The organism is Cognatiyoonia sp. IB215182, from assembly GCF_033963905.1.
Classification (GTDB): Bacteria; Pseudomonadota; Alphaproteobacteria; order Rhodobacterales; family Rhodobacteraceae; genus Yoonia.
Genome location: NZ_JAXBMB010000001.1, coordinates 170313 through 392503 on the forward strand (window position 1 = coordinate 170313; position 222191 = coordinate 392503).

Here is a 222191-nt window from a genome sequence, read left to right on the forward strand (position 1 = left end):
TGATCCGGAATAAACTCAAAAAGCGTTGGCGGCGGTTCGCCGGGTGCACGCCCTGTCAGATAGCGGGAGTAGTTCTCGATACCATTGCAAACACCGGTCGCCTCAAGCATCTCAAGATCAAAATTTGTGCGCTGCTCAAGCCGTTGTGCCTCAAGTAGTTTGCCATCGTTGACGAGCTGATCAAGTCTGATGCGGAGTTCTTTCTTAATGCCCTGAATAGCTTGCTGCATTGTTGGCCGCGGCGTGACGTAGTGAGAGTTTGCGTAGACGCGGATCTTCTCGAATGTATCAGTCTTCTCGCCTGTAAGCGGATCGAATTCCGTGATGCTTTCAAGCTCTTCGCCAAAGAACGAAAGTTTCCAAGCGCGGTCATCAAGGTGGGCTGGCCAGATTTCCAGCGAGTCGCCACGCACCCTAAAGCTACCGCGCTGAAATGCCTGGTCGTTGCGACGGTACTGCTGTGCAATCAGGTCGGCCATGATCTTGCGTTGATCATAATCGCGGCCTGCATGCAGATCCTGCGTCATCGCACCGTAAGTTTCAACAGAACCGATACCGTATATGCACGATACCGATGCCACGATGATGACATCATCGCGTTCAAGGAGCGCGCGCGTGGCTGAGTGACGCATACGGTCAATCTGTTCGTTAATCTGGCTCTCTTTTTCGATGTATGTGTCGGACCGTGCGACATACGCCTCTGGCTGGTAGTAATCATAATAAGAAACAAAGTATTCGACCGCGTTTTCAGGGAAGAAGCCTTTGAACTCACCGTAAAGCTGGGCTGCCAGGGTTTTGTTGGGCGCAAGTATGATGGCCGGCCGCTGAGTTTCTTCAATGACCTTCGCCATTGTAAAGGTCTTGCCGGTACCCGTTGCGCCGAGCAAAACCTGCGATTGTTCGCCTTCAATCACACCCTGGGACAGCTCGCGAATTGCCGTTGGTTGGTCGCCCGCAGGGTCGAAATCCGTATTCAAAACAAAGCGCCGCCCGCCCTCAAGCTTCTCGCGTGTTTTGACGTCCGGAGCAGGGTTCGACAAGTAATAATGCGGGTCGGAAGTACTATGTGTTGCTGGCTCGGCCACGAAAAACCCCTCTGGTGATAGGTTACCAGATCATATTTCGCGGACGATTTTCAACCCCTGAGCTGAGTGAATGTTTCCGTTTTGTACCTAAGCTGCGCGGTGCGCATGCATCATTGATCCAGGCTCTTCGATTTCGAATGAAGTCACGATTTCGTTGAGCGCCGCAGCCTGTTGGCGCAGCGTTTGACTGGCCACATCAGCACTTTCCACCATGCTGGCATTTTGCTGGGTGACTTTATCAAGTTGACCAACGCCAAGGTTGATCTCAGCCAAGCCGCGGGATTGTTCGGTCGCGCCGCTGGCCATGTTGGACATCAGTGTCGAGATATCTGCGACCCTTTCCGTGATTGCCATGAGGGCGGCACCAGTTTCGTCGACAAGCTTTACACCGCGTGCAACTTGTTCTGAACTGCCGCTGATCAGGTCTTTGATCTGCTGGGCAGCCTCCGAAGACCTTTGCGCGAGTTCGCGCACTTCGGAAGCGACGACGGCAAAGCCACGTCCCGCCTCGCCCGCGCGGGCCGCCTCGACGCCCGCATTCAAGGCAAGCAGATTGGTCTGAAAGGCAATGTCGTCGATGACAGAGATGATGGTCGAGATTTGCCGAGAGGAATCCTCAATCTCTGACATCGCCGTCACCGTTTGTTTGACGATTTCACCGCTAGCGTCGGCTTCCGTCTGGGTGGTGCGGACGATGTTTTCGACTTCCTGCGCGCCGTCGGCGGCTGTTTTGACATTCCCGGTGAGTTCATCAAGCGCTGCGGCAGTCTCTTCAAGTGTGGCGGCCTGCGTTTCGGTCCGCTGTGACAATTCACCTGATTGGCGACCGATGTCTTCCGCTTCGGTCTGGATCAGGCGGGCGTTGCTGACCACCGCTTGCAAGGTATCATGCAGTGTCGAAGCCGTATTGTTGAAATCGTTTCTTAGCTGCTGATACTTGTCGGTAAAATCGTGTTCGATGCGCACGGTCATATCGCCAGCAGCGAGGCTCTGCAGCCCTTGGGTAAGCGTCGTGATCACCTCTTCCTGCTCGCGTTGGTCGGCTCTGACAGCTTCGGCTGCGTGGGCAGCCTCCTCCAATCCTTGGCGCATTTGATCCAGGTTCCTGGCAAGCTCTCCGACTTCGTCTTGACGCGAGACGTCAGAAATCGATTCCGAATAGTTGCCAGATGCTACCGCTTGCATCGCGCTCTCCAATCGGTGCAACGGCTGTCCCAAAATGCGCCGCAGCAAGAATGTTGAACAGGTCAGCAGTGCAGCGAGCAGCGCCAGCGCAGAAGCAAGCTTTTGCTGTGTTTGTGTACGTAACCTTGCCATGATCGGCTCGGCAGTCCAACTTACAGCCAAGACACCGACGGTGGCGTTTTCCTGACCAATTCCAACTCGAAAGGCGAAGTCGAGGTTTTCGACATCCCGTGAATCTGCTTCATTGCGCAGGGCGGATTGCGCGAGTGCCCGCAGCGAAGACAGGTCCGACGAACCGGCCTCGGCAAGTATCTGACCTTCTTGGGAAAAAATGATCGCGGAATCTGCCCGACCATTTGATGCCGCGATCAGGTCGTTAATCTGCGCGTTCAGTTCGTCGATATTGCCGAAGCGAATTGATGCTCCGAGGCGACCGGCCGTATTGTTTGTGGCTGTCACGGCCAGGTCTCTGACGCCGTCATGAGCGATAGTCGCCGAGGCCCGCGCATTCTGATAACTGAGTCCGGCGACAATGATCAGTGTGACCAATGTCGTGATCCAAAGACATTTCGCATATATCGACTTGGTCGAGGCACCCAGTGCCCCGGTCAGATCTTTCAACGCCATGGGATGATCAGCCTGGTTTTTCGTATTAGAAGAGTTGCTCAGCATTGACGCCGACGGTCACTGCACCGAGCAGTTCGCCAGTATCGGGGTCGCTAATCGCCATCGACACTTGACCAAGATATGTCTGGGCGGATTCGTCGAATTCGACATCGCCGATATGCGTAGCACCTGGACCCGCACTGTAGGTTTCGGTGAACTTTGCCTCGTCACCTTGCCACATATCAGAGGTGACTGACGATGCCGCGACATTCAGACCAACCGAGTCCATAATGAAGATCTCGGAAATCGTGCCGCCGGATGCATTAACCTGACCGCGCAGGAAATCGGCAGCAGCATTGTTGAGGATTGGTTCAATCGTGGGCGCGTTGCTTTGCCCAACTTCGGCGCGCCACGCTTGATCGAGCGCGAGGATCTGATCGGATTGAAAATCAGCGGTCCGCGAGTTTGCGCTGCGCAGTGCATCAAGGATCACCGGATCGGTCGCCCAAGCGGTAACGTTGCTATGCAGGTAAGCTTCAAGAGCCGGGGCAAACTCGTCAGCCGATGCGGCCTGCGCAGCAACCAAGAAGGTCAGTGTCATTACGTTTCGTTTCAGCATCAAACAACTCCAAGTCAACTGTCAGCCGCTTGGAATGCCCTCCAAGCGTTTTCGCACCCTAGAGTCCCGCTCTTGCTTTTTGATTAACGGCAAAAATCGCTTATGAATTATGCTTTTTGTGTTGCTCGGCAATCAAATGCATAACGGATGGTGCATCTTCGGCAAACCGTCTTAGGCGTTGTCTTGGATGCTTGATTCAAGTGAACACGCTTCCAAGGACGGACAATCTCGATGCGATAAAGCTACGAGGCTGTGCGATTATATGGCTTTATTAGCTGCCGATATTTGTTGTCGATCTCTTGATCGCCCCAATGCAAATCAAAAAAAGCAGGTAGGAAACGCGTCCACTCCCCATGACGAACGCGTTCTATAAGACGCCAAAGTCGCCACATGAAAAATAGAGGTTCAGGTTTGCGCGATAACGCTTCGGATAAGCTCAACCTCCCGCAAGCGCCTTTCGCGGAGCGCTTGGCGATCATCGCCTATCTTTAATGTCCGCCATATCCGCGCAAATAGCGCGAGTTGCATGACAGTGTCGCGGTCAAAGCCCAGGTTTTCTGTGAAGATTTGCACTTGATCGGAAAACACCTTTGCAAAAGCAGACAGGTCTATTTCGGCGCCTGAATCGATAAAAAGGGATTGGCAATTCACGACTGGATGAGCCCTGACACCGCGCGGATCAATTGCGCGTGCGCCAATCGGTGTCTGGATCATGTTTTCGTAGTGTAGATCACCATGAATGACCCGCTCGTCCCTTCTGCGCGACAAAAGGCGCTCAAAAATCCCCAAGCCCTCGGCTAGCAATGCCTCATTTTGTGGGCTTTGGCCATTCTTGAATTTCTGTCGTAAAGTACGGTACTGAGTTGCAGTTTTACGACGGTAGGCAAAAGGAAAACGTATTCTGCTGGTTTCCGTTAGGCTACGGATCACCTCACAGGCGAGGCGCGTCGCCTTTTCGTAGTCTCCTTTTTGCAGCACCTCTTGGACGGTCGGACCTTCGACCCATTCGCTCAGGACCGCGGCGCGATAGAAATCATTTTGGTAAATCTTTGCAATCGCGTTGCTGCTGACACTTTTTGAGAATGAGATTGCTGCCCGTTCACCCCGGTATCCAATTTGTGTGTAGAGTTTCAGTTTAGCGGGTCCCTTTGGGCTCTCCACGCGGTAAACGGTTGATCGATAAGTCTGTAGAATTTGTTCGGCGTTTTGCAAACCCCACCGTTTTGTGACCACCTCAAACGCGTTGGAAGGTGGGGAGATATCCAGTCGCAAAGATGAATTTCCTTCTAGATCCGTAATGATCGTCTGTGAGCGGGTATCATACCGTAGGGCTTGCGCAAGTGTCGATCAACCTGTTCCCATCGTGTCATTGGAGGCCGCTCTTGGCAGCATATCTGACGCCGATGTGCCCGGTGGCGGCATGTATGTTTACACTACAACAGGGCCGTCTTCTTGGCCGCGCCAGACTGCCCTTGTGGACCGGGCATGGTGTTCGATGACGAGTCCGGAGGTAAGCCCTGATTTTGCTGAAGTCGTCTGCCGGTAGAAGACGTCCGGGGGGCGGTCCTCTGAACGGGCGGAGCCGTGGTCTTACCGCCAGACGATCCGAACAGCGGGTGTTCTGACCTTGGTTGACGCCAGAAATGGAACATCTATAGCGTTTCGGCTTTAACTGCAGACATCATGCATCATAAATCACCTTCGACCGTTGCGGAGAGGCAGAGAATTGTGATGCGAGTATGAATCGAAGTGCTTTGACTTTCGCAGATCGGCAACAGGAGGCCCGCCATGACATCCCGTATCGACCCTGAAAAACTCGACCGCTTGGCAGAGGTGGCAGTGCGCACCGGTGTCAATCTGCAGCCGGGGCAGGACCTTGTGATTACGGCGCCAATTGCCGCCCTGGATTTGGTAAGACGCATTTCCGTGCACGCATACAAAGCGGGTGCAGGTCTGGTGACCCCCTTCTTTAGCGACGATGAGATCACACTGGCGCGATATGAAAACGCCCCCGATGAGAGCTTTGACCGCGCACCAAACTGGCTCTTTGAAGGGATGGCAGCGGCCTTTAAAGGCGGTGCAGCGCGTATGGCGATCACTGGCGACGATCCGATGCTGCTAGCAGAACAAGACCCGACTAGGGTCGCACGGGTCAGCAAGGCAAACGCCATCGCGTCCAAGCCCGCAATGGATCCCATCGTTGGATTTGAGGTGAACTGGAATATCGTCGCTTTTCCAGGCGCTGCCTGGGCGGCACGCGTCTATCCGGATGTCTCGGTTGAGGAGGCGCAGGGCAAATTGATGGATGCTATCTATGTCGCCTCACGGCTGGATGGCGATGATCCGGTTGCGAATTGGGCCGCGCATAGTGCGCGGCTGCAGGAACGGGTGGATTGGCTGAATGCACAGGATTTCAGCGCGTTGCACTACATTGGTCCCGGAACAGACCTGCATTTGGGGCTGGCGGATGGTCACATCTGGAAAGGTGGCGCGTCTCCGGCACTTAACGGCGTTGTGTGCCAGCCAAATATCCCGACGGAAGAAGTTTTCACATGCCCACATGCCTACAAGGTTGAGGGCACAGTCGCCGCGACGAAGCCCTTGGCGCATCAGGGCAATGTGATCGAGGATATCGCTGTGAGGTTCGAGGCGGGACGGATTATTGAGGCTACGGCGAGCAAGGGCGAGGACGTACTGCAGGCACTTCTGCAGACCGATGATGGTGCCAGCCGGATCGGCGAGGTGGCACTGGTTCCGCATTCGAGCCCGATTAGCCAATCCGGGCTCCTCTTCTACAACACGCTTTTTGATGAGAACGCGTCCTGCCATATCGCGCTTGGTCAGTGCTATGCGGACACGATTGAAGGCGGCTCAACGCTATCGCCAGATGAGCTCAAGCAAAAAGGTGGGAATCAAAGCATTATCCACGTGGACTGGATGATGGGGTCGGATGCCGTTGATATTGACGGGATCACCAAAACCGGAGAGCGCGTTCCGGTCATGCGCGGCGGAGAGTGGGCTTAGTGGCATTTGCGCACCCGAACCGCCTGGGCATGTAATGTGATTTTGACGCGCTGCGTGCAGCGGCGCTTGCGTGCCAAGGTTGGTTGGCACATATATCCTGCATCTAACGGAGCTTTGCGATGCGTGCACGAATCTTCAGGCCAGCGAAAACCGCGATGTCGTCGGGGACGGCAAAAACGAAACATTGGGTTTTGGAATATGTGGCTGCGACCGCGCGAGAGGTTGATCCGCTGATGGGCTGGACGTCGTCTTCTGATACGCAATCACAAGTTCGGTTGGAATTTGATAGCAAGGAAGCCGCGTTGGATTACGCCAAAGAACACGGGATAGAAGCCAGCGTACAGCAGCCCAAGCCGCGCAAGCCCAACATTCGCCCTGGCGGCTATGGCGAAAACTTCGCGACAAACCGTCGGGGTGCCTGGACACACTAAGCCATGGCTACGATCGGCCGCGAGATATTGGTGCTGCGTAAGTCTTGATTTAGGCATGCATCCCATCGGACATGTCTTTTTTCGAGAAACATATGCTTCTCTGATACGGCGCGGGGTGTTTAACTTTGGTTAGCGATGTTCGGTCTTGCAAAAGACGTCAAACCCAAGTCATACCTCGCAAAGCGGTCCGGTAGCTCAACTGGATAGAGCAGCTGACTTCTAATCAGCAGGCTGAGGGTTCGAGTCCTTCCCGGATCGCCACTGTTCTCAAAATTGCTGCCAAGAATTGCTTTCGCTCATTGGTTGTGAATCCTAATGAGCGTTAAGAATTTTCATTTCAAATCAATCATTTTCAGGGCGAATTTCATACTCTGATTTACGTGTCTTTAATACGGTTGTTTCAAGTTTGTTAACCATGCGGCGGTGCTGGCGTCGCGGTTTTCCTTGCTGGGACGGTGGTATGCGCGATGTTTGATTTTCGAAATGACGGATGGGACGACGTGCTTGCAGGAGGGGCAAGCCTCGCCCCGTCAGCCGCGAATGTGGCGCCACGGCGGATAAGAAAACGCGCGTTCGATTGGACGGCAGCGCTGATGTTGATGGTTCCTCTGGCGCTCTGCGCATTCGGTCTTCTGATCCTCAATCCCTTTCTGAACAGAGGTCCACTCATTTTTCGTCAAGAGCGGATGGGTATGGGGTGTCGTCCCTTCACGGCCTACAAGTTTCGGTCCATGTCGACGCATGTCGCCAAATCGCGGGGCGCTTTTGATGCGCTTGAGACGGACCGCATCACCAAACTGGGGCGCTGGATGCGGCGCTTTCGCATTGATGAGTTGCCGCAGATCATTAATGTTTTGCGCGGCGAGATGAGCATGATCGGTCCGCGCCCTGACAGTTATGACCATGCTTGCGTCTATGTGCAGGAAATCCCCGGATATCGTGATCGCCATCAGGTGCTGCCCGGTATCACAGGTTTGGCGCAAACTCAGATCGGTTATGTTGATGGGCTTGAAGGGATTCAGCGTAAGGTTGCTGCTGACGCGCATTACATCCGGCATGCAAGTCTTGCTTTTGATCTTTGGATTACGTGGCGCACGCTTGGCGTGATCCTCGCGCGTAGGGGAAGCTGACATGTTGCGCGGGCGAACGCGCGCCCGACCAACTCGGTAGAAAGGCCGCAACTTTAGGGCTTGTGTCTCAACCAATGTGGAGAGACCGATGTCCGATCCTTTTGAAACCGATTACGTCAATTTGACCGCGCCCGCGGTGGCGCATTACGCCGTTGTTCCATCCGATACGGCCGATTTGCCGGTGCGTCCCCGTGCATTTTACGTCAACGTCGCTGGCAGCGTGGCCATTCAAGACGCTGCGGGCGAAGCTGTCACCTACGAGGTTGGTGCAGGTGCCGTGCTGAGTATCCGTGCTGAGCGGGTGTTGGCCACGGGAACCACGGCACAGCTGATCGCGTGGTACTAAGCCATGATCGGTTTGGCGCTTTCCCCCGGGTCGGGGCAACGGGGCGTTCCTGACCCACAGCCGCTGGCGGCATTTTTTCGACAAGGAACCGGTCAGCACGTGGCCCTGGCGCCGGGTGCGAATGGCGGCTTGTCGATCTGGACGGAATTGTCCGAGACCCATGCCGCTTGGATGCGGCTCGACAATAACGATCCGACAACGCGTCTGTCTTGGCGTGAAACGCTCGTGATGGAGTTGCGCAATATCTATCCGATTGGGGACTTCACGCTCAGCAGTGGCTGGTCACAGCTGCAGTCTTCGGGTTCGGGTTTGTCGGGCAGCTACACCGGCAACCGCGCGGTGAGCACATCGTCGCTCACTGCGACTGCCACAGTCAGTGTTGATCGTGCGGCACCCTACGATGTTTGGGTTCATTATACCGCGCGGACCAGTGGTGGATTTGTTCGGGTTGACATCGACGGTGATCAAACACTGGTCAATGAGATTGTCGACCCTGACGCGTTGGGGTTCAAGGCGTTTCGTACTTATGCGGAAACCGATCTGCAGCGTCGTCAATCGGTCAAGGTGGCGAGCGGCCTGACCGGGCAGCACGATATCACGATCAGCAACGGAGGGGCCGCGAGCCCTGGCGGAAACGCGATCATGATCGAGGCTGTCGCAATAACTGGCACATTGGCGGAGCCACGCATTCTACCCCCGCTTTGGCAGCCCGGTGTCACATACGCGATGGGTGATGAGGTACAATATGGCGGCCTGTTCTATTCGGCACGCGCCAATGGTGTCAGCGGCACGAATGGTCCGACGCATACAGGGGGCATCGCATCAGATGGCACGCTCGACTGGCGTGCGGACGATCGGCCAACATACCCTAAATTCGTGGCTATCGACTATGCGTCAGAGCGTGAATACGCGATGCGCTTTACCTCCGGCGGCTCAGCGACAGAGCTTGGCGGGCAGACCCATGGCAACGAAGTGCTGCAGGTGCGTGACATACGGCTTGATGGCGCGGCCTGGACACCTTCCACAAGTGGCAACGGGCTGTCCGTCGGGGGAGAGATCAGTATCGTCGAAGATCTGAACTGGCAACTGCAGGCGGGTACTGGGATTGGCACTTGTCAGCTTTCGAGGACCATAACGCCGGGCAGAGTTGCGCATGCGGTGGAAGCCATCGGGAACGGCCCAGAAGTTACGTTCGAATGGTTTTATGCCGGTATGCTGCCGATGGTTCGCTGGGACGGCGAAAGTCGCAGTGACGTGTTTGATGAGGTTGCGGTGGCCGGTGCGGCACCAGTGTTGTTGTCGGATTATGACGGTACCAATCCACCGAATATCGACTTTGACGGTGCGCAGCGCATCGGTCTGACAGCTGCACTCGCTCAGGGTCAGCTGACCTATGGCCATGAGGCTGGGGCTTTAGCGGGGCCTGGCAACGTTGTGTCAGAGTTCGATGCGTTCCTGCGTCCTAACCTGAATGCCTCAACTGCGAGCGGTGGGCTAGACTGGCAGGCCAAGGCCTATATTACACGCGACGCGCCCGGCGGTTTGCGATTTGGCAATGGTGACACTTTGCGCTTTTTCAGCCGCCATGTGATGCGGGTGGATTAAGAAGTGCATTGTGGCGCCGGATGGCGATTCAAGTCAGGCGCCGTTAATCCTGTGCAAATCGTGGAGAAGCCATGGACCAGCGGCGCCGTGAGCGCCGCTGGTAGCGCATTTCCGTTTGCGTCATCACAAGACCGGTAATCGGCGCTTGCACATCGCTCAGGGCTTGCTGTCCGGCCCGTATTAGATCGAGCGATGTGCGATCCGAACGTACGGCGTAAACAACCTGATCTGCATGTTGCGCGAGGATCCGGGCATTGACGCTGTCCAAGACAGGTGGAGCGTTGATGATAATGTGGTCGTATCGCTCACTCAGCTTGTGCAGCAGACCGGCAAACTCCGCCGTGCAAAAAATGTCCGCGCTTTGCGCCTGCGCATTCAGCATTTCGACATCCCATCGCGGATCGCGCTGCACGGCGTGGGCGAGTGGGATTTGACCGTCGATGACAGCTCGCAACGTGTGAGTTCGGCTGTGGGTCAGGTAGCGTGCGGCCCCACCATTTCTGGCATCCGCATCAAGAAGCAATACCGCTTTGCCCAGACCGGTCAGGGAATGGGCAAGCGCCAGTGCCAACTGGGTTTTCTCCTCGCCTTCGGTGCTGGATGTGCAGAGGATGGTCTTGGCCGCCTCATCGGTGCTGCCCGACAGGATTGTCGTGCGCAAGGCAGCCGCCGCATCCAGCGTGGCTCGTCCCGCGGGAGCCACGAGTTGATCAAGAAAATGGACGGGCCGGCGCAAGCGTAGGCTTGGCATCTGGGCCATTACCAGCAGGCCGCTGGCGTTGCGCAGCGCTGCAGGCTCTCGAAAGCCCGTCGAGAGAGCCTCCCGCGCGAAAACCCAGGATATGCCTAGTACTGCACCCAACAAAGCGGCCAGACCCACCAGAAGCGTCTTGCGCGTCGCCACAAATTCGGCCGTTCCAGCGGCGCGCAGGATACGGCTTTGCGGTGGCTGCGGACCGCTTTGCAGACTGGCATCCTGCAATCGCGCTAGGAAAGTCTCATAAAGGACACGTGATGCGTCAGCCTCGCGGCGGAGTTGCTGCAGCTGTGCGAGCCCATCTGATTGCGTTGCAAGTTGGGTGGACAGAGTTTGGCGCACCGCCTCAAGTGCTGCGATTTGCCCCTCCACCCTGCGTGCATTCGCAAATGACGGGGCGGAGGCGTCGGTTGAGCTGCGCAACGTGGCGAGTGTCGCGCGGGCCTCTTGCAAACGGGTATCGGTGTCGAGCGCCTGTCTTTTCAACGCGTCGAACGCCGTCTGATCGGTGACTTGCGCGCGGCTGATTAGGTCGTTGATTGCCGCCTCTTTGTCCGCCAGATCGATCTGCTGAGAATAGACCCTGTCGGTCAGCCACGCGATCCTGTTCTCGGCATCGGCGCGCGTGCTCTCGGCCTGATCCAGAATGTACACTTCTGCCACTATGTTGGCCATCGCGACGGCATCCTGCTCGCGGCCGGCCGTGGCGGTGATCGACAACACCCTGCTCTCTTCGTCGGCTCGTGCGCGGATCGTGTTCCGCAGATTATCTCGCGTCTTGGCGCGGATCGTACCTTCATCCGGCGTGGTCTGAATCTGTCCGGTCAAAGCGCTGCGTAGCGATGCCCTGAGCCCCGACAACGACCAGAAAGAGACCGGCGTCAGGTAGCGGTTGAATGCCGGATCATTCAGCAGATCACGCCTCTCGATGACGCGGTCGAGCACGGCCTGTGACTGCAGCAGCGCAATTTCCGCACTCAGCGGGCGATCATAAGACGCGCTCGAGGTTTCAGCAGATTTGGCCACCTGCAACGTGGCCGTTGCTGCGTAGCGAGGAGACTTAATGCCAAATGCATAATATCCAGCCAACAATACCGCGACGATCACGCAAGTCATTACCAGCCACTTGCCGCGCCAAAGGCATGCTAGCAGGCCCAACACATCAAGCGGTGCGATGCGTGCCTGCTCCATCGCCGCCGCGTGCGCCAGCCCAAATGGCTCTGGTGGCGTGTGATATGACATGAGGATGTGTGATCCCTGACCCTGGTAACCTGCGATTTACCAAAGCACGAAGGGGTTAACCTTAAATTAATCACAATGACTGACGACTGAATGGTGCGAGCGCTTGGTTAATGGCGTGCTCAATCAGAATTGGTCGCATGGTGGTCGAAATCCTTTCTAGAATTGCCGCGGCGGGTGCCTGGCGCATCTTGGCTTTGCGGGCAGCGATCGTCGCCGTCAACTTTGGCGTGATGATCGGGCTGGCCGCGATTATGGGCCTGGCCGGGTTCGGGGAGCTTGCGGTCGTTTGGGGGCTCGCGATGATCGCCAGCACCGCCCTGTCCTGTGGGGCACCGCTTTTGCTTTTGCGTCATCTGACCGATGGGCGCGGCATGAGCAGGGGCAGCCTTCTGCGCCACGTTGTTTTGCAACCCGCGGCACTCGCTGTCGTCGCGTTTCCCTTTCTCTATCTCGCCTTTCCGGCAATAAACTGGACTACAGTGCTTTTGTGCGGGCTATCCATTCACTTCGTAACATGTCTGGCCAGTATCATGCGGGCACTTGGCAATGTGCAGGCGTCGATGGCGTTGAGGGATGCCGTACCCCCGCTCGCCTTGGGACTTGCAGGGCTGTTGGCACTTGGAGCGTCGGCCGGGCTGATGCTGCTTTTGGCGACCGCAATTGTATTTCTCATATCTGGTTGCGCGGTTTTGTGGTGCTTGCGCCAAAGCGGTTGGCCTAAGCTTCTACGCGCCTCTGACCCGGAGCATCAGATCTATTGGTCGCTCTGGGGAACGGCGCTTTTGGGAATGGGGTTAGCGCAGGTTGATATCGTCGTCGCAGGCGCAATGCTACCGCCAGAGCAGGTGGGGCTATATGCGGTGCTGCGACGCGTGGCCAATCTGGTGGCGCTGCCGGTCTCAGTGGCGACATGGGTCAGCGCGAAACCCATCTCTGCCGCGTTCGGAGCTGCTGACCGTCTTGCGCTGGGCCGAGCGAGCGCACGTGGTAGCAGCATTGCTTTTGTTCCTGGGGTCGCGCTGTTTTGCGTCGTCTTAGCCGCCATGCCGCTGCTTGATCTGATCATCGCCGGCGCACCAGATGCGCAGGCGGGTTGGATCTTGGTTATCTTGGCATCGGGCGCCCTTTTACAGGCTATTTTTGCGTCTGGCACGACTGTTGCCACCTTATGCGGGCAAGCGGATCAGGCGGCCCTGTCGCGCGCGATCAGCATTTTCTGCTACCTGGCGATTATCGGTGTTTGGGGGCTGGGGCAGGGCGCCGCGTTTCACGCGATGGTCTATGCAGGGTCTTTGACCCTTGGATCGGTTGTTTTGTGGCTTCAGCTGCGCCGCATCTTGGGGATCGACACATCCGCAGCCATTCTCTGGCCGGGTATGAGGGCGTCATGGCGCATGTCTTGATGATCCTTCTTGCCGCGACGGCGACGCTGGTCCCGCTTTGGATCGGTGGGCGGCATGGCCTGGTGCGCCTTGTCTCACCGATGCATCTTTTGGCTTATTTCTGCTTTTTCGGGTTCCTCGCAAAAGTTATCGCTTACGCGTACCAGCCCGATCTTGCCTTCTACCGACGCTTCATCGAGACACCGGATGCTGCCCTTGTGGGAACGCTCTATCTTGCGCTCTTTATCTATCTGATATGTGTCGGATATCGGCTGGCCTGCAGACCAACTTCGCTTTCCGCCAATATGCGCGCGGCGCGGCTGATTTCGGCAGGGCTGGAGCGGCGTGCAGCACTCAGCCTCTGTGCCTTTGCGGTGACAACCGCCACGATCATGTTGATCCTGCGTGCACGAGGGTTGGATGGGTTGAGCCTTGCGGCGCTGGCCGGGCTGAACAGCGCCAAACAGATTAATGTGAATGCCGATGGTGTCGGGGCCACGCTCGCCGGCATTAAATCCTTCTTTATCATACCTAAATTTGCGTTCGTATTGCTCCTGGCACATGGGGTCGTCACCGGGGCGCGATCCAGTCAGGTGCAGGCCGTCGTCCTGGGCTTGTTGCTCGTACTAATCGCGCTTGTCTCGGGGGATCGGTTTGAGTTGGCCGAGCTGTCGGTCTTTGCTGTCGCGACCTTTATGATTGTCGGCGGGCGGCTCCGTGGTCGCAGTGTTCTGATGGGCTTTCTCGGCCTGTTCGTTCTCGGCTGGCTCTCGGCCTATATGACGTCCCTGCGCCATGGGGGTGACGGTAGCCGCCTCATCGAACAGATTGTTGGGTCTACCTATTTTCTGGACATTAATGCCGCCATCATGGTGACGGACCGCGTCGGACCTGGCACTTACTTGATGGGCGACAGCTACACGTGGTGGAGCTTTGGGTGGATCCCCCGCGCCATCTGGGTTGATAAGCCTGCGATTGATCTGGGCGTTTTCTTCAAGCGCGATGTCATGGGTCTTCAGACCGGTGGTGCTTTCAATGTCACGGGGCCGGGTGAGGCCTTCATCAACTTTGGCTGGGCGGGGCTGGGTGTTGCAGTTGCGATGGGCTGGGTCTTTCGCAAAGGCGAGGCATTTCTCCTGTCCTCTGCGGTCACCTTGCGGTTTGGGGCGGCGCTTCTTTATCCGATGCTGTTCTACCCCTTCATTCAGGCCAATCTGCAATCCTCGTTCAGTGCATTCATCGTCGGCGCGGTGGCGCAACTCATCCTGATCGCAGCAATGATTGCAGTTTTCCTGCCACGCTACCGACTGTGTCAGGTCCCCGCTTTGCCGCAAAGGAGTGCTGCTTGTGCTGCCTAACAAAATCTTGCGTCCCCTCTACTGGGCGGGCCGCGCTGCTGGCGCTTTACATCGCCGTATCGGTGTCGGCATTGCGACCTCATTCCACCGCGCGGTTTTGGCAGAATTGGGGCCCGGTAGCCGAGTGCAAGCAGGTGTCCGCTTTGCGAATCCGGGCATCGTAAGGATCGGATCGCGTTGCCTTTTGTGGCGTGGCGTCGATGCCTCGGCGGAGCTCGGGGATGCACCGCTCGTCATCGCAGATGGCGTGCAGATCAACCGGAATGTGCATCTTGATACGACCGGCGGGTTGTCGATTGGTGCGCGTAGCCTGATCTCGGAGGAGGTGGTGATCTACACGCATGATCATGGACTTGATCCGCGATCCGTGCCGCAACAGATGCCGAAGACCATTGGCCGCGACGTTTGGATCGGTATGCGCGCGATCATTTTGCCCGGATGCCAGCATATTGGTGTGGGGGCGATCATCGGCGCAGGTGCGGTTGTGACAAAAGACGTGGCCGAGGGCGCAATCGTCGCGGGAAACCCTGCGCGGGTCATCGCGCATCGCCCCCCAATTGCAAAGGTAGCGGCATGAAGATTCTACATGTGACACCCTCCTACTACCCGGCAACCTATTGGGGCGGTCCGATCTGGTCGACCAAGGCGATCTGTGATGGCATAGCGGCGCGGCCTGGTTTTGATCTGCGGGTTTTGACAACGGATGCTGCTGCCCCTTCGGTCGCAGCACGTGTTGAACCCGCGAGTTTGCCCTATCCAACCTTCTACGCGCGCCGTGTCGCAGGTCACAGCGTGGCACCGGGCCTGTTGACCCAACTGCCACAGGCGATCGCTTGGGCAGACGTTGTCCACCTCACGGCGGTCTACAGCTTCCCAACACTGCCCACCTTGATGCTTGCTGCGATGTGGGGTCGACCCGTTATCTGGTCACCGCGTGGCGCATTGCAGGCGACGGCGGAATGGGACGCCGCACCAAATCGCAAGCCCAAACACCTTTTTGAGCGTGCGGCCCATGTTTTGCGCCCCGCTGACACGATCTTGCACGTGACCTCTGAAGTGGAGGCAGCGCAGAGCCGATCGCGTCTGGGTGATATCGAAACCGCGTTGATTCCAAATTGTGTAGATATCCCCCATCGCATTCACAGACGCAGCCCCGATGGGCAATTACGTCTGATCTATTTGGGGCGCCTGCACCCCAAAAAGGGGATCAATCACCTGATTGGCGCGATGGAGAAACTGCCCTCAAACGTGCACTTGGACATCTATGGTACAGGTGATGAGGCATATGAACGCGCGCTTATTCAAAAGACAATTACGATGCCACATGTGCAATTGCACGGCCACGTGGATGGTGCCCGCAAGGCGCAAGCCTTTGCCAACGCTGACCTTTTTGTGCTGCCCAGCCATTCAGAGAATTTTGGAATCGCAGTGGCTGAGGCTTTGGCCCATGGTGTTCCGGCCATCACGACAACAGATACGCCGTGGACCGGGATTGATCAGAAGGGCTGCGGGCGTTGCATCACGCTCAGCCAACATGATCTGGCTGATGTCATCATGGACGTCGCCGCCGGGGATTTGCACGCAATGGGCATGCGCGGGCGCGCCTGGATGCAGCGCGCTTACTCGCCCGCTGCCATGGTCGACCAATTCGCTGCACTTTATCGCAGTCTTGCCAAGGGGCACCCCGCAGAGGTTCTCGCATGAGCCTCCAGATCGACACCCCCGCCAATCGCCGCTTGCGGAAGTGGAGCGGTCAGGTGCAGATCGCCCGGATCCTCTGGGCGCTGTGTCTGCCGCTTTTCCGGTTCAGCCCGCGTCCGCTGTGGGGTTGGCGTGCCTGGCTCTTGCGGCGTTTTGGAGCGTATATTGGGGACAACGTGCACATTTATCCCAGCGCGCGGATCACGATGCCTTGGCAATTGCGCATTGATGATTATGCGGCCGTGGGTGATCACGCGATCCTCTACGCGCTTGGCCCGATCAATATCGGCGCGCGCGCCACCGTTTCGCAATACGCGCATCTTTGCGCCGGTACTCACGACTGGCGCGACCCTGCGCGCCCGCTCCTGCGCCCGGCTATCCATATCGGTGCGGATGCTTGGATATGTGCGGATGCGTTCGTCGGCCCCGGCGTTGTAATTGGCGAAGGGGCGATCCTGGGCGCACGCGCGGTTGCCATGAAGAACCTCGCCCCCGGTCATATCGGCACAGGCAACCCGATGCAGGCGAGGCCGGCGCAATGACCGATATCACCGTCATCATCCTGACCCGGAACGAGGCGCTGCATATCGAACGCGCCATCGCCTCGGTCGCGGAATTTGCCGCGCGTGTTTTGGTCATTGATAGCGGTGCCACCGACAATACCGTGGCACTTGCCAAGGCGGCTGGTGCGCAGGTGCTGCATCACGCCTGGACCAACTACGCCACGCAGTTCAATTGGGCGCTCGACCAGATTGCGGGCCAGGATACATGGGTGTTTCGGCTGGATGCTGGCGAGTTCGTAACATCCGAGCTCGCCGCACAGATCAAGCTGGGTTTGCCGGATGTCGCCGGTATCTCAATCGGGCGGAGGATGTGTTTCATGGGGCAGCCGATCCGGCATGGCGGTCTCTTTCCGATCCGCGTGTTACGTCTGTTCCAAAACGGCAAAGGCCGGGTGGAGGATCGGTGGATGGATGAGCACACGATTGTCGATGGGCCTGTCGCCGCGTTCTCCGGTTGCATCATTGATGACAACCGCAACAACCTTGATTGGTGGATCGCCAAGCATAACAGCTATGCCAGCCGCGAGGTGATTGACGTGCTGAACCAGAAATATGGCTTCCTTCCGCAAGAGAGCATTGGTGGCCTGCGCCCCCGCGATCAGGCGGCGATTAAGCGCTGGATCAAGGAACATGCCTATGCACGCCTGCCCGGCGGTCTGCGGGCAGGGCTCTATTTTCTTTATCGTTACATTGTCCGGCTGGGGTTTCTTGATGGCCGCAAGGCGCGTGCTTTCCACGTGCTGCAAGGGTTCTGGTACCGCTACCTTGTTGATGCAAAGCTGATGGAGGTGCGCGACTACATCGCGCAGCACGACGCCACCCCGGTTGCGGCGATTGAGGCCGTTCTGGGCGTGACGCTGACACCCCGGCCCGCACAGGTGGCGGCATGAAGATTTCGGTTGTTACCGCGGTCATGAACGGGCGGGCGACTTTGCCGCGGATGTTGGACAGTTTGCTGGGGCAGAGCCATCCCGACGTGGAACATGTGGTGCAGGATGGCGGGTCCACAGATGGCACGCTCGCCTTTCTGCGGGAGGCGGGGCACCCGAACATGGCGCTGGTCTCAGCGCCAGACGGCGGCATCTACGATGCGATTAACGCCGGCATTGAGCGCGCGACGGGCGATGTGATCGGGCTGCTGCATGCGGACGATCATCTCGCCAGCGCCGATATCCTGGCGAAGGTCGCTGAGACACTGCATGACCCCGCCATCGACGGCGTCTATGGAGACCTGCAATATGTGGCGCGCGACGACGAAACGCGGGTGATCCGCCATTGGCGCGCGGGTCCATATGCGCGCACCAAGTTAAAGGCGGGATGGATGCCGCCGCACCCGACGCTTTATCTGCGGCGGGAGGTTTTTGACCGCGCGGGGCTCTACGACACCAGTTACCGCATCGCGGGCGATTATGAGGCGATGTTGCGGTTTTTGACGGCAGGCGGCGTGCGGCTGGCATACATTCCGCGCGTGATGGTGCGGATGAAGATCGGCGGGATCAGCAATCGCTCATTCGCGCATATGATCCGCAAAAGCCGCGAAGACTATCGCGCGATCCGACGGCACAATGTGGGCGGGATCGGCACGTTGATGGCCAAGAACCTGTCCAAGCTCCCCCAATTCGGGATGCGACCGCGTTAGGTGTAGAAGAACTTGGTCAGGTGGTAGAAGATCGGCGCAGCGAAAATCACGCTATCAAGCTGATCGACAAAACCGCCCTGTCCGGGGATCAGGTGTGACCAGTCTTTGACCCCCCGGTCGCGCTTGATGGCTGCGACGACCAGACTGCCGAACATGCCGACTAGCGATGCCACGCCCGCCATCGCCATCGCGCCAAAGACGCCAAAGGGGGTGATCCAGTTGAGGAGCGCCCCGATCAGCATCGCCGAGACAACGCCGCAGAGCACACCCTCCCAGGTCTTGGGAGAGAGGCCCGGTGCGATCCGCGTTTTCCCGATTTTCCGTCCGAAGAAGTATTCCAGCAGATCACCAAGCTGCACGACCATCACCAGAAACGCCACCAAAAGAAGCGCGCGGTCACCGTAACCGGCGATCTCCAGGTTCATGAGCGCAGGCACGTGGCTGACGCAGAAGACGGCGATCATCAGCGCCCATTGCGTTTCCGCCACGCGCATCAAGAACCGATCAGGATTGCCGCGCAGTGCCGAGACGATGGGGAGCAAAAGGAACGCGTAGACCGGGATGAAGATCGCATAGAGTCCGTCCCAACCCAGCCCCACAAAAACGTACTGCAGTGGGAGGACGACAAAGAACCCCAGTGCCAGCGACAAATGATCTGCCTGCGCCTTCGCAGTGAGCGTCAGGAACTCGCGCAAGGCGGCAAAGGATGCGAAGGCGAACAGCGTCATGATCCCCGGTCGACCCAGCAAGAGCGCTGCACCGACAAAGGCGACCATGCCCCACCAGCTTTGGACGCGGGTCATGTAGGTATCGAGGATGGGGTTGTTGAACCCCGGTTCCTCACGGGCGCGCAGCACCTCACCCACAAAGGTCATTGCGATCAGAATGCCAAAACTGGCAAAGGCGAGAAGCAGGATGTCTTCGGTCGTGCTACTCATGCTCGTTCCTCCGGCGCCAGTGCCACCAGCGCGTCAGAGGCGCGTTTGAGGAAGTCGTCCTTGCTCTCACCCTCTTGCACATGGATTGGTTCGCCAAATGTGACCGTGCAGATCAGGGGCAGGGGAATCACTTCGCCCTTTGGCATGATCGCCGTCAGGTTGGCGACCCAGGTGGGCACCAGATCGACGTCCGGGCGGGCAAGGCCCATGTTGTAAAGGCCGGCCTTGAACGGTAGCAGCGGATCATCGGTCATGTTCCGGTTGCCTTCAGGGAAAATGATCAGCGACGATCCTTCGTCGAGGGCGGCAATGATCTTGTCCATCGGCTTGTCGTCCACCTCTGGCCGGCGGTCGATCAGCACGCAGTTAAACACTTCGGGGCCGACAAATGCGCGCAGCTTATTCTTCAGCCAGTAGTCGGCGGCGGCGACGGGGCGCACAGTGCGGCGCAACGCAGGCGGCAAGACCGACCAGATCATCGGCATATCGGCGTTGCTGGTGTGATTGGCGAAATAGACACGCTGTTTCGGGACCGGTTCGATCCCCTGCCAGTCGGCGCGCACGGCGGTGATCGCGCGGGCAAAGATGCGGATGGATTGGCCGACAATACGGGCGGCAAACTGGCGCAGAAACTTCATGAGAGTCACATTGGCGAAGGGCAGGGCGTTTGGGAAGGGGCAAGCCCCGCCCATCTTGCGACAGGCGGGGCGAGGTCGGGCTTAGAGAGGCTCGCCCACATAGTCCTCAAGCAGCTTCTCGTTCTTGGCGTCCTCGATCCGCTTGATGCGGTCCTCGGACATCTTTTCGTCAAAGCGGTATTTGACAAAATTCACGAGCGCGAGGGTCAGCATCAAAACGGCCATGCCCCAAAACCCTTTGGTCGCAAGTGGCACCTCGGTCGAGAGCCACAGCGAGATACCGAGCATCCCATAGGCGACGGCCACGCCGAGGCCATTGACGAACATAATCAGTGAGTTGTCGTTTTTGCTAAACATTTGGTTTTCCTTTGATCTAGGGGTCAGTGTCTACTTTTTGCCAGCCTTGAGGCGGGCCAGAACGTCATCGGCGGTCGAACGTGTGGCACCGCCGAAGCCTGCATCCGCCATACGGTCAGCGATGTTGTCGCCGTTCAGGTCGCGGTTGATATCGGCCAGGATTTCGGACCGCTCAAACGGGTCATCCTTGCCCAGCACGCGGTTGATCAGTTCTTCGGCTTCTTCCACGGCACCCTCCTGCAAACCGTTCGCCACCATATGCACCTGCATGTTCTGCTCACGGCGAACCGCACGAGCCTGGATCGCACCCTGTTTGAGGTCGATGATCCGACGATGGCCGCTTTCGATGGAGGATCGCAGGCGCATGACCTTCTGTTCCAGCCGGTCAAGCGTCTCTTCACGCAAGGTCAGTTCGTTCTCCATGGTCGCAATCGCGCGGGCGGCTTCTTCGGCCATATCCTCGCGGTCATTCTCAAGCGCCTCTTTCGCGCGTTTGGTGAGGTCGGTGATGCGGTTTTTGAGGGCCGCGCGTTGCTTTTCCTCAGACCGCTGACGCTGGATCAGGCTGGCGAGCGTCGCTTTCGCGGCGCGCAGGCTGCCCTCGCTTTCGCGGATCTTCTGGTCGATCAGTTCAATTGCAAAGGCGTCACGCACGCGGTCTTCGGCCCGTGCATTTTGCCCAACAATCAGTGTGGCAAGTGTCTTGAACATCGTTTTCTCCGTTTCATTTCAGCGTATGAACGCTGTTCATGAATTAGAGATAGCGATTACCATTCCTTGGTGCAAGAAAAAAATTGAACAATGTTCAAAAACTTACGCTTTGGCCGTCATCTGTCGTAAAACAAGGGCGATCATGCGGTCGATATCGTCGGGTGGTACGCCTGCGCTTGCCTCATCAAGGCCCAAAAGCACGATCCCATGGACCGATGAAAAGAGCGCACGGGTTAAAAGGGCCAGATCGTGCGACGCATAGTCGGGGAAAATCACGGCCAAAGGATCCGAGATATAGGTGAAAAGCTGGCCCATCTCTTGCAGATACCAATCCGGGGCGGTCTCGCCGGGCGCACGTTCCACATCAAACATCGCCCGCCAGCTAAGATGATTTGCGGCTGCAAAGCGATGATAGGCCTGCGCCATGATCACCAATTGCTCTACCGGTTCCTCCGGTGCGTCGGCCAAGGCCTCGGCCACGTCCGCCCCTAAGCGATGGAAAGTGCGCGCATTGACGGCGAGCACCAGATCGGTCAGGTCGCCAAAAACATTGTAGATCGCTCCAACCGCGCATCCGGCCTCCGATGCCAGATCGCGCGCGCGCAGGGCGGTGAGCCCTTTCTGTGCAATCGTCCGTTCGGCGATGGCAATCAGGTTGTCACGCAATTCCTGACGGCGGAGTTCGGTTTTGGTGGCCATTTGCTGCCCTTAGTGTGGTGAACGTGGTTCAGTAATACGGCAAGTGACCTGCATTGGAAAGGCGATTGAAAGCGTCGTTCTTGGGGCACCGCAAGAGTCAATCAATAGTCTTATCGGTTACTGCGGAGATACTCGTGCTCAAAACGCGCAACGAGTTCAGACGGAGCATCCGGAAATAGCGCTTGGAAGTCCTTTTGAACGTTTTTTGCGTCCTGGATGACTGTGGAGCCAGAGGAATGCCTCGGTTTGATCGCAAAGAAAGCAGCGTGCATTTTTTCGAATGTTTCCAGCATCGCACCGGACTTTGACTCACCGTAAACCTCGATGACATCTAACCAAGCTTCCGTTTGCCAGGGCCATTGTCCCCAAGCTTTCTGGGATGACTGTAAGCAGATACGCAAAGCTTCTGACAGGTCCCTTTCGGTGACTTGTGAGCCAGTCCCTTGATCTGGGATTGCTCGCGCCTTCTTGTCACGTTTTCGTGCCATTATTCTCCTCAGCCTTGTCGCCTCTTTGCAATTCAATGGCGGGCTTCTGCGCGCTAGTGATCTTCCAAAAACGCCTGATGGTTTATTGTGAGTTTAGTAGTTCGGAAACTCTGCGATGCTATTCTGACTTCACCGGTGCACCGCCAGCGAAGGTGTTCACCTCGCTGTAGCTGATCGGCTCCTCCTGCATCTGCAGATGCAGCCCGTCCCCTTCATAGGGATGCGCGCGGGCGAGGTCTTCGTCAAAGTCGATCCCTAAACCAGGTGCGGTCGGGGCGGGGATGTACCCGTCCTCGACCGTGATCGTGCCTTTGATCAGATCTTTGTGGAACGGGGTCTCAATCGTTTCGGCCATCAGGATATTCGGGATCGCGGCGGCGAGTTGCACATTGGCTGCCCATTCCACCGGACCGGCATAAAGATGCGGAGCCATCTGCGCGTTATAGACTTCGGCCATGGCCGCGATCTTCTTTGTCTCCCAGATACCGCCCGCGCGCCCCAAAGCCGGTTGCAGGATCGTCGCCGCACCGGCACGCAGTAATGGCGCAAATTCGGCCTTGGTGGTCAGCCGCTCGCCCGTCGCGACAGGAATGCCGACGGCCCCCGCAACCTTGGCCATCTCGGCCACGTTGTCGGGGGGGATCGGCTCTTCGTACCAAAGTGGTGAGTAGGGCTCGAGCGCCTTCCCAAGTCGGATTGCTCCGCCGGTGCCGAGTTGCCCGTGAGTGCCAAAAAGAAGGTCCGCACGATCTTCAACCGCTTCTCTGATCGCTTTACAGAACGCGACCGAAAGCGAGATGTCATACATTGACGGCATATGCCCGCCACGGATCGTGTAGGGACCGGCGGGGTCGAACTTCACCGCTGTGTAACCGCGCTCGACCATATCCAGCGCAACCTCGGCAGCCATCTCAGGGCTGGCCCAGAATGCAGGCAAAGGATGGCTGGGACGCGGATAAAGATAGGTGTAGGCGCGGATGCGGTCATTCATGCGCCCGCCGATTAGGGCATGCACGGGTCTGTCGCGGTCCTTGCCGAGGATGTCCCAGCAGGCGATCTCCAATCCCGACCATGCGCCGATCACGGTCAGATCAGGGCGCTGCGTGAAGCCTGCCGAATAGACCCGGCGGAACATCAATTCGATATTCTCCGGGTTCTCGCCCGCCATGTGGCGTTCGAACACGTCCTTGATCACGGCGGTCATCGCCTCTGGCCCCACAGAGGACGCATAGCATTCGCCATAGCCCACGATTCCGGTGTCCGTCGTCACCTTCGGAATGATCCAATACCGCCCGCCCCATCCGGGCGCTGGCGGGGCCGTGACAATGACCTCAAGATCGGCAAGTTTCATATTGGGGAGACTTTCGAAAAGGCGCGTTTATGGCCGACACAATCACGCTTCGCCAGTTAGGTCCAGACGATGTGGACCTGTTGATGGCCGTTGAGCCCGGCCTGTTTGACTACGCCGTGCGGCCCGAACAGGCGCGCGCCTTCTTGGACGAACCACTGCATGAGATCATCCTCGCCTTTGATGGCGATCAGGCGGTCGGCATGGCCAGCGGTCAGGTCCTTTTGCATCCTGACAAGGCGCCTGCCTTCTTTGTCAATGAGGTTGGCGTCCGTGACACCTATCAGCGGCGCGGCATCGCGAAACGCCTTTGCGCGGCCCTGATGCAGGTCGCCCGCGCACGTGGCTGCGAAGGCATCTGGCTTGCCACGGAAGGCGACAATGCGGCGGCCCGCGCACTCTATCGCTCGCTTGATGCGCGCGAGACGGGTGAAATCGTGGTCTATGACTGGGACGGGGCGATGGACGCCTAGCGCTAGACGGCGCGGGCGCGCGCTGGTCTGGGCGTCTGCATAAAGACAAGGATACAGCCGATGGTCAGCGCCGCTGACAACAGAAACGGGGCGCCCGGCAAATAGAAGGATGCGTTTTGTGAGGTGAAGTACCAGAAAGTCTGCGTAACGGTAAGGGGTGCTACAATCGTCGCCACCGCATTTATCGAGGTGACGGTCCCCTGCAACTCACCCTGCTGATCATCAGGTGCCGTACGCGACATGATCCCCTGTAAGGCCGGTCCGGCGATGGACCCCAGTGCGGTCAGCGGTGTGAAGGCCAAAGCAACCCAGCCATTGGTGATGAAACCCAAGGCCACAAATGCCAGCACATCAATCGAGAGGCCCAGGATAACGGCGCGGCGCTCTCCGATCCGGTTGATGATCGGCTTGATCAAAAGCCCCTGCACCAACGCGATGCCCACCCCGAACACACCCAGCGACAGGCCGATCATGCCGGGGCCCCAGCCAAATCGCTCGGCCCCGAAATAGGCCCAGACGCCGGGATAGACGAAAAAGGCGATCGTGTAGACGAAGGTAATGAGCAAGAGCCGTTTCAGGCCGGGGAGGGCACCGATATTCTTGAACGCCCCTAGCGGATTGGCGCGCCGCCACGAGAAGGGGCGGCGGATCTTGTCGGTCACGGTTTCGGGCAGCACGAAATAGCCGAAAATCGCGTTGGCGGCGGCGAGGAACGCGGCGGCCCAGAACGGCGCGCGTGTCCCGAACTCTGCCAAAAGCCCGCCCAGCAAAGGACCTAGCACAAACCCAACCCCAAAGGCGGCGCCGATCAGCCCGAAATTCGCGGCCTTTTCGTGCGGCTCCGAGATGTCGGCCATATAGGCGGCAGAAGTCGATTGCGTGGCCGCTGTGATCCCACCGATGACCCGCGCGATGATCAAAAGCCAGATCGTTTGCGCAAGCGCCATCAGCACATAGTCAAAGGCCATGATCACAAGCGAGATGATCAGGACGGGGCGTCGCCCATAACGGTCCGAGAGGTTGCCAACCGCAGGGCCAAAGAGAAACTGCATCGCCGCAAAGATCGTGGCCAGAAACCCTCCCCACAGCGCCGCAGCACCCAGACCTTGCCCCTCAACCTCTTGGATCAGGTCGGGCATGACCGGCATGATCAACCCGATCCCCATACTGTCGAGCATGACGGAGATCAGGATAAAGGTCGTGGCAAGGCGCTTGTTCATCGGCGCAGGATTAAACTGCACAGTTCACTTTGCAAGCCCGGTAGGGCGGGTGAAACCCACGCGGCGCAGGTTCGGGCTGCAACAAAGCGTTTTGACATGCCGCTCTGGTCCATGGACAAGTTGTTGCAACCAAAGCGCGCCATGATAGCGGTGCTTCGAGCGCCCATAACACGAGCCCGAACCCAATGAGGACTATGGCCTATCCGAAGAATGAGACCGCCACGCCCCCGACCGGATCTATCCGGCGTGATGGGCGAAAGCCCCGGGGTCAGAAAACGACCGTGCAAGTCATCGCGAATTTTAAACAGGTGGTGAAGGACTGGGATCTGCGGATGCGTTCCATCGTGACACATTTCGTGGATGCTGAGACGTTGGAAAAGACGGGGGCACAGAAATCTGAGCCTTCTTATGAGAAGAATTGAGTACGGTTTTGACGTTGTAAAGCAAGACTTAAACGGTGCTCAAAAAAAGAAGGGTGATCCGAATGGCATGGGGTATGCATGAGCCGAGCAGGTTCGGCGAATTTTTTCCGGATGGTGACTACGTCGGGCGAGAAGAAGCGCTCCGGGAATACTATAATCAAATGTCTGAGGAGGAAAAGAAACTCAGAGGCATGGTTAAACGATTCTCGCTGACGGGGTTTTCAAAGAAGTATACGCGAGATTTCGGACCAATGACGGATGCCGAATGCCCCAATGAATTTTTGACTGTGAAGTCTTACAGGTCCTTAGGTTCCTTGTTGAACACAAGCAATCGCCTTTTGGCCGTTGATCAGGGCTTCAAAGATATCCTTGAAGAGTTGGAACCCGGCGTCCACCAATTCTGGCCGATCGAAATCAGAATGCCGCGGAACAAAACCTATCCGAGCACGTACTATGGCCTCCGCATCGGTCAGTTTCTTGACGCATTCAACCCAGACCACAGCAAGGACGAGTGCTACAACATCAGTGGTTACGAAAACTATCGTGGTGTTGCACCGATCAAGAAAGCAATCACAGGGTTGGCGGTGTCCAAGGATGCTGTCGTGAACGCGCATTTGTGGCGCGAAAAAAAGCTGACACAGCCAGACATTTTTCTGTCCAATGAATTGCAGCAACGAGCAAGAGAGGCGGGCTTGCGCCTGCCAAAGCATTTTCAGATGAAAGAGGTTTAAATTGGCTCAGTGCATTCAAGGTAACGACACTATCCTCCGTGAAGTCATTCGCGAGTACGGCGATTTGTTTAGCAAGCGTAGGGTGGGTGAAACCCACACGCCCGTTTCCGATATCAAATATGTCCGACCGCTTTCATAAAGGAAGTCAGTTGCGCGGCATATTCCTCCGGCGCCTCCACGCATGGCAAATGCCCGACACGGCGCATCAGCACGAATTGCGCGCCGGGGATCAGGTCAATCGTTTCGCGCACAAGATCAGTCGGTGTTCCGCGATCCTCTGACCCGGCGATGCCCAATGTCGGAATGCGCAAACCGGAAGTTGGCGTATAGAAATCGGTTCCCGCAATCGCAGCGCATACACCGGCATAACCCTCCGCCGGGGTCGCCTCCAACATGGCCTGCCAGGGCGCCATGTCTGGCGTCCCATAGAAATCCCGCCCGAACCAGCGCTGCATCACGTTATCTGCAATTCCGGCCATACCATGCGCGCGTACCGCATCAATCCGGTCCTGCCAGAGCTTCGGATTACCGATTTTCGCAGCCGTGTTTGACAGGACCAGCGCGCGGATCAGTTCGGGGCGTTTCACGGCAAGGCCCTGCGCGATCATGCCGCCGACTGAAAGACCGACGAACAGTGCGTCTTTCACATCAGCCGCCTTGCAGACCGCCTCAGCATCGCTGACCAATTGTCCCATGGTGTACGGGCCGTCCGGCACGTCAGAGCGGCCATGGCCCCGCTTGTCATAGCGGATGATGCGCAAGCCGCCCGGCAGATGCGGCAGGATCGGGTCCCACAGATGCAAGGTCGTGCCGAGCGAATTGGCAAAGACAACGGGTGGGCCGTCCTCCGGCCCGGTCACCTTTGCATGCAGTTTCACACCGCTGCGCGTGACCTCAATCGTCGCCATCACCAATCACCATATGGGCCATGATCTGCCCGTGATCTGAGGCGAGCTTGTTGTAGGGGGCCTCCGGATGAGAGCCATCGGTGAGATGGTCGTTCAGCACGCTGAAATACTCCATTTCCCCAATTCGGTCAGCAAATTCGGGCAGGAAATGCCGCGACATCAGGATCTGGTCGATGCTTTCGAAGACACCGCCAAAGGCCGAGGTATAGACCATGTCGCGTAGAGACTTCTTCACGAAAAGCTTCTCGGCGGAATAAAGGCGGACCTTGCCGACGGCTTCCTGGATGATGGTGTCTTCCTCGTCCGAGTAGCGATCCCGCCGGTCCTTTGCGTCATGCCTGCGCATCCAGGCGTAGTTTTTGAACGGCGCCTCTCCGGTGATGATCTCGGATGAGACCGCATGTTCGCTGTCGTTGAAATCACCCAGCACCATGACAGGGTTGCCCGCCTCCAACTCATCAAGGATCGCACGGCGCAGGACCCAGGCCTCAGCCATCCGCCGCAACGCCGCGCGCAGCGATCCCATCGCGCGGCCTGCCGCATCGTAATTCACCAGATCGGCCTCAGGCGGGAAGGCCGCGCCTTCGCGCCGCGGAAACTCGCCCAGCTTCGATTTGAGGTGGCAGTTGAAGACGGTAACAACCTGATCCTCAACCGGCACCCGCACTTTCAGGATCGGTCGGCTCAGCCGTGACAGACGGTAGGACCCGCCATCATCCCCGCCCAAATCGCTGAACGGGATGTCGAGCGGTTCGGACAGGTCCTGAACAACCTCTGGCAGCCCGTCAAATCCAAAGCGCGAGAGGATGGCCACACCGGGTCGGCGTTGGCCCGGCCCGCCATCAAAGCTGTTGGGCGCAAAGGCTAATGCGGCCTCGGTATAGGGTTCATACGCCAGTTTACGGAAGATCGCCTTGCGCGCATAGCGCTTTGACCGATCGGGGATCACGGCCTCATTGGCGGCCAGCCCCAGTTCGTCCGTTTCGATGATCACATCGCGCAGAGCGTCTTCGCTGAAAATCTCCTGAAAGCAGACGATATCGGCGTTCATCGTGAGAAGTTGATCGGCAAGCCAGGCGCGTTTCCAGGCATATTCCTCGGGCGTGTATTCCTCGAACCTGTAATACTCTTCCTCTGCCTCGATCAGGTTTTTGACGTTGAAACTGGCAATGGTGAAACGGGTCATGAGAGGGTCTCCAACGCCTTGGCAAAGATCGCGGCGTCCACGTTGCCGCCGGTGGCGACCGCAATGACGGCGTCGCCTTCAAATGCGTCGGGGTGGAACAGGGCGGCGGCCAACGCTGCGGCACCGCCCGGTTCGATCACGATCTTGAGGCGTTCAAACCCGTGCGCCATCGCGCGCAGGCATTCGTCTTCGCTCACGACAATCCCCGGCCCGCAATGCGCCTGCATGATCGGAAACGTAATCTCGCCTGGCTGCGGCGTGATGATCGCGTCGCAGAGCGAACCTGAGAGGCGTTCGTTGCGCTCAATCCGCCCGGATTTGAGCGACCGTGTCACGTCGTCGAATCCTTCCGGCTCCACCGGTCGGACCCGCATCTCCGGCGCATCGGCAGCCAGTGCCAGCGCAATGCCGGAGGTGAGCCCGCCGCCGCCGCAGCAGACTGCGACATCGGCCTGCGTCACGCCAAGCGCGTTCATGTCTTCGGCAATCTCCAAACCGCAGGTGCCTTGCCCAGCGATCACTTGTGGCTCATCGAATGGCTTGACCAGCGTCAGTCCACGCTGCTCTGCCAGCGCCGCGCCGATCTCTTCGCGCGATTCAGTGGCGCGATCGTAAAGCACGACCTCGGCCCCCAATGCCTTTGTGTTCTCGATTTTGAGTGCGGGGGCATCCGACGGCATCACGATGATTGCGGGCACGCCATGTTCCCGGGCGGCGAGTGCGATGCCCTGTGCATGATTGCCGCTGGAAAAGGCGATCACGCCCGCCTTCAACGCATTGTCCGTCAAAGCCGAAATCGCCGACCAACCGCCGCGAAACTTGAACGATCCGGTATGTTGCAGACATTCCGCCTTCACAAAGACCCGACGCCCGGCAATGTCATCAAGGAACGGGGATGTCAGGATCGGCGTCCACCGCGCATGGCCCGCCAGCCTATCGGCGGCGGCGCGGATCATGTCGATATTCATGTCAGTTGTCCTATCCAGTCCTGCAAGACTGCCAACGCCTCCGGCTCATCCAGAAACGGCACGTGGCCGCGCCGGGGTACGTCTGTGCGCAGCATGTCGGGGCGACGGCGGGCCATTTCACCGGCCGTTGCGGCGGTCAGAAGGTCGGAATTCGCGCCGCGGATCAGGGCCAATGGCAAGCCTGCCAATGCGTCAAACAGCGGCCAAAGATCGGGCACCGGCTGAGCACCTGCTTCCAGGACCGCATCGCGCAGTTTGGGATCATAGCGGATGACTAAGCCCTCGGGCGTCTCCTGATATTGGCCCCGTACTTCGGCCAGCCAGCGCTCCATCGGGACGTCCTCAAAATGGGTCCAGTTCGTGGCGCGAAAGGCCGCCGCCTCGGCATAGGTCTTCTGCGCCGGATTGCGCCCGATATAGTCCTTGATCACGTCAAGGCCCTTATCGGCGATCTCTGGCCCGATATCGTTCAGGGCTACGCCGATCAGCCGATCCTTTGCCGTTGCCGCGAGCATCATCGCAATCAGCCCGCCTCGCGACGTGCCGAGGATTGCCGTTTTCTCAAGCCCCAAGTGATCCATTAGCGCAAGCACATCCTGTGCCTCTTGCGGGATCGTATAGGTTCTGTGATCGGCCCAATCCGACTGCCCCCGCCCGCGATAGTCGGGTCGGATCAACCTGACAGGCATATGCGGCTGGACATGGTCAAAATCTGCCGCGTTTCGCGTGAGGCCCGCAAGGGCGATCACCGCCACACCCTCACCTTCGTCCAGATAATGCAGGCGCAGGCCGTCTTGGCTGTGGAAATAGGGCATCAGACAAGCTCCGGGATGGTCGTCAGATCGGACAGGATGTGATGTGGTTTGGCGTAGAGGCGGTCCATTGGTTCACCCGCCCTGTTCACCCAGACGGTCTGAAAGCCATAGCCTGCGGCTCCGGCGGCGTCCCATCCGTTTGAGGACACGAAGAGAACCTGATCGGGTGCGCACCCAAAGCGCTGCCCGACCAGATCGTAGACGCGCGCATGTGGTTTGAAGACGCCGACCTCTTCGACGCTCAGCACGGCATCCAAGCTGTCCTCAATCCCGGCGGACGACACGGCCCCGTTCAGCATATCCGGGCTGCCATTTGACAGGATGCCGGTGGCCATTCCTGCAGATTTGAGCGCGCCCAACATCGCAGGAACCTCCGGGTAAGCCGCGAGCTCCCAATAAAGCTCCAAGAGCCGGGCGCGGGTCGTGTCGCTTGAGAGCCCGTTGGCCTCCATGGCCCAGTCCAGCCCGTCTTGTGTGACCTGCCAGAAATCACAGTGCTGATCCGCCACTGCTCGCAGCCAGGTGTATTGCAGTTGCTTGAGCCGCCAATCGCGCGCCAGTGCGGGCCAAACCTCTGACAGATCCCCATGTTCGGACTCGGCTGCAGCTTGGGCTGCCGCCGCATTCACATCAAACAGCGTGCCATAGGCATCGAAGATACAGGTGGTGATTGGCATCAGAGTCTCCCCAGATCTGGCGGAAGCGTATCATGGGGGTGCCGCCTCACCACGCGTCTGTCACACCAGATGATCCGGCTGCGGCATCCCCAAAACGTGGAAGCCGCCATCAACCCGAATGATCTCTCCGGTTGTGCAGGCGCCCGCGTCAGATGCGAGGTAGACGGCGGTGCCCCCGACAGCCTCTAGCGTCGCATTGGCCCGTAAGGGTGCATTCTGATCGGTATGTTTGTATGTCCGCCGCGCGCCGCCGATGGCTGCTCCAGCCAGGGTCTTCATTGGACCTGGGCTGATCGCATTGACGCGGATACCCTGCGGCCCCAGATCATTGGCCAGATAGCGCGTCGTGCTTTCCAATGCGGCCTTGGCCACGCCCATGACGTTGTAAAATGGCGTGACGCGATTGGAGCCCTGATAGGTCAGCGTCAACAGCGTGCCGCCATTAGGCATCAGTTGGGATGCGCGGTTTGCGACGTCAATGAATGAATAGCATGAGATTGCTAGCGAGTTTTTGAAGTTGTCGCGGGTCGTGTTGATGAACCGGCCCGTCAGTTCGTTCTTGTCGGAATAGGCTATGGCGTGCACGACGAAATCGAGGCTGCCCCACTTTTCCTTGATCACCGCAAAGGCCGCATCCATGCTGGCGTCATCGGTCACATCGACATCCAGCATGATGTCTGATCCAACCGACTCCGCGAGCGGTTCCAGCCGTTTGCCGAATGCCTCGCCCTGATAGGTAAAGGCCAACTCTGCCCCGGCCTCGGCCATGGCCTTGGCGATCCCCCATGCAATCGAGCGTTCGTTGGCGACGCCCATGATCAGGCCGCGTTTGCCGTGCATTGACTGTGTCATGGAATTACCCGTGGAATTTGGACATAAGCATAGAGCCGTTGGTGCCGCCAAAGCCGAAGGAATTGGTCATCACCGTATCAAGCCCCGCATTCTCGACCAGCGATGTCGCGATCTCGGACGGATCAAGGGCAGGGTCGAGGTTTTCAACATTGATCGAAGGTGCGATGAAATCGTCCTGCAGCATCAACAGGCAATAGATCGCCTCTTGCGCGCCAGTGGCCCCTTGCGAATGGCCGGTCATGGATTTGGTGGAGCTGATCGGCGGTGTTGATCCCTGGCCAAAGACACGGCGGACCGCCTCAACCTCACCCACATCGCCGACCGGTGTCGATGTGCCATGGGCGTTGATGTAGCTGACCTTGCGACCCTCAGGTAGTGTCTTCAAAGCGCCGCGCATCGCCCGTTCACCGCCCTCGCCAGAAGGGGCGACCATATCGGCACCATCGGATGTGGCGGCGAAACCTGTGACCTCGGCATAAATCTTGGCCCCGCGGGCTTGCGCGCTTTCAAGGCTTTCGAGCACCACCATCGCACCGCCTCCGGCGATCACAAAGCCATCGCGGTCGGCATCAAATGCGCGCGACGCCCGTTCCGGCGTGTCATTGTATTTCGACGACATCGCGCCCATCGCGTCAAAGAGGCAGGACAGGGTCCAATCAAGCTCCTCACCACCGCCCGCGAACATGATGTCCTGATTGCCGAGCGCGACCTGACCGGCGGCCATACCGATGCAGTGCAAAGAGGTCGAACAGGCCGAGGTGATGGAGAAGTTAATCCCCTTGATTTTGAAGGCCGTCGAAAGATTCGCGCTCACGGTCGAGGACATCGCCTTTGGCACGGCAAAGGGACCAATCCGCTTGGTGGCACCGGTTTCCTTGACGACATTATGCGCCGCGAGCAATGCCGAGGTCGACGGCCCGCCCGAGCCTGCGATCAGACCGGTCATCGGGTTGACAATCTGGTCTTCCGTCAGCCCCGCATCATCAATAGCCTGTTGCATCGCGATATAGGCATAGGCCGCGCCTGGTCCCATAAAGCGCAACGTGCGCTTGTCGATATGCTCTGCAATATCGATCTTGAGCGTGCCGGCAATCTGGCTGCGAAACCCGTGCTCAATCATCTCGGGGCTCGCTTCGATGCCGGACTTGCCGGCCTTCAGCGCGGCGGTCACCTCGGCCGCATTGTTTCCAATCGGCGATACGATGCCCAATCCTGTGACGACAACACGACGCATGGCAATTCCTCAATGGTTTAGCCGTTGTGTAGGGGAGAGGGAACGCAGGGGCAAGTAGCGGTGTTTTGAAGGCGGTGCGTCCGTCAGGGCTGGCTGCGTTGATCCCGTTCCTGCCGATATTGCGGCAATGGCCGCACGCCTGCATCTGAACGGGGTGGTGGACCCGGATCATGCGCTTTGCGAGTACCGTCTTCGGCTTGCGCATCATTCGGGTCGAACGATACCGCAGCCCAGCTTTAGTCAATCGCCATGCAACACTCAAAAAGGCATGGCTATGGAACTGAAAGACAAAACGATCATCATTACAGGCGCAAGTAGTGGCATCGGCGCAGCAGCGGCAAGCCTTTTCGCTGCAAATGGCGCCAATGTCGTGTTGGGTGCACGGCGTGAAGCCGAATTGGATGAAACCGTTGCGCAAATCGCCCACAGCGGCGGCAAGGCCATACGGCTTGCGGGTGATGTCCGGGACGAGGCCTATGCGATGGGGCTCGTCGAACTTGCTCAAAAAGAATTCGGCGGTCTCGACGGGGCATTCAACAATGCCGGCGTCATCGGAGACTTGGTGCCCGCCCCTGACATGGATGCAAGAAACTGGAACGAAGTGCTTTCAGTCAACTTGAGCAGCGGGTTCCATGCAGCCAAACACCAGATTCCTGCATTGAAGAAAGCGGGTGGCGGTTCAATTGTATTCACCTCTTCCTTTGTGGGGCATACGATCGGACTGCCGGGCATGGCTGCCTATGCAGCCGCGAAGGCTGGATTGATCGGTTTGACCCAGGTTTTGGCGGTTGAACATGGGCCGGACAACGTCCGCGTGAACGCCCTTCTTCCGGGTGGGACGATGACGCCAATGGCTGGCGATGATCCGATGTTTCACGAAAAGGTTCGGGGTTTTCACGCGCTCAAACGTATGGCCGAACCCGCAGAAATTGCCGAAGCGGCTCTGTTCCTGCTCTCTGATCATGCTTCCTTTGTGACGGGAAGTGCGATGATCGCCGATGGTGGAAACTCAATAAGCAAAATCTAGGGCCGTTTTGCGGGCACCGGCTTTGTTGAGGCTGGTGTCCGCTTTCTCAGCTGAGCTAGTGCAGGCAACAATTGCTTTTGTGTTTCGACTTCGCGTGGCAACCCGGTCAGATCGGACTTTTGAGCCTGCGGCGCGACAGATGGAAATCCGGTTCAAACCGTCCTGATGGATCACGTCCCTTGACGTAGTCGCGCTGCCAGCCTTGTTTGACGGTTTCGGGATCGCCTTCGGCGAGACGTGCGTGAAAATCGTTCCGCCCTTTCCGCCAGTGATCGAAGCTTTGTTTCAGCTCTTCGGCCTCATCAAACGTCCGAAGCCGCGGTTGGATGTGGTCAAGGGCGGCATGGGGAACAAGCGACAGAAAACAGAACGCCTCTCCCTTCTCGAAATAGACCGTTCCCGGACGTGTGAAGCGCCAGTTCATCGTGAAGGTGAATGGGAGCCAATCTGTCTCAACCAGTCCCTCAAGTGCGGTAATCCCGTCTTTGACAGTATTTGGTGCGCCGCGCGCGGCAATGGCCCAGCCGGGTGATGTGCGGAAGAGGTAACCGGGGTGAAATGTCAGGATACCATGCCCAAAAGCCGGGACCGCCAGATGTTTGACCAGCTCGCCAGGCTCATCACTTGTGATGACGACATCGGTTGGCAAATTGCCACCGTTCCAGTGCGCGGCAATTGAAAACGGCATGATGATTTCCCAGCCGCTCGAATTGGCAATCGGCAAAGGAGTACAACGATAGGCGAAACGACTGTTTGTCTCATCCATCCAGTCACGGGTGGCCCTGCCAGGTATGATCTCTGGCGTGTTGTCGTGTTCTCGGAAACACTCAAGATCCGGGTAGACGGGCAGCATTTCGCGATCGCTGTCAGGCATATATTTTGGTTCCGATCATGTTGGCGGCCTGAGATACGTAAGCATCTGCGGCCAGAGCGATCAAGTTGCATCTGCGCTGGTGGTGATTGTCGGCAGAACGGCGGCAGTTACCCTGGTGCAGAAGCAGTTTCAGGATCCTGGTTTGTTGGTTCCCATTAATGTCCGCCGTGGCTGCGACGCAGGGTTGGCGCTGTTAGAACCACTGCCCCGGCTCCATCCATCCGTGATCCATCAATTGCTGTGCGCGCCAGTTGAACTTTTCCGATTGCTGCCAGTGAAACCCTGCAATGGCATGTCGGCTACCAGAATTGCGGCGGAGTGCTTTGGCTGTGCGGAACGAGGCGATGGCCGCCGTCAGATTGTGATGCCAGGGACAGGACATCGTATTGTACTCATCGATATTAAAACTGCGATCCGGGAGCATCTTCAGCCCCGGCTGCGCGCGGAAAAGCGGTGTCCGGTCAATCCGCCGTCTTTCCTCTGCGATGTGTTCCTCGAACCGCCAGCGCAGACCGCCAAAGACGTGCATCTGCCGATCAAGCGCAATGCCTTCTTCGTCCGTCCGCGCCAGAGCGTAGTGGCCTGATCGGTCAAAATAGGCATCCTCGCGCGCTACCCCCGTCGGATGGGCCGTCAGGTCACCCGCGTAAAGGTCGACCACGTATGACGCGACCACGTCGCGCCGTTCCTCGACCATGAAGCCCAGCATCTCGCCTATGCTGCGCTGTTCTGAGAACGGGTAAAACAGGTATTCGGCGTTGTAGCTATAGTAGATCCATTGACCGGGGGCCGCCTCGATCATGGCATTGACGATCTGCATCAGTGCGCCATCGGCGGTCACGTCATGGTCGACCTGATGGATATCATCGGGCAAGTGGTGGCGCGCGGCGAAGTCCTGCGCGCAAAAGGCGATGATTTGTGCAAATCCCAGTGACTGATGATGCTGGATCGTACTCTCGACTTCCACCGCATCCTCCACAAGAATCAGTGCAATCGGTCCGCATGTCAGCACGTTTCTGCGGTCACGGATTAGGGCGGTCAGGTCAGGATAATGCGTCATCTGGGCATCCGGTCGGGCTGGGCGCAACGTCTGCCATCTTGCGCCGCATTGCAAGCGCCCGCCCGACCCGCTAGAAGGCCGCCCATTCACGCCAAGCTGCGAGCCCCTGCCGATGTCCGCGCCCAAGAAGCTTTTTATCAAAACCTACGGCTGTCAGATGAATGTCTATGACAGTGAACGCATGGCCGAGGCGCTGGGCGGCAAAGGTTATGTCGAGACGCAAGTTCCCGATGACGCGGATATGATCCTGCTGAACACCTGCCATATCCGCGAAAAGGCGGCGGAAAAAGTCTATTCCGAATTGGGCCGCTACAAGGATCTGAAAGCCGAAAAGCCCGATCTGAAGATTGGTGTGGCGGGTTGTGTTGCACAGGCCGAAGGGGAAGAGATCATGCGTCGCCAGCCGATGGTCGATTTGGTCGTCGGTCCGCAAAGCTATCACCGCTTGCCTGCGATGGAAGATGTGGTGCGAGTCGGTGAGAAGGCGCTGGATACGGATTTTCCAGAAGACGACAAATTCGACACGCTCAAAACCCGTTCCAAGGCCAAGCGCGGCCCAACCGCGTTTCTGACGGTTCAGGAGGGATGCGACAAGTTCTGCGCGTTTTGTGTCGTGCCTTATACACGCGGTGCCGAAGTTTCGCGCCCCGCTATGCGCGTCATCCGCGAGGCGCAGGAGCTCGTTGAGGCGGGTGTGAAGGAAATCACACTGCTAGGGCAGAATGTGAACGCCTATCACGGTCATCCGGAGGGCCTCGCCGGGCTGATCTGGGAATTGGACAAGATCGACGGCCTGGCCCGCATCCGTTTCACGACCTCTCATCCTAACGACATGGACGATGCGCTGATCGACGCACATGGCACCTGCGAAAAGCTGATGCCTTACCTGCATCTGCCAGTCCAATCCGGGTCGGACCGGATCCTCAAGGCGATGAACCGCAAACATACCGCCGAAAGCTATATCCGCCTGATCGAACGCATTCGCGCGGCACGACCTGACCTGCTGCTCTCCGGCGACTTTATCGTGGGCTTTCCCGGCGAGACCGAGGAAGATTTTGAGGACACCATGAACCTCGTCCGCGAGGTGCATTACGGGCAGGCGTATTCGTTCAAATACTCGACCCGCCCGGGAACTCCGGCTGCGGAAAAGCCGCAATTGCCCGATGAGATCGCCCATGATCGGTTACAGCGCCTGCAGGCGCTGTTGCGCGAACAACAGCAAGCCACGCAGGCCGCGATGGTCGGGCGTGAGGTCAAAGTGCTCTTTGAAAAAGCCGGGCGTGAACCAGGCCAGATGATCGGGAAATCAGAATATCTGCACGCGGTCTATGCCGACGCGCCAGCGGATGTGCTGGGCCAGGTCCGCGCGGTGCGCGTGGTTGAAGACAGTCCGAATTCATTGAAAGGCCAGCTCCTTTAGCGGGGCGCAAATTCCTTGATAAGGAATTTGTTCAGACTTTTCGAAAAGTCTGATGCGCAGCAGGAGAGGTGGTTTCCTGCCTCAATTGATGTCAATTCGGTGACAATTGCAGTTGCACGCTTGCGCCTTGCGGTCGGACTTGCCACGATATCAACATATAGACTCAAAGGAGAGCTGTTTGGCCACCAGTGCCCTGACCCCACCCGCTGATCCCGTCAACGAATCCCTTTTGGAATTCCCTGACAACTTCCTGCTGATCGATCTCTGTGGTGAGTATGATCGCAACCTGACCACCATCGAAGACAAGCTGGGTGTGCAGATCCTGCGCCGGGGAAATCAGCTGGCGGTGATCGGCGAAGACGGTCCACGCCACGATGCTACCCAAGTGCTGCAATCGCTCTATAGCCGCCTTGAGGCGGGCCGCACGCTCGAACCTGGTGATCTCGATCGGGAATTGCGCATGGGTCCCGACGCGATGTTTGATCCAAGCGCGGACGGCGATCAGATCGAGATGTTCAAGGGCGAGACCGCCCGGGTAGAGATCAAGACCCGCAAAAAACTGATTGAACCGCGGACGGATGCACAGAAAGCCTATGTGCAATCGCTTTTCACGCATGAGCTTGCTTTTGGCATTGGTCCCGCAGGTACTGGCAAGACCTATCTGGCTGTGGCGGTTGGCGTGAACATGCTGATCGGTGGCCATGTGGACAAGATCATCCTGTCGCGGCCCGCTGTGGAGGCCGGCGAGAAACTGGGTTATCTGCCCGGTGACATGAAGGACAAGGTCGATCCTTACATGCAGCCGCTTTACGACGCGTTGAATGACTTTCTGCCGGGCAAGCAGGCGGCGAAGATGATGGAAGAAAAGATCATCGAAATCGCCCCGCTCGCCTTCATGCGCGGGCGAACCTTGTCGAATGCTTTCGTCGTGCTCGATGAGGCGCAGAATGCCACGACCATGCAGATGAAGATGTTCCTGACCCGCTTGGGCGAGGGTTCGCGCATGGTGATCACTGGTGACCGCACACAAATCGATCTGCCGCGCGGCGTGAATTCAGGGCTTTGGGATGCAGAGCGTTTGCTGAAAGACATCCCCAAGATCAGCTTTAACTATTTCAGCGCCAAGGATGTTGTTCGTCACCCCCTAGTCGCGGCAATTATTCAGGCTTACGACAAAGACGATGCAAGCTAGAGGATGAATCTGGTGAGCCTCTCAGGCTGGACCCATGAGCGTTGATATCGTCATCGAAGACCCGCGCTGGGCCGATATTGAGCCGCTGGCGCAAAAGGCGACCGATGCAGCACTGGAGCGGCTCGGCCTTGAACCATCCGCGTTTGAAATCAGCCTGCTTGCCTGTGATGATGCCCGGATCGCCGCGCTAAACGCAGATTTTCGCGGCAAGCCGCAGGCCACCAACGTCCTCAGCTGGCCATCGGAAGAGCGTGCAGCAATTGTCGATGGTGAGATGCCTTTGCCCCCATCGCCGGGTGGTGATGCCGAACTGGGCGATGTCGCAATCGCCTATGACACATGTGCGCGCGAAGCGACGGAGGCGGGCAAACCCTTTGCCGATCATACGCTGCATCTTTTGGTGCATGGTACGCTGCATCTGCTGGGTTTTGACCATGTGCGCGACCGCGATGCGACGCTGATGGAAGGGCTTGAGACAGAAATTCTTGGCAAGCTGGGGCTTTCTGACCCATATAGGATGTAGAGCGGCCAAAGCGGCCACACAGGTAAGGAACACATGGGCGATACCGGCGAGGGTCCATCTATCGCAGCGCCAGGCGCGCAAACGGACCAGAACGAGACACAACTGGGCCTTTTCGCCCGTCTTCGCGATGCAATTCGCCCTCCCGCCCCTGCAGAGGTTCACGACGCCGTGCCGCGCGAGGCCGCGCGGGTGTCGGGGTCGGTTCTGGGAATGCTCAACTTGCGTCGGATGCGGGTGGAGGATGTAGCGATCCCCAAGCCCGATATCGTGGCCGTCCCCTTGGGCATCACTAAGGATGAGTTGGTTGGCACCTTTCGCGATTGCGGCCTTACTCGCCTGCCGCTTTATGACGGCACCTTAGATACGCCGATCGGCTTTCTCAGCCTTAAGGACTTTGCCCTGCGTCATGGGTTTAACGGCAATGGCCCGGATCTCGACTTGCGCGATATCGCCCGGCCTTTGATATATGTGCCACCATCGATGCCTCTGGGTGTGCTTTTGCAAAAAATGCAGGCGGAGAGGACCCATATGGCGCTTGTCATCGATGAATATGGCGGTACGGACGGCCTTGTGACCATCGAGGATGTCATCGAACAGGTCGTGGGTGAGATCGAAGATGAACACGACATCGAAGAGGCGAAAAGCTGGGTGATGGAAAAGCCCGGATGCTACCTCGCGCAGGCCCGCACCGATCTGGATGATTTTGAGGCGGAAATCGGGATGAAGCTGACCGAACACGCCGATATCGATGAGGAAGAGATCGACACGTTGGGCGGTCTCGTCACCTTGCTGGCCGGGCATCTGCCTGCGCGTGGTGAGGTGATCGTGCACCCTGACGGCCCGGAATTTGAGGTCGTGGATGCCGATCCACGCCGGATCAAGCGCTTGCGCGTCAGGCTGCACAGCGCAACGCATGGCTGAGACCATTTTGCAGCGTTTTGCAGATGCAAAGGCGTGGCATCGTTTTTTGTTGCTGGTAGGCTTGGGCGTTTTAGCCGCGCTGGGGCAGGCGCCTTTGGATATCTGGCCCGCCACGCTGATCGGGTTCGCGACCCTGTTCTGGCTCCACGATCGGCAAGCGACGCCCAAGCGGGCGATGTGGCAGGTTTGGGCATTCGGCGTTGGCTACTTTGCGTTTTCCCTGCGTTGGATTGTCGAGCCGTTTTTTGTCGATCTGGCCCGGCACGGATGGATGGCGCCCTTTGCCATCGTCCTGATGGCCGCCGGCGCCGCCTTGTTCTGGGGGCTGGCGGCTTGGCTTGCGCAACGTTTTCTGCTCCGCACTGCACTGTCATTGGGTCTGATGATTGTAGGTGCAGAGATCACCCGCTCTCTCATACTCTCAGGCTTTCCATGGGCGCTGGTCGGGCATGTCTGGATCACCACGCCGATGGCGCAGCTTGCTGCCTTCGGGGGGCCGCATCTGTTGAGCCTTTTAACAATTGTGGCTGCCCTTGCGCTGACAGCGTTGACCAGACAGCGAAGGATCGCCGGTGCAGCGGTGCTGTCTGTCCTTGCAGTTACAGCGTTCCTGCTGCGACCCGGCGCGGCCGTGCCGTCAGAGCCGGACGCGCCGATTGTGCGCCTTGTTCAGCCGAATGCGCCGCAGCGCCAGAAATGGGATCCCGTCCATCGCGATACCTTTGTTAGGCGAATGATCGCGGCAACGGGCGAAGGGCCGCGTCCCGATCTTGTCGTCTGGCCGGAAACGGCGATCCCCTATCTTCTGAACCATATCGAAGATGACATGCGGGTTATCGTGGATGCCGCGCGTGACGCGCCGCTCGTCTTTGGGATTCAGCGGTTTGACGCGGATCGCAACTTTTACAACAGTCTTGTTGTCATGGGGCCTGGCGGATCGCTTGATGCCATTTATGACAAGCGCCACCTTGTACCTTTCGGGGAGTACATGCCGGGTGCCGCCCTTCTGGGGCGCGCGGGTATGGCAGGGTTGGCGCGCAATCTTGGCACGGGCTTTGCCCCCGGCGCAACGCCTGGGCCAGTGGCAATTCCGGGGATCGGAAATGCCATTCCGCTGATTTGCTATGAAGGCATCTTTGCCGAGGAAATCAGTGACGGCGGTGACCGCGCTCGCCTGCTGCTGCTGATCACCAACGACGCGTGGTTTGGACAGGCGGCGGGGCCTTATCAGCATCTGGCGCAAGCCCGTTTGCGCGCGATTGAACAGGGCCTGCCCATGGTGCGAGTCGCCAATACCGGGATCAGCGCGATGATCGACGCGAAGGGGCGCATTATCGCGCAGTTGCCCTTAGGCGTTGACGGCGCTCTGGACGTGGCTTTGCCCCCAGCCTTGCCCTCGACATTCTACGTTCGGATGGGCGATTGGCCTGTGGCTATTGTGCTCATTTTGTTAACCATTGGTCATGTAACAGGGCGCATGCGCGAAACCAATTGACCTTCGCGCAATGACCCCATAGACGCGACAAAGGTTCTGTCACAACGGCTTCCTGACGTGGCAGATTTTTTCTTATCGGAGCACATCCCCATGGCAAGACAAGACTACATTTTCACTTCGGAATCCGTGTCCGAAGGTCACCCTGACAAGGTCTGCGACCGCATTTCTGATGCAGTGCTGGACGCATTCCTGAGCGAAGAGCCTGAGGCGCGCGTCGCCTGTGAGACATTTGCCACGACCAACCAGATTGTCATCGGGGGTGAGGTGGGCCTGTCGGACCAATCCAAGCTGAAGGATTACATGGGCCGGGTCGAAGATATCGCCCGGGCTTGTGTCAAGGATATCGGCTATGAGCAGGACAAGTTCCATCACGCGACCTGCAACATCACCAACCTTCTCCATGAGCAGTCCGCACATATCGCGCAAGGTGTGGATGCCGCTGAGGACAAGGATGAGGGCGCAGGCGATCAGGGTATCATGTTCGGCTATGCCACGACCGAAACAGAGGCGTTGATGCCAGCCCCGATCCAATATGCCCATGCGGTGTTGCGGCGCTTGGCCGAGGTGCGCAAATCGGGCGAGCAGCCAACGCTGCGCCCTGACGCGAAAAGCCAGATCTCACTTCGTTATGCGGGTGGCAAGCCTGTCGAAGTGACCTCGATCGTGCTGTCCACCCAGCATGAACACGAACATCAGACCAGCGACGATATCCGCGCCATCGTGGAACCCTATATCCGCGATGTTCTGCCCGACGGGCTGATCACCAACAAGACGGAGTGGTGGGTCAACCCGACTGGCATCTTCGTTATCGGCGGACCGGACGGTGACGCGGGCCTCACAGGCCGCAAGATTATCGTCGACACCTATGGTGGTGCGGCCCCCCATGGTGGTGGTGCGTTCTCTGGAAAAGACCCGACCAAGGTCGACCGCTCTGCGGCTTATGCGGCGCGCTATCTCGCGAAAAACGTGGTCGCGGCAGGCATGGCCGAACGTTGCACGATCCAACTGAGCTATGCGATTGGTGTGGCCAAACCCTTGTCGATCTATGCAAACACTCATGACACGGGTGAGGTTGCGCCAGAGGCGATTGAACAGGCCATCGCACAGGTGATGGACCTGACCCCGCGCGGCATTCGCGAGCATCTGTCGCTCAACAAGCCGATTTATGAACGCACCGCGGCCTATGGCCATTTTGGTCGTGAACCTGATGCCGACGGTGGCTTTAGCTGGGAACGGACCGATCTGGTCGATGCGTTGAAACGCGCTGTCTGACCTTGGGATGCGTTTCCAAGGGGCCAGCGCGCCTTGGAAAAGCCATATCACCGGGTAAACTGCCCTCAGGGTAAGGAGTGCCTGATGATACGGACCATGCTGATGGCCCTGGGGATCGCGTGCAGTTGCACGCCGATCTGGGCACAGAAATATGCGGGCGAAGCCGGCACGACGGCGAGTAAGTTCACCGTCGATGGTGCCATGCTGATCTATGACAGCGGCAATGTCACGGGCGATGCTTACCCCGAAATCGATGGGCCGGATGTGGACCAGTTGCGGACCTTGCTGCGGCGCAACCCGGATATCACCACATTGCAACTGACCAGTACCGGCGGTCTTGTCTGGGCAGGCAATGAAATGGCGCATATCGTGCTGGATTTCGGGCTCGACACTGTGGCCGAAGGGGAATGCAGCAGTTCCTGCGTCACGATTTTTCTGGCGGGAGAAAAGCGCAGTCTGACCCGCGGCTCGCGCCTGGGCTTTCACCAGAACAGCTGGTCTGAAGCGGGGATGCAATCCTATTTCAAGGAATGGCGCGAAGATGAAAACTGGGACACGGCCTTCGATTTCGCCTCATGGGTCTATCAGGATACCCAGCACGAAACCGCCGCCCAGATCGAGTTCATGATCGACCGCGGTGTCGATCCGCTTTTTGCGATCGAGACCAAGATGTACCGACCCATTATGTGGTTCCCATCAAGGCGAGAGCTTGAGGCGGCAGGTATCCTGCGTGATTGATCACAGGCGCGGGCCTTGCTAGATGCTGCGCCATGAGCAAGGACAGACATCCCTCTGGCGCGCCTTGGCGTAATTTCTATGGCCGGTTTCGTGGCAAGACGATCCGTGCCGCACAGCACGACTATCTCGAGAATGACCTTGCAGCCTTGTCGCCGGGTGCGGTGAGCTGGGAAGACAATCCCGAGAGGACTCCGCTTGATCTGCAGGCACTTTTTGAAGGGCGCGATGTCTGGCTTGAGATCGGTTTTGGCGGTGGTGAGCACCTTGTACACATGGCCGAAACCTATCCTGAGGTTGGCCTGATCGGCTGCGAACCCTTCGTGAATGGCGTGGCGATGCTGCTCGGCAAAATCCGGAAGGCTGAGGTGGAGAATCTGCGCGTCCATCCCGGTGATGCGCGGGATCTTTTTGATGTTTTGCCTGATATGTCGGTCAGCAAGGTCTTCCTGAACTATCCCGACCCATGGCCCAAAAAGCGACATCACCGCAGGCGGTTCGTGACGCCAGAGCATCTTGTGCCGCTGCATCGGGTGATGAAGCCAGGGGCGGAACTGCGCGTCGCCACGGACATCCCTGATTATGTGCGCCACACCCTCGAACAGGTGCCGCAGCACGGTTTTGACTGGCTCGCCGAACGCCCCAGCGATTGGCAAGAACCGTGGGATGACTGGCTGTCGACACGCTACGAACAAAAAGCACTGCGTGAGGGGCGTACGCCTCACTACCTGACGTTTCGTCGGCTGTAAGCCCGGCCCTTTTTGCGCGAGATGGTCAGGGGTTGTGGACCCCCGCCAAACGCTGCGCTATGACCCGCGCGAAGAAGAAGGAAGCGCCCATGTCCGGCCACGGCACCCCCATTCCGATGACATCTCGCCCTTGCGGCCCGCTGCGCGGAACGGCGCATGTGCCGGGCGACAAATCGATCTCGCACCGTTCGCTGATCTTTGGCGCGATGTGCGTGGGCGAGACGCATATTGCGGGCCTGCTGGAAGGCGAGGATGTGCTGGATACCGCCAAGGCGATGCGTGCGCTTGGCGCGACAGTCACGGATCATGGCGGCGGGGAATGGAGCGTTGCGGGTGTGGGCGTCGGCGGCCTTGCTGAGCCCGATCAGGTGATCGATTGCGGCAATTCCGGCACCGGCGTGCGGCTGATCATGGGCGCCGTGGCGACTTCACCGATTACGGTGACGTTTACGGGTGACGCCTCGCTCAACAGCCGCCCAATGGGGCGAGTGACAGACCCTTTAGCGCTGTTTGGCACGCAGGCAGTGGGGCGCAGCGGCGGGCGCTTGCCGCTGACGCTTGTGGGTGCGGTGGACCCGGTGCCGGTGCGCTACACCGTGCCAATGCCATCCGCACAGGTGAAATCGGCGGTGCTGCTCGCTGGGTTGAACGCGCCCGGACAGACCGTCGTGATCGAGAAAGAGGCCACCCGCGATCATACCGAACGTATGCTTCAGGGCTTCGGCGCGGAACTGACCGTGGAAGAGACCGAAGAGGGCCGGGTCATCACGCTAACCGGGCAGCCGGAACTCACACCGCAAGACATCGTGGTGCCGCGTGACCCCTCATCTGCCGCTTTCCCCGTTTGTGCCGCGATCATTACACCGGGATCGGATGTGCTTGTCCCCAATATCGGGCTCAACCCGACCCGCGCGGGCCTTTTCACCACGCTGCAGGAAATGGGAGCTGATCTGATCTACGAGAACATGCGCGAAGAGGGCGGCGAGCCCGTCGCCGATCTACGCGCCAGGTTCTCGTCTGATCTGAAAGGCATCGCCGTGCCGCCCGAACGCGCGGCGAGCATGATTGACGAATATCCTGTTCTATCGGTCGTTGCGGCCTTCGCCGAGGGCGTGACGGACATGCAGGGCGTCAAGGAACTACGAGTCAAGGAAAGCGATCGGATCGACGCGATGGCCAAGGGGTTGCGCGCCGCGGGCGTCACAGTGGACGAAGGGCCTGATTGGTGGAAAGTAGCCGGGCTGGGCCACGGCAATGTGCCCGGCGGCGCGACCGTGGCCAGCGAACTTGATCACCGCATCGCAATGGCGTTCATGGTGTTGGGGATGGCGTCTCAGAAACCGATAACGGTGGATGACGGCTCCCCGATTGCGACATCATTCCCGATATTTGAGGGGCTGATGGCCGATTTGGGCGCGCAGATCGTGCGGTCGAACGCCTAGAGAGAATGGTCCTGCCCCATGACCTGAAAGCGTCCAAACCTACCGAGGTTTCTCTAGGGTTCTTCTTTTAGCCCGTTAGTTGGTTCGGCTGGTCAGCAAGTAGTAAGCGGCGGCGCCAAAGAACGCCGCAAATGTCGCTTCCAACCACCGCCGAGCTCGCAAATAGGTGTCTGTGAGTGGGCGGCTTGAAAAAAGCACGGCGTAGAAAGTCACCAGAATGAAATTGATCGCGACACATGTGCCAACGATCCATAAGATAGCTTCTGCACCCGCGCCAGGCCTCAACCCGATTGCAAAGATAGAGCCCCAGAAGATGACAGCCTTCGGATTGGTCAGGTGGATCAAAGCCCCCTTCGTCCAGGCAATGATATATGATGCCGTTCCAATATCCTTTGGTTTCAGGTGTTTGGCCTGCATTGCAGAGCGTGCCGCCCGATAGCCAAGCCATGCCAGATAGGCTGCCCCAGCGTACCGGATGATCTCGACAAGCCATTGGTTCGCCGCAAGAAGGGCGCCGAACCCCAAGGCTGCGAATACTGCCCAGACCATTGAGCCGCCGGTCACGCCCCATGCGAGCGCGAGCCCCATTGCACGGCCTCGCGCCATCGAAGTTCCAGCGATCGCGAGAGTTGCCGGTCCGGGTGTCAGTCCCCCCAACAGGGACGCACCAATTATGATCCAGAAATTCACATATTCCATGACGCTGTCCTTTTGGATCGTTGGACACGTATTACAGTAGTTAAATGGCGGGCGGGAGCCAAGTCGGCACAATCGACCGCGCGAGAACGTTGGGTGTTGGTGCCGATGGTGGTAGCGATTTGTCGTCCGGATGCGTGTGGGCAGGGTCAGCGGTTCACTGAACCGGGCTGATCCAGTGCCTTCTCTGGCAAAGTCTCCGCGCCCAGAAATGCGGCAACTGTGATACCTGGACGACGCTTGCGCTTGAGCCAATGCCAGGCCTCGCGCAGGACGACACGCCGCCCCATGCGGGTGTACCATTGCATTGCGTGGCGCATGTCGGGGTCGGGATGAAAGTAGGTCCGGTAGAGCGCTTTGGGCCGGGCCTGCAGGCAAATCTCGATGCATTTCACCCAGAGAAAGACGCGCCAGGTCGGGACGCGCGGCACTTCCATCACCTGATGTTTGTAATCCCAGTTGCGCTGGTCGGTTTCGATGATGCGCCGGCTCTTTACCGTTTGGAAAAAGGGCGTCCAACGGTGCGGCGTGGCGTAGACCGACATCACCTGATCGGGATCATAGGACAGCAGATGCCACAGAATCCGCCAGTAATCGCGGTCGGTTTCCTCCTCAAAGCCCACTGCAAAGGTGCAGAGCCCGATGATCCCGTGGGCACGCAGCAAGTCGATGGCAAGCCTGTCCTTCGCTCGCGTGCCGCCCTTTTTGACCTTGGTCAGTGTCGCTTCGTCGGTTCCCTCTAATCCCATCAGAAAGCGTAGGCATCCGGCGGCCTTATAAAGATGCAGGATATCGGCGTCGCGCACGATATCATCCGCGCGCGTGCTGCCGATGATCTGAACGGGCACGTCTTCGGCAATCATCGCCTCCAGAAACGCGCGCCAGGCCTTGGGCGAAGTTGTCGGGTTCTCATCGGCAAGGTTGATCATCTCAACCCCGTGTTCGCGATGGAGCCGCGCAATCTCGGCCGCGAAGCGCACCGGATCGCGATGCCGCCAGCGGGTCCAGAAGCCGCGCTGGCCGCAATATGTGCACAGATGCGGGCAGCCGCGCGAAAACTGCATGATCACGGCCCGCTTGCCGCCCCAATAACTGTGCTGTTCGAAATCGATCAGCTCCCAGCCGATCCGATATGCATCCAGATCCGTGATCATTGGGGCAGGGGCGGTGGCATGAGGCGCGCCATCGCGGCGATAGGCGATGCCGTTGATGCGCGACAGATCGCCGTAAAGCGCTGCGATCAGTTTAGGCGTTGTCGCCTCACCTTCACCCCGCACGATGACATCAATGGCAGGGCATTGGGCCAACACTTCTTCCCAGTGATAGGTGGGGTAGACCCCGCCATAGATGATCGTCACATCGGGCAGAGTGTGTTTGATTTGCTTGGCCAGCGTCATGACGGTCGGGTGCGCGGAGGTTGAACCGGAATGCCCGATCATCACCACATCCGGGCGGCTCTCGCGCACCTCTCGCACGATCCTTGCAGGCTTCATCGGGTCAAGATCAGCATTGATCAGTTGCACGGCATGACCCGCATCAATAAGTGGTCCGCCGACACAGAGCAGACCGTAGGGCGGCAGATTTTCGCGTGGAACGCGGCTGCCGATGGATGTATGCGGGGGATGAAGCAGGGTGATGCGCATGGGAAGATCCTGTCGTTGATGACCCCACGGCTAACTGCGAGATCAGCAGTTTTTGAGGAGCAAACGTTGACATTCACAGTGGCGATTGATGGGCCGGCAGCGGCGGGAAAGGGCACGATTTCCAAGGCTGTAGCGGCACATTTCGGCTTCGCCCATCTCGATACCGGGCTTTTGTACCGTGCCGTTGGTGCCAAGATGCTTGGTGGGGCTGATCCGGTCTCCGCCGCCCGCACACTTGACCCCGCTGATCTGGACGCTGACGGTCTGCGCACGCCCGAGGTTGCGCAGGCCGCCAGCCAGGTAGCGACCAATCAGGCGGTCCGCGATGCCCTCGTTGCCTTTCAGCGCAGTTTCGCCACGCGTCCGGGTGGTGCAGTTCTGGATGGCCGGGACATCGGCACGGTGATCTGCCCCACGGCGCATGTAAAACTCTTCGTCACCGCCAGCCCCGGTTGCCGCGCAAAGCGGCGGTTCGATGAACTGAGCGACAAGGGCATGGATGTGACCTATGAGACGGTGCTGGCGGATGTCAAAGCCCGTGATGAGCGTGACCGGACCCGCGCTGCGGCACCCCTCGTGCCCGCTGAGGATGCGGTGCTGATCGACACGTCTGACCTGAGTATCGACGCGGCTGTCGCTGCTGCCGTCGCCGTCATCGAAGACGCCCGTTAACGCGTATTACAGAATTTCACCAATGGTTGCTTAGGGAATCGCCATTCCTTGTGCTTAGCTGGCGGGCAAAGGAGTTTGCCCATGATCCGTATTCTTGCCCTTGTCGCCTTTCTGATGCCCCTGAGCGCCACTGCCCAAGAGGCGGAGCCGCATATGACCGTGCCGCGTATGGCCGAGATTGTGCTGGCGCTTGATCCGGAGGCGCGGACCTCCGGCAATGGATTTGAGTTTCAGATCGACGATATCCCGGTGCTGATCATCTTTGACGTAGGCGCCAACCGGATGCGGGCGATGGTGCCGATCCGCTCGGCCGAGGGGATGACACAGGAAGAGCTGCAGCGCGTGATGCAGGCCAATTTCGACAGCGCGCTTGATGCCCGCTATGCCGTGGCTAATGGGCGGCTCTGGGGGATTTATCTGCATCCTTTCAGAGAGTTGGAGCGTGATCAGCTGATCTCTGGCCTCGCGCAGACGGTGAATGTCGCCAAGACCTATGGCACGCTTTACAGCAGCGGTGCGGGGCAGTTTGGTGCCGGGGATAGCGGTAATCTGCAGCGGCAACTGATCGAAAAGCTGCTGGAGCGTGGACAGGATATCTGACACCAAGGTGGCATGACTGAACACATCGTTGATCTTGCCACCTGGCCCCGTGCCGCGCAGTTTCACTTCTTCCGCAGCTATCAGCGGCCGCATTATGCGGTGACATCGCGGCTGGATGTTAGCCACCTTCTCGCACGCAAGGCGGACGGGGTCTCGCCCTATCGCGGTTGCCTCTATGCGATTGGGACGGGGTTGCATGCGGTGCCGGAGCTTTGCATGCGGTTTCGCGGTGATCAGGTGGTGCGGCATGACATGGTGACGCTGTCGATGACGGTCCCGACCAAGGCCGGGTCGTTTGGTTATGCCTACGTGCCTTATCTGTCTGATTTTACTGCGTTTGATGCGCAGGCCAAGGCGCTGATCGACCAGGTGGCAACGCAAGGCAGCCTGCAGGCCAACGCAGGCGAGCGGGACGATCTGGCGTATTTGTCCTGCATGCCGTGGCTCGATTACACTTCGATCAACAATGCCCTGCCCGGACCGGAGGATTGCATCCCGCGCATCTCGTGGGGCAAGTTCGTGGATCAGGGCGGGCGCTGGGATATGGCGATGACGCTGGAGGTGCACCACGCGCTTGTGGATGGGGAGCAGGTCGGCGCCTATTTCGCGGCGGTGCAGGGGGCGCTGGAGAAACTCTAACGCGGCGTACGGTCAAAAGTGGCGGATGTGAAGTTGGGATGTGTTAACGGGCGTTTGCCCTCAGGAAACAAGCGTTTTTGACGGATACAGAACCTGTATGTTTTCCGTACAGAAGCTGTACGTACAGATTTACGCTTAAGCCGGTCAAATCGGTGCGTTAACGGGGCGTGCGTTAAGATTTGTTAAGGAAATGTGAATAGTAGCGTTGCGTAAGGAAGCGGACTCGTTACGAAGGTCCGCTTCCATTTGTAAGGTCAGCGCGCCATCATGAAGTATCGTCTTGTCAAAGCGACAGCGGCGATTGCCAAGCCCGAGCCATAGCCAATCCACACGCCGTTCGGCCCAAGATCGACGACGAAACCCAAGACATAGCCGAGTGGCAAAGCAATGACCCAATAGCAGACAAGGGTAATGGCAACAGGGACCCGGTTATCCATCATTCCGCGCGCCGCACCGAGCATCGTACCTTGCACACCATCCGCAATCTGCATTGCGGCCACGATCAGAAACATGCTTGCCGCGAGCATGACCACATCAGGGTCATCAGATAACAGGTTGGCTATTCCGCGACCGCCCAAGAATATCCCGATCATCACCAACGTCATCCATGTGACGATCACGAGCAGTGCTGCTTTGCCGATTGAGACGAGGCGCGTCCGTTCCTCCGCTCCGATGGCTTGGCCAATCCGGATAGATACGGCAATGGAGATGCCGAGAGGAACCATGTAAAGCACACCGCCAATGGACGCGACGATCTGGTTGGCGGCAAGCGCTACGGCTCCGAACCACCCCATCATCAGCCCAGCCACAGCGTACGCCCCGCCTTCGCCAACATAGCCAATGGCGATGGCAGAGCCTTCCTTGATCTGAACCAACAGTTCTATTCGGCTGCGCTGCTTAGGTTGTCTTGCTTTAGATGTAGATTTGGCGCGCTTCCAGATTACCCATGCAAAGATCAACGGCACCGTTTGAGACAGAAGACTGGCGACACCCGCGCCGAGCAAACCCAGGCCGGGCCATCCCCCGATACCATAGATGAGAACAAGATTCGCAGGGACATTCACGACAACGGCCACAAACGCTAATCCCACGCCCAACCATGGTCGCCCTATCGCATCGAAGAGCGCTTTGAGGGCATAGAAAACCGTGTAGGGGATCAGAAGTAGGCTCATGGCGGTCCAGTAGCCGCCAATGACGTCTGTAACCTCTTCCGGTTGACCGATCAGGCCCAGGGCTGGCTTGGCTGCGAGCATCAGCCCGGCACCTATCATGCCGGTCACTGTCGCCACGATTACACCCGTCCACGTCGCGTCGGACAAGGCTTCAGCACTGCCGCGTCCCTGCGCTTCCGCCATCCGAACACCGATAATGGAAACAAACCCGTAAAGCGCAGAGTAGAAGATGAGAATGACCGAGGCCGTGATCGACGCCGCCGCGAGCGGTACAGTCCCAAGTGGCGCGATCATAATGGTGTCGACCACACCTATAAGCGTCGCAGCAGCTAAGGAAATGACGATAGGAAACCCAAGCGCGGTCAGAGCTTTCGCCTCAGACCAAAGGTTCGATCCAGCCGGTGGTTCATTGATGTTGGTGATTTCTGAAGTCACAAAGACACCTCGTCAAGGGTCCCTGGCCCTGACCCTCAATAAGAGATGTTTCGCACCAGCCATGCGGTGATCGTTCGAGTGAGTAACTAGGACTACGCCAAGGCCGATCAACCCCGCAAATCCTGAAACTGGACTTTCGCTGCAATCTGACTAAGGATTAAGTTGGGCTCTGAGCCGACCGTTGATTAATAGTTGGCCAGTGCACCGCATGATGCGCAGTCCACCTGATGGATATTGAGCGCTTTATGCTCCGCCCGCCTGCACCGCAAACGCTCCGTTGGGCCCTTTCCAAGACGCCGTGAACCCCCTTGCATTACAGGGGAATCCCCCCTATACGCCGCCCTGTTGAAGCGTCGAGACAGGCGCGAGCGTGAGACTTGAGCAGGGTCGGTCAATGCCGACCCTGATGTTTTTCGTTCGTGAACGATGCCAGACCAAACCGCAACCCAAAGACCGGCGGAGACAACCGCGCGGCCCGTATAAAACCAAACGTTAGGAAAACGACGCCACATGGCAAACACAATGGAAGAGTTTGAAGCGCTCTTGAACGAAAGCTTCGAAATGGACACGCCCTCGGAAGGGTCAGTTGTCAAAGGCAAGGTGATCGCAATCGAAGCGGGCCAGGCCATTATCGACGTGGGCTACAAGATGGAAGGCCGTGTCGAACTCAAAGAATTCGCAAATCCCGGGGAAGACCCTGAACTGGCTGTTGGTGACACTGTCGAAGTGTTCCTGCGTCAGGTCGAAAACGCCAAGGGCGAGGCTGTGATCAGCCGTGAGATGGCCCGCCGCGAGGAAGCCTGGGATCGTCTGGAAAAAGCCTATGCGGATGAAGAGCGTGTCGATGGCGCGATCTTTGGCCGTGTGAAGGGTGGTTTCACTGTGGACCTTGGCGGCGCTGTGGCCTTCTTGCCCGGCTCTCAAGTCGACGTGCGCCCTGTGCGTGACGCTGGCCCGCTGATGGGTCTCAAGCAGCCTTTCCAGATCCTGAAGATGGACCGTCGCCGCGGCAACATCGTTGTGTCCCGCCGCGCGATCCTGGAAGAGTCTCGTGCCGAGCAGCGCGCCGAAGTGATCGGCAACCTGACCGAAGGCCAGGAAGTGGACGGCGTGGTCAAGAACATCACCGAATACGGTGCGTTCGTTGATCTGGGCGGTGTTGACGGCCTGTTGCACGTCACCGACATGGCATGGCGCCGGGTCAACCACCCGTCCGAGATCCTGACCATTGGTGAAACGATCAAGGTGCAGGTCATCAAGATCAACAAGGAAACCCACCGGATTTCCCTCGGCATGAAGCAGCTGCAGGAAGATCCATGGGATGCGGTTGAGGCCAAGTTCAGCCTTGGTTCAGTGCATCAGGGCCGCGTGACCAACATCACCGATTATGGCGCATTTGTTGAGCTGGAAGCGGGTGTTGAAGGTCTGGTCCACGTCTCTGAGATGTCCTGGACCAAGAAGAACGTGCATCCCGGCAAGATCGTTTCGACCTCTCAGGAAGTCGAAGTGATGGTGCTGGAAATCGATAGCGCCAAGCGTCGTGTTTCCCTGGGCCTCAAGCAGACACAGCGCAACCCATGGGAAGTCTTCGCCGAGCAGTTCCCAGAAGGGACCGAGGTTGAAGGTGAGGTCAAGAACATCACCGAGTTTGGTCTGTTCATCGGCCTTGAAGGCGACATTGACGGCATGGTTCACCTCAGCGACCTGACATGGGAAGGCCGTGGTGAGGACGTGATCGGCGACTTCCGCAAAGGTGACGTGGTCAAGGCCAAAGTTGCTGAAGTGGATGTTGAGAAAGAGCGGATTTCGCTTTCGATCAAAGCACTGAACGGCGATCCCTTTGCCGAAGCCGTTGGTGGCGTGAAGCGTGGGTCGATCATCACTGTTGAGGTCACCAAGATCGAAGATGGCGGGATCGAAGTGGACTACGAAGGTGCGAAATCCTTCATCCGTCGCTCCGATCTGTCCCGTGACCGTGCCGAGCAGCGTCCAGAGCGTTTCGGCGTTGGCGACAAAGTCGACGTGCGTGTGACCAATATCGACAGCAAGACCCGCAAGCTGGGTCTGTCGATCAAGGCGCGCGAGATCGCGGAAGAGAAGGAAGCGGTTGAGCAGTATGGCTCAAGCGATTCCGGTGCATCGCTGGGTGATATCCTCGGTGCAGCGCTGAAAGGCGACGAATAAGTCGCATTAAGCCGTCTCAGGATTGGCCCCGTCGCAAGTAATTGCGGCGGGGCTTTTTCATTTGCGAGTGGTGCGGCATGTGCAGGTGCTATTGTGCGATGCTGCGCTGCTCAAAGTCGTCCATGATACGCTCGGCCTTTGGCCGGTCGCGATTTGCAATCAGGCTGTTGTCGACATCGCAGACGACTTCCTTGATCAGGTAATATTCGTCTTCTGTCTCTGCGTAGCCCCGCTTCAAAATCGCCTTGACCGCTTTCTTCGGATCGCCCGCATCCGTCCAGTAATCCCGTCCCGTCTTTTCTTGATACCCTTTGAGCATCGCGGCGACGGCGTCCGGGTCCCGTTCAATGTATTCCAAAAGGAAAAGGCAATTGCCATTCACGCCCTCTTTGATCCCGCTGAGCGCTTCGCTTGCCGTGAACTCTCTGTTCTCAATACCATCAAGATATGCTGACAAGGGGATCAAAAGGCTCTTATCGATGAAGTTATCGACGGGACCATGCGTGTTGATCTGATCAATCATATCGTCAAAGCATTCATAAAGCCGTTTGATTTCGGCTATCACTTCTTCCTTGCTGCGGCGCGCCATCCTGTTCCCTCTTGTCTGTCACTTTTGGCTACTTGCCAGATAAATATGACAGCGAAGTGCGGCACGCATAGAGGGAGCATTCTCTCTCATGAGCCGTATCCGGTGAAAATGTCTGCACCTCTCAGTCAGGCAGCGGCATCCCTGCCAGAAGCCGCACAAGGCGGACGATTGCAAGAAGGCCCATTGTGCCTTCCGGCTCTCCGTTGAACATCAGCACGAACCCGGTTGGGTGGCCGGGCGTGCGGTACATGAAGGTGATCACGCCCGGATCACCGCCTGAATGCCCTTCCAAGGTCAGCGCGATTGGCCCGACCGTGAGCGTCTCACGCTCCCAGAACAAGCCGATGAAATCGCCCGGCGTGTCCTTACCGGGAATGTCCGCCACGCGCGGGGTCTTCTGCATCTGAACGGCGACCGCGGACAGAACCTGCTGCCCATCCAACAATCCATCCCCCATCATCACGGCCAGCAGGCGCGCCAGATCGGTTGCTGAGGCATTGAACTGCCCGTCGGGCCATGTCGCCAGCCCATATGGCGGCAAAGCTTCAAAGGCACCGGTTTCACCCCGATCATAAAGAACCGCGTGCGCAGGATCGGTGTCTGGCGCTGGCCCGATATGCCCCCAAAATCCGGACAGTCCCAATGGTGCGACGATCCGCTCGGTCGTGAAATCTGCGTAAGGTTGACCAACTGCATCCGCAATAACCTGCCCGGCCAATCCAGCACCGATATTGGAATAGATATAGCGCGTTCCGGGCACCCAATCGCCAAACAGCGCGGGCTCATAAAGATCGCCATCCGCACCCAAGGTTCGCGACAGAAAATCGGCGAGCGGCACGGGATGGGTCGCGGATCCATAATGATACCCGTGCTCCTCATAAACCGCATCGATATCGATAATGCCCGATGTATGGGTCGCTAGATGCGCAAAACTGCGCGCCGCGCCGTCTTTCGGGTCAAGGGGTACCTGCAGCACGTCAGTGATTGGCGCATCCAAATCAAGAAGCCCCTCCGTGGCTGCAATTGAGGCTGCCAATCCGGCCAGCACTTTGGTGATCGAGCCAATGGGCATGATTGTTTCGGGGGTCATTGCAATGCCCGCTTCTATATCGGCGAAACCAGCGGCCCCGGTCGTGATCACCTCACCACTCTGCACGATGGCCCACATCACGCCCGGCCAATGGCCTGCGGCGACGCCACGCTCTGCTGCGCGCTGCACTGCGGACAGCCTGTTTTCATAGCTGGCGGGCGTATAGAGATAGAGGGTGATTGCAGCGCCAATCACGATGGCGACGATTGCGATGATGACGCCGATCCATTTCAGAAGCCGTTTCATACTAATCCCTCAACTCCCTGACACATTGGCCTTTTGCGCCAGCAACAAGTGACTGGCAAGTTCACGTCGCAGGGTGGATGGGCAAAAGAACGCGCGCCTTTGCCCGCATCGGTAACATTTGGTCAGTCGGCTGCCTTAAGGTCAGCCAGAGGGCGCCGATTTTGCAACCTGTGCTTTCATCCCGGCGCGGGCTTTGATTTGTTATCCCACACAACCCAGAAGGAGGAAGGCGATCATGATCACCTTGAATTTCGCAGAAGGGATGTCCGCTGCACGCCGTGGGGTCTTTGACCGGGCCGCGCGGCGGTGGGATACCGTCATCGATACGTCGTTCGCACCGACCGAGGTCGATGGCGACGTCCTGACCGGTGTGCGCATCGATGCCACCATCGAAGACATCGATGGTGAAAGCGGTATTCTCGGCCAAGCCGGCCCCACGGCCTTGCGTGGTGACACGGGGTTGCCGGTGACCGGTGTGATGCAATTCGACAGCGCGGATGTCGCAAAGCTAGAGAGTGAAGGGCGGTTTGAGGATGTGATCCTGCACGAGATGGCGCATGTGCTGGGCTTTGGTACGCTCTGGGCGCGCAAGCGATTGATCCGGGGCCGGGGGTCGATGGACCCGCGTTTTACCGGCCCCGCATCGATCCGCGAATATGCGGCACTTGATCCTGAGGGCGGTGATGCGGTGCCTTTGTCCAACACAGGCGGGGAGGGAACTCGCGAAGGGCATTGGCGCGAGTTGATCTTTGGCGATGAGTTATTGACCGGTTTTCTGTCGGGCACCGAACGCCCGCTCAGCCGCCTGTCCGTCGCCGCGTTTGAGGATATCGGCTATACCGTGGACTATAGCCGCGCCGATTCTTACGTGCTGCCGAGCTTTCGCGAGCTTGTCCTGATGGGCGTGACGGAGGCGGTGCGAATTTGTGACCTCTGCCGGGTGGGCCGGCCGGAGCCAATTGTGCTAGAGGACGCCTAACCATCCTCGGAAAACAAGGACGTGTCATGGACCACACCGACGTGATTGCCACCATCACCAGGGCGGTGCGGGACGCCACCGGCATTCAGGCGCTTTTTCTCTCCGGCAGTTACGGCAATGGCATGGCCGACGCCTATAGCGACATTGATTTCGTGATGGTCGCGGATGATGGCGCAAGCGACGCCGTCGCAGCGATCTGGCGCGAGGCGGTCGCGCAGACGGGCGAGATTGTGCTCTGGTGGGACCGTACGACCGTGCCGGTGCTGATCAACGCGATCACGGATGACTGGACCCGAACGGATGTCATCATCCTGAAACCAGAGCAGATGCGCGGGCATACCCAAAGCACGCTCAAGGTGCTTTTCGATCATGACAGGATCTATGAAACGCTGCCCGGGACCAAGGTAAGCCCGATCCCGGATTCCAAACGGTTCATCTATCAGGTTGAGGAATTCATCCGCATTCTGGGGCTTTTGCATCTGGCTGCCGGGCGCGAAGAATACATCAACGGCGTGCTGGGCGTCTTCCATCTGCGCAATAAGCTGGTGGATTTGCTGATTGCAGAGACGGATGCGCCCCATCGGGGTGGGATTTTGCATCTCAACAGGCTGATCACCGAGGGACAAAAAGCGCTGCTGGTTTCATTGCCGCCGCCCGTGCCCGAACGGCAGGCGATGATTGATGCGCATCTGGCCTATGCGACCGCCTTTCTGCCCCGCGCACGCAAACGCGCAGAGGCGATTGGCGCGGAATGGCCCGAACGCTTCGAGGCCGTGACCTGGGCGCGGCTGGCCGAGACGCTGGGGATCGAACGGCCTTACTGATCAGCAACAAAGAATCCACCCGAAGTCACCTTCGGATGGGTTCGTCTTAATCGCGCAGTTTGGCGACGTCGGCCAAGAGGCCCGCAGTGCCGTTGTGTACGGTCAGCCGCTCGACCTTGCCGGCGATGACCTCCAATGCTTCGAGCTCTTTGAGCCGCAGCATCACAGGGTTCTCGGCCATCACCTTGGCAGTGTTCAGAAGCGACCGCGTGGCGTTCGTTTCTTCCCGCCGCCGGATGACGTTGGCCTCGGCCTCCTTCTCGGCGGCAACCACCGCCGTCAGGATGTCCCGCATCTCGCCGGGCAGGATCACGTCTTTGAGCGCAATCGCCCCCACCTCGACACCCAAGGCCGCCATTTCAGCCCGCACCGCGTTTGCGGCACCTTCGTCCACGGCGACCTTGTCGGCCAGAAGCGCATCCAGCGTCAGCGCCCCCAGCGTCCGCCGGAAAGCGAGCCCTAGCGCCCGATGCAACGCCTCTTCGAAATCCCGGACCTTGGTGACGGCTGTCACAGGGTCCACAACCCGGAAGTCGGCGACGAGGTTGACCCGCAGCGTCACCCGATCCCGCGTGAGGATTTCGTGGCCCGTCACATCGTGCGACCGCAGCCGCGTATCCACGACCTTGACCGCGATTTTGGGCCCGACGTTCCAGAACGTGTGCAAGCCGGGGTCGAGCAATGCAGGCGCCGTACCATCGAGGGTCATCACCCCAACATGGCCTTCCGCCACTTCGACCGAGGTCAAAAGCGCGGTTAGCCGTGCCCGCACCAGCCGCTTGGCCTGATCAGCGGGAACCTTCACGTCCGTGGCCACATCGTGCCGCGTGACGTGGAAAGGCCCCGCATCTGCCCAAAGGTGCAGCCGCGTGTCAGGCGCCACGGCCGAGATCAGCCGCCCGTCCCGGGCCACCAAGGCAACCTCGGCAGCGCCGGTCCGCACTTCGACCAGATGTGTTGCCACAAGATCAGGTGCGTCCCGCAGAAGCATGTCTACGTTCGCGCCTGTGACGAAGGGCGATGTCAGCGTATGCGCGTCGACCATGTCGTCGCGCTTGATCCGGTGTTCGCCTGCGCCCAGCAAGGCGACGATCCGCCCTTTGCGCGTCAGAATGGCCCGGTCGTTTTCGGTCAGGACCAGCCGCCGGTGGCCCGTGAGTGTATCAAATAGCCGCAACATCATTTTTCTCCTTCATTCTCTTGCGGTTAACATCGGTGTCGCAATGCGATCTCCTTTTGGGTTTGGTTTGGGTTGCACCCGGAACGGGTGACAGGTGTGAAAGATATCCGAGGCTGCCCCGCGCCATGCCCGATCAGGGGCAGACAGGTGAGCGGACGGGCAGGACCAATGGCGCGGGCCGGAGTGGTCGAGACCACCCATGCCGAACCAAAGGCCGTGCCTGCCATCGCCGACCGCCGCCAAAAGGGCAGAGCAGCGATGATCGTTCGTTTCGCGACCACCAAGGCAGCCGCAAGCGGGCAGGTCACCCCCGCTGAGGCGACCCCGGATACCCGTATGGAAGACGTTTTGCAGACGTCTGTTATGAGGAATCGAACCTCAAACGCTCACGCGCTTTTTCCGTTGGTTTCAATGACGGGATTCGAACCCGCCACACGTAGATTAATGGTCTACTGCTCTACCAGGATGAGCTACATCGAACATTGGCACCTGAAGCCAAGCCCTATCCAACTTTTCGGCCCTGGCATACGGGGCTGGCAGCGCCGCCCGCACCGGCAGAGTGATCACCTCTGACCGCTAGGGTCCGATCCGTCTGATCGGGACTTGCTGAATAGGTGTTGGTGGCGGATTCGCTCAACCGGACAAAAACAGGGGGTTTGGGGGCTGTGATCCGAGCGCAACAAAATTACCAACTTGCGCAACAAATGAAAATCACTGGCTGATCAGCCGGTGCCACCGACCTCTCAAACGGGCCGGATCTTGGCAAATCTTGCGCGAATTTGGGTGACCACAGGTCAGCTTGATGCGGCATCCGCCATGAGATCGTCGATAAACAGGCTCAAGAGCTGCGTGCGCCCTGAAACGTTTGCCTTGCGGTAAATTGCGTTGGTCTGTGCCTTGATCGTACCCTCGCTGACCTCGCGCAGCGCGGCAATCTCCTGCGTTGACATGCCTTTGATTGCAAAGAGGGCCACATCACGCTCGGCAGGTGTCAACTCCCACAGCGTGAATTTCTCTTCCATCACGTCCATGAAGGCGCCGGATGCCACGCGCAATTGGTCCTCGACCACGATGTTGCGGGCCATCGTGCGGCGCAGAACAATCCAACCAAGGCCCACACCCAACAGCAACCCCAATGCCGCGCCGAGCTCAATCAGCTCATGAACCTGCCAGCTAAACGGTGCAAGGCCAAAAACCGACCCGAGGATCTGTGAAAGAAAGAAGAACGCGCAAAGCATCTGAATGCAGACGATCACAAGCATGTGCCAATGGCGCTTCACGGGGGACAGTCGCTTTCTTCGTATTCAGACGACTTTATTCGTCGTCGTCATCATCCTCGTCGTCATCATCATCATCGTCATCGTCATCGTCGTCATCACGATCATCATCTTCATCGTCGTCGCGATCATCTTCGTCATCATCCTCATCATCGCGATCATCTTCGTCGTCGTCATCATCCTCGTCGTCGTTGCCGCCACCATTACCCGAACCGCCGCCATTGCCCGAGCCGCCGCCGGACGTGCTGGAACCGCCATCCTCGTCATCATCGCCTGCCGATGCGCCGGGAATGATTACAGTTGGCGTTGTACTTCCACTCAACCAGCGGTCCCGCATAATTTCGCCTGTTTGCGGGTTGATCACAAGTTCACGTGTCTGACTGTTGCGTTGGGCAACAAAGCGAAGACGTCGCAGAAGGGTCGTTTCAACGGTGATGTTCGAAAAGCCCTGTGACTGCAACTGGGTAATTACTTGCTCCTGCACCGATTGGGCCGCCGCTGCGAACGGCGCCCCAACCAGAGCAACACATAAGATGACGCGTTTAATCATCACCACGCCATAGCACGTTGATTACTCGTCGTCATCTTCATCCTCATCGTCGTCATCCTCGTCTTCGTCATCATCTTCATCGTCGTCATCATCCTCGTCTTCATCGTCATCCTCGTCTTCGTCATCATCTTCATCGTCGTCATCATCCTCGTCTTCATCGTCATCCTCGTCGTCTTCATCCTCGTCTTCGTCATCATCTTCATCTTCGTCTTCGTCTTCGTCTTCGTCATCGAGGAAATCTTCATCGTCATCGGAGACTTCGATGCCGGGGCTGGTCTCGTCATCGTCATCGACGGTTGACACTTCTTCTTCGAGGATGGCGCCCGTCTCTGCATCGTAAACGACTTCAAGTTTGCGACCGCGCCGGACAGCCTCGACCTTGACCTGGCTCGGACCGTTGACGACTTCAATGCGTTCGTAGCCTTGGTCTTGCAGTTGTGAGATAACCTGGTCAGCGATGGATTGTGCAAAGCCTGGGCCGGCTGCAAGTGCAAACACTGCGGTGGTTGAAAGAAGGGTCTTTTTCATCGTGCGATCCTTTGGGTTGCCGGCCCACACCACGCGGACCGTTCCCCAGCGTCGTCGCAAGAATGCACCCACGCCACCATGGGTCATGGGTTTAATCAGGTCGCGGTAAACCCTTGAAAGACGGGTCTAAACCAAAGTTTAGGCCCGTGTTCATCTAGGGTTAAGACTTCATGTCAAAGCCCAGATGCTTTGCCACGGTGAAAATGTCCTTATCACCGCGCCCACACATATTCATGACCAGAAGGTGGTCGCGCGGCAGATCAGGGGCAATCTTCATGACATGCGCAAGCGCATGAGACGGCTCCAGTGCGGGGATGATTCCCTCCAGCGCGCAGCAAAGCTGGAACGCTTCCAGCGCCTCATTGTCGGTGATTGCGACATATTCCGCCCGACCGATGTCGTGCAGCCAGGCATGTTCGGGGCCGATACCGGGATAATCGAGCCCGGCGGAGATCGAGAAGCCTTCGAGGATCTGACCCACATCATCCTGCAAAAGATAGGTGCGGTTGCCGTGCAGAACACCTGGCCGCCCGCCGGTGAGCGAAGCGCAGTGTTCCATCTTGGCGTTCACGCCCTTGCCGCCCGCCTCAACCCCGATGATCCGGACTTCATTGTCGTCAAGGAAGGGATAGAACAGGCCCATGGCGTTGGACCCGCCACCAATGGCGGCGATGATCGTATCGGGTAGGCGGCCTTCGGCGGCCTGCATCTGTTCCTTGGTTTCCTTGCCGATGATGGCCTGAAAATCACGGACCATGGCCGGATAGGGGTGCGGGCCTGCGACCGTGCCGATGCAGTAAAACGTGTCGCGCACATTGGTCACCCAATCGCGCAGCGCATCGTTCATCGCGTCTTTCAGCGTGCCGCGCCCGGAGGTGACCGGGACAACCTCGGCCCCCAGCAGTTTCATGCGGAAAACGTTGGGCGCTTGCCGCTCCACATCGTGTGCGCCCATATAGACGACGCATTTTAGGCCGAACTTGGCACAAACGGTGGCCGTTGCCACGCCGTGCTGACCGGCGCCGGTTTCTGCGATAATCCGGGATTTGCCCATCCGCCGGGCGAGGATGATCTGGCCCAGCACATTGTTGATCTTATGGGCACCGGTATGATTGAGTTCATCCCGCTTGAGATAAATCTTGGCGCCGCCCAGATGTTCGGTCAGCCGCTCAGCATGATAGAGCGGGCTGGGCCGCCCGACATAATGCGTCCAGAGATCATGCATCTCGGCCCAGAAACTGTCATCGGTCTTGGCATGTTCGTATTGCTCTTCCAGTTCCAGGATCAGCGGCATCAGGGTTTCCGACACGAACCGGCCCCCGAAATCACCGAACCTGCCTTTTTCGTCGGGGCCGGTCATGAAGCTGTTAAAAAGATCGTTGGCCATGGGAACACCTGCAAGTTTCGCGCTTGGCAGAACTATCGCCAAGCGAAAAGGAGGTAAAGCCGCCATCCGGTCGCAGACTTTCGCAGAAAGTCTGGAAACAAATCCTCATCGAGGATTTGACACCAATTCCTGTGCCAGGAATTGGCTAACTGGCCAATACGCGCACGGGCTGTGCGTTGCAGAAAATGATGACCTGATCGGCGTTTTCGACCGCCGAGTAGCCGCGCCGTTCCAATTCTGCGACAAATACATCGCGGCCCACAATGCGCTCCATGTCGCGTGTTTTGCGACGGACAACACCACCATCCAACGCTGCCTGCGCCGAAAACAAGTGCCGAAACCATATCTCTGGGGTCATGCGTTGGAACGTCTGGCTCATGTATCTAACGCTAAGTTGCGCTGGTAAACGACCGGTTAAGCCTTCTGCGCCGCGTCCATGAACGTCCGAATTTTTGCAGGATCTTTTATACCCGGTGCGCTTTCCACAGCCGACGACAAATCGAGCTGTCGCGCGCCGCTGACGGCCAAGGCATCTGCGACATTGTCCACGGTCAAACCACCCGCCAGCATCCAGGGTACTGGCCAGCGACGATGACCAATCAGGTTCCAGTCGAATGGCGCGCCATTGCCGCCCGGGCGGTCCGCATTCTTGGGTGGCTTTGCATCAACCAAAAGCTGGTCGGCCACCTGACCATAAACATCAAGCTGCGCGAGGTCGCTTTCATCCGCCACGCCCACGGCCTTCATCACCGGCAGGCCGTAGCGTGCACGCACCTCGCTCACCCGCTCTGGCGTTTCGGAGCCGTGCAGTTGCAACATATCAAGTGGTACCTGCCCACAGATCGCATCCAGTTCGGCATCCGTCGCATTCACGACCAATGCGACCTTGGCCACACCGACGGGCACTTCGGCTGCAAGCATCGCAGCCTGCTCAAGCGAGACATGGCGCGGCGATTTCGGGAAGAAGACGAAGCCCACATAGGCGGCACCAGCATCTGTAGCCGCAGCGATGGCGCCTGCATCACGCAGGCCGCAAATCTTTACCCGAATGTTGGTTGGCATCAGCCCGTCTTTTCAAGAAGCGCCAAAACGTCGTCGTCGCTTTTGGCCCCTGCGGCAGCGCCCCGCAATTGCTGCACCTCACGCTTGAGGTTCTCTACCTCGCGCCGCTGCCCTCTGGCGTCGGCGCGCATCCGATGTTCACGCACCCATTCCCAGAGGAACCCGATCATGAGGCCCGCACCAACGCCCAGAAAGATCACCACGAAGAGCGGCAATTGCACATCAGGCGAGATGGCCAGCAACTCTGCCAGTGCTTCCGGCATGGCCCGGACGGTCACAATGTCACGATTTGCGAGCCCGATCAGGATCAAACACAAGCCCACCAGGGCCCAAAAAGCATAACGAATAGTTTTCATACGATTCGATGTAGCGCATTTCGCGCGTGAATTGAACCGGCTCTAATTGCCGTTCAAGCGATCCCGCAGGAGCTTACCTGTCTTGAAGAATGGCACATGCTTTTCTTCCACATGGACGGATTCACCTGTGCGCGGGTTGCGCCCAATGCGCTCATCACGCTTTTTGACGGAAAATGCGCCAAAGCCCCGCAACTCAACCCGGTCGCCCCGGGACATCGCATCTGTGATCTCTTCAAAAATCGTGTTCACAATCTTTTCAACATCTCGTTGGTAAAGGTGAGGGTTCTCGTCGGCAATTTTCTGGATGAGCTCGGAACGGATCATAAATTTGGCCTCCCAACCAGTAACTTAACATCGAATGCGCGTTTGTGCCCGCTTTTCAAGAGACTATAGGCAGTTTGACGCCGTGGTGAAATAGCGGGATTCCCCTCTTTTCGCTCCAAATGCGGCACAGATGTGAACTAATTGTCGACATCCGGCTGGATTATCGCCGGGGGCGGGATGGGATGCGCGGCTGCCGCAATTACCTCTACGACCGATTCGCGAAACCTGGTGCGGTCGACCATGCGAAGTGCCCTCGACCAGCGACCGAGAGTTGCTGAAACGTGTCGTCGTCCTAGCTTTTCGCAAGAAGACAAGACCAAAGAGGGAGGAGAACATGGACCGCATCATTGCGATTGCGTCAGTATCGCTGCTTTTGGCAGCGCCAGTTTTTGCAGATGGGCATCGCAGCCCCGCGCCAGACGGTGCACGCGCCTACATCGTTTCACCCAGCGACGGCGACACTGTGACTAATCCGGTTACGATCGTCTTCGGGCTCGAGGGGATGGGCGTTGCGCCTGCAAATGTCGAGATGGAGAATACCGGCCATCATCACCTACTGATAAATACTGATCCTGCGACACTCGATATGGAATCGGGTCTGCCTGCCACTGACGAGATCGTGCATTTCGGCGGCGGGCAAACTCAGGTCACCAAAGAGCTACCGGCGGGAACACATACGCTGCAGCTTCTTTTAGGGGATTGGACGCATGTACCACATGATCCACCCGTGCTGAGCGAACAGATCACGATCACAGTGAACTAGCGGTTAGCCGCTTTAACTATGGCAGGTCACCTGCCATAGCGTGGCTGCGCAACACGTCGATCGGGACGATATCAAGGGCGCGCACATGCGTGGCGTGCAGGTTCACCTGCGGCGCGCAGCCCTCTTCGTGAGCCTGCAGGAAACGGCTCGCGCACAAACACCAGTGATCGCCGGGTTTAAGCCCGGCAAACCCGTATTCTGGTCTCGGCGTGCTCAGGTCGTTACCGACATATTTTGAGAAAGCCAGAAACTCGTCCGTCATCACGGCACACACCGTATGGCTGCCTTGATCTGCCGCGCAGGTATCGCAGGCGCCGTTCCGAAAGAACCCCGTCATCGGGTCGGTCGAACACGGGGCGAGCGTGCTGCCAAGAACGTTGAATGACGGGTCTTTTTCCATATCAAAGGCTTTCTGCAATCAGGCGAAACATGGCTTCGTTCTGGGCTTGGACACCCGCTTCGCGAAAGGCGCGGTCGGCCCCATGTGTGGCGATCACGACGTCATTTACCCGATCAACATAGAGGTATTGGCCGTAAATGCCACGTGCCAAGTACTGGCCGGGCGCCGATCCGTCGGGGATCCACCATTGATAGCCGTAGCCGATAGCGCCGGGTGCGGTATTTGCAGTGGCGGTTGTTGATTGATCAACCCATGTCGCGGGCACGATCTGTTGCCCGTTCCAGCGCCCGCCATTGGCGAACATCTGGCCAAAGCGGGCATTGTCGCGCGTGGTCATGTTGAGCCCGCCAAGGACAAACGCCGTCCCAAAACCATCAACCAGATAGTAGGGCGCCCCTTCGAGGGCCATTGGCCGGAGTATCTTTTCGTTCATCAGGTCATGTACGTCGCGTCCCGTGGCACCCCTGATGACCATTCCAAGCACATGGGTATCGATAGAGACATATTGCCAGTCCGTACCGGGTGCGGTGAAACTCTCGTCCTGTGCGACTGCAAAAGCATCCATTGATCGGCCGAGTGCCAAGACCCGCCCCATACGGTTGATGTCGGAAAAGAAGTCCAGGTAATCCTCGTCAAAGGTCACGCCCGACTCCATCTGCAAGACATCCCGGATACTAGCAGTGGCATAGGCCGAGGCAGCAAGCTCTGGCGCATAGGTCACCACCAGATCGTCAACACTGCCGATCGCACCTTCGGCAAGCACGATCCCCATTAGGGCCGAAAGATAGCTTTTCGAAACCGACCAGTTGATACGGACATCTTCGCGGGCAGTGCCCTGATAATACTCCTCGAAAACCACGGCGCCGTCTTTGAGCACGACAAGGGATGTGACGCTCCGCTCAGCCACCCAATCCGATACCGCTGCCGGTAAGGTCGCCTGTTGTCCTGACGGCAAAGGGCTCGGCGCGATCCGGGTCATTGCAAAGGGCCGATTGAGGAAGATGGCGTTCATGTTCGAGAAGTTCGTGACGATCTTCTCTTCGGAGAAGAGATCGAGCACGCCCATCAGTCGAACGACCTCCTCCCGCTTCCAGATGGCCAGCGCCCCCAGTGTGAGCGTGAAAATCAGGATGAAACCACCCGCCCATTTTGCTGCTTTGCGCATGCCGCCTCCTGTTGCCGTGATCTGCACCATGCAGTCAACAGGACGGTCAGGGCAATGGTGATCGTCGCGGCGGATTTCGACACCGCATAGGGCCCCAGATTGCCCATTTTTCCCGCCCTAGCTGTGCTGATCGCGCTTCTCTGGCGCCCAATTTACCCATCGCCCGTGGAAATCCGCGCGCCCTAGGTCAAAGAACAGATCACCCGGCCAAAGCCGCAAGGTGAGCGCAGCACCTCGTCCGCTGCCATCGTTTTCCATCCCGAACCAGGCCAATGGCGTGCTCTCGGTCGCGTTTGAACCGGCTTCCGCGATTAGCGCGGTTCCTTCTCTTTGCTTCTCCGCAGGAAAGTATTGCCATGCCACGGTGCTGTAGATCAGATGTAATTGGCCAGCGACGTGGGGCAGGCGGCCCTTGAGCCAATCAACGGCATCACCTTTCGCGACCTTCGTATCCGCCGCCGCGATAGCCGCTTGCGTCAGCTCCAGCCGGTGCGGCTGATCTGGCCACAGATAGGATTGCAGACGCAACGCATCCTTATGCGGATCAAGCGGGTTCAGATCAACGCCGCCCTGCGCCACGACCTTTGGCACAGATGCCGGGGGCAGGGGGCCGCTCCAGTCTGGGCGCAGGGTCAGTACGGGGTCTGAGGACCCAAAATGGCCATCACCGGCGACCATGCCATAGCGATGCCAATTCAGGTTCAGCCCTGCGCTCGCCCCCAATTCGGATGTGCGCATTGGCAGCCCGAACCTGTCGACCAGCCAATGGCCAACCGCAATCAGCGTCACTGATCGCCGCACCTCATTGGTTTGTGGTGCGCTGTTCAGCCAGTGATCGATGTGGTCTGCGTCGGTGACAAGCGTCGTGCAGATTGCCTGCCACAGGTCTTCTTCGCTCGGCTCGTGCGGCGGGTAGACGGCGGCGAGCGTGTCATGTCCCTGCAAATGCAGTGCATGCAATGCCCCCGCCAGTCGCAAGGGCACAGATTGTCCGGCAGGGGTGATGTCGCCCGGCCAGCCAAAGATGCGGTCGCGAATTGCGCCTTCGGGCCAAGGCATTGTCGCACAGGCCTGCATCAACCGCTCCATAAAGGGCGAATCCAGATTGCTGCAGGCCTTGGCCTGAAACGCAAACGCGGAGGCTATGTGTTCAGGCGCTAGCGAAACCGATCCACCAGCTTCTGCAGAGCGGAGCGGTCATCTGCCGCCTCGGGCACAGGCTCGCGCACAGGTTTCGGTTTCGGTGTAGACGTCGATGACCGTGGCGGGTTCACACGCAACGCAATCGCATTGAGGAACTTGGGCCCGTCACCCGTAACAAGGTCAGCGATACCATCGCTGATCCCGCGCATCAGGTCATCCAGCCACTCCGCATCCGCTTTCGGAAAATCCCGCAAAACGTAGCCGGGTACCGCATCCTTGTGCCCTGGATGCCCCACGCCGAGACGGACCCTGTCGTAATCCGGCCCGATATGCCCGTGGATCGACCGCAGACCGTTGTGGCCCGCATGTCCGCCTCCGGTCTTCAACCGCACCTTGCCGGGCGCCAGATCAATCTCATCATGAAAGACGATAACATCCTCGGGGGCGAGCTTGAGGTAACGCATCGCCTCACCCACCGACTGGCCGGAGAGGTTCATGAACGTCTCGGGCTTCAGCAGCGCGACCTTCTCGGGCCCGAACCGTCCATCAGAGATCTGGCCCTGAAACTTTGATCGCCATGGGCCAAATCCATGATCGGACGCGATGCGGTCCACGGCCATAAACCCGATATTGTGCCGGTTTTGCGCGTACTTTACGCCCGGATTACCAAGGCCAATGATCAACTTCATAGCGGCAATCTAGCTCATGCCGCGCTGCAGCGCCAGCCCGGCCAGAATGTAGTGCGGCTCAGGCTTCGTGCAACTGGTCCCATGCCGTGTGACAGAGCGCGTCAATGTCTTCGGTCACAACCTGTTGGCCCGTCATATCAATCGCATCTCTTCGGCCGGACCGAGCGATGAGAAGAAATAGTGGCTGCTTTGCCGCAATCACCGAAGCTGAAAATTGATGGTACTTGGCCCGCACTGTAACTTGGGACAGGACAGCAATCTTACAATCACCAACGCGATATGTGGGGCTGATCGAAAAGGTCATCTGCGTGGTCCGAATGCACGCCAGATCAGGGCCGCAAGCGGCCACAGGAACCTGATCGGGATGACAGACAGCTGTGCCTCTGCCCGCCCGCGCAAGCAGGCGACGGCGAAGTTCGGGCGCAGGCGGATATCAAGGCTGTTGGCGTAGATGAACGGTGTCAATTGGCCGAAGATCTGACCAGTTTCCGCCGGGTCGCCAGTGCCAAATTCACCATCGATCAGAAGATTGTCGACATGGATCTGACGGAGCATTTGCCCGATTGTCGCAGGGATCAGTCGCAGGGCTTCTGCATTGATCGAACGGCGGGACTTCCGCTTGGTTCGTGACTTTGCCGGCGTCTTTTCTTTCTGCGGCTTTTGTTCATGCGGGCGCGTGCTGTCATAAATCGTAATGGGCACGCACATCCCGGCAAAAGGCCGCGCCACCACCCGCGACCGCCAAGTTGGATCGCTTTTTGCAGAGAGGCGCAGCCGCAATGGCGTGGCGACCGCGAGGGCAGCGACAAGCAGCAACAGCCCAAGCAGCCACAACAGGATCATCAGGATGACGGGCATAGGCCGTCAGCTATCCGCATCTTCGTCTTTGTCGCGTTGCGTTTGTGCATCTATGGCTTTTGCCGCGACACGCCCAATGACATCCGTGACACCCGACATCGCGCCTTTGACCGCTTCAACACGGGCACCGTCCTGATCAATGATGATGGCGCCAATAGGCTTGATGCCGCCGCCGCCACCCGTTCCGCCGCTATCGCCGGTCTTGCCACCTGTCCCACCACCAGCGCCAAACCCAAAGCCGTAGCTGACCAAAGGGATAACTGTGCTGCCACCCTGTTCAATCGGGTCACCAAGTACATTTTTGGCGTTCAGCAGTCGCTCGAGTTCTTCCACCGTGTTTTTCATCAGCTGTTCCACATTGGCCATCGGAGCCTCCACAATCTGTGTTGAAATACGCCTTAGACCTATTTGGTTCGCCCGCCGATCGATTGATTTTTCTCAAAGCGCGGGGGGTTTTGGACAGCGTGCCAGTGATGCGAGCAACAAAAAGGGGCGCCCGAATGGACGCCCTATTCTTTGGTTGGTGGATGATTTTACGCGTCTTCGGCTTCGTCCGCTGCGGTGGGCACCTCATCAGCGGCCACGTCATCGCCATCTGCATCTTCATCGGCCAGCACGGCCCGCGGAGCGGAGATGTTGGCAATCACGAAATCACGGTCGGTGATGACAGGCTTTGCACCTTCAGGCAGTGTAACAGAGCTGATGGAGATCGTGTCGCCCATCTGTGCTTCGCTCAGATCAACTTGGATGCTTTCAGGGATTTCACCGGCAAGCACTTCTAGCTCAACCTCGTTCCGGACAACGGTCAGAACGCCGCCCTTTTTCACGCCAGGGCAGGTATCTGCGTGCAGGAACTCAACGGGGATAAAGATTTTCACCCGGCTTGTGCGCTTCAGGCGCATTAGGTCGATATGCGTGGGCAGGTCCTTGACCACGTCGCGCTGCACGCCACGGCAGATGACCCGCACGTCTTCCTGACCTTCGATCTTGAGGTTGAAAAGCGTGGACATGAAGCGACCCTTGCGCAGCATGGTCAGCAGGTAGTTGAATGGGATGCTGATGGATTGCGGGTCTGCGCCGCCACCATAAACAATGCCAGGTACGTCGCCGTCACGGCGAGCTTGGCGGGCGGCCCCCTTGCCTGTCCCCGCGCGTACCTTGGCGTTCAGATCTGGGATCTTTCCAGCCATAGTAGATTTCCTTCGATGTAGGGGCCCGCCTCCAAGGGTGTCCGAGCCCGATGAAGGCTGCCGTATAGGAGGGATTCGCGTGTTTGGAAAGGGTTTTGTGGCAGTTTGGAACGGGAAGGCGCGAACAATAACGTCAGGTCTTGTTCTTACAACCTGTTGGCTGCATCCACAGGCGCCTTGGCTGCACCACCGGCCTGATGCAGGCGGGCATGCCGTAACACTATTGGTGTCGTACCGTGATGCTTCTTGAATGCCCTTGTAAAGCCTTCAGAGGACGTGAAACCATAGCGCCTTGCGACCACGTCGACCCTGTCGCCTTTCGTAATGTCCTGCAGCGCCAGCGTCAGCCTCCACCGACGCAGATAGGCGGCCGGAGGTTCGCCGACGGCGGCAAGAAACCTCTCGGCGAAGCGGCTGCGCGACATACCTGCGATTTGCGCGAGGTCTTCGTTGCGCCACGCCTTTCCCGGACGGTTATGCATCGCAACAATCGCCTTGCTCAGCCGCGGATCAGAGAGACCGGCCAGAAGGCCCGGCTGCGTTGCGCCATCCTCGATCAGGGCGCGCATCATCCGCACGATCAATACTTCGCCAAGGCGGCTCAGCACTGAATCCGCGCCGCAGCGTTGCGCGGTGATTTCGGATTGCATCATCCGAACGAGGCCGGTGTTGTCGACATCACCAGACAGGTCGATTTCGACGATTTCGGGGAGGGCGGTCAGCAGCGGGTTGTCCGCACCGCTCCAATCAACATGCGCGCGGAAAAGAACCCGTTCGTCGGCGTCTTCGAAACCCGCACCGCGCGTGCGAAAGAGCGCCCGGTCGGGCGTTCCGATCGCTGCGATATAGACCACAAGGTTAGCGTCGTGCTGCGTTGCCGGTGCAACGGTCAACTTGAACCTGTCGATCAGGGTGGTCAGCCGGTCATATCGTTCCATTTGGGATTTTTGGTCTGTTTTTTGGGATTTAGCCGATCTTAGGTCTGTTAGGGTCGGCATGCAACCTCCCAGTCAGAAAGACCTGCCATGCTAATGCCCCGTCAGAAAACCCCCGACCTGCAACTTCCCACGCTGGATCACGGCGCGTTCGATCTATCGACCGATGCCTCTGAGCGTGGAACAGTCATCTGTTTCTACCGCGGCCTGCATTGTCCGATTTGTGCCACCTACCTGACTGAGTTTCAGAAGCGGGTCTCTGACTTTGCGGAACGCGGGGTCAAGACAATCGCCGTAAGCTCCGATGGCGAGGATCGCGCCCGCGAGATGGCCACGAAGATCGGAGCTGACACGCTTCGATTTGCATATGATCTGTCGCTGGCGAAGGCGCGTGAATGGGGGCTCTACATTTCGACCTCACGTGGCAAGACGTCGATCGGGATCGAAGAGCCGGCGCTTTTCTCTGAACCGGGCCTGTTTATGGTCACGCCCGAACAGTCACTCTATTACGGCTCCGTCCAGACCATGCCTTTCGTCCGGCCCCATTTCTCGGAACTTGTGGGTGCGCTGGATTTTGCGATCAAGAACAACTACCCCGCGCGTGGAGAATATACCGGCGCTGTCTAACCCGCTTTGCGCGAGATCTGCGGTGGGGCGCTTCAATGCAGCCTCAAATGAAAACCGCCTGACCCGTTTTCGGATCAGGCGGTGCATTCAGTGTTCAGGCGTGGCGTTGTCCCCACCAGCATCTGAGGCTCAGGACTTTGGTTTCGCCTCCAGCGAGGCGATGCGCCGTTTCAGCATTTTCTTTTCTTCATGCAGCACCGCGACAGCCTTTTGTTCGTTGTCGCGTTCGTGCCGACACTGTTCGAGGTTGCTGCGCCAGAAATCGATCTCGGTCTTCATGGTCTCAAGTGCCTGATCGGACGAGCGGTCAAAACGCCAGATCGCCCAGCCGAGGCCCATGCCAAGAGCAAATGTCACAAGCATAAAGGCGAAGATTTGGAGCAATAATGGTGACATCTAATTCTTCCTACTCGTCTGCGGTTTCAGTTGCGTCTTCTGCGTCAGCGGCGCTTTCATCCACCGCCTCAGCACCCTCTTCAGGCGCATCATCTGTAGCGGTGTCTTCTTCCGCCGCGTCAGCGCTCTCTTCTACAGCGTCTTCAGCGGCCTCTGCCGCGGCGGTCTGTACCTGCCACTCAAACGTGATCCGGCGGTTCGCAGCGCGTCCTTCGAATGTGCCGTTGTCGGCAATCGGCTGGGTCTCGCCATAGCCAACTGCAACCATGTAGTCTGGTGACACACCGCCATCGACCATGAAGTCCAAAACGGCTTGTGCGCGTGCCTCGCTGATGGCCTGGTTGCTCTCTTCTGCACCCTGGCTGTCGGTGTGACCGCCAATTTCAATGATCAGATCAGCATTGGCACATCCGATCGCGATATCGCGCAGTTCGGCCAAGGTTGCAGCAGAGTCGCTGTTGATGGAGGTCGTGCCCGTGTCAAACGTGATTTGTGAGGCTTCGAGGATTGTCGCAGCCCGTGCATCGCAAACCTGCGCCAGTTCCTCTGCCGGCATATCCGGGTTACCCAAGCCAAGGCGCAGGTTCTGGATAATGCGTGTTTGTTCATCGACCTGTTCGCTCAGTGCCGCAATCTGCGCGTCCAGCGCGGATGTATCAGGCACCTCAACGGCTGCCGCCGCCTCGGCAGCTTCTGTTGCTTCGGCCAAGGCCACTTCAAGCGAGGCGATTGTTTCGTCCCGCTCGGCTACGCTGTCGGTCAGCGCGGCGACTTGATCTGCAGTTTCGGCCTGCGCTTCGGCCGCATCCACGGCCTCGGCATTTGCTGCCTCAAGCGCTGCAATCGCTTCGTCGCGTGTCGCGATTGTCGCGGTGAGCTCGGCAATCTCTTCGGCGGTTGCCGCGTCAGTTTCCTGTGCCGTCGCCAATTCACTTTCCAGCGCCGAGATCTGCGCCTCACGCTCCGCCAGCGTGTTGGTCAAAGTGTCTAAAGCTGCCGCTGTTTCTTCGCTGGGCGCTTCCGCCGTGGCGAGTGCAGCGTCCCGTTCTTCAGTCAGAGATGCAATCGTTTCACTCAGTTCTGCAATTTCCGCATCTCGCGCTTCGGTATCTGCCTGCAGCGCTGCGATATCGGCTTGTAGTGCCGCGACCTGACCATCGGTATCTTCAGGCACATTCGCGGTCGCGTTTGCCTGAAGGTCTTCGACCTGTGCTGCGGCATCGGCGGCCTGTTCTTCCAACGTGCTGACCTGCGCGGCCAATGTCTCAATTTCAGCCGTATTGGCGTCGAACGTTTCCATCAGGGCCGCAATCGTCCCTTGTGCGGCTGCCAATCGGCCCTCGCGTGCGGCCAGTTCCGCCTCAAGTCCGGTGACCTGCGTGGCAAGGTCACCCTCTGTATCCGTCTGCGTTGCAATTGCGGTGCTGACGTCAGACAGCTCTGCGGTGACCGTTTCCAACTCGGCAGACACCGTGTCGAATTCTGCTGACACCGTGTCCAGTTGAGTCGAGACCGCGGTGAACTCCGCCGCCAGCGTTTCCAGTTCAGCCGACAATGCGTCACGCTCTTCGCTGACATTCTGCACGGTATTGGTCAGCGCTGCGACCTCTTCTTCGAGCGCAGCAGAGGCATCAGTCAGCGTGGCAATCTCTGCGGCGCTGCGTTCACTCTCAGCAGCGCTGCGTTCGTTTGCGGCTGTCAGTTCAGCCTGCAATGCCGCTTGTGCCTCTTCAATCTCGGCTGTGGCCAGACCTGCCGCACTTTGCGGTGTCAGCCATGAGGCCAAAAAGAATGTCAGCGCTGTCAAACACGCAACCGCGACGATGAGCACAGATCTCATAAGAGTTTCCCTTCACCACAATAAAAACTGGAGTCAGATGATGACCACCCGGCAGGGATAGGCACAGATTTGGTCGAATTTTAGGCGCTTGATACAATAATTTCGGGAAAGGTAAAGAATTGACCCGACGCTCTGGGCCTCTCTCAGCGCGCCACAGCGGCTATCGTGACGAAAGCATGCCCAGAAAGTGACGCGGCTGCGTTCCCTGCCCAGCATTCGCAGCTCACCTTCCCATTACGAACCGCCCTTGCGTCACTCATTATTCTTGTGCAGTGCAGGTTCATGTCTGTGTTCAGTGCCCTTTCCTTGTCGCGACGACCCGCCGCCGCCTTTGTCGTAATCGGCCTGTTCTGGGGGTGCTTTGCGGCGCATGTCCCCGTGATAAAGGCGCAACTTGGGGCCTCGGATGCCATGTTTGGAACGCTGCTCCTCGGCTCGGCAACCGGGCTGGTTTCAGCGATGTGGCTCGCACCCATGGCCGATCGGCTTCTGGGGGCGCGGGCGATGCAATTTGGGGTTGTTGCACTCTGTTGCGCCTGGCTTTTGCCGCCCATGATAACGACACCTCTGCTCTTTGCAGTTGCAATGGCGTTTGTGGGCCTCGCATCGGGCCTTTTGGATGTGGTGATGAATGCCCGCGTCAGCGAGTTGGAGGCCGCACATGCGCGCCCGCTGATGAATGCCAATCACGGCATGTTTTCTCTAGCCTACGCGATCAGCGCACTGATCTCGGGTTTCACTCGCGAGGCCGGGTTGCCGCCCATTGTGGTGTTTGCCGGTCTTGCCATGATTTGTCTGGTCATGGTGCCATTCATCCGCATGGCGCCGACGCATACTATGGCAACATCAGACGATAGCGGCCGATATCCGCTTTGGCCGATCACCCTATGCGGTACGATTGTGCTCGTCGCCTTCATGTCCGAGGCCACGGTGGAGGCATGGTCGGCCCTGCATGTTGAACGCACATTGGGCGGCGGCGCTGCAGAGGGGGCGTTAGGCCCTGCGATGCTTGGTATCACCATGGCGATCGGGCGCTTTTCGGGGCAGATCATTGCAGCGCGACTGGCCGAGGTGACGATAATCCTGATCGCGGGTGTCATTTCCGCGACGGGTGCTGTGATCGCCGCCATCGCGCCTGCGCCGGCTTTTGCTTACTTGGGCTTTGGTATCCTCGGTCTCGGCGTTTCGGTGATCGGGCCGATGGGCCTTGGTCTGGTGGGCAAGCTGGTCGCCCCTCATCTGCGGACCGAGGCGATCAGCCGGACCGCTGTGATCGGCTTTTCGGGGTTCTTCTTTGCGCCAATGCTGATGGGGTTGATGTCAGAAGCCTTCGGCCTGCGCGTTGCCTTTGGCGGGGTCGCGGCGCTTTTGTTGTGCGCCGTACCACTCGCCATTATGGCGTCGCGATTACCTTTTCAGGCTTCAGCCACCTGGCGGCATTCTAAAACAAGCTGAAGGCAAAGCGATAAACGCTTTGCCAGCAAGCTTTGACTTCGGTCAGGATCACTTTGGCGAACCCAACGGAAAATCAAAAAGTGTTTTGATCGTAGGTTTAGTCAGTCAAAGTGATATCGATAGTGTCTGTCGTGTCATCCGTTGGCTCGTCATCATCGTCGTCATCATCTGCAATGGCAGCGGCAATCAATAAGGCGGCGAGCACGCCGAGGATCACAAATGTGGGGTTCACGGATGTGCCTGCTGGCGCCATCGTGTCTTCTACTTCGACGGGTGCTTCCATAATCTCATCGGCCAGCCCACCTGCGATGCTAGATGTCGCAAAGGCCGTCATCGCCACAGCCGCGGTCAGTGTTGTTGTAATGCGCATCTTTCAATCTCCTTCAAATATGCGAACTCATCACTTGGTAACGTGCTAATCACGATACCCCTGCGTAAACCTTCACGCCCGTTAACCTTTCGTCAACGATTTCGTGAACTTTTGCCGCGAATCTGCCGGAAAACCTGACCCTAAGGGCAATTAGGCCCAACGCCCCTCGAATCCTTCGGGTACCAAAAGCACGTCCCGGTCGAGTGTTTTAACGTCCCTTCGCCCACAAAGTGCCATTGTCGTATCAAGCTCTTTGTGAATCACCTCAAGCGCAGTGGTGACTCCCTTTTCACCCATCGCGCCAAGGCCATTCACGAAGGCGCGCCCGATGTAAGTGCCCTTCGCCCCCATCGCGAGCGCCTTGAGCACGTCTTGCCCCGACCTGATCCCGCTATCGAGATGCACCTCGACCCGGTCGCCGACCGCTTCGATAATACTCGGCAAAACCTTGATCGACGACAGAGCACCGTCCAATTGCCGCCCGCCATGGTTTGAGACGATAATCGCATCCGCACCCAAATCGGCGGCTTTGCGCGCGTCATCAGCGTCCAGAATGCCCTTCAGGATCACCTTGCCGTCCCACATCTTCATCAACTCGGCCACACGCGCCCAATCCAGCGCGTGGTCAAACGCCTCCGCCGTCCAGGCGGCAAGCGACGATGCATTCGAGACACCCTGCGCATGGCCCACGATGTTGCCGAAAAAGCGCCGCTTGGTCTGCAGCATTTCTATGCCCCAGGGCCACCTCGTCGCCAGATCAGCTATGCTTGCGAGCGTGAACTTGGGCGGAGCCGAGAGACCGTTTTTCAGGTCCTTATGCCGTTGCCCCATGATCTGCAGATCAAGCGTGATCACCAGCGCCGAACAACCCGCGTCTCGCGCGCGGCCAATCAGCCGCTTCATGAATTCGTCGTCCTTGAGCGTGTAAACCTGAAACCAGAATGGCTTTTCGGTATGGGCCGCCACATCCTCGATCGAGCAGATCGACATGGTCGACAGCGTAAAGGGCACGCCGAATTTCTCGGCAGCGCGGGCCGCTTTGATCTCACCATCCGCCGCTTGCATGCCGGTCAGCCCCACAGGCGCCAGTGCAACCGGCATCGACACATCCTCGCCCACCATCTGGCTGGCTGTGGTGCGGTTGGTCATGTCGACGGCGACCCGCTGCCGCAGCCGAATCTCATCAAAATCCGAGGTGTTTTCGCGGAATGTCTGTTCCGTCCAGCTGCCGCTTTCGGCGTAATCGTAAAACATCTTGGGCGTGCGGCGTTTGTGCAGCCGCTTGAGATCATCAATCGTGGTGATGACGGGCATGGCGAAAATCCTCAAATTGGTAATGAATAGTTACCGATTTGGGGTGTTTGGGGCAATGGGCTTGGCGCAGAAATGCGTCTCAGGCCCGATGCGCCCCGTCCGCCAGTGATTTTACAAAGGCCAGCACATCCGCCACTGGTTCGCCTGCGCCGATCTTTTCGACGATGGCGGAGCCCACGACGGCACCATCGGCCACTTTTGCAATCGCCTCAGCCGCTTCGGGTGTCTTAACGCCAAAGCCCACGATCACCGGCAGATCGGTGCTGGACTTGATCCGTGCAACTTCCGGTCCGACATCGGCGGCCTGCGCCGCCGCAGTTCCTGTGATTCCGGTCATTGAGACGTAGTAAACGAAGCCCGACGTATTCTTGAGGACAGCCGGTAGGCGTTTGTCATCGGTCGTAGGCGTGGCCAGGCGGATAAAGTTGATCCCCGCCTTTTGCGCAGGGATACACAATTCGTCATCTTCCTCGGGCGGCAGATCAACGATGATCAACCCGTCGATACCCGCTGCCTTTGCATCGACCAGAAACTGGTCGACGCCGCGCGAATAGATCGGGTTGTAGTACCCCATCATCACAATGGGCGTCTCCTGATCCACTTTGCGCAGGTGGCGCGCATAATCGAGCGTCTTTTCCAGCGTTTGCCCGCCTTCAAGCGCCCGCTGACCAGCCAGCTGGATCGTCGGACCATCCGCCATCGGGTCCGTGAACGGCATACCAAGTTCGATGATATCCACGCCGGCACCGGGCAGGCCCTGGACCACCTCCAGCCCCGTCTCGAAATCAGGATCGCCCGCCATCACATAGGCCACAAAAGCCTTGCGCCCTTCGGCCTTCAGCGCTGCAAATTTCGCGTCGATCCTGCTCATCACATGTCCCCGGTTCAAAACTCTTCGCTCTGTGCGCGAAGTGTGGAGGAAAATCAATGGGGCAAACGCTGCGGCCCTGCTTGCATGCGCGCGGGCGGCCCCCTAGAAGCACCCCGATAAATCAGGAGTGTCGCCATGGGTTTCAAAATGGGTATCGTCGGGCTGCCGAATGTGGGCAAATCGACCCTGTTCAACGCGCTGACCAAGACGGCTGCCGCACAGGCCGCGAATTTCCCGTTTTGCACGATTGAGCCCAATGTGGGTGATGTGGCGGTGCCCGATGCGCGGCTCGATAAGCTCGCGGCGATTGCCAGCTCTAAACAGATCATCCCGACCCGGATGACGTTCGTGGATATTGCGGGTCTCGTGAAAGGGGCGTCAAAGGGGGAGGGGTTGGGCAACCAGTTTCTGGCCAATATCCGCGAATGCGACGCGATTGCCCATGTGCTGCGCTGCTTTGAGGATGACGACATTACCCATGTCGATGGCCGCGTGGACCCGGTCGAAGATGCGGATGTGATCGAGACTGAACTGATGTTGGCCGATCTGGAAAGCATCGAAAAACGCCTGCAGAACATCGTCCGCAAGGTGCGCGGCGGCGACAAGGATGCGATCCAGCAGGAGCGGCTGATGAACATGGCCAAAGAGGCATTGGAGAACGGCAAGCCTGCCCGGACGGTTGAAGTGGACGCCGAGGATGCGAAGGCTTGGCGCATGCTGCAGCTTTTGACGACGAAGCCTGTGCTTTATGTCTGCAACGTGGAAGAGGACAGTGCCGGGACCGGCAACGCCCAATCCGCGCGCGTGGCCGAAATGGCGGCGGCGCAAGGGAATAGCCACGTGGTGATCTCGGCCCGGATTGAGGAAGAGATCAGCCAGCTTGATCCCGAAGAGGCCGAGATGTTCCTAAGCGAGATGGGTCTGGAAGAGCCGGGGCTCGACCGGCTGATCCGTGCGGGCTACGACCTGTTACACCTGCAGACCTACTTTACCGTCGGCCCGAAAGAGGCGCGCGCCTGGACGATCAAGGAAGGCACCTCCGCCCCGCAAGCCGCAGGTGTGATCCACGGCGATTTCGAACGCGGTTTCATCCGGGCCGAGACGATTGGGTACGACGATTTTGTCAGCTTAGGTGGGGAGCAGGCGGCGAAAGAAGCGGGCAAGATGCGCGCGGAGGGTAAAGGCTACATCGTCAAGGACGGCGACGTGATGCACTTCTTGTTCAATACCTAGGGTGGGTCAAACCCACGCGCGCCCTCAAGCCGGTTCCGGAAGCATTTCTTCCCAATGCTCACCCATGGCGACGATGCAGGATGTGCCGTTCGCGTAGTTCTGCACAATCGTCCAGTCACCATTACGGGGCACGATCCAGATTTCGATCAGCGCTTCTGGGCCGCGGATGCCGCGGGCCTGTTGGGTGGCACCGACCACATGTTCAAGCTGATGCTGCAGCCGTGCGGTGTCATCGCAGATGACGTCGGTCAGACGTGCCTGCGCACTTGTCGCCAGCGCAAGGCAAACCCCGGATATCAGGGCGATTCTTGTTGTCATGACTGCACGCCTTTTCCTCATCCAGAAAACTGTAACAGATTTATGACAACGCGCCTATGCCAAAGAGGTGAATACTCTGTTCCCGTCGCGGCATCTTTTTGGACCTGCGGCATTTATGGCCAAAGTGCAGCACTCGCGCCGGAATAAATGGCCGGGAACTGATGGTGGTATTCCTAAGCGTGCGATCCCGTTAACACAGAGCTTGGGGGTGCCATATCGAGGGACTTTTCATGCGATATCTGCACAAAACCGCGCTTTGCGCAGCGGCCTTTGCCCTGGCGGCCTGCGATGTTTCCGGCCTGAGTTCGCAAGCCTATCCCGGTCGCACGCAATACCAGTTTCTGAGCGCGGATCGCGAGATGATCCATACCTATGCCTGCGTGCCTAGCGAGACCGAGCAGCGGACGAAAAACCGTGCCGCACAGGCCCATCGCTATGTTGATGAGGCCATCAGGTCCGCGAAAACGCGTTTTGCGCCACAGGCTGGGTTTGGCGGCGGATTAGGCGCGCGGGCCGAGTTGAACGCCGAAATCTCACGTATTTCGCAACAGGCCGAAGCCGAATATCGCTGCATCATGCTGAACCGCAAAAACGCCTAATCCTGATCCTTGCGCAGCCGCTTGGCGATCTTCGCGGCGCGCGCAGGCGGCAGGGTCGGGGTGGCATCGCGCATCTTTTGCACCTGCGCCTCGGCCCCCGCGATCAGCCCGGAGATATGCGCGGCCTCTGGCATGTTTTTCCAGTATTTCTTGGGCATCTCGGAGGTCATCGCCTGCACCTTCAACCGGGCCGGATTGAAGATATTGCAGAAATAGGTGCCCCACAGCGCCTCGGCCCCATCTTCGGGCAAATCCGGTTTGGGTTGGCCGGGGTGGAATGACAGATGCCCGTCAACAAATTGCGCGGTGACGTCAGGCGCGGCGATCATCCAATCCATATCGGCAAAGCGTCGGGCGAAGAACGGCGCTGTTGGCTCGACCGTGTGATGCGTGGGCTCAAACCACGCGGCAAAGCTGCGCCGTTCGCCGCCCTGACGCAGATCGCGAAACCGCACGAACGCCTTCATCTTGTGCTGGCAGCGATGCACCGCCTTTTCCATCTGGCGCAGCTTGGCCAAGCCGGGGTCCGCGCGATCCTGCATTAGCCCCGGCTCATGCCGCAGCCGCCAAAGGAGCGCATAGGCCCGACCAAAGCGCTGCGGGTCCTTGTGCCAGATCACCGTATTGGCCATTGCGACAAAGCTTTGCGGTGCCTTGATCCGGCGCGTCACCGGCGGCAGCGGCGTCGCTGTCGCGAAAAGCGCGCCCATCTCGCCCTCATAATCCCAGAGGATATCGTCGGGTGAGACGCCCGCGCCGATCAGCCGTTTGGCGGCATCGCGCCAGGCGATATCGGTGCCGATGCGGGGCAGGGGGACAGTGTACATGGTCAAAACAGACTCAGTTGTTTGGGCGGCTGGGCAAATTGCGCGCGTAAATGGGCGCTGTCGGTCAGGGCACCTGGGCTCCAATCCCGTGCTGTTATAAAGGCGCGGGCTTTCTTTAATGACGCGCCGAGGCGCAGAAGGTCTGCATAACGCAAGCTGCGGTGCGGCCGCGTGCTGAGGATACGCCCGACACTGCGCGTGCCAAATCCGGGCACACGCAACAGCATCTCTTTGCTGGCTTTATTCACATCCACCGGAAAGACCGCACGGTTCTGCAGGGCCCAGGCGAGTTTGGGGTCCATCTCTAGATCGAGGTTCCCGTCCGGGCGCGCCGCCGTGATCTCATCCACGCCAAACCCGTAGAACCGCAGCAGCCAATCCGCCTGATAAAGCCTGTGTTCGCGCACCAGCGGCGGCTTGATCAGCGGCAGTTTGATCGTCGCGTCCGGGATTGGCGAAAAGGCCGAATAATAGACCCGCCGTAGCTTGTAATTGCCGTAAAGCCGCGTTGAGTGCTCCAGGATCGTGGCATCGGTCGCCCCATCTGCACCGACGATCATCTGTGTTGATTGCCCGGCCGGGGCGAAGCGTTTGGGACGCTTGCCCCGGTAACTCCGTTCGGTCGTGGCCGCCTGATGTGATGTCACATCCCCCATCGCCTTGCGGATGGTCGCGGGGTTCTTTTCGGGCGCATAGGCCCGCACGCTTTGATCGGTGGGCAGTTCGACATTGATCGACAGCCGGTCTGCGTAAAGCCCAGCCTCTGCGATCAGTTCCGGTGCCGCGTCGGGGATCGTTTTGAGGTGGATATAACCGCGAAAATGCTCTTCCCGCCGCAATCGTTTGGCAATGCGCAGCATGTCCGCCATGGTCGCATCGGGCGAACGTATGATGCCGGAGGACAGAAATAACCCCTCTATGTAATTGCGCCGGTAGAATTCGATTGTCAGCGTGATGACCTCATCCACGCTGAACCGCGCGCGCCGCACGTTCGACGACACCCGATTGACGCAATAGGCGCAATCATAGATGCAAAAATTGGTCATCAGGATTTTCAGAAGGCTAATGCACCTCCCGTCCGGCGCATAAGCATGACAAATGCCCGACCCTTCGGTGGAGCCCAGCCCTTTCCCATCACGACTGTCGCGCCGCACCGTCCCGCTGGACGCGCAGGAGGCGTCGTAGCGGGCCGCATCGCTGAGGATGGCGAGTTTTTGTGACAGATCGAGACCGGCCATATGTTCATGTTATGTTCTCGTCCTTTATGGTGCAAGCGAGAACGCCGCCGACCGGTGCAGATCATCAACGGTGAACCCGATGTCACCTTCGCAAAGCATTCCGGGCCCGGCCGAGCAAGCACTAGCTGGCAAAGGTCTGTGTCATGAAGTCTTGCGTCTCCTGATCCAGTGGGCCAGCGCGTTCGCTTTGGCCAGTACGACGCCCTTTCCAGGACGTGCTGATGCCGCGGCAATGATAGAACTTGAAAGGGCCACGTGGTCGAAAAATGCGGCGATTGACGTTCTCCAGACTATGAACCGACCAACACATTCGCCCCAAAAAGCTGTTGGGCACGATACAGTACTTGTCCGCGCAGGCCCGGTTCGTCCTGTCGCTCAAAACGTGATCGGCATGGCGCAGTAAGCCAGTGCTGTCCGCAGCAAAGCGCCAGGAACCCGCAATGGGCCGGTACTTGATGATGGACTGCGCGGTGGCATCAAAAATGCTGCGCCCCTCAGGTGCTGTGAACAGCTCATCAATATCGCACAACAAGACGGCCCGTGCCCGCGCAAAAAACCGATCTCTCGCAAGGTTCAGGCAAGTGGTTTGGAGAAACTTCGCAAATCCAACACGATTCGAGCTTTTTGGCGCAGGCCCATGCCGAAGCGGCACTTCCAGCACGTCAGCAACCGCGATGCCCGGCACATCCGATATGGTCCGAGCCAGCGCATCTGAATCGTATTCTGTGCTGCCATTGTTCGCGATTAGCACGGCATCAGCGCCATGATTGCGCTGATGCGCCAGCACCCAATCCCTGATCCACATCAGGTTGTCATTCCGAACCATCGTGTAAATCACATTCCGGTCTGCGAAGCGTTCAGTCGCGGCCACATTGATTGGTAGCTCAATCGCTCCGTTTGGAGTGTCGAGTTGAAAGGAACGACCCGTTGGATCAGCCCCAAAGTCAAGACGATCAAACCGTATGAATGATCGGCGCTTCGGAACAATATCTTCAGCGCCCAGACGAAATGTGCAACGCCGCAATACCTTTTCAAAGTTGAACATCTTCGGCAGGTAGAGCGAAAGAAGCCCACGTTCCGGCTGCCAAATGCTGTCGTAGATGAGGGTGTCCGCGTCATAGCGATCCCAGAATGCCGTATCATGGATCTTCGACCCGGGCGGCGCAATCCGGCGACCAAAGACGGGTTCAGGGGCCTTGATAGTTCCCAATCTGTGAATTTGCGAAATCATTCCTGGTTCAATTGCATTGGTGTCCGCCGTGGTAGCAACCGATTTTTGCGAGCGAGCCATGCGGCACGCCGAAAATAATTCATTGCTTTCAGCCGATAATGCCGCAAGCGGTGATACCATTTGAACTTTCCAACCAGCGCAAAGTTCGTGCCGGTGATCGAACTGACATTGCCGTCGTCGACATGGCTGGAAAACGGTTCTAACCCAAACTGCCGGAAGTCATGTTTGAAGAACCGGTTGAGCTCATGATCAAAGGCGCGCGTCTGCGGCCAAAGATTTGGCAGGATCCGCTGCGCCACATCCTTTTTGAGAAGATAGGTCGCGTTGCCGGTGAACGGGCCAATATAGGCATTTAGTGTGTAGCGCCCCAAACGCCCTTGGCTCACCGGCAATTTGGCGCGGACGCAATTGAAACGCAGCGTGTCCCAATGGGCGGAACCGGCCAGGGCAATATCGAGGCTGTCCAGAAAATCATCGTGAAAAATCACGTCATCTTCGAGGATCAGGGCGACCTCACGGTCCGAGGCGACAAAGGCCTCCCAAACAGCGATATGGCTGGCATAGCATCCCATCTTTCCGGGCAGGATCGGGCTGCCCATGTTGCGTGCATAAGCTGCGGCATCGGCGCGTTTAGCCAATGCATCTACATGGTCTTTGCCGTAAATGGCCGGAAAACGCATGTAATTCAGGCCCATCGCGTCAAGCTGGCGTTCCATGTTTGCACGCCGGTCGGCGTCCCGATCAAGGTTGATCAGCCAGATGCCCAGATCGGCACGTGTCAGTGGCTTAGCCATCCAGATCGGCCCAACGCAATTGCGTGTTTCGTGTCAGCGCGCGGGTCAGTGTTTTACCGACGACCTTGTCGAAATCGTATCCTGCAATCTCTCCCGAACCGGGGCGTCGCGCCCAGATATCGGCCTCTGTGATCACATGGCCGGCAGGCAGGTCGCGATCCGCGACAACCGAGGCGCGGGCAAAGCGATAGACGTCTTCCTCAGCGCTCGTCCGTTCTTTGGGATTGTTGAGCGCGATGTGGATTTCGCGTGACCGATCAATCAGATGGCGCAGCTCTGCGGGGTCCATCGAATTGATGATGTCCGGCCCCTTGCGGTAGCGGGTGTCGGTGTAGTGCCGCTCAAGAATAGAGGCCCCCAAGGCGACAGAGGCGAGTGCCATTTCGGGACCTATCGAATGATCGGAGAAACCCACCACGGCATTCGGAAAGGCATTTTTCAGTTCGGTCACGCCCTGTAGCGACACGATCTCGGGCGGCGAGGGGTACAGGTTCGTGCATTCAAGCAGCGCGTAGTCGATCCCGGCATGATCGAGGATATCGACGGAAGCGCGAATCGTTTCGATACTCTGCATCCCCGTCGACATGATCACCGGTTTGCCCATGCGCGCGATGTGGCGGATGAGCGGCAGGTTATCCGCCTCGCCCGATCCGATCTTGAAGGCGGGCACGTCAAGGCTTTGCAGGAAGTCGGCGGCTGCCCGGCTGAAGGGCGTGGAAATCCAGATCATGCCGAGGCTTTCGGTATAGCGTTTCAGTTCGGCCTCTTCGTCGAGCGACAAAGCACAGGCGGCCATCACATCCCAGATCGACACATCGGCATTGGGCGGAAAGATTGATTTGGCCTCATCGGTCATTTCGTCTTCCAGGATATGGGTTTGGTGCTTGATCATCTCACAACCCGCACCGGCGGCAAGACGCACCATCTCTTTTGCCACGTCCAGATCGCCACCATGGTTGATGCCGATCTCAGCAATGACAAGCGGAGGATGTGCGGGTCCAATCTGGCGACCAGCAATTTCCATGAGACGGCTCCTTGCGGCATTTTCTTGCGGCTTGTGTAGGGCGTTTGCCGGGGCAGGGCAATTGCGTGCCATTGCAATGCGGCGTTGCTTGGTCCAAGTGGATGGGGAAGTTTCCAGTCTGGCGCCCGTCATGATCCGTAGAATATTTGAACGACTTGAGCGTAAAGAGCGCGAGCTTCGCAACTCATTCGGTCATGACATCACGGATCCTCGCGAAAGGCGGCGGTCGTTGTGGCATCTCAACTGGCTTGACCATGGTATCCTTCGGACGTTCTGGCACAATTTTGAAGAGTTCGCGCCAGGCGCCTATCGGTCTAACCACCCCAGCCACCGCCGGTTTGCTAAATATGCTGGGATGGGGATCAAAACGGTGTTGAACCTGCGCGGGAAAGCAAAACAACCCCACTACCTTTTTGAGGTCGAAAGCTGTGAGCAATTGGGGCTGACCCTTCACAACAACCAGATGGCTGCACGCCGCGCGCCGACCGTCAATGAATTGACCAGACTTCTGGACTTGTTCGATCGGATTGAACGCCCGTTCCTAATGCATTGCAAATCCGGCGCGGACCGGACGGGTCTTGCGGCTGCACTGTTTCTGATGGTCAAGGAAAATGTCCCGCTGAAGGAGGCCCAAAAGCAGCTCAGTTTCCGCTATCTACATATTCGTCGAACTGAGACCGGCATCCTTGATCATTTCCTTGACACTTACGCCTCAAGGAACGCTGAAAGCCCCATCGCAATCGACGCATGGATCAAGACGGAATATGACCCTAAAGCCCTGACCGCCAGTTTCGCGGCCAAGCGGGCGGGACTGAAACCATGGCAAGGTTGGTTCTGAGCAGATTGTGCTGGACCGCCAGACCAACTTTTTACCCCGTCGCGCGACAAGACCTCACGTCTCTGTGTCCAGGGTACTAAATATCACACCCACCGCTGATCAGCCTGTCTAAGCTACCTGCAAAGCAACATGTCAATGAGGTCTTGGTCATGTCGGTTAGCGTCAACGGAGCCAATCCCACCACAGCGCAGATGCAAGTCTTTGATACGCAAAGCGATGCGGCCACGAATGGTGAAAAAACCGATTCAAGCAGGTTTTCCGTCCATGACGGGAGACGGCCGCCCATGTCTCTGCAAAACATGTTCAACAAAGCGGTCTCGGCCTTCAAATGTGTGCTGTCCGCGCTGACCTTTTCTGCATGCCGCAATGGTTCGACACCGGTCGAGCGCCTGCCGCTCGCTCTTGATAATTCGGGGCAGCCAACACTACCCGCGGCGCTGGACAATACCGACAGAGACGCCGCACTACGCATATCGACCTTCACGCAGCGCAGCGACGAGGTGTCAGAACTGCCACCACGACAGGGTCCGAGGTTCTCTTTCTTCTACAGCAACGACAGCGAGACAGCGAGTTCGCTCTCGATTGGTGTAGGCGATGCCTTTTATGGAGAAGAACAATTCGAGAAACTGATGGCGAAGGCTTGGAAAGATCCTGCAGAAGACGTCGCACAACCTGCGAAACATACAGAACAGCGGATCGAGCCTGACACCGAAATTACGTTCACGACGAACCTGTTGCAGCGATCTGGTGCTTCTGAAAAGCGGGATGAACAAGACGATGGCATGCAGCCTGTCGCATCTTCAAAGGTTAAAACATCAAGCAATCTGCTGTGGGTTCCCGAAAGCAGAGAGGACGACATATAGCGTAATGATGCCGTCGCTCCCTTCGGAGACGCGGCTTCTGAACATCAGATAGTCCTGAGGCTGGCGCTGAGTGCAACTTGGACAAGTTGTGGAAAGGGTGGCCAAGCAAAGACGCAGCGCAAGAGCGGAACAAATCTCCCGACGATCCCGAAAAGTTGCTCTTGCGTCGTTGGCAGCCGCGACTTTCGGGTAAAGTGCTGGGTGTCGACGCCTCTATTGCTGAGCAGTTAAGGGACCGTACGTTTTCCCTGCGGGGAAGGTTTTGGTGGGTGGATGCGAACGATCATTCCGTTCCAGCTGGCAACTGGACACCATCTGCGATCTGCTTGCCCAGAAGGTATTCGATCACGTCCCAATCAAATGGGCTATCGACATCAAGCCCGCGTTCATTCGGTACGACCAGCGGGATGACCCGCCCCTCAAAAAGGCTGGCCGCCCTGCGCAGGTATTCTGGCTTGACCACATAGACGAGGCCGACATGGTCATAGACCATGGGCGCTTGTTGGCGCGCCACGACCCCATGCGGCAAGGGTTTTGAGACATGCAGCGCGCCGTCCGCATCGGTCTCTAACATGTTGAAATAGGGATTCTTGCGGCTTTCGCAGCACGACATCACCATATCCGGCTGTTCGGCCGCAAAAAGATCAAGGCCCGCCTCGATATCCTGGGGCAGTCGCAGGGGCGATGTGCAGTCGAGATCAAGGAATGCATCCGCTGGGCCGGTCTGCTTTTCCACCTCGCCCAAGGCATGTTGCCAAACATGCCATTTGGCCGCCGTATCCGTGGCCAGTTCCGCAGGGCGCAGCCCGATATCCAGACAACCGCGCCGGATGGCATGGGCATACATTTCTTCGGAATCGGTCGAGACGACAACGTGATCGACCCTGTCACATGCAAATAGCTGATCGAGCGACCAATCGATCAGATGCTTGCCATGCAGCATGCGAAAGTTCTTGTTCGGCACACCCTTACTGCCTGCCCGCGCGCCGATATGTCCGATGATCATCGCTGCCTCCTGCTTGTGGCGACAGATGTGGCGGAGGCGGCGTCAGCGGTCAATGCAGGATGAGGGTGGGCTTGCGCCAAATTGCCATCAAAAGGTCTTAAACATCGCTACGCGCGATGGTCCTGATCGACGCGCATCGCTGTTTTGAAGCCATTTACCAAGCCTTGCCCATACGGAAGCAAATCTGACCTATTACCCTAATTGGATCATCTTTTCGCCAAATTGGACACATAGCCCCTTCGCCTATGCGATTGGCGCTCGAAGGGAAGCGAGCGCCAACACTATTATAGGGTTACGATTTATGAAGACACTTCGAAAACGAATGACTCTGGCTGCATGCCTTGCCACTACCCCATTGGCGGCCCTTGCAGATCAGGTCACGATCTCAAGCAAAGACGGAGCGGTCTCGATCACAGGTGAACTTATTTCATTTGATGATGAGGTCTTCGTGCTGGATACCGATATCGGCCAGCTGCGTCTGTCGCGCTCTGCAACTGATTGCACCGGCGCGGCCTGTCCCGTTCTGACCACCAATCTCGACATGGCTGTTGCCGTGAACGAACCGAAGACAGCCAGCCTCTTGCAGGCGATGGTCAATGGATTTGCCGCCTCGCGGGATCTGACTGGCCTCTCGGTGCCGGGCAGCAACGGGGTTGTGGAACGCATTGATCTGCAAAACTTCCAGACCAACAGCACCGCTGGCTCTGTCGATGTAAACCTTGAGCCGACGAACGCCGCATTCTCACAACTGGTGGGCCAGCAGGTTGATCTGACCATCACCAAGGTGGCGGTTCCTGCGGCGATTGCGGAAAACGTCGTTGCCTCCGGCGGCACCGACCTGCGTGATCTCAGCCGCGAGCGTGTGATCGCGCTTGATGCGATTGTGCCGATTGTGCACCCGAATAACCCGATCCGCTCGGTCTCGCTTGAAGAGCTTGCGCTGATCGCGTCAGGCCGGATCCGCAACTGGTCGGAACTTGGTGGCGACGATCTACCCATTCAAATGCTGCTGCCCGCCGAAGGCTCTTCGCTTGATCAGGCATTCACCGAACTGGTGCTTGATCCCAACCGGGTACGTCTGCGCCGCTCGGCCCAGCGTGCGGAAAGCGAAAGCGCCGCAGCTGCCGCCGTGGCCGCCAACGAAGGTGCGATCACCGTGACCAGCCTGTCCGAGGCAACCGTCGGCGAGGTGCTCCCCATTCGTCAGACTTGCGGTCCATTGGCTTACGCAACCGATTTCGCCATCAAGGCAGAGGAATACCCGCTCAGCCGCCGTGTCTTTGCCTATACCGGCGATGCGGTGCAATCCTCGACCGGCAATGATTTTGTCGAATTCCTCACCTCACCTGAGGCACAACCACTGATTGCTAATGCCGGATATGTCGACCAGGTCGTGATCAGCGAACCGATCAGCCTGCAAGGGACACGCATGACATCGGCGATCCTGTCGGCGAGCACCGCTGCGACGCTGGGCCTCGTGCAGAACTTCTCGCGCGATCTGGCTACCGCTGACCGTCTGTCAACGACGTTCCGTTTCACATCCGGTTCGGCGCGGCTCGACAACAAATCGCTCGAAGACGTTCAGCGTATGGTGGACTTTCTGAACAGCGCAGAGGCGCGTAATCGCGACATCCTGATCATCGGCTTTACGGATGATGTTGGGCGTTTCGACCTCAACGAACGTCTGGCTTTGCTGCGTGCAACTTCGGTCCGCGATGCCCTTGCTGCCGCAATCGGCGGTGACGTGCTGGTCGGCCGGATGTCAGTGTCTTCCTATGGACCGCTTGCACCTGTGGGTTGTAACGAGACAGCAGATGGACGTGAGAGTAATCGCCGCGTTGAGATCTGGCTGCGTTAAGCGGCCATTAAGCCAGCGTCACGAAATTGAACAAAGCCCTGCGCGATGGATGCGCCATCCCCAGGGCAGCAAGTGAAGGAACACTTGATATGAAACGCAGAACATTACTTGGCACCGGTTTGGGTGCCATGGTGGTCGCAGGGGCCCCGGCGCGCGCGCAAAGCGCGGTGGCCCTGTCGCTGATCACCGACCGCCCGGCATTGGCCCAGGCCCTCGCAGATCGCGTGGCCCGGACCTCTGGCGGTGCTGTTCAGATCACCGTCCAGCCCAGCCCATCTTCGGATGCGGCAGGCTTTCTTGCAGCGGTCGCCGCAGGCGATGCCGACATGTATTTTTCGGCTGAAGAGGCATTCATCGAAACGAACGCTGCCTTTGGTATCTTTTCGTCCATGCCCGGCGGGATGAGCCCCAGCGAGCTTGAATCCTGGGTACAGGTCGCCGATGGCCGCTTCATGTGGGACATCCTTGGCGAGGAATACGGCGTCAAATGCTTCATGGCAGGCGACGATGGCCCGATGCCGATCTGGTCCAAGGCTCCGATCTCCGGACTGGGTGATCTGACCTCGGGCCGTGTCGGCTCTGTCGGGTTGGGGGCGAACGTGATGCGCACGCTTGGCGCATCTGACGTAACCGACATCCGCGCAAGCGGTGCCGATCTCGCCTCGCTTGATGCGTTTGAGGGCCTGAACGTGGCGCAAATGGCCGAAGCCGGTCTGCTTGGTACGTTCCCTTATATGACGACGCCCAATGCGGGACGCCCGGCCTCCGCGCTGTCCGTCGGTTTCAACCTCGACACGTGGAACGGTCTATCACCCGAAAACCAGATGCTGATCGAACGCTGCATCATGGCAGAACACGGCAACAACCGCGCGAAGGCCATGCATGACAGCGCACTTGCACTGCAGGCCGCAGGCGTTGCGGTCACAGCGCAGGCCATGCCGCAGGATATCTGGGACGCACAGATCTCAGCATCGAACACGACGATGCTCGACATCATCGAAACCGGCGATCTGGGTGCCGATATCGGCGACGCCTATCTCTTCTTCATCGGCGATGTCGCCGGTTGGAGCGAGATTGGCGAGGCCGCATTCTTCCTTGGCCGCCAGGGGGTGTTGACGCAATGACTTCTGAGATGAAAGAGACACCGATGGTGCAACCGCAATCCAAAACCCTGTCGCGTCGCCGTGCCCTTCTGGGCGGTGGTGCAGCGCTGACCGGTGCTGCAGCCTTGGCCACACCGGCCATCGCACAAGGCGCGCCGCGCACAATTCGCATGGCGACATCCTGGCCCGCCGGTCTGGGTGGCCTGGCTGACAGTGCCGCGCGCGTGGCCGAGGGTATCAACGCGGCTAGCAGTGGCCGTCTGAATGTTGAGATCTACTGGGCAGGCTCGCTGGTCCCACCTTTGGCTGTGCATGACGCTGCCAGCGCGGGTGAGATCGAGATGTATCACTCGGTTGATTACTACTTCCAGGCCAAGCACCGTGGCTTCAACTTCTTCACCACCGTGCCGCTTGGCCTAACGGCCGTGGAGCAGGCGGCTTGGCTGAAATACGGTGGCGGGCAAGAGCTGTGGGACGAACTGAACGCCGTGTACGGTGTGAAGGCCATGCCCATCGGTGGGACCGGCGTGCAGATGGGCGGTTGGTTCAACAAGGAAATCAAGAGCGTTGCCGATTTTGAGGGTCTGACAATGCGGATGCCCGGCCTTGGCGGTCAGGTGATCGCGCGGATGGGCGCCAACGCGGTTGTCCTGCCCGGCGGCGGCATCGTTGAGGCGCTTTTCGAAGGTACCATCGACGCAACCGAATGGGTCGGCCCCTACAACGATCTGCAATTCGGCTTCCAGAAGCTCTTGTCGACCTACATCTATCCCGGCTTTCACGAGCCTGGCACGACCGCTTCGCTGGGGATGAACCTTGATTTCTGGAACAGCCTGTCGGACGTGGATCGCGAAGTGATCCAGATGATCAGCGATGCTGAGGTAACGGCCCATACCGCCGACTATTACGGCAACAACGGGCTGGCGCTGGTGCAGTTGTTGGCGGAAAACGGTGTGCAGCCTACACGTCTGCCAGAGGATGTCTGGAACGAACTGGCCCGCGTTTCGTTCGAAGTCGCCGCCAGCGTCGCCGAAGACGATGATATGGGGCGGCGCATTTTCGAAAGCTATGATGCCTACCGCACCTTGATCGGCTCTGCCGGTCCGATCAGCCAGTCCGAATACCTTGCAAAGCGCGGGGCGCAGGACTTGTTTGCCGAAGTGTAACAGGCTGGTCTGATTAAGACTTTTTGCCGGGGCCCTTCCATTGGAAGGGCCTTTGGTTTTGCGCGCTGTCACTGACGATCTGGTCGATCTTGGCGGCGCGGGTTGCCGGACGTTTCGCGTTCAAAAGAATCTCCAGCGCGCCGCGCTTGACCGAACGTGGAAACGCCTCCCAGTTCTCTTGTGCGCCGTTTCGGGCGGCAAATGCTGCGGCCAAATCCGGGGGCACCACCAGATTCTCCACATCATCCAAAGCGGTCCAGGATCCATCCGCCTTGGCTTGTTCGACTACAGCCAAACCGGCCGGATGCATCAGGCCGGCCTCTGTCAGGCGCGCCACCTTCTCCTTATTGACCCGGCTCCAATTGGATCCGCGCTTGCGCGGGCTAATATAGAGCATCGTGCGCTGATCATCTTTGGCCCGCGGCAGGCTATCGACCCAGCCAAAGCACAGGCACGTATCAACAATCTCAGCGACAGGAATGTAGCCGTCGGGCGCGCCCTTCTTCATGGTCACTAGCCAAATACCTTTCGCCTGCCGATGATTGGCGGCCAGCCAATCACGCAAGGCGTCAACGCTCTGAACCGCAACTTCGGGTGCATCCACAAGCGCGCGTCTGGCCAAAAAGTATCTCCATCAGGTCATTCTGGCCGCACTTTAGCCCGAAGCCTCCGGGCTACCAGTATAAACTAGGCGCTTGCCAATCTGGCCGAGATGTTGGGCAGAAGGTCGACGATCTTGTCTTCATCGAACTCTACCTTGGGATATTTGGCGCGCGGGAGGATCAGCGGCTTTCCGGTTCTGGAAAGATACGCGTTCTCGAAGGCGGACTGCAAACTACCACCTGCGGCAAAGTTGGCGCCGTCTGCGTCGCGGGGATCAAACATGTCCGATGAAGTCATGATCGTCTCGAAAGTCGTCCGACCCCGCAAGATCATCCAGCCTCGGAAATCTTCGAACGCATCATCCGAGCAGCCATCCTCCAACAAATACGCGAGCCCCCAGATGTCGGCTCGGTAGGCCGCAACAAGATAAGACTGCATCATCTTGCCCGCATCGCGTATGGCTTTGCCGGTATAGCCTACCAACCGCTCCTCGATCTTCAGGGCCGTCTCGATCTCGGAGTCGCATTGCGCGCGCGCCATGATCTCCCAAAACAGGTCTTCCGACATCGGTGTCTTGTCGGGTGGCGGCAGCTTGGGCTTTTTCTCGGTTCGTAATTCTTCTTTCCACAGCGCGATTTGGGCGCTGTGCTCATTGGCCACGCCGTAATGCGCCGCCCACTGTTCGAATGCCTCTACCGCGTCTTGGGCGCTCTGCTTTTTCGTGTCAAAATCTTTGGCCATATCGCGTTGGCCCCAATCCGGCACAGATCGGGGCGCACACTTTTCCTGCTGCGCCTGAGACATTCCATCATATCGGTCCACAGCCTTTCTCACGCCGAGAAAATAGCGGAACACGTCGATATCGGTCGCCACACCGGCCCGCCAGATCTGCGCCGCACTCTTTTCATGCCCAGCGTCGGCCAGCATATCGACTATCTTTCTGTAGGTCTCCGACAACCCAGCGGTGCAGATGTTCGACATGATGTCTCTTGCAACCAGATGGGCGCTGTTGTTGTCGAGATGTTGCTGCGTCACCCAAATAAACAGATCAGGGCTTAGGTCGAAAATCGGACCTTGTGTTAATTCGAGCGGCGTATCCGCATCACCGGAATCTCTCTTTTGCGACAACAGCACAAAGCAATCCTGCTGGTCCTCAAACAAGCCTTTGTATTCGATATCGAGAAGATCGGTAACTGCGGTTGAGAGCATGCGTAAACGTCCCGTTGAAACGCCATTCTCGATATCGACCAAACCTGTCAAAACTATGTCTTCTGGGTCGGGCATGCTCCCAAGCCGCCATTGGTGCGGCCCATGGCAACGTCATTCATGACAGTGAGTCATCCGTTATCCCAAGAAGGGTTCGGTGATGGCCATGATGCGTATTTTGAACAGAGCTGCCCAGCGTCATGACCGTCGCCAACTATCCCATGTCGTCTCGTTGCCGCCCCAGCAAAGCCGCTAATCGCGCACGCCCGCGATTGACCCGGCTTTTGATCGTGCCGATGGAGACACCGCATGTCTGCGCCGCGTCCTGATAAGACAGACCGCTCGCCCCGATCAGCACAAGCGCCTCGCGCTGTTCGACGGGCAGCATGCCCAACGCGCGCTCAAAATCGATCATGGCGATATAGGTATCGCCGCCCGGATGGCCCACAAGCTCTTCGGCAAGCGGTTCAACCGGCACGATCTGCGCGCCCTTTGTCTTGCGCAGGTTGGTGTAATGCGTGTTGCGCAGAATGGTGAACAGCCATGCCCGCAAGTTCGTACCAGGTCTGAAGGTGTGAAAGCCCCTCCATGCTTTCTCGATCGTGTCCTGAACCAAATCATCAGCCGAGACGGCATTGCGCGTCAGGCTGCGTGCAAAAGCGCGCATTTCGCCCAAGTGGGTGATGATATCTTCGCGGGGGTCAGACGCCCGAAGGGCTGACTTCAACCCTCATGCTCCAGTTCTCTTTCCTCGGCGCGCAAACGGGCAAAGAGCGCGTGAAAGCGGGCGGTGACGCCCTGTTTGACAATCGCCTGATAATAGCGCCGGACATCGTCATCAGTCGCTTTGTCCGTTTGGGTGCCTGTATCATGCCTTCTGGCCATCCGGGTCTCCTGTCGGGTTTTTTCGTTTACCCCACTTGAGCCCGATATGACGCCAGCATTCTTAATGAAGCGTTAATCGGTTAATCACGCGTCCCGGCAAAGCGCTCTGACCAAGCGGATCGCTGCTCATCAGTGATTTTGTCGAACTGGTTGTCCGGCACCGCAAAGGCATGCCCCGCTGGCAGTGCCGCAACTGCTGCTGCGACGTCGTTGGGCCAGCGGTCATCCTCCGTCTGCATCGCAGCCAGCATCGCGGCGGAGGCATCGGGGATAAAGGGTGCTGACAAGACCGCGTAGATGCGGATCAGGTTCAGCCCCAACCGTACCTGCATGGCTGCCGTTTCCTGGTCCGTCTTGAAGGTGGTCCACGGCGCGCTGGCCTGTAGATATTCATTGCCCAACACCCAGATCGCCCGCAGCTCTGCTGCCGCTTTGCGCACTTCAATCGCATCCATATGGCCCTCATAGGCACGGATGCGTTTCGTCAAATCGGCGATCAGCTGCTCTTCAGCCGGGCCATAGGTGCCGCCCTTGGGCACCGCCTCGCCGAACTTCGAGCGGCAAAACTTAGTGATCCGGCTCACAAAGTTGCCGAGCACATCGGCGAGGTCCTTGTTCACATCCGTCTGGAAGTTTTCCCAGGTGAATTCCGCGTCCGAAGATTCCGGCGCATGCGATAAAAGCCACCAGCGCCAATAGTCTGACGGCAATATCTCAAGTGCCTGATCCATGAACACACCACGCCCGCGCGACGTGCTGAACTGGCCGCCATCATAGTTGAGGTAGTTGAACGACTTGATGTAATCGACCAATTTCCACGGCTCCTGAGACCCCAGAATAGTGGCCGGGAAGCTGAGCGTGTGGAATGGTACGTTATCCTTGCCCATGAACTGGGTGTAGGTGACATCGTCCGCACCCTTGTCGGTGCGCCACCAGCGTTCCCAATTCTCTCCCTTGCCCGCATCCTGCCATTCCTGCGCGCAGGCGATGTATTCGATGGGCGCGTCGAACCAGACATAGAACACCTTGTCTTCCATGCCGGGCCAGTCTTCGTCGCCTTTCTTGACAAGGATGCCCCAATCCAGATCGCGGGTTATCCCCCGATCCTGCAAACCGTCCCCGTCATTGAGCCATTTCTTGGCAATCGAAGTGGTCAGAACCGGCCAGTCAGTCTTGCTGTCGATCCATTTGGCCAGATCATCCTTCAGTTCCGACTGACGCAGGAACAGATGCTTGGTCTCGCGGACCTCCAGATCGGTTGAGCCGGAGATTGTCGAATGCGGATTGATCAGATCGGTCGGGTCCAACAGCTTCCCGCAATTGTCGCATTGATCGCCGCGCGCGCTGTCAAACCCACAATTGGGGCAGGTGCCCTCAATATAGCGGTCCGGCAGAAAGCGCCCGTCGGCCACCGAATAAACCTGCTCCTCGGTCACTTCCTTGATCAGCCCAAGCTCTGCCAAACGGCCCGCAAAAGCTTGTGTCAGCTTGTGGTTCTGCAGTGAGGATGAGCGCCCGAAATGATCAAAGGACAGCCGAAACCCATCGGCGATTTCCGATTGCACTTGATGCATCTCGGCGCAATATTCAGCCACCGGCTTGCCGGCCTTCGCAGCGGCCAATTCCGCTGGGGTGCCATGCTCATCCGTCGCGCAGAGAAACAAGACCTCATGCCCCCGTTGGCGCAGATACCGCGCGTAAAGATCGGCGGGCAACTGACTGCCGATGAGGTTTCCAAGATGTTTGATCCCGTTGATATAGGGAATGGCAGAGGTGATCAGATGGCGGGCCATTTGTGCTGTCCTGAACGATTTCCGCCTATCTAACGGGGCAGGGCGGCGGTGACCACTGGTGTTTTGATGCCCGCAGCCCTAAATACCGCTGCAAGCCACCCAATCAGGAGAGTGATGATGAAACGGCTGATCCCCGCCTTGCTGAGCGCGAGCCTTGCAAGTGCTGCAAATGCCCAGGATTTCTATGTGGGTGGTGGTATTGATTATCATTTCCCCCATTCGGGTGACGATCAGGTGGTCACATCCCTCATCGCAGGGCTTGAGATGGATGCGGGTCCTTTTGCGATCAGCGGCGAGGCCGAATTCGGCGCGCGGATCGCGGGTGATAATGACTATGACACCGCACGGGTACGTGGCCTCATCAGCTATGACTGGCGTGACTATGCGCTTCATGTGAGCGGCGGGATCACCGAATACTACTTCGATGATGACAATGCAGGCGGCTACAACTTCGGGCTTGGGGCTGCGCGCGAGATCAACGACACACTCGCCATCCGCGGCGAGCTGATCCGCGATTTCATGGACAACACGTTTACTGCCGCCGTGACAACATCGCGGGTCGCGGTGATCTATAAGTTCTAGCGACGGCGGCAAGATGAAAACCATCGGTGTACTCGGTGGCATGTCCGCCGCGTCGACGCAGCATTACTATGCCGAGCTTTGCCGCCTGACCCGCGCGCGGCTTGGCGGGTTGCATTCGCCGCAATTGCTGATCCGCTCGCTCGATTTTGCCGAGATCGAGGTTCTGCAGATGCGGGGCGATTGGGAGGCGGCAGGTGAGGTCCTCAATCAAGAGGCGAAAAGCCTCGAACAAGGCGGTGCCGATTTCATCATCCTGGCCACCAACACCATGCACAAACTGGCCGATCAGATGATGGCGGGGGTCTACATCCCACTCCTGCATATCGCCGACGCCACAGCCAGCGCGATTTCCGCCGCCGGATTGCGGCGCCCCGGTCTGATGGCGACCGCCTTCACGATGGAGCAGGATTTCTATACCGATCGGCTGAAACAGGCCGGTCTTACACCGGTTCTGCCCGATGACGCAGACCGGGCCGAGACCCACCGCATTATCTATGAAGAGCTCTGCAAGGACATCACCACGAAAGAGAGTGAGGTTGCCTATGTTGCAATTGCTGCGCGGCTGGCCGATGCGGGGGCCGACAGCCTGATCCTCGGCTGTACCGAGGTCGGAATGCTACTCAATGAAGCCAATGTGCCGGTTCCCGTTTTCGATACAACGCGCATCCACTGTGCGGCGGCACTCGATCAGGCCATGACTTCATAATCTGGCCGGACGTTCCGCGCCAGCCCGATCACATTCAGCGTCATTCACCTGTTGCCGGACAACCAGTCCTTCCGGCCAGACATCGGTATAGGTCACGCAAATCACATCCCCGATTGAGACGTCCCCGGTGACACTTATCGCACGCATGCTTACATTCCGGTCGCCCAGTGTGACCCAGATATGATTGCCCTTTAGTCGATGGGTCCGAAATTGCCGCAATTCGGTCTGCACAGTTACATAGCCGTGGCTCTTTGCGCCAACAGGTCGCACGGAAAGAACAACGACTGCGGCCACGGTCAGCACAGCAAGATAGGTCGGCCAGTGGCGGGTCATTTGCGTGGTCAGGTCCTTGGTCTTACGCGGTTGTGCATATCTCTGGTTGTGTCCTACGGTCAATCCACCCGCCAAAACCCAGATGCTCTAGCGCTCGCGGCTGCGGCCCAGAAGCCGCCCGATCCCGAATGTAGTACGCGGCGCATAGACATAGCGGGTCCGTTCCTGCGGCGCATCGCGCTTACGCATGCGCGCCAGTCCAAAGACCACCAGCACAACATGCCCGACCGAAATGAAGTAAAAGAGGGCCGCGGGCCCGAACGCCGCAATCAGGGTGGAGGTGGTAAGCGGTGCCGCGATGGCGCCAAGTGCGAAAAAGAACATCAGTGCGGCGGATAACTCCACCCGCTGCTCTGACGTGGCAAAGTCATGGGCGTGGGCGGTTGCGACTGAGTAGATCGGGAACGTGGTTAGCCCGAAAAGACCCGCCGCCAGCATAATCAACCCGGTGCCTTGCCCAGACGACCAGATCGTCACCCCGCAAGAGGCGACAGCAGCCACCGACAGCCAGATCATCACCCAACGCCGATCAAACTTGTCGGCAAGCCAGCCCACAGGATACTGCGCCAAGGCACCCCCTGCCACGAAGGCCGCCAGGAATGTGCCGATCTGACCGGCGCTCAGGCCGACCTCTTGTCCATAGATCGGGCCAACCATGCGGAATGACGCGCTGGAAAGCGCCGCCACGACCACGGCCGCAACTCCTAGGGGAGAGCAGGTCCATGCCAGCCTGGGTCGCAACCGTGTGGCCTTGGGAGTCACCGGTTGTGGCACGCGTGTCAATGTCAGCGGCAAAAGCGATGCGCAGCACAGGATCGTCAGGATATTGTAGGCGATATAGGTTTCCAGACTGGCCAGCGCCCCGATCATGAATTGCGCCACAAAGGACGCGCTTGTATCCGCAATACGGTAGCTCGCCATGGCCCGCCCACGCGTCTGATTCGTGACCTTAGCCTGCAACCAGGCCTCAATGACCGTGTAGCATCCGGCCACACAAATGCCCGACCCGATGCGGAACAGCGCCCAGAACCACGGATCGATGACCAGCACATGTGCGGCCAGCCCAATTGCGCCCATCGCGGTACAGGTCGCAAAGGCGCGGCTATGGCCGACGCTGCCCATCAGGCGCGGCGCCCACCAGCAGCCAATGAAAAACCCAAGAAAATGGGCCGAGCCCAGAATGCCCACCTCGGCCTGTGTAAAGCCCGCATCCAGGCCCGTCAGCGCATCCAACGGCCCCACGCCGCCCGATGACAATTGCAGCAACGCAACCGACAGAAAGAGTGCAGCAAAAGACAAAACAACGCGCATGATCCGCCTATGCGCCGCTTTTCACCGAGTCGCTAGATACCAATCGACAAGCGATGTCGCCTTTGCACCCTTGCCCTCGACCGTGGGCACATTAGGGTCCCGCGAGACAGCGGAACAAAAGGCAACGACATGCAAAAACTCCCCCTCGGTCGCAGCGATATCATGGTCAGCGAGTGGTGCCTGGGCACGATGACCTTCGGCAACCAGACGCCTGAAGATGACGCGCATCATCAGATCGATATGGCGGTTGATGCCGGGATCAACTTCCTCGACACGGCCGAGATGTACCCGGTCAACCCGATCCGGGCCGAGACAGTGGGCCTGTCCGAGCAGGTGATTGGCAACTGGATCGCCAAGACCGGGCGGCGGGATGAGATCGTGATCGCCACCAAGGTCTCCGGCAACAACCGCGGCTGGGTCCGCGAAGGGCGCGGCTATGACGGCGCGGTCATCCGCGAGACGGTTGATGCCTCCTTGAAGCGGCTGCAGACCGATGTGATCGACCTCTATCAGATGCATTGGCCGATCCGCGGTTCTTATATGTTCCGGCAGAACTGGCATTACGACCCGTCCAGCCAGAACCGTCAGGAAACGCTCGATCACATGATCGATGTGCTCGAAGCGCTGGATGAAGCCGTCAAAGCAGGCAAGATCCGCGCCATCGGCATGTCCAACGAAAGCGCCTGGGGCATGACGAAATGGATCGATCAGGCCGAGGCGGTGGGCCTGCCGCGTATGGCGTCGGTGCAGAACGAATACTCGCTGCTTTGCCGACTTTACGACACCGATATGGCCGAGATGGCGGTAAATGAGGACGTGACCCTTTTGTCCTTCTCGCCGCTGGCGGCAGGGATCCTGACTGGCAAATACCAGAACGGCCAGGTGCCCGAAGGCAGCCGTATGGCGATCAATGGCGATCTTGGCGGGCGACGGTCACCCCGGGTCTTTGACGCCACACAAGCCTATCTGGACCTTGCCGCTGAAAACGGTCTTGATCCCGTCCACATGGCCATGGCCTGGCAACGCACGCGGCCCTTCCCGGTCTCGGCGATCTTTGGGGCCACCACCTCTGAGCAGCTCAAGCAGATCCTCGGCGGCAAGGATGTGGTGCTTTCCGATGACGTGGTCGGTGCGATTGATCAACTGCATCAGGCGCATCCGATGCCCTATTGAACAATGGCGCGCCCGACGTGGGGTCCGTTATCGGTAGAAGGCTGGATCCGTATCAGAAGATGAGAGTGGAGCGTGCAATGCGCGGCACCGCATCGGGCCAAGCATGACGTCCCGGATCAGCGTTTCGTGTAGATGGCAATCAGGAATTCTGAAATGCCGGGTCTCGTCGGACGCCCGCCGCCACAATTACGGGCGGTTAAGTCGTGATGGCTGGGCGGCGGCGCCGTATGTCGGATTGATTTGAATGTCGGCTTTGCCCGTTTGTTGAATTGCGGATCTATGACGAGATCGAGCCGACCTTGTTTCCTAGGCCGGCTCCTCCTTAACTCGATCACGTTCCGTCAGGATGTGTAGAAGGCGTTGTAGCCAAGTGCGACGTCCAGTGAGACACCCGAGATTGATGCGCCGGCGTCGCCGGCAAGAAACACCGCGGTGTTCGCAATATCCACGGGGGCCAGGGCGGGGCGATCTCCGACGGGTAGCATTGGGTTCAGCGCTGCGTCCTGCTCAGCGGCAGTGCTGAGACCCATCGAGGCGATCTGTGCTTCGGATCGATACATTGGCGTATCCACAGGGCCGGGTGCGATGGCATTGACCGTGATGTTGTCAGGTCCCAATTCGATGGCAGCTTGCTTGGTGAGGCCGATCACTGCCCACTTGCTGGATGTGTAAGCACCATTGCCCGGAACACCCTGCCGACCGCCGATGGAACTGATCGAGATAAGCCGACCACCGCCCCGCTGGCGCAGTGCGGGCGTCGCAGCGCGGAAGGTGTTTGCTACACCCCAGACATTTACGTCGAGAACGCTTTTCCAATCCAACTCGCGCCCATCGGCAAAGCCGTGCCAGCGCACATAGCCTGCGTTTGCCACTGCGATGTCGAGACCACCAAAGCGCGAGATCGCTTGGGACACGGCTCCATCCAGATCATCCTCGCTTCGGACGTCGCCCCGGATTTGCAGCGTGTTGGGGTTGATAGCGCGCACCGCTTCGAACGCCGCATCGAACTCTTCGCTGTTAGCAATCCGGAACCCCTCGACCGGCGGCACAGCGGATGGGTCGGCAACATCAAGCATTACGACGGCGGCGCCGTGGCGGGCATATTCCTCGGTGATGCTGCGGCCGATCCCGCGGGCGGCGCCGGTTACCAGGGCCACTTTGCCTTCAAGCATACCGGACGGGGTGGTTTGGGCGAAGGCGCCCGTTGCTGCGGCAAGGCTTGCGCCGGCGGCAGCGGCCCCAGCGATGCCGGAAGTCAGAAGGTTGCGGCGGTTGGTGTCGATTTGATCAGTCATGTCTTTGCTCCTTGGTTTTGGGCCTCGGGCCCGTTCATGTCTGAAGCGAATATGCGACCATTGCCGTTGTTCGATAATCCGCTATCTTCTTGATAGGTCGTTAAGTCAGGCTAATGAATGAAACGAACGGATCTGGATGGCGTACTGCCGCTTCTGGCGGTTGTGGAGCATTGCAGCTTTCGTGCGGCAGCCAGCGCCCTGGGCGTCACGCCCTCTGCGGTCAGCCAGGCGGTCAAACAGCTAGAAGAGCGTATCGGCGTGCCTCTCTTGACGCGCACGACCCGGAGTGTGGGGCTGACGCAGGCTGGTCGCGTCTTTGTAGATCGCGTACGGCCAGCGATGGCCGAGGTCAGCGATACACTGGCATCGATCCGCGAGTTCGGAGAGCGGCCCTCGGGCCTGCTGCGCATCAATGCGCCGCGCATCGCATATCCGGTTATCTTCGAGCCGATCCTGCCCGCCTTTCTGGACGCCTACCCGGATGTTGAGGTCGAGGTATTCCTCGATGACGGCCTTGCTGACATCGTACGGGACGGCTTCGACGCCGGGATCAGGCTTGGGCAGATGGTGGCGCCAGACATGATCGCGCGGGCGCTGACGCCGCCCTCACGCATGGTGATCTGTGCCTCCCCGCAGTATCTGGCAACGTATGGCACGCCAAAGACACCGGACGATTTGGCCCAACATCGGTGCATCAACTTCCGCCGTCCGACGCAAAAGACGATCTATCACTGGCGCTTTGTCGAGAGAGGCGAAGACCGGCATGTGCCCGTCTCCGGAGCTGTGACTGTCAACGACCCAAACGCAAAAATGCACGCCGCCCTTGCGGGGTTGGGGTTGGCCTATGAGGTTGGTCCGATTGTGCAACCTCATCTTGATCGCGGTGAATTGGTTCAAGTCTTAGAGGACCATCTGCCGGATATCCCGGGTTTTCACATCTACTATCCGGGCCGCGCGCAGATCATGCTCAAGCTGCGTGTATTCATTGATTTCGTAGTCGAAGCACTCCGCCAAACAAAATTCTAGTGTCAAAACTGAACGCAAGCATTTGCCGTACAGCGACATGTCAGCAAGCACGAGTTCTTGGCGGGCTTTCGTCATCGACCTCTCCACCGATTGCACATGTCGCGATCCTGCACTTCGTGGCAGCGATCCCAACGCGTGCATTGAAACAATTCTCACAGGTTGCGCGAGAGTGTCGTGAGATTAGCTGCTATGGACCGGCAACCAACTGAAAAGGGTGCAGGATTGTGGAAGTATCTGTGCCGAACTGAACAAGCGGGCCTACGCAAGTGTTTCCGTATTTGTGTCAATCAATCCTTCTGCGATCTATTGCGGCGCAGAATGCGTGATTTTGCAGTGATGATGTCACGGTCTCGCCGTAATTGGCGGAGGTCTTACCGCTGAAACAGGCGCTAACGACGATATGAGCGAGCTTCATTTCGATTCAGGCTCCGGTTGGCCTAACCAATTGGGTATCAACACCGCCCTTCTGACCGACAGGAATTGACCGATGAAAAACGCCCGCACATTCACCACTTTCGCTCTCATCGCGCTGGCCAGCACCGCCACCGCGCTGCCGTTTGACGCCATAGACGCAACCCAAGCCTATCAGAACGAGGTCGCGATCCTTGAGGCTACCGGGGCGATGCCGTCGACCGAACCTGTCGCGATCTTCCCTGCAATGCCAGAGGAAGAGGTCGCAGCACCTGTGATCGCATCACTGCAAGATGTGTCGTTGCCTGCCCAACCGCGTGTCGGCGCCCCTGCCGCCGTCGGTGTTGCCACACAAGGGCGCGAAGTTGCCGCACCCTCTGCCGACATAGCGCTGCCCGCTGTTGACCTCGCCGCTTTAGCCGAAACCCATGACGCGCTGGCCGTGCGCAAGGGCGAGGACGGCGAAGCGGATGCGATGATGATGCTATCGGATGTCCTCTTCAGTTTTGGCGACGACAGGCTGGAACCTGCAGCAGTGGCGCTGCTTGAAGATCTGGCGCCGGAGCTTGAGGGGGCAACTGCGCTCCAGATTGCCGGGCACACGGATGCGATTGGTGACGAGGCATCCAATCAAGAGCTGGGCCTGCGTCGCGCGAATGCAGTGCGCGACTGGCTGATCGCCAATAGCGCGCTGAGCGCTGATGTGGTCACGGCCACGGGGATCGGTGAGGTTGACCCTGTTGCCGATAACCTGCGCGCCGATGGTTCTGACAATCCCGAAGGACGCGCGCTGAACCGACGTGTGGAGTTCCTGCTGCCGGATGCGGGCTGAAGCCGCGAGGTTGGGGTAGTGAGAGCACCCATCCTACCCGTCGCGGAACACCCTGAAACGGGGCCCTGCATCCGTGATCTCTTCCAATCCCATCGCGCGGTAAGCCGCATGCGCGGTGGGGTTGTTCGGTGCGGTTCCAATGGTCACGACCTTTGCACCAACTTCTTCGGCATGTGCCTTGACTGCCGCGATCAGGGCGCGGCCCACGCCTTGGGCGCGTGAGCGCTCTGCGACGTAAAGATGCTGGATGTCAAAGCCGATCCCGCCAGAGTGGATCTGCAACATCTTTTGCACCCCCGCATAGCCCACAATCTCTCGCCGATCACGCGCAACAAAGGCCAGCGTCGGGGCGTGATCGCCAAAGAAGAACGTTTGCAGTTGCTCTAACGTGACCTCTGCCTCATCCCCGTGGAAGGCGGATAAGCAGCGGATCATGTGCTGAATTTGGGGCAGGTCGCGTGGCGCTGCCGGGGTGATGGAAAATGTCGTCATATTTCGTGATCCTTGGCGTTTGGCCCCGCGCAAGGACACAGATCAGCTTCAGCACCCTTGCGGGCGGCTGTTGATCTTACATGTCAGAAAGGTCCAGCCGCCGCTATGTGGCGCTGGTAAAGTAAACGCTGGCAATGTGCAGTCGCTTGATCATGTAGAATGACCTGCCAGACCTAAGGCCGATCTGTCAAGGATTGCCTTGTGCGCCTGCCCAATTTCGCCCAGTGTCGCGCAAAACGACTAAAGGGGCGGCAATGCCATTGCAAATGAACCGCGAGGTGTTCATCACCTGTGCTGTGACCGGGTCCGGCTCCACCCAGGATCGCAGCCCGCATGTACCACGCTCACCGCAGCAGATTGCCGAGAGCGCCATTGATGCCGCCAAGGCCGGGGCGGCGATTGTGCATTGCCATGTGCGTGACCCTGATACCGGCGTGCCGTCGCGCGATCTTGCTTTGTATCGCGAAGTCACCGACCGCATCCGTGATGCCGAGGTTGACGTCGTCCTGAACCTGACGGCGGGCATGGGCGGCGACATCGTCTTTGGCGGCACCGAGGCCCCGCTGCCGACTGTTGAAGGTACTGATATGGTTGGGGCCACGGAACGTGTCGCCCATGTGGCCGCCTGCCTGCCCGAGATTTGCACGCTCGATTGCGGCACGATGAACTTCGCCGAGGCCGATTATGTCATGACCAACACGCCTGGCATGTTGCAGGCCATGGGCCGGATGATGACCGATCTGGGCGTGAAGCCGGAGATCGAAGCGTTTGACACCGGCCATCTCTGGTATGCCAAGCAACTCGTGCAGGACGGTATCCTCGACAGCCCGGCCCTCGTGCAGCTTTGCATGGGCGTGCCCTGGGGCGCGCCCGATGACCTGAACACGTTCATGGCCATGGTCAACAACGTGCCCGACGATTGGGTCTTTTCGGCCTTTGGTTTGGGCCGGTCGCAGATGCCCTATGTCGCCGCCGCCGTTCTTGCAGGGGGCAACGTGCGCGTGGGGCTGGAGGATAATCTGATGCTCGACAAAGGCGTGCTGGCCACCAACGCGCAGCTTGTGGAGCGCGCCGTTGGCATCATCGAAAACCTTGGCGCACGGGTGATCGGCCCCGACGCGGTCCGCGCGAAACTGGGCCTGACCAAACGCGCCCCGGTCGCGGCATGAGGGCGCTTCTTTTCGCACTGCTCCTCTCCGGTTGCGGGGTGCTTGAGGTTTATCGCGATACCGATGCCCCCATCGCGTCGAAGGCGGTGTTCGAACCTGACCGTTACTTAGGCCTCTGGTACGAGGTCGCGCGCTATCCCGTCCCGTTTGAGCGGGGCTGTGTGGGAGTGACCGCAGAATACGGCGCGCGCGATGACGGGCTGATCTCGGTCCTGAATATCTGCCGCAATCCCGATGGTACGGAAAAGTCTCGCATTGCGGGCACTGCGGAAATCGTCGGCCCCGGCAGGCTTAAGGTCCGGTTTCCCTCGGTGCCCTTTGTGGCCGCCGATTACTGGGTGCTCTGGACCGATGAAGATTACCAGACCGCTGTCGTTGGTGCGCCGAACGGACGCGCGGGCTGGATCCTGAACCGCACGCCCGACATCCGCGCCGACCGGCTGGATGCGGCCAAGGATGTGCTTGCCTTCAACGGCTATGATCTGACCCGGTTAGAGGAGGTCGCGCAATGAAGCGTCTCGCGATTGGTTTTGTAACGCTTTTGGCCGCTTGCGATGGCGGGGCGGGTTTTGGGGGCGCGGGCAATCCCGAATTCATGGTCATCGGTGGCCGCATGAGCTTTGAGGATTGCCGGTCGCGCGGTGGCCTGATCATCCGGGACGCCAATACCGCTATGATTGCTTGTGACCCGTCTGTGCGGGGAGCGCCGCAGCCCGTCGATGAGTTCGACAACCCCGCCAATGCCGGGTAGCGCCGCATGAGTGGTCAGATTGCGGCAATCATCGGCGGCGGTGTCATCGGGGGCGGTTGGGCGGCCCGCTTTCTTTTGATGGGGTGGGATGTGCGGGTTTTTGACCCTGACCCGGAAGCCGAGCGCAAATTGGGTGCGGTGCTGGACAACGCACGCAGATCGCTCCCGGGTCTTTCGGATGTGGCTTTACCACCCGAAGGTGCGCTGACATTCCATGATACGATCCCCGATGCTGTTGCGGGCGCGATCTGGCTTCAGGAAAGCGTGCCCGAGCGGCTGGACCTCAAGCGCGAGGTTTATCGCAGTATTCAGGAACACTGCGCGCCCGACGCCATCATCGGTTCGTCCACCAGCGGGTTCAAACCATCTGAATTGCAGGAACACGCGAAACGACCGGGGCAAATCATCGTCACACATCCATTCAACCCGGTCTATCTGTTGCCTTTGGTCGAACTGGTGCCCAGCCCTTCCACGGCAGACGAGATCACCGAAAAAGCCAAGGACATCCTGACCGGCATCGGCATGCATCCCCTGCATGTTCGCGCAGAAATCGACGCCCATATCGCCGACCGGTTTCTTGAGGCCGTCTGGCGCGAGGCGCTATGGCTCATCAAGGACGGTATCGCCACGACCGAAGAGATCGACAACGCGATCCGCTATGGTTTTGGCCTGCGCTGGGCGCAGATGGGCCTGTTTGAGACCTACCGAATTGCTGGTGGCGAGGCAGGCATGCGCCATTTCATCGCGCAATTCGGCCCCGCGCTGAAATGGCCCTGGACCAAGCTGATGGATGTTCCGGACCTCACCGATGACTTGATCACCCAGATTGCGGACCAATCCGATGCGCAATCCGGCGCGCATACGATCCGCGAACTCGAACGCATGCGCGACGATAACCTTGTAACCATCCTGCGCGGGCTCAAGGCCCGTGATGCTGGGGCAGGGGCGCTGCTGAACGCGCAGGACCGCCGGTTTGAAGGTGCAGTGCAATTGCCCGACGACCTCAGCCAACCGATCGTCACCGTGCACCGCGCCGTCCCGCTCGACTGGACAGACTATAACGGCCATATGAACGAGGCGCGGTATCTGCAGGCCTTTGGCGATGCGACCGACCGTATGATGCTGCTGATCGGTTGCGACGCCGAGTACATCAAGACGGGCGGTAGCTTTTTCACCGCCGAGACCCATATCCGCCATCTGGACGAGGTTCATGCCGGTGCCGTGATCCGTATTGAGACGCAGGTGCTACTCGGCGAAGGCAAGAAGATGCATCTCTTTCACCGCATGTACGAAGGCACGCGCGAGCTCGCGACGGGCGAGCACATGCTGATTCATGTCAGCCTTGAGACACGGCGCGCCAGCGCACCCGCGCGGCATTTGGCAGAGGTGCTCACAAAGGTGGCTGAGGCGCACGCGAAACTGCCGAAACCTGATGGTGGCGGGAAGGCTGTTGGTGTTAAAGGGTAATTGTCAGCGCGTCGCTCCATCGGCAGTCCGCGGGATGGCGATGGAAGGTGAGTATCTGGGCACTTTATTCCCGCAATCGTGGCGAGACGCGGCATCATTTTGCCAAGACCGGCCAAATCGACAGCCCGGTGGGGCGGACTGTCGATGGATCGGCGCGCGTGCCGCGCTTGTTCCGATCCAGGCCTAAGCTGCAATGTCTCCAATCAACCCATCGAAATACGCCGCGAGCTCCCGCTGCCCGATGGCCGCCGCGCGGACCAGCGCATCGAAATGCTGCGTGATCGCGACCACCCGGTCAGTGTCGCGAAAGACAAGGTAGTTCTGCCCGATATAGATGACCGCGAGAAGCGGCCCGAACACCGTGACGGGCGCCGAAAAAAGCTGTCGCTTGTCAAAAATGTGCAGGCGCAAAGACGGATACAGCTGTGCGTGCAAATCACGGAACTGCAACAACTGTGCCTGCCGCAAAGCGGGTGAGATACCAGCATAATACCCTGTCGCGCCCGCAAAAGCCTCTAACTCGGCCATGGGCAGCGCGATCTCGTAGTCTGACCTTGCCCCACGCATCCAGTTCAGTCTATCGCGGCTGGCGCCAATCGCCTGATCAATCGTCTTGCCGAGCGAGGGCGCGTATTCCCATCGCAGCATATCCTCGGTCTTGAGCATATCGGGCAAGCCCGCTGGCACGTGCCGGATTTTGTAGCCTGCAGCCTCCTGATGCCAGGCAAAGATCTGGTCATCGACCATTGCGCGGGGCGCCTCTGTCATTGAAATGGCCGTGGCCACCAGATCAGCCGCCTGCTCAGGCCGGTCCGACAGACCAAGGAGCCAGTCCGCACTCACCCCCAGACCCGCTGCCACCTCGGCCACCAATTGTGCGTTGGGCAAACGGGCACCTCTGTCCTTCAGGAGTTGCGACAAGGTCGACCGGTCCACCCCCACCCGTCGCGCGAGGGCGCTTTGTGACATCTGCACCGCAGACATAGCAGTCTGCAGGCGATCACGGAAGAGTTGAGCACGCTCACGTTTGTCGATTTTTATCACCATGACAGTAGAAGATCACAGATCGCGGTTTTTGTGAACTACTCTCAGAATGGGCAAAACAACTGCTGCCCGCCAAAATGTCAGCATGGGACAGGATAACAAGCACCGTCCCGGCGGGGTTGATTGGCCCACGCTGGGCCTTATCATTATGTGCTACGCCGGGTGGCTTGCCGCGCTCTGGATGGCTCCGACCGTGCTGGCGGTCCCGCTGCTTGCGATCATCATCGCGCTCCATGCCTCGCTCCAGCACGAGGTGATCCACGGCCATCCGTTTCGGCGCCAATGGCTGAATGATGCACTGATCTGGCCGCCGCTGATGCTGATCGTGCCCTATGCGCGGTTCAAGGCCACGCATCTGGCGCATCATAACGATGCGACGCTGACCGACCCTTATGATGATCCCGAAACCAATTTCCTCGATCCTGGGACGTGGGAGAAGTTGCCGCGCGCCGTTCAGGTGATCCTGACTTGGAATAATACGCTCGCCGGGCGGCTGATCCTCGGGCCCGCCATCGGAACGATCATGTTCATGCTGGGCGAATGGCGCATACGCGACGCCATCGTGACGCGAGGTTGGGCGCTGCATATCCCTGCGCTCATCGTCACGCTCTGGGTAATCTCGGTCGCGCCTATCCCGGTCTGGGCCTATTTCACCGCCGCCTATCTCGCGATGTCGCTTCTGAAGCTGCGCACGTTTTTGGAGCATCAGGCCCACGAACGCGCCAGCGGGCGTAGCGTGATTATCGAGGATCGCGGGCCCTTCGCCTTTCTCTTCCTCAACAACAACCTGCACGTGGTCCACCACATGCATCCGGGCGTCGCCTGGTATGACTTGCCGGCACTCTACCGGTCGCATAAAGACCATTACCAGCGCCGCAATGGCGGCTATGTCTACCGCTCGTACACAGAGGTTTTTGCCCGCTACCTCTGGCATCGCAAGGACCCCGTCGCGCACCCGCTCTGGCGGCGCTAGGCGATTGGGTGCATAGGGGTTCCTGATGGAACCCTGGATACTGATCACACTTGGTGCCGCCGCCGCGCAGACCTTGCGGTTCATGCTGCAAAAGCACCTCAAAGCCACCCAGCTTTCGACTGCTGGGGCGACCTTTGCACGGTTTATCTATTCCGCGCCGTTGGTCGCTGTGATCGCCACCCTTTATGCCACGACAACCGGACAGGGCGCACCGCAGGTCCCAGCGCAGTTCTGGCCCTACATGCTCGCAGGAGGCACGTCGCAGATCCTCGCCACGATGTGTGTGGTGGCGCTGTTCATGCATCGCAACTTTGCCGTCGGGATCACCTTCAAAAAGACCGAAGTGCTGCTGAGCGCCTTATTCGGCTTTCTCATCCTTGGCGATGTCTTCACCGGCTGGGCGATTTTCGCCATGTGCGTGGGCCTTGCGGGGGTCCTCTTGCTGTCGGACCCGCCGGGCGGCACCGGCCCGTGGCACCAGCGGATCTTTAACAGGGCGACGGCGTTGGGCCTTGGCGCGGGTATCCTTTTCGGGATTTCCGGCAACGGCTATCGCGGCGCATCCTTGTCGCTTGGCGATGGCGACGTGTTCTATCGCGCGATCATCACGCTGGCCTTTGTGACAGCGTTTCAGACGCTTTCCATGGCGGCCTATCTGGCCTGGCGCGAGCGCGGGCAGATCACCACCGTTTTGCGCGCATGGCGTGTTGCGGGCCTTGTGGGGCTGACCAGCATGGTCGGTTCGATCTGCTGGTTCACTGCGTTCACCCTGCAGAACGCGGCTTATGTGAATGCGGTGGGGCAGGTGGAGCTTTTGTTCTCACTCCTGATTGGCGCATTCGTCTTTGGTGAGAAGGTCACTGCGCGCGAATGGCAAGGGCTGACGCTGCTCACGGCGAGCATCATCATTCTGGTCCTCGTCACCTAAAGCGGTGATTTCCCTTCAAGACGACTGACCAGATGCGCCTCATCATCATTGCGGAAAAACGGGACGGCGGCGGGCGGGCCATCTTGTTTGAGATGCACGATCAGTTCCGCCAGCACCACCTGGGTGATAAAGGGCAGATTGAATTGGCGGGCCGCAGCAAGTGGAACCCATTGCAGATGCGCCAGCTCATCCTCGGCACCAAAGAAATCATCCGGGTCTGTCACCAGATCATCCGCCGAGGCCAAGAAAAACCGCGCATCAAACCGGCGCGGACGCCCCTCGGGCGTGACGGCCCTGAAAAAGAACTGCAGCGCACGCCCATTCGGCCAATGGCCCGTATCGGCAAACCGGCGCCAGTTTTCGGGCGGATGCGGCCAGGCCCCGACCGTGCCCAGCATCTGCCCCGTCTCTTCCCACAATTCGCGGATCGCGGCAGCGGCGAGCGAAACGGGGGACATCCGGCTTTCGCTTTTCAGCCGCTCCTCATCGATAGAGGACAGGGCAGTCAGCGGCACCCGCGCATCATCGGCATCGACAGCACCACCGGGAAAGACGAACTTGCCCGGCATAAACGCAGCCTTGGCCCCGCGCTGGCCCATCAGCACCATCGGGTTTGTGTCGGCATGGCGCAAAACGATGATCGTTGCGGCGTCCCGGATCGGGGCAGGCCCGGTCCGCGGTTTGGGGACCAGATTAGGCCGCATGCCCAAAGCCATGCATCCGCCGTGCCCATTGGATGCCCACAATCATGCCCTTCAGACGCGGCAGCAGTGCCAGCGACAGTGCAACTGCACCGACGCTCAGCACCGTGGCCATGACCCATGGTTCGGGCCGCCAGACCACCCACATGATGTGAATGGCAAAGCCGATGATATGCGCCACGATCAGGATGGTTAGATATGCCGGCCCGTCATCGGCACGGTGATGATGCAAGGCCTCGCCGCAATTCGGGCAATGGTCGGTCACCTTCAGATAGCTGGTGAACAACTGCGCCTCGCCGCATTTCGGACATCGGCAGCGCAGACCATGCATCAGGGCCGGGCGCATCGGCCGCTCATTCTCGTGGGTCATTGCATCCGTCATAATGTCTCCGATCTTGCGGGTCAGATGACCTATCCGCAGCCCTTTGAAAAGGGCATGCGGCAATTTGTAAAGAATTGCGCCACCGCGCGACGGAAATATCCTAGCTCGCCGTTCAAGGAATGTCAGCAGCACAGCACGCTGCATAACAAAAGGAAGAAAGATGAAAAAGACAATCCTCTTGACTGCAATGATCTCTGCAGTGGTGATGAGCAGCGCCGCAGCCCAGGCCCAGGACGGCCCGCGTGAACGGCCGGACTTTCAGACGCTTGATCTGAACAATGATGGCAGCCTGACGCTGGAAGAGATGCAGGCGCAAGGTGCGGCGCGCTTTGCTGCTGCTGACACAAACGGTGATGGCGGGCTGTCGGCTGAAGAAATGACCGCTGCCGCCGACGCACGCCAGGCCGAGCGGATCGGACGCATGATGGACCGTTTTGATGCGAATGATGACGGCCTTCTGCAGCAGGGCGAGTTGCCCCAGCGGGGCGACCGTGCCGGTCGGATGTTTGAACGGATCGACGCCGATGGCGATGGCGCCATCAGCCAGGCTGAGTTTGATGCCGCCCAAGAGCGGGCCGGTGGCCACAAAGGCCAGCGCGACCGCGGATGAGCGCATCGATGGCAGAAGGCGGCCTCTGGCCTTCTGCCATTTACACAAGGCGGCCAAGGGCGATAGCAAAAGACCCGATGAACACCACGTGGGATCCCAAGGTCAGCGTCTCGGATGCGGATCTGCTTTTGGCGTTTGCCCAAGGGGATGGGCAGGCCGCGCGTGAATTGACACAACGCCTTTTGCCGCGCGTTCTGGCGCAGGCAACGCGGATGCTCGCCAACCCGACCGAGGCGGAGGATGTCGCGCAAGAAGCGATGCTGCGCCTTTGGAAAGTTGCGCCCGAGTGGCGTGCGGGTACTGCGCAGGTCAGCACCTGGCTTTATCAGGTCACGGCGAACCTGTGCACGGATCGTCTGCGCAGGCGGCGAGGCGGGGTCTCGCTTGATCAGGTGGCCGAGCCGACCGATGACAGGCCGAGTGTGGCCGCGCGGATGCAGACGCAAACCCGCCTGCAGGCCTTGTCCGACGCACTGGCGGAACTGCCGGAACGTCAGGCCACCGCGGTCTCGCTACGGCATCTGGAGGGGCTTTCGAACCCCGAAATCGCGCAAATCATGGACATCAGCGTGCGGTCCGTGGAAAGTCTCACAGCACGCGGCAAACGGGCCCTGGCCGCCATATTGGCCGGGCGCAAGGCGGAATTGGGATATCACGATGACTGATCCGAATGATGATATGCTGGATGATCTTTTTGGGCAGGCGCGCAACGTCGCCCCTGACCCGAGCGAGGCACTTGTGGCCCGGGTGCTGGCCGATGCCGCTGCCGTGCGGCACGCTGCGGCTACACCGAATCCCACACTTCTCGACCGATTCTTTGAAATGATCGGCGGCTGGCCCGCGGCGGGCGGTCTTGTTGCCGCCACGCTTGGCGGGCTTTGGATCGGCGTTGCACCGCCCGCCTCAGTCGAAGACTTCACCGCCGCCATGCTGGGCGAACAGGTGGCCGTTGGTATTCTCAGCAGCGACACCGCATTTGACATGGATCCCTTTGCCGATGGCTGACACGACCCCTTCCAAACCCGGCCGACTCTGGCGCGTGATCCTGGCTATTTCCCTGGCACTCAATCTCGCCATCGTCGGGCTCGTGGCCGGTGCGGCGGCGTCGGGCCGCCTGAAAGACGGGCCACCACCTCAGATTGAGTTGGGGCTGGGTCCCTTGGGCCGCGCCCTTGCCCCCGACGAACGGCGCGCGCTGCGCCGCAGCCTTTTTCGCGACGGCGCCCTGCGCGATCTGAATCTGCGCGGCGGCATGCAGGATGTGGTTGCAGCACTCGGCGCTGACCCCTTTGATGCCGCAGAAATGGCCGCGACCATGGACGCCCAGGCCGTCAGGACGACAGAGCTGCAACGTATCATTCAGGCCGCCTTGCTTGACCTTGTCAGCGAAATGACACCTGAGCGACGTCTGGAATTCGCCGCGGCCCTGGAAGCCGAGATGCGGCGCGTCCGCCCGGACAGGGATCGCCCGTCAGGCGGCTGAACGGCTCATCGCGACCTGATCGCGCCCCGCCGATTTGGCCGCATAAAGTGCGGCATCTGCCTTGTCACAAACCGCGCGCGGCTCTTCCTCAGGCAACCCGTTCTGATGGCTGACCGCCACACCGACCGAGACCGTCACGCGTAGTTCCGGCTCTTCCTCGCCCAGATCAAATGGGCGGCAATTGACCAGACGGCGCAGCCTGTTGGCCGTCGCATGTGCCTGTGCCGTGGTGGTACGGGGCAGGGCCACAAGGAACTCTTCACCGCCCACGCGCGCAACCAGATCAATGGTGCGCAGGTTCTCACGCAGGCGTTCAGCCAGTTGGACCAGCACGCGGTCGCCCGCTGCATGACCATAGGTGTCATTGATGGATTTAAAGTGATCGATATCCATCATCATCACCGCAAAGTCGCGATCCGCCTTGCGGGCCTGATCGGCCATGCGCGCCAGATGCGGCTCGGCATAGCGGCGGTTGTAAAGCCCGGTCAGCGGATCGGTCACCGCCGCCTGCAGCCCGTCGCGCACCGTATCGCGCAGCCGATCATGTAGCAGTTTGCGTCGCACCAACGCCTTGGCGCGCAAAGTCAATTCACCTTCCGAGGTGATCGCCACCACAATATCGTCGGCCCCCAGATCAAGGAACATCGCCGCCACTTCCGGCATGCCGTCTGGCACGATGATGAGCAGCGTCGACAACCGTGTCTCCGTGCGCGAGCGCAGGTCAGAGACCAGCCCAAAGAGCTTGGCTTGCTGTGTCTCAACTTGCGTGGCATCAATCACGAACAAATCGGGGATCGGTTGCACATTCGCCGTCCGCAAGACAGCATTGGTGTCAAGCACCCGAACAGGCACCGACAGACCCGCCTGCAGAATGGTGCGGAAGCGCGGATGATCGGTTTCAATTGGCGCCAGCAGTGCCACATTGGCCGCTGTTTCAAAACTCGCCCGCGCCTCTTCAAAGCCAAGCGCGCGGCTCGTCCCGTCGCGCAGCATCAGTTCTTCCGTGGCACTGCGCACGCGCAAGAGGCTGCGGATGCGGGCCATAAGAAGTGTATCATTCATCGGTCGCGGCAGAACGTCGTCTGCGCCGGCATCCAGTGCCGCAAAGCGCGCGCGCGAAGTGTCCGCGACGCCGACCGCAATGATTGCAATCGAGGCGGTCTGCGGGTCCTGACGCAAGGCCTGACAGAATGCGTGGCGGTCTTCCACCGGGTCGGACAGGTTGATCAGGATCAGGTCGGGCCGGTTTGTTGCGATGATCGCCTCCGCCTCGATCCGGCTAGAGCAGGCATCCACGCTGAACTGCGCCGACAGCATCTTGACCTTCAGAACGATTCTGTTTGTTGCAACCGTATCAATGATCAGTATACGACCTGACATCCTTGGACCTCTTTGACTTCCGTTCGCGCAATTGGCGACAATTTGAGGTTGATTGGTTAAAAAACGGTTTCTGAGAGTGTAAGGATTTTGAATGGGACCCGAACAGGCACAGATCATCGCGCTGAAGGCGCTTGGCTGGTTGGCCGGGACCGAGGAGCTTTGCTCGGTCTTTCTCGGCTCCACAGGCGGGTCCGCGGATGATCTGCGCGAGCAGGCGAGCGATCCGTCGTTTCAGGCCTCCGTTCTTGAATTCCTGACGATGGACGATGCCTGGGTCGTCGCCTTTTGCGACGCGCACGACCTTGCCTATGATCAGCCCTTGCGCGCCCGCTACGCGCTGCCCGGAGCCGAACAGGTGAATTGGACGTGAGCCTCGGCGCGTATTATTTTTTTATCACTAATCCCCAAGCAGATCGCTTGGTCTTTGGTCACAAATCCAGAGCGATCACACCATTTGGCGCTGCGGCGCGGCTTTGGCACAGGATCATCGCATCCTTTTGCTGCGCTTTTGATAGCACAAAATCACGATGCTCGACCGCCCCATCCAAGACGCTGCATTTACAGACCCCGCACAACCCGTCAGCACATTTCACGTCCACATGAATGCCTGCTGCGATCAGCGCGTCAGACGCAGATTGATCTGCTGACACCGCGATCTTGCGACCATCCCGCAGCGCGAGTGTAAAGGCATGGTTTTCGTATTTGGGCTGTTCGGGCACTGCAAAGTATTCAAGATGCCGGGCGTCTTCGGGGAAACCGTTTGCCGCGGCGGCCTCCATCACCGCCGCCATATAGTGGTCCGGCCCGCAGGTATAGATATGGGCTCCTTGGGAGTAGGTTGTCAGCCGCGCCAGATCCGCGCGCGAGCCTTCTTCGCTCACATGCAGACGCACCTTGTCGGCCCAGGGAGCAGCTGCCAAATCATCAAGAAAACCTGCATCCTCGCGCCGCCTGAAACTGTAATGCACCGCAAACTCCGCGCCTAAGCGGTGCAGCCTGTGCGCCATCGCGATCATCGGCGTGATCCCGATGCCGCCACCAAACAGCAGCGTCCGTTTCGCATCTTCAACCAGCGGAAAATGGTTGATCGGGGGTGAGATAAAGACACGCCGTCCTTCGGTGAAAATCCGGTGCATCAGTTTCGACCCGCCGCGCCCCTCATCCTCGCGCAGGACAGCAATCTGATAAGCGGACCGATCCGCCGGATCACCGCAGAGTGAGTATTGTCGAAAGAACTCGGGCGCCACGACCACATCAATGTGCGCGCCCGCGCTGGCCGGGGGCAAATCGCCGCCATCGGGCAGCGAGAATTCATATTTGGTAACTGCATCAGTCATCTTTGTGACCTTGCGGATCACCACCTGCATGACCGGTGCATCGCCCGTGACGGGCGCGTAAACATGTTCTGGCGGTGTGCCAGCCGCGCGGCGGGCCTTATGCTCTGCCGCCGGGATCATCGCTTCATAAGCCGCAATCCCCGCCTCGCGGTCCATCGGTGCGGGCCATGGATGGGGTGGGGGCGCAAGCGGGGCAGGGTAGACCGCAAGCGTCTGATCCGCGAAGCGCAGATTAAGGTCCTTCTGCAACCCACGATTGTTTACCGGATGGCGCGACGGGCGATAGGCCCCGTCATCCTCCATCTCCAGATCCCACCACCATTTCTTGACCGGGTTGATCGCACCTTTGCCCAGCGTATCGTCGAGTTTTGCCAGAGCTTTCGCCGCTTGCGGCACGTTCATCGCCAGCTTGCGAAACGGCGCCTCGGTAAACAGCCCCTCAAGGTTCCACGGGCAGGTCTTCATACATCGCCCGCACATCGCGCCATTCTTCTGGCTCACGCGATAGGTCGTGCATTTCTGGCTGTCCGATTTCCAGATCTCATAGCCGTTGAACATCAGCTTCGGCCCGGCGGTAATCGCGCCAGAGGGGCATTCTCGCGCGCATTTATTGCAAGCCTCGCAGAACCGCTGCAGCCCGAAATCAATCGGCTTGTCATGGGCCATCGGCATATTCGTCGTCACCACACCGGATTTCAGCCGCGGCCCCAGAAACGGGTTCAGGATCACCTCACCAATCCGGCTCACCTCACCCAAACCGGACAAAAGCAAGAGCGGCGGATGCAGCACCTCCTCATCCATCACCGAATGCACCTTCGCCTCATAGCCGAGGTTCCGCAAATGCTGCGCCAGAACACCCCCTAGCAAAGAAAACCGCAAATAAGCCCGCATCGATTGTGCACAGGCGATCCAATCATCGCCCGAGGCGCCCTCCATCGTTTCATGTCCCTGATCGATGATCATGGAGATCGCATTGGCATGGTAAGGCGTGATCGGGTCGCCCTTCACGTCATGGCTGTAATAGGCCCAGTCGGGACATGCCGACAATCCAACCGCATCCACGCCCAGAAAATACAAGGCCGCTTTGATATTCGCCGCATTCTCAGCGGGAGAAGCGCCGCGAGGCGCGCCGACCGCCGCGCCGTCCTGCAGCAAAACAAATGCCCCCAGCGATGGGCGAAACGCAAAGGCGGCGGCCGATTTGCGCACGTAATTGCCGTTCTTCGTGGCCTCCTGCACATGTTTGCCCATATCCCCGAACAGCCCGCGCACGAACATATTTGCCCGCTTCGGCACCCGCGCCACATTCGGGCGATCAATGTAAGTCGTGGGCGCATCAACCCGTTTCAACGTCTCAAACGGATGCGGCCCATCCGCAAAATCCCGCCGCGCAAACGCGTCCCGCGTCCGCGCAGATGTGGCATGCGCACCCAGACCGGTGCGATAGCTCGCAGGCACTGTCTGCCCCGGCACCAAAGGCAAATCGGGCGTCATCGGCAACGTCGTCGTCACCGCCGCCAGCCCGTAACGGTCCCCCGTAAACGGGTTCACCAATGCGCCGTCTTCCAAAGCGACAAGGCCCGCAAGGGCCGCCAGAGCGCCCAGGTCAACATCCGTCGCCGCCATTGAATGCGCACGCGCCCCATATCCCAAGGTACGGATGTAGCTGGCAATCGTCACCGCCGTCTCCGCGCCCCGCAAACAGGCCCGCTGCGGCAGCGCATCCCTGATCCAATCCGCCCCGGGTTCATCCGGGCGCGGATCACGCGGATGGTCATAAAGAAAGACCAACGCATGGCTATGATGCCGGCAATCCTCAGGCGGCAGCGCCATGCTTTCGCGCAGACCCGCCATGATCACATCAATCCCTGCCGCCAGCGAGCTTGGCTGCATCACCCGCAGCTTTTCGGCCAGCCGCGCCACATCCGGGTTCACCACCGGCTCATTCAGCCAGACCGCCTCCGGAACCTCACAAATCCCGACCATGCGCGCATCGCAATAATAGCCGAACGCCTTGAGATGCCGGGCACGCTCATCCAGATCATCCGGGATCTCCGCCATCTCGCGCTTGATCATCCCGTCGCGTGTCGCATCCAGCATCGCCTGATAGTCCTGCATCGCATTCACGATGCTTGCAGGGTCCTCTGGCCTGCGGAACGAGACCGGTGTGAAGGGCGGTAACCCGCTGACATCAATCGTGGATTGACGCGCCAGTTTTTCCAGTGGAAACGGGCCAAGATGGACAGGACGGGATTTGTAGGACCGCAGCTTCAACATGGCGGCAACCTCCGCCCCGCGCGCGCCCATGTCAATGACCGCAAGGGAACAGCAAAGTGATCAAAGGCCTGATTTTCGACAAGGATGGCACGCTCTTTGATTTCAACGCGACCTGGGGCGCGTGGACGTGGCAGATGATTACAACCGAGACTGCGGATAATCCGGCAAAGGGTACCGCACTGGCCGAAGCCATGGGCTATGACATGAAAAACCGTCGCTTCCTGCCGGGGAGTGTTGTGATTGCCGCGACGGTCGAGGAGACGGCGAATGTGATGTTGACCGTATTGACGGACGACACGCAGGATACGCTGATCCCGCGCATGAACGCTGCCGCCGGTGCCGTTGAACAGGTGCAGGCTGTGCCGTTGATCCCGCTTTTCGACGATTTACGGGCGCGTGGGCTGCAACTGGGCATCGCAACGAATGATGCAGCGGAACCAGCACTTTTGAACCTCACCAGCGCAGGCGTGCGCGATCATTTCCACTTTATCGCAGGCTATGACAGCGGCCATGGCGCAAAACCCGGCACCGGGCAGCTTGACGCCTTCTGCCGCCAGACCGGCCTTGCCCCCTATCATTGTGCAATGATCGGCGACAGCACCCATGATTTGCAGGCCGGTCGCGCGGCCGGCATGACAACGATCGGCGTGCTCACCGGTCCGGCACCTGCGGCTGAACTGGCACCACTGGCGGATGTGCTGCTGCCCGGTATCGGCCATATCCCCGCCTGGCTTGATGCTCAGTCCTGAGGGCCGCCCTTGCGCGCCATCACCGCATAATCTCCAGGCGGATGCGGCGTTTTCATGCGTTTGACGACGGTCTGACGATAAGCGTCCCATTCCGCCTTACCCAAGGTATCCAGCCCCAGATGCACCGCGGGCATGGCTTTGGCGGTCTCCTGTCCCAGTTCCTTGTCAAACGGCATCACCTGTAGAAACGGCCGGGTCTGGCGAAAGACGATCGGGGTGTCGCGCCGCTCGATCCGGACATTGGCAAAAAGCGGGCCGAACCACCAATCGGTCTCAACGACACCCTCCAAAACAGTAAAGGCGGATTGCTGAGCAAGATTTACCGGCCCCCTGACCCATAGCCCGTGGCCGGGCGGCGTCCTTGCAAAAAGGCCCGTCCAAATCTGAACGATATCCTCATCATTCGTCCGGCTGAGGAATGGCGGCGCGTATCCTTCATCGCTTTCTGGTGCGGCCGCATCGAACCTGTCGGAAAAATGAGGGTACTGGATGGCGTCGCTCAGCAGGTAGCGCGTCTCGAAATTATCGAGTGACCAGAAGAAATTGTCCTCTTCCCAGATGAGCGACAATTGTTCAGGCAGGAATACGTACCAGCCAAAACGGGATGCGGTGCGCACCGGCTCGCAATAGCGAAAAGCGGCTGTGGGCAAACGCCCCATCGCGGATGGATCGGCGGGAATGGGGGCATAGCCACCTTCGACAACGACAAAAAATTCAACCATCCTGTCGCTCACCTTAACGCGGGTCCAAGACGACCATCCCAGACCCGCAGGTTACCATAAAGCGACTAGCGCAATTGCGCGGGCTGTTCCGCGTTCCCCAGCCGCACCTTGCCTGAATTCTTCATCGCCGCGGGTACTTGCACAGAGCCGAGCTTCACCCTGGATTTGTCTTTCAGCGATGTGGGCGCCTGGATGCCGCCGAGTTTGACCTTGTCGGCATTCTTGAGCGGCGCAGGTGTGCTGACATTGCCGAGTTTGACCTGCTTTGCGGATTTCAGTGTCGCTGGCGCCGAGTAATTGCCAAGACGCACTTTGCCGGTGTCCTTCGTTGAACGCATATTCAAACTCCCTGTATCTGGTTGATGGAGTTTCAGCGTCACCCGGCGGGGTTGAATCGGACAATGGATGAATTCCCCACTGGCACCGAATCTCTTTCTGTGAATGACAGTGCCAGATCAATCGCCGTTGGTGTCGGCGCGGCAGATCAAAACCAACGGCCCTGCACCGGTGCCAGTGTTAGTCATGCAAGCGGCGCCCCGCAGGGGCTTGGATCGCCGTTTTGGTCGGCCTAGTTTGGCCACATGGGGCAGGTGACATCACTTTTTGCGCGAAAGGTCGTCAGCGCGGCGGGCGACAAGATTGACCCGGTGCGCGTGCTTGCATCTGTCGGATTAGAGATCGATGCCCCCTGGGATCCGAAGGCGATGATCTCAGCAGAGGCATACTACGCCATGTTGGAGCAAATCGCTGAAGAGATCGATGTGACAGCATTGCCCGTTCAGGTCGGCGCGTCCATGCAAACGGATGAATATGGTGCGCTTGGCTTGGCTTGGAAGGCCGCGCCAAATCTGCTCGGCTCGCTGGCGCGGGTCGAACGATATGCACGGCTTTGGACAAGCGTAGTGTCGTACGAACTTCGGGACACGTCGGACGGGGCTCTCTATATCCTTCACCGGGAGGGGCCGAACCGTTTGGGGATATCTCTTTCAAACGAAACAAGTCTGATTGCTACGGTCTCGATTGCGCGGCAGGTCTGCCCGGTTCCACTTGCGCCGCTCAGAGCGTTCTTCAGGCACCCACCACCCCCTACCAAAGAGCATCACGAACGATACCTGGACTGCCCGGTCGATTTCGATGCCGATCACAACGCGCTCTTGTTTTCGAAGGCGTCGCTTGTGCAACCCAACATCCTTGGAGATGAGGGGATCACAAAGTTTCTCGTCTCACATCTCGACCAAGAGCTTGCGGGGATCGATGACACGCCCACCTTGCAGGCTCAGATCAAAGGAGAGATTGCGCGCGCGCTCAGTGAAGGACTGCCCAAGATGGCGGATATCGCGCGCAGGCTTGGTCTCAGCGCGCGGTCGTTTCACCGGCGCCTCGCCGAACAGGGGATGAGTTTCCAGACCCTGACCGAAGAGACGCGTCGCGAGATCGCGATCGCCATGCTGCGCGACGATCGCTATGCGCTCGCCGAAATCGCCTTCCTGACGGGATATTCAGAGCAAAGCGCCTTCAACCGCGCTTTCAAACGGTGGACGGGCGTCACTCCGGCGGCTTATCGAAAGTCGCATTCCTAGCTTCAATAATGTCGTTGGCTTAATGCGAACTGGCTGCGCCTCAAACCACCTTTTCAGCCAGCCAATCCAGGATAAGCCGTGTGGTTTCGTTGGGCATTTCCTGCTGGATCCAATGGCCGCAATCAAGGCTTGCCACGTCCACCTTCGGCACGAATTCTGTCAGGTTGTCGGATTTCGGGGTCATGTCCCGCTCGCCATAAATCATGAGTGATGGAGCGTGGATGATCGGATCAACATCCGCGAGGATGTGCCAGTTGCGGTCTATGTTCCGGTACCAGTTGATGCTGCTGGTGAACCCGTTTGCCTTAAAGGACGAGACGAAGACATTGAGGTCGTCGTCGCTCATCACTGGGTCTCCTAAAGCGGCCTCTGCCTTGGCGAGATTGATCATCATCATACCCGGCTCTGGCGGTATTGGGGCTACGTTCTTGCGGAAAAGATTGCGTAGGAACCGGTCGGTATTTTTGTCCATTACAGCGTCCGCGACACCGGGTTGGCGGTTGAAGTGAACGAAATAGTTGTCCTGCCCGAACACCGTCTCCATGAACGAAATCCAAGGAACCGGAGTGCGCGTCTGGTATGGCAGGGCCAGATTGATGATCCTTCTCACGCGACTGGGGTGCAAAAGCGCCAGGCTCCAGACGACGTTTGCGCCCCAATCATGGCCAACAAAGACAGCATCCTCATAGCGAAAATGATCAAGCAGCGCGGCAAGATCGCCGGTCAGATGTACGATGTCATAGTCCGAAACCTCTGATGGATGGGATGAGTTTCCATAGCCTCGTTGGTTGGGGACGATCACGTGATAGCCCGCAGCGGCAAGTGCTGGCATCTGATAGCGCCACGAATATGCATGTTCGGGCCATCCATGACACAGCACAATTGGGTTTCCCTTGTTTTCCTGCCCGGCCTCAAAAACCTCAAGCGTGATGCCATTTGCTGAGATGAGCTTGGGCGTAGGAAATTCGGTGATCTTGTTCATGGCGGCGTCTCCTTCTTGATTGCCTCAAAGCGCGGATAGGCTAAAAAGATTTCAAAATATGACACCTTTGTGGGACCGCATGCCGATATGAAGAGCCGCATTCGACAAGATGCCATTGTCCGGACACTGCGCCGCAATGGGACGACGACCATCCACGCTTTGGTGAGAGAGGTGGGCGCGTCGCGTAGCACCGTGCTGCGCGATCTTTCAGCGCTAAGAGACGAGGGCTATGTCATTCACGCAGAACAGGGGCGGGGCGGTGGGCTATATCTGGATCCGACCTCTGTACAAACCACGCCGCGACTGACCGTTGCCGAGGTGTTTGCACTGATCATCGGTATTTCGAGTATGCGTGCCGCGGGGAACCTTCCGTTCTCAGGACTCGCAGATGCCGGGCTGGCCAAGATTGAGAAATCCCTACCGTCGGACAAGCTTCGCGATCTGCGCCGTCTGCTAGATTGCCTTTATGTGGGGCCACTTGCCCCGCAAGTTGACCTTTCGAACCTGGGAGTAATGGAACCCGCTCTGCTGCCCACATTCGAACGATCGTTCCTTGAGCGGTTGCATCTGAACTTCATTTATCGCGATGCAAAGGATGCGAGAACCGCGCGACAGGTTGAACCGCACGCCATGCTCATCTTGCCGCCGCTTTGGTATCTGGTGGCATGGGATCCTGCACGCGCGGGCTTTCGGCATTTTCGCATGGACCGTATCAGCCGACCGCAGGTGGTCGAAGGGCTCACGTTTCGATCAAGGCGCGTCCCCTTCTGCGACGGCGTGCACCGCATCCGATACGCATAGGCACGTGTCAAACACCGGGCATTGGTGCTATTGGCCCGCAACTCCCTAGCAGTGGCAGCAGATGTCAAAACCTTGGCAACGGCGGTCAATACCAGTGCCCGTCAGTCTTTCTAAACCTTGGTCATCAAAGCAACCACGGGAAACTGAAAATGACTGACCAACCAATTCTCATCATCGGCGCCACTGGAAAGACGGGATCACGCGTCGCTGCCAAACTTGAAGCAAAGGGCGTGACTGTTCGGCGCGGAACCCGCAGGTCCGAAACCCCATTCGATTGGGAAGATCCGGCTACGTGGACGCCTGTTCTGAGCGGCGTTTCCAAAGCCTATGTCACCTACTTCCCCGACCTCGCCTTTCCGGGCGCTGTGGAAAAACTGGAAGCCTTTGCCAAAGTTGCAGCCAAGACCGGACTTGAGCATATGGTGCTGCTTTCCGGGCGTGGCGAGCACTTCGCGAGCATGGGCGAAGAAGTTGTCCGCAACTCGGGCGTGCCATTCACCATTGTGCGGGCCGCCTGGTTTGCCCAGAACTTCTCCGAAGGCTACCTGCGCGACCCGATCCTGGGCGGCGTGCTGCCCATGCCCGGCGGTGATATTGCAGAGCCGATCATCGATATCGATGACATCGCAGACGTGGTTGTGGCCGCGCTGACTGAAGAGGGGCACCTTGGCCAACGTTACGAAGTGACCGGTCCGCGTCTGATGACTTTCGCCGAGATGGCAGGGGTATTGTCGGACACGCTGGGTCGGCCCATACAGCATGTGCCGATCACGTTCGAGGATTTCCACGCCAATGTCGCAGCCTCCGGTGACACGTTTGTTGCCGATGTCTTTACCGCGATTGCCCGTGAAACGCTGGATGGCCGCAACGCACATCTCACCGATGGCGTAGAGCGCGCGCTAGGTCGCAAGCCCCGTGATTTCGCCGACTTCGCGCAGTCCGCGCACGCCGCAGGCGCCTGGCCCACGGCCGCCTGAACCCAAACCGGGCGGCAGGAGCCACAGCGCTTTTGCTGCCCCCTTTTCCCAATCAGGAGTGATCAAGATGTCCACTACTTTCTTCTTTCTTATTCAATTCGCCATACTCGCCTACGCCCTGGTTGGCGGAGTGTTCCTCGCTTTCTCTGATTTCATCATGCGCTCGCTTGCCCTGACTGGTGGCCATGGTGGTGTGGAGGCCATGCAGGTGATCAACCGAGAGGTTTTTCGCTGGATATTCATGACGCTGTTTCTCGGCATGGTCGCAGTCTCACTAGTCGTTGCGGGCTATGGCGCCTTTGGTCTCTCGGGACCTGCCGGGACGCTGATCATGCTGGCAGGTCTCGTCTATCTCATCGGTTGTTTCGGCGTCACCGTGTTCTTCAACGTGCCGATGAACGAGGCGTTGGCGGGGATGGAGATGTCGTCAGAGAACACACGCGCCTATTGGCTGCAGACCTACGTGCCCCGTTGGACCTTCTGGAATTCGGTCCGGACAATCGCTTGCACACTTGCTGCCGCGTTGCTTCTCTTCGGGCTTCTCTGGATGGCTCAATCCCAGACGCAGACTGTCTGATGCCAGTTCATGAACGGGCGGTGCTGATCCCTGATCCGCCGCCCGTCATCATAAAGAGTCGCTTCACGCAGACCAGACAGAGGGTATTCCAGCCATGAACATCCTTGAAAAAGTGAACATTGTCATATTGTTGGTCACGATCTCTTACATTATGGCGCTCAGCAATCTGTTAGCCGGCCTTGATCAAATCGAACCGCAGATGCGCTGGCTCATCACCTTCTTTACAAGCGTTGGGCTGTTCCGCCTGCTGATCTTGCTCATCCACTGGCTGATCCGCAGTTCCGACGCACTGCTCGCACTTTATCACCGCACAAGATTTCTGAAGGGCCTGTGGACCTACAGCTACGACGTCAATGGACAGCGCCACTATGGCATCTGGCGCATCGCACAGGACGTCGCGTCTTTGTCCATCACCGGATACGGGGTTGATGCCGACGGCAAGATGGATTCCCACTTTCGCAGCATCAGTCAGGTTTTCGAACATCAGGGCGTTGATGAGATCATGTTTGCCCGGACTGACATCGCGAGCGGAGACGAGCATTATTCCAAATCAACGCTCTACATCGATCCGTTCAGCCGACGGTCATGGCTGTCAGGCCCCACGGATATCAGGGCGCAATCGGTTCTCTATGGTTCCAACGAAGACGGCGTGCGGCATGCAGAGCTTGTTTTGCGCCGGGCAGACAAAGGATTGAGCGAAGCTGAAATCGTGGAGAAACTCAAAACTGAGGCGCAGAACAGCAGGCAAACGCCTGTGGATGACGCATAGAAAAACGCACAGGACGAACCGGCCCCGGATGGCCATTTACCGGCCATGCAATTGGCGTTTCCGACATCCCGTGTCGGTTTCAGCGGGGTCCGGTGAAGGTGCCACTGCCATCATCACGCCAGATGAAACGGGAAAGATGCAATGGCTGAGACGAGAACACGCAGACGCGGTGGTGGCCGCGCTGGCAATGCGAACCGGCGTGCGGCCGCCGGTATCGATCAGATGCCATGGCGCATCCCTGTGAATACGGACAGGCCGACCGAGCCCCTTGACGAAGAGGGCGTGCAGGCAATCCATGATAGCGCGATGCGCATCCTCGAAGAGATCGGCATCGAGTTTCTCCATGATGAAGCACTCGCGCTTTTCAAAGAGGCCGGATGCATCGTCAACGGCACCAATGTGCGCATGGGCCGCGACTGGGTGATGGAGATGCTGGGCCACGCCCCCGCGATCTTTGACATCACCCCACGCAATCCAGAGCGCAAGATCACTCTGGGTGGCAAACATATCCTCTTCGGCAATGTCTCGTCCCCGCCCAACTATTTCGATCTGGAGATTGGAAAAAAAGTCTCAGGGACGCGCGCACAATGCGCAAACCTGTTGCGGCTGACGCAGTACTTTAACTGCATCCATTTTGCCGGTGGTTATCCGGTCGAGGCAGTCGATCTGCATGCCTCAATCCGGCACCTCGACATCATGTATGACAAGATGACCCTGACTGACAAAGTCGTGCATGCCTATTCACTCGGCAAGGAACGGGTCGAGGATGTGATGGAGATGGTCAAAATATCGAGCCAGCTCAGCGAAGAGCAGTTCGTCTCCAAACCGCATATGTACACCAACATCAACTCGACCTCGCCGCTGAAACATGACGACCTGATGATTGATGGCTGCCTGCGTTGTGCAAGGCGCGGGCAGGCGATCATCGTCACGCCCTTCACGCTGGCCGGTGCCATGGCGCCGGTGACAATGGCGGGGGCCGTCACACTGTCGATTGCCGAGGCGATCAGCGCCATCGCCCTTTTCCAATATGTCCGCCCCGGCATTCCCTGCGTGATCGGCACGTTTACCAGCAACGTTGACATGAAATCCGGCGCGCCTGCCTTTGGTACGCCCGAATATATGCGCGCCACCCAGATGACCGGCCAGATGGCGCGGTTTTATGGCGTGCCGATGCGCGCCTCCGGCTCTTGCGCCGCCAATATCCCCGACGGGCAGGCGATGTGGGAGACGTCGAATGCACTTTGGGCCGCCGTGCAATCGGGCACGAATATCGTCTATCACGCGGCCGGATGGCTCGAAGGCGGGCTGATCGCTTGCCCCGAGAAATTCGTGATGGATTGCGAGATCATCCAGATGATCCAGCGCTATTTTGAACCTGCGATCACCGCCGTCGGTCCCGAAGACATCGCCGTCGATGCGATCAAAGAGGTTGGCCCCAACGGCCATTATTTCGGCATTCCACACACGCAGGAACGCTATGAAAACGCGTTCTATCAACCCTTTATGTCCGACTGGCGCAACTTCGAGGCGTGGGAGGCCGCAGGCAGCATCTGGACTGCGGAACGCGCGCATCGCACGTACAAGGAAATCCTCGCCACCTTCGATGAACCGCCGATGGATCCCGGCGTGCGCGAGGAACTCGGCGCCTTTGTCGCCAAACGCAAAGAAGAAGGCGGCGCCCCGACAGATTTCTGAAGGCCATACCAGGCGCCTCATTTCGGCGACATTTTGCTGCATCCAGCAGCGAATTGCCGCCGCAAGGCCCTTCATGCGCCACAGCCTTGCCGTGATCCGGTGTCAATCCTACCGTCCAGAATACGGGACAAAGGGACACCACAATGCATCGCTTTCTTGGCCTCGCCGCCGGGCTTTTTCTGACATGTGCCGCAACGCAGGCCGCTGCCTCGGCCAATTGTGTTGCGCCCAGCAATGTGAATGCGCTGGCCACGGAAATCGCAGCAGGGGTGAATGCCAACCGGCGCGCGCAGGGCGAGGCGCCGCTGCGCTTTAACCGGCGTCTGGGCCAGGCGGCCATGGTGCATGCCTGCGACATGCAGGTGAATGATTTCTTCGATCACCGTGGCACAGACGGCTCAAACTCTCAGCGGCGTGTGCGCAATGCGGGCTATGACGATTGCATCGTCGCCGAAAACATCGCCTGGGGCTATCCGCAGCCCGAACGGATTGTTACCGGTTGGATGAATTCGCCCGGGCACCGCCGCAACATGATGCATCCCCGGATCGAGGAATTCGGCATAGGCATCACCCAAGGCCCAAAAGGCCCCTATTGGGTGCTGGTTGTCGGAAAGCAGTGCTAGCTGGCAGCCATTTTTTGTAACAAAAACTGGCCCCAAATCCTCCGGGAGGATTTGCTAACAGACTTTTCGTGACGAAAAGTCTGCCCCATCACACGTCCATCCAGATCGTCACCGGCCCGTCATTGACAAGGCTCACGGCCATGTCGGCCCCAAACGCTCCGGTGGCAGTTGCGATTCCAAGTGCGCCCATTTCGGCCACAAAGGCCTCGAAAAGCGCGCGCCCCGCATCTGGTTTCGCGGCTTGCGAAAAGCCGGGCCGGTTGCCGCGTGACGTATCGGCGGCCAGCGTGAACTGGCTGACGATCAGTGCTGCACCGTCCATATCCAACAGAGACCGGTTCATCTTACCGGCATCGTCCGGGAAAATCCGCAACTTGCTGATCTTGGCTGCCAGCGCCGCGGGCTTTGCGCGATCATCGCCCTCCATCGCGCAGACGAGGATCAGCAGGCCCGGCCCGATCTTGCCAATCACTTCGCCGTCCACGCGCACCGCAGCCTCGGTCACCCTCTGGATGAGTGCTCTCATAGTTCAGACGCCCAGGGTGGATTGGCGCCAGCGCGGCTGACGGTGATTGCCGCCACTTTCGCCCCGAACGCGGCCGCCTCGGCCAATTGCACATCGGTGACATCAGGCAGCGCTTCCTTGGTCAGCACGCCTTGGCGGTCCAGAGACGCCAAGAACCCAGCGCTGAACGTGTCGCCCGCTCCAACAGTATCGACGACCTCTGCTTTTTCGGCGGGCACATCAACGGCGCCTCCTTCGGTCACAATCGTCACACCATCCCCGCCGCGGGTCAGCAGCGCAACCTTCGCATCCGTCTCGCGCAAAAGCGCGCCCGCATCTGCCTCCCCGGTCATCCATGTCAGATCCTCATCCGAAGTCTTGATGATATCAGCGACTCCCAGCATCCGGGTCAGCCGGTCGCGGTAGGAAGCTTCATCGGTAATGAATCCCGGCCGAATATTGGGATCAATCATCATCACGCGCGACGCCGCCTCGCGCAGCATCAGCGCTTCGTAAGCACTGCCGCAGGGCTCGACCACCAGCGATATGCCACCAAAGAACAGCGCCTCCGCCGCCACATCTGGCAGATCGTCCGGCGCAATCATCCGCCCCGCAGTATTCTCATCGTAAAATGCATAAGAGGCGTGGCCGTCCGTCAGCTTCACAAAGGCCAGCGTCGTGGGGCGGTCGCTGATCGCCGCAGGCCCCGCATCGACGCCCGACGCCGCCAATTCCGCCCGCAGGATATCGCCGAACAGATCCGATGACAGACCGCTGAAAAACTGTACCGGTGCGCCCAACCGCCCCAAGGCAATCGCAGTATTGAACACCGATCCGCCAGCATGCGGCGCAAAGGCATCACCACCCTCTACGGTCTTTCGCGGCAGCATGTCGATGAGGGCCTCACCCGCACACAGGATCATCGCAAACCTCCCTTATTGGTTTTCCGCGATAACAAATCCCACAGCCAATGCAACGATGATCCCGATGATGACGGCAAAGGCGATCTTCCACGCCGAATAGGGCCGCTCCCCCTGCACGCGGCCTGTGCGGCCATTCACGACGAAGCGGTAAGACTTGCCCCGGTATTTATAGGCGGCAAGCCAGACCGGCAGCAGAATGTGCTTGAAGGTCACATCTGAGATATCGGTATTCACCGACCCGATCCGCTGATCATCGCCGCCAATATCATATTTGATGTCCCGCCGGATCATCCGGTCCATATAGGCCCGCGCCTCATCAAACCCGTCCACGAGTTCGACCTGATAGCCCTCGGCCCGAAACCCGGCGAGGTATTCGGGCTTATAGGGCTCCAACGCCGACAAATCCCAAGGCTCCAGACCATCAGTGTATCTCTTGGGCAAAGACTTTGAGGCCAGCACCAGCACGTCATCGAAAAACCGCGCGACCCGGCCCGAGACATTGCGCCAGCGTGTCTTGCGCACGCGGACCTGCTTGCGCTTGCCGTCGCGCATGACCGTGCGCGTCTCGTAATAATGCGTGCCGCGCTGGCCGGTATAGCGCGTCCTGGTATCGGCATCGAAGGTCCAGTAGGGCACATAGATGCCGTTCATCTTGCGGCCTTTGCGGGCGTACTCGGCCAGCCCATTCGGCGCGAACCACAGACCGCCCAGCCAGTCCGTCACCGCATCGCGCGCCTGCGCTTCCTCCCAGGCAAAAGGCAGAAGACCACGCGGTTTGATATGCCGATGCGTGCCGGTATCGGTCACCACGGGTGTCGCGCAAAACGGGCATTCGGCGGCGTGCAGGTCGCTGTCAAACTCGGTCTGCGCGCCGCAATTGGGGCATGTGACAACGCGCGTTTCCTCGATATCCTCGGCTGCCAGTTGCTCATTCACGCCCTTGCGAAAATCAAGCTCCCGGATCGCGCCTGACCAAGGCCCATCGCCGCTGACGGGCTGGATATTCCCGCAGTGATCGCAGACCAGTTGATCGTCGCCGGGATCATAACGCAGATCGGCCCCACACGCCTCGCAGGGAAAGCGATGTTCAGCTGTGACTGATGTTTTCTCTTCCATCACAGATACTTATGGACAAAACGTGGGGTCATCACGCGCAAAGCCCCGTCAAAAAGCGCGTTGTGCCGCCAGAAATGAAACAGGCCGTGAAAGGTGGCGGCCGCCAACAAAAGCAACAGTGCCACCCAGCCCGTGTCATGTGGCGCGAACCCAAGCAAAGCGCTCGCATTCAGTACCACGGCCACCGCCAACAGCGCATACATCCCCCGATGCATCCATGGATAGGCGGTACGTAAAGACCCCTGCAACTTTGGCCCCGGCTTGCACATCATGCCGCGCGCGAGGGCCATGCCGATCCAGACCGCGCCACCGATGACAAAAAGCCAGCGGACGACCACATCCGACGTGCCGCCTTTGACCATCATCAGGAGCAAAAGCAGGGTCGACCAATGCAACAGGATCGTCAGGCGGCGTCGGGTCATCAGACAGGTGGTGGAGGCGGGGGCATGACTGTGAAGAGTTGCGCAAGTTCGGTCACGTCTTCCGCCTTCATCCAGCCATCCTGCCCTTGGGTCCAGACCATGCTGTCGCGGCTCAGTTTGCCTTCGGTGACCATCCGGCCCAAAGCGGCCTTGGAAAACGGGCCGGTCACGTTGCCCGCCTCGGCAATATGCCAGACATGCTCCACCGGCGGCGGGGGAGGAGGCGCAGCCGCAGCAGGCGCCGGAGCACCCCATGGGTTCTGCGCCATCTGCATGCCCATCCCGGCGCCCATGCCCATCCCCATGGCCTGACCCGCGCCAGAGCCTTCCATGGTCATGGCTTCCGCCGCCTTCCATTTCATATGATCGTCCAGATTGCCCGCCACGCCGCGCGAGGTGCGTTCATCCAACGCCTTTTCCACGGCAGGTGGCAGGCTGATGTTTTCGATGTAAAGCTCCGGTAGGCTTAGCCCGTATTGCTTGAGCGTCGGGTCAATGGCCTCCGCAATCAGCTTGCCCACTTCTGCCGTGGCCGCCGCCATATCGAGGACCGGAATGCCCGATTTGGCAATCGCGCGCGAAAACTCCTGCACGATGATATTGCGGATCTGAAAGCTGATCTCATCGCGGGTAAACTCTCCATCCGTCCCCACTATCTCGCGCAGGAACACCGCCGGGTCGGCCACCTTGACCGTATAGGTGCCAAAGGCACGCAACCGCGTCGGCCCAAATTCCGGATCGCGCAGCATGATCGGGTTCTTCGTGCCCCATTTCAGCCCTGCAAACCGGGTGGTGTTGACGAAATAGATCTCGGATTTGAACGGGCTCTGAAACCCGTGATCCCAATGCTGCAGCGTCGTCATGATGGGCATGTTGTTGGTCTCAAGCATATAGAGCCCGGGGCTGAACACATCCGCCAACTGCCCTTCATGCACAAAGACCGCCGCCTGCCCCTCACGCACAGTCAGTTTGGCGCCATATTTGATCTCATGGCCTTCCCGCTCAAACCGCCAGACCATCGTGTCGCGCGTGTCGTCGGTCCAATGAATGACGTCGATAAACTCGCCCTTCAGAAAATCGAATATGCCCATAAGCTGTCTCCTTTCACCTAGGATGTGCTGTCCTCACAGGGGGTTGGCAAGAGCCAATCCGCGTCCTCGCCTGTGATAAATTGTGTATAAAGCGCCGTGACCTGGCCCTCTTCATCTTTCAAGGTCGCCACCGGATAGCCGCCATCGCCCCACCCGCTGCCAGACAGGGGAAAGCCTGATGCGCCAGGCAGATCAATCAGCATTGGGCCGGGATACAAGGTATCAATCTGCTCGGCATAAGACCCGGCATAAAGCGTGTCCCATTCCTTCATGTAATCAAGCAGAACCGGCACGTCAGATGGCGCAAGAAAAGCCGCCAGTCCGGTATCGACGCCGATGGTTGATACATCCTCGCCGCAGACAACCGGGGCGTCCGACCAGATCAGCGCCATCAGCGCGGTCCGGCCAGGGCTGTCGACCGGATAGAATCCAAGCACTGTCGCGGTGGTTTCGGGCAGGCCTGAAATCGGGCTTTCAATGCCAAACAAGGTCAGCGGATCAGCCGCCAGAACCGTGCCGGATGGTGTGACCCACGTGCCAGCTTCACCCACGCTGACCGGGACGCTGCGTGCCACCAGCCAGTCAAGCGCGCTCTCTGCACTAGCCGGTGCCGCGCCAAGCAGCAGGCAAAGAGCGGCTCTCATGACGCACCGCCCAGATAGTCCCGCGCAATGGCCCGTGCGATGGGGGCTGCAGTTGCCGGGTCCATGCCTGTCTCCAGCCGTGGATCATAGAGCATTTGCAGCAGCAACTCATCATGCCGCGTCAGCAACGCGAATTCCTCGTCATCGTTAAAGATCGACGGGCGCGCGTCAGGGCTGTCGTTGGCCAGCCCCATACCTTGCGCCAGCTCCTCATGAATACAAGCGGTCCGCATCAGGTTCGGATGCTCGGCCCGGATCATTGCGATGGCTTTGGTATAGCTTGACCGACCCGGCGCAAATGTCCCGATCACCACGCAAAGCTGGTCGCGTGGCAGGTTGACAAAGGTCCGCACCGTCGCGTCGGAAATCGTGGGGATTAGCTCGCGCAAACGGTCGCCATAGGCGCGCCGGTCATCCTCGCCCAAAAATAGCACGCGGAAATTCGGGTTTTCATCCGTCAGCGTGATCGGCACATTCGACAGGCGCGAGAGCCTTGCGGCATAGGCGCTGACGCTCGCCGTATCCTGCGCGCGCTGATCCAGCGGCACGGTCTGGCCAAACTCCACCGACATGCGGATCGGTTGAGTCCAGCGCCGCAGTTTCGAGACAGTAGCCTGAGGCCGGGTGAAGTCGCTGTCATCGCGATATTCGTTGAAGAGTGCTATGCGCACGAAATTCCGGGCCAGTATCGTATCGGTAAAAGGCGTATCCGGCCCGCCGCCATCCCCGCGCAGCAAGCCTTGGGTCAAAAGATCGTTTTGCAACCGCGTGTAATAGCGCGCCAGATCGCGGCTCGCTTGGCTGGGCGGCACCACCACGGGCATAGGCGGCAGGGGCGGTTCGTTCACCTGTGTGTCAACAGGCGGCGCAACGGGGGGCATCAGCAACTCACACCCCATCAACCCCGTCGCCAGAACAAGACCCAGACCGCCCCGCAAAGCCCCCTGCAACGTCATACAGTCTTACTCAACACCTGCCGCCGTGCCGATTGTGTCGCCGGTCCCGGTGCCCCGCGCCTTGGCGGCGGCGAGCGTTTCCTTCAACTCGGCTTCCATCTTTTGCAACTCGGCTTCGGCCTCGGCCCGCTTGCGCTTGCCCTCATCGGCGATCTCAAGGCTTTCATTGATGGTAGCGATCAGGTTCTCATTGGCCGATTTCACGGCCTCAATGTCAAACACGCCCCGCTCCATCTCCTCGCGGATCGTGCGGTTCGCCTGACGCAGGTTCTCGGCATTGGCTTGCAGGAGCTCATTCGTCAGGTCATTCGCATCGCGCACGGCTTCCGCCGCCTCGGCAGACCGTTGGATCGTCACGGCCTGCGCCAATTGCGTCTCCCACAGCGGCACCGTGTTCACCAAGGTCGAGTTGATCTTCGTCACCAGCGACTTGTCATTCTCCTGCACCAACCGGATCGAGGGCAGGGACTGCATCGTCACTTGCCGCGTCAGTTTCAGGTCGTGCACGCGGCGTTCCAGATCGTCACGGGCCGCTCGGATATCGCGCAATTCCTGCGCCTTCATCACCGCCTGATCCTCGGCGGCTGCCTGTACCTCGGCCTCTTTCGCGGGGATCGTCGTGGCATCCAGATCAGCGATCTTGGCCTCACCGGCGGCGATGTAAAGGCCCAACTCATCATAAAAGCCAAGCGTCTTGTCATAAAGCACATCCAGGCTTTCGATATCCTTCAAAAGCACATGTTCATGTTTCAACAGATCGTCGGTGATCTTGTCGATCTGGCCCTGCACCTCCTCAAACCGTGCCGCAAACTTCGCCATCGGCGCGGCACGACCAAGCAGCTTTTCCCACCAGCTCCGCTCTCGTCGTACATCAAGCTCAGACACTGAAAACCCACGAATGGTTGTCACGATCCCGCGCAGACTGTCGCCTGCAGGCCCCACATCCTTGTTACGTACACCGGCCAGCATGCTTTGCGAAATCTCCTGCAACTCTGCTTGCGCGGCCGAGCCGAAGGACACAATCGAATTCGTGTCCGAGATATCGATCTCGGCCACGCGCTTTTCAATCTCGGCACTTGTGGGCGCGTCAGCCGCCTCAAGCGTCACCAACTCCCCTTTGGGTTCCGGCAAGACAACGGCGGTCACTTTTTCCACCTCGGCAAGGGTCGCTTCGGCCTTTTGGCGAATGGTCTCTGACATTACTCACTCCCTTTGGTTTTCAGGCTCACGCCTTCGCGCTGCAGCCTGTCGCGCAGCACGTTGATTTCAATATCCATATCGCTGCGGTCATCCAGCAACATTTTCTCGGTCCGCGCGGCAAAGTTCTGCTCAAGATCATCCAGCAGCGCCTCATAACTCGCGCGCGCCTCGGCGTCCTTGTTGCGGCCATAAAGATCGACGAATTTCACCGTCGCATCGCGCGCACCCATCAGGTAGACGCTCAAAAATTTGCGCGCGCCAGTCAGATCACGCGGGTCTTCCTCGACCGTGCGGATCATGCGCCGGGCGATCACCTGAAAATCCTGCACCCGCTCGGTCAGGCGCCGGTCTGACAAGCCCTCGATCTGCGCTTTCATCACATCCAGATGCGCCTCGGCCTCGTCCACCACCCGCGCCACGCGGTCCTGCTGGAACATATCGACACCTTCCATGCGCTTGTCGGCCATTGGATCAATGCCAAAGGCCGCCACATGCAGCCCCAATGCCGCCACACCGTAAAGCGCCGACCCGATGGTGCCGCTATCCCCGGTATAGGCCGCAATGGCCGCCCCGATCCCCGTCAGCGCAGAGGCCAGTATTTTGCGCGGCACGGCAGGCCGCCGCGCGACCTTGCGGGCGTTATACTCCGCCTCAGCCTTCAGCCCCTCCTGCAACATCCAAGCGGCCAGCGTCAGCACACCACTCCCAATGAGCGCCAGCACCAGCGTCGCAGGGCCGGACCCAAGCGAGGTGAACACCAAAATGATCGCGGGCAGATACAAAAGCCGCGCGGGCGAGCCTGCCGCCTTGATCTGGCGGATATCAATCGCCTCGGCACGCACACCGGCGCTTTGCCCATCAGGGCTATATTTGCCGCCAAAGCGCTTTGCCATCAGGCGGCTCCCAGCCAGCCCACAGACAGGCCCAGCAGCAACAGCACCAAGGCGAAATACGCGATCTTGCGAAACGTCTCCGGCATTGTGTCGTGATCCTCCCCACTGGACAGACGCATGGTGGCGAGTGTCCCCAGGACGGCTGCAAATGCAATCGCAAGGATTGCAATAAACGCCAGAATGAGGATCAATCGCACCATTTTTCAGTCACTCCACAGGTTTTGCTTAACTTTCAGATAAGTAGCACATCGTTGCATTACGAGTGTCTCTGCAAAGCCGCCCGTTCCGCATCCAATTTTTTGCGATAGCCCGATTGGATGATTTCCACCGCCACCAGCACCACAACCGAGAAGTAGAAGGTTGTCTTGGACATCGGGATCAATTCATAGCCAAAGAGCTTGATCTGCAGGCTGTCATCATGCATCGCATGCGCCGCGGCAGGCCCCGCCTCACCCAGCAGAACGACGCCGACGATCAGCAGAATAAAAAGGCCCAGCACCTCATACATCCGGTTCCTCTCCAAAAACCGCGTCACGCCATCGGCCAGCAACAGCATCGCCAGACCCGATAGGATGATCGCAAAGGCAAGGATCGGGAAGACATCCGTGATTGCGATGGCCGAGAGCACGGAGTCGAACGAAAAGATCAGGTTCATCAACACGATCAGCATCACAACCTGCACGGCCGACTTCCCTGATTTGCCTTCCACATCGTGGTCCAGATCCTCAATCGACAGCATATGGCCGATCTCTTTGACGGCGGTATACATGATGAAAATCCCGCCAAAGACAAAGACGACCGTGGCAAAGTTCACCCCGCCTTCGATCACGCCTTCCCAGTCAAAGATGTAGAACGGCTCCGCCAGTGCGTCGATCAGCTGGATCATGGTGAAAAGCAGGATCACGCGCAAAGCCACGGCAATGATAATGCCCCAGGTCCGCACCGCCTTTTGTTGTGCGACTGGCGCACGCTGGCTTTCGATTGAGATATAAAGCAGGTTGTCGAACCCCAATACCGCCTGCAAAAAGCACAGCATGATCAGGTTGGTCGCGTTTTCCAGCGTGAGCAAGTCCGCCAATTGATGTCCCCCAGTTCTTGTCTTTGATCACCAGCATGCACAGGCGATGGAACAGGACAAGGTTCAAGTGTGGCGGTTTTTCCCCGTTGATGGCTGCAACCGGCAGTGGCAAGTGGCTTCTATCAGCGATCCAGGCGCTTTCAAAGGCTCACGATGGCTGTTCCTGCCGTCTGGTGCCCCGCTGATAAATGACAACCGAGGCGATGATCGCGACGGCTGCCAACGCGCTGTACCAGGTGATCCGATCGCCAAACACATGAGCCCCGATCAAGGCGGCAAAAAGCATCGAGATGTAATTGGCAAATGACACGAATATCGCCCCATATGTGCGCGCCAGCTTTAGATACAGCATCAACGCTCCGCCTTCACACAGGATGATCAGGGCAATGGCGGGCACGTTCAGCGTTGCTTCTGACCAGACGCGCAATCCGCCAAATGTAAGCCCGCCGATCAATGCGGCGACCGACAGGATCAGCGCCTGCGCGTGCGCGACCTGGATCGCATCTGCGGCGGCAGGCCATCTGGTGGCGATGAAGACGGTATTCGCCGCATAAAGAACCGGCACCCCAAACGCGACGGCAACCCATACCAGGTCGGCCTGACCAGCCTCGCCAAACCGTGCCGTGTCCCAGATCAGGAACAGCACACCCAGAAATCCAAGTATCACCGCCGTGATCGTGCCGACATTGAGCCGCTGATGACCGATCAATGCCGAAAGGCCCAATGTCATGATCGGCATCGTCGCGATGATGACTACCAGAATGAAGACCGGCAGATGCGGTGCCACAAGGCTTTCGACCGAGAACGGCAGGATAAAACCTAAAAGCCCGCTCAGGACGTAAAAAAACAATGTTGCCCTGCTGAGTGGCGGCCAGGCGCTTCTGAACGTGGCGACAAGGGAAAACATGATGGCGATGCCGAATGTCGATACGCTGACCACCACATGAACAGGGATACCCGAAAGTCCCGCCGCCTTGATGGCCGAAAGGCGCGCGGCCCATAGCAGACCAAGCGAAACAAGAAGAAAAACGCGGATCACTGGCCTCGGCTACCTTATTCTCACGCGGGCACGCGCATCAGACTTGACCACGTGCGGCCAAACTGCCCGGCACGAGGTCACTGCACAAACATGGCGTGTCGCGCGTATTGCGCTGCGCCGGCCGTCACGTTGCGTGAGTGCCGCGAGGCTGTCATTTCCGGTTCTTACCCCGCGTTTTGCGGACCCGGCTTGGTCTGGGCTTGGCCGACAGGCCCAACTGGTCGCGCACCACACGCTGTTTGAGCTCTTCCACCTCGCCAGCCTTCAACCCGCCCAGCTGAAACGGGCCGTAGCTGACACGGATCAACCGGTTCACCGTCACGCCCAAGGCCCCCATGGCGCGCCGGATTTCGCGGTTCTTGCCTTCGCGCAGGGCCACGGTCAGCCAGGCATTCGCCCCTTGCTGGCGGTCAAAGGTGACCTCCATCGGCTGATACGCCACACCCTCAACCGTGATCCCCTTGCGCAGCTCATCAAGCTTCGCCTCACTCACTGACCCATTGATGCGCACCCGATAACGCCGCAGCCAGCCCGTGCTGGGCAGTTCCAGTCTGCGCTTTACCGTGCCATCATTGGTCAGCAGCAACAGCCCCTCGGAGTTCAAGTCCAGCCGCCCCACCGACATCACGCGCGGCATGGCCTCTGGTAAGCTGGCAAAGACCGTGGGCCGATCTTTTTCATCCCGTTCCGTGGTCACCAAACCCGCTGGCTTATGATAGAGCCACAAACGTGGCGGATCAGGGTCGCCCACTGGCTTGCCGTCCACGGTGACCCTGTCCACCCCCGTCACATTCAGTGCCGGACTGTCGATGACTTTGCCATTCACGCTGACGCGGCCATCCGCAACCATCCGCTCCGCCTCCCGCCGGCTTGCAATGCCAGCGCGGGACAAAACTTTGGCGATCCGGTCGCCGGAGGATGGGGTGTCATTCATGGCCGCCCGTGTAAGCGCAAGCGGGGCAGGGCGCAATCAGCATGGCCTCAATTCTCAAGCTGCGTCGATGTCCTCAAAGGCGACGTCAGCTTCCTTGAGTTGCTGGCGCACAAGATCATTGAACGAAAGCGTCGGATTGGCCTCGGCCAAAAGCCCGATCTTGATCCAGAATTCAGCCTGCGCATTGATCGACCGGCACATGACTGTGCTTGCCTTGCGTATCTCCGCGTGAAGCTCATCGCCTATTTTCACAATGCCCATCAGTACCTCTATCCAAATCATATACGAATCATATATTATCCGTATATAAGCGCATCGCAGCGGCATATGTCCGCTTGTCCCGACCACGATACACCAAAGAGAGGTTGCATGCATAGCTACATCGACATGGCCATAGCGCCACCGCCCGATCAAGCGCACCGCACGGAGGGCATCAAGCTCTACGGACCTGACGCCTTTGCAGGTATGCGCCTTGCGGGGCAATTGACGGCGACCTGTCTTGATGATGTTGCGGCGCTGATTGCACCCGGCCTGCCTTTGGCGGAAATTGACGCCTTCGTCCGTGACTTCGCCGCCAGACACGGCGCAAGGCCCGCGACCCTTGACTATGATGGTTATGCCTATGCCTGCTGCACATCGGTCAACCATGTCGTGTGCCACGGCTTCCCGACCGCCAAGAAGCTGCGCGACTGTGACATCGTGAATATCGATGTCACGCTAGTTGTTGACGGCTGGTACGGTGACTCAAGTCGGATGTATGCGGTCGGCACACCGAAGCGCGCTGCCCAACGACTTGTCCAGATCGCGCATGAGGCGATGATGCGCGGCATTGCTGCAGTCAGGCCAGAGGCGCATTTGGGCGATATCGGGCATGCCATCCAGTCTTATGCCCAGACCCAACGCTGTAGCGTGGTGAGGGACTTTTGCGGGCACGGGATCGGACGGGTCTTTCACGATGCGCCGAACATCCTGAATTTTGGCAAGGCCGGAACGGGCGCGGCTCTGCGCGAAGGCATGATCTTTACCGTCGAACCGATGATCAATCTGGGCCGTGCTGATGTCAAAACGCTCGCCGATGGCTGGACCGCCGTCACCCGCGACCGGTCGCTTTCTGCGCAATTCGAGCACTCGGTCGGCGTCACCGCGGATGGATATGAGATCTTCACATTGTCGCCAAAAGGCCTGCACGCACCGGGCATCGTACTCGGATAAGTGCGGAGCCGCTCACTCCTCAATCGGGTTCGGCCCCGTATACGTCCACCGATACTCGGGCGGTGTCGGTCCCTTGTTCCGGCCGCCTTGCTGCATCTGCTCCCACGCATGGGCGAGGATACCCACCGAACGGGAGAGACAAAACAGCCCCCGCGCCAATGGCCCGGCAAAGCCAAGCTCGGCATAAATCACCGCCGTCGCCCCATCGATATTCATCGGCACGGGCTTGCCCGCCTGTTCGCCCAATACCCGCTGCACCTCCAGCCCGATCTTCGCAAACCGTCCGCTGACCGTACCCGCCGCTGCGGCGTCTGCCACCAGCGCCATCAGGCGCGGCGCACGCGGGTCGTCCGGCGTGTGAAAGCGGTGGCCAAAGCCGGGGACGTATTTCGACCGCTCCGCCTGCCATCGGTCAATCGCCGCCTCCACGCCGCCTGCATCAGCCCAGCCATAGAACTCCACCGCCTGCTCGCCCGCCCCGCCATGCACGTCGTCCAGCATATTCACGGCAGAGGCCATCGCCCCATTCAGCCCCAGCCCGCAGGTCACCGCCATCCGCGCTGCGGCAATCGAGGGCGCTTGCGGCCCGTGATCTACCGCCGCAACCAGAGCCGCCTCGAACAGGCCCGCCTCCTCCGGCGACGGCAATTCCCCTCGCAACATCAGCCAGATCATCTGCGGAAAGCTTACATTCCCGATCAACTCCTCAATCGGCGTGCCGCGCATGCGGATCTGCCCCGGCGCCATGTCGATAATCTCGGTCGCCCACCAATCCGCCACATCGCTGCTCATATCACCTCATCCTCCTTCAGTCGGGCGATCTCTGCCTCGGACAGGCCCAAATCGCCCCAGACCGCGTCATTATCCGCCCCCAGTTCCGGCGGCGGGTCCGCGACAGTTGGCGCGGCCCCATCGATCTTCACACCAGTTGTCGCCACCGCGATATCGCGGCCTACACCAGCCACATCCGCGTAAGTTTGCAGAAATCCGCGTTCCGCCACCTGTGGCGTGGCCAATGCCTCCGGCACGCTCAGCACCGCACCGGTTGGGACGCCAATCGCGTTCAACGCCTCCACCCAATGGGCGGCCGGTTTCGTCATCAACACCACCTCCAATGCCCCGCGCAAGGCCACGCGGTTCACTTTCCGCGCCTCACGCGTCGCATAGTCGGGATGCTCCCGCAAAGCCTCCAACCCCAGATGCCCGGTCAGGGCCGCCCATTGCTCATCCTTATTGGCGGCAATGTTGATCATGCTGTCAGCAGCCCGAAACGTGCCCGACGGCGCGGATGTCATATTCTCATTGCCATTCGCTTGCGGCGCGACGCCCGCAATCAAGTGGTTCGACACAACCCAACCCATTGACACCAAAACGGATTCCAGCATCGACACATCGATGAAACACCCGCGCGGCCGCGCGTTCAGCGCCGCTGCCACCGCAAAGGCCGCATTCATCCCGCCGAACGTATCGGCCACCGGATAGCCCACGCGCAATGGCGCGCTGTCCGCATCCCCGGTGATCGACATCACCCCCGATGCGCCCTGAATGATCTGATCGTAAGCGGGGCGATCCTTCCATGGCCCGTCCTGCCCAAAGCCCGAAATCGCGCAATAGATCAACTCTGGCCGGACCGCTTTCAGCACCTCATAACCTAGCCCCAGCCGGTCCATCACACCCGGCCGAAAGTTCTCAACCAACACGTCGGCAGAGCCGACAAGCCGCTGAAACAGCGCCTTCCCATCGGGTTTCTTCAGGTCGAGTGTCACGGATTTCTTGCCCGCATTCTGCGCGAGAAACGATACGCCCATATTTGCGGCGTTCAGGGTAGGATCAGCCCCCAACTGGCGCGCAAGGTCGCCGCGCTCGCGCGCCTCCACCTTGATCACCTCTGCCCCCAGGTGCACCAGATGGTGGCAGCAAAAAGGGCCCGCCAAAACATTGGTCAGGTCCAGAACACGGATATCTTTCAATGGTTTGGACATGTAAGACCTTATAGTGATAATGCTTGCGGCCAACACTGCGCCGGCTTGCACAAAGGATTCAAGGCCGCGATCTCATTGCCGCAAATGAAATGCGCCGTGCGGAGGTCCGCAAGAGCCGATAAGCGCATCCATCCGGCAAACGGGCAATCCGCAAAGCAAACTGCGCTTGAGACGCTTGATGCTAACTGGCATCACCGCTCCATGATTTTCCGTTCGCACATGCATCTGGCGCTCACTGAAGCGCACGCCGCTGCAGCAAGGGGTGAGGTGCCCGTTGGCGCCGTTGTTGCCGAAGGGGATCGCGTAATCGGGCGTGCCGGAAACCGAACGCGTGAACTGAACGATCCTACCGCGCATGCGGAGATGCTGGTGATCCGTGCTGCTTGTGAAACGCTTGGAAAAGAACGGCTTACGGGTCTCGACCTTTATGTCACGCTCGAGCCTTGTCCGATGTGCGCCGCCGCCATCAGCAACGCACGCATTGCCCGGCTTTATTACGGTGCCGCCGATCCGAAATCGGGCGGTGTGGGGCAGGGTCCGCGCATCTTCAGCCATCCACAATGCCACCATGTGCCCGAAATCTATGATGGAATCGATGCTGCCGCCTCGGAGGAACTGCTAAAGTCCTTCTTTGCCACAAGGCGCTGACAATTCCTGGCACAGGAATTGTACCCAAACTTTCCTGGAAAGTTTGGCGCTCAGATTTCGATCACGTCCATGACATCCGGTGTCAGCACATCCACATCCGGCAACGCGTCAACGAGTGGCTGTGCCGATTGGGCAAGGACCGGGAATGTCTTGTAGTGGCAAGGGATGATTGTCTTGAAATCAAAGTACCTTTTGGCAGCATAGGCGGCCCGATCACAATCCATCGTGTAATGGCCACCGCAGCACAAGATGCCGATATCGGGCTTGTGGTAGTCACCCATCCAATCCATATCCGCCATGATATCGGTGTCGCCAGACACATAGATCGTGTGACCCTCGCCTGCGATCATGAACCCGGCCTCTGACCCACCAACCATGAGCGGCATACCGCGATAATCGACCGAGGCTGAATGGACCGCATTGACCATCGTGACCTTCACTTCGCCAAGCGCCACTGTCCCACCTTTGCCAAAACCGATGGTCGCAAGACCGTCGGCATCCCAGGTTTCGGACAATTCGTGAATGCAGAGAATCGGCGCTCCCAATTCCTTGGAAAGCTGCGCAACTTCGCTCGCATGATCGCCATGTCCATGCGTGACGAGGATGTGTGTTGTCCCCACAATCGCCGCCGCCCGCTGATCATCCGGGAAAGCCGGATTGCCCGTCAGCCAGGGATCAATCAGCAGGACCTCACCCGCGATGTTGATCCGAAAACCTGCATGTCCCAACCAGGTGATTTTCATGTTGCCCTCCACTGCTTTGTCGTCAGGATACGCCCAACAGAAAAGGGCGCAAGATGGACTGGTTTGAACAGATCGACGGCTATTGCGAACGGACGGATTTTTCTTATTGGTCTGAACCACTTAACGCCGTCACCAATGCCGCGTTCATTGTTGCTGCAATCATCATGTGGCGGCGCACCGGCGGCCTGCCCGCCGCGCGTGTGTTATGCGTGATCCTTTTCTGCATCGGTATCGGCAGCTATCTTTTCCACACCCACGCCACGCAATGGGCCGCGCTCGCAGATGTTACACCCATCGGCATCTTCATCCTGACCTATCTGTTTCTGGCCAATCGCGACATTGTCGGCATGCCCTGGTGGGGTGCGCTGGGCGTCACTTTCCTTTTCTTTCCATATGCTTACGGCGTCGTCTCGTTGCTTCGGGACGTACCGTTCTTAAACATCTCGAACTTCTACTGGACCGTGCCGATCCTTCTGGTGGTCTATGCGGCGTACCTGCGCGGCGCCGTCGGGTTGGGCTTTGTCATCGGGGCGGTGATCCTCTCGGCCTCGATCAGCCTGCGGTCGCTCGATGAAATCGTCTGCCCGCAATTCCCCATCGGCACCCATATCTTCTGGCATATCCTCAACGGGATCATGCTGGGCTGGATGATCGAGGTCTACCGCCGTCATATGCTTGCGGGTCCTGCAGCGGGGCGCTAAACGCGGGGCAAGATTTACCGGAGACGTTCCCCATGTCCATCGACACAGAAACCGCCCGCCGCGTCGCCAAGCTGGCGCGGATCAAGGTTGAAGATGATGCGCTGCCCGCCCTGGCAGGAGAGTTCAACGCGATCCTGGGCTTCATCGAGCAACTCAATGAGGTGGATGTGGAGGGCGTGGAGCCGATGACCTCGGTCACGCCGATGCGCCTGAAACGCCGCGATGATGTGGTGACGGATGGGGATCAGCAGGGTGCGGTTTTGAGTAACGCGCCTGATGCGCGTGAAGGGTTTTTTGCCGTACCGAAGGTGGTTGAGTGATGGGTGAGCTAACCAAATTGACCATCGCTGAGGCCCGTGACGCGATGCGCAAGGGCGACACGACAAGTGCAGAGATCACCGATGCGTGCCTGAGCGCCATTGACGGGGCAGGGGCCTTGGGCGCATTCGTCCACCACACGCCCGAGATTGCTGCGGCGCAGGCGAAAGCCGCTGATGCGCGGATCAAGGCTGGCGATGCGCCGGATATGTGCGGGATTCCTTTGGGGATCAAGGACTTGTTTTGCACCAAAGGTGTGCCGTCGCAGGCTGCGTCTGGCATCCTCGAAGGGTTCAAACCCGAATATGAGAGCACCGTAACCACGCAGTTATTCGATGCGGGAGCGGTCATGCTGGGAAAGCTCAACATGGACGAATTCGCGATGGGCTCATCCAATGAGACTTCCGTCTATGGCAATGCCGTTAACCCCTGGCGGCGCGGCAATGATGAGGCTGCCTTGACACCGGGAGGCTCTTCGGGCGGGTCGGCCAGTGCTGTGGCGGCTGATCTCTGCCTTGCGGCAACTGGTACGGATACCGGTGGGTCGATCCGCCAGCCTGCGGCTTTCGTCGGGATCACAGGAATGAAGCCCACCTATGGCCGTGTGTCGCGCTGGGGGATTGTGGCCTTTGCCTCGTCCCTCGATCAGGCGGGGCCGATGACCAAGGACGTGCGCGATGCGGCGATCATGCTTAGGGCGATGTGTGGGCATGACGCGAAGGACAGCACCAGTGCCGATCTACCCGTGCCGGATTTCGAGGCCGCGCTGACCGGTGATATCAAGGGCAAAACCATTGGGATCCCAAAGGAGTACCGTATGGATGGCATGCCGGAAGAGATCGAAAAGCTCTGGGCAGATGGCACTGCAATGCTGAAAGACGCGGGAGCAAAAATCGTCGACATCACCCTGCCGCATACCAAATACGCACTGCCCGCCTACTACGTGATCGCCCCGGCTGAGGCGTCTTCGAACCTTGCCCGCTATGACGGCGTGCGCTTTGGCCATCGCGCCAAGCTGAGCCAAGGCGATGGCATCACCGAGATGTACGAAAAGACCCGCGCCGAAGGGTTTGGGGCCGAGGTCCAGCGCCGCGTGATGGTGGGCACCTACGTGCTGTCTGCAGGCTTTTACGACGCCTATTACAACCGCGCGCGCAAGGTACGCACACTGATCAAGCGCGATTTTGAGACCGTCTTTGCCGATGGCGTTGACGCGATACTGACGCCCGCCACGCCCTCTGCCGCCTTCCCGCTCGGTGAGAATTTCGACCCGATCCAGATGTATCTCAACGATGTGTTCACGGTGACGGTCAACCTTGCTGGATTGCCGGGAATTGCGGTGCCTGCGGGGCTCGACAAGCAGGGGCTACCGCTGGGGCTGCAGTTGATCGGACGGCCTTGGGAAGAGGCAGATTTGCTCAATATCGCGTATAGCCTGGAGCAATCGGCAGGTTTTGTGGCCAAACCGGCCAAGTGGTGGTAAAGATCATCGCAAGAATGATGCAGTTTGGCAGGTGAATGTTGATGAAATCCGGCGTTATGATCGTGGTGGCGGCACTTGGTCTGGTGGCCTGTGGACCAGGGCAATCACCTGAGCGCGGCGTCGGCTTTGATGACTTCTCGGCGTTTGAGCTTGACCGTGCACGGCGCGAGGCGGCGCTTTCCGCACCACGTGAATCCATCATTCCGCCGCCGCAGGTCAATACGATCCCCGGACCGGTGGGTGGCCCCGCCATTCCGGCCAGCGAACTTGCCGCCGCCGGGATTGGTCAGACGCCGGAAAACTCGGCGCTTGATCCGGAGCGTGTTGCGGGGTTGGATGCTTCGCCCACCAACCCGGCCCCGAATTTGCAGAATAATCCCGGCATTTCTGATGAGCAGAACTTTGATGCTGTATCGGGTCGCGAGACGATTGAAAGCGATGCGGAACGGCGCGCGGCACAGGCCGCAGCCCGCGAAGAGATTGCGCCGACAGCGGTGCCAGATCGGCCACGTGACACGGGGCCGAACATTGTCGAATACGCCCTCAACGCGCCCAATGTGAAGGGGCAGGAGTGGTACAGCCGGTCGATCCTGGCGGGGCAGAATAGGTTCCAGCGCAATTGCGCGGCTTATCCAACGCCGGACGATGCGCAGCGCGATTTCCTGGCCCGAGGCGGGCCTGAACGTGACCGGTTGGGGATTGACCCGGACGGTGACGGTTTCGCGTGCGGCTGGGATCCGGCCCCCTTCAAAGCGGCGTTTCAGAACTGAGACTGACGACTCATCTGTCACCCAATTGCGGACCGCGCCGGGATGGCGCGCGGCCCAGTTTGGTGGTGATCCATTACACGGCGATGCGGTCGACGCAGGCCGCGCTGAAGACGTTATGTGATCCGGCAAGTGAGGTGTCGGCGCACTATCTGATTGCGCCGGATGGGGAGGTGCTGTCATTGGTGCCCGAGGATTTACGCGCCTGGCATGCGGGGGCAGGGGCTTGGGGGGCTGTCACCGATGTGAACAGTCACTCGATCGGGATCGAGCTTGCAAATGACGGGTTCTCGCCTTTTGCAGCGCCGCAGATGGATGCATTGGTTGATCTGCTCAAGGGTATCCGTGCGCGCTGGGATATCCGGCCGGAACGGGTGATCGGGCATTCGGATATGGCACCGGGGCGCAAGATTGACCCCGGCCCAAGGTTTGACTGGCGCAGGCTTGCACGGCAGGGAGTGTCGATCTGGCCCTCATCAAGCGCTTGCGCGCTTTCTTCGGAAGAGGGCGTGCAAGCGCCCGATGACGCCCGGCTTTGCGCGGCGATGCACGCCTTTGGCTGTACTGCGACAGACGATTCGGACCTGCTGCTCAAGACCTTTCGTCTGCGGTTCCGCCCCGGCCATAGTGGCCCGCTAGATGCGACCGATCTGTCGATGGTCACTGATCTTGCAAAACGCTTCCCCGTTGACGCGAACGCCGCTTGGGCCTAAAGCGCTTTCCGCGCGGATGGCTGGATGGCCGCGGCAGCGATGTCGAGGAAAGTCCGGACTCCAAAAAGCACGGTGCCGGGTAACGCCCGGCGGGGGCAACCCCAGGGAAAGCGCCACAGAGAACAGGTGGCCCGGCATGCCGGGTCAAAGTGAAACGGTGGGGTAAGAGCCCACCGCGCGAGCGGCAACGCAAGCGGCACGGCAAGCCCCACCGGGAGCAATGCCAAATAGGGATCGCGCGTCGCAAGACGGGGTGGCTTGAGCCCCAGCAGATCCGGGTTGGCAGCTAGAGGGCGTTTGGTAACAAGCGCCCAAGATGAATGGTCATCCATCCGGAGCGATCCGGAGGACAGAATCCGGCTTATAGGCCATCCGCGCATCATATCACCGCTTTGACGCGGGTTTGCGGTTGACTCAAGGCCGGGCAAGCGTAAAAGGCACGTTCAATCAGATTCATGCGTTGTGCCACGATATGGCCCGCAATCAGGAGAGATGAGACATGGCGAAGCCAACCACCATCAAGATCCGCCTGAACTCCACTGCGGGGACCGGGCATTTCTATGTGACAAAAAAGAACGCGCGGACGATGACCGAAAAGATGGTTATCAAGAAATACGACCCCGTTGCGCGCAAGCACGTCGAGTATAAAGAAGGCAAGATCAAGTAAGATCGTGCCGAACGGGACAGTGATAAGGCCGTGCATTTGCGCGGCCTTTTTTGTGGCCGACTAAAGAAGTGTTAGTCCGAGCAAGATGATCAGGCCACCTTGGGCGATGAGTGTGAGGAACATGCCATAAAAGCGCAGCCGCCAAGTCAGGCCATGTATGCCAAAATAAGCCGCGTGCATGCCACGTCCGATCAGGAGTATGGCGGCGAGGGCAGTTAACGCGACGCCGTAAGCCCCTTGAAGTTCAGCAAGGCCCATCAGGATCAGCGCCATGGGGAGCTGTTCGGCTGCATTCGCCTGACCCCGGATCGCTTTGGTCAGAACGCGATCTCCGGTATCGCCCAACACAACACCGTCCTTGCGACGCAGCATGATGACCTTCCAGGTCAGCACCAAAAGGATAAGAGCCGCACAGATGGCGGTCATGCTGGTTACGGGCAGGGAGATTTCAAGCATGATTTCTTTTTCAGCAGCGTCTTTGGTCGGACTATGCCGCGATGCCGCGCGAGTTGAAAGGTCGTGCGGATGTAAAAGACGCGCGTCAGATTGCGGGTGGGCGCTGATTGCGGTTCACAGCTAAAGCGCGCGGGTCAGTACGGCGTCAAAGTCATATTTGTCCGGGGCGATGGGGTTTGTTTGCGAAGAAGAGGCCCTTCGGGCCTCCGTCGCGATTTCTGTGATCTCAGTTGCAGTCAGGCCGAGTTCACGCATACCCCTTAAGCCGCGTGTCCGATTCCAGTGGGCGAAGTGGTCCCAGACGCCCTCCATCGGCGCGTCCAGTGCGGCGGCAATCCACGTCTTGATGGAAGTGACCCTTTCGGCCACGGGCGAATCTGACGCAAGGGCGCGCTCTGTCTCTTGCAGAACATGCGGCAAAAGCGATCCGCAAATCTCGCCATGGGGCGCTTGCGTCCGACCGCCAATCACAGCCGCCAGACCATGCACAGCGCCCAGTTTCGCATTGGCCAAGGCGATGCCGCCCATCAGGCTTGTCAGTGCCAGATCGTCCCTGGCCGCCGGATCCTCGGTTTCGGCGAGCCGCACCAGCGCGCCAAGACCACGGCGGATTGCATCTCGGCACAGGGCGTCCGTCAATGGGTTGGCCTTGGTGCTGAGGAATGGTTCAATTACCTGTGCCAGCGCATCGAGACCGCTGGAAAACGTCACACCTGGTGGGCTGTGATCACTCAGGGAGGGATCGACAATGGCGATGTGCGGCAGCATGCGATCATCGCGCAGGCTGACTTTTCGTTTGTGTTCCGGGACGCCGATGACGGCGTTTTTGGTGACCTCCGCGCCGGTGCCGGCTGTGGTGGGCACCGCGATGACGGGGATTGGTGCTGCGGCGAGCGGTTGGCCCTTTCCGACAACCTCCAGATAATCAAGCGGTGCGCCGGGCGAAGGGGTCAGGGCTGCGATGGCCTTGGCAGCATCGATGGCTGATCCACCGCCAAGGGCCACAACAATGTCGGGCTGATCGCGCCGGATATCGGCCAAAGCCCGTTCTAGGAACGGCAGGTCGGGTTCGGCGCTGACGGCGATGCTGTGCACTTGCGGGTCATGAGCAGTCAGGTCACGCAAGAGCCATGCTGCCCGCTCAGCCTTCCGTCCATGGACCAACAAGGCCCGCCCGCCATAGCGCGCGGCGGCTTCAGCGACCATTGCAGCGGTTCCCCGACCAAAATGAATGATTTGAGCGGTGGAAAACGAAAAAGGGGTCATAAGGGAAGCTTCCAAATGAAAGGGGCGAGCCAGGCCCGCCCCAATACGTTAGCGTATGGCTGGTTGATCTGAGACCCTGGTCAGGATCAGTTCTGCCAGCTTTGGATCAACTCGTCATACGCGACGGTGATAGGCTCTTCGTCCTCGTTCTCGATCGGAGCGTAGGGCGCACCGGGCTGGGCGAACCAATACTCAGCGTCCCGCTCTTCGTTCATGACCGGGCCGATATCGCCTTGAACGCCTGCGCGCTCAAGCCGCTCCAGCACCGATTCCTGGGCCTCACAAAGGGCGTCGAGCGCTTCCTGCGCAGTCTTCTGACCGGACATCGCATCGCCGATATTCTGCCACCAGAGCTGCGCCAGACGTGGGTAGTCAGGCACGTTGGTGCCGGTGGGCGACCATGCAACGCGGGCAGGTGAACGATAGAACTCGATCAGGCCACCAAGGCGGTCAGCGCGTTCGGTGAAGTGGTCGGAGTTGATAGTGGATTCGCGGATGAAGGTCAGGCCCACATCAGACTTTTTCAGATCCACCGTCATTGAGGTCACGAACTGAGCGTAAAGCCAAGCGGCCTGTGCGCGATCAACGGGCGTGGACTGCATCAGCGTCCAGGAACCTGCATCCTGATAGCCAACTTTCTGACCGTCTTTCCAGTAGACGCCATGCGGCGACGGCGCCATGCGCCAGCGCGGCGTGCCGTCATCGTTCAGGACGGCAGCAGCGCCATCACCCACCATGTCGGCGGTAAAGGCGGTGTACCAGAACATTTGCTGCGCGATCTGGCCCTGCGCAGGCACCGGACCGGCCTCCGAGAAGGTCATACCGGCGGCGGTGGGCGGCGAATATTTCTGCAGCCACTCAATCGCCTTGTTCACCGCATAGACAGCCGCTGGCGAGTTTGTGGCACCACCGCGCGCAACGCAAGAGCCGACGGGCTGTGAGTTTTCGTTCACCCGAATGCCCCATTCATCGACCGGCAGACCGTTGGGTTCACCCACATCGCCCATGCCAGCCATGGACATCCACGCATCGGTGTAGCGCCAGCCAAGCGAGGGGTCTTTCTTGCCGTAATCCATGTTGCCAAAGACTTCGCCCTCGACACCAAGATGGCTGAGATCGCGCCCGGTAAAGAACTCGGCGATATCCTCATAAGCTGACCAGTTGACCGGAACGCCCAGCGGATAGCCGTATTCGGCTTCGAAATCGGCCATGTTCTTTTCATCGGTGAACCAGTCATAACGGAACCAGTACAGGTTTGCGAATTGCTGGTCGGGCAATTGATAGAGCTTGCCATCCGGCCCAGTCGTGAATTCCAACCCGATGAAGTCTTCAAGGTTGATGTTCGGGTTGGTGACGGAAGCGCCTTCGCCCGCCATCCAGTCGGTCAGATTGCGCACCTGCTGATAGCGCCAGTGCGTGCCGATCAGGTCACTGTCATTGACATAGGCGTCGTAGATGTTCTCGCCCGTTTGCATCTGCGTCTGCAAACGTTCGACCACGTCCCCTTCACCGATCAGGTCATGGGTGACCTCGATGCCGGTGATGGCCGTGAAAGCGGGGGCAAGCACTTGCGCTTCGTATTCGTGGGTTGTGATGGTCTCTGACACAACGCTGATCGACATGCCTGCAAAGGGCTCTGCCGCTTCGATGAACCAGGCCATTTCGGCCTCTTGCTCTTCGCGCGTCAGAACCGAGAGGCCCGCGATTTCGTTGTCGAGAAAGTCCATCGCGGCCTCCATATCCGCGAAGGACGGCGTGGCCATCAGGCCCGCCACCAGGGCCAAGGCCGTGGATGATTTGAGTGACAGGTTCATTATTCTCCTCCTTTTAATGAACACTCTTCTCCCTGTTTGGGCGCGGCCCGATTTTGCGGGCGACGACCGGTCGTGAATGGCGCTGGTCAGACGTATCGAAAGACCAGAGCTGCATAGACGGCGCAGATGACCAGCGCCCACCATTGGGCGATATCCGTCAGGCCGAGCCATGCAATGTTGATGAAGGCGGAGCCGAGCAATGTTAGAAACAGCCGGTCGCCCCGTGTGGTTTCGATCCTCAAGATCCCGACACGCGGGGTCTCGGGAAATCGGATCGCCAGAAAGGTGAAGGTGATCAGCAGCGCCGCAATCACCATGAAAAAGATCGCGGTCGGCCAGGTCCATGCCATCCATTCCATGATCAGCCCTCCTTAGACCCGTCCGAGGGCAAAGCCCTTGGCGATGTAGTTGCGGACGAAATAGATCACCAAAGCACCAGGGATGATGGTCAAGACCCCGGCGGCCGCCAGTACGCCCCAGTCGATGCCTGATGCACCTTGCGTGCGGCTCATGGTGGCGGCGATGGGTTTGGCGTCCACGGATGTCAGCGTCCGGCTGAGCAATAATTCCACCCACGAGAACATGAAGCAGAAGAACGCGGCGACGCCGATGCCGCTGGCGATCAGCGGTGTGAATATTTTGACGAAGAAATGCCCGAACGAATAGCCGTCGATATAGGCGGTTTCGTCAATTTCCTTGGGAACACCGCGCATGAACCCTTCGAGGATCCAGACCGCAAGTGGCACGTTGAAAAGGCAATGTGCGAGGGCCACCGCAATATGCGTGTCAAAAAGTCCGACGGATGAATAAAGCTGAAAGAAGGGCAAGGCAAAGACAGCCGGTGGCGCCATCCGGTTGGTCAGAAGCCAGAAGAACAGATGTTTGTCGCCCATGAATGTGTAGCGCGAAAAGGCATAAGCGGCAGGTAGTGCGACGGCGAGCGAGATGAGCGTGTTGAAGACCACATAGATCAGCGAGTTGATGTAGCCGGAATACCATGCCGGATCGGTAAAGATCGTGATGTAGTTCTGCAGCGTGAAGTCCCTCGGCCAGAGCGTAAAGTCCGACACGATCTCGGCATTGGTCTTAAAGCTCATGTTGATCAGCCAGTAGATCGGCAGGAACAGGAACAACAGGTAAAGGATCATCACCAGCGCTGAGCCGTTCACCTTGGGAAAGGCGAACTTGCGTGCCGTGCGGGTCGCGGGGGTCGAGATCGCGCGGTCCGTCATCTTTTGCTGTCCGCCTTATCAAGGTTGGTCATGACGGTGTAGAACACCCATGAGATCGCGAGGATCACGAGGAAATACATCAGCGAAAACGCGGCGGCAGGCCCAAGGTCGAACTGGCCGAGCGCCATTTTCACAAGGTCGATGGAAAGGAACGTGGTCGAACTGCCCGGGCCGCCACCGGTGACCACAAAGGGTTCGGTATAGATCATGAAACTGTCCATGAACCGCAGCAGAACCGCGATCAGCAGGACCCCGGCCATCTTGGGAAGCTCAATGAAGCGGAACACGGCCCAGCGTGACGCCTGATCGATTTTGGCCGCCTGGTAATAGGCCTGCGGGATGGATTGTAGGCCCGCATAGGCCAGCAGCGCCACAAGCGATGTCCAGTGCCAGACATCCATGACGATCACCGTCACCCAAGCGTCAAACGGGTCTTGCGTGTAGTTGTAGTCAACGCCGAGGCCGTTGAGCGCCGCGCCAAGCAGGCCGATATCGGACCGGCCAAAGACCTGCCAAATCGTGCCAACCACGTTCCAAGGGATCAGAAGCGGGAGGGCCATCAGGACCAGACAGACAGAGACCCAGATGCCTTTTTTCGGCATGCAGAGTGCGACCATGATGCCTAGAGGGATTTCAATTGCCAAAATGATACCGGAAAAGATCAGCTGCCGCTGTAGCGCGTTCCACATCCGGTCGTCTTCCAGAAGCTCCTCAAACCAGCTGAGGCCCGCCCAGAAGAACTGGTTGTTGCCAAAGCTGTCCTGCACCGAATAATTCACGACCGTCATCAGCGGGATCACCGCCGAGAATGCGACAAGAATCAGGACGGGCAAGACCAGAAACCAGGCTTTCTGATTGACGGTTTTTTCCATCACGCGGCCTCCCGATGGGATGGCGTCACGCGCCAGTCGTTTTGGTAGATGTTCACATGAGCGGGGTCGAAGGTGACGCGGCTGGCGTCGGTGCCGATCTCTTCGCCTTCCTGCACAATGATGTTGAGCACGGTGCCGGCACAATCGGCGCGCACGATCTTGTGGCGGCCCACATCCTCGACCCTGTTGATCGTGACGGGCAAGCCGTCCGCCGCATCGGTCAGGCTGACAAATTCTGGACGCACGCCGATCTCTACCTTGCCGTCAAGTTCGGCGTAAGAGGCGCCAAGTGAAATCTGCCCGCCATCGGTCTTGGCTATCATGCCATCTACCTGGGCCGGCAACAGGTTCATCCCCGGCGAGCCGATGAAATAGCCCACGAATGTATGGGCAGGTGTTTCGAAGAGTTCCTGCGGCGTACCCATCTGCACCACACGCCCGTCATGCATGACGACCACCTTGTCGGCAAAGGTCAGCGCCTCGGTCTGGTCGTGGGTGACGTAGATCATCGTGTGCCCGAACTCCTGATGCAGTTCTTTCAGCTGCGTGCGCAAGGCCCATTTCATATGCGGGTCGATGACCGTCAGCGGCTCATCAAACAGGATCGCATTCACATCCTCACGCACCATGCCACGGCCCAGGCTGATTTTTTGCTTGGCGTCCGCTGTGAGGCCGCGCGCCTTGCGATCAAGCTCGGCCTCCATCCCGATCATCTGCGCAATCGCCTGCACCCGCTGGCCGATATACTGGGCCGAGGCGCCGCGGTTTTTCAGCGGAAAGGCCAGGTTCTGGCGGACGGTCATCGTGTCGTAGACAACCGGGAACTGGAAGACCTGTGCGATGTTGCGGTCGGTCGTGGATTTCTCGGTCACATCCTCGTCCCCGAACAGAATGCGCCCTTCGGACGGGTGCAAGAGGCCGGAGATGATGTTCAAGAGCGTGGATTTCCCACAGCCCGAGGCGCCAAGCAGTGCATAGGCCTCACCATCAGCCCAGGTGTGGTTCATTTCCTTCAGTGCCCAATCGGCGTCCGAGGTCGGGCGCGGCATGTATGAATGAGCGAGGTTGGACAGGGTGATCTTGGCCATGCGCGTCTCCCTATGCGGCTTCGGCATAGGATGCGGCTGCGGCCAGCGATCCGTCTTCGGTGAAGGTGTAGATATGGGATGGGTCAAGATAAACGGTGATGTCCGATCCAATCTCAAGCTCGCGCACGCCGTGGACAAGACCCACCCAGCGGTCGCCATGGTGATCCAGGTGGATAAAGGTCTCTGACCCGGTGATTTCGGTCACGGCGACCTTGCAGTGAAAGGCCATCGCATCCTCGGTGTGTTTTTCGGCCTCAAGATGATTGGGCCTGAAGCCCGCGATGTAATCGCCATCTGCAAGAGCACCAAGCTGCCCACTGACCTCGGCCCGCTGCCCGTCACCAAATTCCAGATAGCCGGACCGTTTGCGGATCTGCAGGAAGTTCATGGGCGGGTCTGAAAAGACCTTGGCGGTGGTGGCGTCGCTTGGTCTGCGATAGACCTCTGGCGTTGGCCCGAACTGCGTGACGCGGCCTTCCCACAGCGTGGCGGTGTTTCCGCCAAGCAGCAGGGCCTCCTCTGGCTCTGTCGTGGCGTAAACGAAGATCGCCCCGGATTCAGCGAAGATGCGCGGGATCTCGACCCGCAGCTCTTCGCGCAGTTTGTAGTCAAGATTGGCAAGCGGTTCATCAAGCAGCACCAGGCCGGCCTCTTTCACCAAGGCGCGCGCGAGGGCGCAGCGCTGCTGTTGTCCGCCCGACAGTTCCAGCGGTTTGCGCTGCAGCATCGGCGTCAGCTTCATCATCTCGGCGGTTTTGTGCACGGCGGCATCAATCTCTGCCTTCGACTTGCGTAATAGTCGCAGGGGTGAGGCGATGTTTTCGTAGACGCTCATGGATGGGTAATTGATGAATTGCTGGTAGACCATCGCGACGCCCCGGTCCTGCACCCGTTGGCCGGTGACATCCGCGCCGTTCCAGATCACCTGACCGCTTGCGGGCACATCAAGCCCGGCCATTAGGCGCATCAGAGAGGTCTTGCCCGACAGGGTTGGCCCCAGAAGAACGTTCATCGTGCCGGGTTCGAGCGTCAGGTCCGTGGGGTAGATATGCGTCTTGCCATCGACCACCTTCGAGACGCCTTTCAGCTCTAATCCCATGCGCTGTCTCTCCTACTCCGCAACCGCCGGTGGCGCGACCAGTGGGGCATCCTGCGGCACGGCCCTGAACTGGTCCAATGCCCGGGCAGACCCAATTCTGAATGCAAGATCGTCCATTTCGGACAGATGCTGTGATAGAATGCCGGGCGTGCAATCATAAGGCGGGGCAAAATCACTCACGCCGCCTGCAGCCGCCAGCATGTCGGTGTCGCGCCCCCTCAGAGCCATCACGTGAATCCTCCCCATGAATTGGTTGCTCATATCGGTTCACTTGTCAAAGGGTAATCTTCATTCTCTTTCGTAAGCGGTCCTCACATGCGCGATTTTGTTTGTTTTTGGGCGTATGGAGGTCTTGTACGAGCATAATTCAACATTTTCGCTTGATTTTTGGCCTAAATATGCGGCACTACCCAAAGCCAGGTCGTTGCTTTCAGGTCAAAATGGTCGATTCCTTTCGCATATCGCAGATCCTGGAGCTTGCTCGGCATGAAGGCCAAGTGAGCGTCGATGAACTCGCGACCCGTTTCGGCGTCACAACCCAGACCATAAGGCGGGACCTGTCAACCTTGGCGGATGCAGGGCGGCTTGATCGGGTGCATGGCGGTGCGATCATACCGGATACCCATCGCAACCCGAATTACCGCGCGCGCAAGGTCCTGCAGGAAAGTGCAAAGCGTGAGATCGCACGACTTTGCGCGCGCCAGATCCCGCCCAATGCGTCGGTTCTTTTGAACATCGGCACCTCGACAGAGGCGGTCGCCCGCGAACTACTCACGCACGAGAACCTGACAATCGTAACCAACAACATCAACGTCGCCGATATTCTGTCAAAGAACCTAACCAGCAAGGTCATTGTTGCGGGGGGTGAGTTACGGCGCGAGGATGGTGGTCTGGTTGGCGATCTGACAACAGAGGCCATCCGTCAGTTCAAGGTGGACTACGCCGTCATCGGCACATCTGCACTGGACCTTGAGGGCAACCTATTGGAGTTCGATTTGCGCGAGGTGCGGGTGAGCCGCACGATCATCGAATGCTCCCGGCACACATTCCTGGTCGCTGATAAGTCCAAGCTGAACCGCTCGGCCCCCGTACGGATTGCGTCCGTTCGCGATATCGACGCGATTTTTACGGATGGTATCCCCGCCGATCTCGCCTCGAAGTGCGAAAGCTGGGACACCGCAATTTTTTCGACGGGATAATCAAAGATCAGCGCCGTGATGTCGTGCGGCGTACCATTCGGGCCGTTGGCAATGGCTTATGCATCGCAATCCCTCTTGCCCTCTGATCGCTGACAGTCTCTCAAACAGGGGTTGAATTCATGTATCAAATGAGACATCTATGTCTCATGACTGAGATTCGACCAAGTACCCGTGATGCCATTATCGAAGCCGCGTTCGCGGTTTTCTCTGAAAACCAGGCCGCGTCGCTTGGCGATGTGGCCCAGCGGGCCGGCGTAGGCCGTGCGACGCTGCATCGGCATTTCCCTGGCCGTGCAGAATTGATGCGTGCACTGGCCAAGACAGCGCTTGCCGAATTGGAGGCTGCCGTCGAACAGGCGACAGCCCACGCCGAAAGCTATGAAGAAGGCTTTCGCCTGTCGCTCATGGCGACGGTACCGCTGGCCAACAGGCAATGGTTTCTGGCCCATGAAGGGCTGGAGGCCGACCCTGAAATAGCTGCGGCATATAGTGCAAGCCTCGACGCGCTGCGACAGGATGTTGAAGAAGCAAAGAAAGAGGGCGCATTCGACAGCCACGTGCCAACCGCTTGGATTGTCGAGGCCTACGAAAACCTGACCTACACGGCCTGGTCGCTTGTCCGCTCGGGCGAGGCAACCCCAAAACAGGCGGCTGAACTGGCATGGCGCACACTCTCACAAGGATTGAAAGGTGGTTCACAATGAACGTTGAAAACCTGACGACACAGATCGATGAGGTCTTCTTTCTGATCGGAGCCGCGATCTTGCTGATCGAAATTGCCGAGATGGCCTTCAAAGGTGAATTCAGGGCAAAGACCTTTGGCGAGATGCTCGCGAGTGCGTCGACCCAGCTGCCCTACTTGCTGGTCGAAACCTTTATTCTGACGGGCGCCTACGGGCTTTACTGGATCATTGCGCAGGGCATGCCCTGGGCTATCCCCGTCACGTGGTGGAGCCTTGTCCTGATCGTGGTCCTGGCGGACATCACCTATTATTGGGAGCACCGGATCGCGCATGAGGTGCGCATTCTCTGGACACAGCATGCCGTGCACCATTCCTCTCGTGATATGAACATCATCACCGGCGTGCGTTTCGGCCCGTTTGAGGGTGTGTGGTCGCTCATCGCGCATTTGCCGCTGGCGCTGATGGGTTTCGCGCCTGAAGCTATCATCTTTGGCGTCATTGTGGTGCTGGCCTATCAGACCTGGATCCATACTGAACTGATCGGCAAGCTTGGGCCGTTGGAGTGGGTGCTGAACACGCCCTCGCATCACCGCGTGCATCACGGCTGCGACGACAAATATCTGGACAAGAATTATGGCGGCATCCTGATTGTCTGGGACAGGCTTTGGGGTACGTTTCAGGAAGAAGAGGAAACACCGCGCTATGGCCTGAAACGCGACTTTGACACGAGGAACCCGATCAAAGTCTGGTTCTCGGAATGGCCCGAACTGATCAGGGATATCCGGCGCGCGCAAAGCTTTGGGCAGGTTTGGTCCATCCTGTTCCGTGCGCCCGGACATGCGTCAAAAGACTGAACCTAAGTGCCAGAGCCGCGGTATCGCACGGCTCTGGCGTAGCTTTGGTTGAACAGCATTATGGAATGCGGTTTTCCTCTTTGTCGAAGAACGAAAGGCGGTCTTTGTCAAAGGTCAATCCGACGCTTTCGCCAGGACGCAGCTTCGTGTCGCCGATCGCCCGCACCGTGAGCGTGCCGACATCGCCGCAATCGATCAGGATAAAACTGTCGGCGCCGAGATATTCGACGACTTCAACCACGCCATCGCATTGCCCCTCACCTACCGCACCGATCGTAATGTGTTCGGGCCGGATGCCCAGATGGACGGCTGGGTGATCGCCTGCATAGGCGCCGCCTCGCGCTCCTGGAAGTTGGTAGGTGTCGCCAGAGGTTTCGCAGCGCAGGATGTTCATTTTGGGGCTGCCGATGAACTGTGCGACGAATAGGTTCGCGGGCCGTTCGTAAAGCTCGCGCGGTGATCCGCTTTGCGCGATCTTCCCAGCGTCCAGCACGACGATCCTGTCAGCCAGTGTCATCGCCTCAACCTGATCGTGGGTGACATAGATCATGGTTTTGTCGAGCTGCCGATGCAGCTTTGCAATCTCGTAGCGCATTTCGACGCGGAGTGCTGCGTCGAGGTTGGACAAGGGTTCGTCAAACAAAAATGCAGTTGGGTCGCGCACGATGCAACGGCCAATGGCGACGCGCTGTCTTTGACCGCCCGACAAGTCTTTTGGTCGCCGGTCAAGATAGGTCTCCAGCTTCAGGACATCCGCGGCCTGATTGACTTTCTCTTCGATCTCCCCGCGCGGCGCACCTGCGGTTTTGAGCGGGAACCCGATATTGTCGCGCACCGACATATGCGGATAAAGCGCGTAGCTTTGAAACACCATTGCCAGCCCGCGTTTGGAAGGTGGTTCGGCGGTCGCGTCGCGCCCACCCACGAGAAGTGAGCCGCGGCTGATATCCTCTAGGCCCCCGATCATGCGCAATAGGGTGGATTTCCCGCACCCCGACGGGCCGACGAAAACAACGAATTCGCCTGCCGCGATGTCAAGGTCGACGCCCTTGATCACCTGCACTGCGCCGAACCATTTTTCTACGGCGTTTAGTGTGATCGCACCCATGATCTACGCCCTCCTTGCGTTAGGACTTGCCCAGGCGAGCCAGATGGCCGCCGTCCAAGTGAATGATTGCCCTCCGGCCGGTGAGCCGTCGGTTGGGTCGAAATACTCTGAGAACCCGTGGTCCCGGATCAACCGCATCGTAGCATCCCGCAGGCGTTCGCCTTGGGGGTTGCCACGCGCGATGAGCCCCTCGCCAATCATCATGTTCATCATCGACCAGGTCGGCCCGCGCCAATAACGTTTGGGTTCAAACTTCGGGCTGGCGGGGTCGTGGCTGGGCAGGGGGTATTTCACCAGATCCATGATGCGGTCCAAGTGTTTGGCCTGACCGTCAGAGGGGATGCCCGCATACCAGTTCAGGAAAGACGCGTTCGATATGCAATTGGCCCAAGCGCCGTTCACCGTATCGCGCACATCATAGCTTTGCAGATCATCGTTCCATAGGGTCGCCGCGCCAGCCTCCAATTGGGCGATGTCGTCGGTCATGCCGGCCACATCTTCGGACAGTGCCTCACCTAGCGCCAAGAGGTCGCGATGCGACCGCAGCAGGGTGAATGTCATCGTCGGATCGGCCACGAAAAACGGATTGTCTTCGGCCATTTGTGCCTGATCCCAGCCCAGGCGCCGCCCGCGCTGGACGAGCCAGATATACCGGTCGTAATCGTAGCGTGTCGGGCGCATCGCGTTATCGACATGGCTGGTGTCACGCCGGTCATATTCGCCCACATCCTTGGGGTCGATCCGCGCCATCGCACCGTCCCAATCCGGGGTATTGTCGCGCCCGCTTTCCCAAGGATGCGTGATACAGATCGCCCCTTCGTGAGAGCGCCATTTTAGGAACCAGTCATGCCAGCGCCGCAGCTTGGGGAAAAGACGTCGTGCGCGGGCCTCCCCCATGACAGGATCAAGCTCATAGAGTTTCCGCACAATCGTCCCCGCAACCGGGGGCTGGCTGATCCCGGATGATGGGCTGGGGCCATTGCAGCCCCAGACCTCTGGCCCCGGAAAATAGCCCGGATTGACCACGTGATGCAGGATATGCGGAACCATGCCATCATCCCACTGACCGGCGAACAGCGTCTCAAGCTCGACCCAGGCACGGTCCATGTCGAACTGCGCAAAGCCAAGTGCGGCAAAGGCCGAGTCCCAGTTCCACTGATAAGGATAAAGCCCCGCCGTCGGCACGGTGTAGCCGCCACGATCATTCGTGCGAAGGATGTCTTGCGCTTGGCTGTCCAGTCCCGTCGCCATCAGCCTTTGACCGATCCGGCGGTTATTCCTTTGGTGACAAAGCGCTCCAGCCCCAGGAAAATCGCCATGATCGGGACTGTTGCGATGACCGCGCCTGCCATCAGGTGCTGGCGCGGGATCTCGGACGAGTTGAGGCTGGCAATGCCCCGGGTCAGCGTGAATTTGGAGGGGTCGTCCAAAAGCATGAACGCCAACAGGAACTCGTTCCAGGCAATCATGAACACATAAAGCGATACGCTGGCCAGGGCTGGCAGGGACAAAGGCAGGGTGATTTTCCAGATCACCTGCAACCTGTTCAGGCCGTCCATCAGCCCGGCCTCTTCCACCTCATGCGGCAGGCCACGGAAGTAACCTTGCAGCATATAAAGTGCCACGGGAATGGTCGTGACGGGATAGATCATGATGATCCCGATGATCGTGTTCCGCAGGCCGGTCATCGAAAACGCGATGTAGATCGGCAGGGCCAGAACGATCATTGGTACCATGTAGATGAGCAGGATGGACCGAGACATCACCGATTGCCCCCTGAAACGCAGGCGCGCGATTGCATAGGCGCCGGGTATTGAAAACATCAGGGTAATGATGACGGTCAGAACAGAAACATAGAAGGACGTCCAAAGGTAAGAACCGAAATTGAACTCGGTCAAAAGCTCTTCATAGCTGCTGAAAAGCGCCCAACCCCGGCTCAGATCCAGTGAGAAGTCGAGGGGGTTTTGAACGAGTTGCGCCTGATTTTTCAGGCTGGTCATGACCATCACGTAGAACGGGATCAAGACGATGGCGACAAAGAAGATGTAGCCAAAGCCCATCAGGAAACGGATGGTCGCTGCCTCAAACTCGTGGCGTGTTAGCGTGCCGGTGGGCAGGTCCTGCAAGATCCAACGCACGGTCCATGCAAATGACGCACCCAAAAGGACGGCAGCAATGGCAGATTGATAGAGTGACGCCTCGATCGCGATTGGGCCGACACCGAATGATGTTGCGACGATGACCAGAATGGCCACGGCCCATGGTCCCAACCGGCCAAGCGGCGTGTAAAGCGTGATCAATCCAAGTGCGGCGCCCCATGCCAGTGACAGCCAGATCACTGGCCGAAATGGCTCACCCGTCAGGAAGGACATCGTTACGGCAACGGTGGTGGACAGAATGACCATCCAGAAAGCGCCAAGCAGTGTCGCGGTGATATTGCCGTTGTAAAACAGTTTCACAGCCCCTCCTCCCGACTGATGAAGCGGAAGAAGAAGACGCTGAAGAGCAACAGGCAGAAGAAGATCACCACCGCCACCGCAGCGCCCGCACCGATATTTGAGACGGCAAAGGCCTGCTCATAGACGTTCACGGTCAGGGTGCGTGTCCCGGCATTGCCTCCGGTCAGCAGGAAGATGTCGTCGAACTTGTTGAAGGTCCAGATGAAGCGCAGAAGGAACAGGACCGACAGGATGCCCAAAAGCTGCGGAATGGAGAGATACCAGAACATCTGAAACGGGCTGGCGCCGTCCATCTCAGCGGCTTCGTACATGTCTTCGGGAATGGATTGCATCCGCGCGAGGATAAAGAGGAAGCATAATGGGAAATAGCCCCACATGGCGAAGACCGTCACCATGATTAGGGCAAAGGGCCGTTGCCCGAAGAAATTGATCGCGTTGTCAACAACGCCCATCTGGACAAGTAGCGCGTTAACGCTGCCCGAAAACGGGTCGAACAGGATGATCCATGTGAAGGCGACCGCGATGATCGGGGCGACGTAAGGGAACAGAAAGAGCCCGCGCAGTATTCCCTGACCTCGAAATTGGCGATCCAAGAGCAGAGCGGCGAAAAGGCCCAATATGATCGCACCAATGGTACCGAAGAAGGTGTAGAACAGGGTGACCCAAAGCACACTCCAGAACTCGCCACCGTCGAAAACGTCAGCAAAGTTCTCAAGCGTGAAGGTCGTGTTGATCAGGACGTTGTCGCCGCGGCCCGATACGATGGGGTCACTCCCCTCCACCACGTCTTCGGCCAAATCGGGATCGTCGGCAGCGACCGGGATGATGAGCCGTTCATTATAGCCGCCCTCCATTTCATCCACACGGCAGGTAAGAGTGCCGTCATCCAACGTGCATTCGGCGGGAAGATCACCGCGAATGGTGACAACATCAGGAATTGTGTCCGCCAGGACGACGTCTGAAACGATCTTGTCCTGGCTGGAATTGCGCAACCGGTATTCGATCCGCATGTCGTCGCCCGATCCGCGAAACTGCTCGCGCGCAATGGCCGTTGGTGGTCGTAGATCGGCGAGCGCCACGGGTTTGACGCTGATCCAGAAGATCGCAAGAAGCGGCAGCACAACCACCAGAGAAACCGCAAAAAGCGTCGGGGCAAGCAGGCCATAGGCCAAACGGGCCTGACGCTTTGCGAGCGGCGTCGTGCCGGTTGGTGGTTTCGGATCGGAAGTCAGTGCCATGGTCTTGTGACGCGGGATGCGTAGGCCGGGCGGTGGCCGCCCGGCCCGAACCCGTCGTCGTTACTCAATGGCGCCGAGTTCAGCGTTGAGGTTGGCCACCGCAGTGGGGGCGTCAACTTCACCATCGATATACTGCCGGACTATCCGGTTGATCACCTGACTGTTGATCATGCGGCTCGACAGGGCAAGCTGACCTTCGGTAACACCCCAGCGTTGCGCCACATCCAGCCCGCCGACGATCTCATCAATCATCTCTTGGGCATAAAGATCACCAAGCGGCGCGCGGCGATCGACACCGACATCAAGCGTGGCCCAGGCCTCTGAGTATGCGGTAGGGTTGTCGGCATTGCCGTTGCGCACCGGAAACTTGCCTTCCGGCGCAATTGCCAGCGTTTCAGTGTAACCTTCCGACATCGAGAATTCGACAAATTCCATCGCCACATCCGTATTGGCGTCGCTCGTGATGCCAAGATAGCGGATGTCAGCCCAGGCGGCCCCATCGGGGTTCGATGGGCCGGAGAAATTCGTCACAATCCCGGTTTTGCTGGCCAGTTCGCTGGACGTCGGATCGTCGTTGATCGTAGGTGGGGCGCTGTCGCGCAGGCCAGCAAGTTCATCAAGAATGAAAGGCGACCAGATGATCATTGCCGCATTGCCTGAAAAATAGAGTGTCCGCGACTGATCCCAGTAAAGCTCACCTGGGGGCGACGCCTCAGCAATAGCCTTGTAGAAATCAAGCACCTCGGTCGTGGCGGCCTCATCTAGTTCCTGAAAGCCATCATCCCCCACCGGTGACACGCCATTGGCCAGGAACACATGTTCCAGCACCTGGCTCATGAAGTTTTCGTCGACCTTCGTGGCGGCGACAAAACCATACATCTCTGGCGGGTTGTGCAGCGCTTCGACCGCCGCAAGCACATTGTCGTAGCTGGTGGGCGGCTCCAGTCCCGCGCTTTCAAAAAGGTCTGCCCGGTAGACAACCATCTGGGTCCATCCGTCCACAGGGACGGAAGCATGATCGCCCTCGAACTCGGCCATGGCCAGCGCGCCGGGCGCAAAGGTGTCGGCACCAAGGGCTTCGACCACATCTGTCGCAGCACCGGTATCCAGGATGCCCGCCTCGGCCCATGGCAAGGCATATTGTAGCGTGTGGTAAATCACATCGGGCAGATCGCCGGCAGCGAACGCGGCGGTCGCGCGTGTGCCTAGATCGGTTTCCGAAACCGGGATGACCTCCACTTCATGCCCGGTTGCGGCGTTGAACTTCTCGGCAAGCGCCTCTTGCCGCGCAAGGCGTTCGGGCTGTTCTTCGGTTGTCCAGAAGCGGATCGTGTCCGCTTGCAGTATCGTCGCAGGCAGCAGCAATGCCACCGCCAGTCCCAAATGCACCATCTGAGATTTCATCGTTTCCTCCCCACTTGTTCCTCTCCTGCACCCATAAAAGCCGCGCGAAATGCCTTTTGGCAAGTCTTCTGAATGATGGGCAGCGGGCAGCCTTTCCGATTTCGATGGCAATGGCGTGCCGAATGGCGGAAGCTTGCAACGCACGTTTTCTGATGCCGGACCCGTTGTTCATGTCCAGACTTTCCTCGCCCAAAGGGCTTAGCCTAAAATGGTTGGAGATCTTCCAGACCTGCGCCCGCAGTGGGTCGCTTAAAGAAGCGGCGGATGAGACCGGCCTCGCGATCAGTACCGTCTCGCATCATCTGCGCTGTCTTGAAGACCATCTTGGCACAGAGCTTTTCAACCATACCCGCAGGCCCATGGTGCTGACGCCAAAGGGTCAGGTTTTTCTGCGGAACATTGATGTCGCTCTGCACGCCATCCGCAAGGCAAAGGCCGAGGCAACGAATGGTGATCTGGCCGGTGCCAGTTATCTGCGGCTGGGCATGATCGAAGACCTCGACAGTGATGTGACCCCCGATCTTGCCGTGCATCTGGCGGATCTGATGCCCGATTGTGCCTTTCTCTATCACACAGCCTCAAGTCATGAGGTCATCGGGATGTTACGTGATCGCAAGCTTGATCTGGGTATCACCGTCACCCCGCATGAGCGGATGCGGGACTTGGAAGACCAGCCATTGCTGCGCGATCCGTTCGTCATGGTCCTGCCCAAAACGGGGACGGCCTCGCCCGACGACATTATTGCGGGGCGCGCGGAGCTGCCGTTTCTGCAATTCTCAAGCGAATTGATCATCGCGCGGCAGATTCAGGCGCAGTTGCGCAGATTGGGTGTGTCGCTGCCGGACAAGTTCGAATGCGGGAGCAATCAGACCCTGATGGCGATGGTCGCGTCGGGGGCTGGATGGACCATCACAACCCCATTGCTCTTTGCCAGAGCACAGCGCTTTCAGCCCCGGCTGACAATGCATCCGTTTCCGGGCAAGCGTTTTTCGCGCACCTTGTCGCTGGTGGTCACACCGGATTGTTCACGTTCTTTGGTGGATATCGTGAACAACAAGCTGCGCGCCTCATTGGACTCGCATGTTATCGCGCCGACTATTGCGCAGACGCCGTGGCTGCAAGATCAGTTTGGGTTGATCGACTAGGTTGGCGAATACAGGATGTTAAAGCGCGCCTTGATCGCATCATCCTGTTCCTTGGTCAGATATTCCGGCTGATGGTCGCGCAGCACCGCGCGGACCTGCGCATGGGCCCGGTCCCATGCATCGTGCGCGCCACTTTCGGCCCAACTGCGCGGTTCCTGTCTGTCCGCGAGGGCGGGATAGAAGTAGTCCCGCTCCATAGCCGCATGGGTATGCGCGCCGCCCAGAAAATGCCCGTCACCAAAGACGGCATCCATGATGGCCTCATAGCCGAGGTTTTCTTCGCTCACTTCGATGCCGCGCAGGATGCGATAGGTGTTCGAGTGCATCTCATCATCCAGAACGAAGGCCTCAAAACTCGCCCCCAGAAGCGACGCGGTCATGCCTGAGCTTTCGTAAATCAGGTTCCCGCCGGCAAGTGCGGCGGCAAGCGAGGTAAGACCCTTTTCCATCCCGTATTGCGCGTCGATGGCCTTGGCATCAGTCATGGAGCAAGCGACACCGGATGGCAGGCCCAGCCAATTCGAAAGCTGAGCAGAGGCGGCGTTGAGCAACGCGGTTTCTCCACTTCCCCCGGCGAAGGCGCCGGTGCGCAAATCAACCACGAGCGGCCAGTTTGAAAAAACCATCGGAAAACCGGGCTGGATTGCATGCACCATCACGAGGCTCGCCAGTGTTTCGGCAAGGGATTGCGCCAGAAATCCCGCGAGGGTCGCGGGTGCTGTCGCGCCAGCCTGTGCTGCCGTGATGCAAGAGATGGGGATGTTGTGGCGAATGCATGCATAGACGACATCCACCGCATCCTCGCCAAAGGCGAGCGGTGAGATGATCGGGCTGATATGTGCCTTCAGGAACGGGCGTTTCGCGAATTGGCCCGCACCACCTGACGCGATGTCGAGCATTTCGACAATGGGCGCTACGTGCGCAGCGAGCGTGAAGGATGTTGCGACAGGCTTTGTCGTGTTGCGCAACAAGGCGTAGACGGTGTTCACGTCCATGTCGAAAATGTCCGACACATCGGTGGCAACGCAGCAGCGCGTATACCAGCTCACATTGGTCAGCGTATCCTGCAACCGCGTGAAATCATGCAAGTCCTTCAGCGTCGCAGGCCGGTAAATGCGGCTGTCGAGATCAAGCGTCTGCACTGCGGCACCGCCGGTTCCGAAGTGAACGCGGTTGCCGCCAACCTCAATCGAACGTGCCGGATCACGGCCATGCAGCACAAAGGTCTTGGCGGCCCGGTCAATCGCATCCTGCACCAGAGGCGGCGGCAAAAGGATCCGGCCCGCACCATTGTCGCGGGCACCCACTGCCAGAAGGTCGGCCCGCAACCGACCCGGAACCGCGCCCAGCCCGAGATTGTCCAAAAGAAGAAGGGCGGTATCGAAGATGCGATCCAGTTCCGCTTTGGTCAGAGGTTTGTAGGCGCCGCCAAGCTGGCCAGGCGGACAAGGGTCGAACACGGGCTTTGCCATGCGTCGTGCAATCCGCTCTGCCCGCCCTGCGCGTTTGGGTCCCTGCGCCATTTACAACTTCCTGATCAGTGGTGTCGGAAAGAGGTCCGGAATTCCAGGAGACGGCAACCGCGAAGTCAATATTTCGAAATCTTAGGATTTGTATTTCTAAAAAATCGAAAATTATCAAATGAGGTTGTCACCCCCGCCGAAACCCGTCCCTGTCACGGCGCGGGGAACGGCGGAGATATTGCATGAAATCGCGCACAAGAGTTGTGGTCATCGGCGGGGGCATCGCGGGGTGTTCGACACTTTATCACCTGACGCAGCAAGGCTGGAGCGACGTTGTCCTGATCGAGCGGGACGAACTGACCTCCGGCACCACATGGCATTCGGCCGCCCAAGTGACGAATTTCGGCATGAACCAGACGATGGTTGGCCTGAAATCGCACTCCATCGCGCTCTACAAGAAGCTACGCGATGATCCGGATTACCCGGTGGGCTACCATCATGGCGATGGCGGTATTCGGCTGGCCAATACCGAAGCGCAGATGCAGGGCTATCGGCATTTCGCCTCAATGGCGCGCGGTATGGGTGCTGAGTTCGAGGTCATTGACGCCGCCGAATGCGCCCGCCGCCATCCGCTGATCTCGACGGAGAACCTATTGGGAGGCCTTTGGGACGGCGAAGATGGCGATATCGATCCCGCACAGTTGTGTCAGGCACTCGCGTTCCATGCCCGTAAGGCCGGGGCCGAGGTCTATCGCCACACGCCGGTCGTTAGTCTGACTCAGCATGCGGATGACACCTGGACGGTGGAAACCACAAAGGGGAACATCGATGCGGATATCGTCGTGAACGCATGTGGCTACCGCGTGAACGAAGTGGGCGCGATGATGGGTGTGCATCATCCGGTCGCGTCGATGGAGCACCAGTATTTCGTGACCGAAGACATACCGGCCATCGCCGCAGCAGGGCACCGGATGCCGCTGTTGCGATGCCCGATCTCGGACTATTATGCCCGGCAGGAAAAGAACGGACTGTTGGTCGGGTTCTACGAGCAAGATTGCAAGACATGGGGCATGGACGGGATCAGCCCGTCATTTGCCAATGATCTCTGCCCGGACGATCTGGATCGGGTGATGGATGTGATGGAAGGCGCGTTCGCGCGGATGCCCGCATTGACCGAGGTTGGGATCAAAAGAGTTGTGAATGGGCCAATCACCTACACAATCGATGGGGCGCCATTGGTTGGCCCGATCCCGGGCAAGCGCAACGCCTTTTGCATAATCGGTCTGCGTGCGGGGGTTGGCGAGGGGGGTGGCCATGGCTGGCTTCTGGCGCAGCAGATCGTGCATGGAGAGGCGTGCTATGACACCTGGTGCCTTGATCCACGGCGTTTCACGGGACATGCAAATGCCGAACTGACCGCGCTGAAGGCCATTGAGGATTACCAGAACGAGTTCCGCTTTCACTTCCCACATGAAGAGCGCCCGGCAGGACGGATGGCAAAAACAACGCCGCTCACGCCGGTACTTGCGGCGGAAGGAGCGGCGTTCACGGTCGTCAATGGATGGGAGCGGCTGGATTACATCAAGCCGCATGCCGATTTCGAACCAACGCTTGGCTTTGATTTTGACGAAACCTTCGATCTGGTCGCGGGCGAGGTCAGGAATGTGCAAACCAATGTCGGCCTGACCGAGGTTAACGGCTTCAACCGGATCGAAATTACCGGTGCCGACCGGCATGCTTTTCTCGACCGGATGATTTGCGGCAACGTAACTAAGCGCGACGGGCGGGTCGGGCTTTCCTACCTGCTCAACCATCAGGGCATGATCAAATGCGAGGCAACGATTGCCAATCTTCCCGCCTCGGATCGCGGGTCAGCGCGGGTCTGGTATGGGTCAGCGGCGGCGGCGGAATGGCATGATCTGGACTGGCTGACGGCGCATATCCGACCGGGCGAAGATGTCCAGCTGAGAAGCCTGACAAATGACCAGACGATCCTTGTCCTCGCAGGACCCAAATCGCGCGCGGTGCTGGAGGCGGTCAGCCGAGCCGACTGGTCAGCAGAGGCATTCCCATGGCTCTCGGTCCGGGAATGCTTCATCGGCTTCGCCCCGGTCACCGTCATGGGGGTCAGCTTCTCAGGCGAACTGGCATACGAGATCCATGTGCCCAATGCGTCGCTATACGCGGCATACCTTGCGCTGCGGAAAGCGGGCGAGGACCATGGCTTGAAGCTCTTTGGCGCCCGCGCCATTGAATCGATGCGCATGGAAAAAGGTTTTCTGCACTGGAAGGCAGATATTCTGACCGAATATGACCCGTTCGAGACGGCGCTGGAGCGCTTCGTCAGGCGCGATAAAGGCGACTTCGTGGGCAAGGACGCACTTCTGCGTCGGCATGCGGAAGGTGCGTGTAGGAAACTGGTCACGCTCGACGTTACCTCAACACACGCACCAGCCCATGGTGGCGCATCGCTCATGCTGGAAGGAAAGGTTGTTGGCACCGTCACATCAGGCGCTTGGGGGCATCGGGTCGGAATGAACCTCGCCCTTGCATTTGTGGCGCCGGAGTTTGCAGCGATTGGCGAAGTGATGGAGCTGGATCTGTGCGGTCAGATGGCGCCGGCAACTGTAATCGCGCCCTCGCCTTACGACCCGGGACACGCGTTGATGCGAGGTTAGGATCCGCGCTCAGGACCGAAGGTCGCAAAGTGCGGGAGATGTTTGGCTGCGGTCTGCGCGAAGCTCCTTCGTAGTAAGGTTTGATGCCGCTATTGGTTTGGAGCGCCTGTCAAAACAAGCCGCCTCAAGCCCTTCTGTAGGCGCCCACCTTTCAAGATGTATTCGGGAGACCCGAAAATCTCTCTCATTCAGTTGATTCGGAAGGGGCCCGCGATGCCTCAATCGCCGACTTTTTCAGGTTTTCAAAGGCCGGTTTTCGGTCAATCCGAGCCTGACCGAAAAGCCTGACAATCAGTATTCATGACGCGGCGGCAATCTGTTCATAAACCGAAGGAGTATGACGGAGAACGCGCCGGTCTGTGGAGTGGCTGTCATTAAACATTTACACGCTTAGCGCGAGGCACGGATGTGCCATCTGCAGGCCTGCGCAACGCCAAGTAATGTTGGATTTTCTGAGATTTCACCGCCCGGAGGCTCGCGTAAACAAACGTTATATGCGGCCCTTTTTTTGAGTTTTTAAACCCACCGATTATGGCGTTTCGCGGCCGGGTTCCCACTATCGCAGCAACATCACGGCACATCGCGATGACCCCTACCAACAAGGCGAGACGACCATGCAACTGCTCCTCATCAGGCGATCCGATACACAACCCACAACCTTTCCGGCCCGCCTTCTGATTAAGGGGTTTCGTTTTGAGGTCGAGCGCCACTCCGGCAAGTGCCCCGACCACGACGCGGACGATCAATACGACCTCGCTATCGTCGATCTTTCGCGGCTTGATCGTGCGGTGCAAAGGCTGTTGGACCAGCAGCAAGATAGCGCCCATATTCCCATGATTGCGCTTGTCCCGAATGAAGCGTTGATGGGACGAAAGTCGAAAGAGGCGCTGTGCCCGATGGCTGCGGGTTCGAACCCTGTCGCGATGCCAGAACTGACGTCTCGCATGCAAGCCATGGTTGATAAGATGGCGGGCCCGTCCGGCAAAATGTTTCGTGCTGCGGGTCTGACTGTCAGTCCGGATGCAGGATACGCCGCATTCGCCGGTGCGCCACTTTCGCTGTCGCGGCGCGAGCTCGCAGCGCTGACACTGCTTGTCAGGTTTGCCCCTCACATCGTCCCGCGTCAGAGGCTAGAGGCCCGGGTTTACGGACCCGATGCGGTTTTGACCCCGAACGCGATTGAAGCGGTCCTGTCCCGGTTACGACGCAGCCTGAAGGATGCGGGATGCCTGGCCCGCATCGTGGCGCATCGCGGGGTTGGGTGGAGCCTGAAGAGCGCTGAGGGAGGCCGCCTATGACCCTTTCGATGGAACGTCACAAACCGTGCCGGAAAGCAAAATTATGCCGACGGAACTGTTCGGTACCTGCCTGTCAGTCCGCCGTCAGCTTCGATCTTAAATCAAATCTCGAAGGGTCGGAGACGCGTTTTTTAAAGCACTGCCCGTGGTGGGCCGTGTCCAACAGCAAGGAGAGCGATATGAAGTACTTCAAAAGAATTCGTGTAAATGTACCCGTAGAACCGTTCTTAACAGAAATCGCCGCCGTCGATGACGCCTGGGCCAACGCGACGGGCCGTCAAGAAAAGATCGCTGTACAAAGAGAAGCGCTTGCCGTCCCGTTGCGGGGGTTGCGCAAATCCATGATCCTTGGGCGCGCGCGGCGTGATGTTCACGAAAGCCGCTGGACGACGGGTTCGGTCAATTTCCCAGTTGCACGTGCCTTTCTGGAGGACGTGTCTGCCGAACTCGATGCAGATCTCAGCCGTGCAAAGATCGTCTGCTTGCCTGCGGGCAAGCGTGTCTACCCGCATATCGACCGGGGCGAATACTATCGCCTGCGCGGTCGCTATCACTTCGTGTTGAAATCCTCTGCCGGATCCTGGCTGAAAGCAGGAGAAGAGGAAGTTCGTATGAAGGAAGGCGAATTGTGGTGGTTTGACAACGACCAGATGCATGAAGCCTTCAACGACGGCGACGAAGACCGGATCCACATCATCTTCGATCTGCTTCCAGCCGAAATGCGCGACCGTGCTTCAGCAGCAACTGCTGCGGCGCGCGCGAAATACGAAAAGGCAGCGTGAAGATGGCACAGATGCATTTCCGACCGGGTGTTCCCGGTGTTCTCCCCTCAACCTGGCTGATCCGACCTGAGACAAGCGCAAAAGCGCCGCCAGTTCTGGCGATCCACGGGCTGAACCGCGAAGTTGAGCTTATGGCCGACTTGCTTGCGCGGCAGGCAGATGTCACAGGCCGCACCATCATCCTGCCGGTTTTCGACCGCAACTCGTGGCCACACTATCAGCGCGCCGCGTGCAAGAAGCGGTCCGATTGGGCGCTCCTTGCGTTGTTGCGGGTCCTGCGAGATGAGGGTTGGATTGGCGCGGCCCCGCCGGACATTTCCGGTTTTTCGGGTGGCGCGCAGTTCGCCCATCGTTTCACCTGGCTTTACCCCCAACATATCGGGCAGCTGTGCATCGTGGCGCCTGGTTGGTGGACCTTCCCGGACACGCGCGGGTCCTATCCTTTAGGTGTCGCCAAGGAACGCTTTGGCGGAAACTCTCTCGCCTTCCGTTTGCGCACGAACCTGAGGCGGTTTCTGGCGCGAAAGATCGTCGTTATGGTCGGTGATCTTGATGTCACGCAAGATAAGAACCTGCGCCAGGACCCTGACATCATGTCCCAACAGGGTCCAAACAGGGTGCAACGTGCACGTAATTGGACGGCGGCAATAAAGCGCGCTGCGCGACAGGAGCGCATCCGGCCCAACATCCGCTTCCGGTTGATGGACAATTGCGGACACGGCTTTGCGGATTGTGTCGCGAACGGGGGGCTTGCTTCAGCCTTCGTCCCAGTTTTTTCAGAGAAATCAACAGCATGCCCTACTTTTGGGCAGCGTCAACTTGAGGAGGTTGCATAATGCATATCGTTGACATCAATACGTCGGCCGCGCCATTTCTGGCAGGCGCCAAGTGGAGCTTTGTGACCCGGCGGGTCTGTCGGTCGGACATCAAATTGCTCAATCATGATCTCGGCACAGCCAAGACAGGTGATCTGGTGCTGGCCGAGGTGCAGGGTATCGGCAGTCACAAGCGATTGCAGTTGCACGACGGTCGGTTTTCCATCCTGTTTGCCAAAGATCGTGTGGTTTTGGCCTGCGGTGACCGGTTTGCCGAGGATCAGTTTGAAGGGATCGCCGCTTTGTCAGCCAACGGCGCCGATTTGTTGGCGGGTGGGGGCGTCGTGGGTCACATGCGTGCACGCAATGGTAAGGTCAATCGCCCGACGCGCCTTTCGGTCATTGGACGCCTCGCGGATAGCGAGGGTCGCGTGATCAACCTCGCGGACGCTGCGTTTGGCTCAGTGCAAGGTCCACGTCCGGGGCGCGTGATCGGTGTTCTGGGCACTGGAATGAACGCTGGTAAAACCGCTGCCGCCGCCGGGCTGGTCAATGGTTTCGTTCGGTCGGGCCATAAGGTGGCCGCGATCAAGGCGACGGGTACAGGGTCCTTTGGGGATGTCCACCATTATGAAGCGGCAGGTGCCGCAAAGGTGTTGGACTTCACCGATGCCGGCCTGGCTTCGACCTACCTGCAGCCGGTCAATCGCCTCGAAGACGCGACACGAACGCTCATGACCGCTGCGGCGGATTGCGACATCGCTATCGTTGAACTCGCCGATGGTGTCAGCCAAGTGGAAACGGCCGAGCTTTTGCGACGCCCTGGCTACCGTGGTATCTTCGATGCCTTTGTGCTGGCCGCGCCCGGCGCGCTTGCGGCACGCGGCGCGTTGCAGTGGCTTTCGTCTGAGGCCCAGATTGCGCCGATTGCGCTGTCCGGTCTGATGACGCAAGCCCCGCTTGCGGTCGCCGAGGCGGAACATCTGGGCCTGCCCGTCTTCTCGCGCGAGACACTCGCAGACCCAGCAACTGCATTGTGCCTGAGCGGGATGCTCGCCGATACCAAGCGGGAAGGTGCGGCATGAGCCGGAGGCCTGCAATAACGGGCGACAAGCGTTGGATCGGCATGCTTGGGCTTGTTGTTCTGGCGCTCGGGCAGGCGGTCACGATGGTGGTGACCGCCTTCGCGACGCGCGACGTCATCGGCGCATTGCGGACGGATGAAAGCACCATACCGATGCAGGCGCTAGCAGCCATTGCCATCTCGGGGCTGGCCATCTTTGCGCTGCGGTCAGCCGAAGGTGCCTTGGGTGAGCGGACGGGCCAAAGCTATGCCGCCGCCATTCGGCGTAACCTGTTTCTGCACATGACTAAAATTCCACTGAGCGCGATGGCCGAGCGGCGTGCGGGTGCGACCGCGCTGCGATTTGTCGGCGACCTGACCGCGTTCAAGGGCTGGGTCGCGCGTGGGTTGACGCGGCTCATCTCGGCCTGTGTCACCATACCGGCGGCCTTTCTCATTCTCTTTTTGCTGGAGCCGCGCCTGGCGCTGGTGGCTGCCGGGCCCATTGGCCTTGTGATGGCGGCCATCTATTGGCTGGGCAATCCCTTGGGTGAGGCCCATGCAGACCTGCGCAGCAAACGCGCGAGGCTTGCCGCCGCGATGGCAGAGCGGTTACCACAAGGGATCGTGCTGCGTCGGTCTGGGCGGGTTAAAACCGAATTGCGCGTGCTCGACAGCAAATCACAAGGCATCATCCGCGCAGCGGTCCGGCGTGCCTGGCTGGCCGAATCCGTGCGTGCCATGCCGGATGCCGCAGCCGGCGCCGCCGGTGCGCTGTGCCTTTGGGTTTGTCTGAACCTCAACCTTGGCGTTGCGGACGCGGTAGCGGCCTTGACGGCGCTTGCGTTAATTGTCTGGCCCTTGCGCCATCTTGCCGATGTACGTGACCGCCAGAAGGCCTATGCCGTTGCGAGCGCCAAGCTTGACGCCGCACTCGCCAGCCCGCGCCTTCCGACCTTGGCGAAGGTGACACCCGATCCGCATGCGCCCGCAGTCCATCTTGATGGACTGTGTCTTCCGGGCCTGGCGCAGATCAATCTGACGCTGGAGCGGGGCCTGGTGCGGCGCGTATCCGGTCCTCCGAGTTGCGGCAAAAGCCGCCTGCTTCTGACACTTGCTGGGCTGGAAGGTGCCCCGCCAGAGGGCAGGGTGCGGGTATTGGGAGCTAATCCTGCCGCCTTGGCAAGCGGTGCGATCCTTTACCTTGGGCCCAAGGCACCGATGCTTAAAGGCTCTCTTCGCCGTGCACTGATGCTGGGGACAGGCAGGACGGCGCAGGATGACGAACTTAATGCAATCATCGACCTGGCGGGCCTGTCTGATCTGGCCGCGCGCCTGGGCGGCCTTGACGCCCGGGTGTCCGAAGGGGCGCGCAATCTGACTGCGACCGAACACACGCGCCTTTATCTGGCCCGTGGCCTGATTGCGCGCGCGCAACTGGCTCTGGTGGACGCGGATGAGATTGGCTTGGGTGGCGACGACCTGACACTTTTGGTCGATCATTTCGATCAATGTGGAACGGCCGCACTCATAGTTGCGGCGGAGACTGCTGCGCAACAATTCATGCATCCCCCACTATTCCTGAAAAAGAGCGAAGCGCCGCTTTCGCTAGGTGCGGCGAGTGCAGCTTGAACGGGAGATCGCCTGAAACTTCTGAGACGGATCCAACGTTTGCGCGTCACAGGAGGGATGATTGATGGCTCGGAAGCTTTGCGCGGAGGGGGATCCACTGCGGTGACAAAAAAGCCCCGCCTAACACATCGTTGGGCGGGGCTTTCGATAAGCTCGATTGGCGAGAAAGCTATTCTCGGTTGCCCAAAAGCTGCAGCAGGAACATGAACATGTTGATGAAGTCCAGATACAGGTTCAAAGCACCCATGATCGCGGACTTTGCCAACCATTCCTGATCGCCATGCGCAGCATGTGCAATGTAGTCGTTCTTGATCTTTTGCGTGTCATAAGCCGTCAAACCAGCGAAGATCAGAACACCCAAGATGGAGATCGCGAACATGATCGCTGGCGATTGCAGGAAGAGGTTCACGATCATTGCCACGATCAGGCCGATCACACCCATGATCAGGAACGCGCCCCAACCCGAGATGTCCTTTTTGGTCGTGTAGCCATAAAGACTAAGACCGGCGAAGGCGATCGATGTTATCAGGAAGACCTGTGCGATCGAGAATCCGGTGAAGGCCACGAAGATCCAGGCCATGGAAAGACCCATGACAGCGGCGAACACGTAAAAGAACGTCTGCGCTGCTGCGGCAGAGAACCGGTTGATCATGGCGCCAAAGCCAAAGATCATTGCCAGCGGTGCGAACATCACGATCCAGCCAAGGATATTGGGCTGAAGAGTGATCGGATCACGGAAGATCGCGAGCAGGGCAGGTGCAGTACCAACTGCCCATGCCACACCGAATGTGACAAGCATACCTACGGACATGATGCCGTAGACCTTGTTCATATGAGCGCGCAGACCCTCGTCGATTGCGGCCGCGCGGACCCCGCCGACCGTTCTGATTGCCTCATTTTGAGCCATGTAAACCTCCAGTTAAAAACAGCGGCGCCGCATATCGGCATCCTTGGGTGCTGATATTGGCGTGCGCCCCTGTTTTTTCAAGCCTTTCATCGCTCAAATGCCACATTTCCGATTGTTTTGGGCGGGAATGTCGCAGGCGGTCGTCTTTATGGCCCGAAACGGGATCATTTTGACCAGTATTGTGGCGCGTCCCAAAGCGGCTTTTCCGCCTCGATCCGGGCTTCGTCGCGGGTCAGGCCGATGTCGCGCAGCAAGTGATCATCAAGGCTTTTCAATGCGTTGCGTTGCCGACGGACGGCGATCATGCCGACGACGCGGGCCAACAGGCCGCGAGGTGTCTTGGTCGTGGTTGCGCAAGTGGCGCGTGTATGCGTGACAGTAACAGTCATAACCTGTCCTTTCGTGATATGTTTGTCTTGAATCATCTTGATGCTTGATATGTAGAGCAGCGAAGTGCATAATGAAAATGAATGATTGAGATTTTAAGTATCAGGGAACGTGATATGTTGCGAAATCTGGATATGACGGCGCTTCGGTCCTTTGTGACCGTGGCTGAAATGGGTGGGGTCACGCGGGCAGCAGGCGTGCTGAACCTCACGCAATCGGCGGTGTCGATGCAATTGAAACGGCTGGAGGAGTCGCTTGACCTTTCGCTGCTTGACCGTAGCGCCCGCACCATTGGGCTGACCCCGGCGGGTGAGCAATTGCTAGGCTATGCGCGCAAGATCCTGTCGGTCAATGACGAGGCGCTGAGCCGCTTGACCGCCACCGAATACGAGGGCGAGATCAAACTGGGCGTGCCGCATGACATCATCTATCCGTGGGTACCGCAGGCTTTGCGGCGCTTTGCGGCGGATTTCCCGCGCATGCAGGTGAAGCTGGTCTCAGCCCCGACGCGGCGGCTTTTGAACATGTTGGGCCGGGGTGAGATTGATCTTATCCTGACAACAGAAGAACGTAGCGGTCCGGGCGGTCAGGTGCTGGTGGAATTGCCGCTTTTATGGATAGGTGCCATTGGCGGTTCGGCCTGGCGTCGTAACCCACTTCCCATCGCGTTTTGCAGCAATTGCATCTTCCGCAGCGGGGTTCTGCAGGCGTTGAACACCCATGACGTCCATTGGGAAATGGCCGTCGAATCGGAGCTCGACAACGCCGTTGAGGCGGCCGTGAGTGCCGATTTGGGTGTGCATGTGGCGCTCGAAGGATGCCTGCCGCGCCACACGGAAGTCATCCATCACGGTGGCGTCTTGCCGCCCTTGCCGTCGCAGAAGATCAACATGTACCAGCTGAACCAAGACGACGCTGTCAGTGCGGCGCTGGCCGAGATTGTGCGGCAGACCTATGTCAGCCCGCCGCCCCTGCGCGCCGTTGCTATGGGGTGACGACCACCTTGCCGGTCGATTTGCGGCTGCGCATAAGTTCCAGTGCCTTCGCCGCCTGATCAAGCGGGATGACATGGCTGACATGCGGCTTCAGGCGGCCATCTGCGTACCATTGCATCAGTTCGGACAGGCTGTCGGTTAGTGCGGTCGCATTGAACTTCAGATAGCCACCCCAGTAAAATCCCATGATTGTGATGTTCTTGACCAAAAGGATATTGGCCGGGATCTGCGGGACGTTACCGCTGGCAAAGCCGATCACGATCACCCGTGCCTCCCGGTTGCAGGCGCCGAGGGCCGCCTTGAACGCGTCACCACCAACCGGGTCATAGACGACATCGGCGCCGCCAAGCTCTTTGACCTTCGCCTTGATGTCATCGTTGTCGCTGTCGATCAGATGATCGGCGCCTGCGGCCTTGGCAACGGCCAGTTTGTCCGCCCCCCGTGCCACGGCAATCACCGTCGCCCCGAGCGCCTTGCCAATTTCGACAGCTGTCAGTCCCACACCGCCAGCGGCCCCCAACACAAGGAGCGTTTCACCTGCTTTCAATTGCGCGCGCCGCGCAAGGGATAGATGCGATGTCCCGTACGCTACCATAAAGCCTGCGGCGACTTCAGGCGCCATATTCTCCGGAACTGGTCGGCACAAGGCGGCTGGAAAAACACCTTGATCGGCCATCCCACCTTGCCCCCCGAAGACGGCCACTTTGGTACCGATTGCAGGTGTGCTCACATCTGGTCCATGGGCGATCACGGTGCCGCAAACCTCCATGCCGAGGGTGAAGGGCGGTTCCGGCGTATCCTGGTACTTGCCCTGCGCCATTAACAGATCGGCGAAGTTCAGCCCGCATGCCAGAATGTCCAACACAACTTCGCCGCGTTGTGGTTCAGGTTGTGCGGCATCGACGATTGCCGGATCAGCGTTAAATGACTGCACTTGAAAGGCGCGCATCAGGGGATTCCTTTTGGTATGAATTTGTTAACCTTTATCATCATATCGTTAGTCACGGCGAAAGGGCTGCTTTTTGGGCGTCCCGCGAAAAGTTGCGCTGCGAACCTATCCTTAAGTTCAGGTCAGCGGCTGCAACCGTTGCGTGTTATGTAGGAATAGTGTCATGCACGCGGGGTGTGGCAAGAAATGACGCACGTGTATCGCGTAAGCAGTTTTGCAACCAGCGCCGGCGTCACACTTGCCGTGAGCTTCCAAACTAAGGAAAGAGTAATATGAAACATCCAGTCGACGTTCATGTAGGCAAGCGTATCCGCCATCGCCGTTGGATGAGCGGAACCACGCAGCAGCAGTTGGCTGAAAATGTGGGGATCAAGTTCCAGCAAATCCAAAAGTATGAAACGGGCATGAACCGCGTCAGCGCCTCCCGCCTTTGGGATATCGCCAAGGTTCTGAATGTGCCTGTGTCGTTCTTCTTCGAAGGTCTGGATACGCAGCCCCCCGCAGATCAAAGCGACAGTGACATGCCCGGCGACATCCTGACGGATAAAGAGGCGCTTGAGTTGTTGCGGTCTTACTATGCAATCCCAGAAAATCAGCGTCGCCGCCTGTTCGATCTGGCCCGCGTTCTGAGCGAGGCTGCCTGATCCGGGCTTGACCATCCGAACTGCGCCGCTTAGCGCGAAGATAAGCGGCGGCGCAGAAGAGGATACAAGCAATGGTGATGAACGACGCCGTAAAGGCTGATCTGATCCGCGTGGCCCACATGATGGCGGACGCCGCGCGGCCCGAGACTTTACAGCATTTTCGCAGCGCAACGCTCGCCCCTGATGACAAAGGGGGTGGGGGCTATGATCCCGTGACGGTCGCAGATCGCGCTGCTGAGGAGGCGATGCGCGCCGTTCTTGCCAAAGAACGTCCGGACGACGCGATCCTGGGTGAGGAGTTTGGCGCCGAACCTGGCACAACTGGCCTGACATGGGTGCTCGATCCCATCGATGGGACGCGGGGCTATATCAGCGGCACACCTACCTGGGGTGTTCTGATTTCAGTTGCGGATGAAGCCGGACCGCTCTTCGGCCTCATTGACCAACCCTATATTGGCGAACGATTTGCCGGTGGCTTTGGGGTGGCGGAGTGGACTGGTCCTAACGGTACCCGCCCACTTGCCGCGCGGCAAAGTCGGGCCCTTTCAGAGGCGACGGTGCTGACGACTTTTCCCGAAGTTGGCACCGCCGATGAGGGCCGTGCCTTTCACGCCGTCGCGGGCCGCGCGAAACTGACGCGGTATGGTATGGATTGTTACGGCTACGCGCTTTTGGCGGCAGGCCAGGTCGATCTTGTGATTGAGGCCGGGCTGAATGCCTATGACATTCAGGCCCCGATCGCCGTGATCCACGCCGCGGGCGGGATTGTGACGGATTGGGAGGGTGGCCCGGTTCATGACGGGGGTCGCGCGCTTGCTGCGGCAACGCCGGAATTGCACTCCGCGGCAATGGCTATCCTGAAAGAGACGCTGGGTGCCTGATATCCTGATCCGCAACGCACGCCACGTTCTGACAATGGACGACGCGCGAACGGAGTTGCAAGACACGCGCATCCTTCTCAAAGACGGGGTCATCGCTGATATTGGTCCGCATATCTTGGCGCCCAATGCCGAGGTTGTGGAGGCCGGCACCGCCATTGTGACACCCGGCCTCGTCAACACGCATCACCACCTTTACCAGACTTTGACCCGCGCGGTCCCCGGCGCGCAGGACGCGCTGCTTTTCGGGTGGCTGCAGCGGCTTTATCCGATCTGGGCGCGCTTTGGCCCGGAAGAGATGTTCGTTTCGGCACAAATCGGACTTGCGGAACTGGTGCTGTCCGGCTGCACGCTGACCTCGGACCACCTTTATCTTTACCCCAACGGCGCAAGGCTGGATGATACTATCGCCGCCGCGCAGGAGATTGGCCTGCGCTTTCACGCCACGCGGGGTGCGATGAGCATCGGCGAAAGCGATGGTGGCTTGCCGCCTGACGCGCTGGTCGAAGACGAGGCGGCAATTTTGGAGGATTGCATTCGGGTCATCGACGCCCATCATGACCCATCGCCGGGCGCGATGATCCGCGTGGGCGTCGCGCCTTGCAGCCCGTTTTCGGTCAGCCGCGATCTGATGCGGGATGCGGCGATCCTCGCGCGCGACAAGGGCGTGATGCTGCACACGCATCTGGCCGAGAATGATGAAGATGTGGCCTATTCGCTGGAGAAATTCGGCTGCAGGCCCGGCCAATATGCCGAAGACCTCGGTTGGACTGGCAATGACGTCTGGCATGCCCATTGCGTGAAGCTGGATAGAAAAGAGATCGACCTTTTCGCACGCAGCCAGACCGGGGTGGCCCATTGCCCCTGTTCGAATTGCAGGTTGGGGTCGGGCATCGCACCTGTGCGGGCCATGCGCGATGCAGGCGTTCGCGTGGGGCTCGGTGTCGATGGATCTGCCAGTAATGATAGCGGCAATCTCGCAGCCGAAGCGCGTCAGGCGATGTTGTTGCAGCGTGTAGCGCTGGGGGCCGATGCGATGTCGGCGCGCGAAGCGCTGGAGATTGCGACGCGGGGTGGTGCGGCTGTTCTGGGCCGTGACGATTGTGGACAGATTGCGGTAGGCAAACGCGCGGACATTGCTATTTGGGATGCGCAAACCATTGAAAACGCGGGGTCCTGGGATCCTGCGGCGCTTCTTTTGGCGGGTCCTCAGAAGGTACGTGATCTGTTTGTCGAAGGGCGGCAGATCGTGCGCGATGGTCGATTGCAGACGCTTGATATACCAAAGGTGATCGCCCGGCAGAACACGCTTGCGCAAGGTCTTGCCCATTGAGGCGGGCGTGACCTTCCCCTTCGGCCATTGTCGCGTAAGCTGCGTGAAATGATGGATGGAGCCCCGCATGAAAAGATCAATTGCCGCTTTGGCCTTTTGCGCGCTGGCCGGCTGTGAGACGGCGCCTGCGACAACGCAGATGTCTGATCCGATGGGACCTACGGGCGATTTTGCAACCGACCTGAATACGTTCCGCGCGGCGCAGGGCAGGGGCGCCGTTGTGCCTGACCCCAAGCTGCGGCAGGCCGCGCAGCGCCACGCCGAGGATATGCGGACCCGGGGATATTTCTCGCACCAATCGCCGGGCGGGCCGCATGGCAATACGATGACAGAGCGGATGGCGGCGAGTGGATGCCAACCTGGTGCAAGCGCTGAGAACATCGCGCAAGGACAAACGTCAGAGGCGGCCGTCTTTGCCAGTTGGCAAAACTCGACGGGTCATCGCCGGAACATGCTGGGGGCGCGTTACACCGAATACGGGCTAGGGCGGAGCGGGAATACTTGGGTGCTGCTTTTCTCAAGTGACTGTTAGAACGTTGTCGCGCAGACTTAGCAATCGATCCGATCAAAGAGTTTCTTGAGCGTTTGCTTTTCGTCCGCCGAAATCGGCTCAAGGATTTCGTTCACGACCTCGGCGACTGTCTCCATCAACTCTCCGACGACCACATGACCCTCAGCGGTCAGCGACACAAGGCTGACGCGCCCATCCGCCTGAGAATTCTCGCGTTTGACGAGGCCCTTGGTCTCTAGCGACCGGATCGTCCGGGTCATTTGCGATTTGTCCCTTGCGACGCGATCCGTCAGCGCATGCATGCTCGTGCATCCCATGTCTGCCAGCGTCATCAAAACAATGCCACCGCCTGGCCCCACCGCCTTGCGATCAAAATCGGGCGCGCGCTTTTGCAGGCCGAAATGGATCCGCCGCATGAAACGGTCGATGACAAGTGCGAGTTCAGTATCCTGCATTTCGCTCAATTTGTTGACTATGTCCACTTTTCGTCTTATCCGAGAGCGCAAAGGTAGCTGACGCCACCTTTGGCTGCAAACATTCCAGAGGAGATGCGACATGGGAGATGCCCAAATCAACGCCCTCAAGATCGCCGCGATATTGTGGGTCATCTGGGGGCTCGTCCACCTTCTTGCCGGTGTCATTGTGCTGATGAGCGATGCCTCAGGTGGCTTTTCCGCCATTGCTGACGCGGTGGACGCCGAAGCCTTGACGGCAGAATATCATCCCGCCGTGGGCGGCATCCTGAACCAGCATGGTTGGAATTTGGGCTGGTTCGGTATCGCAACGATCATCGGCGGCGTCTTTGTTTGGCGGCGGAACATGACGGCCATCTGGGTCACAGGCATGGTTGGTGGCCTGGCGGACGTGGGATATCTCTTGTTTGTTGATCTGCCCGGCTATGTGAACTTCTTCCCCGGAACGATCATGACCTTCGTTTCAGGCAGTGCAATTCTGCTGAGTTTCTGGGTATGGTTGTCGCACAGGAGCTCTGAGTAACCTTCAACCCGATTGGATTGGTGCAATGACGGGTTCTCCCAAGATCACGCCTGCAGAAAACGGCCCGCTGATTGTCGAAAACCCGCCTAATCTGACCGGCGCATATGATGTGGAAGGTGAGGGGAGATCGCGACTGGCCTTGTGTCGGTGTGGTGCGTCATCAAACAAACCGTTTTGCGATGGCACCCATAACAAGATCGGATTTTCCAGTGAACCTGATCGCAGCCGGTTGCGAAATGCTCCGGTCCCCTATTCAGGTGAGGTTGATGGAACCACGGTCACCATAAGCTACACACCGGTTCTGTGCACCCATGCTGCAGAGTGTCAGGCCCGGGCCAAAGCTGTCTTTGACCCGTCTGCAAAACCTTGGATCCAACCCGAAAACGGGAAGCTGGCCGAGATACTTGACGTGATCGCCGCTTGCCCGTCAGGCGCTTTGCGGGTCGCGGTGGGGGATGTGCCGGAACAGCATATGACGACCGGGGACGTGGCCATAGTGGTCGAGAAAGACGGACCCTATCGCATCACCAATGTGCCGCTGGAAGCAGACTTCAACGGTGCAGGCGCCAGCCGCGCGAAGTACACGCTTTGCCGGTGTGGGTTGTCGAAAAACAAACCGTTTTGCGATGGGACCCATCACGACGAAAATTGGTCGGATGACAACCCGGCAGATTGATCAGGCCGCGTTTGGCGTAGTCTATGGCTCCATAACCGTTCTGTCCCTGCTGATGGCGGCGCATCCGCCTATTGAACATCCGGGGCGGCAGGCGATCATGCTGTTTCTTGCGGTGTTTGCAGTCGCACTCGCCAAGGCTTTTGCCGAAATCTGTGAGCGGGTCCTGCAATCGGGCCAGTCTTCCAACTGGTCGGACATCGGAGAGGTTTGGCAGCACGCGCAAACGGTTCTGATCGCGGCAAATGGGCCGACGCTGGCCTTTGCGCTGGCGGCGGCAGGCCTTATCAGCGGTGATATGGCGCTCCTTCTGGCGCAGATCCTGGTTTTCGGGCTGCTGGCCTATTTCGGCGCGCGGATCGGGTGGCGCGTCAGTGGCACCATGTTCGGCATGGCTGTCGGCGTTGCCGTGACGGGTGGGATTGCAGGATTGGTCAGCTTGCTCAAGTTTGTGGCGCATTAGCCGCACGGGGCTTAGATATTGGTCGGGCAAAACCGGAGCCTGCGATGATCACCTTGGAATTCGCCCGTATGATGGCGCGCTACAATCACTGGCAAAACCGCTCGCTAGTTGCGGCGGCTGATGGATTGTCCGGCGCGGCGCGCTGGCAGGATCGGGGTGCATTCTTTGGCTCAATTGCGGAGACATTGAACCATGTGCTCTGGGATGATCGTATCTGGCTGGCGCGCCTGCGTGGTGACCGAGAAATCGAGGCGCAGATCAATGCGCGCCACCCCTATACCGACGCACCGCGCGACTGGTCGCAATTCATGGCCGAACGCGCGGCACTTGATGACGTCATCCTGTCATTCACCGATGCACTAACCCCGGCTGACATTGAGCGCGCCGTGCCGTGGCGCCGTGGCAATGAAGAGGTTGAGACCAATCTGGGGTTCAATCTGGCCCACATGTTCAATCATCAGACCCATCATCGCGGCCAGATCCACGCCATGCTGACAGCAGCGGGGGCCACGCCTGAACCGACTGATCTGCAAATGCTGCTGATATTGGATACAGCCTAGGGCTCTTTCTTGCGGAGCTGATAAATGCCTTCCGGCAGGTCCAGCGCCGCCTCCAGATCGCGCACCTGACTGAAGGACAACGTGATCCGCACCACATCGTCGATGCGCGGATCGTATTGCGTCAGGGTGATGCAATCGTCGAACCCGTTGATGATCACGTCCTCTTTCAACGGGGCTTTGCCCTCATCAACAAGGGTGATCACTGTCGCATCATAGTCGTGTTCAATGGTAAACATATCAGTAGCCTAGCGACGCCCCGCCACAGGTGCAATCAGGGGCTGGCCCCATTTTGGCCAGATGATATGGTGCATCGGCAATTTGGACGTCATGGAGTGTTGAATGCGGATTGTGTCTGTGACCTGTGCGTTGGCGCTGGCCCTTCTGGCGGCATGTGATGCGCCTGTCCCGGTGGATTCCGGGCCCGAGATTGCCCCGCTTGAGCAAGTGCCCGCAGGCCCGAGGCTTTCAAGCCGGCAGGCGATGAACAATTTCAATGCCGTGGTCCGGCGGATGGAACCTGTGGCCGAGCGGTATTGCCGCAGAGAGGCGCCCAATCTGAACTGCGACTTCAAGATCGTCGTGGATGAGCGCCCTGCGCCGGGTCCGAATGCATTTCAGACGCTCGATGAAGATGGCCGCCCGATCATCGGGTTCAACGTGCCCTTGATTGCGGAGGCACGAAACCAGGACGAGATCGCCTTTGTCTTTGCCCATGAGGCGGCGCACCACATCGCAGGCCATATCCCCCGTTCACAAAGCAACGCGATCCTGGGCGGCTTGCTGGGCGGGATTGCGGCGACAGCAATCGGCGTTGATGCGAGCAGTGCCGACCGTTTGCAAGAGGTTGGCGCCACGGTGGGTGCGCGCAGCTATTCAAAGAACTTCGAGTTGGAGGCTGATGCGTTAGGCACCAGGATCACTGCCGAGGCGGGGTATGACCCGCTGCGCGGCGCCCAGTTCTTCTTCCGTATCCCCGATCCCGGCAACCGGTTTCTGGGCACGCATCCGCCAAATGCGGACCGTTTGCGGACAGTGCAGCAGGTGGCCGCCGGGCTTTAGCGAAAAGCGCCTTATGGTGGCGCGTCACGTCGAGCGCGTAGGCGACCGGGCGGCGCTTGCCCGCGCAGCCGGATGACAATTGCTGTCAGTGAAATGATCAGCCAGAACACCTGAATCAGTGCAGATGCCAGGTTGAACGATGCCGACAATCCGATCAGGACCATGCTTGCCGCAGCGGCGTTGATGACGAAATAGACGACATACTCGGTCCGAATGCGCCGGAAGGTCAGCAGGGTATAGTTGAGGACATATAATCCAAACCCTGCAACGCCAATAGCGTCAGCGACCCCCGGTTGCCATATGCTCAATGAACTATCCAAACGCTTACTCACCTGCCGCGAAAATCGCCGCGACATACTCTTTGCCTGAATGAAATGGCTTCTTCCAAATAATGAAAGTGACGTTAGGTCAGGATGCGCGGTTTGTCAGGTCAGGCTTTCCTGACCTCTAGAGAATTGCGGCCATCCCAAGGAAAATCGCGGCAAAGAAGCAGGCAGAGGCGGCTACGACAAAGCCGTGCCAGATCGCCATGGCGAATTTCAGCCTTTCCAGCGAATAGGGTATGACCCCGAGCGTGTATAAAAGCCCACCGAGGCCGATCAGCACCATGGCCAGCCCTGGCACAACGGGCCAGAGCGACCAAATCAGCGCAAGGCTGAACCATCCCATCACCAGATAAAGGATCGGGTCCAAGCGTCCGGGTGTACGCCAGAAAAACAGTTTCAGCGCCATGCCCAAAACCGCCATGCCCCAGACAATGCAGAGGATCGCATAGGCAAACCAACTGCCGATCATGACCACGAGCGGTGTATATGTGCCCGCGATCTTGAGGTAGATCGCCGCGTGATCGATGCGGCGAAATGTGGGGCGCCAAGCCTCTGACGGGCTGAAATGATAAAGAGCCGAGGCAACAAATGTTGCAATAAGCGTCGTGCCGTAAACGGAGATGGCGGTGATCTGTCCCGGCGTTGCCATCCCTGCATTCCACACAATCAGGACAACGGCACCCGCGATGGCGCCGATCACGCCAATTGCATGCACCGTGCCATCGGCAATCCGTTCAGACCTTGCGTATTCCGGGTACATGGACGCTCCTATACCCTTCAAAGGCTAAGCTTGTGTGACCTTCGGTCAATTGTTTCGTTAGGTCACTTGGCAGGCTTGCCGTGATCCCCCAAGCTGCGTTGATCGTGAGGATAGGGCAGAAGGATAACAGTGATGTGGCAACAGTTTATGCGCGTGCGCCAAAGGGCCATCTGGTCGTGGGAGGGGTTTCTCCACGTCGTTCGCACCGAGGGGTCATTGGCACAGTGGCTGGTTGCGAATGCGGCCTTTGCGGTGCTTGCATTCGCATTGCCGCTGAGCGCTGGTGAACGGGCTCTGTTGCTGATGGGCGGGATCATTGTGTTGGCTGCCGAGTGCATGAACACGGCGATTGAGCGCATTGTCGATGATATCAGCACCGAACGGCGTGAGGCGGCCAAACAGGCGAAGGATTGCGGCTCTGCCGCGGTGGCGGTCACGGCTGTTGCAGTGGGCGTGGCTTGGGTCTGTGTCCTTATTGGGCTGATCGTGTGAATGGCCACGGATAACGGCTTTCTTCACGCAAACGACGCACTAGCTTTGCGCTAGGTTGATAAGACGGAGAGTGTGATGCGCTTTGCAGCCCTGGCCCTTGTTCTGGCCCCAACCTTTGCTTTGGGGGTTGGGGGTGACGATTATGATCCGCCGGCACCTTCGGAAACGACAAAGACATGCAGCGACGGGCAGGTCTGGGACATCGCGACACAAAGCTGTACCGCACCAGAAGACAGCACGAACGATGACAATGCCCGTTTGAATGACGTGCGCGAACTGGCCTATGCGGGCCGATATGCGGCCGCCATCAGGGTGCTGGACACGTTGGACGATCCTAATGCGGATCTTGCGTTGACCTATTACGGCTTTGCCCATCGTATGGCCGGACGGGTCGCAGTTGGTATGGCCTATTATGAGGCAGCGCTTGCGGCGGATCCGGACAACCTGCTGGCAAGGTCATATATGGGGCAGGGCCATGTCGCTGCGGGCGAGGTGGCCCTGGCACAGGCACAACTGACGCAAATTCGGATGCGCGGCGGGCGCGGAACATGGGCCGAGGTGGCACTTGCCCAATCCATCGAGACAGGCATCGGTTATGCGCACTGAATTGATCTAGCGCAAAGACTACCTTCGTGTCCCTGGTATGATGACACTATCTGCTCACGAGGAGACGCGTCATGCAAACCCTGGGAAAACCACGCGACCATTTCTGGCGGGTCATCAAAATGGCCAAAGCCTGCGAAGTGGATTTGTCGACCGCGCTTGATGAGGGCGAGATCGATGCGGAGTTCTATGCTGACATGATTGATGGCTGCCGTGGCTGCACGCAGGTCGAAAAATGTGATCGGAAACTCAGCCGTATGCCGACCTTGGAGGAGGCGCCGGAATATTGCGTGAACCGAGAGACATTTGCGCGGTTGCGATCAGCCTGATTGCCCCGAGAAGCAGAGAAGAGGGACGCTGTCGCAAGCAGCGTCCCTTCATTGTTACAGGATATCTGCTTTAGAACTCCAAAAGCGCCTGCCGGGATGCGCCGACATATCCACCCGCCGGGGTGCCACCCCCGATGCCGCCGCCATACATCATGCCGTAGATCTCCAGTTCCGCGATGTCACCCAAAAGCGCAAAGCTTGCGGTTGGACCCTCGCCAATGATGCCCCGGGCAATGTGGTATTGCTGGAAATTCTCGATGGCGCTTTTGCCGCCACGGGCAATCACGACTGTGTAGATCGCCTGCAGATTGGCGCCCACGACGCTTCCCATTTGCGCACCGCCGCCGCCGTAAAGGCCGCAGGCGCCATCATCGGTCCACCAAAAGCCGCCATTGGCGCTGAGCCCGACGCTCATCGATGCATCCGCGACCAGACCCAGCGCAAAGAGAGTTTTGCTGCCCGATGAATTCGTCAATCCATCATCGGAATGTGTCTTGAGCGCATTGGTTGCGTTCTTCGTGAAATCGGGCGCGCCCAAAAACGCGCAGCGCTCCGCAACACCTTTGGCATCCTCATTAACCTGCATGCCGGGGTCTTTGCCAATCGGCTTGGATTTGCTGATCAGGTCTTGTATGTGATCGTATTCAGCGCTCTGATGTGGTGACCATTTGGCAAAATCGCCGGGCATCTCCAACGCACTATAGGGGAACGATCTGTTGATTGTGGGCCCGACCGGTGGCGCAACATTCACTTCGACAACCCGGCGCTTGCGGTTCACCGCTATCCGTACATCGGTTTTCATTGGCCACGAGAAAAAGCTCTTTTCGTCGGTCCAATGATTGGCATGCGATAAAACAAATGTCTTTGTGTCCGAACTTGTCGGAATATTCACGGTCAGTTTGATCGTGAAGGTTGTCCCTTTGACTGAAATATGCGGTTTCACCGAAACAGCGCCGGAACCGATTGCGACGGCTGCGGCATGATCGACTTGAAATGATGATGATGGAATTGTGCTTTGACCATCCATGGGTCTATCCCCCTTGCTGAAATCAGTAACTCTATTGTGTCCGAGAAAAACAGCGCTCGGTGCAATTACGGTTGCATTTGCAGGGGTATTAATCGGTGCCGATTGGCACAAATGATCGATGCCGTTCAAAGCGTGGATAATGCATTGTTAACTGATTGATTAATAGTGTAATTTATTCGAGGAATGATGCATGAAATCTCATAAGCTGTGCCATTTGGCACGTCTAATGAGCAGCAGAAAATCTGCTTTCATGAAACAATCAAGAGTCATTTTTGGCAATTATGAATCGTTTTTGCGTGAATAATACTATCGAACGTGCCGTGTATCCGGATGGAGTGCCGTGCCCAGAATGTGGTCCGCGCGGTGGATCACCCGCTTGGCACTTCCGACAATTTCGGGCTGCGGTGGCTGCGCGATCGCGGGGTCCTTGCCGGGATAATCGAGTGTGGAGAGGAAATGGCGCATGCAATTGATCCGTGCGCGCTTCTTGTCGTTCGATTTCACAACCGTCCAGGGCGCGTCAGCCGTGTCCGTATAAAAGAACATCGCCTCTTTGGCTTCGGTGTAATCGTCCCACTTGTCCAATGACGCCTTATCAATGGGTGAGAGCTTCCACTGTTTCAGCGGATCGGTTGCGCGGCTTTCAAAGCGACGCTTCTGTTCGTCCCGGGTGACCGAGAACCAGTATTTGTAGAGTCGGATGCCCGAGCGGGTCAGCATCCGCTCCAACTCTGGCGTCTGGCGCATGAATTCGAGGTATTCCTCGGGTTTGCAGAACCCCATGACACGTTCGACACCGGCGCGATTATACCACGACCGGTCGTAAAGAACCATTTCCCCGGATGTGGGCAAATGGTCGACATAGCGTTGGAAATACCATTGCCCGCGTTCTTCATCGGTCGGCTTGTTCAGCGCCACGACACGGGCGGCCCGTGGGTTAAGATGTTCGGTAAAGCGCTTGATCGTGCCACCCTTGCCAGCGGCATCGCGCCCTTCGAACAAAAGGACAAAACGTTGGCCTGTTTCCTGAGCCCAAAGCTGCACTTTCAGAAGTTCGGCCTGCAATTCTGCCTTTTCGGCCTCATAGGGACGGCGGGCGAGCTTTGGCAAAGCTGCCGGTTTGCGGCGGCGTCGCGGCTTTGGTTTGGCCTCAAGCACGTTGTCTTTCATGTCCCTCTCCTTTTTCGTTTCGGCAAGGTTAGCAAAAGGTGCAGCAGGTCGCTTTGATGTGCATCAAGGGGGTGCGACATGGCGGTTCTTTGATTTTTGCGGCGGACAAGCTACCCTTAGGTCACGCACCCAGCAGGAGTTTCTTCATGCGTCTGACTGTACTTGCCTTTGCCATGCTGCCGATGGCGGCGTTTGCCCAAGAAGCCACGTTGCCAGCCCCGACCGAACCCGTCGCCCAAAGCCAGACCTGTGCCGTTGGCACCGCGTGGGATGCCGGTCTGCAGACTTGCGTCGCGGTGAACGACACTGCCTCCCCCCTAAAGGGGCTGTCAGGCCACAGCGGCTGCAACTATGGGGCCGCCCGCGAAGTGACTTCCTAAGTCTGGGGGCTTGGCCGAATGGGTTAGGGTCAGCCTGGGGGCGGGATGTCCGCATTCACAGAGTATTGTGCGTCCCGTCGCAAGTGACGGGCGCCCCAGAATGCTTGCAGGCGCAGAAGAAAACACGCTTTGTCTCCTCGGCCTCATATCTCACAGGTGAAAAGTCAGAGCCTTGATGTGAACCATCACAGAAAGGCTGGTTCGCCGATTTGCCACAAGAGCACCAGAAATACGATTTTCCCGCTTCAACATTGACGGGAATCGGCCCTTTTTGGGCGATATGCGGTGCGGACATGCTGGCTCTCCTTTGACTTATTAAGCAAAGGTAGTGTGGATTCGAACTAGGTGCAGGGTTGAGAACGGTTTTACTGGCGATACCGTGGATCGCATCAAGGTCAACCATACAGAGCCCCGGACAAATGATGCACCGCGATGTCGGCCAAGCACTTTACTCTTTGGCTGTGCTTTGAACCGGAAGGGTTACTTTGGAGTCGTTTGAAAGACCCAATTCTAGTCGCATCAACATATACCAAGCATTGCGCGCTATCTGTTGTTCAGGGGTTTGAATGCGTTGAGCCGTCACCCAAAGAGGCGACCCGGTTTCCTGCTTCCGGGCAAACCAATGAATGGAGCCATAGCGAAGCAGATAAATGCCGTTCTGCGTTACTTCTTTCCACGAAGCCTGCATGCTTGGGCCTTCCCAATCCTGAACGCTGATCCGGGCATCCAATGCATAGCTATTCAACCACGCATGCAAACCTTCAGGCCTTATCTTGGCCGCCAATTTGCAATAGGCGACAAACTCTTCCCTACCAGCACCCTGCAGGACGGCGCGTTTGAGTAATCCCACAACCCGTTTACGATGCTCTGGCGAAAGCTCCAACTGCCCTAGGCGTCTAATCAGCTTGCCTTTGAAGTAGCCTGACTGGAACTGCATCAAGTCCGTTTCAAGGTAGGTGACCGCAAACTCTGCTTTCTCGACCTGAAGCGCGGACCATTCGCGTTTGCTGAGTCTTTCGACAAGCCCCGTGATCAGCCAAGGCCACACACCTACCTCCTTGAAAGCCTTTGTCCATGGCGCGTACGCACAGGGCTTTTCAGGGTTTGGCGTGACGTAGTCTGGAAGCCGACGAAGGATTTCTGTTGCCCAGGCTAGTTCTTCCTCAGTCGGCGACTGATCGATCCATGACTGGCGATCCGTTCTTGCAATTTCTAGACTTTGGTTTGACATCTGTGCCGCAATTAGAAGTGGTCACGGGGCCGCACGTCAACGCCAAAAACACGCCTCTGGAACGTTGCCTTATCTTCGTTGACCCCACAGGTCATACTCCCCCGCTTCCTCAACCTCGACTTGCACCACATCGCCCACGCTTAACCCCGCAGCCCCCTCATCAATAAACAGATTCCCGTCGACCTCTGGCGCGTCGGCCCATGTCCGGCAGGTGGCGATGCCGTCTGCGTCGATGTCGTCGACGATCACTTCGAGCACGCGACCGACCTTGGCGGCGAGTTTCGCCTCGGAGATTGCCTGCGCCTTGGCCATGAAACGCTCCCACCTGTCTTGTTTGACCGCGTCGGCCACGTGGTCGGGCAGGGCGTTGGAGCGGGCTCCAGCGACGTTTTCGTATTGGAAGCAGCCCACCCGGTCGAGTTGCGCCTCGTCCAGCCAGTCGAGGAGGTGCTGAAACTCGGCCTCCGTCTCACCCGGATAGCCGACGATGAAGGTGCTGCGCAGGGTGATGTCGGGGCAAAGGCTACGCCAGCGGGTGATTTCTTCGAGTGTTTTGGCTCCAGCAGCCGGGCGGGCCATGCGGCGTAGGACGTCGGGGTGGCTGTGCTGGAACGGAATGTCGAGATAGGGCAGGACGCCGTTTGCCGGATCGGCCATGAGCGGGATCAGGTCGCGCACATGGGGGTATGGGTAGACGTAGTGGAGGCGCACCCAGGCCCCGAGTTGCCCCAACTCACGGGTCAGGTCGGTGATGTGGCTGCGGACCTCGCCGCCTTTCCATGGTTGCGTGTCGTATTTCCGATCGAGCCCATAGGCGCTCGTGTCTTGGCTGATCACCAGCAGTTCCTTGACGCCAGCCTCGACGAGCTTCTCCGCCTCCCGCAGCACCGCGTGGGCGGGGCGGCTGGCCAGCTTCCCGCGCATGTCGGGGATGATGCAGAACTTGCATTTGTGGTTACAGCCTTCGGAAATCTTCAGATAGCTGTAATGGCGGGGCGTCAGGCTGACGCCGCTGGCGGGCACAAGGTCGATGAACGGGTCGGGCGCGGGCGGCACATTGGCATGCACTGCATCCAGCACCTGTTCATATTGATGCGGCCCCGTGACAGCGAGGATTTGCGGGTGGTGTTCGCGGATATAGTCGGGTTCGGCCCCAAGACAGCCGGTCACGATGACCTTGCCGTTTTCCTGCAGCGCCTCGCCGATAGCATCGAGGCTTTCGGCCTTGGCGCTGTCCAGAAACCCGCAGGTATTGACGATCACCGCCTCGGCCCCCGCGTAATCAGGCGAGATCGCGTAACCTTCTGCCCTTAGCCGGGTGAGAATACGTTCGCTGTCGACCAACGCCTTGGGGCAGCCAAGCGAGACCATTCCAATGGTGGGTTGGCCCTCGCGCGGTGCATCCGAAATCTGGGGTTTCGGGGCAAGATCGGGGCGCAGACTTGGGGGATTCTGTGTCATGTGCAGGCTATAGCGCGAGGTGCCTGGCTTTGGAATGGTCATAGAATTGCCGGCTTTCGCGGCATCAGAGGGCATTACTATCCCTAAATTGGAGATGAATAGGCGCGTTTGTGGGTGTTTGTTTCCCGCATTGACGTCTTTTCGATCACAAGTTTCACGAAATTTGCAACATTGGTTGATCGCCCGGCGCACAAAGGTATGCTGTGTTCACATTTCGTTAACTATCGCTAAGCGTGATTGGGGTGCTTATGAGAAAGATATTTTTAGCTACGATTGCCGCCGGGGTTTTGGCGGCTGGCGGATCAGCCGCCGCAACTTTGACATTTGACGGCTACAGCCACGGCGACGTCATTACTTCGGTAAATCTTGAAGGCGGTGTAACTGCTGCAGTGACGGCAAACGGCAATTCAAGCTCATCGCCTGATCAAGCTTGGATATTTGATACGTCGCTCAGCGGGACACGTGACCCGGACCTTGAGGCGCCGTTCACAGATGATGGTGTGAATTTCGACATCAATCCTGGCAATGCGCTCATCATTCAGGAAAACCCGAATACTGCGGCCGATGATGATGGACGCGGTGGCTGGATTACGTTCACATTCTCGCGGGCCATCACTTTCCTCGGATTTGATTTCCTAGACGACGGTGATGTGGTCGTGACCGACAACAACGACAATGCCGCAACCGTAGGCACGCCGCGCGGCAGTGCATTTGATAACTACTTCACAAGTTCAGGCCTGTTGAACTGGACCAACGTAACCCAGCTGACCTTCAACTTTGGTCGCGATTCAGGCGCAATTGATAATATCAGCTATGAGATCGCGCCTATTCCATTGCCTGCTTCGCTCTTGCTGCTGTTGGCAAGCATTGGGGCGTTGGGTTTTGCGGCAAGAGGGCGCCAGACGGTCTAAGCGAGCGTACCATGATCAGAAAAAGGGCCGCGCCAGATGCGCGGCCTTTTTGGTTTCAGACCGATTTTTCCTGCATGCGGCGGACCATTTTCAGGACAGTCCAACGTGGCAACCATGGAACAATCCAATTGAGCATGAAACGCAGGCGGCCATCATTGATCGCCCTGAGCTCACCGCGCCGCATTGCATCATAGCCATATTTGGCCACGCTGCGGGGTGTGGCGCCGGATTTCGTAAGATCGGTTCCGTCCAGGTCGGCCCGCGCCGCGAACTCCGTTTCGACATAGCCCGGTTCAAGCGCGGTGACGGTAATGCCCTTCTCTTTCAGTTCGCCTGCAAGTGCCTGTGAGAAGCTGCTGACAAAGGCTTTGGTGGCGAAATAAGTGGCCTGCAGCGGGCCGGGCATGTAGCTGGCGGTGGAGCTGACATTCAGGATCTTGCCGGAGCCACGCTTGGCCATGTCGCGCGCGACAAGATGGGTCAGCGTCACCAGTGCTTTGACATTCAGATCAATCATCGCAAGGTCTGTGGCCAGTTCACGATCCGTGAAAGCACCATGGCCGCCGAACCCGGCATTGTTGATCAGGATGCTGATCTCCTGCCCCTTAGTCTGATCATAGAGTTCCTGCGCCCCCTCCGGACTGCCGAGATCCAGGGCAATGGTCTGTACCTTGACATCGTGATCCGCCTCGATCTCGGATTTGAGCGCCTCTAGCTCGGCTGCGCGGCGCGCGGTGATGATCAGATCGCCGCCTTTTTCGGCATGATAACGGGCGAATTCCCGGCCAATTCCCGAAGAGGCGCCGGTGACAAGAGCGGTATTGGGCATGGGTTTTCCTTTACATATGCCGACATATTACCACGGATTTGGACAGCAAAGGCGCGTTTTCAATGGCCATATGGGCCAGCCGTCACGTCACGCGGAGTGGCGTCTTCCATAGCATTGCGTGGATACCACCCAAATAAAATAGGGGCCGCACGACAATGCAGCCCCTCGAAAACGGTTTGAAGGCCGGGTTTACCGCCGACGGTCCCGGCGCGAGGACATCGGCTGAAACGCCACACCCACATGCGCTTCGCAATAGGGCTTGCCCGCTTGCACAGGCAGGCCACAGAACCAAAAATCCTCGGTCGCGGGATCGCCGATGGGCCATTTGCAGGTCTTCTCGGTCAGTTCCATCAGGCTGATTTTGCGAGCAGTCTTTTCGACCTCGCTGACCTTTGCCAGCGCTTCGGGGCTGATTTCATTGGCCGACGGTTGGGGCGGCAAGGGTTGGCCTGCTGGAATGATGGCCCGGCGCGCCGCTGAGATTGGAATCCCGTTTTCATCCAGTTCGGGCTCTTCCTTGGCTGCAGGGGCCGCCGGTGCTGGCTTTGCCTTGGCCGTTGCTGGCTTGGGTGCGGGCTTCGGTGCTGCTGCTGGCTTTTCCTTGGCAGGTGCCTTGCTCGCGCCACCACCGGAGCCAGCCCGGTTCGACAGGCCCAGACGATGAACCTTGCCGATGACAGCATTGCGCGTCACGCCGCCCAGTTCCTTGGCGATCTGGCTGGCCGACTGGCCCTCGCCCCACATCTTCTTGAGCGTTTCGACACGCTCGTCTGTCCAGGACATATGTATTCCTTTGGCTATCATTTGGCGCGGATGAATATCGCGCGCTTGTGGTCATGTCAGTCTGTGACTTTAGTCGCTGCGGGCGATGATGTGAAGCCCAAGTGGTGGGTTTCAAAGGCTGCAACAACCCGCATTCGGCAGATATGTGTCCACATAGTGCAACCCATAGACCCGATCAGACATCCCGTCATTGCAGCGACCAGGCAAGATATACGCGCGCACCAAGATTTCGCCCGCATCCCAATCAAAAAGAAAGCCGCTTTCCCCCAGATTTACTCTGTCTGCGCCTGGCGCGGTAAAGGTGATTGGAAAGGTCTGGCGACCGTTCGGCTGCTGAAGCACGAGCCCTTGATCCGTCAATTGCATGTCCCAGAATGGTTCGGTTCCAAAACAGGTCAAACTGGCAGGCAGTCCCGCAAAGCCGGTTTCGACCCGCTGCAACTTAAGAAAGCGAAGCGACACCCATCCGGATTGCTCGGCGATGTTGACCCGCGCCCATCGCCCCGAGAGGCTGAGTTCGACCACTTCAATATCCCTTGCGTCATGACTGAAGCTGCCAAGAATTGAAGAACTGGCGTCGGGCGCAGCACGAATATTCAGAACATCATCCTCGGCCACGTCCGATACCTGATAGAGGGCGGGCAACGATGGCCGCGCTTCATCCGCAGGTGACAGGGTGGGCCACATAAAAGCCATCAGCAATGCTAAGAGGCGCATATCCAACTCTCTATTGGTTCGCGTAAATGTAGGCTGCGCCTCACAAAAGGCCAAGGACCCACTGGCCAATCGCCACGGATCATCTATGTCAGAGGCTCCATGGATAGGACGATGAAGATGAGCACAAAAACCGCGATGGGTGTGCGTCGTTTCGGGCGCGTCAATTGGCTGGGCACGTGGACGCTGGTGCTGCGCGAGGTGCGCCGGTTCATGAATGTTTGGTCGCAAACAGTCATGGCGCCTCTGATCAATGCCGGGCTCTTTTTGATGATCTTCACAATTGCCATCGGTCCCCAACGGGGCGAGGTGATGGGCGTGCCTTTCATGACGTTCCTTACGCCCGGCATTCTGACCATGACGGTGATCCAGAACGCGTTCGCAAACACGTCTTCAAGTCTTGCGTCGGCAAAAGTGCAGGGCAACATCGTGGATACGCTGATGCCGCCTCTTTCGGCTGGTGAACTCGTCGTGGGCTATATCGGCGGGGCAGTGGCGCGTGGGGTGCTGGTGGCGGTGGTCATCGCCGTTGGTGCGGCGCTGTTTCTTGGTGTTGGTCTGCAAAATCCGATCTGGGTTGCGGTGTCTGTTTTGCTGGGCTCGGTCCTGATGGGCGGGCTTGGCCTGATTGCCGGGATATTCGCCAACAAGTTTGACCAACTTTCAGCCATCTCGAACTTTCTGGTCACGCCCTTGGCCTTCTTGTCCGGCACGTTCTATTCGATTGAGGCTTTGCCGCCGTTTCTGCAGACGCTCAGCCACGCGAACCCGTTCTTTTACATCATTGATGGGGTGCGGTTCGGCATGATCGGAGTGAGTGACAGCAGCCCATGGACCGGTCTGGCCGTGGTCAGCGTGGCTTGCCTTGTCGTGATCGGCATCTGCTGGCGCTGGATGAAGATGGGCTACCGGCTGAAGCCCTAATACCGATCCCGCACGGCGATGCCGCGGGCGGCCATGACCTCGGCCAGGATGTCGATGTCGGGCAGGTCGCCGGCAAAGACACCTTCTTCGGTTCCGTCTTTGTAGACGATGGCGAGATAGGTCTCGGCACTTGCCTCGGTCATCCGGAGATATGCGATGTCGTCTAGTCGGATTGGCCGCGGTTCGCGCCATGCCGACAGAACCAAGTATTCATCGTCAACACGGATACCGGCCACGGGTTTGGGCAACAACATCCAGCAAAGCGTCATGGCCCCAAGGGCCCACACCATCAATGACAATTCATCGGACCCGGTGAGGGTTGTTGCGACGATCAGCAGTATCACAGCGGTGGCGGCCAGCCAGATGACACCTCTGTTGGGCGCCCTGCGATACTCGTAATCCTCGTTCATGCGGGCGCGTCTAAATCAGGAAAATGGCTGCAATTTGTCACATTTACCATGGCAAATCCGACAAGGCGATCAGGTTGTCAGCCGCCTTTCGCGCCATGCAAGCAAACTGGCACCGGCAAGGATGATCGCGGCTCCGATGATGCTGATCCAATCGGGAATAACGTCGAAGATTGCAGCATCATAAAGTGTCGCAAACACCAATGTCATATAGCTGAAAGGCGTCACAAAGCTGGCATCAGCCCGCGCCATCGCGTTCACAAAACAGGCCTGCGCTGCGGCCATCATCACGCCAAGCCCCATAAGCGCTGCCCATTGCGCGGCTGTGGGACCTGCCCAAAAGGGTATCACCGCAAGTGTCGCGATGCCGAGGCCAAGTGCATTATTCGTCAACAATATCTGAAAAGCGGGCTCTTTGTTCGCGAGCTTCTTGATGAAGATCACCTCCATCCCCATTAGCGTGGCCGCCCCGAGCGCAAGCAATCCCGCCAGCTGAAACGTGCCCGCGCCTGGTCGTAAGAGCACCATCGCCCCGATGAGCGCGAGCGCGGCTGCCGTCCAACGCCAGCGGCCAACTTTTTCGCCCAAAAGCGGGATGGCCAGCAGCATCCCAAAGACCGGATTGAGAAAGCTGATCGCCGTGGCATCGGAAAGGGGGATATAGGCGACGGCGGCAAACATGCAGGTCACACCGCCCCAGCCGAAAAGTGTGCGCCCGATATGTAGCCGCCAATCCGGGCGCCCCAGTTGCGGACGCAGAGCCACGGTGGCCATGCTGATTGCCATGAAAGCGAATAGAAAGCGGCCATGGCTGATTTGCAAGGGATGCAGGGGCTTACCCAAGGTATCGGTGCCAAGCGCCTTGGCAAAGAGCGTCGTGGCCGCGATGAACGCAGTGGCGCTGAGCATCAAAAGGATCGCAAGGCTCGGATTGGCGGGGCGCAATGTCATGGCGCCCGTCTGCGCGGCTTTCGCGGGCTTGGCAAGGCGATATCGGTCATTCCTTGCAGCTGTCAGACCTGGGACATCGACCTGCCATCGAAAGGTCTTAATGGCGCATTAACGCTACGTCAGGTGCCCGGGCTTGCGGGCCGCAATACTGGTTCAGATGATGTCCGAAATCGCGTCACACCCGCCGCGCATCGATCTTTCGCGACCGACAAAGGTGCCGCGGCAGCGTGACCTTGTCGCACCGCTTTTGACGCATGGCGTGACCGGTGCAGCATGGGCCGTCGCCGGATTTTGGGTTCTGCAGGCTTTCAATACCAGCATCCTGGGGTTCATCGGTGCGCTGATGCTCCTGTGGGCCGGTTTCAAAGCGCTGATTTTGTTGGTGATCTACGGGGCCGCGCTTTATGCGCTGACGCTCCGTCAGGACATGTTTCGCTTTGTGGCCGAGCGACGCCATATCGCGCGTATCAACACCCGGATCACGCGCGATCTAGAGGCGGGCAAGGTTGAACGGGCGATGGATCGTTTGCACGGTCTGATATCCTGCTACCCGGACAATATGGGATTGCGCCGCCGCTTGGGGATTTACCTGATGGAAGGTGGTCGTCACGCAGAAGCCGGGCGTTTTCTCATCCTGCATCCAGCGCCAACCGAAGAAGAACGGGGGGCGATCCGTGCTTTCTATCACGCCAATGGCGACGACCCGTTTCAGATCCTGCGCAAGTCCATCAAGGGCGTCAGCGGTGCGGGGCTGAGTAAGGCGAGCCAGCGGGTTCTGTTGCAGCTTTATGCCCAGGTTCATCGGGACGCCGACCAAAGATCGTGGGTCTACCGGGCCGTTGGCGCGTATTTGCATCACGTGATGCCTGCGCCCCGGGTGGCATTCTGGCGCGAACACAAAGACCTCATCCTTGAAGTCGCGGTTTTCTGCGTCGTCGTTGCATTCTTTTTCGTGATGAGTAGAGGGCTGTAAACAATGCCGGATACAGTGACACTGCTTGTGATCATCTACATCGTCGCGCTCGTGGTTGGCGTGCTTTGGTATTACCGCCGCAAGGAGTTGCAGGAAAAGGCAGCCGCGGAAGCGAAATCCAAGGCGGTCTCGGCCACAATGCGCAAGAAAATGGAAAGCTATCGAAAGCAATATGTTCCGCTGCCAGAAGATAAGGCGGGCTTTCCGACGATGGCCGATGATGGTTTTGTGCTGATCGATCTGGCCGCCGCCGCCATATCAGACCCGCCGGCCCAGCCATTGCCGCCTTTGGGTGCGAAACGCGCCATTGCGGTTGGTCAGGTCGTACATCTTCTGATCGATGATGGCGAACTGACCGAGGATTTGTGGGTCGAAGTGACCGACAAGCGCCCGATTGACTGCTTTTCAGGGCGTATTCACGACGTTGAGGTGGTTGGGTTACAGCCCCTGATCGGCAAGACCATCGTCTTTCATGCCAATCATATCGATGAAATCGTGGCGCTTCCGACAGAGGCGACCCGGCACTGAGGCAAAAACCGCTTTCCATATCGCATGAGGCCCGCTATCACGCTGGCATGACGCATGCTGTGACAATAATGATCCGACGCCGACGCTAAATTGCGCCGCTCTTTGTCACGTCTGTCGTAAACCCCTTAAATCATTGACACCTCCCGTATGGTTCTGCACCAATCGGGCTTAATCGCAAGGATTATCGCCGTGATCGCATCTATTCTGCCGACCTATTCGCGCGCTCCCCTGACATTCACGTCCGGGGCAGGCTCCTGGTTGACCGAGGCTGATGGGCGACGTTTTCTTGATCTGGGCGCTGGTATTGCTGTGAACGCGCTGGGCCATGCGCATCCGGCATTGGTGGAGGCCCTGAATACCCAGGCCTCGGCGCTTTGGCATGTCTCGAACCTCTACAACATCCCGGCCCAACAGCAATTGGCCGATGCGCTGGTAGACAAGACCTTTGCCGATACGGTGTTTTTCACCAATTCCGGGACTGAGGCGTGTGAATTGGCCGTGAAGATGGCCCGGAAATACTGGTTCGACAAAGGCGAAGACCGGACCGAGATCATCACGTTTACCGGGTCGTTCCATGGCCGTTCCAGCGCGGGGATCGCCGCTGCCGGGTCGGAGAAGATGACAAAGGGGTTTGGACCGCTTTTGCCGGGCTTCACGCATTTGGAGTTTGGTGATCATGACGCGCTGAATGCCGCAGTGAGCGACAAGATCGCCGCGATCCTTGTTGAGCCTGTGCAGGGCGAAGGGGGCATCCGTCCGCTACCTGATGCGTGCCTGAAGGGCCTGCGCGACCTCTGCGATCAGCACAATATCCTGTTGATCCTTGACGAGGTGCAGTGCGGGATGGGGCGCACGGGCAAGCTGTTTGCCCATGAATGGGCGGGGATCACGCCGGATATCATGATGGTGGCTAAGGGGATTGGCGGTGGTTTTCCACTGGGTGCCGTGCTTGCGACCGAAGAAGTGGCCTCTGGCATGACCGCGGGTACGCATGGATCGACCTATGGGGGCAATCCGCTGGCTTGTGCGGTAGGCGCAAAGGTTATGGAGATTGTCAGCGACGATGCGTTTCTCGCCGATGTCAGCCGTAAGGGTGCGCTGATACGCCAAAGGCTGGAAGGGCTGGTCGCCAGCTACCCGGACATTTTTGAACATGTGCGGGGCGCGGGCCTGATGCTGGGTCTCAAATGCAAGGCCCCGAATGCGGATGTTGTCGCCGCAGGCTTTGCGCAGGGTGTGCTGACCGTTCCTGCTGCAGACAACGTGGTGCGTATCCTGCCCGCGCTGAATATCGAGGATGCAGATATCGGCGCTGCGGTCGACAAGCTGGATGCGGCCGCCCTTCAATTGCGAAGGGATCATGCGTAACTACAGCTTTCGCAAATTGACCCCGGATGATTTGCCGCTGATGCAGCGCTGGCTGCAGGCGTCTCAGGTGCGGGTCTGGTGGCCGAATGTCGACAAGCAGATCGCATTGATGCAGCAGGATATGGAAAACCCCGAAATCAACATGCTGGTGGTCAGTCTGATCAACCACCCCTTTGCGTACATCCACGATCATGACGCCCGCAGTTTTGGCATGCCGCAATATGCCGATTTGCCGCCTGGCACCCGCGTGATAGCAACATTTGTGGGCGATACCGACTTCATGGGGCAGGGCCATTCTGCCGGCTATATCGATGCCCGGCTGCGCGATCTGCGTTTGCGCTATCCAATGGTCGCCGTTGGCCCCAACACAACTGATACTCGCGCAATTGGCATTTACTCTCAGGCGGGATTTCACAAGCGACGATTGGCCTCGACCCGCGACGGCAAACTCGTCCAGGTGATGACCCATCTTTAATCTCTTGGCCTTAGGGCCTCAAAAAAGCGACCCTCATGAACCATTTTCTTGATATCCATCAGACTGCCCCGGTAGCACTTCACCAGATCATTGATCAGGCCCGTGACATGAAAGCGGCGCGCGCTGGGCTGCCCAAAGGGACTCCTGATGCCGAGCAGCCGCTGGCGGGCCATATGGTTGCTCTGATCTTTGAAAAGCCGTCGACCCGAACCCGCGTGTCTTTTGATGTCGGCGTCCGCCAGATGGGCGGGCAGACGATGGTTCTCTCAGGCACCGACATGCAGCTTGGCCATGGTGAGACGATTGCTGACACCGCGCGGGTCCTGTCGCGCTATGTCGATCTGATCATGATCCGCACGTTTGAAGAACAAACGCTGTTGGAGATGGCGGAATATGCCGATGTGCCGGTGATCAACGGCCTGACGAACCGCACGCATCCTTGCCAGATCATGGCGGACGTGATGACGTTTGAAGAGCATAACGGCCCGATCAAAGGGAAAAAGGTGGTCTGGTCCGGCGACGGCAACAATGTCTTTGCCAGCTTCGCCCATGCCGCCAAGCAGTTTGATTTTGATCTGGTCTTTACAGGGCCGCCGCCCTTGGATCCTGAACCCGCGCTGGAGGGGCTTTATACGATTGTCCGCGACCCGCATGAGGCGGTGCAAGGGGCTGATCTTGTTTTGACCGATACATGGGTCAGCATGCACGATCCGCAATCGGCGCGCGAACGGCGGCACAACCAGTTGCGGGGCTATCAGGTCAACGACGCACTGATGGCCAAGGCCAAGGATGATGCGCTTTTCATGCATTGCCTGCCCGCCCACCGCGACGATGAGGCGACAAGCAGCGTGATGGACGGCCCCCATTCGGTGATCTTTGACGAGGCTGAAAACCGGTTGCATGCGCAAAAGGCGATCATGCGATACTGTCTGGGGGTGTAAGACGCGCGCCGCGACCTTTGTGACCAACCGGCGCGGCCTTGGGGCGGCGCCGGTTGGTCAAGTTGGCTTTGGCAATTGATTGCACACCACTTCGGGACATGACGTATCACAATTCGCGCAAGGTCCACCGGAAAGGCCGCGAGTTGTGATGCAGGATGATGGCTAGGGGCCATCATCCTAATGGTTTAAACGTGGAAAGTGCTACACTGTTTGTGCGTCATAGCGCCTTGTTTCATACGTCTCCCGTACGTTCCTTGTGCGCTTTGCTCTGAAGGATATCCGTCATGCTTTCCGTCCTTTGAGCCACTTCCTTACCCTCCTTATGCGCTTTGCTTTGAAGGACGTCCGTCGTCACCCCGTCTGTCTTTGGGGCATCGTCCTTACGCTCCTTGTGCGCCTTGCTTTGAAGTATGTCAGCAGCTTCTTTATCACCAAACGTCGTCTTATTGACTTTGTTGTCTGTCGGAACCTCTTGAAGGACCGACGGTATATGCGGACGTCCGACATTCAGCTCAACGGGTGTTTTGGTGGCTTCGGCATTCAATCTCTTCTTTGCGCTATCCGCGTCTGAGTCGATCAAGATTGAAGGCATGCGCTCGCCGGCCTCCATATCTGCATGCAGCTTTTTCAAAGCATTGTAGTCTTCGTTGGCGGCGATGATCGATGGTTCACGTTTGTTGCCCCGCTGAGGTTTGAAGGGCTTATCGCGATCAGTTTGATCCACTGCATCAGATCCCAGCGACGACCTATCTGTGTCGTCGTAGGCAAGCAGGTCAGTGCCCCCGGTGAGATCATCTTGACCGAGTTGCCGGACCTCTTGAATAGGTCCAAGAGTGATGTCGTTCCGCGTGAACGATGGAAGGCTCATGCTTCTGAGCCCCGCCATGAAGTTAGTGAACGCTTTTGATATCGCACTTGTCATGCTCTTAAAGCAGTTGCGCCTCGGGCCGTCATTGTTCACATCGAACTTTGCGCCATTGATGCCGGAACGCGCTTGGCTCGTCTGCAGATTGTCGTTTTGCTCTGGTAGGCGGTTCAGCGGTGCTGAGATTGGTGGGTCCGAGGGAATACTCATTTTTCAATCCTGTAGGTTGCTATAACTTGACCATAGAACGCCAAGGGACCGTGCATTGTGTTATTCTGTACAGCATTGAATTGTTTTACAGCAGATCACGTCGCGAAAACGGGGTTCGCCAAATGCCGTTAGTCAGACCGTCTAGTGAGCACCTTGCGGATGCGCCAACGCGTTTCCGTTGGAGACGGACTTTGTCCCTCCGACGCTTCTGATGCGCCATGACGGAATGCGCATGACCCTCACGTTCCGCGCGGCTTCGCGCGTATTGTCGGGTCGGCTTGTGTCGGATCTTCGGGCCATGGGTGTCGCGGATATCGGCCACGCATATCGCGGCGCACATCAGCGTAAGACGTGGCCCAAAAACCTACGATGTCCTGGGTCACCTGCACCGGTTTTTGCCCTGGCGACAGCAAGGTGATCCGCAATGGTGTCCGCCCCACAAGCGGATGTGCGGTGACCCCAAACATCTCTTGCAGGCGCAGGGTGATTGCGGGGGCGGCCCCTGCATAGTCAATGGGGATTTTGCGACCCAAGGGCGTTTCGAAATACGCGGGCGCTGCGGCGTCAAGGCGCTGCATCTGATCCCAATTGAGCATATTGCGCAGAGCGGGTAGGAGATCGAAGCCTTTCCAATCCTCACGTGTGCGCACGCCTTGCAGATGCGGCAGCAGCCAGTCTTCTGCACTGGCCAGCAGGCTTTCGCCATCCATGGCGGGCATGTCATCGACAAGGGCAACCCGCGCCCGGAACCTTTCAGCGGCGGGGGACAGGCGCAGGCCAAGTTGGCGGACACCATCGAGCATCGCGTATGCTATCTGATCTTCCGGTGCGTCCGCCCAGATCCGGTCATCAAGAACCAGGGCACCAAAGCATTCCTGCTTGCGGGTCAGCACCTTGCCGTCGCGGCGGGACCATATGCAAATGTCCTGCCATCTGATCTGGTCGGCAAAGAGATCGCGCAAAGTGGCCTCGGTGATCGCCACCGCCTGACGGATGCGCGCCTCGCGCCGGTCGCCATCTAGATCGGTCGCCACGATCAGCCGCTCGCCTGCCAAAGGGTCACTCGCCTCCAGTACAGCACCCTTGCCGCCTGACAGGATGTAGCGCGGATCGTCCCCCTTGCGACGCAGCCCGACGCGGTCGGGATAGGCGAGTGCTGCTTGCGCGGCGAGGGGCAGGGTGGGGGCGTCTGTCAGGTTCTTTGCAAGGCACGGTATCTCGGCCTTGATCTGCGCAAGGGCTGCGTGATTGACGTCGCCCGGCCCATCATAGCGGCCCTTCAGCGCTTTGATGCGCAAGCTAAGGTCAGTTGGCGCGCCGCGAAGCGGGTCGCGCGCGGAAAGCAATGCCGCCAGCGGTGCTGCCTGCGCGCCCGCCCGTTGAAGCATATGCGCGAGGCGCGGATGCAACGGCATTGCCGCCAGCGCGCGCCCATGAGGAGTGATCCGACCGTCTGTATCCAGGGCACCCAGGCCTGTCAGTAGCGCGCGCGCTTCGGCCAAGGCGCCTTTGGGAGGCGGCGTCAGAAGGGCCAGATCATCGCTGCCCCAGATCGCCAACTCCAATGCGAAGCCAGCCAGATCGGCCGCCTCAATCTCCGCCGGCGCGAAAGCGGGCAGCGCCCCATCCTCGCCCTTGGTCCATAGTTTGTAAGCATCGCCGGGTGCCACCCGCCCGGCACGGCCCGCGCGTTGGGTTGCTTCGGCGCGGCTGACGCGCTCGGTCACCAATCGCGACATGCCGGAGCCGGGGTCAAACCGCGCCCGCCGCGCGCGACCTGCGTCGACGACTACTCGGATGTCCTCAATGGTCAGCGATGTTTCGGCGATGGACGTCGAAAGCACGATCTTGCGGCCAGACTTCTCCGGCGCGATGGCGGCACGCTGGTCTTTGAACGGCAAGGCGCCGTAGAGCGGGCGGATCACGCAGTCTCGGGGTAGGCGCCCATCCAGCGCTTGCGCCGTGCGTCGGATTTCACCTTCGCCGGGCAGAAAGACAAGTACGCCGCCTGACGTCTCTGCCACGGCTTCGACGATCAGATCGGCAGTCGCGGCCTCCAGCCGCACGCCTTTCGGTGTAGCCCGTTCCTGAAAGTGCGTGGTGACCGGAAAGGATCGCCCTTGGGAGGTAACGATCGGCGCATTGTCGAGCATCTTGGCCACCGGCCCTGCATCAAGCGTCGCCGACATCACAATGATCTGCAGGTCCGGGCGCAGGACATTACGGATCTCCCACGCGAGTGCGAGGCCGAGATCAGCATTCAGGGACCGTTCGTGGAACTCATCGAAAATTATGGTGTCGATAGCGCTCAGATCCGGGTCCGACTGGATCATACGGGTCAGGATGCCTTCGGTCACAACCTCAATCCGCGTCCCCGGCTTGGCATCACCACGCATGCGATAGCCAACGGTTTCGCCGGGACTTTCACCTAACCCTTCGGCCAACCTCTCTGCCGCCGCGCGGGCGGCAAGGCGGCGGGGTTCGAGCATGATGATCTTGCCGTCCGTCAGCCCTGCTTGCAGCAGGGCCAGCGGTACACGCGTCGTTTTGCCGGCACCGGGCGGGGCCTGGAGCACAGCGCGGCCCGCGTCGCGCAATGCGGAGACGATATCAGGAAGGACCGGATCAATGGGCAAAGCAGTCATGAGATACGCTTTGCCACAGGAACCGATCAGGTGCAGCCTAATTCAGTGGTGCGACGCCCACGATCACATTGTGCTGCGGGTTCCAGATATGCACCTCGGTGTACTGCTGGATATCGAGGCCGGGAGGGGCCTTGAAAACCTGTAGGCCTGTGACCCGGGCGAGAGGGCCCAGATCAGCCTCGGGCATGAACATCCCGTCTCGGCCAAGAAGCAGGCGCAGTTCGGACCGATTGCGTGTGTTAAAGTCGGTCTCGATCACGACGAGGCTGCCGCCGTCGCTGGACCGGACAACCGAAACGCCATGTTCGGTGATGTAATCAATGGTATGTGAAAACTGCGACCGCAGATGGTCCTCTGCCAATGCAGAATTCGGCGTCAATAAAGTAAGGCTGAAAGCGGCAGCGATCAAAGCAGATGTAATTGTGTTTTTCATCAGGCGCCCCCTTTCGTGGCGCGTAGAGCAGAATGGCAACATTTTCTCAAAAAGAGATAAGAATGTGAAGTTCTTAATCCAAGTACTGCAGGTCTTACTGTGCGCAGTCGCACAAAAAAACCCGGAAGCTGCAGCTTCCGGGTTTATTCACATCACAATGCGCTGAGACCTTAGGCAGCTGATGCTTTTGCGATCTCTTTCTTGATCTTCAGCGCCTCTGCTGACAGCTCGCTGTCTTTCGCTTTGGCCATGAATGCGTCCAGACCACCGCGGTGATCAACGGTCCGCAGGGCAGCGTTTGAGATGCGCAGTTTAAAGGCGCGGCCCAGCACGTCAGATTGCAGGGTTACATCCTGCAGGTTGGGCAAAAAGCGGCGCTTGGTCTTGTTGTTGGCGTGGCTGACATTGTTGCCAGACATCGGGCCTTTTCCAGTCAGTTCGCAACGGCGCGACATGGGCGTTTTCCTTGTCTTTTAAGGACATCACCGCATTGGCGGGACGTCTTGTCATACGGGGGTGGACCCCGCGAAAGCAGGGCTGTGCATAAGATCAGCGCCAGATAGGCGGATTCCTGTGGCCCGTCAACCCGGTTTGGGATGGGATAGAACGACAATGCGCTGCGTCACCCTTCTGCCGCATGAACGAGCGCGTGCCTCTAACCTCGCGCTTTCAACCCTGCAAGCACGGCCTGCGCCGCGGCGGTCGGGCTAAGCTGGCCTGCCATCACATCGGCCTCGGCCGTTTTCATGCGCGTTGCTGTTTCAGGATCCTTGCGAAGCATGTCGAGCAAACCCTGATGCACCTCTTCACTGAACCAATAGCGTGCCTGCACCGCGCGTGTCTCGGCCCAGATGCCAGCCTCTTTGCGCCAGTCGCTGAGTTTCTGCATCTCGGCCCAGGCATCTTCGAGCCTATCGGTCTCCAGCGCGGAGACCGTCAGCGCCTTGGGAAAACCGTTGGGGTCTTGTGGGCGTTTGCGCAACAGACGCAAGGCACCGGCATAATCTGCGCAGGTCCGCAGCGCCTGTTCCTTCAACGAGCCGTCAGCTTTGTTGACAAGGATCAGATCGGCCATTTCCATGATGCCGCGCTTGACCCCCTGCAATTCATCACCGCCCGCCGGTGCCAGCAGCAGGACAAAGAGATCCGCCATCTGCGCCACAACCGTCTCGGACTGTCCGACCCCGACGGTTTCGATCAGCACGATGTCAAATCCCGCGGCCTCGCACAAGCTGACCGCCTCGCGCGAGCGGCGGGCGACGCCGCCCAATTGGGTTTGGCTGGGGGAGGGGCGGATGAAGGCGTTCGGATCACGCGCCAATTGCTCCATCCGGGTTTTGTCGCCAAGGATTGATCCGCCGGACCTTGCCGAAGAGGGATCAACAGCAAGCACCGCCACGCGCTTTCCCATTCCGGTCAGCATCAGCCCGAAGCTTTCGATAAAGGTCGACTTGCCCACACCGGGCGTGCCGGAAAGGCCGATCCGCAAGGCCTGCCTGTCGGTTCCCAACGTGTCCAACAAAGCCAGGGCCTGATCCCGATGATCTTCGCGCGCGCTTTCCACCAGCGTAATCGCCCGTGCCAGGGCCCGGCGGTCACCCTGAAGAAGTTTCTCGGCCAGTGCCGCTATGTCCGTTTGTGCATCCATCGCCACGTTCATACGGGCGCAGAGGAGCAAAGGTCCAGTGCTGCTATTTGATGATCTCGTCCACCCACGCTGGCACCACTTCGGTCGCGGGGCCGAAGCGGCGGGCGTTGAAGGCGTTGGCGCGGGCCGAGGGGGCGAGGTTGATTTCAAGCGTGTCGCCTTGTGCAGTTTCAACCAAGCCTGCTGCGGGATAGACTTCGGCACTGGTCCCGATGGCGACAAACAGATCGGCCCGCGCGACCGCTTCTTGAATGGCTTCCATCTGATAGGGGATTTCGCCAAACCAGACCACATCGGGGCGGGTTGCCGAGGCGCTGCAGGACGGGCATTCATCCGACGGGTCCATCGCAACCGGTGCGTCCCAACGGTGATCGCACGCGGCACAGAGTGCGCGCCTGAGCGCTCCGTGCATGTGGATCACGCCCTTTGAGCCTGCACGTTCATGCAGATCATCGACATTCTGTGTGATCAGCGCCAAATCATGCGTGCTGTTCTGCAACAAGGCTAGTGCATTATGGGCGGCGTTTGGGGCTGCCGCAATACAATCGGCGCGGCGCTGATTGTAAAACTCGTGTACAAGTGCCGGGTTGCGCGCAAAGCCTTCGGGTGTCGCCACCTCCTCCAGATCATATCGGGTCCAGAGCCCGTCTTTATCGCGAAACGTGCCGAGCCCGCTTTCGGCGGAGATACCCGCTCCGGTTAAGATCGCAATGCGCATTTCGCCTCACTTCCGCCATGTTCCACCATCATGCCCGGCATCATTAACAGACGTTAAGTGATGGTGGGACGTTTTGATGTTGCAAGACGATAGTGTTGTTTTCAGTTTTTACGGGCCGATGGGTGTGCGGGTTGATGTGGGCCAGTCGATTGTCTTTCTGCTGGGCATTCTGGTGTTTTTGTCAGGCGGGGCTGTGATTGATAGCCTGATTTTTGCGACAGTGCTGCTGGCGTCGATCCTTTTGCATGAATTGGGCCATGCATGGGGGTGTAAGGTTCAGGGCATCCCGGTGCGCCGCATCATGTTACATGGCGGGGGCGGGTTTTGCGAACGCACCCGCTCGGCCACGCCTTACGAGGAAGAGTTGATCGTGGCGATGGGGCCAATTGTGAACCTCGCAATCTGGGCGATCGCCTCGCTTGTCCAATGGTGGATGTGGCAGGACTTCAATGCCGGGCCGCCGTCGGATTTCATGATCGAGGTCAGCTACATCCTGTGGACGGTGATCTGGCTGAACATGGCGCTGGTGATCTTCAACATGATCCCGGTGCAGCCGCTGGATGGCGGCAAGCTCTTTCACTTGTTTCTATTGCGGTTTTTGCCGCAAATGGCCGCCCAGAAGCTCGCGGGAGGTATCGGTCTTCTCCTGTCCATCGCGTGGATCCCGGCCGCGGTCTATGCCTATCTGACATTCGGCTGGATCCTGTTTTTTATGCCCTCGATACCCGCCCATTACCGGATGCTACGCGGGCAACTGGCCTAGTGGCATGGCTGTACGATCCTTGCTAGGCTCCTCCCAAATAGGGGGGAGAGGGTCGTGGACAAAACACCAGTTCATTTGTGGATCGTCGGGGTGCTGTCGCTTTTGTGGAACGCGGGCGGCGCTTTTGATTATGTCATGACGCGGACCAACGCTGCGGAATACCTGGCCGCGCAACCACCCGAGCGGTTGACAATGCTGAATGGGGCGCCGTTCTGGTTCGACATCACCTGGGCGGTGGGCGTCTGGTTCTCGGTCATCGGATCGCTGTTGCTGTTGGCGCGGTCGCGCATGGCCGGGTCCGCATTCGCCCTGTCGCTTGCGGGGCTGATCGGGTCATCGATCTACACCTATGGGATCGCAGATGGGGGCAGCATGGTGGCCGCTGCGGGGCCTGCGGCAATAGCGTTTACCATCGCCATCCCGGTCATTCTGATCGGCCTCTGGCTTTATGCCCGCGCGATGACAAAGGCTGGCGTCTTGCGGTGATGCGGATTGTCTTTGTCTGCCTCGGCAATATCTGCCGGTCGCCCGCTGCCGAGGGGGTCATGCGCGCGCTTGCGCCGGATTTGACGCTGGACAGCGCTGGCACCGGAGGATGGCATGTGGGTGATGCGCCATACGGGCCAATGCAGGATGCCGCGCGGGCGCGGGGAATTGACCTGAGCGGCTTACGGGCGCGGCAATTCGCGGTTGCAGATTTCGACCGGTTTGATCTGATCATTGCGATGGACCGCCAGAACAAGGCGGATATCGAACGTTTGCGCCCGAAGGGGAATACGACGCCCGTGCGCCTGATGGCGGACAAGGACGTGCCCGACCCCTATTACACGCGCGATTTTGACGGGGCGCTGGATATGATCGAGGCTGCGGCTAGGCGTTTACTGGCTGACATATCTCGGTCGCCAGATCGCTGAAGCTGCGGTAGCGGTCCCAGAACCGTTCATCGGCGGGACGGTCGGATTGGCGAGTATCCTGCGCCAGCTGCGGCTCTTCAAAGAATGTCGCCGCCCGCGCCTGTTCCCGGCCCGACAGCGTCTGGTTCGCGACCTGCTGCACACAAGAGCAGAGTTCGGGCGAGGCCGCACGCCTGTCGGCGGCCAAACACGCCTCGGATATATCGCCCGTCACTGGGCCAGAGCGCCCGCTACAGGCCACCATCGACGCCACCGCGCCCACCATCAACAAAAACCGCATCGCCTCATCCTCTACCGGCCCCTGTCTTACCCGCAGGTGATCCGTTCAGGTTGTGCCCCTCGTGGCAGAGTATGTAGGGCGCGGGGGCGGGATGCAATTGGGAATGGAGGACCGGAACCTACCCCGTGGGGAAAACCTGCGGTGGGGTGAGAGTTTGTTAGGGGTTTGAGGAGGCGTGAGCATTAACGTTACGGTGATGTTGAGATTACCCGCAATCAACGGTCCTTGCTGCGGGCCCCCATCGGTCAAAGGCTGCAGGGCAACCACTGTCTGTGCAGAAGTCAGGTGTATTCCTGTCAATGATGAGCCAAAGTGGTACTGCAATGAAAGAGCCTGTTCCGCTAACCGCATCAAAGGTGACAGGTAAGCATTCGAGTTCTATTAAGAGCAAGCCGTCGGATTTGCTTTCCCGCTCGATCAACGCACCGCTGTCCGGTGATATGCGCGTGAAGTCGTCGTCCTCTGAAAAATAAGATGAGTATTTTGTTTTTGTCCGTATGCCGCTTTCATTCACGGCGTCTTGGGTTTCCGGAGGGAAGACCCCGGTCAACGTGAAATCGGAATTCGACTGAGAAAACTCTGCGGACCACTCGCCGCCAAGAACTGTGTTCCGGTCCGGTGCAATGCATATCCGCGCCTCAATTGTCAGATCGAGGGTCGTGGCCAAGTCGCGCTCCGCAATGGGCTCATCTTCCTCGCAAATCACCTCTTGAAGTTCCACGTCGCTGCCACGGCGTATTGTTCTGTAACAGGGCTCGCTTTCTTCTTCGATAATATTGGGTGCAAGTATGGCTTGGCTTGGCGCATCAACAACATGGAAGTTGAGATCGCTCAGCTCTGCGTCTACTTCGAATGCCACGTCACCCCTTCCGTTGCACAACGGATGATTGTCAATGACGTCGTAGTCCACAAAGAACGCGTTATGCCCGCGTTGTGGATGAAATAATTGCTCGTCATAACTCAGCGTTCGTCCGTCTTGGGCGCTTGCAACGCTTGCCGCGAACGATGCCAAGACCGCTTGCAAAACTCTCGCGCGTATCATGCCTGCCAGCCTCATTTATTGATACGCTCCGATTTAACGAGACAGCAGTGGACGTTGCAGGTGCATCTGCGCGAATTTTCCCCTTTACACAATGACGATCAGCTTGATTCACTTATTTGGTGGGTGTCGCATCCGCCACCTCAAGCACCCGCTTGACCAACCCCCCAAACCCTTCCATATCCCTGCTATGACAGACCTTTCGCATATCCGCAATTTCTCCATCGTGGCGCATATCGACCATGGGAAATCGACGCTCGCTGACCGCCTGATCCAGTCCACCAACACTGTGTCGGACCGGGAGATGAAGGAGCAGTTGCTCGACGCAATGGATATTGAGCGGGAGCGGGGGATTACGATCAAGGCCAACACCGTCCGCATCGACTACCGCGCCGATGACGGGCAGGATTATGTGCTTAACCTGATCGACACGCCCGGCCATGTGGATTTCGCCTATGAGGTCTCGCGGTCCATGCGCGCCGTTGAAGGCTCCCTCCTTGTCGTGGACAGCACCCAGGGGGTTGAGGCGCAGACGCTGGCCAATGTCTATCAAGCCATTGATGCGGATCATGAAATCGTCCCCGTGCTCAATAAGATCGATCTGCCTGCGTCGGAATGCGACCGCGTGGCTGAGCAGATCGAGGATGTGATCGGCATCGACGCGACCGACGCCATTCAGGTCAGCGCCAAGACCGGGGTGGGCATCCACGAGACGCTCGAAGCCATCGTACAGAAGCTGCCCGCGCCCGAGGGGAACCGCGACGCGCCGCTGAAGGCGATGCTGGTCGACAGCTGGTATGACAGCTATCTCGGCGTCATCGTCCTTGTCCGCATCATCGACGGGCAGATGAAAAAGAACGACCGGGTCAAGTTCATGTCGAACGGAACTATCCACCAGATCGACAAGATCGGGGTGTTCCGGCCCAAGATGCAGGATGTTGAGGCGCTGGGCCCGGGTGAGATCGGGTTCATAACCGCCTCCATCAAGCAGGTGCGCGATACGCGGGTGGGCGACACAATCACGTCTGAGAAGAAGGGGACCGACGAACCCCTCGCAGGCTTCAAACCGTCCCAGCCGGTGGTGTTCTGCGGGCTCTTCCCGGTGGATAGCTCCGAATTCGAAGACCTACGCGACGCCATCGAAAAGCTCGCCCTCAACGACGCGTCTTTCAGCCACGAGATGGAAACCTCCGCCGCGCTCGGCTTCGGTTTCCGCTGCGGGTTCCTTGGGCTTCTGCACCTCGAGGTCATCCGCGACCGGATCGAGCGGGAATACAATATCGACCTGATCACCACCGCGCCCTCCGTCGTCTACCACGTCTATATGCGCGACGGTGAGATGATCGAGCTGCACAACCCCGCCGACATGCCCGACCTGACCCATGTGGACCATCTGGAGGAGCCGCGGATCAAGGCGACGATCCTTGTGCCGGATGAGTATCTTGGCGACGTGCTGAAACTCTGTCAGGACCGGCGCGGCGTACAGCAGGACCTGACCTATGCGGGCTCCCGCGCGATGGTGGTCTATGACCTGCCGCTGAACGAGGTGGTGTTCGATTTCTACGACCGGCTGAAATCGGTGACAAAGGGCTATGCGTCGTTTGATTACCAGATGACCGGCTACCAGCAGGACAATCTGGTGAAAATGTCCGTACTGGTGAATGAGGAACCGGTGGATGCGCTGTCCATGATGGTCCACCGCGACCGGGCCGAGATGCGGGGGCGGGCGATGGTCGAAAAGCTCAAAGATCTAATCCCGCGTCACATGTTCAAAATCCCGATCCAGGCCGCCATCGGCGGCAAAGTCATCGCGCGCGAGACGCTATCTGCGCTGCGCAAGGACGTGACGGCGAAATGCTACGGCGGAGACGCCACGCGGAAGCGTAAGCTCTTGGACAAGCAGAAGGCAGGCAAAAAGAAGATGCGGCAGTTCGGCAAGGTGGATATCCCGCAGGAGGCGTTTATTTCGGCGTTGAAGATGGATGGGTAGAAGGCTGCCGAATCTGTGGATGCATATATGAGGGTTTGTTTTTTCTAAGTGGTTGCGAACGTATAGAGACTTTGTTGGAGGCGAGATGGGTCAATCACATTGGATGCCAATCGAGTTTAGTCAATTGAATGCGAAACTGCTATCAAACCCAGGTCGTGCCGCGCAGTTGAGATATGATATTCGAACAGTAGCAAGCGGGACATACATCTACGGACTTGGAAAGGCAGCCTCGAAGCTCAAGTTAGCGATGTCGATAAATCATATCGAGTACAATGACTACGTCCAGAGAACCCAAGACTACTACACTGCGCAAATAAAGGTGATGTTCAGCTTCGTCGCCTTCGAAGCTTACTCACGGCTAAGGTCCAAAGCCACTTCGGCTGGAAAGATGCGATGGTACGACCTAGCTGATGAGATTTCACAGAACTATACTTCAGAAGCTCAAAGCGTCCGAAGTATGATAAGTTCGAAAGATCTTCAGCAAATTGAAGGCTTTATGGACAGTCATGCGCTGAAGAAGCGGATCGAATGCTTCCGAAATGGTGATGATCGTGAGATCTTTGCGCTTGGTTGTGCTTTGAGGAATGGGCTAGCGCATGGACTCTACGGATCGCGCGGAGAATACAAATCGCTATCGCTGCTATTGCACGGACTCCTGATCAATAGCGTCAAAGACGACTGTTCAAGACACATGACCCTAGTCTAGCAAACGTAGGGTGGGTGAAACCCACGCGACGGAAACCGCACCCTCCCACGTTTAACCTCCATCATCCCGCGATGGAGCATCCGATGCGCTTTCTGCCTCACGCTTTTCTCTTTCTGATGGGCGGTCTTTGTCTGGCGACTTTTCTGACCTCACCCGTGGTCTGACCCGCTGGACATCTCCCACATCGCAGCCTTACCTTGCGCGCCAAGGGAGGGCGGGATGGCCTATGATTATGTGATTGTGGGCGGGGGCTCGGCGGGTTCTGTCCTGGCGGCGCGCCTCTCGGGGGACCCCAACACATCCGTTTGCCTGCTAGAGGCCGGGGGGCCCGCGAAGGGGCTCCTTTACCGCTTGCCGACCGGAGCGTTGGTGATGCTGCCGGGGCGGCCGAAGATCAGCAATTGGGCCTATCAGACCGTGCCGCAGCCGGGGCTGAACGGGCGGCGGGGCTATCAGCCGCGCGGCAAGATGCTGGGCGGGTCGAGCGGGCTGAACGCGATGCTTTATGTGCGCGGGCACCGGTCGGATTATGATGGCTGGGCCGATCTGGGTTGCGACGGCTGGGGCTGGGATGATGTGCTGCCCTATTTCCGCAAGTCCGAGAATAATTCATGCGGGGCGGATGATTATCATGGAGGCGATGGCCCGCTGCATGTGACCGATCAGCAGGCAATTCGGCCCATTACGCGGGCCTTTGTCGAGGCGGGCACGAGCTTGCAGCATCGCGAGGCGGCGGATTTCAACCGGGGTGACAACGAAGGGATCGGGACCTATCAGGTCACGCAGTTTCATGGGCGACGCGCGGGCGAACGGTGTTCGGCGGCAGCGGCCTATCTGCATGCCGTCATGGACCGCCCCAACCTGACGGTGATTACACGCGCACAGGCGACGCGGGTGCTGTTTCAGGGCAAACGCGCGACGGGGGTGATGTATCGGCAGCGCAAGGCCGAGAAACAGGTGCTGGCGGGCAAAGAGGTGCTGCTTTGCGGTGGGGCCTTCAACTCACCCCAGCTTTTGCAATTGTCCGGGGTCGGGCGGCCCGAGGATATCACGCCGCATGGCATCAGCATGGTGCATGAATTGCCCGGCGTGGGGCAGAACCTGCAGGATCATCTCGATTTTATCCTCGCCTACAAATCCAAGGATCGGGACAATTTCGGGATCAGCGCGCGGGGCACCTGGAACCTGATCCGGCATGCTTTGCGCTGGCGGAAGGACGGGAAGAGCATGCTCGCCTCACCCTTTGCTGAAGGGGCTGCGTTTCTAAAGACGGATCCGGCGCTCGACCGGCCTGATATCCAGTTGCATTTCGTGATTGCGATTGTCGATGATCATGCGCGCAAGCTGCATCTGGGGCACGGGTTCAGTTGCCATGTCTGCGCGCTGCGCCCCCATAGTCGGGGCATGGTGGGTCTGCAAAGCGGCGATCCGCTGGCCGCGCCCGCGATCGACCCGCAATTCCTGTCGGACCCGCGCGATCTGGGGACGATTATCAAGGGGGCGAAGATGATGCGGGAGATTCTGCAGGCACCACCGCTGGCGCCGTTCCGACATAAGGAGTTGCACGGCACGCGGGAAGGGATGAGCGACGCGGAGTGGGAGCGCCATATCCGCGCGCGGGCCGACACAATCTATCACCCCGTCGGCACCTGCAAGATGGGGGTGGATGACATGGCCGTCGTCGACCCGCAGTTGAAGGTGCGCGGCATGCAGGGGCTGCGCGTGATCGATGCGTCGGTGATGCCGACGCTGATCGGCGGGAACACGAATGCGCCCACGATCATGATTGCCGAGAAAGCGGCGGATTTGATCAAGTGCAAAACGTTGGCCGGCGCTGACGCTACCTGAGGTTCACGAGGTCCGCGTGAGCCTCAGGGTCGACTTTTTCGAGCCGGGCGAGGGCGGCGATGGCTTCTTCGCGCAAGACCTCTTTGGCATCGGCCTTGACCGCTTCAATATCGGCGATGAGTTTCTCGATTTCGGGCAGGGCTGTCTTGTCCTTATCGGCAAGCACCATCAGCGCTTCGAGGATTTTGCCCAATTGTGTGCCGTAGCTGGCGACCTGGGTCTGAATACGGTTTTCAATCCCCATGCTGCCTTTGATATCGGGCGAAAAGACGCGGGGTGTGATTTCTTGTGTCACGTCACCCGAAAACGGGGCGTGGAAGGTGGGTGACCAAATGTCAAATGGGCTGAGCATCGCAATCTCCTTGAAGCAAATACCTCAAGTTTCGCTGCGCCGCAGCATGCCTGTCAAGTCTGTCTGGTTTAGATTGCGTCGCTGATCGCGTCGCCTGCGTTGCTGATATCCTGCCCCAAGCCGCGCGCGGTTTCGCAGGCCGGTAAGGCCAGAAGAGCCGTCAAAGCGATTATTCTGATCATCATCTTTCCTCGTTCGTTTTTAGCAGGTTAGAGCGGTCGGGATTTTTCGGCAATGACCTTTTCATGCGAGAAACGCGGTGACGGCAGCTTCGAACTCACGCGGTTTTTCGGCGTGCAGCCAGTGGCCTGCGCCCGGGATCTTTGCGAACTTCGCATTTGGAAACAGACCCTTGATCGTGGCCCGCGCATCGGGCTGGACATAGTCAGATGTCCCGCCTGACAGAAATAGCGTCGGACCATCGAACTGACCCGAGACCTCGGGAAACCCGATGATCTTGTCCATCTCGGCCTCAAGCACATCCAGGTTCAATCGCCATCTTCTTTCCTTCATATCAAGGCTTTGCAGCAGGAAGTCTGGAACCCCCGGATCAAGGTCCCCTAATTGGTGCTTTGCATCAGCGCGGTTTTGGAGGGTGGCGAGGTCAACGCGCCGCATGGCTTCAATCGGCCCCATCTGGGAATGGCCGTAGGCCACTGGGGCAATGTCGGCGATGATCAGACGGTTCACCTTTTCCGGGGCTTGAAGCGCCAGCAGCATGGCGGCTTTGCCGCCCATGGAGTGCCCGAGCACATCACAGGGCGTCTCAATCACCTCTGCAAGGTCTTGGGCCTGATCAGCATAGGAATGCGTGTCATACCAGGGGCTGCCGGCATGGTTGCGCATGTCCACCGCAACGACCGGTCTTACTTCGGACAGGCGTTTGGCGATGACACCCCAATTGCGCGCCGATCCGAAAAGGCCATGGGCAATCAGCAATGGTGTTTGGCCGGGGCCGTCATAAGTAACCGTGTTCAACATGCATCGCTTCTAACCCTTCCGCCTTTCGAAGTTCCAGAGGGATTGCACCCTCAGCCCCAAGCCCCTAGCGGGCAGGGATGGGGAAGTCTGTTGAATACCAGGTTGATGCTTTGCGCACGCTTTTTGCGGAAAAGCTGCGGGTGCAGGGGCGCGACCTTGAGGCGCAGGTCCGCAAGGCAGGGCGGCGTTTGCCACGCCATATCCGGCGCGACGCACGCTTTTTTCTTGAGAGTTACGATTTGATGGCCAATCCGAAGCTGGCGCGCATGGTTGATGGCAAGAAAATGGATCGCGCTTACAGCAATATCGTCGCCCATCTGGATGGACTGGATCCCAGGCAAGAACGGATCACCGCTATGATCAACCTTGCTGCGTCGATTGCTTTTGTGTTTCTGGTCACCGGTGTGCTGGTGTTGGTTGTTCTTGTGCTGCGCGGATTTGTTTAACGCTTGCGATGCACTGTGAACAGCCGCGGTGCAGTCCCTTGCTGAAGGATGGTCTCCACCTCATCAAACCCGGCCTCTTCTATCGCGGATAAGAGCTCGGATTGGGATAGGCGCAGAACGTAAGGTGCCTTGCCGAAGACCTGCATGACCGGGATCATCACGCCGAGATACCACGGTCCCTCTTTCAAAAGGGCTGTCTTGGTGATCAGCAAACCATCTTTCGGAAGGGCGGATTCGATGTTGCGAAGGACTTGCTGTAGGTCCGGCAGCAGATGAAATAGGTTTAGCGCCAGCACAGCGTCAACCGGCCCCAGCGGCAGTTCGGCTGCTGTTGCCACTTCGAACTTTAGTTTCTCAGGACTGTCTGGTTGCAGCTTGCTGCGCGCGATGTCGATCATGCCGCGTGAGACATCCGTGCCAAGATAGCTTTGCACCCCGGGCGCAAGAGCCAGCGCGGTTGATCCTGTCCCGCAGCCCAGTTCGACAACGTGATGGTGAGGCTGCAGATAATGACGCATGCGCCCCAAAGTGGTTTCATAGGCGGCTTGGTCGCTGATCGGGTCTTTGGCATATTTGGGCGCCATGCGATCCCAGAAGGCTGCATTTTGCATGTTCCGTTCCTTTTCGGATTTGCTCTATGTTATTCGTGCATGCTCAATTGCGGAATTGCCAAGATTTGCCTCTTGGTTATACATAAATGCATGAACTGGCAGGCTCTGAACTTTGACTGGAACCAAGCGCGCGCTTTTCTGGTGACCGCCGAAACGGGGTCGTTCTCGGCTGCGGCGCGCGCGCTGAAGATGACCCAACCCACGTTGGGGCGGCAGGTTGCGGGTCTCGAAGAGGCGCTTGATATCGTTCTGTTCGAGCGGATCGGGCGCAAGCTGGAACTGACGCCAGCCGGACGCGATATGCTTGTGCATCTTCGGGCGATGGGTGAAAGCGCGATTGGGGCGGCCCTCACCGCCTCTGGCCGGTCAGAGACCGTGACGGGTGAGGTCTGCATCTCGGTCACCGATATCTTTGCTGTCTATATCATGCCGCATATCGTGACTGATCTGCGCAGGATTGCCCCGCAGGTGCGCATCAAGGTGCTTGCGTCAAACGCGCTGTCGGACTTGCAGCGGCGCGAGGCGGATATCGCGGTGCGGCATGTCGCCCCGACCCAACCGGACCTGATCGCCCGCAAGGTGCGTCGCAGTTTTGGGCATCTTTATGCCAGCCGTGATTATCTGCGTCGTATCGGTCCCATCCGCAGTGTCGAGGACGTCGCCCGGGCTGACATTATCGGCATCGACGATGCGGAGGAGTTGATCACATTCCTGCAGAATTGGGGGCTGCCCGTTTCCGCAAAAAACCTCGCCATTCTGGGCGGTAGCGGTGTAGCCAGTTGGGAGTTTGCGCGTCAGGGTCTCGGCTTGATGCCGATGACCGAAGATTTGGCTTCAGCCTTCCCGGATATGGAGATGATCCTGCCTGATCTTGAACCCGTTGAAGTGCCGTACTGGC

The 222191-nt window shown here is 58.8% G+C and carries 245 protein-coding genes, 2 tRNA genes, 1 other RNA gene and 1 riboswitch (2 of these 249 cut by a window edge); of the genes, 113 read left to right on the forward strand and 135 right to left on the reverse strand.

All coding sequences use genetic code 11. The annotated features are described in order from the left end of the window. The 4 genes from uvrB to SLH47_RS00855 form a co-directional block, all read right to left on the reverse strand. Window positions 1–1085: the beginning of an excinuclease ABC subunit UvrB gene (gene uvrB, locus SLH47_RS00840; RefSeq protein WP_320237391.1), read on the reverse strand. Its footprint begins 1123 nt before the window's first position; the window shows 1085 of its 2208 coding nt (coding positions 1–1085); its start codon is at window positions 1083–1085; the stop codon falls past the left edge of the window. 87 nt (window positions 1086–1172) lie between these two features. Beyond that, window positions 1173–2897, reverse strand: a complete 1725-nt coding sequence (locus SLH47_RS00845) for a methyl-accepting chemotaxis protein (protein ID WP_320237392.1) — start codon at window positions 2895–2897, stop codon at window positions 1173–1175. Between the two features lie 25 nt (window positions 2898–2922). Continuing rightward, on the reverse strand, window positions 2923–3477 hold the full coding sequence (locus tag SLH47_RS00850) for a hypothetical protein (RefSeq protein WP_320237393.1): 555 nt from the start codon (window positions 3475–3477) through the stop codon (window positions 2923–2925). 423 nt (window positions 3478–3900) lie between these two features. Next, on the reverse strand, window positions 3901–4767 hold the full coding sequence (locus SLH47_RS00855) for an aminoglycoside phosphotransferase family protein (RefSeq protein WP_320237394.1): 867 nt from the start codon (window positions 4765–4767) through the stop codon (window positions 3901–3903). A 516-nt stretch (window positions 4768–5283) separates the two neighbouring features. On the opposite strand from SLH47_RS00855, the gene SLH47_RS00860 reads away from it, so the two are divergent. The 6 genes from SLH47_RS00860 to SLH47_RS00885 all read left to right on the forward strand — a co-directional run bounded on the left by SLH47_RS00860 (window position 5284) and on the right by SLH47_RS00885 (window position 10031). Further along, window positions 5284–6519, forward strand: a complete 1236-nt coding sequence (locus SLH47_RS00860) for an aminopeptidase (RefSeq protein WP_320237395.1) — start codon at window positions 5284–5286, stop codon at window positions 6517–6519. Between the two features lie 119 nt (window positions 6520–6638). Further along, window positions 6639–6950, forward strand: a complete 312-nt coding sequence (locus tag SLH47_RS00865) for an ETC complex I subunit (protein ID WP_320237397.1) — start codon at window positions 6639–6641, stop codon at window positions 6948–6950. Window positions 6951–7134: 184 nt separating this feature from the next. Beyond that, window positions 7135–7211, forward strand: a tRNA-Arg gene (locus SLH47_RS00870). 206 nt (window positions 7212–7417) lie between these two features. Beyond that, window positions 7418–8080: a sugar transferase gene (locus SLH47_RS00875; protein WP_320237398.1), complete on the forward strand. Its 663-nt coding sequence runs from the start codon at window positions 7418–7420 to the stop codon at window positions 8078–8080. Window positions 8081–8168: 88 nt separating this feature from the next. Further along, the gene (locus SLH47_RS00880) at window positions 8169–8426 is read left to right on the forward strand and encodes a spike base protein, RCAP_Rcc01079 family (protein WP_320237399.1); all 258 of its coding nucleotides are present in this window, start codon (window positions 8169–8171) and stop codon (window positions 8424–8426) included. A 99-nt stretch (window positions 8427–8525) separates the two neighbouring features. Further along, complete coding sequence (locus SLH47_RS00885; protein ID WP_320237400.1) at window positions 8526–10031, forward strand: hypothetical protein; 1506 nt, start codon at window positions 8526–8528, stop codon at window positions 10029–10031. A 43-nt stretch (window positions 10032–10074) separates the two neighbouring features. Here SLH47_RS00885 and SLH47_RS00890 read toward each other — a convergent pair whose 3' ends face one another. Then, entirely contained in the window at window positions 10075–12030 is a 1956-nt protein-coding gene (locus SLH47_RS00890) for a polysaccharide biosynthesis tyrosine autokinase (protein WP_320237402.1), read from the reverse strand. Between the two features lie 137 nt (window positions 12031–12167). Between SLH47_RS00890 and SLH47_RS00895 the strand changes: the two genes are divergently transcribed. The 7 genes from SLH47_RS00895 to SLH47_RS00925 are packed head-to-tail and all read left to right on the forward strand — an operon-like array spanning window position 12168 to window position 18673. After that, window positions 12168–13433: a hypothetical protein gene (locus SLH47_RS00895; RefSeq protein WP_320237403.1), complete on the forward strand. Its 1266-nt coding sequence runs from the start codon at window positions 12168–12170 to the stop codon at window positions 13431–13433. Next, window positions 13418–14770, forward strand: coding sequence for an oligosaccharide repeat unit polymerase (locus SLH47_RS00900; protein ID WP_320237404.1), 1353 nt, complete (start codon window positions 13418–13420; stop codon window positions 14768–14770). Before SLH47_RS00895 ends, SLH47_RS00900 begins: the two co-directional genes overlap by 16 nt. Further along, window positions 14763–15347, forward strand: coding sequence for an acyltransferase (locus SLH47_RS00905; protein WP_413785614.1), 585 nt, complete (start codon window positions 14763–14765; stop codon window positions 15345–15347). The genes SLH47_RS00900 and SLH47_RS00905 overlap by 8 nt, the downstream gene beginning before the upstream one ends. After that, on the forward strand, window positions 15344–16474 hold the full coding sequence (locus tag SLH47_RS00910) for a glycosyltransferase (protein WP_320237406.1): 1131 nt from the start codon (window positions 15344–15346) through the stop codon (window positions 16472–16474). The genes SLH47_RS00905 and SLH47_RS00910 overlap by 4 nt, the downstream gene beginning before the upstream one ends. Further along, window positions 16471–17013: an acetyltransferase gene (locus SLH47_RS00915; RefSeq protein WP_320237407.1), complete on the forward strand. Its 543-nt coding sequence runs from the start codon at window positions 16471–16473 to the stop codon at window positions 17011–17013. The genes SLH47_RS00910 and SLH47_RS00915 overlap by 4 nt, the downstream gene beginning before the upstream one ends. Beyond that, complete coding sequence (locus SLH47_RS00920) at window positions 17010–17924, forward strand: glycosyltransferase family 2 protein (RefSeq protein WP_320237408.1); 915 nt, start codon at window positions 17010–17012, stop codon at window positions 17922–17924. Before SLH47_RS00915 ends, SLH47_RS00920 begins: the two co-directional genes overlap by 4 nt. Continuing rightward, window positions 17921–18673: a glycosyltransferase family 2 protein gene (locus SLH47_RS00925; RefSeq protein WP_320237409.1), complete on the forward strand. Its 753-nt coding sequence runs from the start codon at window positions 17921–17923 to the stop codon at window positions 18671–18673. Before SLH47_RS00920 ends, SLH47_RS00925 begins: the two co-directional genes overlap by 4 nt. On the opposite strand, the gene SLH47_RS00930 is transcribed toward SLH47_RS00925, so the two are convergent. The 7 genes from SLH47_RS00930 to SLH47_RS00960 all read right to left on the reverse strand — a co-directional run bounded on the left by SLH47_RS00930 (window position 18670) and on the right by SLH47_RS00960 (window position 23855). Continuing rightward, window positions 18670–19611: a phosphatidate cytidylyltransferase gene (locus SLH47_RS00930; protein WP_320237411.1), complete on the reverse strand. Its 942-nt coding sequence runs from the start codon at window positions 19609–19611 to the stop codon at window positions 18670–18672. The genes SLH47_RS00925 and SLH47_RS00930 overlap by 4 nt on opposite strands. Then, window positions 19608–20249 (reverse strand): lysophospholipid acyltransferase family protein, encoded by a 642-nt coding sequence (locus tag SLH47_RS00935; RefSeq protein ID WP_320237412.1) that lies wholly within the window; start codon window positions 20247–20249, stop codon window positions 19608–19610. Before SLH47_RS00935 ends, SLH47_RS00930 begins: the two co-directional genes overlap by 4 nt. Window positions 20250–20330: 81 nt before the next feature. Next, a complete protein-coding gene (locus SLH47_RS00940; protein WP_320237413.1) occupies window positions 20331–20606 on the reverse strand; it encodes a hypothetical protein in 276 nt (91 codons plus the stop codon). A gap of 30 nt (window positions 20607–20636) precedes the next feature. Continuing rightward, window positions 20637–21317, reverse strand: a complete 681-nt coding sequence (locus SLH47_RS00945) for a PspA/IM30 family protein (protein WP_320237414.1) — start codon at window positions 21315–21317, stop codon at window positions 20637–20639. A 102-nt stretch (window positions 21318–21419) separates the two neighbouring features. Then, a complete protein-coding gene (locus SLH47_RS00950) occupies window positions 21420–22016 on the reverse strand; it encodes a TetR/AcrR family transcriptional regulator (RefSeq protein WP_320237415.1) in 597 nt (198 codons plus the stop codon). A 110-nt stretch (window positions 22017–22126) separates the two neighbouring features. Continuing rightward, window positions 22127–22504 (reverse strand): hypothetical protein, encoded by a 378-nt coding sequence (locus tag SLH47_RS00955; RefSeq protein WP_320237417.1) that lies wholly within the window; start codon window positions 22502–22504, stop codon window positions 22127–22129. 118 nt (window positions 22505–22622) lie between these two features. Next, window positions 22623–23855 (reverse strand): mandelate racemase/muconate lactonizing enzyme family protein, encoded by a 1233-nt coding sequence (locus SLH47_RS00960; protein WP_320237418.1) that lies wholly within the window; start codon window positions 23853–23855, stop codon window positions 22623–22625. 29 nt (window positions 23856–23884) lie between these two features. Here SLH47_RS00960 and SLH47_RS00965 point away from each other — a divergent pair, with 29 nt between their 5' ends. Beyond that, on the forward strand, window positions 23885–24325 hold the full coding sequence (locus tag SLH47_RS00965; RefSeq protein ID WP_320237419.1) for a GNAT family N-acetyltransferase: 441 nt from the start codon (window positions 23885–23887) through the stop codon (window positions 24323–24325). A gap of 2 nt (window positions 24326–24327) precedes the next feature. Here SLH47_RS00965 and SLH47_RS00970 read toward each other — a convergent pair whose 3' ends face one another. Further along, on the reverse strand, window positions 24328–25545 hold the full coding sequence (locus tag SLH47_RS00970; RefSeq protein WP_320237420.1) for a TCR/Tet family MFS transporter: 1218 nt from the start codon (window positions 25543–25545) through the stop codon (window positions 24328–24330). Between the two features lie 194 nt (window positions 25546–25739). On the opposite strand from SLH47_RS00970, the gene SLH47_RS00975 reads away from it, so the two are divergent. Continuing rightward, window positions 25740–25967 carry a hypothetical protein gene (locus tag SLH47_RS00975; RefSeq protein ID WP_320237421.1) on the forward strand — a complete coding sequence of 76 codons (228 nt, stop codon included), beginning with the start codon at window positions 25740–25742 and terminating at the stop codon, window positions 25965–25967. 62 nt (window positions 25968–26029) lie between these two features. Beyond that, window positions 26030–26698 (forward strand): imm11 family protein, encoded by a 669-nt coding sequence (locus SLH47_RS00980; protein ID WP_320237422.1) that lies wholly within the window; start codon window positions 26030–26032, stop codon window positions 26696–26698. Between the two features lie 113 nt (window positions 26699–26811). Here the strand turns inward: SLH47_RS00980 and pcaD are convergent, their stop codons facing one another. From pcaD to fabB, 7 genes are read right to left on the reverse strand one after another with little or no spacing between them, the layout of a single operon-like run. Then, complete coding sequence (gene pcaD, locus SLH47_RS00985) at window positions 26812–27606, reverse strand: 3-oxoadipate enol-lactonase (protein ID WP_320237423.1); 795 nt, start codon at window positions 27604–27606, stop codon at window positions 26812–26814. Beyond that, on the reverse strand, window positions 27593–28792 hold the full coding sequence (locus SLH47_RS00990) for an endonuclease/exonuclease/phosphatase family protein (protein ID WP_320237424.1): 1200 nt from the start codon (window positions 28790–28792) through the stop codon (window positions 27593–27595). Before SLH47_RS00990 ends, pcaD begins: the two co-directional genes overlap by 14 nt. Continuing rightward, window positions 28789–29760, reverse strand: coding sequence for a threonine/serine dehydratase (locus tag SLH47_RS00995; RefSeq protein WP_320237426.1), 972 nt, complete (start codon window positions 29758–29760; stop codon window positions 28789–28791). Before SLH47_RS00995 ends, SLH47_RS00990 begins: the two co-directional genes overlap by 4 nt. After that, window positions 29757–30575, reverse strand: a complete 819-nt coding sequence (locus SLH47_RS01000; protein ID WP_320237427.1) for an alpha/beta hydrolase — start codon at window positions 30573–30575, stop codon at window positions 29757–29759. Before SLH47_RS01000 ends, SLH47_RS00995 begins: the two co-directional genes overlap by 4 nt. Then, entirely contained in the window at window positions 30575–31252 is a 678-nt protein-coding gene (locus tag SLH47_RS01005) for a haloacid dehalogenase type II (protein ID WP_320237428.1), read from the reverse strand. Before SLH47_RS01005 ends, SLH47_RS01000 begins: the two co-directional genes overlap by 1 nt. Window positions 31253–31312: 60 nt before the next feature. Further along, window positions 31313–32104 carry an enoyl-ACP reductase gene (locus SLH47_RS01010; protein ID WP_320237429.1) on the reverse strand — a complete coding sequence of 264 codons (792 nt, stop codon included), beginning with the start codon at window positions 32102–32104 and terminating at the stop codon, window positions 31313–31315. Between the two features lie 4 nt (window positions 32105–32108). Beyond that, window positions 32109–33338 (reverse strand): beta-ketoacyl-ACP synthase I, encoded by a 1230-nt coding sequence (fabB, locus tag SLH47_RS01015; RefSeq protein WP_320237430.1) that lies wholly within the window; start codon window positions 33336–33338, stop codon window positions 32109–32111. Window positions 33339–33612: 274 nt separating this feature from the next. On the opposite strand from fabB, the gene SLH47_RS01020 reads away from it, so the two are divergent. Beyond that, window positions 33613–34365 (forward strand): SDR family oxidoreductase, encoded by a 753-nt coding sequence (locus SLH47_RS01020; protein WP_320237431.1) that lies wholly within the window; start codon window positions 33613–33615, stop codon window positions 34363–34365. A gap of 106 nt (window positions 34366–34471) precedes the next feature. Here the strand turns inward: SLH47_RS01020 and SLH47_RS01025 are convergent, their stop codons facing one another. Next, entirely contained in the window at window positions 34472–35239 is a 768-nt protein-coding gene (locus tag SLH47_RS01025) for a DUF6065 family protein (RefSeq protein WP_320237432.1), read from the reverse strand. A gap of 193 nt (window positions 35240–35432) precedes the next feature. After that, the gene (locus SLH47_RS01030) at window positions 35433–36299 is read right to left on the reverse strand and encodes a glycosyltransferase family 2 protein (protein WP_320237434.1); all 867 of its coding nucleotides are present in this window, start codon (window positions 36297–36299) and stop codon (window positions 35433–35435) included. Between the two features lie 112 nt (window positions 36300–36411). Between SLH47_RS01030 and miaB the strand changes: the two genes are divergently transcribed. The 9 genes from miaB to aroA all read left to right on the forward strand — a co-directional run bounded on the left by miaB (window position 36412) and on the right by aroA (window position 46048). Then, window positions 36412–37719 (forward strand): tRNA (N6-isopentenyl adenosine(37)-C2)-methylthiotransferase MiaB, encoded by a 1308-nt coding sequence (gene miaB / locus SLH47_RS01035; RefSeq protein ID WP_320237435.1) that lies wholly within the window; start codon window positions 36412–36414, stop codon window positions 37717–37719. A 178-nt stretch (window positions 37720–37897) separates the two neighbouring features. Beyond that, a complete protein-coding gene (locus SLH47_RS01040) occupies window positions 37898–38911 on the forward strand; it encodes a PhoH family protein (RefSeq protein WP_320237436.1) in 1014 nt (337 codons plus the stop codon). A 34-nt stretch (window positions 38912–38945) separates the two neighbouring features. Further along, a complete protein-coding gene (gene ybeY / locus SLH47_RS01045) occupies window positions 38946–39434 on the forward strand; it encodes an rRNA maturation RNase YbeY (RefSeq protein WP_320237437.1) in 489 nt (162 codons plus the stop codon). A gap of 33 nt (window positions 39435–39467) precedes the next feature. Next, window positions 39468–40355, forward strand: a complete 888-nt coding sequence (locus tag SLH47_RS01050; protein ID WP_320237438.1) for a hemolysin family protein — start codon at window positions 39468–39470, stop codon at window positions 40353–40355. After that, window positions 40348–41850 carry an apolipoprotein N-acyltransferase gene (gene lnt / locus SLH47_RS01055; RefSeq protein ID WP_320237439.1) on the forward strand — a complete coding sequence of 501 codons (1503 nt, stop codon included), beginning with the start codon at window positions 40348–40350 and terminating at the stop codon, window positions 41848–41850. The genes SLH47_RS01050 and lnt overlap by 8 nt, the downstream gene beginning before the upstream one ends. A 33-nt stretch (window positions 41851–41883) precedes the next feature. Next, window positions 41884–41933: riboswitch (SAM-SAH riboswitch) on the forward strand. Between the two features lie 7 nt (window positions 41934–41940). Continuing rightward, the gene (gene metK, locus SLH47_RS01060) at window positions 41941–43122 is read left to right on the forward strand and encodes a methionine adenosyltransferase (RefSeq protein ID WP_320237440.1); all 1182 of its coding nucleotides are present in this window, start codon (window positions 41941–41943) and stop codon (window positions 43120–43122) included. Window positions 43123–43206: 84 nt separating this feature from the next. After that, a complete protein-coding gene (locus SLH47_RS01065; RefSeq protein WP_320237441.1) occupies window positions 43207–43860 on the forward strand; it encodes a hypothetical protein in 654 nt (217 codons plus the stop codon). Between the two features lie 32 nt (window positions 43861–43892). Next, window positions 43893–44606, forward strand: a complete 714-nt coding sequence (gene trmB, locus SLH47_RS01070; protein ID WP_320237442.1) for a tRNA (guanosine(46)-N7)-methyltransferase TrmB — start codon at window positions 43893–43895, stop codon at window positions 44604–44606. A gap of 89 nt (window positions 44607–44695) precedes the next feature. After that, window positions 44696–46048, forward strand: coding sequence for a 3-phosphoshikimate 1-carboxyvinyltransferase (gene aroA / locus SLH47_RS01075; protein WP_320237443.1), 1353 nt, complete (start codon window positions 44696–44698; stop codon window positions 46046–46048). 75 nt (window positions 46049–46123) lie between these two features. Here the strand turns inward: aroA and SLH47_RS01080 are convergent, their stop codons facing one another. Then, window positions 46124–46747 (reverse strand): LysE family translocator, encoded by a 624-nt coding sequence (locus SLH47_RS01080; RefSeq protein ID WP_320237444.1) that lies wholly within the window; start codon window positions 46745–46747, stop codon window positions 46124–46126. Window positions 46748–46893: 146 nt separating this feature from the next. Further along, the gene (gene bchE, locus SLH47_RS01085; protein WP_320237445.1) at window positions 46894–48387 is read right to left on the reverse strand and encodes a magnesium-protoporphyrin IX monomethyl ester anaerobic oxidative cyclase; all 1494 of its coding nucleotides are present in this window, start codon (window positions 48385–48387) and stop codon (window positions 46894–46896) included. Between the two features lie 66 nt (window positions 48388–48453). Here bchE and cmk point away from each other — a divergent pair, with 66 nt between their 5' ends. From cmk to SLH47_RS01100, 3 genes are all read left to right on the forward strand, one after another. After that, window positions 48454–49059, forward strand: a complete 606-nt coding sequence (cmk, locus tag SLH47_RS01090; protein ID WP_320237446.1) for a (d)CMP kinase — start codon at window positions 48454–48456, stop codon at window positions 49057–49059. Between the two features lie 81 nt (window positions 49060–49140). Next, window positions 49141–49659 carry a hypothetical protein gene (locus tag SLH47_RS01095; RefSeq protein WP_320237447.1) on the forward strand — a complete coding sequence of 173 codons (519 nt, stop codon included), beginning with the start codon at window positions 49141–49143 and terminating at the stop codon, window positions 49657–49659. A gap of 12 nt (window positions 49660–49671) precedes the next feature. Further along, window positions 49672–50298 (forward strand): chloramphenicol acetyltransferase, encoded by a 627-nt coding sequence (locus SLH47_RS01100; protein WP_320237449.1) that lies wholly within the window; start codon window positions 49672–49674, stop codon window positions 50296–50298. 254 nt (window positions 50299–50552) lie between these two features. Here the strand turns inward: SLH47_RS01100 and SLH47_RS01105 are convergent, their stop codons facing one another. Beyond that, on the reverse strand, window positions 50553–51905 hold the full coding sequence (locus tag SLH47_RS01105) for an MATE family efflux transporter (protein ID WP_320237450.1): 1353 nt from the start codon (window positions 51903–51905) through the stop codon (window positions 50553–50555). Window positions 51906–52415: 510 nt separating this feature from the next. Between SLH47_RS01105 and rpsA the strand changes: the two genes are divergently transcribed. Further along, the gene (gene rpsA, locus SLH47_RS01110; protein WP_320237451.1) at window positions 52416–54089 is read left to right on the forward strand and encodes a 30S ribosomal protein S1; all 1674 of its coding nucleotides are present in this window, start codon (window positions 52416–52418) and stop codon (window positions 54087–54089) included. Window positions 54090–54177: 88 nt separating this feature from the next. Here the strand turns inward: rpsA and SLH47_RS01115 are convergent, their stop codons facing one another. Together SLH47_RS01115 and SLH47_RS01120 are read right to left on the reverse strand one after the other, a co-directional pair. After that, the gene (locus tag SLH47_RS01115) at window positions 54178–54678 is read right to left on the reverse strand and encodes a hypothetical protein (protein ID WP_320237453.1); all 501 of its coding nucleotides are present in this window, start codon (window positions 54676–54678) and stop codon (window positions 54178–54180) included. Window positions 54679–54799: 121 nt separating this feature from the next. Continuing rightward, on the reverse strand, window positions 54800–56014 hold the full coding sequence (locus SLH47_RS01120) for a serine hydrolase domain-containing protein (protein WP_320237454.1): 1215 nt from the start codon (window positions 56012–56014) through the stop codon (window positions 54800–54802). A 235-nt stretch (window positions 56015–56249) separates the two neighbouring features. Here SLH47_RS01120 and SLH47_RS01125 point away from each other — a divergent pair, with 235 nt between their 5' ends. Further along, window positions 56250–56993, forward strand: a complete 744-nt coding sequence (locus SLH47_RS01125; protein ID WP_320237455.1) for a leishmanolysin-related zinc metalloendopeptidase — start codon at window positions 56250–56252, stop codon at window positions 56991–56993. Between the two features lie 26 nt (window positions 56994–57019). Further along, entirely contained in the window at window positions 57020–57817 is a 798-nt protein-coding gene (locus tag SLH47_RS01130) for a nucleotidyltransferase domain-containing protein (RefSeq protein ID WP_320237456.1), read from the forward strand. 46 nt (window positions 57818–57863) lie between these two features. On the opposite strand, the gene SLH47_RS01135 is transcribed toward SLH47_RS01130, so the two are convergent. From SLH47_RS01135 to ihfB, 10 genes are all read right to left on the reverse strand, one after another. Continuing rightward, entirely contained in the window at window positions 57864–58997 is a 1134-nt protein-coding gene (locus SLH47_RS01135) for a slipin family protein (protein ID WP_320237457.1), read from the reverse strand. A 403-nt stretch (window positions 58998–59400) separates the two neighbouring features. Continuing rightward, window positions 59401–59477: transfer RNA gene (locus SLH47_RS01140), tRNA-Asn, on the reverse strand. Window positions 59478–59791: 314 nt separating this feature from the next. Further along, complete coding sequence (locus SLH47_RS01145) at window positions 59792–60259, reverse strand: helix-turn-helix transcriptional regulator (RefSeq protein ID WP_320237458.1); 468 nt, start codon at window positions 60257–60259, stop codon at window positions 59792–59794. 52 nt (window positions 60260–60311) lie between these two features. Next, window positions 60312–60824, reverse strand: a complete 513-nt coding sequence (locus tag SLH47_RS01150) for a hypothetical protein (RefSeq protein WP_320237459.1) — start codon at window positions 60822–60824, stop codon at window positions 60312–60314. Window positions 60825–60845: 21 nt separating this feature from the next. Then, window positions 60846–61352, reverse strand: coding sequence for a PepSY domain-containing protein (locus SLH47_RS01155; protein WP_320237460.1), 507 nt, complete (start codon window positions 61350–61352; stop codon window positions 60846–60848). A 160-nt stretch (window positions 61353–61512) separates the two neighbouring features. After that, window positions 61513–62739 carry a tryptophan synthase subunit beta gene (gene trpB / locus SLH47_RS01160; protein WP_320237461.1) on the reverse strand — a complete coding sequence of 409 codons (1227 nt, stop codon included), beginning with the start codon at window positions 62737–62739 and terminating at the stop codon, window positions 61513–61515. A 145-nt stretch (window positions 62740–62884) separates the two neighbouring features. After that, window positions 62885–63097, reverse strand: a complete 213-nt coding sequence (locus SLH47_RS01165; protein WP_320237462.1) for an N-(5'-phosphoribosyl)anthranilate isomerase — start codon at window positions 63095–63097, stop codon at window positions 62885–62887. 56 nt (window positions 63098–63153) lie between these two features. Further along, the gene (locus SLH47_RS01170; protein WP_320237463.1) at window positions 63154–63801 is read right to left on the reverse strand and encodes a phosphoribosylanthranilate isomerase; all 648 of its coding nucleotides are present in this window, start codon (window positions 63799–63801) and stop codon (window positions 63154–63156) included. Continuing rightward, complete coding sequence (locus SLH47_RS01175; protein ID WP_320237464.1) at window positions 63801–64157, reverse strand: LapA family protein; 357 nt, start codon at window positions 64155–64157, stop codon at window positions 63801–63803. The genes SLH47_RS01170 and SLH47_RS01175 overlap by 1 nt, the downstream gene beginning before the upstream one ends. 42 nt (window positions 64158–64199) lie before the next feature. Further along, a complete protein-coding gene (ihfB, locus tag SLH47_RS01180; RefSeq protein WP_320237465.1) occupies window positions 64200–64481 on the reverse strand; it encodes an integration host factor subunit beta in 282 nt (93 codons plus the stop codon). Between the two features lie 334 nt (window positions 64482–64815). Here ihfB and SLH47_RS01185 point away from each other — a divergent pair, with 334 nt between their 5' ends. Further along, window positions 64816–65244 (forward strand): DUF4399 domain-containing protein, encoded by a 429-nt coding sequence (locus SLH47_RS01185; RefSeq protein WP_320237466.1) that lies wholly within the window; start codon window positions 64816–64818, stop codon window positions 65242–65244. A 16-nt stretch (window positions 65245–65260) separates the two neighbouring features. On the opposite strand, the gene SLH47_RS01190 is transcribed toward SLH47_RS01185, so the two are convergent. From SLH47_RS01190 to SLH47_RS01225, 8 genes are all read right to left on the reverse strand, one after another. Beyond that, window positions 65261–65644, reverse strand: a complete 384-nt coding sequence (locus tag SLH47_RS01190) for a DUF2237 domain-containing protein (protein WP_320237467.1) — start codon at window positions 65642–65644, stop codon at window positions 65261–65263. A gap of 1 nt (window position 65645) precedes the next feature. Then, entirely contained in the window at window positions 65646–66809 is a 1164-nt protein-coding gene (locus SLH47_RS01195; protein ID WP_320237468.1) for a serine hydrolase, read from the reverse strand. Window positions 66810–66926: 117 nt separating this feature from the next. After that, a complete protein-coding gene (locus SLH47_RS01200) occupies window positions 66927–67955 on the reverse strand; it encodes a DUF2332 domain-containing protein (RefSeq protein ID WP_320237968.1) in 1029 nt (342 codons plus the stop codon). A gap of 11 nt (window positions 67956–67966) precedes the next feature. Next, on the reverse strand, window positions 67967–68641 hold the full coding sequence (gene pth, locus SLH47_RS01205) for an aminoacyl-tRNA hydrolase (RefSeq protein ID WP_320237469.1): 675 nt from the start codon (window positions 68639–68641) through the stop codon (window positions 67967–67969). A 300-nt stretch (window positions 68642–68941) separates the two neighbouring features. After that, window positions 68942–69499 carry a DUF2953 domain-containing protein gene (locus tag SLH47_RS01210; protein ID WP_320237470.1) on the reverse strand — a complete coding sequence of 186 codons (558 nt, stop codon included), beginning with the start codon at window positions 69497–69499 and terminating at the stop codon, window positions 68942–68944. 6 nt (window positions 69500–69505) lie between these two features. Next, the gene (locus tag SLH47_RS01215) at window positions 69506–69865 is read right to left on the reverse strand and encodes a GerW family sporulation protein (RefSeq protein ID WP_320237471.1); all 360 of its coding nucleotides are present in this window, start codon (window positions 69863–69865) and stop codon (window positions 69506–69508) included. Between the two features lie 167 nt (window positions 69866–70032). Then, entirely contained in the window at window positions 70033–70689 is a 657-nt protein-coding gene (locus tag SLH47_RS01220) for a 50S ribosomal protein L25/general stress protein Ctc (protein WP_320237472.1), read from the reverse strand. 146 nt (window positions 70690–70835) lie between these two features. After that, entirely contained in the window at window positions 70836–71627 is a 792-nt protein-coding gene (locus tag SLH47_RS01225) for an AraC family transcriptional regulator (RefSeq protein WP_320237473.1), read from the reverse strand. Between the two features lie 87 nt (window positions 71628–71714). On the opposite strand from SLH47_RS01225, the gene SLH47_RS01230 reads away from it, so the two are divergent. Beyond that, window positions 71715–72251 carry a peroxiredoxin-like family protein gene (locus SLH47_RS01230; RefSeq protein ID WP_320237474.1) on the forward strand — a complete coding sequence of 179 codons (537 nt, stop codon included), beginning with the start codon at window positions 71715–71717 and terminating at the stop codon, window positions 72249–72251. Window positions 72252–72380: 129 nt separating this feature from the next. On the opposite strand, the gene SLH47_RS01235 is transcribed toward SLH47_RS01230, so the two are convergent. Together SLH47_RS01235 and SLH47_RS01240 are read right to left on the reverse strand one after the other, a co-directional pair. Then, on the reverse strand, window positions 72381–72647 hold the full coding sequence (locus SLH47_RS01235) for a hypothetical protein (RefSeq protein ID WP_320237475.1): 267 nt from the start codon (window positions 72645–72647) through the stop codon (window positions 72381–72383). A 10-nt stretch (window positions 72648–72657) separates the two neighbouring features. Next, window positions 72658–74487, reverse strand: coding sequence for an OmpA family protein (locus SLH47_RS01240; protein WP_320237476.1), 1830 nt, complete (start codon window positions 74485–74487; stop codon window positions 72658–72660). A gap of 282 nt (window positions 74488–74769) precedes the next feature. On the opposite strand from SLH47_RS01240, the gene SLH47_RS01245 reads away from it, so the two are divergent. After that, window positions 74770–75942, forward strand: coding sequence for an MFS transporter (locus SLH47_RS01245; protein ID WP_320237477.1), 1173 nt, complete (start codon window positions 74770–74772; stop codon window positions 75940–75942). A 97-nt stretch (window positions 75943–76039) separates the two neighbouring features. Here the strand turns inward: SLH47_RS01245 and SLH47_RS01250 are convergent, their stop codons facing one another. The 3 genes from SLH47_RS01250 to trpA form a co-directional block, all read right to left on the reverse strand. Next, the gene (locus tag SLH47_RS01250; RefSeq protein WP_320237478.1) at window positions 76040–76312 is read right to left on the reverse strand and encodes a hypothetical protein; all 273 of its coding nucleotides are present in this window, start codon (window positions 76310–76312) and stop codon (window positions 76040–76042) included. 150 nt (window positions 76313–76462) lie between these two features. Next, entirely contained in the window at window positions 76463–77626 is a 1164-nt protein-coding gene (locus SLH47_RS01255) for an alpha-hydroxy acid oxidase (protein WP_320237479.1), read from the reverse strand. A gap of 79 nt (window positions 77627–77705) precedes the next feature. After that, window positions 77706–78497, reverse strand: coding sequence for a tryptophan synthase subunit alpha (trpA, locus tag SLH47_RS01260; RefSeq protein WP_320237480.1), 792 nt, complete (start codon window positions 78495–78497; stop codon window positions 77706–77708). A gap of 135 nt (window positions 78498–78632) precedes the next feature. On the opposite strand from trpA, the gene ychF reads away from it, so the two are divergent. After that, complete coding sequence (ychF, locus tag SLH47_RS01265; RefSeq protein ID WP_320237481.1) at window positions 78633–79730, forward strand: redox-regulated ATPase YchF; 1098 nt, start codon at window positions 78633–78635, stop codon at window positions 79728–79730. A gap of 24 nt (window positions 79731–79754) precedes the next feature. Here ychF and SLH47_RS01270 read toward each other — a convergent pair whose 3' ends face one another. Continuing rightward, entirely contained in the window at window positions 79755–80048 is a 294-nt protein-coding gene (locus SLH47_RS01270; RefSeq protein ID WP_320237482.1) for a hypothetical protein, read from the reverse strand. 230 nt (window positions 80049–80278) lie between these two features. Here SLH47_RS01270 and SLH47_RS01275 point away from each other — a divergent pair, with 230 nt between their 5' ends. Then, window positions 80279–80647 carry a hypothetical protein gene (locus SLH47_RS01275; protein WP_320237483.1) on the forward strand — a complete coding sequence of 123 codons (369 nt, stop codon included), beginning with the start codon at window positions 80279–80281 and terminating at the stop codon, window positions 80645–80647. On the opposite strand, the gene SLH47_RS01280 is transcribed toward SLH47_RS01275, so the two are convergent. From SLH47_RS01280 to SLH47_RS01300, 5 genes are all read right to left on the reverse strand, one after another. Beyond that, window positions 80644–81474 (reverse strand): TIGR03915 family putative DNA repair protein, encoded by an 831-nt coding sequence (locus SLH47_RS01280; protein ID WP_320237484.1) that lies wholly within the window; start codon window positions 81472–81474, stop codon window positions 80644–80646. The two genes, SLH47_RS01275 and SLH47_RS01280, sit on opposite strands and share 4 nt — an antisense overlap. A 2-nt stretch (window positions 81475–81476) precedes the next feature. Then, window positions 81477–82712: a putative DNA modification/repair radical SAM protein gene (locus SLH47_RS01285; RefSeq protein ID WP_320237485.1), complete on the reverse strand. Its 1236-nt coding sequence runs from the start codon at window positions 82710–82712 to the stop codon at window positions 81477–81479. Between the two features lie 121 nt (window positions 82713–82833). After that, window positions 82834–83943 carry a hypothetical protein gene (locus tag SLH47_RS01290; protein WP_320237486.1) on the reverse strand — a complete coding sequence of 370 codons (1110 nt, stop codon included), beginning with the start codon at window positions 83941–83943 and terminating at the stop codon, window positions 82834–82836. Next, entirely contained in the window at window positions 83940–84737 is a 798-nt protein-coding gene (locus tag SLH47_RS01295; protein ID WP_320237487.1) for a glycosyltransferase family 25 protein, read from the reverse strand. Before SLH47_RS01295 ends, SLH47_RS01290 begins: the two co-directional genes overlap by 4 nt. Then, a complete protein-coding gene (locus tag SLH47_RS01300) occupies window positions 84730–85761 on the reverse strand; it encodes an N-acetylneuraminate synthase family protein (RefSeq protein ID WP_320237488.1) in 1032 nt (343 codons plus the stop codon). The genes SLH47_RS01295 and SLH47_RS01300 overlap by 8 nt, the downstream gene beginning before the upstream one ends. 130 nt (window positions 85762–85891) lie before the next feature. Here SLH47_RS01300 and SLH47_RS01305 point away from each other — a divergent pair, with 130 nt between their 5' ends. Beyond that, entirely contained in the window at window positions 85892–86599 is a 708-nt protein-coding gene (locus SLH47_RS01305) for a tyrosine-protein phosphatase (RefSeq protein ID WP_320237489.1), read from the forward strand. A gap of 149 nt (window positions 86600–86748) precedes the next feature. Further along, entirely contained in the window at window positions 86749–87462 is a 714-nt protein-coding gene (locus SLH47_RS01310; protein WP_320237490.1) for a hypothetical protein, read from the forward strand. A gap of 283 nt (window positions 87463–87745) precedes the next feature. Here SLH47_RS01310 and SLH47_RS01315 read toward each other — a convergent pair whose 3' ends face one another. Further along, complete coding sequence (locus tag SLH47_RS01315; RefSeq protein WP_320237491.1) at window positions 87746–88468, reverse strand: acylneuraminate cytidylyltransferase family protein; 723 nt, start codon at window positions 88466–88468, stop codon at window positions 87746–87748. A gap of 322 nt (window positions 88469–88790) precedes the next feature. Here SLH47_RS01315 and SLH47_RS01320 point away from each other — a divergent pair, with 322 nt between their 5' ends. From SLH47_RS01320 to SLH47_RS01330, 3 genes are all read left to right on the forward strand, one after another. Continuing rightward, on the forward strand, window positions 88791–90326 hold the full coding sequence (locus tag SLH47_RS01320) for a phosphate ABC transporter substrate-binding/OmpA family protein (RefSeq protein WP_320237492.1): 1536 nt from the start codon (window positions 88791–88793) through the stop codon (window positions 90324–90326). Between the two features lie 89 nt (window positions 90327–90415). Then, window positions 90416–91450: a hypothetical protein gene (locus tag SLH47_RS01325; protein WP_320237493.1), complete on the forward strand. Its 1035-nt coding sequence runs from the start codon at window positions 90416–90418 to the stop codon at window positions 91448–91450. Between the two features lie 8 nt (window positions 91451–91458). After that, window positions 91459–92595: a TRAP transporter substrate-binding protein gene (locus SLH47_RS01330; protein WP_320237494.1), complete on the forward strand. Its 1137-nt coding sequence runs from the start codon at window positions 91459–91461 to the stop codon at window positions 92593–92595. Between the two features lie 13 nt (window positions 92596–92608). Here the strand turns inward: SLH47_RS01330 and SLH47_RS01335 are convergent, their stop codons facing one another. The 5 genes from SLH47_RS01335 to metG form a co-directional block, all read right to left on the reverse strand. Then, window positions 92609–93217: a YdeI/OmpD-associated family protein gene (locus SLH47_RS01335; protein WP_320237495.1), complete on the reverse strand. Its 609-nt coding sequence runs from the start codon at window positions 93215–93217 to the stop codon at window positions 92609–92611. A 65-nt stretch (window positions 93218–93282) separates the two neighbouring features. Next, the gene (locus SLH47_RS01340; RefSeq protein ID WP_320237496.1) at window positions 93283–94482 is read right to left on the reverse strand and encodes a DUF4240 domain-containing protein; all 1200 of its coding nucleotides are present in this window, start codon (window positions 94480–94482) and stop codon (window positions 93283–93285) included. 136 nt (window positions 94483–94618) lie between these two features. Beyond that, window positions 94619–95131: a sigma-70 family RNA polymerase sigma factor gene (locus SLH47_RS01345; protein WP_320237497.1), complete on the reverse strand. Its 513-nt coding sequence runs from the start codon at window positions 95129–95131 to the stop codon at window positions 94619–94621. Further along, on the reverse strand, window positions 95128–95289 hold the full coding sequence (locus tag SLH47_RS01350) for a hypothetical protein (protein ID WP_320237498.1): 162 nt from the start codon (window positions 95287–95289) through the stop codon (window positions 95128–95130). The genes SLH47_RS01345 and SLH47_RS01350 overlap by 4 nt, the downstream gene beginning before the upstream one ends. An 80-nt stretch (window positions 95290–95369) precedes the next feature. After that, a complete protein-coding gene (gene metG / locus SLH47_RS01355; RefSeq protein WP_320237499.1) occupies window positions 95370–97082 on the reverse strand; it encodes a methionine--tRNA ligase in 1713 nt (570 codons plus the stop codon). Window positions 97083–97199: 117 nt separating this feature from the next. Between metG and SLH47_RS01360 the strand changes: the two genes are divergently transcribed. After that, window positions 97200–97664: a hypothetical protein gene (locus SLH47_RS01360; protein ID WP_320237500.1), complete on the forward strand. Its 465-nt coding sequence runs from the start codon at window positions 97200–97202 to the stop codon at window positions 97662–97664. Window positions 97665–97677: 13 nt separating this feature from the next. Continuing rightward, window positions 97678–98370: an aspartate/glutamate racemase family protein gene (locus SLH47_RS01365; RefSeq protein ID WP_320237501.1), complete on the forward strand. Its 693-nt coding sequence runs from the start codon at window positions 97678–97680 to the stop codon at window positions 98368–98370. Here the strand turns inward: SLH47_RS01365 and SLH47_RS01370 are convergent. Continuing rightward, window positions 98365–98703: a hypothetical protein gene (locus tag SLH47_RS01370; protein ID WP_320237502.1), complete on the reverse strand. Its 339-nt coding sequence runs from the start codon at window positions 98701–98703 to the stop codon at window positions 98365–98367. The genes SLH47_RS01365 and SLH47_RS01370 overlap by 6 nt on opposite strands. Window positions 98704–98790: 87 nt before the next feature. Next, window positions 98791–100014 (reverse strand): MFS transporter, encoded by a 1224-nt coding sequence (locus SLH47_RS01375; protein WP_320237503.1) that lies wholly within the window; start codon window positions 100012–100014, stop codon window positions 98791–98793. A gap of 129 nt (window positions 100015–100143) precedes the next feature. On the opposite strand from SLH47_RS01375, the gene SLH47_RS01380 reads away from it, so the two are divergent. Next, window positions 100144–101187, forward strand: coding sequence for an aldo/keto reductase (locus SLH47_RS01380; protein WP_320237504.1), 1044 nt, complete (start codon window positions 100144–100146; stop codon window positions 101185–101187). Window positions 101188–101528: 341 nt separating this feature from the next. Here the strand turns inward: SLH47_RS01380 and SLH47_RS01385 are convergent, their stop codons facing one another. Beyond that, window positions 101529–102482: an SDR family oxidoreductase gene (locus SLH47_RS01385; protein WP_320237505.1), complete on the reverse strand. Its 954-nt coding sequence runs from the start codon at window positions 102480–102482 to the stop codon at window positions 101529–101531. 117 nt (window positions 102483–102599) lie between these two features. Between SLH47_RS01385 and SLH47_RS01390 the strand changes: the two genes are divergently transcribed. Next, a complete protein-coding gene (locus tag SLH47_RS01390) occupies window positions 102600–103508 on the forward strand; it encodes a LysR family transcriptional regulator (RefSeq protein ID WP_320237506.1) in 909 nt (302 codons plus the stop codon). A 487-nt stretch (window positions 103509–103995) separates the two neighbouring features. Next, window positions 103996–104751, forward strand: a complete 756-nt coding sequence (locus SLH47_RS01395; RefSeq protein WP_320237507.1) for an OmpA family protein — start codon at window positions 103996–103998, stop codon at window positions 104749–104751. Window positions 104752–104784: 33 nt separating this feature from the next. Here the strand turns inward: SLH47_RS01395 and SLH47_RS01400 are convergent, their stop codons facing one another. Further along, window positions 104785–105243 carry a GNAT family N-acetyltransferase gene (locus SLH47_RS01400; RefSeq protein WP_320237508.1) on the reverse strand — a complete coding sequence of 153 codons (459 nt, stop codon included), beginning with the start codon at window positions 105241–105243 and terminating at the stop codon, window positions 104785–104787. 254 nt (window positions 105244–105497) lie between these two features. On the opposite strand from SLH47_RS01400, the gene SLH47_RS01405 reads away from it, so the two are divergent. Genes SLH47_RS01405 through SLH47_RS01420 form a run of 4 tightly spaced genes read left to right on the forward strand, consistent with a single transcriptional unit; the run spans window position 105498 to window position 108630 of the window. Then, window positions 105498–106412: a 3-keto-5-aminohexanoate cleavage protein gene (locus tag SLH47_RS01405; protein WP_320237509.1), complete on the forward strand. Its 915-nt coding sequence runs from the start codon at window positions 105498–105500 to the stop codon at window positions 106410–106412. Continuing rightward, window positions 106409–106924: a lipocalin family protein gene (locus tag SLH47_RS01410; RefSeq protein WP_320237510.1), complete on the forward strand. Its 516-nt coding sequence runs from the start codon at window positions 106409–106411 to the stop codon at window positions 106922–106924. The genes SLH47_RS01405 and SLH47_RS01410 overlap by 4 nt, the downstream gene beginning before the upstream one ends. Next, window positions 106921–107163 (forward strand): hypothetical protein, encoded by a 243-nt coding sequence (locus SLH47_RS01415; RefSeq protein WP_320237511.1) that lies wholly within the window; start codon window positions 106921–106923, stop codon window positions 107161–107163. Before SLH47_RS01410 ends, SLH47_RS01415 begins: the two co-directional genes overlap by 4 nt. 6 nt (window positions 107164–107169) lie before the next feature. After that, window positions 107170–108630 carry a carnitine 3-dehydrogenase gene (locus tag SLH47_RS01420; RefSeq protein ID WP_320237512.1) on the forward strand — a complete coding sequence of 487 codons (1461 nt, stop codon included), beginning with the start codon at window positions 107170–107172 and terminating at the stop codon, window positions 108628–108630. A gap of 183 nt (window positions 108631–108813) precedes the next feature. Here SLH47_RS01420 and SLH47_RS01425 read toward each other — a convergent pair whose 3' ends face one another. Further along, on the reverse strand, window positions 108814–109677 hold the full coding sequence (locus SLH47_RS01425; RefSeq protein WP_320237513.1) for a helix-turn-helix transcriptional regulator: 864 nt from the start codon (window positions 109675–109677) through the stop codon (window positions 108814–108816). A gap of 82 nt (window positions 109678–109759) precedes the next feature. Here SLH47_RS01425 and SLH47_RS01430 point away from each other — a divergent pair, with 82 nt between their 5' ends. Then, complete coding sequence (locus SLH47_RS01430; protein ID WP_320237514.1) at window positions 109760–110647, forward strand: fatty acid desaturase; 888 nt, start codon at window positions 109760–109762, stop codon at window positions 110645–110647. A gap of 25 nt (window positions 110648–110672) precedes the next feature. Continuing rightward, the gene (locus SLH47_RS01435; protein WP_320237515.1) at window positions 110673–111575 is read left to right on the forward strand and encodes a DMT family transporter; all 903 of its coding nucleotides are present in this window, start codon (window positions 110673–110675) and stop codon (window positions 111573–111575) included. Here the strand turns inward: SLH47_RS01435 and SLH47_RS01440 are convergent. Next, entirely contained in the window at window positions 111572–112279 is a 708-nt protein-coding gene (locus SLH47_RS01440; RefSeq protein ID WP_320237516.1) for an NUDIX hydrolase, read from the reverse strand. The genes SLH47_RS01435 and SLH47_RS01440 overlap by 4 nt on opposite strands. Beyond that, window positions 112269–112658 (reverse strand): DUF983 domain-containing protein, encoded by a 390-nt coding sequence (locus SLH47_RS01445; RefSeq protein ID WP_320237969.1) that lies wholly within the window; start codon window positions 112656–112658, stop codon window positions 112269–112271. Before SLH47_RS01445 ends, SLH47_RS01440 begins: the two co-directional genes overlap by 11 nt. A 160-nt stretch (window positions 112659–112818) precedes the next feature. Here SLH47_RS01445 and SLH47_RS01450 point away from each other — a divergent pair, with 160 nt between their 5' ends. From SLH47_RS01450 to SLH47_RS01465, 4 genes are all read left to right on the forward strand, one after another. Further along, on the forward strand, window positions 112819–113268 hold the full coding sequence (locus SLH47_RS01450) for an EF-hand domain-containing protein (RefSeq protein WP_320237517.1): 450 nt from the start codon (window positions 112819–112821) through the stop codon (window positions 113266–113268). A 77-nt stretch (window positions 113269–113345) separates the two neighbouring features. Further along, complete coding sequence (locus SLH47_RS01455) at window positions 113346–113933, forward strand: RNA polymerase sigma factor (RefSeq protein ID WP_320237970.1); 588 nt, start codon at window positions 113346–113348, stop codon at window positions 113931–113933. Beyond that, window positions 113926–114273 (forward strand): hypothetical protein, encoded by a 348-nt coding sequence (locus SLH47_RS01460; RefSeq protein WP_320237518.1) that lies wholly within the window; start codon window positions 113926–113928, stop codon window positions 114271–114273. Before SLH47_RS01455 ends, SLH47_RS01460 begins: the two co-directional genes overlap by 8 nt. Continuing rightward, window positions 114266–114751: a periplasmic heavy metal sensor gene (locus SLH47_RS01465; RefSeq protein WP_320237519.1), complete on the forward strand. Its 486-nt coding sequence runs from the start codon at window positions 114266–114268 to the stop codon at window positions 114749–114751. Before SLH47_RS01460 ends, SLH47_RS01465 begins: the two co-directional genes overlap by 8 nt. On the opposite strand, the gene SLH47_RS01470 is transcribed toward SLH47_RS01465, so the two are convergent. Then, a complete protein-coding gene (locus SLH47_RS01470; protein WP_320237520.1) occupies window positions 114740–116131 on the reverse strand; it encodes a diguanylate cyclase in 1392 nt (463 codons plus the stop codon). The genes SLH47_RS01465 and SLH47_RS01470 overlap by 12 nt on opposite strands. 91 nt (window positions 116132–116222) lie before the next feature. Between SLH47_RS01470 and SLH47_RS01475 the strand changes: the two genes are divergently transcribed. Further along, a complete protein-coding gene (locus tag SLH47_RS01475) occupies window positions 116223–116501 on the forward strand; it encodes a DUF3572 domain-containing protein (RefSeq protein WP_320237521.1) in 279 nt (92 codons plus the stop codon). Between the two features lie 58 nt (window positions 116502–116559). Here the strand turns inward: SLH47_RS01475 and SLH47_RS01480 are convergent, their stop codons facing one another. Then, on the reverse strand, window positions 116560–119745 hold the full coding sequence (locus tag SLH47_RS01480; RefSeq protein ID WP_320237971.1) for a reductive dehalogenase: 3186 nt from the start codon (window positions 119743–119745) through the stop codon (window positions 116560–116562). A 56-nt stretch (window positions 119746–119801) separates the two neighbouring features. Between SLH47_RS01480 and SLH47_RS01485 the strand changes: the two genes are divergently transcribed. Beyond that, window positions 119802–120494: an HAD family hydrolase gene (locus SLH47_RS01485; protein ID WP_320237522.1), complete on the forward strand. Its 693-nt coding sequence runs from the start codon at window positions 119802–119804 to the stop codon at window positions 120492–120494. Here the strand turns inward: SLH47_RS01485 and SLH47_RS01490 are convergent. Together SLH47_RS01490 and SLH47_RS01495 are read right to left on the reverse strand one after the other, a co-directional pair. Then, window positions 120485–121216, reverse strand: coding sequence for a DUF6065 family protein (locus tag SLH47_RS01490; protein WP_320237523.1), 732 nt, complete (start codon window positions 121214–121216; stop codon window positions 120485–120487). The two genes, SLH47_RS01485 and SLH47_RS01490, sit on opposite strands and share 10 nt — an antisense overlap. Window positions 121217–121281: 65 nt before the next feature. Then, entirely contained in the window at window positions 121282–121554 is a 273-nt protein-coding gene (locus SLH47_RS01495; protein ID WP_320237524.1) for a hypothetical protein, read from the reverse strand. Between the two features lie 243 nt (window positions 121555–121797). On the opposite strand from SLH47_RS01495, the gene SLH47_RS01500 reads away from it, so the two are divergent. Further along, window positions 121798–122796 carry an AraC family transcriptional regulator gene (locus SLH47_RS01500; protein WP_320237525.1) on the forward strand — a complete coding sequence of 333 codons (999 nt, stop codon included), beginning with the start codon at window positions 121798–121800 and terminating at the stop codon, window positions 122794–122796. Window positions 122797–122836: 40 nt separating this feature from the next. Here the strand turns inward: SLH47_RS01500 and SLH47_RS01505 are convergent, their stop codons facing one another. Beyond that, a complete protein-coding gene (locus tag SLH47_RS01505) occupies window positions 122837–123778 on the reverse strand; it encodes an alpha/beta hydrolase (RefSeq protein WP_320237526.1) in 942 nt (313 codons plus the stop codon). A gap of 87 nt (window positions 123779–123865) precedes the next feature. Here SLH47_RS01505 and SLH47_RS01510 point away from each other — a divergent pair, with 87 nt between their 5' ends. The 6 genes from SLH47_RS01510 (at window position 123866) to SLH47_RS01535 (ending at window position 129223) form a co-directional block, all read left to right on the forward strand. Beyond that, a complete protein-coding gene (locus SLH47_RS01510) occupies window positions 123866–124579 on the forward strand; it encodes a helix-turn-helix transcriptional regulator (RefSeq protein ID WP_320237527.1) in 714 nt (237 codons plus the stop codon). 149 nt (window positions 124580–124728) lie between these two features. Then, window positions 124729–125556 (forward strand): NmrA family NAD(P)-binding protein, encoded by an 828-nt coding sequence (locus SLH47_RS01515; protein ID WP_320237528.1) that lies wholly within the window; start codon window positions 124729–124731, stop codon window positions 125554–125556. A 67-nt stretch (window positions 125557–125623) separates the two neighbouring features. Continuing rightward, window positions 125624–126133 carry a DUF1772 domain-containing protein gene (locus SLH47_RS01520; protein WP_320237529.1) on the forward strand — a complete coding sequence of 170 codons (510 nt, stop codon included), beginning with the start codon at window positions 125624–125626 and terminating at the stop codon, window positions 126131–126133. 94 nt (window positions 126134–126227) lie between these two features. Further along, entirely contained in the window at window positions 126228–126902 is a 675-nt protein-coding gene (locus SLH47_RS01525; RefSeq protein ID WP_320237530.1) for a hypothetical protein, read from the forward strand. A 141-nt stretch (window positions 126903–127043) separates the two neighbouring features. Further along, window positions 127044–128600, forward strand: coding sequence for a trimethylamine methyltransferase family protein (locus SLH47_RS01530; RefSeq protein WP_320237531.1), 1557 nt, complete (start codon window positions 127044–127046; stop codon window positions 128598–128600). Window positions 128601–128743: 143 nt separating this feature from the next. Beyond that, window positions 128744–129223 (forward strand): CAP domain-containing protein, encoded by a 480-nt coding sequence (locus SLH47_RS01535; RefSeq protein WP_320237532.1) that lies wholly within the window; start codon window positions 128744–128746, stop codon window positions 129221–129223. Between the two features lie 88 nt (window positions 129224–129311). On the opposite strand, the gene dtd is transcribed toward SLH47_RS01535, so the two are convergent. The 14 genes from dtd to SLH47_RS01605 all read right to left on the reverse strand — a co-directional run bounded on the left by dtd (window position 129312) and on the right by SLH47_RS01605 (window position 140285). After that, window positions 129312–129749 (reverse strand): D-aminoacyl-tRNA deacylase, encoded by a 438-nt coding sequence (gene dtd / locus SLH47_RS01540; RefSeq protein WP_320237533.1) that lies wholly within the window; start codon window positions 129747–129749, stop codon window positions 129312–129314. Beyond that, entirely contained in the window at window positions 129746–130651 is a 906-nt protein-coding gene (locus tag SLH47_RS01545) for a carbohydrate kinase (RefSeq protein ID WP_320237534.1), read from the reverse strand. The genes dtd and SLH47_RS01545 overlap by 4 nt, the downstream gene beginning before the upstream one ends. Before the next feature lie 12 nt (window positions 130652–130663). After that, entirely contained in the window at window positions 130664–131767 is a 1104-nt protein-coding gene (locus tag SLH47_RS01550; RefSeq protein WP_320237535.1) for a TFIIB-type zinc finger domain-containing protein, read from the reverse strand. After that, complete coding sequence (locus SLH47_RS01555) at window positions 131767–132189, reverse strand: hypothetical protein (RefSeq protein WP_320237536.1); 423 nt, start codon at window positions 132187–132189, stop codon at window positions 131767–131769. Before SLH47_RS01555 ends, SLH47_RS01550 begins: the two co-directional genes overlap by 1 nt. Then, window positions 132189–133280, reverse strand: coding sequence for an SPFH domain-containing protein (locus SLH47_RS01560; RefSeq protein ID WP_320237537.1), 1092 nt, complete (start codon window positions 133278–133280; stop codon window positions 132189–132191). The genes SLH47_RS01555 and SLH47_RS01560 overlap by 1 nt, the downstream gene beginning before the upstream one ends. A gap of 17 nt (window positions 133281–133297) precedes the next feature. Then, a complete protein-coding gene (locus tag SLH47_RS01565) occupies window positions 133298–133924 on the reverse strand; it encodes a hypothetical protein (RefSeq protein WP_320237538.1) in 627 nt (208 codons plus the stop codon). Then, on the reverse strand, window positions 133921–134880 hold the full coding sequence (locus SLH47_RS01570) for a DUF2927 domain-containing protein (protein ID WP_320237539.1): 960 nt from the start codon (window positions 134878–134880) through the stop codon (window positions 133921–133923). Before SLH47_RS01570 ends, SLH47_RS01565 begins: the two co-directional genes overlap by 4 nt. Before the next feature lie 6 nt (window positions 134881–134886). Then, complete coding sequence (locus tag SLH47_RS01575) at window positions 134887–136080, reverse strand: toxic anion resistance protein (RefSeq protein WP_320237540.1); 1194 nt, start codon at window positions 136078–136080, stop codon at window positions 134887–134889. Further along, entirely contained in the window at window positions 136080–136973 is an 894-nt protein-coding gene (locus SLH47_RS01580; RefSeq protein WP_320237541.1) for a 5-bromo-4-chloroindolyl phosphate hydrolysis family protein, read from the reverse strand. The genes SLH47_RS01575 and SLH47_RS01580 overlap by 1 nt, the downstream gene beginning before the upstream one ends. Continuing rightward, a complete protein-coding gene (locus tag SLH47_RS01585) occupies window positions 136973–137173 on the reverse strand; it encodes a hypothetical protein (protein WP_320237542.1) in 201 nt (66 codons plus the stop codon). The genes SLH47_RS01580 and SLH47_RS01585 overlap by 1 nt, the downstream gene beginning before the upstream one ends. Window positions 137174–137229: 56 nt before the next feature. Continuing rightward, complete coding sequence (locus SLH47_RS01590; protein WP_320237543.1) at window positions 137230–138051, reverse strand: TerC family protein; 822 nt, start codon at window positions 138049–138051, stop codon at window positions 137230–137232. A 148-nt stretch (window positions 138052–138199) separates the two neighbouring features. After that, window positions 138200–139090: a DMT family transporter gene (locus tag SLH47_RS01595; protein ID WP_320237544.1), complete on the reverse strand. Its 891-nt coding sequence runs from the start codon at window positions 139088–139090 to the stop codon at window positions 138200–138202. A gap of 151 nt (window positions 139091–139241) precedes the next feature. Next, window positions 139242–140024 carry a pseudouridine synthase gene (locus SLH47_RS01600; protein WP_320237545.1) on the reverse strand — a complete coding sequence of 261 codons (783 nt, stop codon included), beginning with the start codon at window positions 140022–140024 and terminating at the stop codon, window positions 139242–139244. A gap of 54 nt (window positions 140025–140078) precedes the next feature. Next, complete coding sequence (locus tag SLH47_RS01605; RefSeq protein ID WP_320237546.1) at window positions 140079–140285, reverse strand: ParD-like family protein; 207 nt, start codon at window positions 140283–140285, stop codon at window positions 140079–140081. A 108-nt stretch (window positions 140286–140393) separates the two neighbouring features. Between SLH47_RS01605 and map the strand changes: the two genes are divergently transcribed. Next, window positions 140394–141236, forward strand: coding sequence for a type I methionyl aminopeptidase (gene map / locus SLH47_RS01610; protein ID WP_320237547.1), 843 nt, complete (start codon window positions 140394–140396; stop codon window positions 141234–141236). A 12-nt stretch (window positions 141237–141248) separates the two neighbouring features. On the opposite strand, the gene SLH47_RS01615 is transcribed toward map, so the two are convergent. Together SLH47_RS01615 and SLH47_RS01620 are read right to left on the reverse strand one after the other, a co-directional pair. Next, window positions 141249–142028, reverse strand: a complete 780-nt coding sequence (locus SLH47_RS01615; RefSeq protein ID WP_320237548.1) for a citryl-CoA lyase — start codon at window positions 142026–142028, stop codon at window positions 141249–141251. Continuing rightward, entirely contained in the window at window positions 142025–143218 is a 1194-nt protein-coding gene (locus tag SLH47_RS01620; protein ID WP_320237549.1) for a CoA transferase, read from the reverse strand. Before SLH47_RS01620 ends, SLH47_RS01615 begins: the two co-directional genes overlap by 4 nt. A gap of 201 nt (window positions 143219–143419) precedes the next feature. Between SLH47_RS01620 and SLH47_RS01625 the strand changes: the two genes are divergently transcribed. Further along, window positions 143420–143866 (forward strand): nucleoside deaminase, encoded by a 447-nt coding sequence (locus SLH47_RS01625; protein ID WP_320237550.1) that lies wholly within the window; start codon window positions 143420–143422, stop codon window positions 143864–143866. A 50-nt stretch (window positions 143867–143916) separates the two neighbouring features. Here the strand turns inward: SLH47_RS01625 and SLH47_RS01630 are convergent, their stop codons facing one another. After that, window positions 143917–144609, reverse strand: coding sequence for a metal-dependent hydrolase (locus SLH47_RS01630; RefSeq protein ID WP_320237551.1), 693 nt, complete (start codon window positions 144607–144609; stop codon window positions 143917–143919). Between the two features lie 53 nt (window positions 144610–144662). Here SLH47_RS01630 and SLH47_RS01635 point away from each other — a divergent pair, with 53 nt between their 5' ends. The 7 genes from SLH47_RS01635 (at window position 144663) to rpmG (ending at window position 149258) form a co-directional block, all read left to right on the forward strand. Next, window positions 144663–145310: a hypothetical protein gene (locus SLH47_RS01635; RefSeq protein WP_320237552.1), complete on the forward strand. Its 648-nt coding sequence runs from the start codon at window positions 144663–144665 to the stop codon at window positions 145308–145310. A gap of 32 nt (window positions 145311–145342) precedes the next feature. Next, the gene (gatC, locus tag SLH47_RS01640) at window positions 145343–145630 is read left to right on the forward strand and encodes an Asp-tRNA(Asn)/Glu-tRNA(Gln) amidotransferase subunit GatC (RefSeq protein WP_320237553.1); all 288 of its coding nucleotides are present in this window, start codon (window positions 145343–145345) and stop codon (window positions 145628–145630) included. Beyond that, a complete protein-coding gene (gene gatA, locus SLH47_RS01645) occupies window positions 145630–147111 on the forward strand; it encodes an Asp-tRNA(Asn)/Glu-tRNA(Gln) amidotransferase subunit GatA (protein WP_320237554.1) in 1482 nt (493 codons plus the stop codon). The genes gatC and gatA overlap by 1 nt, the downstream gene beginning before the upstream one ends. A gap of 41 nt (window positions 147112–147152) precedes the next feature. Beyond that, window positions 147153–147881 (forward strand): hypothetical protein, encoded by a 729-nt coding sequence (locus SLH47_RS01650; protein ID WP_320237555.1) that lies wholly within the window; start codon window positions 147153–147155, stop codon window positions 147879–147881. Between the two features lie 14 nt (window positions 147882–147895). Continuing rightward, window positions 147896–148591 (forward strand): N-acetylmuramoyl-L-alanine amidase, encoded by a 696-nt coding sequence (locus SLH47_RS01655; RefSeq protein ID WP_413785615.1) that lies wholly within the window; start codon window positions 147896–147898, stop codon window positions 148589–148591. Between the two features lie 12 nt (window positions 148592–148603). Next, an RNA gene (gene rnpB, locus SLH47_RS01660) (RNase P RNA component class A) lies at window positions 148604–148971 on the forward strand. Window positions 148972–149090: 119 nt separating this feature from the next. Continuing rightward, the gene (gene rpmG / locus SLH47_RS01665) at window positions 149091–149258 is read left to right on the forward strand and encodes a 50S ribosomal protein L33 (RefSeq protein WP_218448217.1); all 168 of its coding nucleotides are present in this window, start codon (window positions 149091–149093) and stop codon (window positions 149256–149258) included. 60 nt (window positions 149259–149318) lie between these two features. Here the strand turns inward: rpmG and SLH47_RS01670 are convergent, their stop codons facing one another. From SLH47_RS01670 to SLH47_RS01710, 9 genes are all read right to left on the reverse strand, one after another. Beyond that, window positions 149319–149714 carry an MAPEG family protein gene (locus SLH47_RS01670; protein WP_320237557.1) on the reverse strand — a complete coding sequence of 132 codons (396 nt, stop codon included), beginning with the start codon at window positions 149712–149714 and terminating at the stop codon, window positions 149319–149321. A 120-nt stretch (window positions 149715–149834) separates the two neighbouring features. Beyond that, on the reverse strand, window positions 149835–150980 hold the full coding sequence (locus SLH47_RS01675) for an iron-containing alcohol dehydrogenase (RefSeq protein WP_320237558.1): 1146 nt from the start codon (window positions 150978–150980) through the stop codon (window positions 149835–149837). Window positions 150981–151066: 86 nt separating this feature from the next. Next, window positions 151067–152794: an ABC transporter substrate-binding protein gene (locus tag SLH47_RS01680; protein ID WP_320237559.1), complete on the reverse strand. Its 1728-nt coding sequence runs from the start codon at window positions 152792–152794 to the stop codon at window positions 151067–151069. 86 nt (window positions 152795–152880) lie between these two features. Further along, window positions 152881–153153 carry a DUF2160 domain-containing protein gene (locus SLH47_RS01685; RefSeq protein ID WP_320237560.1) on the reverse strand — a complete coding sequence of 91 codons (273 nt, stop codon included), beginning with the start codon at window positions 153151–153153 and terminating at the stop codon, window positions 152881–152883. A gap of 12 nt (window positions 153154–153165) precedes the next feature. Next, window positions 153166–154026, reverse strand: coding sequence for a carbohydrate ABC transporter permease (locus SLH47_RS01690; RefSeq protein ID WP_320237561.1), 861 nt, complete (start codon window positions 154024–154026; stop codon window positions 153166–153168). Further along, window positions 154023–154898 (reverse strand): sugar ABC transporter permease, encoded by an 876-nt coding sequence (locus tag SLH47_RS01695; RefSeq protein ID WP_320237562.1) that lies wholly within the window; start codon window positions 154896–154898, stop codon window positions 154023–154025. Before SLH47_RS01695 ends, SLH47_RS01690 begins: the two co-directional genes overlap by 4 nt. Continuing rightward, window positions 154898–155986 (reverse strand): ABC transporter ATP-binding protein, encoded by a 1089-nt coding sequence (locus SLH47_RS01700; RefSeq protein WP_320237563.1) that lies wholly within the window; start codon window positions 155984–155986, stop codon window positions 154898–154900. Before SLH47_RS01700 ends, SLH47_RS01695 begins: the two co-directional genes overlap by 1 nt. Window positions 155987–155996: 10 nt before the next feature. Next, complete coding sequence (locus tag SLH47_RS01705) at window positions 155997–157085, reverse strand: ABC transporter ATP-binding protein (protein WP_320237564.1); 1089 nt, start codon at window positions 157083–157085, stop codon at window positions 155997–155999. A 12-nt stretch (window positions 157086–157097) separates the two neighbouring features. Continuing rightward, window positions 157098–157313 (reverse strand): hypothetical protein, encoded by a 216-nt coding sequence (locus tag SLH47_RS01710; protein ID WP_320237565.1) that lies wholly within the window; start codon window positions 157311–157313, stop codon window positions 157098–157100. Between the two features lie 212 nt (window positions 157314–157525). Here SLH47_RS01710 and SLH47_RS01715 point away from each other — a divergent pair, with 212 nt between their 5' ends. The 3 genes from SLH47_RS01715 (at window position 157526) to SLH47_RS01725 (ending at window position 159821) form a co-directional block, all read left to right on the forward strand. Further along, window positions 157526–158284 (forward strand): DeoR/GlpR family DNA-binding transcription regulator, encoded by a 759-nt coding sequence (locus SLH47_RS01715; protein ID WP_320237566.1) that lies wholly within the window; start codon window positions 157526–157528, stop codon window positions 158282–158284. Window positions 158285–158430: 146 nt separating this feature from the next. After that, window positions 158431–158988, forward strand: coding sequence for a TetR/AcrR family transcriptional regulator (locus SLH47_RS01720; RefSeq protein ID WP_320237567.1), 558 nt, complete (start codon window positions 158431–158433; stop codon window positions 158986–158988). Next, window positions 158985–159821 (forward strand): sterol desaturase family protein, encoded by an 837-nt coding sequence (locus SLH47_RS01725; RefSeq protein ID WP_320237568.1) that lies wholly within the window; start codon window positions 158985–158987, stop codon window positions 159819–159821. Before SLH47_RS01720 ends, SLH47_RS01725 begins: the two co-directional genes overlap by 4 nt. Before the next feature lie 58 nt (window positions 159822–159879). On the opposite strand, the gene SLH47_RS01730 is transcribed toward SLH47_RS01725, so the two are convergent. The 5 genes from SLH47_RS01730 to SLH47_RS01750 are packed head-to-tail and all read right to left on the reverse strand — an operon-like array spanning window position 159880 to window position 166030. Then, the gene (locus SLH47_RS01730) at window positions 159880–160929 is read right to left on the reverse strand and encodes an ABC transporter ATP-binding protein (RefSeq protein ID WP_320237569.1); all 1050 of its coding nucleotides are present in this window, start codon (window positions 160927–160929) and stop codon (window positions 159880–159882) included. 3 nt (window positions 160930–160932) lie between these two features. Continuing rightward, entirely contained in the window at window positions 160933–162180 is a 1248-nt protein-coding gene (locus SLH47_RS01735) for an MGH1-like glycoside hydrolase domain-containing protein (RefSeq protein ID WP_320237570.1), read from the reverse strand. Further along, entirely contained in the window at window positions 162180–163388 is a 1209-nt protein-coding gene (locus tag SLH47_RS01740) for a carbohydrate ABC transporter permease (protein WP_320237571.1), read from the reverse strand. Before SLH47_RS01740 ends, SLH47_RS01735 begins: the two co-directional genes overlap by 1 nt. Next, the gene (locus SLH47_RS01745) at window positions 163385–164626 is read right to left on the reverse strand and encodes a sugar ABC transporter permease (protein WP_320237572.1); all 1242 of its coding nucleotides are present in this window, start codon (window positions 164624–164626) and stop codon (window positions 163385–163387) included. The genes SLH47_RS01740 and SLH47_RS01745 overlap by 4 nt, the downstream gene beginning before the upstream one ends. A gap of 60 nt (window positions 164627–164686) precedes the next feature. After that, on the reverse strand, window positions 164687–166030 hold the full coding sequence (locus tag SLH47_RS01750; protein ID WP_413785606.1) for an ABC transporter substrate-binding protein: 1344 nt from the start codon (window positions 166028–166030) through the stop codon (window positions 164687–164689). Between the two features lie 170 nt (window positions 166031–166200). Between SLH47_RS01750 and SLH47_RS01755 the strand changes: the two genes are divergently transcribed. Further along, a complete protein-coding gene (locus SLH47_RS01755) occupies window positions 166201–167175 on the forward strand; it encodes a LysR family transcriptional regulator (RefSeq protein WP_320237573.1) in 975 nt (324 codons plus the stop codon). On the opposite strand, the gene SLH47_RS01760 is transcribed toward SLH47_RS01755, so the two are convergent. Continuing rightward, on the reverse strand, window positions 167172–168698 hold the full coding sequence (locus SLH47_RS01760; protein WP_320237574.1) for a trimethylamine methyltransferase family protein: 1527 nt from the start codon (window positions 168696–168698) through the stop codon (window positions 167172–167174). The two genes, SLH47_RS01755 and SLH47_RS01760, sit on opposite strands and share 4 nt — an antisense overlap. A 182-nt stretch (window positions 168699–168880) precedes the next feature. On the opposite strand from SLH47_RS01760, the gene SLH47_RS01765 reads away from it, so the two are divergent. From SLH47_RS01765 to SLH47_RS01790, 6 genes are all read left to right on the forward strand, one after another. Further along, window positions 168881–171316, forward strand: a complete 2436-nt coding sequence (locus SLH47_RS01765; protein ID WP_320237575.1) for an FAD-dependent oxidoreductase — start codon at window positions 168881–168883, stop codon at window positions 171314–171316. A gap of 614 nt (window positions 171317–171930) precedes the next feature. Continuing rightward, complete coding sequence (locus SLH47_RS01770; RefSeq protein WP_320237576.1) at window positions 171931–172614, forward strand: winged helix-turn-helix domain-containing protein; 684 nt, start codon at window positions 171931–171933, stop codon at window positions 172612–172614. Then, a complete protein-coding gene (locus SLH47_RS01775) occupies window positions 172611–173396 on the forward strand; it encodes an aspartyl/asparaginyl beta-hydroxylase domain-containing protein (RefSeq protein WP_320237577.1) in 786 nt (261 codons plus the stop codon). The genes SLH47_RS01770 and SLH47_RS01775 overlap by 4 nt, the downstream gene beginning before the upstream one ends. Before the next feature lie 2 nt (window positions 173397–173398). Beyond that, window positions 173399–174232, forward strand: coding sequence for an alpha/beta hydrolase (locus SLH47_RS01780; RefSeq protein ID WP_320237579.1), 834 nt, complete (start codon window positions 173399–173401; stop codon window positions 174230–174232). Beyond that, the gene (locus SLH47_RS01785; RefSeq protein ID WP_320237580.1) at window positions 174232–175296 is read left to right on the forward strand and encodes a hypothetical protein; all 1065 of its coding nucleotides are present in this window, start codon (window positions 174232–174234) and stop codon (window positions 175294–175296) included. The genes SLH47_RS01780 and SLH47_RS01785 overlap by 1 nt, the downstream gene beginning before the upstream one ends. Further along, window positions 175293–176906 carry an ABC transporter ATP-binding protein gene (locus SLH47_RS01790; RefSeq protein WP_320237581.1) on the forward strand — a complete coding sequence of 538 codons (1614 nt, stop codon included), beginning with the start codon at window positions 175293–175295 and terminating at the stop codon, window positions 176904–176906. The genes SLH47_RS01785 and SLH47_RS01790 overlap by 4 nt, the downstream gene beginning before the upstream one ends. A 169-nt stretch (window positions 176907–177075) precedes the next feature. Here SLH47_RS01790 and SLH47_RS01795 read toward each other — a convergent pair whose 3' ends face one another. Together SLH47_RS01795 and SLH47_RS01800 are read right to left on the reverse strand one after the other, a co-directional pair. Further along, complete coding sequence (locus tag SLH47_RS01795) at window positions 177076–177813, reverse strand: Bax inhibitor-1/YccA family protein (protein ID WP_320237582.1); 738 nt, start codon at window positions 177811–177813, stop codon at window positions 177076–177078. A 164-nt stretch (window positions 177814–177977) separates the two neighbouring features. Next, window positions 177978–178202 (reverse strand): DUF1127 domain-containing protein, encoded by a 225-nt coding sequence (locus tag SLH47_RS01800; RefSeq protein ID WP_320237583.1) that lies wholly within the window; start codon window positions 178200–178202, stop codon window positions 177978–177980. A 114-nt stretch (window positions 178203–178316) separates the two neighbouring features. Here SLH47_RS01800 and SLH47_RS01805 point away from each other — a divergent pair, with 114 nt between their 5' ends. After that, window positions 178317–179195 carry a LysR family transcriptional regulator gene (locus tag SLH47_RS01805; RefSeq protein WP_320237584.1) on the forward strand — a complete coding sequence of 293 codons (879 nt, stop codon included), beginning with the start codon at window positions 178317–178319 and terminating at the stop codon, window positions 179193–179195. Here the strand turns inward: SLH47_RS01805 and SLH47_RS01810 are convergent. After that, window positions 179185–180144: an NADPH:quinone oxidoreductase family protein gene (locus tag SLH47_RS01810; RefSeq protein WP_320237585.1), complete on the reverse strand. Its 960-nt coding sequence runs from the start codon at window positions 180142–180144 to the stop codon at window positions 179185–179187. The two genes, SLH47_RS01805 and SLH47_RS01810, sit on opposite strands and share 11 nt — an antisense overlap. Window positions 180145–180416: 272 nt before the next feature. Between SLH47_RS01810 and SLH47_RS01815 the strand changes: the two genes are divergently transcribed. The 4 genes from SLH47_RS01815 to SLH47_RS01830 all read left to right on the forward strand — a co-directional run bounded on the left by SLH47_RS01815 (window position 180417) and on the right by SLH47_RS01830 (window position 183531). Next, complete coding sequence (locus SLH47_RS01815) at window positions 180417–180788, forward strand: helix-turn-helix transcriptional regulator (RefSeq protein WP_320237586.1); 372 nt, start codon at window positions 180417–180419, stop codon at window positions 180786–180788. A 77-nt stretch (window positions 180789–180865) separates the two neighbouring features. After that, the gene (locus SLH47_RS01820; RefSeq protein WP_320237973.1) at window positions 180866–181669 is read left to right on the forward strand and encodes an inositol monophosphatase family protein; all 804 of its coding nucleotides are present in this window, start codon (window positions 180866–180868) and stop codon (window positions 181667–181669) included. Further along, on the forward strand, window positions 181662–182999 hold the full coding sequence (locus SLH47_RS01825; protein WP_320237588.1) for an 8-oxoguanine deaminase: 1338 nt from the start codon (window positions 181662–181664) through the stop codon (window positions 182997–182999). Before SLH47_RS01820 ends, SLH47_RS01825 begins: the two co-directional genes overlap by 8 nt. Before the next feature lie 67 nt (window positions 183000–183066). Next, window positions 183067–183531: a CAP domain-containing protein gene (locus tag SLH47_RS01830; RefSeq protein WP_320237589.1), complete on the forward strand. Its 465-nt coding sequence runs from the start codon at window positions 183067–183069 to the stop codon at window positions 183529–183531. A 17-nt stretch (window positions 183532–183548) separates the two neighbouring features. On the opposite strand, the gene SLH47_RS01835 is transcribed toward SLH47_RS01830, so the two are convergent. Further along, entirely contained in the window at window positions 183549–183992 is a 444-nt protein-coding gene (locus tag SLH47_RS01835) for a MarR family winged helix-turn-helix transcriptional regulator (protein WP_320237590.1), read from the reverse strand. Between the two features lie 73 nt (window positions 183993–184065). On the opposite strand from SLH47_RS01835, the gene SLH47_RS01840 reads away from it, so the two are divergent. From SLH47_RS01840 to SLH47_RS01855, 4 genes are read left to right on the forward strand one after another with little or no spacing between them, the layout of a single operon-like run. Then, window positions 184066–184506 (forward strand): hypothetical protein, encoded by a 441-nt coding sequence (locus SLH47_RS01840; RefSeq protein WP_320237591.1) that lies wholly within the window; start codon window positions 184066–184068, stop codon window positions 184504–184506. A gap of 25 nt (window positions 184507–184531) precedes the next feature. Continuing rightward, window positions 184532–185182: a CDGSH iron-sulfur domain-containing protein gene (locus tag SLH47_RS01845; protein WP_320237592.1), complete on the forward strand. Its 651-nt coding sequence runs from the start codon at window positions 184532–184534 to the stop codon at window positions 185180–185182. Next, complete coding sequence (locus SLH47_RS01850) at window positions 185163–185642, forward strand: hypothetical protein (RefSeq protein ID WP_320237593.1); 480 nt, start codon at window positions 185163–185165, stop codon at window positions 185640–185642. The genes SLH47_RS01845 and SLH47_RS01850 overlap by 20 nt, the downstream gene beginning before the upstream one ends. A gap of 44 nt (window positions 185643–185686) precedes the next feature. Further along, window positions 185687–186202: a DinB family protein gene (locus tag SLH47_RS01855; RefSeq protein ID WP_320237595.1), complete on the forward strand. Its 516-nt coding sequence runs from the start codon at window positions 185687–185689 to the stop codon at window positions 186200–186202. Here the strand turns inward: SLH47_RS01855 and SLH47_RS01860 are convergent. Then, window positions 186199–186438, reverse strand: a complete 240-nt coding sequence (locus SLH47_RS01860; RefSeq protein WP_320237596.1) for a hypothetical protein — start codon at window positions 186436–186438, stop codon at window positions 186199–186201. The two genes, SLH47_RS01855 and SLH47_RS01860, sit on opposite strands and share 4 nt — an antisense overlap. A gap of 103 nt (window positions 186439–186541) precedes the next feature. Between SLH47_RS01860 and SLH47_RS01865 the strand changes: the two genes are divergently transcribed. Beyond that, the gene (locus SLH47_RS01865) at window positions 186542–187261 is read left to right on the forward strand and encodes a M48 family metalloprotease (protein WP_320237598.1); all 720 of its coding nucleotides are present in this window, start codon (window positions 186542–186544) and stop codon (window positions 187259–187261) included. Between the two features lie 11 nt (window positions 187262–187272). Here SLH47_RS01865 and SLH47_RS01870 read toward each other — a convergent pair whose 3' ends face one another. Beyond that, a complete protein-coding gene (locus SLH47_RS01870) occupies window positions 187273–187569 on the reverse strand; it encodes a CBU_0592 family membrane protein (protein WP_320237599.1) in 297 nt (98 codons plus the stop codon). 139 nt (window positions 187570–187708) lie between these two features. Continuing rightward, window positions 187709–188347 carry a PAQR family membrane homeostasis protein TrhA gene (trhA, locus tag SLH47_RS01875; RefSeq protein WP_320237601.1) on the reverse strand — a complete coding sequence of 213 codons (639 nt, stop codon included), beginning with the start codon at window positions 188345–188347 and terminating at the stop codon, window positions 187709–187711. 132 nt (window positions 188348–188479) lie between these two features. On the opposite strand from trhA, the gene SLH47_RS01880 reads away from it, so the two are divergent. From SLH47_RS01880 to SLH47_RS01890, 3 genes are all read left to right on the forward strand, one after another. Beyond that, window positions 188480–188839, forward strand: a complete 360-nt coding sequence (locus tag SLH47_RS01880) for a diacylglycerol kinase (RefSeq protein WP_320237602.1) — start codon at window positions 188480–188482, stop codon at window positions 188837–188839. A 75-nt stretch (window positions 188840–188914) separates the two neighbouring features. Beyond that, entirely contained in the window at window positions 188915–189445 is a 531-nt protein-coding gene (locus SLH47_RS01885; RefSeq protein ID WP_320237604.1) for a hypothetical protein, read from the forward strand. Window positions 189446–189516: 71 nt separating this feature from the next. After that, window positions 189517–189771, forward strand: coding sequence for a DUF6455 family protein (locus SLH47_RS01890; protein ID WP_320237606.1), 255 nt, complete (start codon window positions 189517–189519; stop codon window positions 189769–189771). Window positions 189772–189841: 70 nt separating this feature from the next. Here SLH47_RS01890 and SLH47_RS01895 read toward each other — a convergent pair whose 3' ends face one another. Both SLH47_RS01895 and ppk2 read right to left on the reverse strand, forming a co-directional pair. After that, window positions 189842–190573 carry a hypothetical protein gene (locus SLH47_RS01895; RefSeq protein WP_320237607.1) on the reverse strand — a complete coding sequence of 244 codons (732 nt, stop codon included), beginning with the start codon at window positions 190571–190573 and terminating at the stop codon, window positions 189842–189844. A 531-nt stretch (window positions 190574–191104) separates the two neighbouring features. Then, window positions 191105–191968, reverse strand: a complete 864-nt coding sequence (gene ppk2, locus SLH47_RS01900; RefSeq protein ID WP_320237609.1) for a polyphosphate kinase 2 — start codon at window positions 191966–191968, stop codon at window positions 191105–191107. Between the two features lie 146 nt (window positions 191969–192114). On the opposite strand from ppk2, the gene SLH47_RS01905 reads away from it, so the two are divergent. Continuing rightward, window positions 192115–192348, forward strand: coding sequence for a hypothetical protein (locus SLH47_RS01905; protein WP_320237611.1), 234 nt, complete (start codon window positions 192115–192117; stop codon window positions 192346–192348). A 55-nt stretch (window positions 192349–192403) separates the two neighbouring features. On the opposite strand, the gene SLH47_RS01910 is transcribed toward SLH47_RS01905, so the two are convergent. From SLH47_RS01910 to rimO, 3 genes are all read right to left on the reverse strand, one after another. Continuing rightward, entirely contained in the window at window positions 192404–192643 is a 240-nt protein-coding gene (locus SLH47_RS01910) for a CDGSH iron-sulfur domain-containing protein (protein WP_320237613.1), read from the reverse strand. Window positions 192644–192796: 153 nt separating this feature from the next. Next, window positions 192797–193579 carry a hypothetical protein gene (locus SLH47_RS01915; RefSeq protein WP_320237615.1) on the reverse strand — a complete coding sequence of 261 codons (783 nt, stop codon included), beginning with the start codon at window positions 193577–193579 and terminating at the stop codon, window positions 192797–192799. Window positions 193580–193648: 69 nt separating this feature from the next. Continuing rightward, entirely contained in the window at window positions 193649–195040 is a 1392-nt protein-coding gene (gene rimO, locus SLH47_RS01920; protein ID WP_320237616.1) for a 30S ribosomal protein S12 methylthiotransferase RimO, read from the reverse strand. Between the two features lie 248 nt (window positions 195041–195288). Here rimO and SLH47_RS01925 point away from each other — a divergent pair, with 248 nt between their 5' ends. Next, window positions 195289–195951, forward strand: coding sequence for a VPLPA-CTERM sorting domain-containing protein (locus SLH47_RS01925; RefSeq protein WP_320237617.1), 663 nt, complete (start codon window positions 195289–195291; stop codon window positions 195949–195951). Between the two features lie 55 nt (window positions 195952–196006). Here the strand turns inward: SLH47_RS01925 and SLH47_RS01930 are convergent, their stop codons facing one another. The 3 genes from SLH47_RS01930 to SLH47_RS01940 all read right to left on the reverse strand — a co-directional run bounded on the left by SLH47_RS01930 (window position 196007) and on the right by SLH47_RS01940 (window position 198259). Continuing rightward, window positions 196007–196780 (reverse strand): SDR family oxidoreductase, encoded by a 774-nt coding sequence (locus SLH47_RS01930; RefSeq protein ID WP_320237618.1) that lies wholly within the window; start codon window positions 196778–196780, stop codon window positions 196007–196009. A 189-nt stretch (window positions 196781–196969) separates the two neighbouring features. Further along, the gene (locus tag SLH47_RS01935) at window positions 196970–197563 is read right to left on the reverse strand and encodes a GcrA family cell cycle regulator (protein WP_320237619.1); all 594 of its coding nucleotides are present in this window, start codon (window positions 197561–197563) and stop codon (window positions 196970–196972) included. A 111-nt stretch (window positions 197564–197674) separates the two neighbouring features. Then, window positions 197675–198259 (reverse strand): hypothetical protein, encoded by a 585-nt coding sequence (locus tag SLH47_RS01940; protein WP_320237621.1) that lies wholly within the window; start codon window positions 198257–198259, stop codon window positions 197675–197677. Between the two features lie 138 nt (window positions 198260–198397). On the opposite strand from SLH47_RS01940, the gene SLH47_RS01945 reads away from it, so the two are divergent. After that, window positions 198398–199201, forward strand: coding sequence for an ABC transporter permease (locus SLH47_RS01945; protein WP_320237623.1), 804 nt, complete (start codon window positions 198398–198400; stop codon window positions 199199–199201). Here the strand turns inward: SLH47_RS01945 and SLH47_RS01950 are convergent. Together SLH47_RS01950 and SLH47_RS01955 are read right to left on the reverse strand one after the other, a co-directional pair. Continuing rightward, entirely contained in the window at window positions 199198–199611 is a 414-nt protein-coding gene (locus SLH47_RS01950) for a hypothetical protein (protein ID WP_320237625.1), read from the reverse strand. The genes SLH47_RS01945 and SLH47_RS01950 overlap by 4 nt on opposite strands. A gap of 69 nt (window positions 199612–199680) precedes the next feature. Further along, entirely contained in the window at window positions 199681–200559 is an 879-nt protein-coding gene (locus SLH47_RS01955) for a DMT family transporter (protein ID WP_320237626.1), read from the reverse strand. A gap of 157 nt (window positions 200560–200716) precedes the next feature. On the opposite strand from SLH47_RS01955, the gene SLH47_RS01960 reads away from it, so the two are divergent. From SLH47_RS01960 to argF, 5 genes are all read left to right on the forward strand, one after another. Further along, the gene (locus SLH47_RS01960; RefSeq protein ID WP_320237628.1) at window positions 200717–201532 is read left to right on the forward strand and encodes a DUF6584 family protein; all 816 of its coding nucleotides are present in this window, start codon (window positions 200717–200719) and stop codon (window positions 201530–201532) included. 3 nt (window positions 201533–201535) lie between these two features. Beyond that, window positions 201536–202060 (forward strand): hypothetical protein, encoded by a 525-nt coding sequence (locus SLH47_RS01965; protein ID WP_320237629.1) that lies wholly within the window; start codon window positions 201536–201538, stop codon window positions 202058–202060. 189 nt (window positions 202061–202249) lie between these two features. Continuing rightward, entirely contained in the window at window positions 202250–203428 is a 1179-nt protein-coding gene (locus tag SLH47_RS01970) for an aspartate aminotransferase family protein (protein WP_320237630.1), read from the forward strand. Continuing rightward, window positions 203421–203903: a GNAT family N-acetyltransferase gene (locus SLH47_RS01975; protein WP_320237631.1), complete on the forward strand. Its 483-nt coding sequence runs from the start codon at window positions 203421–203423 to the stop codon at window positions 203901–203903. The genes SLH47_RS01970 and SLH47_RS01975 overlap by 8 nt, the downstream gene beginning before the upstream one ends. A gap of 35 nt (window positions 203904–203938) precedes the next feature. After that, window positions 203939–204844 carry an ornithine carbamoyltransferase gene (gene argF, locus SLH47_RS01980; RefSeq protein ID WP_320237632.1) on the forward strand — a complete coding sequence of 302 codons (906 nt, stop codon included), beginning with the start codon at window positions 203939–203941 and terminating at the stop codon, window positions 204842–204844. 232 nt (window positions 204845–205076) lie between these two features. On the opposite strand, the gene SLH47_RS01985 is transcribed toward argF, so the two are convergent. From SLH47_RS01985 to SLH47_RS02010, 6 genes are all read right to left on the reverse strand, one after another. Further along, a complete protein-coding gene (locus tag SLH47_RS01985; RefSeq protein WP_320237633.1) occupies window positions 205077–205919 on the reverse strand; it encodes a hypothetical protein in 843 nt (280 codons plus the stop codon). A 239-nt stretch (window positions 205920–206158) separates the two neighbouring features. After that, entirely contained in the window at window positions 206159–208564 is a 2406-nt protein-coding gene (gene hrpB / locus SLH47_RS01990) for an ATP-dependent helicase HrpB (RefSeq protein ID WP_320237635.1), read from the reverse strand. Window positions 208565–208601: 37 nt separating this feature from the next. Continuing rightward, window positions 208602–208997 carry a hypothetical protein gene (locus tag SLH47_RS01995; protein WP_320237636.1) on the reverse strand — a complete coding sequence of 132 codons (396 nt, stop codon included), beginning with the start codon at window positions 208995–208997 and terminating at the stop codon, window positions 208602–208604. 170 nt (window positions 208998–209167) lie between these two features. Further along, window positions 209168–209452 carry a 50S ribosomal protein L28 gene (gene rpmB / locus SLH47_RS02000; protein WP_320237637.1) on the reverse strand — a complete coding sequence of 95 codons (285 nt, stop codon included), beginning with the start codon at window positions 209450–209452 and terminating at the stop codon, window positions 209168–209170. A gap of 200 nt (window positions 209453–209652) precedes the next feature. Further along, on the reverse strand, window positions 209653–210645 hold the full coding sequence (gene meaB, locus SLH47_RS02005) for a methylmalonyl Co-A mutase-associated GTPase MeaB (RefSeq protein WP_320237638.1): 993 nt from the start codon (window positions 210643–210645) through the stop codon (window positions 209653–209655). Between the two features lie 43 nt (window positions 210646–210688). Further along, window positions 210689–211363 carry an NAD-dependent deacylase gene (locus SLH47_RS02010; RefSeq protein WP_320237639.1) on the reverse strand — a complete coding sequence of 225 codons (675 nt, stop codon included), beginning with the start codon at window positions 211361–211363 and terminating at the stop codon, window positions 210689–210691. 76 nt (window positions 211364–211439) lie between these two features. On the opposite strand from SLH47_RS02010, the gene SLH47_RS02015 reads away from it, so the two are divergent. Genes SLH47_RS02015 through SLH47_RS02025 form a run of 3 tightly spaced genes read left to right on the forward strand, consistent with a single transcriptional unit; the run spans window position 211440 to window position 213040 of the window. Further along, window positions 211440–212126: a site-2 protease family protein gene (locus tag SLH47_RS02015; protein WP_320237640.1), complete on the forward strand. Its 687-nt coding sequence runs from the start codon at window positions 211440–211442 to the stop codon at window positions 212124–212126. Window positions 212127–212180: 54 nt separating this feature from the next. Beyond that, window positions 212181–212612 carry a hypothetical protein gene (locus tag SLH47_RS02020; protein ID WP_320237641.1) on the forward strand — a complete coding sequence of 144 codons (432 nt, stop codon included), beginning with the start codon at window positions 212181–212183 and terminating at the stop codon, window positions 212610–212612. Next, window positions 212612–213040, forward strand: coding sequence for a low molecular weight protein-tyrosine-phosphatase (locus tag SLH47_RS02025; RefSeq protein WP_320237643.1), 429 nt, complete (start codon window positions 212612–212614; stop codon window positions 213038–213040). Before SLH47_RS02020 ends, SLH47_RS02025 begins: the two co-directional genes overlap by 1 nt. Here SLH47_RS02025 and SLH47_RS02030 read toward each other — a convergent pair. Both SLH47_RS02030 and SLH47_RS02035 read right to left on the reverse strand, forming a co-directional pair. Beyond that, on the reverse strand, window positions 212997–213320 hold the full coding sequence (locus SLH47_RS02030) for an arginine transporter (protein WP_320237644.1): 324 nt from the start codon (window positions 213318–213320) through the stop codon (window positions 212997–212999). The two genes, SLH47_RS02025 and SLH47_RS02030, sit on opposite strands and share 44 nt — an antisense overlap. 205 nt (window positions 213321–213525) lie before the next feature. Beyond that, entirely contained in the window at window positions 213526–214179 is a 654-nt protein-coding gene (locus SLH47_RS02035) for a hypothetical protein (protein WP_320237645.1), read from the reverse strand. A 370-nt stretch (window positions 214180–214549) separates the two neighbouring features. On the opposite strand from SLH47_RS02035, the gene lepA reads away from it, so the two are divergent. Then, on the forward strand, window positions 214550–216349 hold the full coding sequence (gene lepA, locus SLH47_RS02040) for a translation elongation factor 4 (RefSeq protein WP_320237646.1): 1800 nt from the start codon (window positions 214550–214552) through the stop codon (window positions 216347–216349). Window positions 216350–217274: 925 nt separating this feature from the next. Next, entirely contained in the window at window positions 217275–218903 is a 1629-nt protein-coding gene (locus SLH47_RS02045) for a choline dehydrogenase (protein WP_320237647.1), read from the forward strand. Here the strand turns inward: SLH47_RS02045 and SLH47_RS02050 are convergent. The 3 genes from SLH47_RS02050 to SLH47_RS02060 all read right to left on the reverse strand — a co-directional run bounded on the left by SLH47_RS02050 (window position 218896) and on the right by SLH47_RS02060 (window position 220236). Then, on the reverse strand, window positions 218896–219255 hold the full coding sequence (locus SLH47_RS02050) for a hypothetical protein (RefSeq protein ID WP_320237648.1): 360 nt from the start codon (window positions 219253–219255) through the stop codon (window positions 218896–218898). The two genes, SLH47_RS02045 and SLH47_RS02050, sit on opposite strands and share 8 nt — an antisense overlap. A 68-nt stretch (window positions 219256–219323) precedes the next feature. Continuing rightward, window positions 219324–219437, reverse strand: coding sequence for an entericidin A/B family lipoprotein (locus tag SLH47_RS02055; RefSeq protein ID WP_320237650.1), 114 nt, complete (start codon window positions 219435–219437; stop codon window positions 219324–219326). Window positions 219438–219498: 61 nt separating this feature from the next. After that, window positions 219499–220236 carry an alpha/beta fold hydrolase gene (locus SLH47_RS02060; RefSeq protein WP_320237651.1) on the reverse strand — a complete coding sequence of 246 codons (738 nt, stop codon included), beginning with the start codon at window positions 220234–220236 and terminating at the stop codon, window positions 219499–219501. Between the two features lie 77 nt (window positions 220237–220313). Here SLH47_RS02060 and SLH47_RS02065 point away from each other — a divergent pair, with 77 nt between their 5' ends. Next, a complete protein-coding gene (locus SLH47_RS02065; RefSeq protein ID WP_320237652.1) occupies window positions 220314–220682 on the forward strand; it encodes a hypothetical protein in 369 nt (122 codons plus the stop codon). On the opposite strand, the gene SLH47_RS02070 is transcribed toward SLH47_RS02065, so the two are convergent. Next, a complete protein-coding gene (locus SLH47_RS02070) occupies window positions 220679–221293 on the reverse strand; it encodes a class I SAM-dependent methyltransferase (protein ID WP_320237653.1) in 615 nt (204 codons plus the stop codon). The two genes, SLH47_RS02065 and SLH47_RS02070, sit on opposite strands and share 4 nt — an antisense overlap. A 90-nt stretch (window positions 221294–221383) precedes the next feature. On the opposite strand from SLH47_RS02070, the gene SLH47_RS02075 reads away from it, so the two are divergent. Then, a protein-coding gene (locus SLH47_RS02075) for a LysR family transcriptional regulator (RefSeq protein WP_320237655.1) crosses the window boundary here: on the forward strand, window positions 221384–222191 show its 5' portion. The gene runs 137 nt beyond the window's last position; the window shows 808 of its 945 coding nt (coding positions 1–808); its start codon is at window positions 221384–221386; the stop codon falls past the right edge of the window.

Coding starts and splice junctions, on each gene's coding strand:
- SLH47_RS01695 (WP_320237562.1), bottom strand. CDS start 154,898: ATGGAAAAAACCGTCAATCAGAAAGCCTGGTTTCTGGTCTTGCCCGTC.
- SLH47_RS01290 (WP_320237486.1), bottom strand. CDS start 83,943: ATGATTTCGCAAATTCACAGATTGGGAACTATCAAGGCCCCTGAACCC.
- SLH47_RS02045 (WP_320237647.1), top strand. CDS start 217,275: ATGGCCTATGATTATGTGATTGTGGGCGGGGGCTCGGCGGGTTCTGTC.
- SLH47_RS01225 (WP_320237473.1), bottom strand. CDS start 71,627: ATGGAACGATATGACCGGCTGACCACCCTGATCGACAGGTTCAAGTTG.
- SLH47_RS01555 (WP_320237536.1), bottom strand. CDS start 132,189: ATGACCCGACGCCGCCTGACGATCCTGTTGCATTGGTCGACCCTGCTT.
- SLH47_RS01360 (WP_320237500.1), top strand. CDS start 97,200: ATGAAACGGCTGATCCCCGCCTTGCTGAGCGCGAGCCTTGCAAGTGCT.
- SLH47_RS01885 (WP_320237604.1), top strand. CDS start 188,915: ATGCGCTTTGCAGCCCTGGCCCTTGTTCTGGCCCCAACCTTTGCTTTG.
- SLH47_RS01750 (WP_413785606.1), bottom strand. CDS start 166,030: ATGAAATCTCAGATGGTGCATTTGGGACTGGCGGTGGCATTGCTGCTG.
- SLH47_RS01585 (WP_320237542.1), bottom strand. CDS start 137,173: ATGGTGCGATTGATCCTCATTCTGGCGTTTATTGCAATCCTTGCGATT.
- SLH47_RS01405 (WP_320237509.1), top strand. CDS start 105,498: ATGCCATTGCAAATGAACCGCGAGGTGTTCATCACCTGTGCTGTGACC.
- SLH47_RS01445 (WP_320237969.1), bottom strand. CDS start 112,658: ATGACGGATGCAATGACCCACGAGAATGAGCGGCCGATGCGCCCGGCC.
- SLH47_RS01310 (WP_320237490.1), top strand. CDS start 86,749: ATGTCGGTTAGCGTCAACGGAGCCAATCCCACCACAGCGCAGATGCAA.
- gatA (WP_320237554.1), top strand. CDS start 145,630: ATGGGTGAGCTAACCAAATTGACCATCGCTGAGGCCCGTGACGCGATG.
- lepA (WP_320237646.1), top strand. CDS start 214,550: ATGACAGACCTTTCGCATATCCGCAATTTCTCCATCGTGGCGCATATC.
- trhA (WP_320237601.1), bottom strand. CDS start 188,347: ATGTACCCGGAATACGCAAGGTCTGAACGGATTGCCGATGGCACGGTG.
- SLH47_RS01235 (WP_320237475.1), bottom strand. CDS start 72,647: ATGTCACCATTATTGCTCCAAATCTTCGCCTTTATGCTTGTGACATTT.
- rpsA (WP_320237451.1), top strand. CDS start 52,416: ATGGCAAACACAATGGAAGAGTTTGAAGCGCTCTTGAACGAAAGCTTC.
- SLH47_RS02065 (WP_320237652.1), top strand. CDS start 220,314: ATGGGGAAGTCTGTTGAATACCAGGTTGATGCTTTGCGCACGCTTTTT.
- SLH47_RS01300 (WP_320237488.1), bottom strand. CDS start 85,761: ATGGAAATTGCTGGTCGCCAGATTGGACCCGCACATCCTCCGCTTGTC.
- ychF (WP_320237481.1), top strand. CDS start 78,633: ATGGGTTTCAAAATGGGTATCGTCGGGCTGCCGAATGTGGGCAAATCG.
- SLH47_RS01100 (WP_320237449.1), top strand. CDS start 49,672: ATGACTGAACACATCGTTGATCTTGCCACCTGGCCCCGTGCCGCGCAG.
- SLH47_RS01320 (WP_320237492.1), top strand. CDS start 88,791: ATGACTCTGGCTGCATGCCTTGCCACTACCCCATTGGCGGCCCTTGCA.
- SLH47_RS01450 (WP_320237517.1), top strand. CDS start 112,819: ATGAAAAAGACAATCCTCTTGACTGCAATGATCTCTGCAGTGGTGATG.
- metG (WP_320237499.1), bottom strand. CDS start 97,082: ATGGCCCGCCATCTGATCACCTCTGCCATTCCCTATATCAACGGGATC.
- SLH47_RS01960 (WP_320237628.1), top strand. CDS start 200,717: ATGATGTCCGAAATCGCGTCACACCCGCCGCGCATCGATCTTTCGCGA.
- SLH47_RS01465 (WP_320237519.1), top strand. CDS start 114,266: ATGGCTGACACGACCCCTTCCAAACCCGGCCGACTCTGGCGCGTGATC.
- SLH47_RS01575 (WP_320237540.1), bottom strand. CDS start 136,080: ATGTCAGAGACCATTCGCCAAAAGGCCGAAGCGACCCTTGCCGAGGTG.
- SLH47_RS01810 (WP_320237585.1), bottom strand. CDS start 180,144: ATGCGCGCCTTTCAAGTGCAGTCATTTAACGCTGATCCGGCAATCGTC.
- SLH47_RS01370 (WP_320237502.1), bottom strand. CDS start 98,703: ATGACCCGCCACTGGCCGACCTATCTTGCTGTGCTGACCGTGGCCGCA.
- SLH47_RS01955 (WP_320237626.1), bottom strand. CDS start 200,559: ATGACATTGCGCCCCGCCAATCCGAGCCTTGCGATCCTTTTGATGCTC.
- trpA (WP_320237480.1), bottom strand. CDS start 78,497: ATGAGCAGGATCGACGCGAAATTTGCAGCGCTGAAGGCCGAAGGGCGC.
- SLH47_RS01065 (WP_320237441.1), top strand. CDS start 43,207: ATGATACGGACCATGCTGATGGCCCTGGGGATCGCGTGCAGTTGCACG.
- SLH47_RS01680 (WP_320237559.1), bottom strand. CDS start 152,794: ATGAACCTGTCACTCAAATCATCCACGGCCTTGGCCCTGGTGGCGGGC.
- miaB (WP_320237435.1), top strand. CDS start 36,412: ATGTCCGCGCCCAAGAAGCTTTTTATCAAAACCTACGGCTGTCAGATG.
- SLH47_RS01255 (WP_320237479.1), bottom strand. CDS start 77,626: ATGCCCGTCATCACCACGATTGATGATCTCAAGCGGCTGCACAAACGC.
- SLH47_RS00945 (WP_320237414.1), bottom strand. CDS start 21,317: ATGTTCAAGACACTTGCCACACTGATTGTTGGGCAAAATGCACGGGCC.
- fabB (WP_320237430.1), bottom strand. CDS start 33,338: ATGCGTCGTGTTGTCGTCACAGGATTGGGCATCGTATCGCCGATTGGA.
- SLH47_RS01620 (WP_320237549.1), bottom strand. CDS start 143,218: ATGTCCAAACCATTGAAAGATATCCGTGTTCTGGACCTGACCAATGTT.
- SLH47_RS01725 (WP_320237568.1), top strand. CDS start 158,985: ATGAACGTTGAAAACCTGACGACACAGATCGATGAGGTCTTCTTTCTG.
- SLH47_RS00965 (WP_320237419.1), top strand. CDS start 23,885: ATGGCCGACACAATCACGCTTCGCCAGTTAGGTCCAGACGATGTGGAC.
- SLH47_RS01760 (WP_320237574.1), bottom strand. CDS start 168,698: ATGGCGCAGGGACCCAAACGCGCAGGGCGGGCAGAGCGGATTGCACGA.
- SLH47_RS01455 (WP_320237970.1), top strand. CDS start 113,346: ATGAACACCACGTGGGATCCCAAGGTCAGCGTCTCGGATGCGGATCTG.
- SLH47_RS01470 (WP_320237520.1), bottom strand. CDS start 116,131: ATGTCAGGTCGTATACTGATCATTGATACGGTTGCAACAAACAGAATC.
- SLH47_RS00880 (WP_320237399.1), top strand. CDS start 8,169: ATGTCCGATCCTTTTGAAACCGATTACGTCAATTTGACCGCGCCCGCG.
- SLH47_RS01020 (WP_320237431.1), top strand. CDS start 33,613: ATGGAACTGAAAGACAAAACGATCATCATTACAGGCGCAAGTAGTGGC.
- aroA (WP_320237443.1), top strand. CDS start 44,696: ATGTCCGGCCACGGCACCCCCATTCCGATGACATCTCGCCCTTGCGGC.
- trpB (WP_320237461.1), bottom strand. CDS start 62,739: ATGGCCAACGATCTTTTTAACAGCTTCATGACCGGCCCCGACGAAAAA.
- SLH47_RS01125 (WP_320237455.1), top strand. CDS start 56,250: ATGATCACCTTGAATTTCGCAGAAGGGATGTCCGCTGCACGCCGTGGG.
- SLH47_RS01635 (WP_320237552.1), top strand. CDS start 144,663: ATGGACTGGTTTGAACAGATCGACGGCTATTGCGAACGGACGGATTTT.
- SLH47_RS01285 (WP_320237485.1), bottom strand. CDS start 82,712: ATGGCCGGTCTCGATCTGTCACAAAAACTCGCCATCCTCAGCGATGCG.
- SLH47_RS01305 (WP_320237489.1), top strand. CDS start 85,892: ATGATCCGTAGAATATTTGAACGACTTGAGCGTAAAGAGCGCGAGCTT.
- SLH47_RS01720 (WP_320237567.1), top strand. CDS start 158,431: ATGACTGAGATTCGACCAAGTACCCGTGATGCCATTATCGAAGCCGCG.
- SLH47_RS01430 (WP_320237514.1), top strand. CDS start 109,760: ATGGGACAGGATAACAAGCACCGTCCCGGCGGGGTTGATTGGCCCACG.
- SLH47_RS01530 (WP_320237531.1), top strand. CDS start 127,044: ATGGCTGAGACGAGAACACGCAGACGCGGTGGTGGCCGCGCTGGCAAT.
- SLH47_RS01855 (WP_320237595.1), top strand. CDS start 185,687: ATGATCACCTTGGAATTCGCCCGTATGATGGCGCGCTACAATCACTGG.
- SLH47_RS01965 (WP_320237629.1), top strand. CDS start 201,536: ATGCCGGATACAGTGACACTGCTTGTGATCATCTACATCGTCGCGCTC.
- SLH47_RS01330 (WP_320237494.1), top strand. CDS start 91,459: ATGAAAGAGACACCGATGGTGCAACCGCAATCCAAAACCCTGTCGCGT.
- SLH47_RS00935 (WP_320237412.1), bottom strand. CDS start 20,249: ATGAAGTTTCTGCGCCAGTTTGCCGCCCGTATTGTCGGCCAATCCATC.
- SLH47_RS01615 (WP_320237548.1), bottom strand. CDS start 142,028: ATGAGCAGCGATGTGGCGGATTGGTGGGCGACCGAGATTATCGACATG.
- SLH47_RS01000 (WP_320237427.1), bottom strand. CDS start 30,575: ATGCCCTATTTCCACAGCCAAGACGGCCTGCGCCTGCATTATCTGGAC.
- SLH47_RS01170 (WP_320237463.1), bottom strand. CDS start 63,801: ATGCCAACCAACATTCGGGTAAAGATTTGCGGCCTGCGTGATGCAGGC.
- SLH47_RS01775 (WP_320237577.1), top strand. CDS start 172,611: ATGACCCTTTCGATGGAACGTCACAAACCGTGCCGGAAAGCAAAATTA.
- SLH47_RS01945 (WP_320237623.1), top strand. CDS start 198,398: ATGAGCACAAAAACCGCGATGGGTGTGCGTCGTTTCGGGCGCGTCAAT.
- hrpB (WP_320237635.1), bottom strand. CDS start 208,564: ATGACTGCTTTGCCCATTGATCCGGTCCTTCCTGATATCGTCTCCGCA.
- SLH47_RS01745 (WP_320237572.1), bottom strand. CDS start 164,626: ATGGCACTGACTTCCGATCCGAAACCACCAACCGGCACGACGCCGCTC.
- SLH47_RS01550 (WP_320237535.1), bottom strand. CDS start 131,767: ATGGAAGAGAAAACATCAGTCACAGCTGAACATCGCTTTCCCTGCGAG.
- SLH47_RS00865 (WP_320237397.1), top strand. CDS start 6,639: ATGCGTGCACGAATCTTCAGGCCAGCGAAAACCGCGATGTCGTCGGGG.
- SLH47_RS01685 (WP_320237560.1), bottom strand. CDS start 153,153: ATGGAATGGATGGCATGGACCTGGCCGACCGCGATCTTTTTCATGGTG.
- SLH47_RS01730 (WP_320237569.1), bottom strand. CDS start 160,929: ATGGGTGCGATCACACTAAACGCCGTAGAAAAATGGTTCGGCGCAGTG.
- SLH47_RS01215 (WP_320237471.1), bottom strand. CDS start 69,865: ATGGCCAATGTGGAACAGCTGATGAAAAACACGGTGGAAGAACTCGAG.
- SLH47_RS01025 (WP_320237432.1), bottom strand. CDS start 35,239: ATGCCTGACAGCGATCGCGAAATGCTGCCCGTCTACCCGGATCTTGAG.
- SLH47_RS01230 (WP_320237474.1), top strand. CDS start 71,715: ATGCTAATGCCCCGTCAGAAAACCCCCGACCTGCAACTTCCCACGCTG.
- SLH47_RS01700 (WP_320237563.1), bottom strand. CDS start 155,986: ATGGCCAAGATCACCCTGTCCAACCTCGCTCATTCATACATGCCGCGC.
- SLH47_RS01475 (WP_320237521.1), top strand. CDS start 116,223: ATGGGACCCGAACAGGCACAGATCATCGCGCTGAAGGCGCTTGGCTGG.
- SLH47_RS01820 (WP_320237973.1), top strand. CDS start 180,866: ATGAACGACGCCGTAAAGGCTGATCTGATCCGCGTGGCCCACATGATG.
- SLH47_RS01630 (WP_320237551.1), bottom strand. CDS start 144,609: ATGAAAATCACCTGGTTGGGACATGCAGGTTTTCGGATCAACATCGCG.
- SLH47_RS00890 (WP_320237402.1), bottom strand. CDS start 12,030: ATGTCATATCACACGCCACCAGAGCCATTTGGGCTGGCGCACGCGGCG.
- SLH47_RS01415 (WP_320237511.1), top strand. CDS start 106,921: ATGAAGCGTCTCGCGATTGGTTTTGTAACGCTTTTGGCCGCTTGCGAT.
- SLH47_RS00950 (WP_320237415.1), bottom strand. CDS start 22,016: ATGGCCACCAAAACCGAACTCCGCCGTCAGGAATTGCGTGACAACCTG.
- SLH47_RS01220 (WP_320237472.1), bottom strand. CDS start 70,689: ATGGCTGGAAAGATCCCAGATCTGAACGCCAAGGTACGCGCGGGGACA.
- SLH47_RS01480 (WP_320237971.1), bottom strand. CDS start 119,745: ATGTTGAAGCTGCGGTCCTACAAATCCCGTCCTGTCCATCTTGGCCCG.
- SLH47_RS02010 (WP_320237639.1), bottom strand. CDS start 211,363: ATGCGCATTGCGATCTTAACCGGAGCGGGTATCTCCGCCGAAAGCGGG.
- SLH47_RS01145 (WP_320237458.1), bottom strand. CDS start 60,259: ATGCTTGTGATCGTCTGCATTCAGATGCTTTGCGCGTTCTTCTTTCTT.
- SLH47_RS01425 (WP_320237513.1), bottom strand. CDS start 109,677: ATGGTGATAAAAATCGACAAACGTGAGCGTGCTCAACTCTTCCGTGAT.
- SLH47_RS01800 (WP_320237583.1), bottom strand. CDS start 178,202: ATGACTGTTACTGTCACGCATACACGCGCCACTTGCGCAACCACGACC.
- SLH47_RS01525 (WP_320237530.1), top strand. CDS start 126,228: ATGAACATCCTTGAAAAAGTGAACATTGTCATATTGTTGGTCACGATC.
- SLH47_RS01670 (WP_320237557.1), bottom strand. CDS start 149,714: ATGCTTGAAATCTCCCTGCCCGTAACCAGCATGACCGCCATCTGTGCG.
- SLH47_RS01185 (WP_320237466.1), top strand. CDS start 64,816: ATGGACCGCATCATTGCGATTGCGTCAGTATCGCTGCTTTTGGCAGCG.
- rpmB (WP_320237637.1), bottom strand. CDS start 209,452: ATGTCGCGCCGTTGCGAACTGACTGGAAAAGGCCCGATGTCTGGCAAC.
- meaB (WP_320237638.1), bottom strand. CDS start 210,645: ATGGATGCACAAACGGACATAGCGGCACTGGCCGAGAAACTTCTTCAG.
- SLH47_RS01420 (WP_320237512.1), top strand. CDS start 107,170: ATGAGTGGTCAGATTGCGGCAATCATCGGCGGCGGTGTCATCGGGGGC.
- ihfB (WP_320237465.1), bottom strand. CDS start 64,481: ATGATCCGTTCCGAGCTCATCCAGAAAATTGCCGACGAGAACCCTCAC.
- SLH47_RS01520 (WP_320237529.1), top strand. CDS start 125,624: ATGTCCACTACTTTCTTCTTTCTTATTCAATTCGCCATACTCGCCTAC.
- SLH47_RS01935 (WP_320237619.1), bottom strand. CDS start 197,563: ATGTCCTGGACAGACGAGCGTGTCGAAACGCTCAAGAAGATGTGGGGC.
- pth (WP_320237469.1), bottom strand. CDS start 68,641: ATGAAGTTGATCATTGGCCTTGGTAATCCGGGCGTAAAGTACGCGCAA.
- SLH47_RS01135 (WP_320237457.1), bottom strand. CDS start 58,997: ATGTTGCGGCTATTTGATACACTCACGGGCCACCGGCGGCTGGTCCTG.
- SLH47_RS00995 (WP_320237426.1), bottom strand. CDS start 29,760: ATGAATATCGACATGATCCGCGCCGCCGCCGATAGGCTGGCGGGCCAT.
- SLH47_RS01210 (WP_320237470.1), bottom strand. CDS start 69,499: ATGCCCGTCATCCTGATGATCCTGTTGTGGCTGCTTGGGCTGTTGCTG.
- SLH47_RS00845 (WP_320237392.1), bottom strand. CDS start 2,897: ATGGCGTTGAAAGATCTGACCGGGGCACTGGGTGCCTCGACCAAGTCG.
- SLH47_RS00990 (WP_320237424.1), bottom strand. CDS start 28,792: ATGACCCGTTTCACCATTGCCAGTTTCAACGTCAAAAACCTGATCGAG.
- SLH47_RS00915 (WP_320237407.1), top strand. CDS start 16,471: ATGAGCCTCCAGATCGACACCCCCGCCAATCGCCGCTTGCGGAAGTGG.
- SLH47_RS00970 (WP_320237420.1), bottom strand. CDS start 25,545: ATGAACAAGCGCCTTGCCACGACCTTTATCCTGATCTCCGTCATGCTC.
- SLH47_RS01510 (WP_320237527.1), top strand. CDS start 123,866: ATGAAGAGCCGCATTCGACAAGATGCCATTGTCCGGACACTGCGCCGC.
- SLH47_RS01295 (WP_320237487.1), bottom strand. CDS start 84,737: ATGGCTAAGCCACTGACACGTGCCGATCTGGGCATCTGGCTGATCAAC.
- SLH47_RS01245 (WP_320237477.1), top strand. CDS start 74,770: ATGTCTGTGTTCAGTGCCCTTTCCTTGTCGCGACGACCCGCCGCCGCC.
- lnt (WP_320237439.1), top strand. CDS start 40,348: ATGGCTGAGACCATTTTGCAGCGTTTTGCAGATGCAAAGGCGTGGCAT.
- SLH47_RS00895 (WP_320237403.1), top strand. CDS start 12,168: ATGGTGGTCGAAATCCTTTCTAGAATTGCCGCGGCGGGTGCCTGGCGC.
- SLH47_RS01190 (WP_320237467.1), bottom strand. CDS start 65,644: ATGGAAAAAGACCCGTCATTCAACGTTCTTGGCAGCACGCTCGCCCCG.
- SLH47_RS01675 (WP_320237558.1), bottom strand. CDS start 150,980: ATGACCCCTTTTTCGTTTTCCACCGCTCAAATCATTCATTTTGGTCGG.
- SLH47_RS01315 (WP_320237491.1), bottom strand. CDS start 88,468: ATGATCATCGGACATATCGGCGCGCGGGCAGGCAGTAAGGGTGTGCCG.
- SLH47_RS01890 (WP_320237606.1), top strand. CDS start 189,517: ATGCAAACCCTGGGAAAACCACGCGACCATTTCTGGCGGGTCATCAAA.
- gatC (WP_320237553.1), top strand. CDS start 145,343: ATGTCCATCGACACAGAAACCGCCCGCCGCGTCGCCAAGCTGGCGCGG.
- SLH47_RS01115 (WP_320237453.1), bottom strand. CDS start 54,678: ATGGCGCGCCGCAGCAAGGAAGAAGTGATAGCCGAAATCAAACGGCTT.
- SLH47_RS01435 (WP_320237515.1), top strand. CDS start 110,673: ATGGAACCCTGGATACTGATCACACTTGGTGCCGCCGCCGCGCAGACC.
- SLH47_RS01545 (WP_320237534.1), bottom strand. CDS start 130,651: ATGATCCTGTGTGCGGGTGAGGCCCTCATCGACATGCTGCCGCGAAAG.
- SLH47_RS01375 (WP_320237503.1), bottom strand. CDS start 100,014: ATGCGCGTTGTTTTGTCTTTTGCTGCACTCTTTCTGTCGGTTGCGTTG.
- SLH47_RS01395 (WP_320237507.1), top strand. CDS start 103,996: ATGAAAAACGCCCGCACATTCACCACTTTCGCTCTCATCGCGCTGGCC.
- SLH47_RS01535 (WP_320237532.1), top strand. CDS start 128,744: ATGCATCGCTTTCTTGGCCTCGCCGCCGGGCTTTTTCTGACATGTGCC.
- SLH47_RS01505 (WP_320237526.1), bottom strand. CDS start 123,778: ATGAACAAGATCACCGAATTTCCTACGCCCAAGCTCATCTCAGCAAAT.
- map (WP_320237547.1), top strand. CDS start 140,394: ATGCATAGCTACATCGACATGGCCATAGCGCCACCGCCCGATCAAGCG.
- SLH47_RS01715 (WP_320237566.1), top strand. CDS start 157,526: ATGGTCGATTCCTTTCGCATATCGCAGATCCTGGAGCTTGCTCGGCAT.
- SLH47_RS01625 (WP_320237550.1), top strand. CDS start 143,420: ATGATTTTCCGTTCGCACATGCATCTGGCGCTCACTGAAGCGCACGCC.
- SLH47_RS01580 (WP_320237541.1), bottom strand. CDS start 136,973: ATGGCAAAGCGCTTTGGCGGCAAATATAGCCCTGATGGGCAAAGCGCC.
- SLH47_RS01495 (WP_320237524.1), bottom strand. CDS start 121,554: ATGCGTTCAACGAAGGACACCGGCAAAGTGCGTCTTGGCAATTACTCG.
- SLH47_RS01850 (WP_320237593.1), top strand. CDS start 185,163: ATGACAACCCGGCAGATTGATCAGGCCGCGTTTGGCGTAGTCTATGGC.
- SLH47_RS00940 (WP_320237413.1), bottom strand. CDS start 20,606: ATGTTTAGCAAAAACGACAACTCACTGATTATGTTCGTCAATGGCCTC.
- SLH47_RS01400 (WP_320237508.1), bottom strand. CDS start 105,243: ATGACGACATTTTCCATCACCCCGGCAGCGCCACGCGACCTGCCCCAA.
- SLH47_RS01515 (WP_320237528.1), top strand. CDS start 124,729: ATGACTGACCAACCAATTCTCATCATCGGCGCCACTGGAAAGACGGGA.
- SLH47_RS01910 (WP_320237613.1), bottom strand. CDS start 192,643: ATGTCCGCACCGCATATCGCCCAAAAAGGGCCGATTCCCGTCAATGTT.
- SLH47_RS01705 (WP_320237564.1), bottom strand. CDS start 157,085: ATGGGATTAGAGCTGAAAGGCGTCTCGAAGGTGGTCGATGGCAAGACG.
- SLH47_RS01030 (WP_320237434.1), bottom strand. CDS start 36,299: ATGACGCATTATCCTGACCTGACCGCCCTAATCCGTGACCGCAGAAAC.
- SLH47_RS01080 (WP_320237444.1), bottom strand. CDS start 46,747: ATGGAATATGTGAATTTCTGGATCATAATTGGTGCGTCCCTGTTGGGG.
- SLH47_RS01765 (WP_320237575.1), top strand. CDS start 168,881: ATGAAATCGCGCACAAGAGTTGTGGTCATCGGCGGGGGCATCGCGGGG.
- SLH47_RS01860 (WP_320237596.1), bottom strand. CDS start 186,438: ATGTTTACCATTGAACACGACTATGATGCGACAGTGATCACCCTTGTT.
- SLH47_RS02030 (WP_320237644.1), bottom strand. CDS start 213,320: ATGCGGTTTTTGTTGATGGTGGGCGCGGTGGCGTCGATGGTGGCCTGT.
- SLH47_RS02070 (WP_320237653.1), bottom strand. CDS start 221,293: ATGCAAAATGCAGCCTTCTGGGATCGCATGGCGCCCAAATATGCCAAA.
- SLH47_RS01240 (WP_320237476.1), bottom strand. CDS start 74,487: ATGAGATCTGTGCTCATCGTCGCGGTTGCGTGTTTGACAGCGCTGACA.
- SLH47_RS01130 (WP_320237456.1), top strand. CDS start 57,020: ATGGACCACACCGACGTGATTGCCACCATCACCAGGGCGGTGCGGGAC.
- SLH47_RS01940 (WP_320237621.1), bottom strand. CDS start 198,259: ATGGCTTTTATGTGGCCCACCCTGTCACCTGCGGATGAAGCGCGGCCA.
- SLH47_RS01385 (WP_320237505.1), bottom strand. CDS start 102,482: ATGACTGATCAAATCGACACCAACCGCCGCAACCTTCTGACTTCCGGC.
- SLH47_RS01365 (WP_320237501.1), top strand. CDS start 97,678: ATGAAAACCATCGGTGTACTCGGTGGCATGTCCGCCGCGTCGACGCAG.
- metK (WP_320237440.1), top strand. CDS start 41,941: ATGGCAAGACAAGACTACATTTTCACTTCGGAATCCGTGTCCGAAGGT.
- SLH47_RS01690 (WP_320237561.1), bottom strand. CDS start 154,026: ATGACGGACCGCGCGATCTCGACCCCCGCGACCCGCACGGCACGCAAG.
- SLH47_RS01500 (WP_320237525.1), top strand. CDS start 121,798: ATGGGGCAGGTGACATCACTTTTTGCGCGAAAGGTCGTCAGCGCGGCG.
- ybeY (WP_320237437.1), top strand. CDS start 38,946: ATGAGCGTTGATATCGTCATCGAAGACCCGCGCTGGGCCGATATTGAG.
- dtd (WP_320237533.1), bottom strand. CDS start 129,749: ATGAGAGCACTCATCCAGAGGGTGACCGAGGCTGCGGTGCGCGTGGAC.
- SLH47_RS01985 (WP_320237633.1), bottom strand. CDS start 205,919: ATGAGTATTCCCTCGGACCCACCAATCTCAGCACCGCTGAACCGCCTA.
- SLH47_RS01975 (WP_320237631.1), top strand. CDS start 203,421: ATGCGTAACTACAGCTTTCGCAAATTGACCCCGGATGATTTGCCGCTG.
- SLH47_RS01005 (WP_320237428.1), bottom strand. CDS start 31,252: ATGCCAATCACCACCTGTATCTTCGATGCCTATGGCACGCTGTTTGAT.
- SLH47_RS01905 (WP_320237611.1), top strand. CDS start 192,115: ATGCGTCTGACTGTACTTGCCTTTGCCATGCTGCCGATGGCGGCGTTT.
- SLH47_RS01845 (WP_320237592.1), top strand. CDS start 184,532: ATGACGGGTTCTCCCAAGATCACGCCTGCAGAAAACGGCCCGCTGATT.
- SLH47_RS01995 (WP_320237636.1), bottom strand. CDS start 208,997: ATGAAAAACACAATTACATCTGCTTTGATCGCTGCCGCTTTCAGCCTT.
- SLH47_RS01195 (WP_320237468.1), bottom strand. CDS start 66,809: ATGCGCAAAGCAGCAAAATGGGCGGGTGGTTTCATCCTGATTTTCACG.
- SLH47_RS00930 (WP_320237411.1), bottom strand. CDS start 19,611: ATGAGTAGCACGACCGAAGACATCCTGCTTCTCGCCTTTGCCAGTTTT.
- SLH47_RS01570 (WP_320237539.1), bottom strand. CDS start 134,880: ATGACGTTGCAGGGGGCTTTGCGGGGCGGTCTGGGTCTTGTTCTGGCG.
- SLH47_RS01250 (WP_320237478.1), bottom strand. CDS start 76,312: ATGCGCATTACAACAACACTGACCGCGGCTGTGGCGATGACGGCCTTT.
- SLH47_RS00860 (WP_320237395.1), top strand. CDS start 5,284: ATGACATCCCGTATCGACCCTGAAAAACTCGACCGCTTGGCAGAGGTG.
- SLH47_RS01950 (WP_320237625.1), bottom strand. CDS start 199,611: ATGAACGAGGATTACGAGTATCGCAGGGCGCCCAACAGAGGTGTCATC.
- SLH47_RS01915 (WP_320237615.1), bottom strand. CDS start 193,579: ATGTCAAACCAAAGTCTAGAAATTGCAAGAACGGATCGCCAGTCATGG.
- SLH47_RS01280 (WP_320237484.1), bottom strand. CDS start 81,474: ATGTACACTGTCCCCCTGCCCCGCATCGGCACCGATATCGCCTGGCGC.
- SLH47_RS01650 (WP_320237555.1), top strand. CDS start 147,153: ATGAAATCCGGCGTTATGATCGTGGTGGCGGCACTTGGTCTGGTGGCC.
- SLH47_RS01010 (WP_320237429.1), bottom strand. CDS start 32,104: ATGACACAGTCAATGCACGGCAAACGCGGCCTGATCATGGGCGTCGCC.
- SLH47_RS01560 (WP_320237537.1), bottom strand. CDS start 133,280: ATGGGCATATTCGATTTTCTGAAGGGCGAGTTTATCGACGTCATTCAT.
- SLH47_RS01735 (WP_320237570.1), bottom strand. CDS start 162,180: ATGGCGACGGGACTGGACAGCCAAGCGCAAGACATCCTTCGCACGAAT.
- SLH47_RS01710 (WP_320237565.1), bottom strand. CDS start 157,313: ATGGCTCTGAGGGGGCGCGACACCGACATGCTGGCGGCTGCAGGCGGC.
- SLH47_RS01840 (WP_320237591.1), top strand. CDS start 184,066: ATGGGAGATGCCCAAATCAACGCCCTCAAGATCGCCGCGATATTGTGG.
- rimO (WP_320237616.1), bottom strand. CDS start 195,040: ATGACACAGAATCCCCCAAGTCTGCGCCCCGATCTTGCCCCGAAACCC.
- SLH47_RS00900 (WP_320237404.1), top strand. CDS start 13,418: ATGGCGCATGTCTTGATGATCCTTCTTGCCGCGACGGCGACGCTGGTC.
- SLH47_RS01565 (WP_320237538.1), bottom strand. CDS start 133,924: ATGAGAGCCGCTCTTTGCCTGCTGCTTGGCGCGGCACCGGCTAGTGCA.
- SLH47_RS01880 (WP_320237602.1), top strand. CDS start 188,480: ATGTGGCAACAGTTTATGCGCGTGCGCCAAAGGGCCATCTGGTCGTGG.
- SLH47_RS01925 (WP_320237617.1), top strand. CDS start 195,289: ATGAGAAAGATATTTTTAGCTACGATTGCCGCCGGGGTTTTGGCGGCT.
- SLH47_RS01165 (WP_320237462.1), bottom strand. CDS start 63,097: ATGACCCCAGAGATATGGTTTCGGCACTTGTTTTCGGCGCAGGCAGCG.
- SLH47_RS01410 (WP_320237510.1), top strand. CDS start 106,409: ATGAGGGCGCTTCTTTTCGCACTGCTCCTCTCCGGTTGCGGGGTGCTT.
- SLH47_RS01790 (WP_320237581.1), top strand. CDS start 175,293: ATGAGCCGGAGGCCTGCAATAACGGGCGACAAGCGTTGGATCGGCATG.
- pcaD (WP_320237423.1), bottom strand. CDS start 27,606: ATGGCGACGATTGAGGTCACGCGCAGCGGTGTGAAACTGCATGCAAAG.
- SLH47_RS01120 (WP_320237454.1), bottom strand. CDS start 56,014: ATGAAACGGCTTCTGAAATGGATCGGCGTCATCATCGCAATCGTCGCC.
- SLH47_RS01390 (WP_320237506.1), top strand. CDS start 102,600: ATGAAACGAACGGATCTGGATGGCGTACTGCCGCTTCTGGCGGTTGTG.
- SLH47_RS01785 (WP_320237580.1), top strand. CDS start 174,232: ATGCATATCGTTGACATCAATACGTCGGCCGCGCCATTTCTGGCAGGC.
- SLH47_RS02055 (WP_320237650.1), bottom strand. CDS start 219,437: ATGATCAGAATAATCGCTTTGACGGCTCTTCTGGCCTTACCGGCCTGC.
- SLH47_RS02060 (WP_320237651.1), bottom strand. CDS start 220,236: ATGTTGAACACGGTTACTTATGACGGCCCCGGCCAAACACCATTGCTG.
- SLH47_RS01095 (WP_320237447.1), top strand. CDS start 49,141: ATGATCCGTATTCTTGCCCTTGTCGCCTTTCTGATGCCCCTGAGCGCC.
- SLH47_RS01325 (WP_320237493.1), top strand. CDS start 90,416: ATGAAACGCAGAACATTACTTGGCACCGGTTTGGGTGCCATGGTGGTC.
- SLH47_RS00980 (WP_320237422.1), top strand. CDS start 26,030: ATGGCATGGGGTATGCATGAGCCGAGCAGGTTCGGCGAATTTTTTCCG.
- SLH47_RS02025 (WP_320237643.1), top strand. CDS start 212,612: ATGCGGATTGTCTTTGTCTGCCTCGGCAATATCTGCCGGTCGCCCGCT.
- SLH47_RS01895 (WP_320237607.1), bottom strand. CDS start 190,573: ATGAAAACCGATGTACGGATAGCGGTGAACCGCAAGCGCCGGGTTGTC.
- SLH47_RS00875 (WP_320237398.1), top strand. CDS start 7,418: ATGTTTGATTTTCGAAATGACGGATGGGACGACGTGCTTGCAGGAGGG.
- SLH47_RS01380 (WP_320237504.1), top strand. CDS start 100,144: ATGCAAAAACTCCCCCTCGGTCGCAGCGATATCATGGTCAGCGAGTGG.
- SLH47_RS01805 (WP_320237584.1), top strand. CDS start 178,317: ATGTTGCGAAATCTGGATATGACGGCGCTTCGGTCCTTTGTGACCGTG.
- SLH47_RS01865 (WP_320237598.1), top strand. CDS start 186,542: ATGCGGATTGTGTCTGTGACCTGTGCGTTGGCGCTGGCCCTTCTGGCG.
- SLH47_RS01440 (WP_320237516.1), bottom strand. CDS start 112,279: ATGCGGCCTAATCTGGTCCCCAAACCGCGGACCGGGCCTGCCCCGATC.
- SLH47_RS01270 (WP_320237482.1), bottom strand. CDS start 80,048: ATGACAACAAGAATCGCCCTGATATCCGGGGTTTGCCTTGCGCTGGCG.
- SLH47_RS01795 (WP_320237582.1), bottom strand. CDS start 177,813: ATGGCTCAAAATGAGGCAATCAGAACGGTCGGCGGGGTCCGCGCGGCC.
- SLH47_RS00925 (WP_320237409.1), top strand. CDS start 17,921: ATGAAGATTTCGGTTGTTACCGCGGTCATGAACGGGCGGGCGACTTTG.
- SLH47_RS00975 (WP_320237421.1), top strand. CDS start 25,740: ATGGCCTATCCGAAGAATGAGACCGCCACGCCCCCGACCGGATCTATC.
- SLH47_RS01490 (WP_320237523.1), bottom strand. CDS start 121,216: ATGGTTGAATTTTTTGTCGTTGTCGAAGGTGGCTATGCCCCCATTCCC.
- SLH47_RS02015 (WP_320237640.1), top strand. CDS start 211,440: ATGTTGCAAGACGATAGTGTTGTTTTCAGTTTTTACGGGCCGATGGGT.
- SLH47_RS01150 (WP_320237459.1), bottom strand. CDS start 60,824: ATGATTAAACGCGTCATCTTATGTGTTGCTCTGGTTGGGGCGCCGTTC.
- SLH47_RS01600 (WP_320237545.1), bottom strand. CDS start 140,024: ATGAATGACACCCCATCCTCCGGCGACCGGATCGCCAAAGTTTTGTCC.
- rpmG (WP_218448217.1), top strand. CDS start 149,091: ATGGCGAAGCCAACCACCATCAAGATCCGCCTGAACTCCACTGCGGGG.
- argF (WP_320237632.1), top strand. CDS start 203,939: ATGAACCATTTTCTTGATATCCATCAGACTGCCCCGGTAGCACTTCAC.
- SLH47_RS01930 (WP_320237618.1), bottom strand. CDS start 196,780: ATGCCCAATACCGCTCTTGTCACCGGCGCCTCTTCGGGAATTGGCCGG.
- SLH47_RS01815 (WP_320237586.1), top strand. CDS start 180,417: ATGAAACATCCAGTCGACGTTCATGTAGGCAAGCGTATCCGCCATCGC.
- SLH47_RS00910 (WP_320237406.1), top strand. CDS start 15,344: ATGAAGATTCTACATGTGACACCCTCCTACTACCCGGCAACCTATTGG.
- SLH47_RS01780 (WP_320237579.1), top strand. CDS start 173,399: ATGGCACAGATGCATTTCCGACCGGGTGTTCCCGGTGTTCTCCCCTCA.
- SLH47_RS00960 (WP_320237418.1), bottom strand. CDS start 23,855: ATGAAACTTGCCGATCTTGAGGTCATTGTCACGGCCCCGCCAGCGCCC.
- SLH47_RS01175 (WP_320237464.1), bottom strand. CDS start 64,157: ATGAAAACTATTCGTTATGCTTTTTGGGCCCTGGTGGGCTTGTGTTTG.
- SLH47_RS02050 (WP_320237648.1), bottom strand. CDS start 219,255: ATGCTCAGCCCATTTGACATTTGGTCACCCACCTTCCACGCCCCGTTT.
- SLH47_RS01050 (WP_320237438.1), top strand. CDS start 39,468: ATGGGCGATACCGGCGAGGGTCCATCTATCGCAGCGCCAGGCGCGCAA.
- SLH47_RS00850 (WP_320237393.1), bottom strand. CDS start 3,477: ATGACACTGACCTTCTTGGTTGCTGCGCAGGCCGCATCGGCTGACGAG.
- SLH47_RS01755 (WP_320237573.1), top strand. CDS start 166,201: ATGTCCAGACTTTCCTCGCCCAAAGGGCTTAGCCTAAAATGGTTGGAG.
- SLH47_RS01350 (WP_320237498.1), bottom strand. CDS start 95,289: ATGGCCAGAAGGCATGATACAGGCACCCAAACGGACAAAGCGACTGAT.
- SLH47_RS01830 (WP_320237589.1), top strand. CDS start 183,067: ATGAAAAGATCAATTGCCGCTTTGGCCTTTTGCGCGCTGGCCGGCTGT.
- SLH47_RS00955 (WP_320237417.1), bottom strand. CDS start 22,504: ATGGCACGAAAACGTGACAAGAAGGCGCGAGCAATCCCAGATCAAGGG.
- SLH47_RS01340 (WP_320237496.1), bottom strand. CDS start 94,482: ATGCCCGACCCAGAAGACATAGTTTTGACAGGTTTGGTCGATATCGAG.
- SLH47_RS01605 (WP_320237546.1), bottom strand. CDS start 140,285: ATGGGCATTGTGAAAATAGGCGATGAGCTTCACGCGGAGATACGCAAG.
- SLH47_RS01460 (WP_320237518.1), top strand. CDS start 113,926: ATGACTGATCCGAATGATGATATGCTGGATGATCTTTTTGGGCAGGCG.
- SLH47_RS01155 (WP_320237460.1), bottom strand. CDS start 61,352: ATGAAAAAGACCCTTCTTTCAACCACCGCAGTGTTTGCACTTGCAGCC.
- trmB (WP_320237442.1), top strand. CDS start 43,893: ATGAGCAAGGACAGACATCCCTCTGGCGCGCCTTGGCGTAATTTCTAT.
- SLH47_RS01770 (WP_320237576.1), top strand. CDS start 171,931: ATGCAACTGCTCCTCATCAGGCGATCCGATACACAACCCACAACCTTT.
- bchE (WP_320237445.1), bottom strand. CDS start 48,387: ATGCGCATCACCCTGCTTCATCCCCCGCATACATCCATCGGCAGCCGC.
- ppk2 (WP_320237609.1), bottom strand. CDS start 191,968: ATGAAAGACAACGTGCTTGAGGCCAAACCAAAGCCGCGACGCCGCCGC.
- SLH47_RS01275 (WP_320237483.1), top strand. CDS start 80,279: ATGCGATATCTGCACAAAACCGCGCTTTGCGCAGCGGCCTTTGCCCTG.
- SLH47_RS00920 (WP_320237408.1), top strand. CDS start 17,010: ATGACCGATATCACCGTCATCATCCTGACCCGGAACGAGGCGCTGCAT.